The sequence below is a fragment of the Tsuneonella aeria genome (assembly GCF_009827495.1).
Classification (GTDB): domain Bacteria; phylum Pseudomonadota; class Alphaproteobacteria; order Sphingomonadales; family Sphingomonadaceae; genus Tsuneonella; species Tsuneonella aeria.
The window spans coordinates 169,515-394,001 of record NZ_WTZA01000002.1; the positions used below are offsets into that span (position 1 = coordinate 169,515).

The 224,487-nt window shown below is 65.2% G+C and carries 225 protein-coding genes, 2 tRNA genes and 2 pseudogenes (2 of these 229 running past the window's edge); 137 read left to right on the plus strand and 92 right to left on the minus strand.

What is annotated here, in order from left to right; genetic code table 11:
• The 5 genes from GRI40_RS11310 to GRI40_RS11330 all read right to left on the minus strand — a co-directional run.
• A protein-coding gene (locus GRI40_RS11310) for a CheR family methyltransferase (protein WP_160611691.1) crosses the window boundary here: on the minus strand, positions 1–388 show its beginning. The gene continues 476 nt to the left of window position 1, outside the view; only the first 388 of its 864 coding nucleotides appear in the window; its start codon is at positions 386–388; the stop codon falls past the left edge of the window.
• Entirely contained in the window at positions 385–1,485 is a 1,101-nt protein-coding gene (gene cheB / locus GRI40_RS11315; protein ID WP_237489158.1) for a chemotaxis-specific protein-glutamate methyltransferase CheB, read from the minus strand. The genes GRI40_RS11310 and cheB overlap by 4 nt, the downstream gene beginning before the upstream one ends.
• A 10-nt stretch (positions 1,486–1,495) precedes the next feature.
• A complete protein-coding gene (locus GRI40_RS11320) occupies positions 1,496–1,861 on the minus strand; it encodes a response regulator (protein WP_160611693.1) in 366 nt (121 codons plus the stop codon).
• A gap of 68 nt (positions 1,862–1,929) precedes the next feature.
• Complete coding sequence (locus GRI40_RS11325; RefSeq protein ID WP_160611694.1) at positions 1,930–2,358, minus strand: chemotaxis protein CheW; 429 nt, start codon at positions 2,356–2,358, stop codon at positions 1,930–1,932.
• The gene (locus GRI40_RS11330; protein ID WP_160611695.1) at positions 2,355–4,700 is read right to left on the minus strand and encodes a chemotaxis protein CheA; all 2,346 of its coding nucleotides are present in this window, start codon (positions 4,698–4,700) and stop codon (positions 2,355–2,357) included. The genes GRI40_RS11325 and GRI40_RS11330 overlap by 4 nt, the downstream gene beginning before the upstream one ends.
• 207 nt (positions 4,701–4,907) lie before the next feature.
• On the opposite strand from GRI40_RS11330, the gene GRI40_RS11335 reads away from it, so the two are divergent.
• Positions 4,908–5,447 (plus strand): (2Fe-2S)-binding protein, encoded by a 540-nt coding sequence (locus GRI40_RS11335; RefSeq protein WP_160611696.1) that lies wholly within the window; start codon positions 4,908–4,910, stop codon positions 5,445–5,447.
• 16 nt (positions 5,448–5,463) lie between these two features.
• On the opposite strand, the gene GRI40_RS11340 is transcribed toward GRI40_RS11335, so the two are convergent.
• Positions 5,464–6,825, minus strand: a complete 1,362-nt coding sequence (locus GRI40_RS11340; protein ID WP_237489159.1) for an MFS transporter — start codon at positions 6,823–6,825, stop codon at positions 5,464–5,466.
• Positions 6,826–6,936: 111 nt separating this feature from the next.
• Here GRI40_RS11340 and GRI40_RS11345 point away from each other — a divergent pair, with 111 nt between their 5' ends.
• Positions 6,937–7,563 carry a class I SAM-dependent methyltransferase gene (locus GRI40_RS11345; protein ID WP_160611697.1) on the plus strand — a complete coding sequence of 209 codons (627 nt, stop codon included), beginning with the start codon at positions 6,937–6,939 and terminating at the stop codon, positions 7,561–7,563.
• Between the two features lie 4 nt (positions 7,564–7,567).
• Here the strand turns inward: GRI40_RS11345 and GRI40_RS11350 are convergent, their stop codons facing one another.
• Positions 7,568–8,395, minus strand: coding sequence for a DUF7847 domain-containing protein (locus GRI40_RS11350; RefSeq protein WP_160611698.1), 828 nt, complete (start codon positions 8,393–8,395; stop codon positions 7,568–7,570).
• Positions 8,396–8,463: 68 nt separating this feature from the next.
• On the opposite strand from GRI40_RS11350, the gene lipB reads away from it, so the two are divergent.
• Positions 8,464–9,132, plus strand: a complete 669-nt coding sequence (lipB, locus tag GRI40_RS11355; RefSeq protein ID WP_160611699.1) for a lipoyl(octanoyl) transferase LipB — start codon at positions 8,464–8,466, stop codon at positions 9,130–9,132.
• Positions 9,129–9,470 carry a hypothetical protein gene (locus GRI40_RS11360; protein ID WP_160611700.1) on the plus strand — a complete coding sequence of 114 codons (342 nt, stop codon included), beginning with the start codon at positions 9,129–9,131 and terminating at the stop codon, positions 9,468–9,470. The genes lipB and GRI40_RS11360 overlap by 4 nt, the downstream gene beginning before the upstream one ends.
• Before the next feature lie 2 nt (positions 9,471–9,472).
• On the opposite strand, the gene GRI40_RS11365 is transcribed toward GRI40_RS11360, so the two are convergent.
• Positions 9,473–10,585: an oxidoreductase gene (locus GRI40_RS11365; protein ID WP_160611701.1), complete on the minus strand. Its 1,113-nt coding sequence runs from the start codon at positions 10,583–10,585 to the stop codon at positions 9,473–9,475.
• A gap of 54 nt (positions 10,586–10,639) precedes the next feature.
• On the opposite strand from GRI40_RS11365, the gene GRI40_RS11370 reads away from it, so the two are divergent.
• Positions 10,640–11,530: a DMT family transporter gene (locus GRI40_RS11370; RefSeq protein WP_160611702.1), complete on the plus strand. Its 891-nt coding sequence runs from the start codon at positions 10,640–10,642 to the stop codon at positions 11,528–11,530.
• 6 nt (positions 11,531–11,536) lie between these two features.
• On the opposite strand, the gene GRI40_RS11375 is transcribed toward GRI40_RS11370, so the two are convergent.
• The 7 genes from GRI40_RS11375 to GRI40_RS11405 form a co-directional block, all read right to left on the minus strand.
• Positions 11,537–13,678 (minus strand): prolyl oligopeptidase family serine peptidase, encoded by a 2,142-nt coding sequence (locus GRI40_RS11375; protein WP_160611703.1) that lies wholly within the window; start codon positions 13,676–13,678, stop codon positions 11,537–11,539.
• Positions 13,679–13,742: 64 nt separating this feature from the next.
• A complete protein-coding gene (nadA, locus tag GRI40_RS11380; RefSeq protein WP_160611704.1) occupies positions 13,743–14,732 on the minus strand; it encodes a quinolinate synthase NadA in 990 nt (329 codons plus the stop codon).
• Positions 14,733–14,810: 78 nt separating this feature from the next.
• On the minus strand, positions 14,811–15,551 hold the full coding sequence (locus tag GRI40_RS11385) for an adenylate cyclase (RefSeq protein ID WP_160611705.1): 741 nt from the start codon (positions 15,549–15,551) through the stop codon (positions 14,811–14,813).
• 121 nt (positions 15,552–15,672) lie between these two features.
• The gene (locus GRI40_RS11390) at positions 15,673–16,365 is read right to left on the minus strand and encodes a DUF4230 domain-containing protein (RefSeq protein ID WP_160611706.1); all 693 of its coding nucleotides are present in this window, start codon (positions 16,363–16,365) and stop codon (positions 15,673–15,675) included.
• Complete coding sequence (locus tag GRI40_RS11395; RefSeq protein WP_160611707.1) at positions 16,350–17,240, minus strand: MBL fold metallo-hydrolase; 891 nt, start codon at positions 17,238–17,240, stop codon at positions 16,350–16,352. Before GRI40_RS11395 ends, GRI40_RS11390 begins: the two co-directional genes overlap by 16 nt.
• A gap of 54 nt (positions 17,241–17,294) precedes the next feature.
• Positions 17,295–17,750 carry a DUF1465 family protein gene (locus GRI40_RS11400; protein WP_160611708.1) on the minus strand — a complete coding sequence of 152 codons (456 nt, stop codon included), beginning with the start codon at positions 17,748–17,750 and terminating at the stop codon, positions 17,295–17,297.
• 103 nt (positions 17,751–17,853) lie between these two features.
• Positions 17,854–18,051 carry a DUF465 domain-containing protein gene (locus GRI40_RS11405; RefSeq protein ID WP_160611709.1) on the minus strand — a complete coding sequence of 66 codons (198 nt, stop codon included), beginning with the start codon at positions 18,049–18,051 and terminating at the stop codon, positions 17,854–17,856.
• Positions 18,052–18,234: 183 nt separating this feature from the next.
• Between GRI40_RS11405 and GRI40_RS11410 the strand changes: the two genes are divergently transcribed.
• From GRI40_RS11410 to tilS, 5 genes are all read left to right on the plus strand, one after another.
• Complete coding sequence (locus GRI40_RS11410) at positions 18,235–18,393, plus strand: DUF465 domain-containing protein (RefSeq protein WP_337190558.1); 159 nt, start codon at positions 18,235–18,237, stop codon at positions 18,391–18,393.
• A gap of 187 nt (positions 18,394–18,580) precedes the next feature.
• Positions 18,581–20,848 (plus strand): phosphoenolpyruvate--protein phosphotransferase, encoded by a 2,268-nt coding sequence (ptsP, locus tag GRI40_RS11415; protein WP_160611710.1) that lies wholly within the window; start codon positions 18,581–18,583, stop codon positions 20,846–20,848.
• A 127-nt stretch (positions 20,849–20,975) separates the two neighbouring features.
• Positions 20,976–21,860 (plus strand): helix-turn-helix domain-containing protein, encoded by an 885-nt coding sequence (locus GRI40_RS11420; RefSeq protein WP_160611711.1) that lies wholly within the window; start codon positions 20,976–20,978, stop codon positions 21,858–21,860.
• Between the two features lie 140 nt (positions 21,861–22,000).
• On the plus strand, positions 22,001–22,969 hold the full coding sequence (locus GRI40_RS11425; protein ID WP_160611712.1) for a tetratricopeptide repeat protein: 969 nt from the start codon (positions 22,001–22,003) through the stop codon (positions 22,967–22,969).
• Between the two features lie 55 nt (positions 22,970–23,024).
• Positions 23,025–23,942 carry a tRNA lysidine(34) synthetase TilS gene (tilS, locus tag GRI40_RS11430; RefSeq protein ID WP_337190559.1) on the plus strand — a complete coding sequence of 306 codons (918 nt, stop codon included), beginning with the start codon at positions 23,025–23,027 and terminating at the stop codon, positions 23,940–23,942.
• Positions 23,943–23,947: 5 nt separating this feature from the next.
• Here the strand turns inward: tilS and GRI40_RS11435 are convergent, their stop codons facing one another.
• Together GRI40_RS11435 and GRI40_RS11440 are read right to left on the minus strand one after the other, a co-directional pair.
• Entirely contained in the window at positions 23,948–24,595 is a 648-nt protein-coding gene (locus tag GRI40_RS11435; protein WP_160611713.1) for a L,D-transpeptidase family protein, read from the minus strand.
• An 83-nt stretch (positions 24,596–24,678) separates the two neighbouring features.
• A complete protein-coding gene (locus tag GRI40_RS11440) occupies positions 24,679–25,485 on the minus strand; it encodes a transglutaminase-like domain-containing protein (protein ID WP_160611714.1) in 807 nt (268 codons plus the stop codon).
• 97 nt (positions 25,486–25,582) lie between these two features.
• On the opposite strand from GRI40_RS11440, the gene GRI40_RS11445 reads away from it, so the two are divergent.
• The 7 genes from GRI40_RS11445 (at position 25,583) to eda (ending at position 32,205) form a co-directional block, all read left to right on the plus strand.
• A complete protein-coding gene (locus GRI40_RS11445) occupies positions 25,583–26,035 on the plus strand; it encodes a MaoC family dehydratase (protein WP_160611715.1) in 453 nt (150 codons plus the stop codon).
• Positions 26,032–26,934: an HpcH/HpaI aldolase/citrate lyase family protein gene (locus GRI40_RS11450; protein ID WP_160611716.1), complete on the plus strand. Its 903-nt coding sequence runs from the start codon at positions 26,032–26,034 to the stop codon at positions 26,932–26,934. The genes GRI40_RS11445 and GRI40_RS11450 overlap by 4 nt, the downstream gene beginning before the upstream one ends.
• Positions 26,935–26,939: 5 nt before the next feature.
• On the plus strand, positions 26,940–27,362 hold the full coding sequence (locus GRI40_RS11455) for a secondary thiamine-phosphate synthase enzyme YjbQ (protein ID WP_337190560.1): 423 nt from the start codon (positions 26,940–26,942) through the stop codon (positions 27,360–27,362).
• Positions 27,359–28,252 carry an ROK family protein gene (locus tag GRI40_RS11460; RefSeq protein ID WP_337190561.1) on the plus strand — a complete coding sequence of 298 codons (894 nt, stop codon included), beginning with the start codon at positions 27,359–27,361 and terminating at the stop codon, positions 28,250–28,252. The genes GRI40_RS11455 and GRI40_RS11460 overlap by 4 nt, the downstream gene beginning before the upstream one ends.
• 77 nt (positions 28,253–28,329) lie before the next feature.
• Positions 28,330–29,793, plus strand: coding sequence for a glucose-6-phosphate dehydrogenase (gene zwf / locus GRI40_RS11465; RefSeq protein WP_160611718.1), 1,464 nt, complete (start codon positions 28,330–28,332; stop codon positions 29,791–29,793).
• Positions 29,786–31,591 carry a phosphogluconate dehydratase gene (gene edd / locus GRI40_RS11470; protein WP_160611719.1) on the plus strand — a complete coding sequence of 602 codons (1,806 nt, stop codon included), beginning with the start codon at positions 29,786–29,788 and terminating at the stop codon, positions 31,589–31,591. The genes zwf and edd overlap by 8 nt, the downstream gene beginning before the upstream one ends.
• A complete protein-coding gene (eda, locus tag GRI40_RS11475; RefSeq protein ID WP_160611720.1) occupies positions 31,591–32,205 on the plus strand; it encodes a bifunctional 4-hydroxy-2-oxoglutarate aldolase/2-dehydro-3-deoxy-phosphogluconate aldolase in 615 nt (204 codons plus the stop codon). Before edd ends, eda begins: the two co-directional genes overlap by 1 nt.
• A gap of 15 nt (positions 32,206–32,220) precedes the next feature.
• On the opposite strand, the gene GRI40_RS11480 is transcribed toward eda, so the two are convergent.
• Positions 32,221–32,982 carry a Crp/Fnr family transcriptional regulator gene (locus tag GRI40_RS11480; protein ID WP_337190562.1) on the minus strand — a complete coding sequence of 254 codons (762 nt, stop codon included), beginning with the start codon at positions 32,980–32,982 and terminating at the stop codon, positions 32,221–32,223.
• Between the two features lie 89 nt (positions 32,983–33,071).
• On the opposite strand from GRI40_RS11480, the gene GRI40_RS11485 reads away from it, so the two are divergent.
• A complete protein-coding gene (locus GRI40_RS11485) occupies positions 33,072–35,927 on the plus strand; it encodes a DUF2339 domain-containing protein (protein ID WP_160611721.1) in 2,856 nt (951 codons plus the stop codon).
• Between the two features lie 58 nt (positions 35,928–35,985).
• Entirely contained in the window at positions 35,986–36,660 is a 675-nt protein-coding gene (locus tag GRI40_RS11490; RefSeq protein ID WP_160611722.1) for a response regulator transcription factor, read from the plus strand.
• Positions 36,661–36,708: 48 nt separating this feature from the next.
• Here the strand turns inward: GRI40_RS11490 and GRI40_RS11495 are convergent, their stop codons facing one another.
• The gene (locus GRI40_RS11495; protein WP_160611723.1) at positions 36,709–39,447 is read right to left on the minus strand and encodes a TonB-dependent receptor plug domain-containing protein; all 2,739 of its coding nucleotides are present in this window, start codon (positions 39,445–39,447) and stop codon (positions 36,709–36,711) included.
• A 127-nt stretch (positions 39,448–39,574) separates the two neighbouring features.
• Positions 39,575–41,143 (minus strand): hypothetical protein, encoded by a 1,569-nt coding sequence (locus GRI40_RS11500; RefSeq protein ID WP_160612067.1) that lies wholly within the window; start codon positions 41,141–41,143, stop codon positions 39,575–39,577.
• A 318-nt stretch (positions 41,144–41,461) separates the two neighbouring features.
• On the opposite strand from GRI40_RS11500, the gene GRI40_RS11505 reads away from it, so the two are divergent.
• The 9 genes from GRI40_RS11505 to virB11 all read left to right on the plus strand — a co-directional run bounded on the left by GRI40_RS11505 (position 41,462) and on the right by virB11 (position 49,779).
• Complete coding sequence (locus GRI40_RS11505) at positions 41,462–41,830, plus strand: tetratricopeptide repeat protein (protein ID WP_237489161.1); 369 nt, start codon at positions 41,462–41,464, stop codon at positions 41,828–41,830.
• 156 nt (positions 41,831–41,986) lie between these two features.
• Entirely contained in the window at positions 41,987–42,616 is a 630-nt protein-coding gene (locus GRI40_RS11510; RefSeq protein ID WP_160611724.1) for a lytic transglycosylase domain-containing protein, read from the plus strand.
• Between the two features lie 3 nt (positions 42,617–42,619).
• On the plus strand, positions 42,620–42,934 hold the full coding sequence (locus GRI40_RS11515) for a TrbC/VirB2 family protein (RefSeq protein ID WP_160611725.1): 315 nt from the start codon (positions 42,620–42,622) through the stop codon (positions 42,932–42,934).
• Between the two features lie 2 nt (positions 42,935–42,936).
• Positions 42,937–43,218 (plus strand): VirB3 family type IV secretion system protein, encoded by a 282-nt coding sequence (locus GRI40_RS11520; RefSeq protein ID WP_160611726.1) that lies wholly within the window; start codon positions 42,937–42,939, stop codon positions 43,216–43,218.
• 19 nt (positions 43,219–43,237) lie between these two features.
• The gene (locus tag GRI40_RS11525) at positions 43,238–45,670 is read left to right on the plus strand and encodes a VirB4 family type IV secretion/conjugal transfer ATPase (RefSeq protein WP_160611727.1); all 2,433 of its coding nucleotides are present in this window, start codon (positions 43,238–43,240) and stop codon (positions 45,668–45,670) included.
• The gene (locus GRI40_RS11530; RefSeq protein WP_160611728.1) at positions 45,667–46,857 is read left to right on the plus strand and encodes a TrbL/VirB6 family protein; all 1,191 of its coding nucleotides are present in this window, start codon (positions 45,667–45,669) and stop codon (positions 46,855–46,857) included. The genes GRI40_RS11525 and GRI40_RS11530 overlap by 4 nt, the downstream gene beginning before the upstream one ends.
• Complete coding sequence (locus GRI40_RS11535) at positions 46,854–47,660, plus strand: TrbG/VirB9 family P-type conjugative transfer protein (protein ID WP_160611729.1); 807 nt, start codon at positions 46,854–46,856, stop codon at positions 47,658–47,660. The genes GRI40_RS11530 and GRI40_RS11535 overlap by 4 nt, the downstream gene beginning before the upstream one ends.
• Positions 47,661–47,671: 11 nt before the next feature.
• On the plus strand, positions 47,672–48,781 hold the full coding sequence (locus GRI40_RS11540) for a TrbI/VirB10 family protein (protein WP_160612069.1): 1,110 nt from the start codon (positions 47,672–47,674) through the stop codon (positions 48,779–48,781).
• Positions 48,778–49,779, plus strand: a complete 1,002-nt coding sequence (virB11, locus tag GRI40_RS11545; protein WP_160611730.1) for a P-type DNA transfer ATPase VirB11 — start codon at positions 48,778–48,780, stop codon at positions 49,777–49,779. Before GRI40_RS11540 ends, virB11 begins: the two co-directional genes overlap by 4 nt.
• Before the next feature lie 69 nt (positions 49,780–49,848).
• Here virB11 and GRI40_RS11550 read toward each other — a convergent pair whose 3' ends face one another.
• Positions 49,849–51,177, minus strand: coding sequence for a mechanosensitive ion channel family protein (locus GRI40_RS11550; RefSeq protein ID WP_237489162.1), 1,329 nt, complete (start codon positions 51,175–51,177; stop codon positions 49,849–49,851).
• 333 nt (positions 51,178–51,510) lie between these two features.
• Here GRI40_RS11550 and GRI40_RS11555 point away from each other — a divergent pair.
• A tRNA-Gly gene (locus GRI40_RS11555) sits at positions 51,511–51,584 on the plus strand.
• A 452-nt stretch (positions 51,585–52,036) separates the two neighbouring features.
• On the opposite strand, the pseudogene GRI40_RS14150 reads toward GRI40_RS11555, so the two are convergent.
• The 9 genes and pseudogenes from GRI40_RS14150 to leuC form a co-directional block, all read right to left on the minus strand.
• A pseudogene (locus GRI40_RS14150) lies at positions 52,037–52,129 on the minus strand (NUDIX hydrolase); the annotation flags it as partial.
• A 799-nt stretch (positions 52,130–52,928) separates the two neighbouring features.
• A complete protein-coding gene (grxD, locus tag GRI40_RS11565; RefSeq protein WP_160611731.1) occupies positions 52,929–53,258 on the minus strand; it encodes a Grx4 family monothiol glutaredoxin in 330 nt (109 codons plus the stop codon).
• A gap of 40 nt (positions 53,259–53,298) precedes the next feature.
• Positions 53,299–53,532: a BolA family protein gene (locus tag GRI40_RS11570; RefSeq protein ID WP_160611732.1), complete on the minus strand. Its 234-nt coding sequence runs from the start codon at positions 53,530–53,532 to the stop codon at positions 53,299–53,301.
• A gap of 5 nt (positions 53,533–53,537) precedes the next feature.
• Positions 53,538–53,861 carry a DUF1476 domain-containing protein gene (locus GRI40_RS11575; protein ID WP_160611733.1) on the minus strand — a complete coding sequence of 108 codons (324 nt, stop codon included), beginning with the start codon at positions 53,859–53,861 and terminating at the stop codon, positions 53,538–53,540.
• Positions 53,862–53,921: 60 nt separating this feature from the next.
• Complete coding sequence (locus GRI40_RS11580) at positions 53,922–54,920, minus strand: NADPH:quinone oxidoreductase family protein (RefSeq protein ID WP_160611734.1); 999 nt, start codon at positions 54,918–54,920, stop codon at positions 53,922–53,924.
• Positions 54,917–55,519 (minus strand): 3-isopropylmalate dehydratase small subunit, encoded by a 603-nt coding sequence (gene leuD, locus GRI40_RS11585; RefSeq protein ID WP_160611735.1) that lies wholly within the window; start codon positions 55,517–55,519, stop codon positions 54,917–54,919. Before leuD ends, GRI40_RS11580 begins: the two co-directional genes overlap by 4 nt.
• Positions 55,519–55,677 carry an isopropylmalate isomerase gene (locus tag GRI40_RS11590; protein WP_160611736.1) on the minus strand — a complete coding sequence of 53 codons (159 nt, stop codon included), beginning with the start codon at positions 55,675–55,677 and terminating at the stop codon, positions 55,519–55,521. Before GRI40_RS11590 ends, leuD begins: the two co-directional genes overlap by 1 nt.
• A gap of 40 nt (positions 55,678–55,717) precedes the next feature.
• Positions 55,718–56,182 (minus strand): DNA-deoxyinosine glycosylase, encoded by a 465-nt coding sequence (locus GRI40_RS11595; RefSeq protein WP_337190563.1) that lies wholly within the window; start codon positions 56,180–56,182, stop codon positions 55,718–55,720.
• A 26-nt stretch (positions 56,183–56,208) separates the two neighbouring features.
• Positions 56,209–57,642, minus strand: a complete 1,434-nt coding sequence (gene leuC, locus GRI40_RS11600) for a 3-isopropylmalate dehydratase large subunit (RefSeq protein ID WP_160611737.1) — start codon at positions 57,640–57,642, stop codon at positions 56,209–56,211.
• A gap of 157 nt (positions 57,643–57,799) precedes the next feature.
• On the opposite strand from leuC, the gene GRI40_RS11605 reads away from it, so the two are divergent.
• Positions 57,800–58,201: an acyl-CoA thioesterase gene (locus GRI40_RS11605; RefSeq protein ID WP_160611738.1), complete on the plus strand. Its 402-nt coding sequence runs from the start codon at positions 57,800–57,802 to the stop codon at positions 58,199–58,201.
• A gap of 83 nt (positions 58,202–58,284) precedes the next feature.
• On the opposite strand, the gene GRI40_RS11610 is transcribed toward GRI40_RS11605, so the two are convergent.
• Positions 58,285–58,698: a hypothetical protein gene (locus GRI40_RS11610; protein WP_160611739.1), complete on the minus strand. Its 414-nt coding sequence runs from the start codon at positions 58,696–58,698 to the stop codon at positions 58,285–58,287.
• Between the two features lie 143 nt (positions 58,699–58,841).
• Here GRI40_RS11610 and GRI40_RS11615 point away from each other — a divergent pair, with 143 nt between their 5' ends.
• Complete coding sequence (locus GRI40_RS11615; RefSeq protein ID WP_337190564.1) at positions 58,842–59,378, plus strand: sterol desaturase family protein; 537 nt, start codon at positions 58,842–58,844, stop codon at positions 59,376–59,378.
• 21 nt (positions 59,379–59,399) lie between these two features.
• Here the strand turns inward: GRI40_RS11615 and GRI40_RS11620 are convergent, their stop codons facing one another.
• From GRI40_RS11620 to GRI40_RS13740, 11 genes are read right to left on the minus strand one after another with little or no spacing between them, the layout of a single operon-like run.
• On the minus strand, positions 59,400–59,747 hold the full coding sequence (locus GRI40_RS11620; protein WP_160611740.1) for a YbaN family protein: 348 nt from the start codon (positions 59,745–59,747) through the stop codon (positions 59,400–59,402).
• Complete coding sequence (locus tag GRI40_RS11625) at positions 59,747–60,166, minus strand: SufE family protein (RefSeq protein ID WP_160611741.1); 420 nt, start codon at positions 60,164–60,166, stop codon at positions 59,747–59,749. Before GRI40_RS11625 ends, GRI40_RS11620 begins: the two co-directional genes overlap by 1 nt.
• Before the next feature lie 32 nt (positions 60,167–60,198).
• Complete coding sequence (locus GRI40_RS13735) at positions 60,199–60,375, minus strand: hypothetical protein (protein ID WP_337190565.1); 177 nt, start codon at positions 60,373–60,375, stop codon at positions 60,199–60,201.
• Positions 60,372–60,614 carry a hypothetical protein gene (locus GRI40_RS11630; RefSeq protein ID WP_160611742.1) on the minus strand — a complete coding sequence of 81 codons (243 nt, stop codon included), beginning with the start codon at positions 60,612–60,614 and terminating at the stop codon, positions 60,372–60,374. The genes GRI40_RS13735 and GRI40_RS11630 overlap by 4 nt, the downstream gene beginning before the upstream one ends.
• 29 nt (positions 60,615–60,643) lie before the next feature.
• Positions 60,644–60,922, minus strand: a complete 279-nt coding sequence (locus GRI40_RS11635) for a hypothetical protein (protein WP_202390335.1) — start codon at positions 60,920–60,922, stop codon at positions 60,644–60,646.
• Positions 60,919–61,257 carry a hypothetical protein gene (locus tag GRI40_RS11640; RefSeq protein ID WP_160611743.1) on the minus strand — a complete coding sequence of 113 codons (339 nt, stop codon included), beginning with the start codon at positions 61,255–61,257 and terminating at the stop codon, positions 60,919–60,921. The genes GRI40_RS11635 and GRI40_RS11640 overlap by 4 nt, the downstream gene beginning before the upstream one ends.
• On the minus strand, positions 61,257–61,565 hold the full coding sequence (locus tag GRI40_RS11645; RefSeq protein WP_160611744.1) for a hypothetical protein: 309 nt from the start codon (positions 61,563–61,565) through the stop codon (positions 61,257–61,259). The genes GRI40_RS11640 and GRI40_RS11645 overlap by 1 nt, the downstream gene beginning before the upstream one ends.
• A gap of 27 nt (positions 61,566–61,592) precedes the next feature.
• Positions 61,593–61,970, minus strand: a complete 378-nt coding sequence (gene pspC / locus GRI40_RS11650; protein ID WP_160611745.1) for an envelope stress response membrane protein PspC — start codon at positions 61,968–61,970, stop codon at positions 61,593–61,595.
• Positions 61,967–62,263, minus strand: a complete 297-nt coding sequence (gene pspB, locus GRI40_RS11655; RefSeq protein WP_160611746.1) for an envelope stress response membrane protein PspB — start codon at positions 62,261–62,263, stop codon at positions 61,967–61,969. The genes pspC and pspB overlap by 4 nt, the downstream gene beginning before the upstream one ends.
• A gap of 3 nt (positions 62,264–62,266) precedes the next feature.
• Positions 62,267–63,196, minus strand: a complete 930-nt coding sequence (gene pspA, locus GRI40_RS11660; RefSeq protein ID WP_237489163.1) for a phage shock protein PspA — start codon at positions 63,194–63,196, stop codon at positions 62,267–62,269.
• Positions 63,193–63,369 (minus strand): hypothetical protein, encoded by a 177-nt coding sequence (locus GRI40_RS13740; protein ID WP_202390409.1) that lies wholly within the window; start codon positions 63,367–63,369, stop codon positions 63,193–63,195. Before GRI40_RS13740 ends, pspA begins: the two co-directional genes overlap by 4 nt.
• A gap of 116 nt (positions 63,370–63,485) precedes the next feature.
• Between GRI40_RS13740 and pspF the strand changes: the two genes are divergently transcribed.
• The gene (pspF, locus tag GRI40_RS11665) at positions 63,486–64,550 is read left to right on the plus strand and encodes a phage shock protein operon transcriptional activator (RefSeq protein ID WP_160611747.1); all 1,065 of its coding nucleotides are present in this window, start codon (positions 63,486–63,488) and stop codon (positions 64,548–64,550) included.
• A 10-nt stretch (positions 64,551–64,560) separates the two neighbouring features.
• Here pspF and rnk read toward each other — a convergent pair whose 3' ends face one another.
• A complete protein-coding gene (gene rnk / locus GRI40_RS11670) occupies positions 64,561–64,962 on the minus strand; it encodes a nucleoside diphosphate kinase regulator (RefSeq protein ID WP_160611748.1) in 402 nt (133 codons plus the stop codon).
• A gap of 345 nt (positions 64,963–65,307) precedes the next feature.
• On the opposite strand from rnk, the gene rimP reads away from it, so the two are divergent.
• Genes rimP through rbfA form a run of 6 tightly spaced genes read left to right on the plus strand, consistent with a single transcriptional unit; the run spans position 65,308 to position 71,828 of the window.
• Positions 65,308–65,874 carry a ribosome maturation protein RimP gene (gene rimP, locus GRI40_RS11675; RefSeq protein ID WP_160611749.1) on the plus strand — a complete coding sequence of 189 codons (567 nt, stop codon included), beginning with the start codon at positions 65,308–65,310 and terminating at the stop codon, positions 65,872–65,874.
• Positions 65,875–65,884: 10 nt separating this feature from the next.
• Positions 65,885–67,561, plus strand: a complete 1,677-nt coding sequence (gene nusA / locus GRI40_RS11680; RefSeq protein ID WP_160611750.1) for a transcription termination factor NusA — start codon at positions 65,885–65,887, stop codon at positions 67,559–67,561.
• Positions 67,542–68,324: a DUF448 domain-containing protein gene (locus tag GRI40_RS11685; RefSeq protein WP_160611751.1), complete on the plus strand. Its 783-nt coding sequence runs from the start codon at positions 67,542–67,544 to the stop codon at positions 68,322–68,324. The genes nusA and GRI40_RS11685 overlap by 20 nt, the downstream gene beginning before the upstream one ends.
• 22 nt (positions 68,325–68,346) lie before the next feature.
• On the plus strand, positions 68,347–70,896 hold the full coding sequence (infB, locus tag GRI40_RS11690) for a translation initiation factor IF-2 (protein ID WP_160611752.1): 2,550 nt from the start codon (positions 68,347–68,349) through the stop codon (positions 70,894–70,896).
• Between the two features lie 3 nt (positions 70,897–70,899).
• A complete protein-coding gene (locus GRI40_RS11695) occupies positions 70,900–71,436 on the plus strand; it encodes a DUF1697 domain-containing protein (protein ID WP_160611753.1) in 537 nt (178 codons plus the stop codon).
• Positions 71,436–71,828, plus strand: a complete 393-nt coding sequence (gene rbfA / locus GRI40_RS11700) for a 30S ribosome-binding factor RbfA (protein WP_160611754.1) — start codon at positions 71,436–71,438, stop codon at positions 71,826–71,828. Before GRI40_RS11695 ends, rbfA begins: the two co-directional genes overlap by 1 nt.
• On the opposite strand, the gene GRI40_RS11705 is transcribed toward rbfA, so the two are convergent.
• Entirely contained in the window at positions 71,825–72,295 is a 471-nt protein-coding gene (locus GRI40_RS11705) for a DUF4126 domain-containing protein (RefSeq protein ID WP_160611755.1), read from the minus strand. The two genes, rbfA and GRI40_RS11705, sit on opposite strands and share 4 nt — an antisense overlap.
• A 116-nt stretch (positions 72,296–72,411) precedes the next feature.
• Between GRI40_RS11705 and GRI40_RS11710 the strand changes: the two genes are divergently transcribed.
• From GRI40_RS11710 to pnp, 5 genes are all read left to right on the plus strand, one after another.
• Entirely contained in the window at positions 72,412–72,993 is a 582-nt protein-coding gene (locus GRI40_RS11710; RefSeq protein ID WP_160611756.1) for a thymidine kinase, read from the plus strand.
• Entirely contained in the window at positions 72,990–73,673 is a 684-nt protein-coding gene (locus GRI40_RS11715) for a site-2 protease family protein (protein ID WP_160611757.1), read from the plus strand. The genes GRI40_RS11710 and GRI40_RS11715 overlap by 4 nt, the downstream gene beginning before the upstream one ends.
• A gap of 53 nt (positions 73,674–73,726) precedes the next feature.
• Positions 73,727–74,620, plus strand: a complete 894-nt coding sequence (truB, locus tag GRI40_RS11720; protein ID WP_237489204.1) for a tRNA pseudouridine(55) synthase TruB — start codon at positions 73,727–73,729, stop codon at positions 74,618–74,620.
• Entirely contained in the window at positions 74,617–74,886 is a 270-nt protein-coding gene (gene rpsO, locus GRI40_RS11725) for a 30S ribosomal protein S15 (protein WP_160611759.1), read from the plus strand. Before truB ends, rpsO begins: the two co-directional genes overlap by 4 nt.
• Positions 74,887–75,094: 208 nt before the next feature.
• A complete protein-coding gene (pnp, locus tag GRI40_RS11730; RefSeq protein WP_160611760.1) occupies positions 75,095–77,407 on the plus strand; it encodes a polyribonucleotide nucleotidyltransferase in 2,313 nt (770 codons plus the stop codon).
• 284 nt (positions 77,408–77,691) lie between these two features.
• Here pnp and GRI40_RS11735 read toward each other — a convergent pair whose 3' ends face one another.
• Complete coding sequence (locus GRI40_RS11735) at positions 77,692–78,387, minus strand: GcrA family cell cycle regulator (protein ID WP_160611761.1); 696 nt, start codon at positions 78,385–78,387, stop codon at positions 77,692–77,694.
• 93 nt (positions 78,388–78,480) lie between these two features.
• Between GRI40_RS11735 and GRI40_RS11740 the strand changes: the two genes are divergently transcribed.
• Entirely contained in the window at positions 78,481–79,380 is a 900-nt protein-coding gene (locus GRI40_RS11740) for an ABC transporter permease (protein WP_160611762.1), read from the plus strand.
• Positions 79,381–79,389: 9 nt separating this feature from the next.
• Here GRI40_RS11740 and hspQ read toward each other — a convergent pair whose 3' ends face one another.
• Complete coding sequence (gene hspQ / locus GRI40_RS11745; RefSeq protein ID WP_160611763.1) at positions 79,390–79,770, minus strand: heat shock protein HspQ; 381 nt, start codon at positions 79,768–79,770, stop codon at positions 79,390–79,392.
• A 180-nt stretch (positions 79,771–79,950) separates the two neighbouring features.
• Here hspQ and GRI40_RS11750 point away from each other — a divergent pair.
• Together GRI40_RS11750 and GRI40_RS11755 are read left to right on the plus strand one after the other, a co-directional pair.
• Positions 79,951–80,040, plus strand: a tRNA-Ser gene (locus GRI40_RS11750).
• A gap of 153 nt (positions 80,041–80,193) precedes the next feature.
• Positions 80,194–81,399: a tyrosine-type recombinase/integrase gene (locus GRI40_RS11755; protein WP_057883713.1), complete on the plus strand. Its 1,206-nt coding sequence runs from the start codon at positions 80,194–80,196 to the stop codon at positions 81,397–81,399.
• On the opposite strand, the gene GRI40_RS13925 is transcribed toward GRI40_RS11755, so the two are convergent.
• Together GRI40_RS13925 and GRI40_RS11760 are read right to left on the minus strand one after the other, a co-directional pair.
• On the minus strand, positions 81,349–81,546 hold the full coding sequence (locus GRI40_RS13925) for a DUF5818 domain-containing protein (RefSeq protein ID WP_235510491.1): 198 nt from the start codon (positions 81,544–81,546) through the stop codon (positions 81,349–81,351). The two genes, GRI40_RS11755 and GRI40_RS13925, sit on opposite strands and share 51 nt — an antisense overlap.
• Positions 81,547–81,551: 5 nt before the next feature.
• Positions 81,552–82,136 (minus strand): lytic transglycosylase domain-containing protein, encoded by a 585-nt coding sequence (locus GRI40_RS11760; protein ID WP_237489164.1) that lies wholly within the window; start codon positions 82,134–82,136, stop codon positions 81,552–81,554.
• Positions 82,137–82,267: 131 nt separating this feature from the next.
• On the opposite strand from GRI40_RS11760, the gene GRI40_RS11765 reads away from it, so the two are divergent.
• The 3 genes from GRI40_RS11765 (at position 82,268) to GRI40_RS11775 (ending at position 89,561) form a co-directional block, all read left to right on the plus strand.
• Positions 82,268–83,179 carry a DUF7146 domain-containing protein gene (locus GRI40_RS11765; RefSeq protein ID WP_237489165.1) on the plus strand — a complete coding sequence of 304 codons (912 nt, stop codon included), beginning with the start codon at positions 82,268–82,270 and terminating at the stop codon, positions 83,177–83,179.
• A gap of 71 nt (positions 83,180–83,250) precedes the next feature.
• Complete coding sequence (locus GRI40_RS11770) at positions 83,251–87,483, plus strand: strawberry notch family protein (RefSeq protein ID WP_160611764.1); 4,233 nt, start codon at positions 83,251–83,253, stop codon at positions 87,481–87,483.
• A 104-nt stretch (positions 87,484–87,587) separates the two neighbouring features.
• Positions 87,588–89,561 carry a ParB/RepB/Spo0J family partition protein gene (locus tag GRI40_RS11775; RefSeq protein ID WP_160611765.1) on the plus strand — a complete coding sequence of 658 codons (1,974 nt, stop codon included), beginning with the start codon at positions 87,588–87,590 and terminating at the stop codon, positions 89,559–89,561.
• 250 nt (positions 89,562–89,811) lie between these two features.
• On the opposite strand, the gene GRI40_RS11780 is transcribed toward GRI40_RS11775, so the two are convergent.
• Together GRI40_RS11780 and GRI40_RS11785 are read right to left on the minus strand one after the other, a co-directional pair.
• Complete coding sequence (locus GRI40_RS11780; protein ID WP_131621675.1) at positions 89,812–90,573, minus strand: MBL fold metallo-hydrolase; 762 nt, start codon at positions 90,571–90,573, stop codon at positions 89,812–89,814.
• Complete coding sequence (locus tag GRI40_RS11785) at positions 90,570–91,013, minus strand: beta-lactamase hydrolase domain-containing protein (protein WP_131621677.1); 444 nt, start codon at positions 91,011–91,013, stop codon at positions 90,570–90,572. The genes GRI40_RS11780 and GRI40_RS11785 overlap by 4 nt, the downstream gene beginning before the upstream one ends.
• 501 nt (positions 91,014–91,514) lie before the next feature.
• Here GRI40_RS11785 and GRI40_RS11790 point away from each other — a divergent pair.
• Entirely contained in the window at positions 91,515–94,019 is a 2,505-nt protein-coding gene (locus GRI40_RS11790) for a heavy metal translocating P-type ATPase (protein WP_131621679.1), read from the plus strand.
• Here the strand turns inward: GRI40_RS11790 and GRI40_RS11795 are convergent.
• Positions 94,011–94,553 carry an MAPEG family protein gene (locus tag GRI40_RS11795; RefSeq protein WP_131621681.1) on the minus strand — a complete coding sequence of 181 codons (543 nt, stop codon included), beginning with the start codon at positions 94,551–94,553 and terminating at the stop codon, positions 94,011–94,013. The genes GRI40_RS11790 and GRI40_RS11795 overlap by 9 nt on opposite strands.
• A gap of 77 nt (positions 94,554–94,630) precedes the next feature.
• Between GRI40_RS11795 and GRI40_RS11800 the strand changes: the two genes are divergently transcribed.
• The 3 genes from GRI40_RS11800 to GRI40_RS11805 all read left to right on the plus strand — a co-directional run bounded on the left by GRI40_RS11800 (position 94,631) and on the right by GRI40_RS11805 (position 98,232).
• The gene (locus tag GRI40_RS11800) at positions 94,631–95,452 is read left to right on the plus strand and encodes a universal stress protein (protein ID WP_131621683.1); all 822 of its coding nucleotides are present in this window, start codon (positions 94,631–94,633) and stop codon (positions 95,450–95,452) included.
• Positions 95,453–96,392: 940 nt separating this feature from the next.
• The gene (locus GRI40_RS13745; protein WP_057883271.1) at positions 96,393–96,749 is read left to right on the plus strand and encodes a bleomycin resistance protein; all 357 of its coding nucleotides are present in this window, start codon (positions 96,393–96,395) and stop codon (positions 96,747–96,749) included.
• A 142-nt stretch (positions 96,750–96,891) separates the two neighbouring features.
• Positions 96,892–98,232, plus strand: coding sequence for a dihydrolipoyl dehydrogenase family protein (locus GRI40_RS11805; RefSeq protein WP_160611766.1), 1,341 nt, complete (start codon positions 96,892–96,894; stop codon positions 98,230–98,232).
• On the opposite strand, the gene GRI40_RS11810 is transcribed toward GRI40_RS11805, so the two are convergent.
• Positions 98,229–98,633: a MerR family transcriptional regulator gene (locus tag GRI40_RS11810; protein WP_057883273.1), complete on the minus strand. Its 405-nt coding sequence runs from the start codon at positions 98,631–98,633 to the stop codon at positions 98,229–98,231. The genes GRI40_RS11805 and GRI40_RS11810 overlap by 4 nt on opposite strands.
• Positions 98,634–98,890: 257 nt before the next feature.
• Between GRI40_RS11810 and GRI40_RS11815 the strand changes: the two genes are divergently transcribed.
• From GRI40_RS11815 to GRI40_RS11860, 10 genes are all read left to right on the plus strand, one after another.
• Positions 98,891–99,100 carry a hypothetical protein gene (locus GRI40_RS11815; protein WP_057883274.1) on the plus strand — a complete coding sequence of 70 codons (210 nt, stop codon included), beginning with the start codon at positions 98,891–98,893 and terminating at the stop codon, positions 99,098–99,100.
• Positions 99,100–99,327: a GDCCVxC domain-containing (seleno)protein gene (locus tag GRI40_RS14055; RefSeq protein ID WP_120717174.1), complete on the plus strand. Its 228-nt coding sequence runs from the start codon at positions 99,100–99,102 to the stop codon at positions 99,325–99,327. The genes GRI40_RS11815 and GRI40_RS14055 overlap by 1 nt, the downstream gene beginning before the upstream one ends.
• A gap of 193 nt (positions 99,328–99,520) precedes the next feature.
• Positions 99,521–100,456: an ArdC family protein gene (locus GRI40_RS11825; protein ID WP_160612076.1), complete on the plus strand. Its 936-nt coding sequence runs from the start codon at positions 99,521–99,523 to the stop codon at positions 100,454–100,456.
• Between the two features lie 12 nt (positions 100,457–100,468).
• Positions 100,469–100,903 (plus strand): hypothetical protein, encoded by a 435-nt coding sequence (locus tag GRI40_RS11830; protein ID WP_057883714.1) that lies wholly within the window; start codon positions 100,469–100,471, stop codon positions 100,901–100,903.
• Between the two features lie 32 nt (positions 100,904–100,935).
• Entirely contained in the window at positions 100,936–101,313 is a 378-nt protein-coding gene (locus tag GRI40_RS11835) for an antitoxin Xre/MbcA/ParS toxin-binding domain-containing protein (protein ID WP_057883276.1), read from the plus strand.
• Positions 101,285–102,013: an RES family NAD+ phosphorylase gene (locus GRI40_RS11840; protein ID WP_057883277.1), complete on the plus strand. Its 729-nt coding sequence runs from the start codon at positions 101,285–101,287 to the stop codon at positions 102,011–102,013. The genes GRI40_RS11835 and GRI40_RS11840 overlap by 29 nt, the downstream gene beginning before the upstream one ends.
• 271 nt (positions 102,014–102,284) lie before the next feature.
• Entirely contained in the window at positions 102,285–103,223 is a 939-nt protein-coding gene (locus GRI40_RS11845; protein ID WP_131621695.1) for a DUF2493 domain-containing protein, read from the plus strand.
• 227 nt (positions 103,224–103,450) lie between these two features.
• Positions 103,451–104,047, plus strand: a complete 597-nt coding sequence (locus GRI40_RS11850) for a hypothetical protein (protein ID WP_160611767.1) — start codon at positions 103,451–103,453, stop codon at positions 104,045–104,047.
• Positions 104,048–104,184: 137 nt separating this feature from the next.
• Positions 104,185–104,457, plus strand: coding sequence for a hypothetical protein (locus GRI40_RS11855; protein ID WP_160611768.1), 273 nt, complete (start codon positions 104,185–104,187; stop codon positions 104,455–104,457).
• A gap of 269 nt (positions 104,458–104,726) precedes the next feature.
• On the plus strand, positions 104,727–105,125 hold the full coding sequence (locus GRI40_RS11860) for a single-stranded DNA-binding protein (RefSeq protein ID WP_160611769.1): 399 nt from the start codon (positions 104,727–104,729) through the stop codon (positions 105,123–105,125).
• A gap of 69 nt (positions 105,126–105,194) precedes the next feature.
• Here the strand turns inward: GRI40_RS11860 and GRI40_RS11865 are convergent, their stop codons facing one another.
• Positions 105,195–105,461: a DUF6437 family protein gene (locus GRI40_RS11865; protein WP_160611770.1), complete on the minus strand. Its 267-nt coding sequence runs from the start codon at positions 105,459–105,461 to the stop codon at positions 105,195–105,197.
• A gap of 350 nt (positions 105,462–105,811) precedes the next feature.
• Here GRI40_RS11865 and GRI40_RS11870 point away from each other — a divergent pair, with 350 nt between their 5' ends.
• The 5 genes from GRI40_RS11870 to GRI40_RS11890 all read left to right on the plus strand — a co-directional run bounded on the left by GRI40_RS11870 (position 105,812) and on the right by GRI40_RS11890 (position 109,744).
• A complete protein-coding gene (locus GRI40_RS11870) occupies positions 105,812–106,033 on the plus strand; it encodes a hypothetical protein (protein ID WP_160611771.1) in 222 nt (73 codons plus the stop codon).
• Positions 106,034–106,542: 509 nt separating this feature from the next.
• A complete protein-coding gene (locus tag GRI40_RS11875) occupies positions 106,543–107,799 on the plus strand; it encodes a tyrosine-type recombinase/integrase (protein WP_160611772.1) in 1,257 nt (418 codons plus the stop codon).
• Positions 107,796–109,037: a tyrosine-type recombinase/integrase gene (locus GRI40_RS11880; protein WP_160611773.1), complete on the plus strand. Its 1,242-nt coding sequence runs from the start codon at positions 107,796–107,798 to the stop codon at positions 109,035–109,037. Before GRI40_RS11875 ends, GRI40_RS11880 begins: the two co-directional genes overlap by 4 nt.
• Positions 109,030–109,428 carry a type II toxin-antitoxin system RelE/ParE family toxin gene (locus GRI40_RS11885; protein ID WP_202390336.1) on the plus strand — a complete coding sequence of 133 codons (399 nt, stop codon included), beginning with the start codon at positions 109,030–109,032 and terminating at the stop codon, positions 109,426–109,428. Before GRI40_RS11880 ends, GRI40_RS11885 begins: the two co-directional genes overlap by 8 nt.
• Positions 109,415–109,744, plus strand: a complete 330-nt coding sequence (locus GRI40_RS11890; RefSeq protein WP_160611774.1) for a helix-turn-helix domain-containing protein — start codon at positions 109,415–109,417, stop codon at positions 109,742–109,744. The genes GRI40_RS11885 and GRI40_RS11890 overlap by 14 nt, the downstream gene beginning before the upstream one ends.
• 229 nt (positions 109,745–109,973) lie before the next feature.
• On the opposite strand, the gene GRI40_RS11895 is transcribed toward GRI40_RS11890, so the two are convergent.
• The 4 genes from GRI40_RS11895 to GRI40_RS11910 are packed head-to-tail and all read right to left on the minus strand — an operon-like array spanning position 109,974 to position 115,805.
• Entirely contained in the window at positions 109,974–111,239 is a 1,266-nt protein-coding gene (locus GRI40_RS11895; protein ID WP_160611775.1) for an MFS transporter, read from the minus strand.
• A 10-nt stretch (positions 111,240–111,249) separates the two neighbouring features.
• Positions 111,250–112,137 carry a hypothetical protein gene (locus GRI40_RS11900; RefSeq protein WP_160611776.1) on the minus strand — a complete coding sequence of 296 codons (888 nt, stop codon included), beginning with the start codon at positions 112,135–112,137 and terminating at the stop codon, positions 111,250–111,252.
• A gap of 13 nt (positions 112,138–112,150) precedes the next feature.
• Complete coding sequence (locus GRI40_RS11905) at positions 112,151–113,149, minus strand: phosphodiester glycosidase family protein (protein WP_160611777.1); 999 nt, start codon at positions 113,147–113,149, stop codon at positions 112,151–112,153.
• A 34-nt stretch (positions 113,150–113,183) separates the two neighbouring features.
• Positions 113,184–115,805 carry a TonB-dependent receptor gene (locus GRI40_RS11910; protein WP_160611778.1) on the minus strand — a complete coding sequence of 874 codons (2,622 nt, stop codon included), beginning with the start codon at positions 115,803–115,805 and terminating at the stop codon, positions 113,184–113,186.
• A 197-nt stretch (positions 115,806–116,002) separates the two neighbouring features.
• On the opposite strand from GRI40_RS11910, the gene GRI40_RS11915 reads away from it, so the two are divergent.
• The 6 genes from GRI40_RS11915 (at position 116,003) to GRI40_RS11940 (ending at position 126,762) form a co-directional block, all read left to right on the plus strand.
• The gene (locus GRI40_RS11915) at positions 116,003–117,157 is read left to right on the plus strand and encodes an ROK family transcriptional regulator (RefSeq protein WP_160611779.1); all 1,155 of its coding nucleotides are present in this window, start codon (positions 116,003–116,005) and stop codon (positions 117,155–117,157) included.
• Positions 117,158–117,573: 416 nt separating this feature from the next.
• Positions 117,574–117,939 (plus strand): hypothetical protein, encoded by a 366-nt coding sequence (locus GRI40_RS11920; protein WP_160611780.1) that lies wholly within the window; start codon positions 117,574–117,576, stop codon positions 117,937–117,939.
• A gap of 60 nt (positions 117,940–117,999) precedes the next feature.
• Complete coding sequence (locus tag GRI40_RS11925) at positions 118,000–118,329, plus strand: hypothetical protein (protein ID WP_160611781.1); 330 nt, start codon at positions 118,000–118,002, stop codon at positions 118,327–118,329.
• Positions 118,319–120,652 (plus strand): type IV secretion system DNA-binding domain-containing protein, encoded by a 2,334-nt coding sequence (locus GRI40_RS11930; protein WP_160611782.1) that lies wholly within the window; start codon positions 118,319–118,321, stop codon positions 120,650–120,652. The genes GRI40_RS11925 and GRI40_RS11930 overlap by 11 nt, the downstream gene beginning before the upstream one ends.
• Positions 120,653–120,696: 44 nt before the next feature.
• Positions 120,697–123,606, plus strand: a complete 2,910-nt coding sequence (gene mobF, locus GRI40_RS11935) for a MobF family relaxase (RefSeq protein ID WP_160611783.1) — start codon at positions 120,697–120,699, stop codon at positions 123,604–123,606.
• Between the two features lie 141 nt (positions 123,607–123,747).
• Positions 123,748–126,762 (plus strand): class I SAM-dependent DNA methyltransferase, encoded by a 3,015-nt coding sequence (locus GRI40_RS11940; protein WP_160611784.1) that lies wholly within the window; start codon positions 123,748–123,750, stop codon positions 126,760–126,762.
• 391 nt (positions 126,763–127,153) lie between these two features.
• Here the strand turns inward: GRI40_RS11940 and GRI40_RS11945 are convergent, their stop codons facing one another.
• Positions 127,154–128,059 (minus strand): ImmA/IrrE family metallo-endopeptidase, encoded by a 906-nt coding sequence (locus GRI40_RS11945; protein WP_160611785.1) that lies wholly within the window; start codon positions 128,057–128,059, stop codon positions 127,154–127,156.
• Positions 128,056–128,382, minus strand: a complete 327-nt coding sequence (locus GRI40_RS11950) for a helix-turn-helix domain-containing protein (RefSeq protein ID WP_202390337.1) — start codon at positions 128,380–128,382, stop codon at positions 128,056–128,058. The genes GRI40_RS11945 and GRI40_RS11950 overlap by 4 nt, the downstream gene beginning before the upstream one ends.
• 203 nt (positions 128,383–128,585) lie before the next feature.
• Here GRI40_RS11950 and GRI40_RS11955 point away from each other — a divergent pair, with 203 nt between their 5' ends.
• From GRI40_RS11955 to GRI40_RS11970, 4 genes are all read left to right on the plus strand, one after another.
• On the plus strand, positions 128,586–129,770 hold the full coding sequence (locus GRI40_RS11955; protein ID WP_202390338.1) for a nucleotidyltransferase domain-containing protein: 1,185 nt from the start codon (positions 128,586–128,588) through the stop codon (positions 129,768–129,770).
• A complete protein-coding gene (locus GRI40_RS11960) occupies positions 129,770–130,216 on the plus strand; it encodes a type II CBASS E2 protein (RefSeq protein ID WP_160611787.1) in 447 nt (148 codons plus the stop codon). Before GRI40_RS11955 ends, GRI40_RS11960 begins: the two co-directional genes overlap by 1 nt.
• Positions 130,213–131,241, plus strand: a complete 1,029-nt coding sequence (locus GRI40_RS11965; RefSeq protein WP_160611788.1) for a CBASS cGAMP-activated phospholipase — start codon at positions 130,213–130,215, stop codon at positions 131,239–131,241. Before GRI40_RS11960 ends, GRI40_RS11965 begins: the two co-directional genes overlap by 4 nt.
• A gap of 136 nt (positions 131,242–131,377) precedes the next feature.
• Positions 131,378–132,895 (plus strand): phospholipase effector Tle1 domain-containing protein, encoded by a 1,518-nt coding sequence (locus GRI40_RS11970; protein ID WP_160611789.1) that lies wholly within the window; start codon positions 131,378–131,380, stop codon positions 132,893–132,895.
• A gap of 315 nt (positions 132,896–133,210) precedes the next feature.
• Here the strand turns inward: GRI40_RS11970 and GRI40_RS11975 are convergent, their stop codons facing one another.
• The 4 genes from GRI40_RS11975 to GRI40_RS11985 form a co-directional block, all read right to left on the minus strand.
• Positions 133,211–133,846, minus strand: coding sequence for a S24 family peptidase (locus GRI40_RS11975; protein WP_160611790.1), 636 nt, complete (start codon positions 133,844–133,846; stop codon positions 133,211–133,213).
• A 306-nt stretch (positions 133,847–134,152) separates the two neighbouring features.
• On the minus strand, positions 134,153–134,413 hold the full coding sequence (locus tag GRI40_RS14160; RefSeq protein ID WP_407701072.1) for a DUF6961 family protein: 261 nt from the start codon (positions 134,411–134,413) through the stop codon (positions 134,153–134,155).
• On the minus strand, positions 134,353–134,493 hold the full coding sequence (locus GRI40_RS11980; RefSeq protein WP_160611791.1) for a hypothetical protein: 141 nt from the start codon (positions 134,491–134,493) through the stop codon (positions 134,353–134,355). The genes GRI40_RS14160 and GRI40_RS11980 overlap by 61 nt, the downstream gene beginning before the upstream one ends.
• Positions 134,484–135,092: a thermonuclease family protein gene (locus GRI40_RS11985; RefSeq protein ID WP_235510494.1), complete on the minus strand. Its 609-nt coding sequence runs from the start codon at positions 135,090–135,092 to the stop codon at positions 134,484–134,486. Before GRI40_RS11985 ends, GRI40_RS11980 begins: the two co-directional genes overlap by 10 nt.
• Positions 135,093–135,223: 131 nt before the next feature.
• Here GRI40_RS11985 and GRI40_RS11990 point away from each other — a divergent pair, with 131 nt between their 5' ends.
• The gene (locus tag GRI40_RS11990) at positions 135,224–135,433 is read left to right on the plus strand and encodes a hypothetical protein (protein WP_057883296.1); all 210 of its coding nucleotides are present in this window, start codon (positions 135,224–135,226) and stop codon (positions 135,431–135,433) included.
• Position 135,434: 1 nt separating this feature from the next.
• Here GRI40_RS11990 and GRI40_RS11995 read toward each other — a convergent pair whose 3' ends face one another.
• The 18 genes from GRI40_RS11995 to GRI40_RS12080 are packed head-to-tail and all read right to left on the minus strand — an operon-like array spanning position 135,435 to position 153,099.
• Entirely contained in the window at positions 135,435–138,137 is a 2,703-nt protein-coding gene (locus GRI40_RS11995; RefSeq protein ID WP_160611792.1) for a conjugal transfer protein TraG N-terminal domain-containing protein, read from the minus strand.
• Positions 138,138–138,149: 12 nt separating this feature from the next.
• The gene (locus GRI40_RS12000; protein WP_160611793.1) at positions 138,150–139,598 is read right to left on the minus strand and encodes a conjugal transfer protein TraH; all 1,449 of its coding nucleotides are present in this window, start codon (positions 139,596–139,598) and stop codon (positions 138,150–138,152) included.
• Positions 139,588–140,394, minus strand: coding sequence for a conjugal transfer protein TraF (locus GRI40_RS12005; protein ID WP_160611794.1), 807 nt, complete (start codon positions 140,392–140,394; stop codon positions 139,588–139,590). The genes GRI40_RS12000 and GRI40_RS12005 overlap by 11 nt, the downstream gene beginning before the upstream one ends.
• On the minus strand, positions 140,394–142,121 hold the full coding sequence (locus GRI40_RS12010) for a conjugal transfer protein TraN (RefSeq protein ID WP_160611795.1): 1,728 nt from the start codon (positions 142,119–142,121) through the stop codon (positions 140,394–140,396). The genes GRI40_RS12005 and GRI40_RS12010 overlap by 1 nt, the downstream gene beginning before the upstream one ends.
• Positions 142,118–142,867, minus strand: coding sequence for a type-F conjugative transfer system pilin assembly protein TrbC (trbC, locus tag GRI40_RS12015; protein ID WP_123321791.1), 750 nt, complete (start codon positions 142,865–142,867; stop codon positions 142,118–142,120). Before trbC ends, GRI40_RS12010 begins: the two co-directional genes overlap by 4 nt.
• A complete protein-coding gene (traU, locus tag GRI40_RS12020; protein ID WP_160611796.1) occupies positions 142,864–143,877 on the minus strand; it encodes a conjugal transfer pilus assembly protein TraU in 1,014 nt (337 codons plus the stop codon). Before traU ends, trbC begins: the two co-directional genes overlap by 4 nt.
• The gene (gene traW, locus GRI40_RS12025) at positions 143,874–144,506 is read right to left on the minus strand and encodes a type-F conjugative transfer system protein TraW (protein WP_160611797.1); all 633 of its coding nucleotides are present in this window, start codon (positions 144,504–144,506) and stop codon (positions 143,874–143,876) included. Before traW ends, traU begins: the two co-directional genes overlap by 4 nt.
• The gene (locus tag GRI40_RS12030; protein ID WP_057883303.1) at positions 144,503–145,012 is read right to left on the minus strand and encodes a S26 family signal peptidase; all 510 of its coding nucleotides are present in this window, start codon (positions 145,010–145,012) and stop codon (positions 144,503–144,505) included. Before GRI40_RS12030 ends, traW begins: the two co-directional genes overlap by 4 nt.
• A complete protein-coding gene (locus GRI40_RS12035; protein ID WP_057883304.1) occupies positions 145,009–145,389 on the minus strand; it encodes a TrbI F-type domain-containing protein in 381 nt (126 codons plus the stop codon). The genes GRI40_RS12030 and GRI40_RS12035 overlap by 4 nt, the downstream gene beginning before the upstream one ends.
• The gene (locus GRI40_RS12040; protein ID WP_200956687.1) at positions 145,382–145,774 is read right to left on the minus strand and encodes a hypothetical protein; all 393 of its coding nucleotides are present in this window, start codon (positions 145,772–145,774) and stop codon (positions 145,382–145,384) included. Before GRI40_RS12040 ends, GRI40_RS12035 begins: the two co-directional genes overlap by 8 nt.
• A complete protein-coding gene (traC, locus tag GRI40_RS12045; protein ID WP_160611798.1) occupies positions 145,771–148,332 on the minus strand; it encodes a type IV secretion system protein TraC in 2,562 nt (853 codons plus the stop codon). The genes GRI40_RS12040 and traC overlap by 4 nt, the downstream gene beginning before the upstream one ends.
• On the minus strand, positions 148,329–148,904 hold the full coding sequence (locus tag GRI40_RS12050) for a hypothetical protein (RefSeq protein ID WP_200956688.1): 576 nt from the start codon (positions 148,902–148,904) through the stop codon (positions 148,329–148,331). Before GRI40_RS12050 ends, traC begins: the two co-directional genes overlap by 4 nt.
• A complete protein-coding gene (locus tag GRI40_RS12055) occupies positions 148,901–149,761 on the minus strand; it encodes a DsbC family protein (protein ID WP_057883306.1) in 861 nt (286 codons plus the stop codon). Before GRI40_RS12055 ends, GRI40_RS12050 begins: the two co-directional genes overlap by 4 nt.
• Position 149,762: 1 nt before the next feature.
• Positions 149,763–151,070: a TraB/VirB10 family protein gene (locus GRI40_RS12060; RefSeq protein ID WP_237489207.1), complete on the minus strand. Its 1,308-nt coding sequence runs from the start codon at positions 151,068–151,070 to the stop codon at positions 149,763–149,765.
• Positions 151,070–151,891, minus strand: a complete 822-nt coding sequence (locus tag GRI40_RS12065; protein ID WP_160611800.1) for a TraK domain-containing protein — start codon at positions 151,889–151,891, stop codon at positions 151,070–151,072. Before GRI40_RS12065 ends, GRI40_RS12060 begins: the two co-directional genes overlap by 1 nt.
• Positions 151,888–152,454, minus strand: coding sequence for a type IV conjugative transfer system protein TraE (locus tag GRI40_RS12070; protein WP_160611801.1), 567 nt, complete (start codon positions 152,452–152,454; stop codon positions 151,888–151,890). The genes GRI40_RS12065 and GRI40_RS12070 overlap by 4 nt, the downstream gene beginning before the upstream one ends.
• A 13-nt stretch (positions 152,455–152,467) precedes the next feature.
• Positions 152,468–152,755: a type IV conjugative transfer system protein TraL gene (gene traL, locus GRI40_RS12075; RefSeq protein ID WP_057883310.1), complete on the minus strand. Its 288-nt coding sequence runs from the start codon at positions 152,753–152,755 to the stop codon at positions 152,468–152,470.
• A gap of 29 nt (positions 152,756–152,784) precedes the next feature.
• On the minus strand, positions 152,785–153,099 hold the full coding sequence (locus tag GRI40_RS12080; protein ID WP_160611802.1) for a hypothetical protein: 315 nt from the start codon (positions 153,097–153,099) through the stop codon (positions 152,785–152,787).
• A 136-nt stretch (positions 153,100–153,235) separates the two neighbouring features.
• Between GRI40_RS12080 and GRI40_RS12085 the strand changes: the two genes are divergently transcribed.
• The 12 genes from GRI40_RS12085 (at position 153,236) to GRI40_RS12140 (ending at position 164,584) form a co-directional block, all read left to right on the plus strand.
• A complete protein-coding gene (locus GRI40_RS12085) occupies positions 153,236–153,961 on the plus strand; it encodes a hypothetical protein (protein WP_237489166.1) in 726 nt (241 codons plus the stop codon).
• The gene (locus GRI40_RS12090; RefSeq protein ID WP_160611803.1) at positions 153,954–154,169 is read left to right on the plus strand and encodes a helix-turn-helix transcriptional regulator; all 216 of its coding nucleotides are present in this window, start codon (positions 153,954–153,956) and stop codon (positions 154,167–154,169) included. Before GRI40_RS12085 ends, GRI40_RS12090 begins: the two co-directional genes overlap by 8 nt.
• 147 nt (positions 154,170–154,316) lie before the next feature.
• Positions 154,317–154,691 carry a hypothetical protein gene (locus GRI40_RS12095; RefSeq protein WP_160611804.1) on the plus strand — a complete coding sequence of 125 codons (375 nt, stop codon included), beginning with the start codon at positions 154,317–154,319 and terminating at the stop codon, positions 154,689–154,691.
• A gap of 63 nt (positions 154,692–154,754) precedes the next feature.
• Positions 154,755–156,008 carry a TolC family protein gene (locus GRI40_RS12100; protein ID WP_160611805.1) on the plus strand — a complete coding sequence of 418 codons (1,254 nt, stop codon included), beginning with the start codon at positions 154,755–154,757 and terminating at the stop codon, positions 156,006–156,008.
• 11 nt (positions 156,009–156,019) lie between these two features.
• On the plus strand, positions 156,020–157,186 hold the full coding sequence (locus tag GRI40_RS12105) for an efflux RND transporter periplasmic adaptor subunit (protein ID WP_160611806.1): 1,167 nt from the start codon (positions 156,020–156,022) through the stop codon (positions 157,184–157,186).
• A 55-nt stretch (positions 157,187–157,241) separates the two neighbouring features.
• Positions 157,242–160,505, plus strand: a complete 3,264-nt coding sequence (locus tag GRI40_RS12110; protein WP_160612080.1) for a CusA/CzcA family heavy metal efflux RND transporter — start codon at positions 157,242–157,244, stop codon at positions 160,503–160,505.
• A gap of 39 nt (positions 160,506–160,544) precedes the next feature.
• Positions 160,545–160,931, plus strand: a complete 387-nt coding sequence (locus GRI40_RS12115; RefSeq protein WP_160611807.1) for an STAS/SEC14 domain-containing protein — start codon at positions 160,545–160,547, stop codon at positions 160,929–160,931.
• Positions 160,928–161,557, plus strand: a complete 630-nt coding sequence (locus GRI40_RS12120) for a cation diffusion facilitator family transporter (protein WP_160611808.1) — start codon at positions 160,928–160,930, stop codon at positions 161,555–161,557. Before GRI40_RS12115 ends, GRI40_RS12120 begins: the two co-directional genes overlap by 4 nt.
• Positions 161,554–162,579: a sodium:calcium antiporter gene (locus GRI40_RS12125; protein WP_160611809.1), complete on the plus strand. Its 1,026-nt coding sequence runs from the start codon at positions 161,554–161,556 to the stop codon at positions 162,577–162,579. Before GRI40_RS12120 ends, GRI40_RS12125 begins: the two co-directional genes overlap by 4 nt.
• On the plus strand, positions 162,576–162,755 hold the full coding sequence (locus GRI40_RS12130; protein ID WP_160611810.1) for a hypothetical protein: 180 nt from the start codon (positions 162,576–162,578) through the stop codon (positions 162,753–162,755). Before GRI40_RS12125 ends, GRI40_RS12130 begins: the two co-directional genes overlap by 4 nt.
• The gene (locus GRI40_RS12135) at positions 162,752–163,633 is read left to right on the plus strand and encodes a ZIP family metal transporter (protein ID WP_160611811.1); all 882 of its coding nucleotides are present in this window, start codon (positions 162,752–162,754) and stop codon (positions 163,631–163,633) included. The genes GRI40_RS12130 and GRI40_RS12135 overlap by 4 nt, the downstream gene beginning before the upstream one ends.
• Positions 163,634–163,642: 9 nt before the next feature.
• On the plus strand, positions 163,643–164,584 hold the full coding sequence (locus tag GRI40_RS12140; RefSeq protein ID WP_160611812.1) for a cation diffusion facilitator family transporter: 942 nt from the start codon (positions 163,643–163,645) through the stop codon (positions 164,582–164,584).
• A gap of 151 nt (positions 164,585–164,735) precedes the next feature.
• Here GRI40_RS12140 and GRI40_RS12145 read toward each other — a convergent pair whose 3' ends face one another.
• The 3 genes from GRI40_RS12145 to GRI40_RS12155 form a co-directional block, all read right to left on the minus strand.
• Positions 164,736–165,671 (minus strand): bile acid:sodium symporter family protein, encoded by a 936-nt coding sequence (locus tag GRI40_RS12145; RefSeq protein WP_160611813.1) that lies wholly within the window; start codon positions 165,669–165,671, stop codon positions 164,736–164,738.
• A gap of 207 nt (positions 165,672–165,878) precedes the next feature.
• Positions 165,879–167,258, minus strand: coding sequence for an aldehyde dehydrogenase family protein (locus GRI40_RS12150; protein WP_160611814.1), 1,380 nt, complete (start codon positions 167,256–167,258; stop codon positions 165,879–165,881).
• Complete coding sequence (locus tag GRI40_RS12155; RefSeq protein WP_160611815.1) at positions 167,255–168,895, minus strand: acetolactate synthase large subunit; 1,641 nt, start codon at positions 168,893–168,895, stop codon at positions 167,255–167,257. The genes GRI40_RS12150 and GRI40_RS12155 overlap by 4 nt, the downstream gene beginning before the upstream one ends.
• Positions 168,896–169,380: 485 nt before the next feature.
• On the opposite strand from GRI40_RS12155, the gene GRI40_RS12160 reads away from it, so the two are divergent.
• Entirely contained in the window at positions 169,381–169,800 is a 420-nt protein-coding gene (locus GRI40_RS12160) for a CBS domain-containing protein (protein WP_160611816.1), read from the plus strand.
• 156 nt (positions 169,801–169,956) lie between these two features.
• On the opposite strand, the gene GRI40_RS13930 is transcribed toward GRI40_RS12160, so the two are convergent.
• Entirely contained in the window at positions 169,957–170,628 is a 672-nt protein-coding gene (locus tag GRI40_RS13930; RefSeq protein ID WP_233397225.1) for an NAD-dependent epimerase/dehydratase family protein, read from the minus strand.
• A 463-nt stretch (positions 170,629–171,091) separates the two neighbouring features.
• On the opposite strand from GRI40_RS13930, the gene GRI40_RS12170 reads away from it, so the two are divergent.
• Positions 171,092–173,470, plus strand: a complete 2,379-nt coding sequence (locus GRI40_RS12170; RefSeq protein ID WP_160611817.1) for a heavy metal translocating P-type ATPase — start codon at positions 171,092–171,094, stop codon at positions 173,468–173,470.
• 360 nt (positions 173,471–173,830) lie between these two features.
• Complete coding sequence (locus GRI40_RS14200; protein ID WP_474104392.1) at positions 173,831–174,220, plus strand: four-helix bundle copper-binding protein; 390 nt, start codon at positions 173,831–173,833, stop codon at positions 174,218–174,220.
• A gap of 607 nt (positions 174,221–174,827) precedes the next feature.
• On the opposite strand, the gene GRI40_RS12180 is transcribed toward GRI40_RS14200, so the two are convergent.
• Positions 174,828–175,250: a MerR family transcriptional regulator gene (locus GRI40_RS12180; RefSeq protein ID WP_160611819.1), complete on the minus strand. Its 423-nt coding sequence runs from the start codon at positions 175,248–175,250 to the stop codon at positions 174,828–174,830.
• 47 nt (positions 175,251–175,297) lie between these two features.
• Here GRI40_RS12180 and GRI40_RS12185 point away from each other — a divergent pair, with 47 nt between their 5' ends.
• The 9 genes from GRI40_RS12185 to GRI40_RS12225 all read left to right on the plus strand — a co-directional run bounded on the left by GRI40_RS12185 (position 175,298) and on the right by GRI40_RS12225 (position 182,999).
• Entirely contained in the window at positions 175,298–176,089 is a 792-nt protein-coding gene (locus tag GRI40_RS12185) for a glutaredoxin family protein (RefSeq protein WP_160611820.1), read from the plus strand.
• 30 nt (positions 176,090–176,119) lie between these two features.
• Positions 176,120–176,527, plus strand: coding sequence for a hypothetical protein (locus GRI40_RS12190; RefSeq protein ID WP_160611821.1), 408 nt, complete (start codon positions 176,120–176,122; stop codon positions 176,525–176,527).
• Between the two features lie 48 nt (positions 176,528–176,575).
• Complete coding sequence (locus tag GRI40_RS12195; protein ID WP_160611822.1) at positions 176,576–176,926, plus strand: hypothetical protein; 351 nt, start codon at positions 176,576–176,578, stop codon at positions 176,924–176,926.
• 80 nt (positions 176,927–177,006) lie between these two features.
• Positions 177,007–178,815 carry a copper resistance system multicopper oxidase gene (locus GRI40_RS12200; protein ID WP_160611823.1) on the plus strand — a complete coding sequence of 603 codons (1,809 nt, stop codon included), beginning with the start codon at positions 177,007–177,009 and terminating at the stop codon, positions 178,813–178,815.
• Positions 178,816–179,339: 524 nt separating this feature from the next.
• Complete coding sequence (locus GRI40_RS13935) at positions 179,340–180,137, plus strand: copper resistance protein B (RefSeq protein ID WP_207912474.1); 798 nt, start codon at positions 179,340–179,342, stop codon at positions 180,135–180,137.
• Between the two features lie 29 nt (positions 180,138–180,166).
• Complete coding sequence (locus GRI40_RS12210) at positions 180,167–180,772, plus strand: DUF2231 domain-containing protein (protein WP_160611824.1); 606 nt, start codon at positions 180,167–180,169, stop codon at positions 180,770–180,772.
• 50 nt (positions 180,773–180,822) lie between these two features.
• Positions 180,823–181,635, plus strand: a complete 813-nt coding sequence (locus GRI40_RS12215) for a DUF305 domain-containing protein (RefSeq protein WP_207912475.1) — start codon at positions 180,823–180,825, stop codon at positions 181,633–181,635.
• Positions 181,636–181,667: 32 nt separating this feature from the next.
• On the plus strand, positions 181,668–182,189 hold the full coding sequence (locus GRI40_RS12220; RefSeq protein ID WP_160611826.1) for a YybH family protein: 522 nt from the start codon (positions 181,668–181,670) through the stop codon (positions 182,187–182,189).
• 30 nt (positions 182,190–182,219) lie between these two features.
• Entirely contained in the window at positions 182,220–182,999 is a 780-nt protein-coding gene (locus GRI40_RS12225) for a PepSY domain-containing protein (RefSeq protein WP_337190567.1), read from the plus strand.
• A 68-nt stretch (positions 183,000–183,067) separates the two neighbouring features.
• Here the strand turns inward: GRI40_RS12225 and arsH are convergent, their stop codons facing one another.
• The 4 genes from arsH to GRI40_RS12245 all read right to left on the minus strand — a co-directional run bounded on the left by arsH (position 183,068) and on the right by GRI40_RS12245 (position 185,800).
• The gene (gene arsH / locus GRI40_RS12230; protein WP_160611828.1) at positions 183,068–183,829 is read right to left on the minus strand and encodes an arsenical resistance protein ArsH; all 762 of its coding nucleotides are present in this window, start codon (positions 183,827–183,829) and stop codon (positions 183,068–183,070) included.
• A 14-nt stretch (positions 183,830–183,843) separates the two neighbouring features.
• Positions 183,844–184,914: an ACR3 family arsenite efflux transporter gene (arsB, locus tag GRI40_RS12235; protein ID WP_160611829.1), complete on the minus strand. Its 1,071-nt coding sequence runs from the start codon at positions 184,912–184,914 to the stop codon at positions 183,844–183,846.
• Positions 184,915–184,935: 21 nt separating this feature from the next.
• Positions 184,936–185,364 (minus strand): arsenate reductase (glutaredoxin), encoded by a 429-nt coding sequence (arsC, locus tag GRI40_RS12240; protein WP_160611830.1) that lies wholly within the window; start codon positions 185,362–185,364, stop codon positions 184,936–184,938.
• An 85-nt stretch (positions 185,365–185,449) separates the two neighbouring features.
• A complete protein-coding gene (locus GRI40_RS12245) occupies positions 185,450–185,800 on the minus strand; it encodes an ArsR/SmtB family transcription factor (RefSeq protein WP_160612081.1) in 351 nt (116 codons plus the stop codon).
• A gap of 436 nt (positions 185,801–186,236) precedes the next feature.
• Between GRI40_RS12245 and GRI40_RS12250 the strand changes: the two genes are divergently transcribed.
• From GRI40_RS12250 to GRI40_RS12300, 11 genes are all read left to right on the plus strand, one after another.
• Positions 186,237–187,394, plus strand: a complete 1,158-nt coding sequence (locus GRI40_RS12250) for a hypothetical protein (RefSeq protein ID WP_160611831.1) — start codon at positions 186,237–186,239, stop codon at positions 187,392–187,394.
• Positions 187,395–187,513: 119 nt separating this feature from the next.
• Positions 187,514–188,803 carry a hypothetical protein gene (locus GRI40_RS12255; protein WP_160611832.1) on the plus strand — a complete coding sequence of 430 codons (1,290 nt, stop codon included), beginning with the start codon at positions 187,514–187,516 and terminating at the stop codon, positions 188,801–188,803.
• The gene (locus GRI40_RS12260; protein WP_237489167.1) at positions 188,698–190,071 is read left to right on the plus strand and encodes a serpin family protein; all 1,374 of its coding nucleotides are present in this window, start codon (positions 188,698–188,700) and stop codon (positions 190,069–190,071) included. The genes GRI40_RS12255 and GRI40_RS12260 overlap by 106 nt, the downstream gene beginning before the upstream one ends.
• A gap of 182 nt (positions 190,072–190,253) precedes the next feature.
• On the plus strand, positions 190,254–192,434 hold the full coding sequence (locus tag GRI40_RS12265; protein ID WP_160611833.1) for a hypothetical protein: 2,181 nt from the start codon (positions 190,254–190,256) through the stop codon (positions 192,432–192,434).
• Positions 192,435–192,462: 28 nt separating this feature from the next.
• Positions 192,463–193,638, plus strand: a complete 1,176-nt coding sequence (locus GRI40_RS12270; protein WP_160611834.1) for a hypothetical protein — start codon at positions 192,463–192,465, stop codon at positions 193,636–193,638.
• Positions 193,635–194,354, plus strand: a complete 720-nt coding sequence (locus GRI40_RS12275; RefSeq protein WP_160611835.1) for a hypothetical protein — start codon at positions 193,635–193,637, stop codon at positions 194,352–194,354. The genes GRI40_RS12270 and GRI40_RS12275 overlap by 4 nt, the downstream gene beginning before the upstream one ends.
• The gene (locus tag GRI40_RS12280; protein ID WP_160611836.1) at positions 194,344–196,263 is read left to right on the plus strand and encodes a hypothetical protein; all 1,920 of its coding nucleotides are present in this window, start codon (positions 194,344–194,346) and stop codon (positions 196,261–196,263) included. Before GRI40_RS12275 ends, GRI40_RS12280 begins: the two co-directional genes overlap by 11 nt.
• Positions 196,260–197,096 carry an META domain-containing protein gene (locus GRI40_RS12285; protein WP_160611837.1) on the plus strand — a complete coding sequence of 279 codons (837 nt, stop codon included), beginning with the start codon at positions 196,260–196,262 and terminating at the stop codon, positions 197,094–197,096. Before GRI40_RS12280 ends, GRI40_RS12285 begins: the two co-directional genes overlap by 4 nt.
• The gene (locus tag GRI40_RS12290) at positions 197,093–197,926 is read left to right on the plus strand and encodes a hypothetical protein (RefSeq protein WP_160611838.1); all 834 of its coding nucleotides are present in this window, start codon (positions 197,093–197,095) and stop codon (positions 197,924–197,926) included. Before GRI40_RS12285 ends, GRI40_RS12290 begins: the two co-directional genes overlap by 4 nt.
• 77 nt (positions 197,927–198,003) lie before the next feature.
• On the plus strand, positions 198,004–198,951 hold the full coding sequence (locus GRI40_RS12295) for a hypothetical protein (RefSeq protein ID WP_160611839.1): 948 nt from the start codon (positions 198,004–198,006) through the stop codon (positions 198,949–198,951).
• A gap of 119 nt (positions 198,952–199,070) precedes the next feature.
• Positions 199,071–199,400 carry a hypothetical protein gene (locus GRI40_RS12300; RefSeq protein ID WP_160611840.1) on the plus strand — a complete coding sequence of 110 codons (330 nt, stop codon included), beginning with the start codon at positions 199,071–199,073 and terminating at the stop codon, positions 199,398–199,400.
• A gap of 717 nt (positions 199,401–200,117) precedes the next feature.
• On the opposite strand, the gene GRI40_RS12305 is transcribed toward GRI40_RS12300, so the two are convergent.
• On the minus strand, positions 200,118–201,017 hold the full coding sequence (locus GRI40_RS12305; RefSeq protein ID WP_160611841.1) for an arginase family protein: 900 nt from the start codon (positions 201,015–201,017) through the stop codon (positions 200,118–200,120).
• 36 nt (positions 201,018–201,053) lie between these two features.
• On the opposite strand from GRI40_RS12305, the gene hutI reads away from it, so the two are divergent.
• The 16 genes from hutI to GRI40_RS13945 all read left to right on the plus strand — a co-directional run bounded on the left by hutI (position 201,054) and on the right by GRI40_RS13945 (position 216,338).
• A complete protein-coding gene (hutI, locus tag GRI40_RS12310; RefSeq protein ID WP_160611842.1) occupies positions 201,054–202,277 on the plus strand; it encodes an imidazolonepropionase in 1,224 nt (407 codons plus the stop codon).
• 39 nt (positions 202,278–202,316) lie between these two features.
• Positions 202,317–203,975 carry a urocanate hydratase gene (gene hutU, locus GRI40_RS12315; RefSeq protein WP_160612083.1) on the plus strand — a complete coding sequence of 553 codons (1,659 nt, stop codon included), beginning with the start codon at positions 202,317–202,319 and terminating at the stop codon, positions 203,973–203,975.
• Complete coding sequence (hutH, locus tag GRI40_RS12320; RefSeq protein WP_160611843.1) at positions 203,972–205,486, plus strand: histidine ammonia-lyase; 1,515 nt, start codon at positions 203,972–203,974, stop codon at positions 205,484–205,486. Before hutU ends, hutH begins: the two co-directional genes overlap by 4 nt.
• A gap of 153 nt (positions 205,487–205,639) precedes the next feature.
• The gene (locus GRI40_RS12325) at positions 205,640–206,134 is read left to right on the plus strand and encodes a uracil-DNA glycosylase family protein (protein WP_337190568.1); all 495 of its coding nucleotides are present in this window, start codon (positions 205,640–205,642) and stop codon (positions 206,132–206,134) included.
• Complete coding sequence (locus tag GRI40_RS12330; RefSeq protein WP_160611844.1) at positions 206,131–206,679, plus strand: DUF488 family protein; 549 nt, start codon at positions 206,131–206,133, stop codon at positions 206,677–206,679. The genes GRI40_RS12325 and GRI40_RS12330 overlap by 4 nt, the downstream gene beginning before the upstream one ends.
• Before the next feature lie 120 nt (positions 206,680–206,799).
• Positions 206,800–207,558: a tonB-system energizer ExbB gene (exbB, locus tag GRI40_RS12335; RefSeq protein ID WP_160611845.1), complete on the plus strand. Its 759-nt coding sequence runs from the start codon at positions 206,800–206,802 to the stop codon at positions 207,556–207,558.
• Positions 207,559–207,560: 2 nt separating this feature from the next.
• Positions 207,561–207,989 carry a TonB system transport protein ExbD gene (gene exbD / locus GRI40_RS12340; RefSeq protein WP_160611846.1) on the plus strand — a complete coding sequence of 143 codons (429 nt, stop codon included), beginning with the start codon at positions 207,561–207,563 and terminating at the stop codon, positions 207,987–207,989.
• Positions 207,986–208,738 (plus strand): TonB family protein, encoded by a 753-nt coding sequence (locus GRI40_RS14105; protein WP_160611847.1) that lies wholly within the window; start codon positions 207,986–207,988, stop codon positions 208,736–208,738. The genes exbD and GRI40_RS14105 overlap by 4 nt, the downstream gene beginning before the upstream one ends.
• 22 nt (positions 208,739–208,760) lie before the next feature.
• Complete coding sequence (locus GRI40_RS12350) at positions 208,761–211,124, plus strand: TonB-dependent receptor domain-containing protein (RefSeq protein WP_160611848.1); 2,364 nt, start codon at positions 208,761–208,763, stop codon at positions 211,122–211,124.
• 59 nt (positions 211,125–211,183) lie between these two features.
• Positions 211,184–211,867, plus strand: a complete 684-nt coding sequence (locus GRI40_RS12355) for a Fe2+-dependent dioxygenase (RefSeq protein ID WP_160611849.1) — start codon at positions 211,184–211,186, stop codon at positions 211,865–211,867.
• Positions 211,864–212,448: a ferric reductase-like transmembrane domain-containing protein gene (locus GRI40_RS12360; RefSeq protein WP_160611850.1), complete on the plus strand. Its 585-nt coding sequence runs from the start codon at positions 211,864–211,866 to the stop codon at positions 212,446–212,448. Before GRI40_RS12355 ends, GRI40_RS12360 begins: the two co-directional genes overlap by 4 nt.
• On the plus strand, positions 212,445–212,777 hold the full coding sequence (locus tag GRI40_RS12365) for a PepSY domain-containing protein (RefSeq protein WP_160611851.1): 333 nt from the start codon (positions 212,445–212,447) through the stop codon (positions 212,775–212,777). Before GRI40_RS12360 ends, GRI40_RS12365 begins: the two co-directional genes overlap by 4 nt.
• 110 nt (positions 212,778–212,887) lie before the next feature.
• Positions 212,888–213,700, plus strand: coding sequence for an acyl-CoA dehydrogenase family protein (locus GRI40_RS12370; protein ID WP_160611852.1), 813 nt, complete (start codon positions 212,888–212,890; stop codon positions 213,698–213,700).
• Positions 213,697–214,851, plus strand: coding sequence for an acyl-CoA dehydrogenase family protein (locus GRI40_RS12375; protein WP_160611853.1), 1,155 nt, complete (start codon positions 213,697–213,699; stop codon positions 214,849–214,851). The genes GRI40_RS12370 and GRI40_RS12375 overlap by 4 nt, the downstream gene beginning before the upstream one ends.
• Positions 214,852–214,932: 81 nt before the next feature.
• The gene (locus GRI40_RS12380) at positions 214,933–215,670 is read left to right on the plus strand and encodes a cytochrome c oxidase assembly protein (protein WP_160611854.1); all 738 of its coding nucleotides are present in this window, start codon (positions 214,933–214,935) and stop codon (positions 215,668–215,670) included.
• Positions 215,667–216,338, plus strand: a complete 672-nt coding sequence (locus tag GRI40_RS13945; RefSeq protein ID WP_160611855.1) for a cytochrome b — start codon at positions 215,667–215,669, stop codon at positions 216,336–216,338. Before GRI40_RS12380 ends, GRI40_RS13945 begins: the two co-directional genes overlap by 4 nt.
• Before the next feature lie 13 nt (positions 216,339–216,351).
• On the opposite strand, the pseudogene GRI40_RS14165 reads toward GRI40_RS13945, so the two are convergent.
• A pseudogene (locus GRI40_RS14165) lies at positions 216,352–217,110 on the minus strand (c-type cytochrome); the annotation flags it as partial.
• On the opposite strand from GRI40_RS14165, the gene GRI40_RS14170 reads away from it, so the two are divergent.
• The 7 genes from GRI40_RS14170 to GRI40_RS12425 all read left to right on the plus strand — a co-directional run.
• Positions 217,081–217,341: a c-type cytochrome gene (locus GRI40_RS14170; RefSeq protein ID WP_474104391.1), complete on the plus strand. Its 261-nt coding sequence runs from the start codon at positions 217,081–217,083 to the stop codon at positions 217,339–217,341. The pseudogene GRI40_RS14165 and the gene GRI40_RS14170 sit on opposite strands and share 30 nt — an antisense overlap.
• Positions 217,331–218,365: a cytochrome c oxidase subunit II gene (locus tag GRI40_RS12400; protein WP_160611857.1), complete on the plus strand. Its 1,035-nt coding sequence runs from the start codon at positions 217,331–217,333 to the stop codon at positions 218,363–218,365. The genes GRI40_RS14170 and GRI40_RS12400 overlap by 11 nt, the downstream gene beginning before the upstream one ends.
• Complete coding sequence (locus tag GRI40_RS12405; RefSeq protein WP_160611858.1) at positions 218,362–220,920, plus strand: cbb3-type cytochrome c oxidase subunit I; 2,559 nt, start codon at positions 218,362–218,364, stop codon at positions 220,918–220,920. The genes GRI40_RS12400 and GRI40_RS12405 overlap by 4 nt, the downstream gene beginning before the upstream one ends.
• Positions 220,921–220,924: 4 nt before the next feature.
• On the plus strand, positions 220,925–221,206 hold the full coding sequence (locus tag GRI40_RS12410) for a hypothetical protein (RefSeq protein WP_160611859.1): 282 nt from the start codon (positions 220,925–220,927) through the stop codon (positions 221,204–221,206).
• A gap of 73 nt (positions 221,207–221,279) precedes the next feature.
• Positions 221,280–221,717: a DUF2231 domain-containing protein gene (locus GRI40_RS12415; RefSeq protein WP_160611860.1), complete on the plus strand. Its 438-nt coding sequence runs from the start codon at positions 221,280–221,282 to the stop codon at positions 221,715–221,717.
• Positions 221,714–223,087: a PQQ-dependent sugar dehydrogenase gene (locus GRI40_RS12420; RefSeq protein WP_160611861.1), complete on the plus strand. Its 1,374-nt coding sequence runs from the start codon at positions 221,714–221,716 to the stop codon at positions 223,085–223,087. Before GRI40_RS12415 ends, GRI40_RS12420 begins: the two co-directional genes overlap by 4 nt.
• Positions 223,088–223,290: 203 nt before the next feature.
• Positions 223,291–224,487: the 5' end (the start) of a TonB-dependent receptor plug domain-containing protein gene (locus GRI40_RS12425; RefSeq protein ID WP_160611862.1), read on the plus strand. Its footprint extends 1,752 nt past the window's final position; 1,197 of the gene's 2,949 nt are visible here — the first part of the coding sequence; it begins with the start codon at positions 223,291–223,293; its stop codon lies beyond the right edge, outside the window.

Genomic DNA, 224,487 nt, shown 5'->3' on the forward strand with positions numbered 1-224,487 from the left:
AGCGCTCGCGGTTCTCGGCGAACAGCATGGCGAGCGAGAGGACTTCCTGCCCGGTCGAACAACCTGCCGACCAGATCGCAAGCCTGCGGCTGTCCGCACGGCGCGCGGCCAGATCGGGCAGCACTTCTTTGGCGAGCAGGTCGAACATCACCTTGTCGCGGAAGAAATAAGTCTCGTTGTTCAGCAGCGCTTCGACCACGTCCTGGGCCAAAGTGTACTCGCGCGGGTCGGCAAGCAGGCAGACCAGCTGGTCGAGGTTGGCGATGCCGCGTTCCCGGAACACGCCCGCCAGCGCAGTTTCGATGCGCCACCGTCGGTTCGCGGCGAGTTGCTGGCCCGTCCGGGCATACAACAGGTCAGCGATAATGCGATGGGCGATCTCGCTCATGCCCGTTGCGCTTCCATGGGGGAGGCGAGCGCGGCCACCCGCAGCGCGATCTGGTCGGGCGGAAGGACCGCCGCTGCAAGTCCGGCGTCGGCTACAGCGCGCGGCATGCCCCACACGGCCGCGGTCGCCGCGTCCTGGGCAAACACGCTGCCGCCGGCCTGGACGAGTTGTTCGGCCCCGATGAATCCGTCGCGGCCCATTCCCGACAGGATCACCCCGATCGCGCGGCCGCCGGCCGCATCTGCGAGCGATTCGAGGAGAGGGTCCACCGAAGGCGTGCATCCGCTCGGCACGGCATGATGCGCGATCCCGGTGACGAGATCCGCTCCGCCCCTGCGCACGACCAGGTGTCCGTCGCCCGGCGCGACGTAGATATGGCCCGGCGCGATGGGCATTCCGGCAGAGGCGACCAGGGCCGGACGGCCCGACGCGTTGGCGAGTTGCCGGGCGAGCGTCGCCATGAAGCTTTCCGGCAGGTGTTGTGCCACCAGGATCGGCAGGCGAAAACTGCGCGGGAGCGCGCGGAGCATGAGGCACATCGCGTGGATGCCGCCCGTGGAGGCCCCTATAGCAAGCGCACGCGGCCTGTCCGTACCCCTGGCACGCTGGACGGGCACAGGCGGCGCTGCAACGGGCGATGCGGTCGCGCCGGCACGCGCGGCCAGGGCACGGATCTTGCCGACCAGAAGGCGGGCATAACCTTCGTCGAACTCGCCCGCGCGCGGCTTGAGCATCGTGTCCGCCGCCCCCATGGACAACGCCCTGAGCGTGTGTTCGGCGCCTTCCTCCGTCAGCGAGGAAACCACCAGCACCTGCCCGCCGCCGATCAGCTCGAGTATCCGGGGAAGCGCGCCGATGCCGCCCATGCCCGGCATCTCGAGGTCGAGCAGGACGACGTCGACCGGCGCTTCGGAAAGGCGCGCTATGGCCATTTCCCCGGTGGTGGCCTTGGCGACGATTTCCAGGTCCGCCTCGGCCTCCACGATACGCGAGAGGACGGTTCGCGCGACGAGCGAATCGTCGACGATCATCACCCGTTTGAGGTGCGCAGCTCCGCCGGGCCGCGGCGTGCCGACATGTCTGGCCTGCCGGTCCAAGACGGCCTGCTCAGGCGAAGCCGACGAGCTGTAGTTTGATCTGCAGCGTTTCGTGGTCGAACGGCTTCATCACGTATTCGTCCGCCCCGGCGCTGATCGCCTCGCGGATGTGGGCGACATCGTTTTCGGTGGTGCAGAACACCACCTTCGGGCGGTCGCCGCCTTCGCGCTTGCGCAGGGCCACGATGAATTCGATCCCGCTCATCACGGGCATGTTCCAGTCGAGCAGGATCACGTCGGGCATGGCCACCGCGCAGCGTTCCAGCCCTTCCTGGCCGTTTTCGGCTTCCTCCACCCCGAAACCCAGCGATTCGAGGATATGCCGCGAGACCTTGCGGATGACCCGCGAGTCGTCGACGATGAGGCATTGATTCATTGGCGGTGCGATCCCGTTGATTTATCGTGCGACGGTATAGCGCAAGCTGTAACCATCCTCTTAAGCCGTCAGGCGGCCGGGCCGGCGATCAGCGCGCCGAGGTCGAGCAGGAGTGCCGGCCCACGGTCGGTTTCGACCAGCCCCTTCGAAACCCGTGCCCACTGGTCGCCCATGTCGGCGGATATGACGGAGGCCGATCCGTGGCACTGGGCCACGTCCTCGATATCCTGCACCCGCAAGGCATACCGATGCCCGGCATGATCGACGACCGCGGCGCGCAGGTCAGCCGCCTTGTCGCGGGCATCTGCGAACCCGATCGCCGAAACCGCATCGATCACGGTCAGCGTGCTGGACCGCAAGGCAGTCATTCCCGCGATATGTGCCGGCGCCCGGGGGACGCGGTGCACATCCTCCAGCTCGACCACGGAGTGCACATCCATCGTGGGCAGCGCGACGCGGCGCCCCGCGATGGTCATGAGGAGAACCTGCCCGGTCATGCCGCTTTCCCGCTGCGAAGCGCCGTCAGCGCGGCAAGGAGGCCGGCCCGGTCGTAACGATAGAACGATCCCGGCAAGGTCGCCGCGCGGTCAGGGTCCGCGCACAGCGTGATGATCGCCTGCGCGGGCCCGCGGTCGCCCGTTGCGGCTTCGCTCGCGATGGCCACATCGGCCGACCCTTCGAAACTGTCGCCGACCACGCGGTAACCGGCGGATTCGATGAGCGGGGCAAGGATGGTGCGCGCCCATGGATCGCTGTCGTCCAGACGGCACACAGGGCGCTCCATCGTGCGGGGCGGGGCGGCGAATGTCGCGAAAAGCCAGTGAGGATCGATGAAGTCGGTCGGCAGCCCGCCCACCAGCGCCGTGCCTTCGATGGGGCCGGGGGCGCTCGCCGGAACGATGTCGTCCGCAAGCTCCACGGTGTCGAGAATGCGGTCGAACAGATAGGCGACCTCGGTGCCGCCATCGCTCAGGCGCAGGATGTTGACGAGGCCCTCCTCCGGGATCGGGCCGTCCACGCCCGCCAGCGCCAGGATCCGATCGTCGATGACCACGCGGGGCTGTTTGCCCGACAGGTCGAGCGCGCTTGCTTCGACCCGTTCCACCCGGTGGATGGCGCCGAGCCGTATGGCCCTGCGCGCGCCGTTGCAGCCGACGAAGAGAAGGGCGGGGATCGCCGCGGCCCGGTCCACCGTTCCGCTGGTTTCCACGATGCGGATGCGCTTGCCGGCTTCGCCAATCACCTTGGCTTCCCGCGCCAGCCCGGCAATGTCGAGCATCAGCACCGGCTTGCCGTCGTCCAGCAGAGTGCACCCGGCATAGACGCCGAGCGCCGTGAGCGCGGGAGCCAGCGGCTTGATGACCAGATCCTCGTGATCGTGGATGCGATCGACTGCCAGTGCGAACAGGTCGCCCGCGGCGAGGCGGATGAGCACCAGCGTGCACCGCGACGGATCGAATTCCGTCGCGAGGCCGAGTTGCACCGCCAGCGAAAGGCACGCGACCCGCCGGCCCCGGATCGTGGCGAGCACGGCATCGCCGGCCCGGGCGAATTCGAGATGGGCCGCCCGTCCGTGCACGATCTCGTCCACGTAGCTGCGCGGAATGGCGAACATCTGGTCCGCCGCCCGCACGGTGAGCGCAGGCACGATGCTGAGTGTCAGCGGCAGGCTGACGAGGATGCGCGTGCCCTGGCCTGGCACGCTCGACACCGTGATCGAACCGCCGACCCGTTCGATATTCGCGCGCACGACGTCCATGCCCACGCCCCGGCCGGAGACGGCCGTAACGGCTGCGGCGGTCGAGAGACCCGGTTCGAAGACGAGCGCGTTGCGCGCCTCGTCAGACAAGGTCTCCGCTTCCTTCGCGCTGACGATACCCGCGGCGACGGCTTTCTCCGTCAAGCGCGCTGCATCGATTCCGCGGCCATCGTCGCTGATCGCAAGCATGATCCGATTTCCGCTCTGGCGGGCGGAAATGGTGAGGGTGCCGATCTCGCGCTTGCCCGCGCCAAGCCGCTGCGACGGACTTTCGATCCCGTGGTCGATCGCGTTGCGGATGATGTGGGTGAGGGGATCGCGGATGGTCTCGATCATCTCGCGGTCGAGCTCCACCTCCCCGCCTTCCAGGTCGACCAGCACTTGCTTGCCCAGTTCCGCCGAAAGATCGCGCACCAGCCGGGGCAGCGCGCCGTAGAGGTGCTCGATCCGCTGCATGCGCATGCGCGTGACCGATTCGCGCACCTGGTCGAGAATGGCTGAAAGACGCTCGAACGGCCCCTGGACCGCCGGATCGCCATCGCTGCCGCGCATTCGCCGGGCCAGGTCGTTGCGGGCGAGCACCAGGTCGGACACGTTCGACATGACGCTGTCGAGCAGACCGACGGGCAGGCGAATGGACCGTTGCGCCGCGGCCGGCGTGCTGCGCGCGGCATCCTCGGGCGAAGACACCACGGCATAGTCGGCCGTTTCGTCCTGAGCGGCGAGCGCCGCGATCAGGAATTCATCCCCCCGTGACGGCAGTTCCTCGCCAGTTTCAATGGCATCGATCATCGCCGCGATCCGATCGATGATCGCGAGGACGGCGGTTACCAGCTGTGGGCTCGCAGTGCGGCGCCCTGCGCGTACTTCGGCCAGGGCATCCTCGGCCGCGTGGCTCAGCGCTTCCAGCCGCGGGAAATCGAAGAAACCGCAATTGCCCTTCACGGTATGGACGAAGCGAAACACGCTATCGAGGCGCGCCCGATCGGCCGGACACGCTTCCCACGCCACCAGCTCGCCGCCGATCGCAGTCAGCATCTCGCGCGTTTCGGCCAGAAACTCGGCCAGTAGATCGTCCATCGGCGCCCCCCGGTGTGCCCGCTCGTCCCTGCTATGGCGGCGCGATGGTTAACGGCGCGTAATCGCCGCGGCAGGCTGGTCGCCGGGCCGATGGCGTGCGATAGGCGGCCCGGGAACGTGCATCCCGGGAACGTGTGTCTCGGGGAACGAAAAGGGGGCGGTCGTGATGACCTGTCAGCGCTTGGAGGCAGGCGGAGGGGCCGGGCAATGACCGCTCTCACCGTGAACGGGCGGCCGGTCCGCTTCGATATCGACCCGCAGACGCCTTTGCTCCACGCCCTGCGCGAGGCGGCAAACCTCACGGGAACGAAATATGGCTGCGGCGTGGGCGACTGCCACGCCTGCACGATCATCGTCGACGGCGAGGCGCTGCGCAGCTGCCTGATCACCGTGGCGGAGGCCGAAGGGCGCCAGGTGGTGACGATCGAAGGCCTGTCGCCCGGCCGGACCCATCCCGTGCAGCAGGCTCTCGTCGCGGAGCAGGCAATCCAGTGCGGGTTCTGTACACCCGGCATCGCGATGGCGGCTGCCGCTCTCCTCGCGCGCAATCCGGACCCCTCGCCTTCGGATATCACGGCAGCCGTGCCGAACCTGTGCCGTTGCGGCGTCTATCCCCGGCTCGTGCGCGCGATTCAAAGGGCCGGGCGCGTGGCGCGGCGCGTGGAAACCATCAATGCGGCGCCCGCGCCCGGTATCGATCCGGGGGATGCCGCGCGCGCGGTTCCCGCCATGGACCGGGGCGCCTGACGCGGGCAGATTGCAGTCACGACCCGGCGGCATTTCCGTATTGCACGTCTGCCGGCAGCGACCGCCACGACATGAAAAGCACCACCGCGCACAGCGCACAGATCGTTGCGAAGCCGACCCATTCGTGATGGCCGTACAGCCAGACGCCCATCGCGGGGGCGAGGATATAGGCGGCGCCGTTGAGCGAGGCGGTGATCCCGCCGACCTGGCCTTGTTCCGCCCGCGTGACCGCCAGCGAGGCGCCGGCGGTGAAGCCGGGCCGGTAGAGGCCGAAGCCCATCGAGGCGATCGCCATGCCCAGCGCCATTGCATGGATGGTGTGCGAAAGCGCGAAGACCACGACGCCGAAGATGGACAGCGCCATGCCCCACAGCATCGACGCGCGCGGCCCCAGCTTCAGCAGCGGGATCATGCCCCACTGGGCCAGCAACGTCGCGATGGCGCCGCACATCAGCACCAGCCCGACCGGCCCCGCACCCGCATCTGGATCGCCGCGTAGGCCCAGCCGGTCGAGGATGAAGAACCCCACCAGACCCAGGAACGCAGCCTGCGCGTGGCCGCCGACAAGGCCGGTCACCAGCCAGGGCCGCAGGCGTCGGTCCTTCCATGAAAGTTCGGGTATCGCGGCCAGTTCCCGATCGTCATCCTGGTCACGCGACTTGCCGGAACTGGAATTGGCACTGAACGGTGCGGCCACGATGTCGCTGCGGGCGGCGAACATCGGATCGTCGTTCGGCATCATCACGCGCAGCGCGACGAGGACGATCCCCCCGATGATCGCGAAGGCGAAGAACGGTCCCACCAGGCCCGTCGCCGGGAACACCAGCAACGGGGCAAGGGCAGGGCCGATCACCGTGCCCAGGCCAAAGCTGGATGCGATCAGCGCCATCGCCTGGGTGCGCTCTGCCCGCGGCGTGCGGCTCGCGACATAGGCCTGCACCGCGGGCGGCGCGGCGGATCCGAATCCGCCGTAAAGGCTGCGGGCGGCGGCGAACAGAAGCAGGGTCCACAGGGCGGGCAGCGCGCCGGCGAGGCCGAACAGCAACACCGTTCCGCACAGGGCGAAGCTGGCAATGAAGCCGATCAGGCCGAGTGCCATCATCGCCTTGCGCCCGCGCCGGTCGGACCGCTTGGCCCAGAACGGCGCAAAGACGACCCACAGCAGCGCCGACCAGGTATAGGCAAGGCTGATCCAGACGTCGGCCACGCCAAGGGCCGTGCCGATCGAAGGCATGACCGATTGCATCGCCGTATTCCCCGCCGCGGTGACCAGCATCACCATGAACAGCAAGGCCATTCGCTGGCGGGAGATCGGTCGCGGGGCGGGGGCGGCCTGCTCCGGCGGGATTGTCTCGCTGGGAGGGGCGGGATCAGCCATCCCTTTGCGCTAGCCGCCGCGCGGCATGCTTGCAATCGGCGTGCGAAACTGCCAGTGCCCGCGTCCACTTGTGTGCCCTGCTACCGGGGCGACGGACAGGGCGCACCCGGCTTGCATACCCCCAACGACTTGGCGATCGCTCGCCCCGAACGGTTCGGACAGAAGGTTTCGCGGTTCTTCGGGCAGTGGGGCGTGTTCTTCCGCGGCTTCGTGGAACACCCCAAGATGGTCGGGTCGATCATCCCGTCGTCGCGCTTCACCATCGAAAAGATGCTGGCCCCGGTCAAATGGGACGAATGCCGCCTGTTCGTGGAATACGGGCCGGGCGTGGGCACGTTCTGCCGGCCGGTGCTGGAACGTCTGCGGCGCGATGGCGCGCTGATCGTGATCGACACCAACCCGCTCTACATCGACTACCTGAAGCGCACCATCGCCGACAGCCGCTTCCACGCAGTGCTGGGCAGTGCCGAAGACGTGGAAGCGATCGTCGCCTCGCACGGTTTCGATCACGCCGACTACGTGTTGTCGGGGCTGCCGTTCTCCACCCTGCCGGATGGAGTGGGGCCGGGCATCGCCGCCGCCACGCACCGGGTCCTGCGGCCGGGCGGCGCCTTCCTCGTCTATCAGTTCAGCGCCGCGGCGCGGGACTTCATGGCCAAGCACTTTCGCCGCATCGACAGCGGGTTCGAACCGCTCAACGTCCTGCCTTGCCGCCTGTTCTGGGGCTGGAAGGACTGATCCTTCAGTCGAAAGTTTCGCGCACCATTTCCGTCGAAGGGCCTGCGAGCTGGCGATAGATCGCCGCCAGCACCGCCAGGAACAGCGTGTAGAACACCGCGTTGACCAGGCTGCCGCCCACGGCCTGTCCCACCAGCGCGGCTTCCGCACCGCCGAGTGCGAACACCAGCCCGACGATCATGCTGAACACCCCGCCGACCACGGCCACCGCGATCAGCAGCAGGAACACGAAGGCGAAGATGCGCAGCGAATTGCCCTTGGTGAGTGACCATGACCGTCCCAGCGCGGCGATCGGATTGACCTGGTGTTCGATCGCGATGACAGCCGGCGTCAGCAGGAACTTGGTAAAAAGGTAAGCGAGCACGATCGCCGCCACGATGCCCACCAGGACGCCCACCGCGACGGAGGTTCCCACCCCGATGGCGATCGGGATCAGCAGCAGCAGGCCGAAGATCACGCTGATCAGCAGCTGCGCACCGAGATAGGGCAGGAAATACTTCGCCCCTAGCTTCAGCGCGTCGCCGACCGTCGGCCTCGTGCGATCGGTCAGCAGCGCCAGCAGCCCCATCATGCCAATGCCCTGGATCGCGGCAAGCAGCAGGAACACCCACCAGATGCCCATGTAGAATTCGGCCATCGCGGCGCCCAGCGCGTCGGGATCGGGGCTCGCCGTCTGGGCCGCTTCCAGCGCGGCCATTTCGCCGGAGAAGATGAGCATGAATGCCAGGTACGGCAGGAAGAAGAACACGCCGGCCACGATGGCGACGACCTGCCGGTTTGCCGCGAGCAGGCGGATCGCCTCGTTCCACGCGGCGCTCATGTCGAATTTCATCTGCGTGCTTCCCTCTCGCGGCGCTTTGGGTCTTGATAAGCGCCGCCGGGCCTTCCACGCAATCGCGGATGACGGAATATCTCCCGCCCGAGATCGAATTGCGCGTCAGTGATGGGCTTGTCCCCTATCGCGAGGCGCTGGCCGCGATGGAAGATCGGAACCGCGCGATCGCCGCAGGGGATGCGCGCGAGCTTGTCTGGCTGCTGGAACACCCGCCGGTCTATACCGCCGGCACCAGCGCCGGGACCGGGGAGCTGCTCGATCCCCGGTTCGAAGTGGTCGAGGCCGGACGGGGCGGCCGCTACACCTACCACGGCCCCGGACAGCGGATCGGCTACGTCCTGCTCGACCTCACCCGGCGCGGACGCGACGTGCGTGCATTCGTCCACGCTCTCGAAGGATGGGTGATCGACACTCTGGCCGACCTTGGCGTGGACAGCTGGCGCGCGCCGGGGCGGATCGGCATCTGGACGCGCGACGTGGACGGCGGCGAGGCGAAGATCGGCGCAATCGGCGTGCGCGTTCGCCGATGGGTCACCATGCATGGCTTCTCGGTCAACCTGGCGCCGGACCTCGGCCATTTCGGCGGGATCGTGCCGTGCGGAATCGCCGAATACGGGGTCACGAGCCTCGATCGCCTGGGCATACGTCTTGCGCCGGGCGCGTTCGATGCGGCATTGCTGGCCCGCGCAAGCCGCTTTTTCGCCGGCCTGAAACCCTGCAAGGAAAACCGATGAACCTGCCGATACGCCTTTCCGCCCTCGCCATGCTGGTGGCCCTGGCCGGTTGCGGCAGAGACGATGCCCCGGCGGAAGGGGAGCGCCGGACGGCGGCGGGGGAGGTCTTGGGCGGGACGATCACCGACGACATGCTGCCGCTCGACACCGTTCGTTCGCAATCCCCGTCGATGGCCAGTGCGGACGGTGCCGATGACGGCGAAGCGGACGAAGCCGCGGCGTCATCCGACGCGACCCGTCCCGCAGCATCGGCCGGCCCCGTCCCCGCCGCCAGCCCGAGCCCTGCGCCGGTGGAGACGCCGGAAGCCGGCGAGAACGCAACCGACACCGAAGGCTGAGATCAGCCCGTGGCGGCCACGCGCTCCTCGTCCATCGACGGATAGTCGACGTATCCTTCCGCGCCCGGGAAGTACCAGCTTCGCGGCACGTTCACGTTGGGCGCCAGTTCGGCGCCCGCACGGATGCGCTCCGGCAAGTCGGGGTTGGAAATGAACGGCCGGCCGAAGCTGACCGCATCGCAGCGCCCGCTTTCGATGTCGGCAACCGCGTTATCGGCCGCGTAATCGCTGTTGAGCACCAGCGGTCCATCGTAGATCGCGCGGATCACGCCATCCTGCTGCGGCACGTCGGTGCTGCCATATGTCCCGTCGGGGCCGGGCTGGCGAAGCTCCACGAACCCGATCCCGAGATCCTGGCACACGCGCGCGGCCGCGGCGAAGGTTTCGGCCGGGTTGCTGTCATCGCAGCCTTGCGTCTCGCCATTGGGCGACAGGCGCACGGACACGCGCCCTGCGCCCCAGACGTCGACGAGCGCGCTCAGCACTTCGCGAAGGAAGCGGCTGCGGTTCTGCGCGCTGCCGCCGTATTCGTCGGTGCGCAGGTTCGTTCCGTCGCGCAGGAACTGGTCGACCAGGTAGCCATTGGCCCCGTGCAACTGGACCCCGTCGAACCCTGCATCTTTCGCACATTGCGCGGCGTTGCGGTAATCGCCGACCACGCGCGCGATGTCCTCCTTCGACAGCGCCCGCGCGGGTTCGTAGTCCTGCCTCCCCGTGGGCGTGTGCGCATGGCCGGGCGCTGAGGTCGCGCTGGCGGAGACGGGCGGCTGGCCGTCCAGCATGCTGGGGTGCACCAGGCGGCCCATGTGCCATAGCTGCAGCACGATCGCGCCGCCGGCATCGTGGACCGCGTCCGTCACGGCCTTCCAGCCTTCCACCTGATCGCGGTTCCAGATTCCCGGCGCGTTGGGCCAGCCGCGCCCTTCCGCGCTGATCGCCGTCGCTTCGCTGATGATCAGCCCGGCGCTGGCGCGCTGGCGATAGTATTCGGTCATCAGATCATTGGGCACGGCCTCGGGATAGTTCGACCGGCCGCGGGTGAGGGGCGCCATGAGGATGCGGTTCTTCGCGTGGATTGCGCCCAGGTCGATCGGCTGGAACAAGGGTTCGTGCACCGGCGGTCATTCCTTTTCACTGGTTTCGTTTCGCAACGGAGCTAGGGGCAGGCCATGACCAGCGCAACCGAAGTGGCGGACAAGAAACCCTTTGCGCCCGGCGCATGGCACTTTGCGGCGCTGCTGGTTGGCAACGCGACGCTGGCGCTTGGTCCATGGCTCGTCCGGCTGGCCGACACGGGCCCGGTTGCGGCGGGCTTCTGGCGGATGCTGCTGCCGCTGCCGCTGTTCGTGTGGCTTGCCCTGAGAGAGCGTTCCGCCGGCCCACCTGCGCGGCGCAACGTCGTGCTGCTGCTCACCGCAGGCGCGTTCTTTGCCGCCGACCTTGCAAGCTGGCACATCGGCATCGAGCGGACCCGGCTCGGCAATGCCACCCTGTTCGGCAATTCGGGCAGCATCATCCTGATGGTCTGGGGCCTCATCGCGTTGCGCCGGGGGCCGTCGGGCCGCGAATGGATCGCGCTGGCCGCGGCGCTCGGCGGTGCAGCGGTCCTCATGGGGCGCAGCCTGGAGATTTCGACCGCGACGTTCGTCGGCGACCTGTTCTGCGTTCTGGCGGGGATATTCTACGTCTTCTACCTGCTGCCCGCCCAAGGTGCCCGCGCCACCATGGGCCAATGGAGCGTGCTGGCGCTGGTCTCCGCCTCCGCGGCGCCGGTGCTGCTCGGCATCGCGATCGTTCTGGGCGAACCGGTCTTGCCGGGCGCGGCGGGGTGGCTGCCCGTGGTGGCGCTGGCGGTGTCGAGCCAGGTGATCGGGCAAGGCCTGCTGGTCTTCGCGCTCAAGCACTTTCCGCCGCTCATCGTCGGCATGGCCCTGCTGACGCAGCCCGCGATCGCGGCGCTTGTCGGCTGGCTGGCTTTTGACGAGGTGCTCGGTCCGGCGGATATCGCCGGGATGGTCCTCGTCAGCGCCGCGCTGGTGATCGCTCGCCAGCGCAGCTAGCGCCCCTCACGGCGCGCTGCGATCCCCTTCGATCAGCACCCGCCTGAGATAGGCGTGGAGGAGCGCCGCGCGAACGGCGTCTTCGGCGTGATCCGCACCCACCGAATGGCCGCCTTCGCGGTATTCGTGGAAATAGACCGGCTGGCCGTATTCCATCAGGCGGGCCGCCATCTTGCGGGCGTGGCCGGGATGGACCCGGTCATCTTCGGTCGAGGAATAGAAGAACACCGGCGGGTACTGTATGCCCGGCTTCACCGCCTGGTAGGGGGAATAGCGCGAGATGAACGCCCAATCCTCCGCCACGTCGGGGTTGCCGTATTCCGCCGTCCACGATGCGCCCGCCAGCAGCTTGTTGTAGCGTTTCATGTCGAGCAGGGGCGAACCGATGATCGCCGCGCCGAACAGGTCGGGGCGCTGGGTGACGGCGACACCGGCCATCAGCCCGCCGTTGGACCGGCCCGAAACCGCGATCCTGCCCTTGGTGGACAGCCCGCGGGCCACGAGGTCTTCGGCCACGGCGTAGAGATCGTCATACGCGTTCTGGCGTTTCTCGCGCAGCGCATCCTCGTGCCATGCCGGCCCGTATTCGCCTCCGCCGCGGATATTGGCGATGACGTGGACCTGGCCGTCCTCCACCCACCATTTGGCGAGCGGTCCGGCGCGGTAGGGTTCGCTGGTGAGGTATGTCGGCGTCTGCGCGGCGCGGAACCCGCCATAGGCATGGATCAGCGCCGCGGCCGGTGCGGCCGCACCCTTCTTGCGCGCGACGAAATAGGGGACCCGCGTGCCGTCCTTCGATGTCGCGAAGAACTGCTCCACGTCGACCGTCGCGGCGTCGAACCGCGCGGGAAGCGATTGCACGGCCCTGGCCGCGCCATCGGCCGATACGGCGTAGAGCGTGGGCGGCAGGGTGAATCCCTGCGCGATGACATAGGCGGTATCGCGGGCATCGTCGCTCGATACCATCTCCAGGGTCGCGTTGGCGGGAAGGGCCGCGGTCCGGGCGCTCCAGCCCGCGGCTGACGGGCGCAGCGTGACGATCTTGCCCGCCACGTCGTCCAGCAGCGCCACCCAGATCGCGTTGTCCGTGGTCGCCACCGATTGCACGGCCTGGCGTCCGGTGGGCGCGAACACCAGGCTGGGCGCGGGGTTCCTGCCCGCTAGCGCCTCGGCAATCGGCCACGACACCACCGCGCCGGCGGGGAAGGCGTCCATCGGCTTGTTGAGATAGGCGATCAGCCTGCCGCCGATCACGCCCTGGATGTCGGCGGTATCGGGCACGGGCGTCCGCACCAGCGAGCCGTCATCGCGCAGCAGCCAGGTGTCGGAGGCATAGAAGCTGGTGCCCTGCGACACGAATGCATGGCGGGTGTCGCCGTCGAGGATCGAGAAGCCGCGAACGGCGATGTCGCCCGCCGCGCCCTCCTTGATCGTCGTCGCAGCGGCGAGCGGCGTGCCCCGCGTCCACCGCTTGACGATGCGCGGATAGCCCGAATCGGTCATCGCGCCCGGGCCCCAGTCCGTGCCCACCAGCAGCGTATCGGCATCGAGCCAGCTCGCGTCGCTCTTGGCGAGCGGTATGGTAAAGCCGCCCTCCACGAAGGACCTGGTCCGCCGGTCCCATTCGCGCACGACGTCGGCATCCGTGCCGCCCGGGCTGAGCGAGACGAGGCAGCGGTTGTAATCGGGCGCCAGGCAGTTCGCGCCGTGCCACACCCAGCTCTGCTCCTCCGCCTTGCCCAGCGCGTCCACGTCGATCAGGGTTTGCCACTGCGGTTTGCCGGCGTTGAAGGATGCCAGGGTCGCCTGGCGCCAGATCCCGCGTGGGTGGTCGGCATCGCGCCACAGGTTCGTGACCATGTCGCCGAACACCTGCCCGGGCCGGGCGATCTGGCTCTTGTCGTCGAGGATCGCGCGCGCTTCCGCGCGGTCTTTCTCGAAGCGCGGGTCGGCGGAAAGCGCGGCCATCGTGCGCGCGTTCCACTCTTCGACTTTCGCCAGCGCCGCCGCGCCGTGGATGTCTTCCAGCGCCAGGTAAGGGTCGTCCGCGGCCGGTGCCTCAGCCGCGGGAGGCGCGGATGCCGGGGGCGGTGTCGCGGTGCAGGCGGCGAGGGAGGCGAGGGCGGCGGCGGTCAGGACATGCTTCATGCTCGCCTTGCTAGGCGAGCCCCGCGCCCCGCGCCACCCTCGCGGTATCTCTGCGCGGTAACAGTCAACGCGGACCGAGGTCGCCCCGGCCGATCGTGCCGCTCGCCATCTCCAGCATCCGGTCGAGGCTCTTGCGCGCAGCCAGCCGCAGCGGCTCGGCGATCTCGATCCGGGGTTCGAGGTCACGCAGCGCGACGTAGAGCTTCTCCATCGTGTTGAGCGCCATGTAGGGGCAGATGTTGCAGTTGCAGTTGCCGTCCGCCCCGGGCGCGCCGATGAAGGTCTTTTCCGGGATCGCCAGTTCCATCTGGTGCATGATGTGCGGCTCGGTCGCGACGATCAGGGTGTCGCCTTCGAAGGTCTTGGCGAATTGCAGGATGCCGCTGGTCGAGCCCACGTAGTCCGCGTGATCGATGATCGCCGGCGGGCATTCGGGGTGCGCCGCCACGGGCGCGCCGGGGTGCTGGGCCTTAAGCTTGAGCAGCTCGGTCTCGCTGAACGCCTCGTGCACGATGCACACGCCCGGCCACAGCAGCATCTCCCGACCGAACTTGCGCGAAAGGTAGCCGCCAAGGTGCCGGTCGGGCCCGAAGATGATCTTCTGTTCGGGCGGGATCTGGCTGATGATCGTTTCGGCCGAGGAACTGGTCACGATCACGTCGCTCAGCGCCTTCACCTCCGTCGAGCAGTTGATGTAGGTGAGCGCGATGTGATCGGGGTGCGCCTCGCGGAAGGCCTTGAACTTTTCCGGCGGGCAGGAATCTTCCAGGCTGCACCCGGCGTCCATGTCGGGAAGGACCACGATCTTATCCGGCGAGAGGATCTTCGCGGTGTCGGCCATGAACTTGACCCCGCAGAACGCGATGACGGCGGCATCGGTATCGGCGGCCTTGCGGCTCAGCTCCAGGCTGTCGCCCACGAAGTCGGCGATGTCCTGGATTTCGGGCGTCTGGTAGTAATGGGCCAGGATGATCGCGTTGCGTTCCCTGCGCAGGCGGTCGATTTCGGCACGCAGGTCTGTTCCGGCGAGGGGTACGCGGGGCTGGTCAGTCATGTCCGTCCGTTCGGCAAGTGAGGTCCGTTTATCGGCATATATGCCGGAACGCGCGGAACGCGAGGGGTTCCGTGACCGCTAGCCCGCCAGCCGCTCTGCCAGGGTGACGAAGGGGCCCACGCGGCCCAGCACCTCGAGGGCCGCGTGATAGACGGTCACCACCAGCGCGCCGGCGATGGTGGCGGGGTGCACGGCCCCGAGGACCTGGCGATCGTGCCGCACGAGTACGGCGAATGCGGCAAGCTGGACGATCAGCACCACCCCTTCGGCCCAGGGCATGATCAGGGGCATGGGCAGCAGCCGCCCGAACGCCGGCTCCAGAATGGCGATGAACGAGGCGAGCATCAGCCGGCGGTGCCACTGCGTGTCGCGCCGCCGGGCGACCGCCCACCCGACCAGCCCGAGGAAGAAGACCGCGCCGAGCAAAGTCAGCGCGAGGAAATAGGGCGGCGTGAAGAACGGCGGCTGCCGCCCGTCGATCGCCGCGCCGATGCCGACCCAGCAGGCGGTCAGCGCCACGACCACCGCCAGCCAGGCACCCACGCGGCCGAGACGGCGGTGCTGAGCGATGCTCCCGCTTTCGACCAGGCGGTTCTGGACGACGAACAGGGCCAGCCACGCGAGCATCACGACGCCGTGGAAATGGGTCCGCAACGGTGCTGCGCGATAATCCACGAAACCGCGCAGCGCGAACTGGGCAAAGCCAAGCACGATGATCGCCGCGAGCACCATCGCGAACCTGGTGAAGAATGGCTGGTCGGCGCGAAAATTGCGCGCGGCCGGCGTGGCGATGTGCGCGTTGCCAGGAACGGTAGCCATGACGTTTCCCCTCACGAAAAAGCCGGCGACCTGTTCGTACTTATGCGTGAGGTTTCTACGCCGGGCGCCGCCCATGTCAATCGGGTGCCATCGCGGTCAGGCGCGGCCCTCAATGGCGCCGTCAGGATGGCGCGCGTTCCCCTTCGAACCGCACGCGCACCCTGGCGTTTTCATAGCCCGCCACTTGCAGCGGAATGGCAAGGTTCTGGCGCACCGCACCTTTGGCGGCGTCGCGGGCCAATGCCAGGACTTCCGGGTTCTTGGCGAACGCCGCCGCCCGCCGCTCCGCCTGCAAGGAATTGTTCCGCGACAGCTCCCGCTGGGCGCCGGCGGTCACCCAGGTCCCTTCGGTGAACACGCGCGACCGGGCTTCGTCGAGATTGGGCCGCGAAATGCGTAAGGGCGGCAACACGACATCGAGCGTCTGGCTGGCCGGATCCCACGCGAAGGCATCGCTGTCCATCGAACCGAGGTCGAGGCGATAGGTCACGGTCGCCGGTATGATCGTCGCCTGCCGGCTGCTCAATACGTCGATGCCCAGCACGCCATGGCTGTTGACGCTTTCTGCCACGATTTCGAACCGGCTGGAAAATACGTTGAGCGAGTTCTGCTTTTCGAACGCCAGCATGGCGCTCCCCACCGGGTCACCTTCCTCCTCGTAAAAGAATGCCCGCCATCCCAACCAGGCGACGGCGGCGATCAGCACGATCACCATCAGCCAGGGCGTGGCCTGGACGCGCATCAGCGGTCGCTGGTCGACCACCGGTTCGCGCAAGTCCGGGTCGGGGCGACGAGAGGTTATATTGCGGTCCATGAATCGCCTGAACGGCCGACCATCGCGCGGCGTTCCAGATCGATCAGGTGGGCGGTCACGCTCATTTCGGCCGCGCCGGCGAGCCGCGGGTCGAGCCCCTTGTACATCTTGGGCACGAATTGTGCGCCCGTGTGCGGCCCGTCTTCCCGCAGCAGGCGGACGATCTGGTTTTCGCGCTGTCGGCGGTGCCCGATCATCCCGCGGACGAGCTGGCGCGGATTGTCGATCTGGGGGCCGTGCGCGGGATAATAGACCCGGTCGTCCCGGGCGTAGAGCCTGTCGAGGCTGGCCATGTAGTCGGTCATGTCACCGTCGGGCGGAACCACCACGCTGGTGGACCAGCCCATGACATGGTCCCCGGTGAACAGCGCGCCCGTCTGCTCCAGGGCAAAACACAGATGGTTGGAGGTATGCCCCGGCGTGTGCACGGCGGTCAGCGTCCATCCCGGGCCGGTCATCGCCTCCCCGTCAGCCAGCACGCGATCGGGGGCATAGGCACTGTCGAACGCCGCATCGGCGCGGGGGCCCCACGCGGCAAGCGCTTCGTCGTCGAGCACGAGCGGCGCGCATCCGACGATCGGCGCGCCGGTACGGGCTGCGAGCGGGCGTGCCGCGGGCGAGTGATCGCGGTGCGTGTGCGTGCACATGATCGCGGCGACTTTTGCCGAGCCGGCCGCGGCCATGATCGCGTCGACATGGGCCGGATCGTCCGGCCCCGGATCGATGACCGCGATGCGCTCGCCGTCGCCGACCAGGTAGGTCTCCGTCCCGGTGAAGGTGTATGGCGAAGGATTTGGCGCAAGCACCCGCCGCACGAGCGGTTCGAGCGTTTCGGCAATGCCGGTCGGCCATGGTTTCGGGGGCGGTCCTGCCATCCTCGTCTCTTGCCCGCGCGATGCCGCGGAGTCGAGCGTTACGGAACGCCGCGCTCAGAACGTTCCCAGCGCCCGGCCCAGCCGTTCGTGCAGGCGGTGCACGGTGGCGGGACGCATGGTGAAGCGATCGCGCCAGGCCGTGTCGAGCCGCGCGATGCGAGCGTGAAGGGCCACCGTCTCCCCGATGAGCGCGCGGGTTTCGGGCGCCAGCATCTCCATCTGCCCCGGGTCCGAAGCGCGGTCGGGCGGCAGCACGCCGTGGCGGCGCAGCTGGAATTCGCTCAGCTCGCCGGCGAAATAGGCGCGGTGATTGAGCAGCCAGGCAAGGACGTGCATCATCCGCGTGGTGGTGCGCAGGCCCTCCACCGACAGCGCGATGCGCACGAAATCCTCCTCGGCGGAGCGCGGCGGGGCGAGGTCGAACGCCGCCCGCACTTCGTCGGCCAGGACGAGAGCTTCGCAGTAGAGCGCTTCGATGATCGGCTGGTTCAGATCGGTGGTGGTCGACATCGCGTTATCGCTACTCCCACCGAGTCGCGGCCGCCACAAGAGTATCCCGACTTTCCAGAATCGATTTTGACCTGTCCCGCGCCGGGACATGTTTACCCCGGATTCACGCTATGATGTCGGGCAGGAGCTGGTCCTCCACGATCGCGATCTGGTCCTTCATCCGAAGCTTGCGTTTCTTGAGGCGCGCGATCTGGAGCTGGTCGGGCGATCCCGTCGCCGTCAGCGCATCGATCGCCGCGTCGAGGTCGCGGTGTTCGGTCCTGAGCGAAGCCAGCCGCTTCTTCAGTTCCTGTTCGGTCACGGTGTCGTCGTCCCCGTCAGAATCGCTTCGTCGTGCGCCAGCGCGCGGCCTGCCGATTAGGCGGTTTGGAGGGGTTCGCAAGGCAGGATTGTTGTGATTGTATGACTGTCCGGGCGGCTCGATGCACGCTCAGATGCATCGAGTCGCCGGGGTGGTCGCAACAACCCGCACAGGAGAACACGGATGCTGTCATCGTCGCACGCCGCTGCACTGGAAACCAAGCACGCCAACCTGGACGCCCGGCTCCATGCCGAGATGAACCGGCCGGCGCCTGATGCGGCGACGATCCAGCAGATCAAGCGGGCCAAGCTCAAGATCAAGCAGGAACTGAACGAGATCTAGGGCAGGCGTAGAGGCCGCGGGCAACATCCGGGCAGGCGGCATTCAGGCAGGCGGCGCAATGGTGGCGCGCGGTGGCACGACCCGTTCGTGCGCCCCGTGCTGCCCGCCGGCCTGCCCACCAGACCCTCCGTGGATGGCGCGCGGTGCAATTCCCTTTGTTCGCCGAATAGGGTAGCGGCTGTCGTCGATGTCCGCAGTCGCCGCAGCCCGCCAGATACTGAACCAGTTGCACGAGGTCATGGCCTCGCGCCTGCACCCGCAGGGCAAGCTCGACCGGGTGGTCGAAATCATCGGCGAAGCGCTCGATAGCGAAGTCTGCTCGATCTACCTGCTGCGCGAAGGCATGCTGGAACTGTTCGCCACGCGCGGGCTGGAGCAGGCGGCGGTCCACGTGACCAGGCTGGCCATCGGCGAAGGCCTGAACGGCATCATTGCCGAACATATCGAAACGCTGAACCTGGCAGAGGCGGCGGCGCATCCGGACTTTGCCTACCGCCCCGAAACGGGCGAGGAGAAATACCATTCCTTCGCTGGGGTCCCGATCGTCTATCGCGAACGGGCGGTGGGCACCCTGTGCGTCCAGCACGCCGATCCGCGCCGCTACGACGACGTGGAGATAGAGGCGCTGCAGACCGTTGCGATGGTCCTGTCCGAACTGATCGTGCACGCGGGCCTTGCCGACGACGAGGCGGCCACCCTGGGTGAAGCGGCGTCAGGCCCGCAGATGATCCAGGGCCTCACGCTGGTGAAGGGAATCGCGGGCGGCACGGCGGTGTTCCACCAGCCGCGCGTCCTGATCGACCAGGTCGTGGCCGAGGACATCGAGGTGGAGCGTCAGCGGGTTTACCGCGCGTTCGACAAGATGCGCGACCAGATCGAGGCGATGGCCAGCCAGGCCGAGTTCGGCACGGGCGGCGAGCACGATGAAGTCCTCGAGACATACAAGATGTTCGCCTACGACGAAGGCTGGGGCCGGCGCATCAACGAGGCGATCGATTCCGGCCTGACTGCGGAGGCTGCGATCGAGCGGGTGCAGCAGCGCACCCGGATGCGCATGCGCGAGATCGACGATCCGCTGCTGGCCGACCGGATGCACGATCTGGAGGACCTGTCGAACCGGCTGCTGCGGATCGTCTCCGGCCAGCTCGGCACGGCCGCAAGCCAGGGGCTGAAACGCGACACCATCCTGATCGCCAAGAACCTGGGGCCTGCCGAACTGCTGGAATACGACCGGCGCCGGTTGAAGGGCGTCATCCTGGAGGAAGGCTCGCTCACCGCGCACGTGGTGATCGTGGCTCGCGCAATGGGCGTGCCGATGATCGGCCGGGTGCGCGGTTTGCGCGGCATGGTTCGGGAAGGCGACGAGATCCTCCTCGATGCCGACAAGGCGATCGCCCACGCGCGGCCGCTCCAGCAAACGATTGACGTCTTCGCCGAACGGATGGCGCGCAGCCGGCAGAAGCAGGCGGCCTATGCCGAACTGCGCGCGGTGGAGCCGTTCAGCCGCGATGGTACCCGCATCCAGGTGATGATGAATGCCGGTCTGCGCGACGACATGGCCAGCCTGCCGATCGTCGGCGCCGATGGCGTCGGCCTGTTTCGCACCGAATTCCAGTTCCTCGTTTCGGCCACCCTGCCTCAACGCGAACGCCAGACGCGCATCTACCGCGACGTCCTGGACGCCGCGGGGGATAAGCCCGTGATTTTCCGCACGGTCGATATCGGCGGCGACAAGGCCGTCCCCTATCTCGATTCCGAAAACGCGAGCAATGACGAAAACCCGGCCATGGGCTGGCGGGCCCTGCGGCTGGCGCTGGAGCGCGAAGGGTTGATGAAATCCCAGGCCCGCGCCCTGCTGGAAGCCGCGGCGGGCCGATCGCTCAACGTCATGTTCCCGATGGTGTCGGAGCCATGGGAATTCGATGCGGCGAAAGCTGTGTTCGATGGGCAATTGACCTTTCTAAAAAGCCAAAAGAGAATTCTCCCTGACAGCATTCGTTACGGCGCCATGCTGGAAGTGCCGGCCCTGGCCGAAACGCTCGACATCCTGCTGCCGCGCATCAGCTTCCTTTCCGTGGGGACGAACGACCTCACGCAGTTCCTGTTCGCCGCCGATCGCGCGAACCCCAAGCTGGCCGAGCGATACGACTGGCTGAGCCCCGCGGTCCTGCGATTCATGCGGCGCGTCGTGCAGGCGACTGACGGCTCGGGCGTGGAACTGGGCATTTGCGGCGAGATGGGCGGGCGGCGGCTCGAAGCCCTGGCGTTGCTCGGGCTCGGGTTCCGGCGCTTCTCGATCACGCCCGTCGCGGTGGGCCCGATCAAGGAACTGATCCGCAAGGTCAATCTTGGCGAAGTGCGCGACGTGATGAACCGCCTGCTGGCCGCGCCCACCGGCAGTCTGCGCGCGGAGCTTCAGGCCTGGGCCGAACAGCAGGGCATCGAGACCGACTGACTTATCGCGCGTGCCGCGCACTTCATCGCTGGCCATGGTAATGCCGATGTGCGAACCTTGACAGCATCGCCGCGCGGCGGCTTTTCTTCGCAGCAGGGATCGGGTCGACATTATTCCGGGACGCCAGATGGACGATCAGACGAGTGCGCTCGATGGACAATTGCCGCTGCACGGGGTGGGCGATCGTCTGCGCATGGCACGCGAAGCGGCGGGCATGACCCTCCCCCAGCTCGCCGCGGAAACGCGCATACCCCAGCGGCACCTGGCGATGCTGGAAGCGGGCAACTTCACCGCGCTTCCCGCGCGGACATATGCGACCGGGTTCGCGCGGACTTATGCAAAGGCCGTGGGGCTGGACCAGCGCGCCATCGTCGAGGACGTCCGAGCCGAGCTTGCGGCGAGCGAGCCAGGTGATCGCAACCGCGCCGCCTCGTTCGAGCCTGGCGATCCGGCCCGCATTCCATCGCGCGGTCTTGCCTTTCTCAGCTTCGCGGCTCTGATCCTTCTCTTGGTCGGCGGATATGCCTTCTACAACCGAGTGCTGGCGCCAGGCTCCGGCCCGCCTTCGCTGCTGGAGGAGGAACGACTGGCCATGGCGGGGGCGACGCCTCCCAGCGGCGCCCCGGCCCGCCAGGGCGCGACGGTGACGGAACCGACCGGCCCGGTCGTGTTCACCGCGCTCGATGAAGAAGTGTGGGTGCGGTTTTCGGACGGCAACGGACAGACGGTCCTCGAGAAAACCCTGCTGAAGGGCGAAACGTACACCGTGCCCGCTGACGCCCGCGGCACGACATTGCGCACGGGCCGTCCGGACGCGCTCGCCATCACGGTGGGCGGCCGCACGGTCCCCAAGCTCGCCGAAAGCCAGCAGGTGATGGCCGATGTGCCGGTCACTGCCGCGGCCTTGCTTGCGCGCGGCGCAGCCCAGGGGAGCGCCTCTCCGTCCGCTGCCAGCACCGCCGGTGCCCCGGCTGCCACGGCTGCGGGCAACCCGCCGGGCAGCGGAACCTGACCACTGTCCCCCGCCATTGCCCTCGGGGATGCTCGACAAGGCGACCGGCGTAGCGTTAACCTTGCGATGGTTCAGCGCCGGTTCGCCTTTGCCCGGCGAAGACCGCTGGACGGGAAAGACTTGAGACGGGATTGATTGAGATGGGGTTTTCAGTGAACCGGGCGCTGGCCGCGCCCTTTGCCATGCTCGCGATCGCCGGCACCGCGATGCCGGCGGCCGCGCAGGATGCCGCGACGGAAGCGCGCCTGAAGAAGGCCGAAAGCGAAATCCGCGCGCTTCAGCGCCGTGTGTTTCCGGGCAACGATGGCCGCTATTTCGAACCGGAGATCACCGCGGCGCAGCCGGCCACGACCGGCGTGGCGCGCCCTTCCACAACCGCAGTGACCGACATGCTTGCACGGCTCGACGCACTGGAATCGCAGATTGCACGGCTGACGTCCCAAACGGAGGAAAACACCAACGCGATCGCGCAACTGGGGACGCGGATCGGAGCCCTGGAGGTGACGAGCGGCGCCGCGGCCGCCGCGGCGGCATCCGCCATCCCCGCTGCTGGACCGAGCCCGCAAGGGACGTCCACGCCCACGGGGGGTGCCACCAGACCGGCGGCGGTGGTTACGCCAGCGTCAACGACGGCTGCGGTGCCCGCGACGACCCGCCCGGCAGGCCCCACGGCCCAGCGCCTTGCTGCCGTTCAGGCAATCGCGAAGCCCCAGACCAGCGACGCCGGGGATGACGAGTACAGCTACGGCTTCCGTCTGTGGGAAGCGGGCTTCTTCCCGGAAGCCCAGCAGCAGCTGACGCTGTTCGTGGAGAAATACCCGCGCCACGATCGTATCAGCTATGGCCGCAATCTTCTCGGTCGGGCCTACCTTGACGATGGCAAGACCCAGGAAGCGGCGCCGTGGTTCCTCAAGAACTATCAGACCGACAAACAGGGCGCCCGTGCGCCGGATAGCCTGCTTTATCTCGCCGAAACCATGATCGCGATGAACGATACGAAGCGCGCTTGTATCGCGCTGGCGGAATTCTCCGAAACCTATCCCGCCATCGCGAGCGGCCGGCTGAGAGGCCAATACGAGGCGGACCGCCGGAAGGTGAAATGCAATTGATACGGCGGTCTCGCCTCCTCCACTGATCGCCCGGTTTCGTGCAGATCTGGCGGCCGTGTGGCCCTCCGGTCTGGACGAGGTCACGCCTTTAGGGGTCGCGGTATCGGGCGGCCCCGACAGCGTTGCCCTGCTATTGCTCGCGCACGCGTTGAACTCCGGTCGGGTGGAAGCCGCTACGGTCGATCATGGTTTGCGCGCGGACAGCGCGACCGAGGCGGCCGAGGTGGCTGCGCTGTGCGACCGGCTGGGCATTCCGCACGTCGTGCTTCGTGTGGAACTGTCTGCCGGTAACATGCACGACGCCGCGCGCACGGCGCGTTACGCCGCCTTGGCCGATTGGGCGCGCGCGCGCGGGCTCCCCGCCGTAGCGACGGCGCATCACGCGGACGACCAGGCAGAAACCGTGCTGATGCGGCTCAACCGGGCAAGCGGACTCGCTGGCCTCAGCGGTATTCGGCCTTCGACGAAAGTGCCCGGTACGGAGGTGTCCGTCATCCGGCCGTTGCTCGGTTGGCGGAAGGCCGAACTGTTCGCGATCGTACGGGAAGCTGGCGTGGAAACCGCCGACGATCCTTCGAACCGCGACCCACGCTTCGACCGGGCGCGTATCCGCGCGGCGCTGGCCCATGGCGACTGGGCCGACCCGGTCGCCTTCGCCCGTTCCGCCGCCCTGCTGCATGAGAGCAACCAGGCGATGGAGTGGATGGTGGGCAAGCTGTGGCAAGCCGCCACCGATCAGGCCGAGGACACGCTTGCGTGGCGCCCGACCGATGAACCACGCGCGCTACGGCTGGCGATCATCGCACGCGCGGTCGCCGAAGTGGGCGGCCGCGACGCCATGCGCAGCGATATCGCCCGGCTCCACGACACGCTCGAATCCGGGGCCGCCCGCGCTGCGAATGTCGCCGGGGTGCTCGTCTCGCGCGACGGCGATACGTGGACGTTCCAGCCCGAGCCGACGCGCCGGAATTGAGCCGGTCAGACGATGGGGTCGCCGATCTGCATCGTCTCGCCCCTGGTGATGATCACCTTGTCGCCCGGCCCCGCGATCGCGAAGATGCGCGATATGAATTCGTCCGGACCGGCGATGCACCCGTGGCTGGCGTATCCGTTTTCGATCTCGCTTCCGCCGTGGATGGCGACGCCATCGGTGGTCAGGAACATGCTCCAGGGCATCGGCGCGTCATCATATTTTTCGCTGACATTGTGCCGTTGCTTGCGCAGGATTGGGAAAGTGCCGAGCGGGGTCGGGTAATCGTCAGTCCCGAGCAGGACCGCCGCGGCGCCGATTTCGTGGCCGCCCCTGAACACGGACAGCACGCGCGCATCCAGGTCGACTGTCATGACGATCGGACCGGGGGCGACACCCTCTTCGTCCCAGTGCCACTCGCCGTAACGGATCGGATCATCGATGGGCAGGATGCGCTTGACCGTGAACGGCGTTTCCGCCTCGGTCGGTTCTCGCGCAGCCAGGGACGCCGTTTCGACCGGAATCGCAAGCTCCGCCGTCGTGGCCGGGTGCGTTGCGTGCCGCGAGCTGAAAGCACCCGAAGCCAGCGCAGCCCCGCCAAAACCCAGCGCAATGGCGGCGATCGCGCCCCCGCTCCATTTAGCTAACGAGTGCATAACGACGTTATGCGCCGCGGTGGTCTTCGGTTCCAGATGCGGCGTATGTTCGTCCCCGCGCGGGACGCGGACCGCGTCAGATATTAACGCGCGGAGACTTCGCGCACGGCAACGGTCTTGTCTCCGAAGTGTGACGGCCCGAAGCTGGTGAGAAAACTCACGTCCGCCGCGTCGCGTCCCACGCCGATTTTCACGGTGTCTTGCGGTTTGGCCATGCCGGTCGCATCGACGATGTACCAGGCGCCGCCGCCTTCGATCGTGTCATCGGCCAGGAACACTTCTGCCAGCGCGTGGAAATCCTGCGGCGTGACGCCGGGGGAAAAGCACGAAACATAACGCGCCGGAATCGTCGACGCGCGCGCGAGCGAGATCAGTACATGCGCGTAATCGCGGCAGATCCCGCGGCGTTCGACAAAGCTGTCGAGCGCAGTGGTCGTTGAGTTGCTGCTTCCCGCTTCGTAAGTGAAATGGCGCGCGATCCAGTCGTGGATCGCCAGGACGCGGTCCCCGCCGGTGGTCCCGCCAAATTCGTCCTCCGCGAAGGATTGCAGGCGATCGGCGGGGCAATAAGTGGAATCGAGCAAGTATTCGAGCGGATCGCCAGGCAGCTCGTGCGGCGAAAGCTGGGCGAGCCCGGCGAGATCGGGCGCAAGCCGGTTGACCTCCACCAGCGCTTCGTAACGCACGTCGAAGCGGCCCTGCGCGTGGACCAGCACGCGTTCCCCGATCGCTTCGTGCGCCGGGACGCGCACGCAATCCTCGCCACACGACAGCGTGGTCCGGGTCGACAGGATAGTCTGTTCGGGGATTGCCGCGGCTTCGAACTGGAGAATGAGGTCGGTAGGGTTGTCGAGAGTGAAATCGAACGCGGCCGTGATGGAAATGGGCATAGCTGCTCCGAAACGCGCGTACTCGCGCCAGGTGTCCATTGCCTACTGTCATTCCCGCGGCCCGCGCGCTAGTCGCCTTGTGAACGAGGAGACATGCATGCCGGGCTTGTGGTTCGATGATTTGAGAGTGGGGCAGACCTTCGATCATCCGATCCGGCGGACGGTTACCGAAACCGACAACCTGCTGTTCACGACGCTCAGCCACAATCCCGCCGCGCTGCACCTCGACGCGGAATACATGAAGGGCAGCGAATACGGGCGGGTGCTGGTCAATTCGTGCTTTACACTGTCGCTGATGGTGGGGGTGTCGGTCGGCGATACGACGCTCGGCACGGCCATCGCAAACCTGGGTTGGGACGAAGTCCGCTTCCCCGCCCCGGTCTTTGTCGGCGACACCTTGCGGATCGAAACGGAAGTGGTGGAATTGCGGGAAAGTCGGTCCCGTCCCGAAGCCGGCATCGTGACCTTTGCCCACCGGGCATACAATCAAGACGGCACGCTGGTCGCGCAATGCAAGCGCAGCGGTCTTCAGCGGCGGACCCCGGCATGACCAGCACCGCCGCGCGCCCGCTCCGCTCGTTCCTGTTCATTCCGGCCGACAGCCAGAAGAAGCTGGCCAAGGTCGCCGAATGCGGCGCCGATGCGGTGATTCTCGACCTCGAAGATGCGGTCGCACCCGCGGCGAAGGATGATGCCCGCCACCAGCTCGCCGAATTCCTCCACGGTTTTGACCGCAGCAAGCCGGGTGCGCCGGAGCTTTGGGTCCGGATCAATCCGCTCGACAGCGGACTGGCCGAATACGATCTCGCCGCGGTTGTTCCGGCAGGCGTGCAGGGCATCATGCAGCCCAAGCCCGACGGGCCGGCGGACGTCGCGAAGCTTTCCAGCCTGCTCGATCACATGGAACTGGCGCACCGGGTACAGCCTGGTTCAATCGGGATCATTCCCGTCGCGACCGAGACCGCGATCGCGCCTTTCCGGCTGGGCGAGTACGCCGGCGCGGGGCTCACCCGGTTGCGCGGCCTGACCTGGGGAGCGGAGGACCTCGCCGCCGCGCTGGGTGCGACCGGGAACCGCGGCGCCGATGGCGAGTGGCTGTTTACTTACCGCCTGGTGCGTTCTCTCACATTGATGGCGGCGCATGCGGCGGGCGTGCCGGCGATCGAGACGCTGTATGCTGATTTCCGCGACACGGACGGGCTTCTTGCGTCGAGCCGGCAGGCGCGGAGCGAAGGGTTCAGTGGCCGCCTGGCGATTCATCCTGCTCAAGTCGCGCCGATCAACGAAGGCTTCACGCCGAGTGCGGAAGAAGTGGCGTTTGCCCAGCGCGTGGTCGCCGCATTCGATGCGGCGCCCGGCTCGGGCACAGTAGGCATCGACGGCAAGATGTTCGACAGGCCGCACCTGAAGTCGGCACTGCGCACCTTGGGCCTCGCGGGCCTGGTCTGAACGCTGTGAGCGTCAGGATCGAACAGGGCGCGCTGATAATCGAAACGGCAGGTCGCGAACTGCTCGACATCACCGCCAGGATCACCGTGTGGCTGGCCAGCGCGCGGCTCGTGCGCGGGACGCTCAGCGTGTATTGTCGTCATACCAGCGCAGGCCTCTTGATAAGCGAAAACGCCGATCCCGCGGTGCTGCGCGATCTGCGACGCTGGCTCGATCGCCTGGCGCCGGAAACCGCAGGTTATGAACATGACGACGAAGGGCCGGACGACATGCCCGCGCATATCAAGGCGATGTTGACGGGCGGTGCCCTCACCATTCCTTTCGCGGGAAACCGTCTGCTGCTCGGGACATGGCAGGCAATCTATCTCGCCGAACACCGGGCAAGGAGCCACAGGCGCGAGATCGTACTGACGGGGATTGGCGAGTGACCGGGCCCCTGATCGGCGCCGTCGAGGCCGGCGGCACGAAATGCGTCCTCGCCATCGCGGACAGCGACGGGAACATCATCGATAGGGACCGCCTGCCGACTGGGCGGCCCGAAGTTACGTTTGCCGCCCTGGCGACATTCTTCCGGGCAGCAGCCGAGCGGCATGGCGCCATCGGGGCATTCGGCATCGGCACGTTCGGCCCCGTTTCGCTGGACGAAACTTCCCCGGGCTGGGGCACCCTCACCACCACGCCCAAGCCAGGTTGGCAGGGCGCTTCATGGCCCGACGCCTTCGCCAACTTCGGCGTTCCCCTGGCAATCGACACCGATGTGAGCGCCGCGGCGCTTGGCGAATGGCTGCTGAGCGGGGGCAAAAGTACGCAATCCCTGGCCTACACGACTGTGGGCACGGGGATCGGAACCAGTATCCTGCGCGATGGCCTGCCGGTTCGTGGCATTTCGCACCTCGAAGGCGGCCACATTCGCGTGCCGCGTCAGCCGGGCGACGGGTTCGCGGGTGTCTGCCAATGGCATGGCGACTGCCTGGAAGGACTGGCAAGCGGCCCGGCAATCCAGGCCCGGTGGGGCGCAAGCCTCGACGCGCTCGGCCCGCAGGAGATCGAGACCATAGCCGGCTATCTCGCGGAGCTCGCGGCCACGCTCGTGTTGTTGCACATGCCCGAGCGGCTGATCTTCGGCGGCGGCGTCAGCAAGGCGACCGGACTCCTACCAGCCCTGCGCCGCCTGACGGAGGAGCGTCTGGCCGGCTTTGTCGAGCACCGGGCACTCGACCCCGGGCTCGCGCGTTACATTGTGGCGCCGCAATTGGGCGACGATGCCGGAATCCGCGGTGCCATCGAGATCGGCCGGCGGATTCTACCGCACGCGTGAACAGGATTTGGCGACTGAGCCTTGTCCCGTTGTGACGGCTTGCTAGGCCGGTCCGGCCGTCGATCTGCAGGAGGGCCATGACAGACAGCGCCGCTCAATCCACCCGTTTCACGGCCGATCGGCTGCTGGTGTTCGGCGCCACGGGCGACCTTTCCCAGCGTATGCTGCTGCCCTCGCTCTGTGCGCTGTCCCACGACGGGCTGCTGTCGTCCGCGTTGAAGATCACCGGCACGGCACGTTCGGCGATGTCGGACGCGGAGTTCCGGAATTTCGCCAGGGCGGCACTGGAGAAACATCTGCCCGCCAATCGGCGCGGCGGGATGGCCGATTTTCTCAATCGCCTCGCCTATCAGCCGCTCGATGCTTCGACCGTGGAAGGCTTCGATGCACTGGCGCAAAAAGTCGGCACGCCGAAACAGGGGCTGGCGATCTTCCTTTCGACCGCGCCCAGCCTGTTCGAACCGACGATCGCGGGTCTCCAGTCGGCCGGACTTACCGGCGCAAACGTGCGGATCGGCCTCGAAAAGCCGCTCGGCAGCGATCTTGCCAGCAGCCGCGAGATCAATGATGCCGTCGCCGCAGCGTTCAGTGAGGACCGGATTTTCCGGATCGACCATTATCTCGGCAAGGAGACGGTCCAGAACCTGCTGGCGCTGCGCTTCGCCAACCTGCTGTTCGAACCGATCTGGAACGCGAACTACATCGATCATGTCCAGATAACGGTCGCCGAAACCGTCGGGCTGGAAAGCCGGGTGGCGTACTACGACGACAGCGGCGCACTGCGGGACATGGTGCAGAACCACATGCTCCAGTTGCTGGCACTGGTGGCGATGGAGCCGCCGACCAGTTTCGACGCCACCGCGGTGCGTGACGAGAAAGTGAAAGTCCTGCGCTCCCTGCGCCGGGTGGAGGAAAGCGAATCGGTCACAGGTCAGTATCGCACGGGCGTCGTCGGCGGGAAAAGCGTGCCCGGATATGACGAGGAACTGGGCAAGGATTCCGAGACCGAAACCTTCGTCGCGATCAAGGCGCACGTCGATAACTGGCGTTGGAAAGGAGTGCCGTTCTACCTGCGCACCGGAAAGCGGCTGCCCGAACGCGTGACGGAGATCGTCATTCAGTTCCGCTGCGTGCCCCATTCCATTTTCCAGAGCCGCGGTGCCCGGACCCAGCCCAATCGCCTCGTCATCGGCATCCAGCCGGAAGAAAACATCCACCTCTCGCTCATGGCGAAAGTGCCGGGGCTCGACCGCGAGGGCATCCGCCTGCGTCCGGTGCCGCTGGACATTTCGATGCCCGATGCTTTCGCCGGCGCAGTGAAGCGTATCGCCTACGAACGCCTGCTTCTCGACCTTCTGGAAGGTGACCAGACCCTCTTCGTCCGCCGTGACGAGGTGGAGGCGCAATGGGAATGGATCGATGCAATCCGCGCGCTCTGGGCGAGGGAGGGGCTGACCCCGCGCGCTTACCCCGCAGGGCATTGGGGGCCGAGCGCCGCAATCGCCCTGGTCGAACGCGACGGGATAAGCTGGCATGAATAACCTCAACGACGTTATCCACCGCGTGACTCAGCGCGTGATCGCCAACAGCGGGAATAGCCGCGCCCGCTATCTCGAACTCATGGAGCGAGAGCGGGAGCGGCACCCGAACCGCGATACGCTGGGATGCTCCAACCTGGCCCATGGCTTCGCCGCCGCCCTGGAGGACAAGCCCGCTATCAAGAGCGGGCGCGGGGCGAATATTGCCATCGTCACCGCTTACAACGACATGCTGTCCGCCCATCAACCTTACGGCGCCTATCCGGCGCAGATGAAGATCTGGGCGCGCGAGGTCGGCGCGACGGCACAGGTCGCTGGGGGCACGCCCGCGATGTGCGATGGCGTGACTCAGGGACAGGATGGCATGGAGCTGTCGCTGTTCAGCCGCGACGCGATCGCGCTGTCGACCGCGATCGCACTGAGCCACGCGATGTATGACGGCGTCGCGCTGCTCGGGATATGCGACAAGATCGTGCCCGGCCTCGTCATGGGCGCGCTGCGCTTCGGGCACTTGCCGGCGGTGTTCGTGCCCGGCGGGCCCATGCCGACCGGCATCGGGAACAAGGAGAAACAGAAAGTCCGCCAGCTCTATGCCGAGGGCAAGGCGACCCGCGCCGAACTGCTCGAGAGCGAAAGCGCCAGCTATCATTCGCCTGGCACTTGCACGTTTTACGGCACTGCCAATTCCAACCAGATGATGATGGAGATGATGGGGCTCCACGTGCCCGGGGCAGCCTTCGTCCAACCGGGGACACCGCTGCGACAGGCGCTTACGCGGGCGGCGGTCCACCGGCTTGCGGCGGTGGCCGGGGACCCGGCGGCTTCGATGGCGCGAACCGTTGACGAGAAAGCCATCGTCAATGCCGCGATCGGGCTCCTGGCCACGGGCGGCTCGACCAATCACGCCATCCACCTGCCGGCGATGGCGCGGGCCGCGGGGATTGCGTTCGACTGGAACGACCTCAGCGAACTCAGCGCCGCCGTTCCCCTGATCGCCCGTGTCTATCCGAACGGATCGGGCGACGTGAACCACTTCCACGCGGCGGGCGGGATCGGATACGTGATCGGGGAGCTGCTAGAAGCCGGGCTCGCGCACCGGGACATCGCTACCATCTGGGGCGGCGACTTGTCGGAATATGCGAAGGAACCGTGGCTTGACGGCCAAACCCTGGCGTGGCGCGAAGTCGGCGCAAGCGGCGATCCCGACATGCTTCGCCCGCCATCGGACCCGTTCCTCCCCGATGGTGGCATGACGCTGGTGGAGGGCAATCTTGGCCGCGCCTGTTTCAAGACGAGCGCGGTCGATCCCGGGCGCTGGTCGATCGAGGCGCCGGCGCGCGTGTTCGACAGCCAGCACGCCGTGGCGGAGGCTTTCGCGACCGGCGAGCTCGATCGCGATGTCGTGGTCGTCGTCCGTTTCCAGGGACCGCGCGCCAACGGAATGCCCGAGCTTCACAAGCTGACCCCGCCGCTGGGCGTGCTCCAGGACCGCGGCTACCGCGTCGCGCTGGTCACGGACGGGCGGATGAGCGGGGCGAGCGGTAAGGTCCCTGCCGCAATCCACTGCACGCCGGAGGCGCTGGGCGGTGGACCGCTCTCCCGCTTGCGCGATGGCGACATGGTGCGGTTGTGCGGCCACGCGGGCGTGCTCTCTACCAGCGCAGACCTGGAAAGCCGGGAGCCGCAGGGTCCGAGCGAAGACCTCCACGGCGTGGGACGCGAGCTTTTCGCGATGTTCCGTCTCGGCGCGGATTCGGCCGAGCGGGGGGCCAGTGCCATGCTGGCGGCGGGGGGGCTGTGATGCGCAGGATGGACGCCATCCTGCGCATCGCCCCGGTAATCCCGGTCATCGTGATCGACGAGGTCGCGCACGCCCGTCCATTGGCGGAGGCCCTGGTTGCGGGTGGCCTGCCGGTGCTGGAAGTGACCATGCGCACCCCGGCCGCCCTCGGCGCGATCCGCGAGATGCGTCAGGTTCCCGGCGCCATCGTTGGGGCGGGCACGGTGACGAATGCGGGCCAGCTCGATGAGGCGTTGTCAGCGGGAAGCCAATTCGTCGTCTCGCCTGGACTGACCGAGCCGCTCGGCCGCGCGGCTATCGCGAGCGGGCTCCCGTTCCTGCCCGGCATCGCCAATGCGGCCGACATCATGCGCGGGCTGGATCTCGGGCTCACCCATTTCAAGTTCTTCCCCGCGATGGCCGCAGGCGGAATTCCGGCCTTGACGGCGTTGGCGGCACCCTTCGGCCAGTGCCGGTTCTGTCCGACCGGGGGAATTGGACCGTCGAACGCAGGCGAATGGCTGGCGCTTGAGCCCGTGCTGTGCGTTGGCGGAAGCTGGGTGGCACCCAGGGGTATGCCAGATGTGTCGCAAGTGGAGGTCCTGGCGCGTGAGGCGGCTTCGCTCGCCCGATGAGCGCAGCGCGCGCGTTCAGCGGCTGTCGAGCGCGTGGCCCACTGCCAGGCCACCGTTGCCGTAGAGGTAGGTTGCGTTGAAATCGCCGAACTGTTCGAGGCGGCCTCTGTCGCGGGCCACCACCAGGCCGCGGCGAAACTCGGCTATTCCCTCGCGCCGAAGCTCGGAAAGCGCGCGGTTCATGTGGATCGCGGTCGTGCCGCACATGTCCGCAAGATCGACCTGGCTGAGAGGAGAGCGAAACCCGTTGGGCCGCGCGAGCCCGACCATGTCGAGGCGTTGCCAAATCTCTGCCAGGCGATGCGCGACCCGCCGGCTGGCCTTGAGCTGTTCCAGCTTGAGCGTCCATTGCCGATGAATCGCGGCATCGAGCAGGGTAGAGAACCAGAACAGGCGCGAAAGATGCGGCTCGTCTTCGTGAATTCGGGCAATCCGCTCGTGCGGGACATATCCAACCCGTGCCGGCCCGATCGTCACCACGTCGTGGTCGAGACGTCGCAGCGCGAACGCATGAAGATCGACGAAATCGCCCGGGACCTGGATACCGACGACGTAACGACGATCGTTCTCCGTGATCGTGCGGACGATGAACCCGTCGATCAGCAGCGTGCTACGATGCGCGAGTTCGCCGCGGGCAATGATCCGGTGCGGCTTGTCGTAGCTGACGACTTCTTCGACCGCGGCTTCGAGCAGGTCCTTCTCGCGGGCGCCCATCGCATGACGCGATCGCCCCATCAGGAAGCGCCCCGTCAGGGGGTAAGTTGTAATGTCGTCCACCACGTTCCACCCTTAGTGATCGGACGGGGGATTTGGTTCCGGCAAAGCTTGCATAATTCGCCCCGCGGGGGGAGCGTGGCGCGATGTTGATGCTCGGGCTGATCATGGCGTTCGTGGCGATCGCCATGCTGTGGCGGCGGGTCGACGTCCTGGAGCGTGAGGTGAAAGGCTTGCGCGCTGGCAACGGCGCGGTGTCGTACCCTGGCGACGCGCCCGTGTCGGCCCCGATAACCCAGGCGCTGGCAGAGCAGCCGCCCGCTGCGCCTGCCGCACCGGAACCGACTGTCGTGCAGGAGCCCACGCCGGAGCGCAAGCGGACCTGGCGGCCGCGCATGGCCATGCCGCGCTTCGACTTCGAAGACGTCTTCGGGCGGCAACTGCCCATCTGGGCGGGCGGCGTGACGCTGGCCGTTGCCGGGTTCTTCCTGGTGCGCTGGTCGATCGACGCCGGGCTGTTGACGCCGCCAGTCCGCGTCGTGCTCGCCGGCCTGTTCGGCATGGCCCTGCTTGTCGGGGCCGAGACTGCCTGGCGCTGGCGCGAGAGGGTGGCCGATCCGCGCGTGGCGCAGGCCCTTGCGGGTGCAGGGCTGGCGACGCTCTACGCCGCATTCTACCTCGCGGGGACGAGGTATGGCCTGATCGGATCGACGATCGCGTTTGTCGGGCTGGCTGGAGTCACCGCGGCGGGGATCGTCCTGTCGTTCCGCTTCGGCCTGCCGAGCGCGGTGCTGGGACTGGTGGGCGGCTTCGCGGCCCCGGTCCTGGTCGGAGGGGACGAGGCGAACCTGCCGCTGCTCACGATCTACCTTGCCCTAGTGACCGCTGGATTGGCGTTGACCGGCCGCCGGCAGGATCGCGCGTGGCTGGGCATAGCAGCGCTCGCCGCCGGGCTTCTCTGGGGCGCGTTGCTGTCGGCCGGGGGCGTCTCCGCAACGCCTGATATCGCAGTGCTCGGGGCGTATCTCGTGCTGTTGGGCGGCGTCCTTCCCGCGCTGTCGACCGCCAATGACCGACCGGCCTGGTTCGTGCGCGTGGGCGCTGCGGCCTTGGCGTCCGTACAGCTTGCCGGGCTGGTGCGCCAGGGCGGCTTCGATGCGCTGGAATGGAGCCTCTACCTGATGCTGGGGGCAGCCCTGGCGTGGTTCGGCTGGCGGCAGGCCGCCATGCGCGAGGCGAGTGCGGTCGCGGCGGCCGTAGGTGTGGCGTTGCTCTTTTTCTGGCCGGCGCCCGAAGCGACCGGGTTTGCGGCCGCCGCCCTGGGCGTGTGCGCTATATTCGCGCTCATACCGCTGATCCAGATCTGGCGCGGCTCCCACAGGGCAATCGATTTCTGGCAGGTGGGCGGAACGGCTTTCGGCGTAGCGGGTGCCGCCTATGCCCAGCTCGGAAGATTTGCCCTCGGGCTGCCTGAGCCGGAGCTGGCGCTCGTCACCGCCTTGCTCGCCGTGCTTCCCGCGCTGGCCGCATGGCGGGCGTGGCAGCGAAGCGACTCGGTGCTTGATCGGCCGGAAGCGGCAGCCCTTGCGTTTGCCGCGGCTCTTGGAGGGATCGCGCTGCTGCTGGGGATTCCGGCGTGGGCTGCACCGCTCGCCGCGTTAGCAGTGGCAACGGCGATGCTCTGGGTCGATCGGCAGCGCGCGGAGCCTGCGGCGCGCGCGATAGGCTGGGCGGCAGCTGCCCTGGGCGCATTGCTCCTCGCCGCGCTGCCCCACGTCGCCACTATGGCGGCAAACGAATTCACCCGCCTCGCAGGCATGAGCGAGAGCGTCGATTGGCGAAGCCCGCTGCGCTGGGCGGCCGCAGCGCTGGCTTTTGTCGCCGTCGTGGCCCAGTCGCGCGAGGCCCGCGCGAGAGCCCTGGCGGAGGCGGCGAGTGCGGTCCTTGCCTACGGCGCGATGGCGCAGATCCTGCCGCCAATGGTCATGGCATGGGTCGCCGCGATTGCGGCCGCGGCACTGGCATGGCGCGCGAAATGGCCGGGCGCTGCGACGGCACTGCTCGCCATTGCGGCGCTGTGGGCCGTCGAACCGGCCGTCCTGTGGTTGGCAGGCGGCGCCATGGCGCTCGTGGGTAGTCCATTCGTGACCGCCGACCTCCCACCTGCCCCGATGATCCTGCGGCAGCTGATGCCGGTCGCCGCCGCGCTGAGCTTCATCGCAGCGCGCAAGGCCGCCATCCCGGTCGCGCAACGCCACGTGGGGATGGCCCTGACGGTGACCGCCGTGATCGCGGCACACGCGCTGTTTCGCCACGGGTTTGCGGCAATCATCGGCGCGGACTTCGTCACCACCGGCCTCCTCCAGCGTGCGGCGTGGGAGTTCGTACTGGTGGGCGGCAGTGTGGCCTTGTGGCGCAAGGGCCGTGCACGCGGCGCGGCGGCTCTTGCCGGCATCGCAATGGCCCATTTCGCCTGGTTCACGCTCGTTCTCCACAATCCGCTGTGGTCCGCGCAGGCGGTGGGAGCAGTGCCGATCGCCAACGCAATCGTGCCCGCCTACGCCGCCGGGTTCGCCGCGCTGTGGGTGCTGCGCAAGGTCAGCGGACACGCCTCGCCGGTGATACGCTGGTTTCTCGATGCCGCAGTGATGACGCTTCTGGCGTTCATGGCGCTGAGCCTGTTGCGGCAGGCGTTTGCCGGTAGCGACCTGGTGTCGGCACCGATGGGCGAGGGGGAGGACCTGCTGCGCTCCCTCACCGGCATCGTGCTGGCCGTCGGCTTCCTCCTGTGGGGCGCACGGACGGGGAAACGCAGTTGGCGTATCGGATCGCTGGTGCTGATGGTGATCGCAGTGCTCAAGGTGTTCCTTGTGGATGCGGCGGACCTCGGCGGCCTGGCGCGGATCGCATCGTTCATGGCGCTCGGCTTCAGTCTTATCGGGATTGGCTGGTTCTATTCCCGCCAGTTGCGGGGCAGCACGATGCCGACCGCCTCCGTCACACAGTAACAAGCGCGTCACATACACGCGGCAATCCCGTTCCCGTGGCAGCGGGGCAGTGGAACGCATGGACGTGGTGAATATCTTTCTGACCGACCGCAACGCCGCGACCATGGAGGATTTCCTCCATGCCGGCCGGCGGTTCACGTTCGGCACGATCGGGGCCGAGGGGCCGGGCAAGCTGGTCGAGGGACCGGTATGGGCCTTCGTGGACTGGGTGATGGACGACATGGCGGGCCTCGAGATGTGCCGCCGGCTCCGCGCCGATCCGCGGACCACATCGGCGCATATTACGATGGTGCTGGAGGCCGACGACCAGGAAGATCGCCGCCGCGCACTGCGGGCAGGGGCGGACGACTACATGATCGGTCCGCTCGACAGGACCCGCGTGCTCGACCGGGTACTGGCGGTCGATCCGCAGCAGCAGCAACGCCGCACGCACGGCCGGTTCGAAATCGGCGACCTCTCGATCGACATGCTGGCGCTGCAGGCGCGCTGGGCGGGCACGCCCGTGGTGCTGCCGCCGAACGAGTTCCGCCTGCTGCGCTTTCTGGCCGAAAACCCCGACCGGGTGCTGACGCGGGAGGAGTTGATCGCGGGCCTCGGCAAGCAGGATCCGCCGCTCGATGCCCGCACGGTCGACGTGTGGATCGGCCGCCTGCGCCGCGCGCTCCGGGCAGCAGGCGCGGGCAACCCGCTGCGCACCGTCCGTTCGTTGGGCTACGTCTTCGACACACCGTGAGCGCCGACGGCGCGCGCTCCCCGAGCCGGAAGCGCGCGCCGAGCGATCCTAGAATTTCACCCCGAGCGACAGCGCCAGCGTCGTGCCGAGATCGTAGCTGTTGATGTCGATCCGGTTGTCGCCCGCTTCCTGGAACTCCCTGTGGCCGCGGCCCAGGATGTTGCGGGCTTCGAATTTTGCCTCGACTTCCGTGCCCAGCAGATCGAACCCTTCGCGCCACACGAAATCGAGCCGGACGCCGGGGCTTTCGATCACATCGGGCTGAGGCGGCGTGCCGTTGAGCCCGCGGCTGACGACGCGGTCGCTGGCGTAAGACAGCAGGATCGTCTGCTGCGAAAGGCGGTCCGTGCTCTCCAGCCCCAGTTGCAGGTTGACGATATGGTCCGACTGGCCCGTCAGCGGCGCGCCATCGCGGAAATAGTCGGTCGCGATCGTCGAAGCCGCGCCGAAAACGGCGACGGTGTCATCCGGCGAGACCGACAGTTCCGACTTGGTGTAGGTGTAATTCGCGATCAGCGCGAGGCGGCGGGGTGTGAAGAAGCCGCCACCGATGCTGTCGAGAGGCACGTACTTGATCGCCTCGACCTCGGCCCCATAGAGCTGCGCTTCGGGCGCATTGGCGAACGATGTGAGCAGGTCGATGCCGGTGACGAACGCTTCGATCGGCCGGTCGATCTTCTTGTAAAAGCCGGCCACCGACACGCGCTGTTCGGGCGCGAAATACCACTCGAAACGCGCCTCGCCGTTGATGAGCGTGCTGTCGACCAACAGGGGGTTGCCGCGATAGGGCCGGTTGCTGTCGGGATCGTAATAGGGCTGGGCGATCAGTTCGCGGAACTGCGGGCGCGCAATGGTCTTTGACCCATTGAGCCGCACCTGCATCGCGTTGCCCAGATCCACGGTCACCGTGGCGGCCGGCAGCCAGTACGATTTTTCCATCGTCACGCCGGGCACGGAAGGCGGCACCGACGCGAAGACCTGGATCGGCGCGGTGGTCTGCACCGCGTTTTCGTAGCGGACGCCAGCGTCGATGGAGACCGGACCGACCGCCCAGTTCCCCTTCAGATATCCTGCCTTGATGGTCAGCCCCGCGTCGAAAGCCGGGGTGCCGGGGTCGGTCTCCACCAAGGTGATCCCGATCCCGTCGACGATACCCGGCGCCAGGAGCAGATCCGGGCGCAGCATGCCGATCGCGCTGATGATCGCGGGCTGACCCTGGAAGGTGTTGGGTGCCAGGATCAGGAAATCGCGCCGCGAGCTTGTCCGGTCGGTATCGCTCCACGCGCCCCCCGCGGTGAACGACAGCGTCGGCAGCGTCCGCCAGGTGAGGTCCACGCCGCCCGACCACAAGTCTTCGCTGAGGGCCGAATAGGTGACCCCGCCGTTGCCGCCGTTGCCGTTGTTGAGACGGTTCACGAAGTGCTGGCCGAACGGATCGGATTCGGCATTCGTGCGGACGTATTCGAAGAAAAGTTCGCCTGGGGCGTCGCGCTTCGTGTTCGCGTATCCCGCGCGTAGTTCGGCCGACACATCGGGGGTCAGCTTCAGTTCGGCCACGGCCTGGGTGTTGAACAGCTGCCGTTCGTACCAGGCGGTGCGCTGCTGCATGAAGTCGGCCGTACCATTCTGCGCCGGCTTCTGTCCCAGGGCCAGCGCGGCCTTCTTCACCGTATCGTGGATGTACACGCCGGTAAGGCGAAGGCGGTTGTCGCCGGCCTCCAGGCCGACACCGAGCAGCCCGTTCACCAGGATGCGCTGATCGGTGCTGACCTGGCGGAAATCCCGCTCCAGGCTCGACAGGTCGGCGCTTTGCGATGCCTGCTGAATGATGTCCTTGGTCAGCCATTTGTTGCTGTAGCCGGCCGCGGCGATCACGCCGAGATCGGCATCGCCAACCGCGAAGGTCTTGCCCCCTGACAATGAGGCCGAAAAATTCGGCTGCGTGTTGTAATCGCGCTGGACCAATGCGTTGCGCGACGTGACGAGCTCGCGGGCGATCGCGGTCGAATCCACGGGATCGGTGCCGATCAGCTGGCGGCTGTCGAAATAGGCCTGCAGCGCCGGCGGCACGTCGCGATTGCCGTTATCGTAGCCGAGCCAGTCGGTCTTGCTGCCGTAATAGGTGTAGCCAAGCTGATCCGTGGTCTCCGTATCGCCGGATACCCCGAAGCCGATGCTGAGGAAGGGATCGTCAGGCGTGGCGCGGGTGGTGAGGTTGATCACGCCGCCGCCGAACTCGCCGGGGAAGTTTGCGGAATAGCTTTTCTGCACCAGCGACGATGCGATGACGCCGGTGGGGAACAGGTCCAGCGGCACGACACGCTTGAGCGGTTCGGGGCTGGGCAGGGGCGACCCGTTGAGCAGGGCGAGGCTGTACCTGTCGCCCAGTCCGCGCACATAGACAAAACCGTTGCCCACGAGGCTGAGGCCGGTGACGCGTGCCAGGGCGCCTGCGATGTTGCCTTCACCCGTGCGCGCGATCTCTGCCGTGCCCAGCACCGAAACGACCTGGTCGGAACTGCGCGCCACGTTGCGTTCGCGCCGCCCGGTGACGATGATCTCGTTGCCGCCGCCCGGGACGGAGATTTCGATCGCTTCCTCGCCTGCCTGGTCGGGGCCCGGTTCGTTCGGGGCGGGCGAATCCGGTTGCGGGTCGGCCACCGTCTCCCCGCTGGGCGGCGTCGCCGCGGGCGAAGGGTCGGTCTGGCTTTGCGCGTGGGCGATGCCCGGGGCGGTCAGCGCGGAACTGATCAGCAGGGCGCCGATGAGCCGCAGCTTGGTGGACATGGAAACGATCCCCCTCAGGAATTGGCGGGCGTTGGCCGCAAGGAGCGCGCGTGGCGCAGGGATTCAGGTGCGATGAAGGGGCGGCCGGCGGTTCGCGCGGCCGCCCCCTTTCGCCTTCGCGTGTCGGTCAGATAACCGGCAGGCTGGTGCAGTTGCTGCCGCCGCCCAGCGGTGCGTAGCCGCTGTTGCAGGTCCATCCGGCGGCCCAGGCGGTGTTGCCGCCCCACGCCGCGCCGATGCGGTAAGGGCTGGGCGAAGCCGCGAAGAAGCTCGACAGGCCGGTCGGGTCGGTCGGGACGACGGCATCTTCGTTGGCGCCGTTGACGAACGTCATGGTCAGCGTGCTGGTGAACGCGTCGTTGTTGTTGTTTGCGCCCGAGCCGAAGGCCGAGGCGGCGGAGGCGGCGGTGTAGCTGCCGTCCCCGATGTACTTCGCCGCGTTGCAGGTCATCACGACGGACCGAGCCGTGAGCGTCGCCCGCAGCGCCGTGTCGGCCGCCCCGGTCAACCGGATGCATTCGTTGTTCGGACTGAACACGACGCCGTTGTAGAGCGCTACGTCGGCATTGCCGCGGATATGGAACGCCGCGCGGGTGCCCGCATCGTTGTTGGCGCTGGCCTGCGGCTGGATGGCGGTGAAGTTGACCAGGTTGAGTCGCGTGCGCGGCGTGTCGCTCTCGCGGCCGTTGGAATCGATTTCCATCAGGCCGTCGCCCTGTCCGGGCCGCTGGATCATCAGCGCGTGCTGGATGTTGGCGCGCGCGCCGGTGTCGACGTCGAGGCTGTCATCGTCGGCGCCGGTGACGACATAGTACTTCATGTTGACCGCGCCGCCGAACAGTTCGGCCCCGTCGTCGGAGCTGTTGTGCGACTGGATATGGTCGAGCGTGGTGCCGGTGCCGATGGCGCCCGTGGTGAGCGCCTGAAGTTCGGCGTTGGCGCTGAGGACGAAGCCAGAATAGCGCAGCTGCACGTAGCTCATGCGCCCCGCGTTGTAGCTGTCGTCCGCACCGCCGAAGCGGGCGAGGTTGACGGCGCCTTCGGTATCGCGTTCGCAGGTGCCCGAAGCGACCGTGCCCACTGCGCAGTCCGTCACGCGGCCGCGGCCGAGCAGCACGACGCCGCCCCACTGGCCGATCGAGTTGTCGGTGTTGAGGCCGGCGACGTTGTCCTGACTGGTGAACACGATCGGCGCAGTGGCGGTGCCCACCGCGTTGATCTTGTTGCCGCGGTTGACGGCCAGCCACGACTGGCCGGTGCGGGCATAGATGACCACGCCCGGGTCGATCGAGAGGGTCACGTTCGTGTCGGCGGTCAGGGTGCCGCAGCCGACGGTGGTGGACGCATGCGGCGCGCCTGCGGTCGGCGCGCTGAATCCGCCATCGCAGCCAACGTCCACGCGGCCGTTGAGCGCGTAGAGCACGCCGGCGAGCTTGGGCAGGGTCACACTGCGGGTGACGAGGCTCGGCAGTTCGCAGATGCGATAGCTGCCGGTCGGACCGCTGATCGTTCCGCGGTCGGTCAACATGACGCTGGCATCGTTGGTCAGGGTGGGGCAGGCCCCCGCGGCGACCGAAGTGCCGGTCGTCGGCGTGGGTGTCGGCGCGGGAGCCGCAGGCGGGATGGTGATGTTCACGTCGCCCCCGGTACCGGGCGATGCGATGTCGTCCGCGCCGCAACCGGCCAGGGCCAGCATGCTGCACGACAGGGCGATTGTACGCTTGATGGTAGTCACGGAAGCGGTCCCCTCAAAAAACCCGAGAATCGATGTGCGCGAACGCAAGTCGCGGCTCGCCGGCTAGGCCCGCTACGTGACAGTTTCTTGGCAAACGGCCGGATCGCAGAAGATGACCGAACTATGACGGTCGCTTGACTTTCGCGTCGCGCATCGAGCCTGAGTGCAGGTTTCTGCTCCCGGCAATATTACGCAAAAATGACACTGTTACAGATTTGTTGCAGTTGCAGTTAAAGTCGGCATGATCTCGGCAGAACGGTATTTGAGAGGAGCCACACCATGTCGATGATCGCGATCTTTACCGCGCTGATGATGGCGCCTGGTCCGGCGGCCGAAGCGCCGGCCGACGTGGCATATCGCGAACTCCTGGCAGGCGATAACCGCGCCGCGGTCGAGCGGATCGAGGCGAATGCCGCGCTCGACGAAGGCGACCCGGCGCGCCTCATCAACCTCGGCGTCGCATATGCCCGCCAGGGGGACACGGAGCGCGCACGCACCATGTTCGAACGGGCTGCTGCTGCCGACGCGCGCGCCGATCTCGAGACAGCGACCGGTGAGTGGGCCGATTCGCGCAACCTGGCGCTGAGGGCGCTGGCGTCGATCAATCGCGGCACGCTGGCAGGCGGAGTGCGCACCGCTCGGCGCTAGGCGGCCGGCGCACAACCGCATGCGAGTGGCGGCTCGCCGGGGTGGCCCGGCGGGCCGCTTTGCTGTATGACGAAGGGACCGGTCGCGACGTTCAGGAATCTGTCACTGCGCTGTCATCTAGTGTAGGCAGGGGCGCCGGGACGGAGGGTGTTTGCGATGATTCTCGCCAGATTGCGCGGCCTCGCCGCCATCGCGCTGGTCGTTTCCGCGGCCCCTGCGCAGGCCGATGTACTGGAAATCGGGGCGGACGGGCCGCGCTGGATCGCCGGCGCGCTCGCCGCCGCGCCGGCGGTGTCCGTGCAGGATCAGGCCGCCCCGATATCCGAACTCGGCGCCGATTTCGCCGTGCCGCCCCAGGCCGTGGCGGACGCTGCGCGCCAGGCCGGGATGGTGCCGGCGGTCTATGCGGCCAAGGTGGCGGAACTCGCCCGCCGGTTCGATCTGTCGCCGACCCTGATCGAGGCGCTGGTCTGGCAGGAGAGCCGCTGGCGGGCCGATGCGCGATCTCCGGTCGGGGCGCGGGGGCTGGCGCAACTGATGCCGGGAACCGCGCGGGAACTGGGCGTAAACCCCGATGATCCCTTCGCGAATCTGGAGGGCGGGGCGCGCTACCTGCGGGCGCAGATGGACCGGTTCGACGGCAATATCGAGAAAGCGCTGGCCGCCTATAACGCGGGGCCGGGGCGGGTCATCGCCGCGGGCGGCATCCCGCGCATTCGCGAAACGCAAGGGTATGTCGCCGCGATCATGGGGCGCCTGTCCAACCATTCGAGGGACACGAACTAGTCAATGAGAATTCTCTTTCGCCACGGAACACGTCTCGTAACACTCGCCGCGATGCTCTCGCCGACCGCCGCGTTCGCGCAGGCGGCGGATCCGGCCGGATCGGGCCCGATCGTTGCCGCACTGGGCTGGCTGCAGGGCACGCTGCTGGGCAACGTCGCCACGGCCGTCGCGGTGATGGCGGTTGCCGCGGTCGGCTTCATGATGCTGACCGGCCGGTTGAACTGGCGCTTCGGCGCGACGGTGATCATCGGCGTGTTCATCCTGTTCGGCGCGGCGAGCATCGTCGCGGGCATCCAGGGCGCGGCCGGGGCCGCCTGACGATGGAGCTTGTCCGCCATCCGGTCCACCGCGCGCTGACCCGCCCGCAGATGTTCGCCGGGGTGACGTACAATTACTTCATCATCAACTTCGCGCTGACGACGGAGCTGTTCCTCATCACCGGCAGCTGGTGGGCCCTGCCCGCCGCGGTGGTGTTCCACCTGTTCGGGTATTTCGCCTGCCTGCGCGAACCCCGCATCTTCGATCTCTGGCTGACGAAAGTCAGCAAATGCCCGCGCGTGCCGAACTGGAAGCGCTGGGGCTGCAACAGCTACGCCGCGTAGCGAAAGGACTGGGGTCCGCATGACCAAGTGGATCGGCGCCGCCGCCTGGAGCGCGAAGGAAACCCGCGCGGGCGACCGCCTGCCCTATGCCCGGCTGATCGACGGCAGCACCGTGCTGCTGCGCGACGGCAGCGTGATGACGGCGCTGCAGGTGCCCGGCCTGCTGTTCGAGACCGAGGATTCGGACGCGCTGAACCATCACGCCGCCACGCGCGAGGTGATGCTGCGCTCCACGCTCGATGCGCGGTTCGTGCTCTATCATCACGTCGTGCGCCGGCGGGTGGAGATCGAGCTCGACGCCGAATTCGCCGATCCGCTGTCTGCCCACATCGACCGCCGGTGGAAGGAACGCCTGGCCGGCGGTTCGCTGTTCGTGAACGACCAGTTCGTCACCCTCATCCGCCGCCCGGCGCGGGGCCGGGCCGGGCTGGCGGAAAGGGCCGGAAAGCTGTGGACCCGGAAAGGCCAGCAGCAGGTGGAGGCCGACCCGAAGGACATCCGATCGCTGAAGGCCGCGGCCACCGGTCTCGTCGCCAGCCTGCAGGCCTACGGCGCGGCGCTGCTGTCGGATTACGAAGGGCCGAGCGGGGCGACCAACAACGAGATCCTCGAACTGCTCAGCGCGCTCTACAACGGCGAGATGCGCCCCGTGCGGCGGCCGGCGGACGGCACCGACATCGGGCACATGCTGCCCTACCGCCGGGCGAGCTTCGGGCTCGACGCGATGGAATTGCGCGGCAGCGGCGCGCCCGGCTTCGCCGCCATGCTGAGTCTCAAGGACTATCCCGAAGCGACCAGCCCGGGCCTGCTCGACGCGCTGCTGCGCCAGCCGTTCGAGATGGTCGTTTCGGAAAGCTACGCCCCCGCCGAACGGACCACCGCGCGCGAGCGGATGGACCTGGCCCTCCGCCGCCTCAAGAGCGCGGACGAGGAAGCGATGGCGGAACGGGCCGACATGCTCTCAGCGCGTGACGCGCTGGGCAACGGCGCGGTCGGCTTCGGCGATCATCACCTCACCGTGCTGGTCCGGGAAACCACGCTGCCCGCGCTGGACGAGGCGACCGCCGCCTGCGCCGCCGCGCTGGCCGACACCGGCGCCATAGTGGTGCGGGAAGACACCAACCTTGAACCGGCGTTCTGGGCGCAGTTCCCCGGGAACGAGGCCTACATCGCCCGCCGCGCGATGATCTCCAGCGCCAACATGGCGAGCTTCGGCAGCCTGCACGGGATGGCGCTCGGGCAGGCGGACGGGAACCACTGGGGCGAAGCGGTCACGCTGTTGCAGACGACCAGCAGCACGCCGTTCTTCTTCAACTTCCATTCCGGCGATCTCGGCAACTTCACCGTCATCGGGCCGTCCGGTTCCGGCAAGACGGTGGTGATGAACTTCCTTGCCGCGCAGGCGCAGAAGTTTTCGCCCCGGACGATCCTGTTCGACAAGGACCGCGGTGCGGAACTGTTCATCCGCGGCATCGGCGGGCGGTACGACCGGATCGCCAGCGGCTTGCCGACCGGGTTCAACCCGCTGTCGCTGCCCGATACCCCGGGGAACCGTGCCTTTCTGCGCGACTGGCTGGGCGTGCTTCTGAAGGCGGACGGGCCGGAAGAACTGGCAACGATCGCCGGCGCGGTCGACGCTGCTTATGCCAACGATCCCTCCCTCCGCCGGCTGCGCCATTTCCGCGAGCTGCTGAGCGGGGCGCGGCGGCCGCAGCCAGGCGACCTCGCCGATCGCCTGACAGCGTGGATCAATGGAGGCGAGCATTCCTGGCTGTTCGACAATGCGGACGACCGGCTCGATCTCGAAACGCGCGTGCTCGGTTTCGACATGACCGCGCTGCTGGAAAATCCGCGCCTGCGCACGCCGACGATGATGTACCTGTTCCACCGGATCGAGGAGCGGCTTGACGGCAAGCCGACGATGATCCTGATCGACGAAGGCTGGAAGGCGCTGGACGACGAGGTGTTCGCCGCCCGCATCCGCGACTGGCTGAAGACGCTGCGGAAACGCAACGCGCTGGTCGGCTTCGCCACGCAGTCCGCGCGCGACGCGCTGGAAAGCCGCATCGCCACCGCGCTGGTCGAACAGACCGCCACGACGGTGTTCATGCCCAACGCCCGCGCCCGGGCAGAGGATTACTGCGACGGCTTTGGCCTCACTCACCACGAACTGGCGCTGATCCGCAGCCTGCCGGCGCACAGCCGCGCATTCCTGATCCGCCAGCCCGACGCCAGCGTCGTCGTCCGGCTCGACCTGTCGGGCGCGCCCGAGGTCCTGGCCGTACTGTCGGGCCGCGAAAGCACCGTTCGCCGGCTCGACCTGCTGCGCGAGGCGGTGGGCGACAGCCCGGCCGACTGGTTCGGTCCGCTGACCGGTCACGCCTGGCCCGGCGGCACGACGGTCGAGGACAGCGCGGAGGCCGACGTGCCGTTCCGCCTGGCTGCCGAATGAGCGCCGCCTGCGACCAGATCGCCGGGCAGGTCGGCAACGGCGTCGCCGCCGCCCTGCAGGCGGTCGATTGCGTGGCGGGGGAAACCACCGCCGCAGCGTTCGGCCGGCTGTTCGCGCCCGGCGGCGCGCTGCTGACCGTCCTCACGATCCTGCTGACGCTGTACGTCGCGTTCTTCGCGATCAACCTGCTGCTGGGGCGCGCCAGCCTTGGCGTGCGGTCGCTGACCCCGCGGATGATGACGCTGGGGCTGGTGCTGACATTTGCGACAAGCTGGGTCGCCTACAGCTCGGTCGTCTGGAATCTCGCCGTGGGCGGGCCGGACCAGATCGCCACGATCATAACCGGCAGCGGAGGTTCCGCCACGCAGGTCTTCGCGCAGAAGATCGACGTGGTTTTCCAGGCGCTCCAGCAGGCCAGCCCCGGCCAGGCGGAAGGCAAGGACATTTCGGCGTTTTCGCCGGAAGGGATGATGTGGCTGGGCGCCATGCTGTTCATGCTGGGCACCGTCGGCGTTCTGGTGACGGCGCGCATCGCGCTGGCCGTGCTGATCGCGGTCGGGCCGATCTTCGTGGTCATGGCGCTGTTTTCAGGCACGCGGGGGCTGTTCACGGGCTGGCTCAAAGGGCTTGTCATGCTGGCGCTGGTGCCGCTGCTCGCGGTGCTGGGCGGCAGCGTGATGCTGGAACTGGCGGTGCCCATCCTCGGCTCGCTCACCCAGACGCCTGGCCAGATCGACAGCCAGGCGGCGATGGCCTTCTTCCTGGTCGGCGCGGTCCACATGGCCCTGATGGTGATGGTGCTGAAAGTCACCGGCACGATGGTCGGCGGCTGGCGCGTGTTCGGGCTGGTCCCCGACAAGGATTCGCGCGGTGGCAGCGGCGGGGCTGCGGCCACCACTGCCGTCATGCCGGCCGCGTCGCCCGCGCTGCCCGCAACTGCTGGCGCCGCTTCCGCCGGGCCGGCCGACCGCCGCATCCCGGTGACCGCCTTCGCCACCGCGCCCGCCGCGAACGATGCCGGCGTGGCCGGGGTCGCGCCGGGGCGGCACACGCGGATCGTCACCAACACGGTCGCTTCAGCGCCGGGACAGCAGGGGCCCGGCAATGCACCGGGCGTGGCCCGGGCGCGCGGCATCGGCAGCCGGTTTCGCGCGCCGCCGCCCCGTCTTTCGGAGAAGATGAAATGATACGCATCCTGCCCCTCCTGGCTGCCCTGGTGCTGCCTGCCGCCGCGCACGCGAACGATGCGCGGATCGTCGAACGGTTCTACGATCCCGCTGCCGTGGTCCGGATCGAAGGGCGCACGAAAGTGCAGGCGACCATCCAGTTCGCCGACGACGAGCGGATCGAGAACGTCGCGATCGGCGATTCGCAGGCCTGGCAGGTGACGCCGAACAAGCGCGCCAACCTGCTGTTCGTGAAGCCGCTCGCCGCCAGCGCGGCGACCAACATGACCGTGGTGACCGACCGGCGCACCTACCTGTTCGACCTCGTCGCCAGCGCCGGTGCGCGCCCGCTTTACGTGCTGCGCTTCACCTATCCTGACGAACCCAAGGCGCAGATGGCGGAAACTGGCGGCCCGACGGCGGAGGAACTGGCCGCCGCGAGCGCGCCGGAAACCGTGACCGATCCCGCCGCGCTCAACTTCGCCTGGGGGGCCAAGGGCGATCGCAAGCTGCTGCCCGCGCGGACCTATGACGATGGCACCGCCACGTTCCTCGCGTGGCCGGCGGGCAGCCCGGTTCCGGCCATCCTCATCAAGGACGAAGCCGGGACCGAAGGCCCGGTGAACTTCACCGTGCGCGGCGACGTGATCGTGGTCGACGGCGTCCCGCGCGAGATCGTTCTGCGGTCCGGCAAGCAGGCTGCGACGCTGACCAACGCCGGGCCGGTGCGCCCCGCGCCGGCGGTTGCGCCAGTGCCGGTGCCGGCAAACCCGCAGGCGGCACTTGCCCGGACCGATCTCGCCCCGAACGGAGGGACACGCTGATGCGCCTCGCCATGCGACTGCCGGCCAGGAAGCCGGGTGACAGCGCCGTCGCCAACGACCTCGACCCGCGCGAAGGCGAAAGCGCGGAGATCATCGATCTCGCCAGCCGCAACGCTTTCCCCGCGGTCACGCAGCGCAAGGGCAAGTCCGACGGGCTCGGCCTTGCCGCGGGGGTCGCGGTGATCGGCCTGCTCGGCGCGGTCACGCTGTGGAGCATGAACGCCGCGCGGACCGAAAAGGCCGAAGGCGTGGGCGGGGCGCAAGTCGCTCCGGCTCCGGGGCCTGTCGTCATCCCGCCCGAAGCGGTGACCACCGTGGCGCCCGGCCCCCAGACGCAACCGGCCGGGGTTCCGCGCGCGGACCCGGCGCCGCAGCCGGTGCTGGCGCACATGCCCGCCGCCGCCCCGCTGCCGGCCGCGAACCCCTATGCCAACCCGACGGTCGTGTTCGACGCCGGCAATATCGCCGGGGGCGTCGGCGATGCCGCGACCGTCCCTGCCCCTGGCGAGGTTGCGGGGGCGAGCGCGGGTGACTTCGCCAGCCGCGTGGGCGGGGTCGGCGGCGGCCCGGCCCAGGCCCGCGCCATGGTCGATCCGCAGACCACGGTGACGCAAGGCACGCTGATCCCGGCGGTGCTGGAAACCGCCATCAACACCGACGTCCCCGGCTTCGTGCGCGCGGTGGTGAGCCAGGATGTCCGCAGCTTCGATGGATCGCGCGTGCTGGTGCCGCGCTCCAGCCGGCTGATCGGCCAGTACCAGTCGGGCCTGCAAGGTGGGCAGAAGCGCGCCTACGTCATCTGGACCCGGCTGATCCGGCCTGACGGGGCATCGGTCAACCTCGCCTCGCCCGCAGTCGGCTTCGACGGGACGACCGGGCTTGCCGGATCGGTCAACAGCCACTTCTTCAAGCGGTTCGGTTCCTCGATCCTGCTCTCGGTGATCGGCGGGCTCGCCTCGGGCGGGGCGTCGGTGGTGCTGGGCGGCGGGACCAGCGCGGCGAGCACGGCGCTGCAACAGGACGGCCAGATCGCGCCCACGGTGCGCGTGCGGCAGGGCGAGCCGATCCGCGTGTTCACCGCCCGCGACCTCGATTTCAGCCAGGTCCCCGCGGTCAAGTGACGGCGGACATCCACGCGCTGCCGGGCGCCGAAGGCAGCGGCGCCGCGGAACGCAGCGTCTATCTCGACGCCTACCTCGCGCCGTTCGCTCACTGGCTGGCGCGCGACACGGTGACCGAGATCCTGGTCAACCGGCCGGGCGAGGTGTGGATCGAGGATGCCAGCGCCGGCGGCATGCAGCGGGTCCAGGCGCCGGAGATCGACGACCGGTTGATCCAGCGGCTGGCCGAACAGGTCGCCCGGGTCAGCCACCAGGGCATCAACCGCGAACATCCGCTGCTCGGCGCCACGCTTCCGGGCGGCGCGCGCGTGCAGTTCTGCGGGCCCCCGGCGGCGCGCAGCCATTGGGCGATGGCGATCCGGCGCCACCGCCGACTGGACCTGCCGCTCGACGCCTATGACACGGGCCCGCTGGCGCCGGCGGATGCGGCGAACCTGCCCGATCCGCAGGCGCGGCCCGTCGATTTCCTGCGGGCCGCCATTCGCCAGCGCCGGACCATCCTGATCTCCGGCGGCACGAGCACGGGCAAGACGACGTTCCTCAACGCCATGCTGGGCGAAATCCCGCGGCACGAGCGCGTGATCCTGGTGGAGGACACGCCCGAACTGCGGCTTCCGGGCGAAAACGGCGTCGGTCTCGTCGCGGTGAAGGGCGAGCTGGGCGAGGCCAAGGTGACGCCGAACGAACTGCTCCAGGCCGCACTGCGCCTGCGGCCCGACCGCATCGTGCTGGGCGAGCTGCGTGGGGCGGAAAGCGTGAGCTTCCTGCGCGCGATCAACACCGGGCATCCCGGCAGCTTCTCCACCATCCACGCCAACAGCCTGCGCGGGGCGCTCGATCAGCTTGCCCTGATGGTGATGCAGACGGGCATCGGCCTCACCCGCAGCGACACGATCGCCTACGCCGCCAGCGTGATCGACGTGATCGTGCAACTGGGCCGTGACGCCAACGGCAAGCGCGGTATCGCCCAGATCGCGGAGACCGCGACACTGGTCTGATCGCGCGCGCGGCGAAGAGCGCTGCGCCCCGGCTCTGCAAAAGGGGCAGGGTGGCCGGGGGGAGTGCCGCTAGCTTTCGTCCATGCGCCTGATCGAAATCTCCGGCAGCTTCACGATCGCGATTTCCTGCCCGGGGTTGGGCATGACGATGTCATTCTCGCGGAACTTCGCCAGGATCCTGCGGTAAATCTCGCTCTGGATGTTGCCCAGGCCGTCTTCCGGGTCGCTGATCCAGAAGCGGATTTCCAGCTTGATGCCGTTTTCGCTTATATTGGTGATGCGGACCGCGGGCCTGGGAGCATTGAGCACGCGCGGGCTTTCCCGCGTGGCATCGTGGATCAGGCCCTCCACGAGATCGAGATCGCTGTCGTAACTCACTTGGAGCGACATGCGGATGCGGACATCGCGCGAGGAATAGTTCCAGTTTTCCACCCGCTCGGTCATCAGCAGTTCGTTGGGGACGAGGTGTTCCTTGCCGTCGCGCGTGATCACGGAAACGGCACGCGTGCCGATCTTTTTGACCTCGCCGACCGCGTCGCCGACGACGATCACGTCTCCCGGCTTGATCGACCGATCCATCAGGAGAATGAACCCCGAGGCCAGGTTGCTGAATATCTTCTGCAATCCGAATCCGAGCCCGAGGCCGATCCCGCCCGAAAAGATCGACAGCGCGGTCGGATCGATGCCCAGCATGTCGATGGCAAGGAAGATGGCCAGCACCACGATTCCCACGGCCGCGACTTTTTCCGCAAGCAGGCTTTGCGTGATGTCGAGATTGGGGCGCGTGCGGATGAACGCCCTGGCCCCGCGATTGGCGATCCGGACCAGCGCGTAGAGGACAACCCCGGCAAAGCCGACGCTGAGCAGGTCGAGGAGGGAGAACCGGGTTTCGCCGAACGACAGCGCGAACCCGTCGAGCGAGCGCTGGACCCATTCCAGCTGATCGTACCGGCTGCTGAGCACCCAGAACCCGCAGACGGCCGCGATCGCCAGGGCGGCGCTGGGCGAGACGTTGAGCGCCAGCGCGATGCGCCGCGCCGCGACCGCGGCGGCGAGCGGAATCGCAAGGTCGAACAGCAGGCTCGAATACGGGGGCCAGTCATGGCCGGCGGCAGCGATCGTCAGGAACGCCATCGTCAGCACCGCCGCGACCGCCCGGGCCGCATGGTCGCTCGCCAGCGGCACCTTGTGCTCGGATTCCGCGAACCGGGGAACCACTGCCTGCTCGAGCCACCGGCCCACCCGGTTGCCGACCAGCCGGTCGATCAGGACCACCACCACGACGATGGCCGCCGCCACCGCAAGATTGCCGAGGTCGGCCGACGTGAGAGGCGGCAGCCCGAAGAACGTGCCGACCGCGGTCCTCGCCTCCTCAACCGTCGCTGTTGCGGGAATCATGTCCGGTTCTCCAGTGCCGCCGTCATTTTGCGGAAATCCCTGACATATGGACCGGCGCCGCTGACGAAACCCGCGCCGGGATCCTTGTTCCAGCGGGCCTTCATCCTCGCGGGCCGCCCTGGCTCAGCGGGTCGACCCGCGCGTTGTCGCCCTTCAGCAACCGGGCGACGCGGTATAAGGGACCGAATGCGCCGGTTTCCATAGCCGCTGAACGCTCCGCCGGCGCGATCGTGCCGGCGCGCAGAGCCCGGGGGTTTCGTGAGACAGGCTGGCCCCATCCGTTGGACCATCGATCGCCTCCGCGCCGCGATGTACCGCACTTGCCGTGGCAGGGCGGCCTTGGCCGAGTGGTTAGGCACCGGGCTTCCATCCCGTTCACAGGAGTTCGATCCTCCTAGGCCGCTCCATCGACGTCATCCCCTCAACCCGTGCGTTACCGAATTCACGCGCCCCCGTCGCCCAACTGGATAGGGCAAAGGCGCCTCGGCCGCCGGAACGAGCTGCGAGGCCCGGTAACGAAATCTGCTTTCGGTGAAGCGTCAGACCGCTTCGGTCCCTTGCAGGCGCATCTCGCGATCGGGGGGAGTGAACGTGTCGAACGATCCGGGTGTCCGCCTGGCCGCCTTTCGCGCGTCACCTGTCAGGCGCGCGCCACCGTGCTGAGACGTTCCCCGCAAACCGGGTAGCCGGCGTCGGCGGGGATCATCAGCCATGGTTCGCCGTCACGCTCCTCCATCCAGGGCGAGATCGTCTGGACAGGCGTAGCCTGCGCCTGCGCCCGCGCGGCGGCGAAATCGGGAAAAATCGCCAGCCGTTCCAGATTGCGGCGCGTGGGGAATATCAGGTCCACCTCGCCGCGCTCCGCCGCGTCCAGTGCATCCGCTGCGCTGGTCCAGAACAGATGCGTGTTCTCCGTCGCGTCGATCTCCAGTTCGACCGCCCCGGTGCCGAGATCGGCGAGGTAGAAGCGCGTATCGAAGATTCGCGGCAGGCGTTCGTTTCGCGGGTGCCAGCGGGCAAATGGCACCAGTGCATCAAGATCGAGCGTCCACTGCATCGCGGCCAGCACGGGCGCGAGCTCGCCGCGTTCGAGCAGCAATGCCCGGGCGCGCCGCGCTTCGGAATCGCTCGGCACCTCGCGGATGCCGATGACCAGGCCTGCCTCCTCAAGCGTCTCGCGAACGGCGGCGATCCGGTGGGCAGCCTCTTCGTTGTCGAACGCGTGGTCGAACGTCTCCGCGAGTTGGCGATCCGCTTCGTCGACCCGTCCGCCTGGGAACACGGCCATCCCGCCGGCAAAGCGCATCGCGTTGGAGCGGGTGACCATCAGTATCTGGGGCGGGCCACCGGAAGGCGCGCGCCGGAACACGATCACGGTGGCTGCGGGGATCGAAGGTTGCGGCGCGTTCGGGTCCATCGCGCGAGTCTGGCTGGACACCGGTTGCTTGCCAAGAGCGATTATCGCGCACGGACTGTCGGCGTGCCTTACAATACCGAAGCCCGGTTAAGGAGATTAACCATCGCGAGCCGCGGTTTTCCCGGGTTGGCGCCACTTGGCACGGGATGTGCTGGTAAACCGATACCCAACGGTCTTCGATCGAGGCGGAGCCCCTTTGTCTCCCTGGTTGCCCCCGGTGTCTCCCCGGGGTTTCCTGGCTCCGCCTCCCCGACCGCACCCAACCCTGGACATGAAAAACCCGTCCGGCCTACCCAGCCGAACGGGGCACAATTTGTCCGTACAAAGGCGCCGGTCAGGCGGTGCCGGGAGCAGCCCTTTCGGTGAGGAGCTGCTGCAATTCGCCGGCTTCGAACATTTCCATCATGATGTCGCTGCCGCCCAGGAATTCGCCGCCCACGTAAAGCTGCGGAATCGTCGGCCAGTCGCTGTAGGCCTTGATCCCCTGGCGGATTTCCATGTCCTGCAGGACATCGACCGTTTCGTACGGCGCGCCGCAGTGGTCCAGGATCTGGATCGCACGGCTGGAAAATCCGCACTGCGGAAACAGGGGGGTGCCCTTCATGAAGAGCACCACCTGGTTGTTCTGGACGATATCGCTGATGCGCTGATTGACGTCGGACATGGCCCGGACCTTCCGATTCTTGGGAACGAGGATTGGCGCTTCAGTTGGGAACCGCGGTGGTGAGTTGCAAGGCGTGGAGTTCCCCGCCCATCCGCTCCCCCAGCGCTGCATAGACCATCTTGTGCTGGGCGATGCGGCTCTTCCCGGCGAACGCGGACGAAACGACATGCGCGGCGTAGTGGTCGCCGTCGCCGGCAAGGTCGCGGATCACGACCTCCGCATCCGGCAGGGCGCTGCGGATCAGTGCCTCGATCTCGAACGCGGGCATCGCCATGGGGCTCAGCTCTCGCTCATCAACTGGCGCCGTGCCTCGACGCTCTTTTCCTCGAGCGCCGCGCGAACCGCCGCTTCGTCGACGTCCGCGCCAGCGCCCGTCAGGTCACCCAGCACCTTGCGGATCACGTCCTCGTCGCCCGCTTCCTCGAAGTCCGCCTGGACCACCGCCTTGGCGTAGGCGTCGGTCTCTTCAGGGGTGAGGCCCATCTTTTCCGCCGCCCACTGGCCCAGCAGGCGATTGCGCCGCGCCGCCACGCGAAAGGCGGTTTCTTCGTCCATCGCGAACTTGCGTTCCTCGCCGCGCTCACGATCCTTGAAGTCGGTCATGTCGGTCCTTCGTGAAATGTTGAGCGCAAGTCATAGGGTGGCCGGGCAGGGGCGGCAAGGTCAGTCGAAGGTGACGACCAGCTTGCCGACAGCTTCGCGGTTCTCCAGCTTCGCGATCGCTTCGCCGCCGCGTTCGAGCGGGAACGTCTCGGAGATCAGCGGATCGATCTTGCCCGCCTTCAACAGCTCGAACAATTCGGCCGCCTGCGCCTTGAACTTCTCCGGCTCGCGCATGGTGAAGGCGCCCCAGAACACGCCGCAGATATCGCAGCTCTTCAACAGGGTGAGGTTGAGCGGCATCTTCGCGATGCCGGCCGGGAAGCCGACCACCAGGAACTTGCCCTCCCACGCGATCGCGCGAAGGGCGGGTTCGGAATACTGGCCGCCGACGATGTCATAGACGATGTTCGCGCCTTCGGGTCCGCACGCCGCCTTGAACGCGTTGGCGAGGGCCTTTGATGCATCCTTGTCCATGGCCTCGCGCGGGTAGATGACGACATCGTCCGCGCCGGCCCGCCGGGCGACTTCGCCTTTTTCCTCGCTGGAGACGGCGGCGATCACCTTCGCGCCGAATGCCTTGCCGAGCTCCACCGCCGACAGCCCGACGCCGCCCGCCGCGCCGAGGACCAGCATCACGTCGCCCGGCTTGATGTGCGCGCGATCCTTCAGTCCGTGGATCGTGGTGCCGTAAGTCATCATCAGGGACGCGGCCTTTTCGAACGGCACGCCCTCGGGCACGGGGAACAGGCGCCGCGTATCGACCGCGACCTTTTCTGCCAGTCCGCCGTTGCCGATACCGCCGAACACCCGGTCGCCGGGCCTGAACGCGGTAACGCCTTCACCGACGGATTCGACCACTCCGGCGATCTCCCCGCCGGGGGCATAGGGGCGCTCCGGCTTGAACTGGTAGAGGTCGCGGATCATCAGCGTGTCGGGAAAGTTGATCGCGCAGGCCTTTACCGCGACGACGACCTGGCCCGCCGCGGGGACGGGATCGTCCACCGTGTCGAGCGTGAGCGTGTCCGGTCCGCCGACGGCGTGGGTGCGAAGTGCTTTCATGCGATCGTCTCCGTTGCGCTGGCGAGCCAGGGCATGTCGCGCGCCTGGCGCGCTTCGTATGTCGCGATGGCATCGCCCCGGGCCATCGTCAGCCCCACCTCGTCCAGCCCTTCCAGCAGGCATTGCTTGCGGAACGGGTCGATCGCGAAGGCGAAGCGGTCCTGGTACGGCGTGGTCACGACCTGGCTTTCCAGGTCGATCGTGATCGGATGATCCTGCGCGACGGCAAGCAGCCGGTCGACCTGATCCTGGGGCAGCACGACGGTGAGGATGCCGTTCTTGAACGCATTGCCGCTGAAGATGTCCGAGAAGCTGGGCGCGATCACGGCGCGGATGCCGAGGTCGAGCAGCGCCCATGCCGCGTGTTCCCGGCTCGATCCGCAGCCGAAATTGTCGCCAGCGATCAGGATCGGCGCGCCGGCGAAGGCGGGCTGGTCGAACACGTTGCCGGGGGCGGAACGCACGGTTTCGAACGCACCGCGGCCGAGCCCGTCGCGAGTCACCGTCTTCAGCCAGTGAGCGGGGATGATGACGTCGGTATCGACGTTGCTGGTGCCGAACGGAATCGCCCGGCCTTCCACCTCGCGCAGCGGCTCCATCAATCGGTTTCCGGAGGCTCGCCCGAAGGGATGGGGCCGAGCTGCGTCGGCTGGTTCTTCTCCTTGCGCCTGGTGGCATAGAGGAGCGCCGCGGCGACGGCGGCCGAGCCGATGGCGGCACCTGCGGCGATGGCCTTGCCGGTGATCTTGCTGGTCATGGACCCATCATTGCGGAACGGCGCACGCGGGCGCAAGGGCTCAGCCGAGGAAATCGGCTAGGCCGGCCCAAACACGCTCTTTCTCGGCCAGGGGCAGCGATGCGTAGGCGGGCGAGGATGACGGCAGATCGATCAGCGCAAGCCCGCTGCCGGCGAGCTGCGGCCGGCCGATCGCGGCGCTCTTGCGCCCATTGAAGGCCACCGCGCGCAATCGCGGCAGGGTGGCCACCAGGCCCGCGAGGGACGCGTGCTCCGCCTGCCGGATCGCGGCGTCGAGGCTGCCGGTGCGGCGGGCGGAGGCGACCGTGTCCCACAACGCGATACCCGCGCCTGCGAGGGCTTCCAGCCGCGCGGGATAGTCCAGCGCGACGAGATCGCGGCCGACCGCGCCGCCGGCGAGGTGCCAGAACAGGTTGCGCGTGTGCGCGTAATAGCGCCCCTGGGCCAGCGACGCCTCGCCAGGCAGGCTGCCGAGGATCAGCACCCGCGCATCGGGCGCGGCCACGGGGGCGAAGGCATGCTTGCGCGCGTTCAGCGCATCAGCTCGCGTACATCGGTGAGGCGGCCGGTGACGGCGGCGGCGGCGGCCATCGCGGGGGAGAGCAGATGCGTGCGCGCGCCCGGCCCCTGGCGGCCGACGAAATTGCGGTTGGAGGTGGAGGCGCAGCGTTCGCCCGCCGGCACCTTGTCGGGGTTCATCGCCAGGCAGGCCGAACATCCCGGTTCGCGCCATTCGAGGCCGGCATCGATGAACACCCGGTCGAGCCCTTCGGCTTCGGCCTGCCGCTTGACCAGGCCGGACCCGGGCACGACGATGGCCCACTTCACCCCGTCCGCCTTGCGCCGCCCGCGCAGCACTTCGGCCGCGGCGCGCAGGTCTTCGATCCGGCTGTTGGTGCAGCTGCCGATGAACACGTTTTCGATCGCGACGTCGCGCAGCCGCTGGCCCGGCTCCAGCCCCATGTAATCGAGCCCGCGGCGCACCGCTTCCTGCTTCGAAGGATCGGCGAAGCTTTCGGGCGAAGGGACCGTGCCGCCGATCGGGGCGACGTCTTCGGGGCTGGTGCCCCACGAAACGGTCGGCTCGATGGCGGCGGCATCGATGGTGACGGAACGGTCGAACACGGCGCCCGCGTCGGTCGCCAGCGTGCGCCACCACGCGACCGCGCGGCGCCAGTCATCCCCTTGCGGCGCGAACGGACGCCCCTGGAGATAGGCGAACACCGTGTCGTCGGGCGCGATGATGCCGGCCCGGGCACCGGCCTCGATGCTCATGTTGCAGACCGTCAGGCGGCCTTCCACGCTCATCGTTTCGAACACCGGGCCGCGGTATTCGATGACGTGGCCGGTACCGCCCGCCGTCCCGATCGCGCCGACGATGTGGAGGATGAGGTCCTTGGGCGTGACGCCGGGGGGCAGCATCCCTTCCACGCGCACTTCCATGGTCTTCGATTTCGTCAGCAGCAGGGTCTGCGTGGCGAGCACGTGTTCGACCTCGCTGGTCCCGATGCCGAAGGCGAGCGCGCCCACGCCGCCGTGGGCCGCCGTATGGCTGTCGCCGCAGACGATCGTGGCGCCCGGGAGGGAGAAGCCCTGTTCCGGCCCCACGACGTGAACGATGCCCTGCGCGGCTGCCGTGGGCCCGATATAAGGCACCGCGAAATCGGCCGCGTTGCGCGCCAGTGCGGCAAGCTGCGCGGCGCTTTCCGGGTCGGCAATGGGCAAGGGATTGCCCGCGGCGTCGGTCCGGGGCGTGGTGGGCAGGTTGTGATCGGGAACCGCCAGCGTCAGGTCCGGCCGGCGAACCGGGCGCCCCGTGGCCCGCAGCGCATCGAACGCCTGGGGGCTGGTGACTTCGTGCACCAGGTGGCGATCGATGTAGAGCAGGCTGGTCCCGTCGTCGCGGGTCTCCACGACATGGGCGTCCCAGATCTTTTCATAAAGGGTGCGGGGGCGGCTGGCCATGCAGGCGGGCTAGGCCGCCGGGCCGCCGCCAGACAAGATGGGAAATCTTGGCATCGCCGCGGGTCCCCATTTACATCCCGCAAGTCCCCGATGGCGGCGCGCACGAAATCGCCGCGCGGGTCATGTATTTGCAACCCATACGTGCTAACTTACAAAAATGTCAGCAATTCCATTCCACTTCCCGATTCGCATCGTGCCGGCCGACATCGATTTCATGGGGCACGTCAACAATGCCCGCTATCTGGGATGGGTGCAGGACGCGGTGCTTGCGCACTGGAACAATCTGGCCCCGCCGGATGCGGTGGCGGAACGGCTCTGGGTCGCCCTGAAGCACGAGATTACCTATCGGCGCCCGGCGTTCCTGGACGACGACGTGATCGCCCGGACGGTGCTGGAGAAGATCCATGGCGCCCGCGCGTTCTATCACACGGTGATCGAACGTGGCGGGGAGGTGCTGGCCGAGGTGAAATCGAGCTGGTGCTGCGTCGATGCGGGCACCAAGCGCCCGGCCCGGATCGGCGAGGAAATCGCCCGGTTCTTCTTCCCGCCATCCGGATAGCCATTCCGGCGGGCGGCTCCGCGTAAAGAAAAGAGGCGCCGCACACGTGGTGAGACGCCCCTTTTCCAGTTCAATCGACGGGCTTACCAGCGGCGGCCGTCGCGATCGCGGCGCTCGTGGTTCAGGCGCTGGCGAACCTGGTGGATACGGTTCTGCAGGACGTGGAATTCACGCTCGCTCAGGCCGTTGCGGCTGTAGCTGTAGTACTGCTGCCGCAGGTTGCGGACATCGCGCCGGAGCGCGGCCGCTTCGCGTTCGGAAATCCGGTCGCGGCGGTCGATGCGGTCCACCCGCTGGGCAAGCTGGTCGATCTGCGCACGGATGGCGTTGGCCTGACCGCGCCGGTCGTACCGGTCGTCGTAGCGGTCGCCGCGATAGTCGTTGCGGTCATCGTAGCGGTCGCGCTGCTGGTAATACTGTGCCTGGGCAGGGACAGCCGCCGCGAGGGACGCGCTCCCGACGAGGGCGGACAGGATGATCTTGGTGCTGAGACGCATGGTTATGTTCCCTTTTCTCGCGCCAGCGTTCGGCTGACCATTCATGTTTATGGCCGCTTTTATGAACGGTGCGCGAACGCATTCTGCAGAAAGCGGGAAAAACATGGGTCGCATCGCCGCCCGGCGCGTATTAAATTGGCTTCGTGTCACCCATCGCCGCCATCGCCATCGTGATCGCCACCGTCCTCGCGATGGAATGCCTCGCGTGGGGCAGTCACAAGTACGTGATGCACGGCTTCGGATGGGCCTGGCACCGCGACCATCACGAACCGCACGACGGTTTCTTCGAGAAGAACGATCTCTACGCCATCGTCGGCGCGGCGATCAGCATCGCCATGTTCGCGGCCGGCAGCCCGATGATCATGGGCGCGGATGCGTGGGCGCCGGGCACGTGGATCGGCCTCGGCGTACTGCTTTACGGGGTGATCTATACGCTGGTGCACGACGGGCTGGTTCACCAGCGCTGGTTTCGCTGGGTGCCGAGGCGCGGCTATGCCCGGCGGCTGGTCCAGGCGCACAAGCTGCACCATGCGACCATCGGCAAGGACGGGGGCGTCAGCTTCGGCTTCGTCTTTGCACGCGACCCGGCCAGGCTGAAAGCGGAACTGAAGCGCCAGCGCGAGGCGGGCATCGCCGTGGTGCGGGATAGCGCGGTGGTGCGGGATAGCGCGGGCGCCTGAGGCGGGGGGCGCGCGCGGCGGTTACTCGTTGCGCGTGGCGATCCAGCTTCCCGCGATCACCAGGATCGCGACCGATACCCAGTACCACGGGTGGCCGATCGTGTACCAGGTGAACACCGCCCCCGCGGTCATCGCGCCGATCGCCATCGTCTTGGCCCGCCGCGAAATGGCCCGCCGCTCCCGCCAGTCGCGCAGCTGCGGGCCCCAGTTCGGATGATCCAGTATTCGCCGCTCCCATTCGGGATTGCTGCGCGCGAAGCAGTAAGCGGCCAGAAGCAGGAACGGCACCGTCGGCATGATCGGCAACACCGCGCCGACCGCGCCCAGGCCCACCGACAGCAGGCCGCCTGCAAGATAAAGCGTGCGCATCAGGTCGCGACCGGGCGCCCTGCTATTCGCGCCGCGTGCGCCTGGACCAGTGCGATCATGTTGGGAACGCCCTGTGTGCGGTTGCTGGACAGCTGGTTGCGAAGGTCGAAGGGGGCAAGCGCGCCGGCAATGTCCATTTGCGCGACATCGGCCGCCGGCCGATCCTGCACCGCCGCGATGACGAGAGCGACGATGCCCTTGGTGATCGCCGCGTTGCTGTCCGCCAGGAAATGGAGGCGGTCCGCATCGCCCGTGGGATAGACCCAGACGCTGGCCGAGCACCCCCGCACCAGGGTCGCGTCGGTCTTCAGCGGATCGGGCATGGGTTCGAGGTCGCGGCCAAGCTCGATCAGCAGGCGATAGCGATCGTCGGGGTCGAGGAATTCGTATTCTTCGGCGATATCGGCAAGGGTGCGCATGGTGCGCCCCTAGCGGAGCCGCGGGGCGCGGCCTAGCCCGCCAGCCCGCCGGGCCGGGTGAAGGCGTAGTAGATGACGTAGAACCAGCCGAAGAACCCCTGGATCGCGGCCCAGAGGATCGACTTGTGCAGGCTCCAGCTGATCGCCACGGCGATCGCGCTGCCGAGGCCGATGCCGGCCTGCGCGGCGTTGCTGACCGCGCCGGTCACAGGTCCACTCCGCTGGCGATCGCCTCCAGCTTGCGGATGCGTTCCTTGAGATCGCTGATCTCGATGCGCGCGGCGCCCACCGCGCTGCCTGCATCGGCCCCGCGCGGGGTGGGCGCGGCGGTCCGTTCCAGCTCGTGCTCCTTCAGGGTCAGCCAGCCCTGCCAGCCGCGCAAGGTGGCGAAGGCGACGATCGCGATGGCGGCGAGCGAGGTGACGGCCAGGACGATATATTCGCTCATGTCGGTATCCTTCGGGCTCCGTAACGGCGTCAGCGGTCGCGGAGTGCTTCGATCTCGTCGGCGACGCGGCGGCTTTCCAGCGCGTGGCTGGCGTTGGCATCGGTGGCGATACGTTCGAGCACCTTCACGCGCTCGCGCAGCTCTTCCAGCTCGCGCCGGTCGGTTTCGCGCTGGTGGGCGAGCTTGTCGGCATCCTGATCTCTGGAGCGGCCGCTCTCGCCCCGGCCCAGCGCCTCGTACCGTTTCATGATCACGCTGGCGACCATGATGATCGCGACGATGACGACGATGGCGGTCCAGAAGCTCACTGCACTTTCTCCTTGCCGGCCCGAAGCTGTTCGATCTCGTTCGTCAGGCGGTATCCGCTGTCGGTGACGATCCGCTCGACCGTTTCCAGCCGGTCGCGCATCGCGCCCACTTCCGCCTTCAGCTGGGCGTTCTCCTGCGTCAGCAGCGCGACGCGGGCCTGGGCTTCCTTGTCAGTATGGGGCTTCAGCGATTGGCCCCACATGCCTTCCAGCGGATAGCCATGCTTGATCTTCATCCGCGTGGTGTGGACCGAGGCGAGGATGCCCGCTCCGCCGAGGACGAATGCGCCGGCAACGATGTAGCCCAGGTAGGGGATAAGCTCGCTGATCGGCATTATGCGCGCTCCTTCTTGAGGATTTCGATGGACACGCCGGTATCGGCATCGTCCACCCGGCGCTGGTCGCGCAGCGCCTCGATCTGGGCGGCGACATCGTATCCCTTGTCGGTGACGATCCGTTCCAGAACCCGCACCCGGTCTTCCAGTTCGGTCACCTGGTTGGCATATTGCGCGGCGCGTTCGCCCGTGTCGCTGGCGGCGGTCCGGACCTGCATCTCGGCCATCTTGCCCCGATGCTTGGTCCAGACGATAAACCCCACCATGATGAACGGCGCCAGCGGGATGAGAAGCGCAAGTTCCCCCATTTAGAATTCTCCTTGCGTGGTCCGCGCTCAGCGTAGCCGCTCGATTTCGGCGGACAGGCGCGGGTTGTTGGTGACGTAATAGGTTTCGACGTCGGCCAGGCGGCGGTCTATGTCACGGAATTTGCCGCGAATTTCCCGCGCCGTGCGCTTCGGGCTCTGCCGCACGCGCTGCCAGTACTTCTGCTCTTCCGGATCGGTATAGAGATGCGCCGGCTTCTTGTTCAGCAGCATGCCAGCGATGAAGTAAGCGGGAAGTAGAATAGGCGCGATTGTCACCAGCAGGAGCAGGAACCCAAGTCGAACCCACAGGACATTGACCCCGGTGTAGTCGGCTATGCCGGAGCAGACCCCCAACAGCTTGGCGTTCTGCTTGTCTCGATAGAGCGTTGTGCGCGGGCTGTTCACTTTGCGGTTCCCTTCTTCTCGGCGATCAGGCGATCGAGCTCGCGCAGCGGCGCGTTGTCAGCCTCGCGATCGTGCATCAGGCGGGCGGGGCGGAACCCCGGATCGTCCGTCGCCACCAGGCGCTCGACCGTGTCCATCCGCTCATCCAGCCGTTTGGCGAGATGGTAGAGTTCGTCGAGCAGCGACTCGTCATCGCTCGTGATGGTGGAGGCGGTCTTCCACTTGGTGATGTAGTGCAGGATCACCCACGGCAGGCCGACGCAGATGATCAGCGCGATGATGATTTCTTCCATGGGTCAGCTGTCCTTCCTGTCCTCGCCGCCCTCGTCGGTCAGGCCGAGCGCGCGCTTCATTTCCTCGAGTTCGGCATCGATCTTGTCGGCCCCGGCAAGCGCGGCGATCTCGTCCGACAGGCTCGGCTTGCCGGTTCCGTCGGCGATGCTCAGCGCGTCCGCGCGCCCTTCGGCGTAATCGACCCGGCGTTCGAGATGGTCGAAGCGGGTCAATGCCTCGTCCACCCGCTCGTTCGTCATCAGGCTGCGCAGCTTGACGCGGTTCTCCGCGCTTTCCAGCCGCGCGGCGATCGCCGTCTGCCGGCTCCGGGCCTCGCGCAGGCGCACCTGCAGCTTCTCGATGTCCTGCTCGTAGGCGCGCAAGGCATCGTCGAGCACGGCGATTTCCGCCTTGAGCTGATCGGCCATGTCGCCCGCCTTCTTCTTTTCGACCAGCGCCGCGCGGGCAAGGTCCTCGCGGTCCTTGGAAAGCGCCAGCTGCGCCTTGTCGCTCCAGTCCGCCTGGAGACGCTCCAGCTTGACCGTATGGCGGTGCATTTCCTTCTGGTCCGCGATCGTGCGCGCGGCGCTGGCGCGCACCTCGACCAGGGTCTCCTCCATTTCGAGGATGATCATGCGGATCATCTTTGCGGGGTCGTCCGCCTTGTCGAGCATGTCGGTGAAGTTGGCCGCGACAATATCCCGGGTGCGGCTGAAAATGCCCATGAATGCGACTCCATAGTTGGCCGCGTCCCGCTGCAGGGACGACGACTGGGTGGGCGTGGGGCTGCGGCGCAGGCGTTCAACTTCCGCCTCGATCCGGCTGCTGGCGCCCTTGATACCGAAGGGGCGGGCCGGAGCATCGTCCGCGCGGGAGGACTGGGTGCCGCGCGAACGGGGGGGGTCTTGCTCCGGCCCTAACGGGTCGAGGTGGTCGTCGGTGAGCTTGTTCATGCCAGCGCCACGCTGCCGACCAGCGGACTGGCGGCGTAGGCCGGGGTCGCATGGATCTGGCTGCTCATCGTCACGAACAGCGCCATCGCGGCGACGCTGGCGGCGGCGGCCTGGCCCAGTCGGCTCTGCAGGAAGCGGCGGTCGAACATCTGGCGAAAACTCCCGTTGATCATGGTCCCCTCTCAGCAAGGGCTGTGCCAATTCGCATTTACGGATGACACAGGAATTTCGACCAACGACATGGTGGCGCCCATTGCCGACACTTGGGAAAATCCGCTATTAATCGGGCATGGAGAGGGAAAGCCAGTTCATCGGCCAGTCGAGCGCCTTCCTGGACGCGGTCGAACGCGCCAGTCAGGCCGCGCCCATGCAGCGCCCGGTGCTGGTGATCGGCGAGCGCGGAACCGGCAAGGAACTGATCGCCGAACGCCTCCATCGCCTGTCGACCCGATGGGATGAACCGCTGGTCACGATGAATTGCGCAGCGCTGCCCGAAACCCTGATCGAGGCCGAGCTGTTCGGGCATGAAGCAGGGGCCTTCACCGGCGCGACGCGGGCGCGCGCGGGACGGTTCGAAGAAGCCGACAAGGGCACGCTGTTCCTCGACGAGCTCGCGACCCTGAGCATGCAGGCACAGGAGCGCCTGCTGCGCGCGGTGGAATATGGCGAGGTCACGCGCATCGGCTCCAACCGCCCGATGCGCGTGGACGTGCGCATCGTCGCGGCGACCAACGAGCATCTCCCCGCGCTCGCCGAGCAAGGGCGGTTTCGCGCCGACCTGCTCGACCGGCTGAGCTTCGAGGTCATCACCTTGCCTCCCTTGCGGGTGCGCGAAGGGGACATCGGCGTGCTGGCGGAATTCTTCGGCCGGCGCATGGCGAGCGAGCTGCGCTGGGAGGAATGGCCCGGGTTCGCCGATCATGTCCGGACCGAGCTGGAGGGACATCCCTGGCCCGGTAACGTGCGCGAGCTGCGCAACGTGGTCGAGCGCGCCGTCTATCGCTGGGGCGATTGGGGCCGGCCGGTGGGGCACGTCCAGTTCGATCCCTTTGACAGCCCGTGGATGCCGCGGCCGGCGCCTGCGCGGCGGTCCGGAGAACACGCGCCCGTGCCCGCCACCGCATCGACGCAGCGTTCGCCCGATTTCGGTGGGGTCGAGGATCTCCGCGCGGCGGTGGACGCGCACGAACGGTCGATCGTGGAGCACGCGCTGGGGCGGCACCGCTGGAACCAGCGCCAGACGGCCAAGGCACTCGGCCTCACGTACGATCAGCTGCGCCACTGCATTCGCAAGCACGGGCTGGTGGAGCGGGGCGGCGACGATGCCGCGTCCGCCCCGGTCCCGGCGACCTAGGGTCAGCGCGTCAGGGGCGCTCGACAGCCTCGATCCGCAGGAGCCGCTCCTCGCCGTTGCGAGTGGGCCAGCTGATCGTTTGCCCGACCCGCAGCCCCAGCAGGCCCGCGCCCACCGGGGTGAGGATCGAGACCCGGCCCTGTTCGATATCGGCCTCTGCCGGATAGACCAGGGTCACCGTGCGGGCGGCGTCACCGTCCTCGACCGCGAAGGTGACGGAGCTGCCCATGCCGACCACGTCGGCCGGCATCGCGTCGCGTTCGACCAGGTCAGCCCGGTCGATCTCTTCCAGAAGCATCCTGCTTACAGCCGGGTTGCGCGTGCTGGCGGCGACGGCCAGTTCGGAAAGCGCGTCCGCTTCCTCCGCGGCGATCATGATGGGTGGGCGCTCACGGGCGGGATTGTCGGTCATTCGTCGGATCCTGATGGGGAGAAAATTGCCCGGCGGCAGCGCCGGACTGGAAAGAGCAGGCGGCAGGGGCCCCGGTCGGGGCGCGTGAACCCGGCCGGGGCTAAATCCCTGCGAGAAGTTGATCCCCATGATGTCGAACGCGGCCGAATGTCATCGCGCGATGCTGTCATGCGCCATGGCGTCTGTCAAACACGCAAGCTGCGCGATTGGGATTGCAAATTGCGGGACTCGCGCCTATCTGCCCGGTCAATCCCGACATCGCGAGACTGAAGGGGCTGGCGCCGCAAGGGGCCGGCACGGAACTCTTGTGAGGCGGCACTTGCGGACTGCAATTGAAGGAACCCCGTGGCCGATATCGCGCGCCTCGTCGAATTGATCGCACCCGAAGCGGCCGCTCTCGGCCTCGATCTCGTACGCGTGAAAATGATGGCGTCCGAAGCGGGCGAGGGCGGGCAGGCGCTCCAGGTGATGGCCGAAGACCCGGCGACGGGGCAGCTCATCATCGACCAGTGCGCCAGCCTCAGCCGCCGCATCAGCGATGCGATCGATATGCGGGAAGAAGCGGGCGAGACCCTGATCGAAGGCGCCTATCACCTCGAAGTGTCGAGCCCCGGGATCGACCGCCCGCTCACCCGCCCGAAGGATTATGCCAACTGGGCCGGGCATGAAGTCCGCATCGTGCTCGACAAATCGGCAGACGGACAGCGGGTGTTCAAGGGCGATCTCCAGGGGATCGAAGGCGATCAGGTGACCGTGATCGACCGCAAGGCTGGCGCCGTCACCGTGCCGCTCGACCTGATCCATTCGGCCAAGCTCGTCCTCACAGATGCGCTGATCGCCGCCACCCGGCCCATCGACACGACCGGTGCCGACGAAGAAATTATCGAACCACTCGAAACTGAGGAAGAGTGAGACCCCACTGATGGCCACTTCGATTTCCGCCAATAAGGCCGAACTGCTCGCGATCGCCAACTCGGTCGCTTCGGAAAAGATGATCGACAAGGCGATCGTCATCGAAGCGATGGAAGAAGCGATCCAGAAGGCCGCCCGTGCGCGCTACGGCAACGAGAACGATATCCGCGCCAAGCTCGATCCGATGACCGGCGACCTGCGCCTGTGGCGGGTGGTCGAGGTGGTCGAGGAAGTGGACGATTACTTCAAGCAGGTGAACCTGGAACAGGCCGCCAAGCTCCAGAACGACGCCAAGGTCGGCGATTACATCGTCGATCCCCTGCCGCCCGTCGATCTCGGCCGCATTGACGCGCAGAGCGCCAAGCAGGTGATCTTCCAGAAGGTCCGCGATGCGGAGCGTGAGCGTCAGTTCGAGGAATTCCAGGACCGCGCCGGCGAAATCATCACCGGGGTGATAAAGTCGGTGGAATTCGGCCACGTGATCGTCAATCTCGGCCGCGCCGAAGGCGTCATCCGCCGCGACCAGCAGATTCCGCGCGAAGCGGCCCGCCCGGGCGAGCGCATCCGCGCGCTGATCACCAAGGTGGAGCGCAACAACCGCGGCCCGCAGATCTTCCTCAGCCGCGCGCATCCCGAATTCATGAAGATGCTGTTCGCGCAGGAAGTGCCCGAGATTTACGACGGCATCATCACGATCCAGGCGGCCGCGCGCGATCCGGGCAGCCGCGCCAAGATCGGCGTGATCAGCCGCGATTCCTCCATCGATCCCGTCGGCGCATGCGTCGGCATGAAGGGCAGCCGCGTGCAGGCGGTGGTGCAGGAGCTGCAGGGCGAAAAGATCGACATCATCCCCTGGAGCGAAGATACCGCGACGTTCGTGGTCAACGCGCTCCAGCCCGCCACCGTCAGCCGCGTGGTGCTGGACGAGGATGACGGCCGCATCGAAGTGGTGGTTCCCGATGACCAGCTCAGCCTGGCGATCGGCCGCCGCGGCCAGAACGTGCGCCTGGCGAGCCAGCTCACCGGACACCAGATCGATATCATGACCGAGGAAGAGGCGAGCGAGAAGCGCAGCAAGGAATTCGCCGAACGTTCCAAGATGTTCGAGGAGGAGCTCGACGTGGACGAGACGCTGTCGCAGCTGCTCGTCGCCGAAGGGTTCGCCGAATTGAACGAAGTCGCCTACGTTTCCATCGAGGAACTGGCCGGCATCGAAGGCTTCGACGAGGAACTGGCGCAGGAATTGCAGAGCCGTGCGCTCGAGGCGCTCGACCGCCAGGAGGCGGCTCACCGCGAGGAACGCCGCGGCCTGGGCGTGGAAGACGATCTGGCCGAGCTGCCGCACCTCACCGAAGGCATGCTGGTGACGCTGGGCAAGGCGGGGATAAAGACGCTCGACGACCTGGCCGATCTGGCGACGGATGAACTCATCGCCAAGAAGCGTGAGGCGCCGCGCCGCCGTCAGCCGGCGCCGACCGATGGCCCGCGCCTGCGCAGCGATCGGCCCGCCAAGCCCGAAGACAAGGGCGGCGTCCTGGGGGAATACGGCCTGAGCGAAGAGCAGGGCAACGAGATCATCATGGCCGCCCGCGCGCACTGGTTCGAGGATGAACCGGCTGCCGAGGACGCGGCGGCCGCGCCGGATGCTCCCACCGAGGAGGCCGCAAATGCGGACTCCGAACAATGAGCGCCTGAAGCCCGACATCGCCGAGGCCCATGGCCAGGGCACCCGGGACGGCGCCGCCTTCCCGGGCGATGCCCCGCGCCCGCCCCGCGCGGGGCGCAAGGCTGAACCGGAACGTCGATGCATCCTGTCCGGGGAGCACGGCGCGCGCGATGCGCTGGTGCGCCTGGCGATCGGCCCGGATGGCAGCGTGCTGCCCGACGTCCACGCCAAGGCACCCGGCCGGGGGGCCTGGCTCGCGGTCGATCGCGCCGCGCTGGAAGCCGCAATGGCCAAGGGCAGGTTAAAAGGTGCTCTCGCCCGCGCGCTCAAGGGCGCGGCGCTGTCGGTGCCGGACGACCTGCCGCAGCGGATCGAAGAAGCGCTGACTCGCGCGCTTCTCGATCGCCTGGGTCTCGAATTGCGGGCCGGTCATCTTATATTGGGCAGCGACCGGATTGCCGAACAGGCGCGCGGCGGAGCGGTGGAATTGCTGCTGCATGCCGCCGACGCCAGCCCCGACGGCAGCCGCAAGCTGGACCAGGCTTGGCGCGTGGGCAGCGAGGCGGAAGGCACGGGCAAGGCCGGCGTGGCCTTGCCACTGGACCGGGCGGCGCTGTCTGTGGCAATGGGCCGCGACAATGTCGTCCACATGGCGCTGGCCGATCCTGCCGCGGCTGCCCGGGTATCCAACATCCTGGCCCGCCTGATGCACTACCTCGGGGCCGAAAAGGCCGCGCCCGACAGCGGGGAGCCGGATCGCCGGCCCTCCGCGACGACCGATTGATCGAAGGACGAAGACGAATTCTATGAGCGACAGCAACGACACTCCGCGCGAACGCAAGCCGCTTGGCCTCAAGCGGTCGGTCGACGGTGGCGAGGTCAAACAGACCTTCAGCCACGGCCGCACCAACAAGGTGGTGGTCGAGGTCAAGCGTCGCCGGGTGATCGGCAAGCCGGGCGACGCCGCGCCGGTCCCGCCGCCCGCCGAACCGGTGGCAGCCCCCGTGGCTGCCCCGCCGCCGCCGCCTCCGCCCCCGGCTGCGCCGGCCCCTGCGCAGCGCAGGGGTGCCCCTTCGGGCGAGACGCCGCAGGAGCGTGTCGCCCGCCTTCAGCGTGAGGCCGAGGAGGACCGGCTGCGCCTGGCCGAGGAAGCGCGCAAGCGCGAGGAAGAGGAACGCATCGCCGCATTGGAAGGCGAGAAGCGCCGTGCGGAGGCGAACCGCGAGGCGGAGGCGCAAGCTGCTCGCAGCGAAGCCCAGGCCGCGCCGATTGCTGAGCCTGCCGCGGCTGAGCCTGCGGCTGTCTCCGCCAGCAGCGAAGAGCCTGCGACGGCCGAAGCGCCGCAGGCGCCTGCCGCGCGCCGCTTCACCCCGGTTGCGCGTCCGGAACCGAAAAAGCCGGAGCCCAAGAAAAAGGAAGAGAAACGTGCCGGTATGACGGCCGAACGCGGCGGTGCTGCCGGCGATCGCCGTTCGGGCAAGCTGACAGTCACCCGTGCGCTCAACGAGGACGAAGGCCGCCGCGCGCGCAGCCTCGCCGCGCTGAAGCGTGCCCGTGAAAAAGAACGCCGAACGCACGGCGGTCCGTCGACGCCCCGCGAAAAGCAGGTGCGCGACGTGGTCGTGCCCGATGCGATCACCGTGCAGGAACTCGCCAACCGCATGGCCGAAAAGGGCGCCGACCTGGTGAAGGCGCTGTTCAACATGGGCATGATGGTCACCGTCAACCAGACGATCGACCAGGATACCGCGGAACTGCTGGTCGAGGAATTCGGCCACAACATCCAGCGGGTCAGCGACAGCGATGTCGATATCGTGCGGACGGAGGACACCGATCCGGAAGAGACGCGCAAGCCGCGCCCGCCGGTGGTGACCATCATGGGGCACGTCGATCACGGTAAGACCAGCCTGCTCGACGCGCTGCGCGGCACCGATGTCGTGAAGGGCGAAGCCGGTGGCATCACCCAGCACATCGGCGCCTACCAGATCACCACCAAGAGCAAGGACAAGATCACCTTCCTCGATACTCCGGGCCACGCCGCATTCTCGGAAATGCGCGCGCGCGGCGCGAACGTGACGGACATCGTAATCCTGGTGGTCGCGGGTGATGACGGGATCATGCCGCAGACGGTGGAGGCGATCAGCCACACGAAGGCAGCCGGCGTGCCGATGATTGTAGCGATCACCAAGGCCGACCGTGACGAGTACAACGCCCAGAAGATCCGCGAACGTCTGCTCGAACACGAAGTCATCGTCGAAGCGCTGAGCGGCGACGTGCAGGACGTGGAAGTATCGGCCAAGACCGGCGCCGGGATGGACGAGCTTCTCGAGAAGATCCTGCTTCAGGCCGAACTGCTCGAACTCAGGGCCAACCCTGACCGTGCGGCTGAGGCCATCGTGGTCGAGGCGCAGCTCGACAAGGGCCGCGGCCCCGTGGCCACCGTTCTGGTGACCCGCGGTACGCTGAAGCGCGGCGACACGTTTGTCGTCGGCACCGAGAGCGGCCGCGTGCGCGCGCTGGTCGATGACAAGGGCAAGCAGGTCAAGGAAGCGGGCCCCTCGGTCCCGGTCGAGATCCTCGGTCTCGGCGGCGTGCCCGATGCCGGCGAGCAGCTGACGGTGGTGGAGAACGAACAGCGCGCCCGCGAGGTTGCCGCATTCCGCCAGGCCAAGGCGACAGAGAAGCGCACCGCGCTCGCGCCGACCAATTTCGACACCATGTTCAACAACCTGAAGAGCGACGTGGTCGAATGGCCGGTGGTGGTGAAGGCTGACGTGAAGGGCTCCGTCGAAGCCATCGTCAACGCGCTGCACAACATCTCGAACGAAGACATCAAGGTGCGCGTGCTGCACGCCGGGGTGGGCGCGATCACGGAAAGCGACGTGACGCTGGCGGCCGCATCGAAGGCGCCGATCATCGGGTTCAACGTTCGCCCCAACCCCAAGGCACGCGACCTGGTGTCGCGCGACAAGGTGCGGATGATGTATCACGACGTGATCTATCACCTGACCGAGGAAGTCTCCAAGGAGATGGCCGGCGTGCTCGGCCCGATCAAGATCGAGAACGTCCTCGGCCGCGCCGAAGTCAAGCAGGTCTTCCCGGCGGGCAAGAAGGACAAGGCCGCCGGCCTGCTCGTCATCGAAGGCGCGATCCGCAAGGGCCTGTTCGCCCGGCTCACCCGCGAGGATGTCATCGTTTCGGCGACGACGATCCAGTCGCTCCGCCGTTTCAAGGACGACGTCGATGAAGTCCGCGCCGGGCTGGAGTGCGGCGTGGTGCTGGCCGACACCAACGACATCAAGGCGGGCGACCAGCTCGAGGTGTTCGAGGTCGAGGAGCGCGAGCGCGTCCTCTAACCGATGGCGCGCTACGTCGCCCTGCTCGGCTCGATCAACGTCGGCGGCAACCAGCTGAAGATGGACGCGCTGCGGGCGGCCTTGGAAGACCACGGATTCGCCAATGTCGCCACGATCGTTGCGAGCGGCAATGTGCTGTTTGACCATCCGCGCGCGGCGGATGCCAAGCTGGAGGGCGAGATCGCGGGGGTGGTGAAGGATCGTTTCGGCATCGCGACTTTCGCGGCGGTGCGCACGAAGGCCGAGCTGGAGTCCGCGCTTGAGGAAAGCCCCTTCGCGCACAAGGGCGAGGACAAGTTCGTCCACGTCCATTTCCTCGCCGGCCAGCCGACAAAGGCGCAGTTCGAGCAACTCCTCACCGACCACGAAGGCCGCGGCCCCGAGAAGCTTGCACCCGGCACCCGCGCGCTGCACATTGATTTCGTGGACGGCGTCGGCGCCAGCAAGCTCACCAGCGTGTTCATTGAAAAGCGGCTGGGATGCAAAGGCACCGCGCGCAACGTGCGGTCGATCAAACGGATTATCGAGAAGCTAGGCTAATGGCGCAGCGCGCATCCACCCCTGAACAGCAGTCGGTCCGCGTGCTCAAGGTGGGCGAGCGGGTGCGGCATATCCTGTCCGAATTGCTGGCGCGCGGGGAGGCGCACGACGAAGTGCTGACCGCACACTCGGTCAGCGTGACGGAGGTGCGCATGACCCCCGACCTGCGCAACGCCAGCGCTTACGTGAAGCCGCTGCTGGGCGAGGACGAGGCCGCGGTGCTGAAGGCGCTGCGCACCAACACCGCGTTCTTCCAGCGCGAGGTCGCCAAGCGCCTCGGCCTCAAGTTTGCGCCGCGGCTGCAGTTCAAGCCCGACGAGAGCTTCGACGAGGCCGACCGCATCGAGCGGCTGCTGCGCGACCCCAAGGTCTTGCGCGACCTCGACGACTAGGCGTTCGTCACCTCCCTGGAACCGCCCGAGAGCGCGACCGCAAGCCCGGCTCCCAGGACCGCGGCGTCCTCCACGAAACCGGTCTTCGTCTGGCCGTAGGTGCGCATGGCGGCGCAGCGCATCCGCAAGCCGATGTAGGACGAGACCAGCGCCGTCCCCACCGCGACCGCCGCGCCTCCCATCCGATGCCCGCGCGGGGCCATCGCCGCGCCGGTATAGGCCGCCGTGATGCTGCGAACGATGAGGCCGGCGGGCACGATGCGATCGGGCGCTGACTTCATCTTGTCCCCGGCCATTTCGGCGGCGGCCAGCGCGACGGTGCCGACGGCCACGGCCGGATGCGCGATGAGCCGGCCGAGCGGCGGGTGGGCGGGCAGGGTCCCGCGACGGGCCCCGGCGGCAGTGACGGCCAGCGGCGTCAGCCCGCGCTGCCCGGCGACCAGGCCGATGAGAAACGAGCGAAGCACGGCACCCCCTTTTGGCGAGTGAACGTGCCCCCTCAACGGCTTCAGCGCCGGTTTTATCCGCAGGATCGCGCCACCGCGCGGTTGGACAACGCGCATCGCCTCGGCCAGATCGCGCCATGGCCAGGCTCTATTTCTACTACGCCAGCATGAACGCGGGGAAGAGCTCCACGCTGCTGCAAGCGGACTTCAACTATCGCGAGCGCGGGATGCGCACGATGCTGTGGACCGCCGCGCTCGACAGCCGCAGCGAAGGCATGGTGCGCAGCCGCATCGGCCTGGAAGCCGACGCGCGTCTCTACACGGCGGAAACCGACTTGTGGGAGGAAGTCGCCAGGGCGCGCCCCATCGATTGCATCCTGATCGACGAGGCCCAGTTCCTGACTCCCGCACAGGTCTGGCAATGCGCCCGGCTTGCTGACGAGGCAGGCGTGCCGGTCGTCTGCTATGGTCTCCGTACCGATTTCAGGGGCGACCTGTTTCCCGGTTCGGCCGCGCTGCTGGGGATTGCCGACAAGCTGGTCGAACTGAAGGGGGTGTGCCACTGCGGCCGCAAGGCGACGATGAACTTGCGTGTCGATGCGGCAGGCAAGGCAGTGTCCCAGGGCGAGCAGACCGAAGTCGGCGGCAACGAACGTTATGTCGCGCTTTGTCGTCGGCACTTCAGCGAGGCGCTGGGACGCACTACATCCCCGGCATGAGCGAAACCCTCCAGCTTGCGCTGCTTCTGATCCCCTGCCTGATCGTGTCGATCGTCTTCCATGAGGTCGCTCATGGCTGGGCGGCGCTGGTGCTGGGCGACCCGACCGCGCGGGAACAGCGGCGGCTGAGCCTCAACCCCGTTCGCCACGTCGATCCGGTCGGGACCTTGCTGGTGCCGGGCGCGCTGGCGCTGTTCGGTGGGCCGATATTCGGTTGGGCGAAACCCGTCCCGGTGAACTTCGCAAGGTTGCGCAAGCCGCGGCTCGGCATGATGCTGGTCGCGGCGGCGGGCCCGGGCACGAACCTGCTGCTGGCGGCGCTGGCCGCCATCGCGCTCGGCCTCTATGCCGGGACCCTGATCGCGCCGCCGGCCGGAGTGAGCGCCTGGGTGTTCGGCGGCATGCAGCTGTTCATCGTGATCAATGTGTTCCTAGCCCTGTTCAACCTGTTGCCGATACCTCCGTTCGACGGGTCCCATATCGTGGAAGGCATCCTGCCGCGCCGCCTGGCGGCACACTATGCCAGGCTGCGCAACCTCGCGATGCTGCTGTTCGTGGCGCTGATCGCGGCGACCTGGGCGTTTCCCGACGCTCGCATCATCGAAACGATCGTCGGCCCTCCGGTCGAATGGGTGCAGGGCCACTTCTTCGCGCTTGCCGCGTGGGTCGCCGGGGCGTGAATCCTGGTCCGGATCCTGTCACCGGCTGGCTGATCCTCGACAAGCCACGCGGGATGGGTTCGACGCAAGCGGTGGCCGCGGTCAAGCGCGTCCTGCGCGCCGCGGGGCATGGCAAGGTGAAGATCGGCCACGGGGGCACGCTCGATCCACTTGCCGAAGGCGTGCTGCCGATCGCGCTGGGCGAGGCGACGAAGCTCGCGGGACGGATGCTCGATGCGAGCAAGGTTTATGATTTCACGATTCGTTTCGGCGCGGAGACCGATACGCTCGACACCGAAGGCACAGTGGTCGAACGGTGCGAACGACTGCCGACTCTGGCGGAAGTGGAAGCCGTGCTGCCGCGCTTCACGGGTGCGATCGAGCAGGTGCCGCCGGCCTATTCGGCGCTGAAGGTGGACGGCAAACGGGCGTATGATCGGGCGCGGGCGGGTGAAACGGTGGAACTCGCGACACGCAAGGTGACGGTGCTGGCGCTGTCGGTTCTCCCAGGTGCGCACTCTTCCACCCTTCCACGGCACGAAGTGACGCTCCGTGCCCATGTCTCGAAGGGAACGTACATCCGCAGCCTTGCCCGCGACATCGCGCGCGCACTCGAAACTTGCGGCCATGTCACCTATCTCAGGCGCACGCAGGCCGGCCCGTTTGCGGCCGATCAGGCGATTTCGCTGGACTTGCTGGAGCAAATCGGCAAGGGCGCGGCGCTTCAAGACCACCTCCTGCCGCTGGAGGCGGGGCTGGACGGTATCCCGGCTCTCGACCTCGATCGGACACACGCGCAGGCGGCCCGCCAGGGCCGGGTATTGTCCGATCAGGCCCTTCCCGACGGGCTGTTCCTCGCGCGGCATGCCGGCATCCCGGTGGCGCTGATGGAATCCATCGGGGGGACGGCGAAAGTCGTCCGGGGCTTCACGCATCCCCTCGATACCGCGAAAGACGACGACACATGACCATTACTGCCGAAAAGAAGCAGGAAATCATCAAGGACAACGCACAGGCTAAGGGCGACACCGGTTCGCCGGAAGTGCAGGTCGCGATCCTGACCGAACGTATCCGCAACCTGACGGATCACTTCAAGAATAACCACAAGGACAACCACTCGCGCCGCGGCCTGCTGATGATGGTCAACAAGCGTCGCAGCCTGCTCGCCTATCTGAAGAAGAAGGATGTCGAGCGGTATAACGCGCTGATCGCGAAGCTGGGCCTTCGCAAGTAGGTATTCTCGAAGGGGCGGCCATCGGGTCGCCCCTTCGTCTATTGCGGTCACGCCGGCGGTTGCCGGACTGGCCGATACGGGGCCTGGCGCACATCCGGTGCGCCGCGCCCGGGGCGACATGAAAAGCCCCGCACCGCACCGGGACGGCTTCCCCGGATTTTGAGGCCCCGCACCGCAATACGGCCGTGCGGGTCACGAAGGAAAAGACATGTTCGACACCAAGACTGTATCGATGGAGTGGGGCGGCAAGACCCTCACTCTGGAAACCGGGCGCATTGCCCGCCAGGCCGACGGGGCGGTTCTCGCCACCTACGGCGAAACCGTTGTGCTGTGCGCCGTCACCGCCGCGCGGACCGTGAAGGAAGGCCAGGATTTCTTCCCGCTGACCGTTCACTACCAGGAAAAGTTCTTCGCCGCCGGGCGCATTCCGGGCGGCTTCTTCAAGCGTGAGCGCGGCGCGACCGAGAAGGAAACGCTGACCAGCCGCCTGATCGACCGTCCCGTCCGCCCGTTGTTCCCCGAAGGGTTCTACAACGAGATCAACGTCATCGCCCAGGTGCTGAGCTATGACGGCGAGGTGGAGCCCGACGTGTTGGCGATGATCGCCGCTTCGGCTGCTCTCACCATCTCGGGCGTTCCGTTCATGGGCCCGATCGGCGCAGCGCGTGTCGGCTATGTCGACGGCGAATACACGCTCAACCCGCGCCAGGACGTGGCTGCGGCCGGTGCGCTCGACCTCGTCGTTGCCGCTACGCGCGACGCCGTGATGATGGTCGAATCCGAAGCCAAGGAGCTTTCGGAAGATGTCATGCTGGGCGCCGTCCTGTTCGCGCACGACGAGATCAAGAAGGTCGTGAACCTCATCGTCGAGCTGGCCGAACAGGCGGCCAAGGACGCCTGGCCGCTCGACAAGGTGGAAGACAAGTCCGGCACCCTCGAGGAACTGCGCGGGCTCATCGGCGAAGAACTCGCCGAAGCCTATCGCATCACGGACAAGGGCGAACGCCGCGACCGCATCGACGCCGCCCGTGCCAAGGCGCGCGAGCACTTCGAGAAGCTCGACCAGACGGACCCGGCCGAATACCTCGGCAAGCTCAAGCTGGTGAAGAAGCTGGAAAGCGACATCGTCCGCAAGGCGATATTGAAGGACGGCACCCGCATCGACGGCCGCCGCACCGACCAGGTCCGCCCGATCGAGAGCGAAGTCCACATCCTGCCCCGCGCCCATGGTTCGGCACTGTTCACCCGCGGTGAGACGCAGGCGATCTGCACGGCCACGCTGGGCACGAAGGATTCCGAACAGATGATCGACGGGTTGGAGGGCCTCTCCTACTCCAACTTCATGCTGCACTATAACTTCCCGCCCTATTCGGTCGGCGAAGTAGGCCGCTTCGGGGCGCCCTCGCGCCGCGACACCGGCCACGGCAAGCTGGCATGGCGTGCGCTTCGCGCGGTTCTGCCGAGCAAGGAAGACTTCCCGTACACGATCCGCGTGGTGAGCGACATCACGGAGTCGAACGGCTCGTCCTCCATGGCGACGGTTTGCGGCGGCAGCCTGGCTCTGATGGACGCCGGCGTGCCGCTCAAGCGTCCTGTCAGCGGCATCGCGATGGGACTGATCTTGGAAGGCCAGGAGTTCACCGTGCTCAGCGATATCCTCGGCGACGAGGATCACCTGGGGGACATGGACTTCAAGGTCGCGGGCACGTCCGAAGGCATCACCACGATGCAGATGGACATCAAGGTCGCCGGGATTACCCGCGAGATCTTCGAAGCTGCCCTGCGCCAGGCCAAGGAAGGCCGTGCGCACATCCTGGGCGAAATGACCAAGGCTCTGGGCGAAGCCCGCACGGAACTGTCGGCGCACGCCCCGCGCATCGAATCGCTGCAGATCGACAAGTCGAAGATTCGCGAAGTGATCGGAACGGGCGGCAAGGTGATCCGCGAGATCGTTGCCGAAACCGGCGCGAAGGTCGATATCGACGACGAAGGCCTGATCAAGATTTCCTCGTCCGACCCCGCGCAGATCGAGGCCGCCAAGGCCTGGATCCTGGGGATCGTCGAGGAGGCGGAAGTCGGCAAGATCTACGACGGCAAGGTCGTCAACATCGTCGACTTCGGTGCGTTCGTGAACTTCATGGGCGGCAAGGACGGTCTCGTCCACGTCTCCGAAATGAAGAACGAACGGGTCGAGAAGCCCACCGACGTCGTTTCCGAAGGCCAGGCCGTGAAGGTCAAGGTCCTCGAGATCGACCCGCGCGGCAAGGTTCGCCTGTCGATGCGCGTCGTCGATCAGGAAACCGGTGAGGAGCTGGAGGATACCCGTCCCCCGCGCGAACCGCGCGGTGATCGCGGTGGCGACCGGCGTGGTCCGCGCGCCAGCGGCGATCGTGGGGGGCGCGGTGATCGCGGCCCGCGCGGCGACCGCAACGGCGGGGGCGACCGCGGCCCGCGTCGCGATCGCGACGGCGACGACCGGGGCGGCGACAGCCACATTCCGGCCTTCCTCAAGGACGACTGATCGCTACCACAGCGAGTGAACGAGAAAGGGCCGCGGGGAGAATTCCCGCGGCCCTTTTTTCGTCCGCACACCGGCGAGTTCAATCGTGCGTATCTCTCGTGCGCCGAGCATCCGGGGAGCAGGTGCCATGGGACGCGTGACGTCAAGCGCGCACGCAGGGCCGGCAGATGCTCTGGTGGCTCGGTCGATTTCGCAGAGCAGCCCCATCCGTCTTGGGCGGGGGGCCGCTCGTTACCACGCTATCAAGGTGCGCGGACGATCAACCGCGCGTGCGTCGCTAAAGGTCAGCGAACCCGGGGACCGCCGAAGGGAAGGGGCGGAGGGGGGCGGCGCTGGCCGCGCGGCAACTGCGCTTGGTAGGCCCTGCCACAATGTTCTACGCAATAGGGAAAGCCCGGATTCACCGCCTCGCCGCAGAAGTGGAAATCCGCCTCGCCCGGGTGGCCCATCGGCCACCGGCATAGCTTGTCGCTGAGGTCGAGCAGGCTGGTCTTGCCGGCAATCTCCGGACTCGGCTTGGCCGGCACCAGTCGGCGCGGCGGCGCTGGCGGGATCGGGGCCTGCTGGTCGCCTGGACCCTGGCGCAGGAAGCCGCCGGGACCGACCGACACGATGCGCTGGTGGCTGACCGGGTTGGGCATCGGTTGGCTGGGCGTGTCGCTGCGCCCTGCAGGCCGATCGGCTTCGGCAGCCGGATCGGGCCGGGCGGCAGGCGCCGGGGGTGGCGCCGGCGTCGCAACCGGGGCGGGCTTGCGCGCGGCGGGCTTCGCCGGGGCCGCCGCGGCGGGCGCGTCCTTTGCCTCGGGCTTGTCATCGTTTGGCTTCACGGGCGATGGGCGTGCCCTCAGCCCCAGGCGGTGTGCCTTGCCGATCACCGCATTGCGGCTGACCCCGCCAAGCTCGTCGGCGATCTGGCTGGCGGTCGATCCGCCTTCCCACATCTTCGTCAGGGTGGCGATACGTTCGTCGGTCCAGCTCATCGGGTCGGTTCGTTCCTGTAATGCGGCATTCGGGAGGTGCCGCCGCCTTCGCTTCGCTTGCGCCGGGCAGTGCTTGGCACTAGTCGCGGCGCCATGGCCAATCAAGTCCAGTCCCACCGTCCCGCGGACCAGGTCGGCCCGCGGCCCGCCGGCCAGCAGACGGGGACAACACCGACCTTCCGCCCGCGCGGGGAGCCAGTGATCCAGGGGATAAACCGGATCGGCGTGTGGAGCCTCTATATTAAGGAGGTCCGCCGGTTTCTCAAGGTGCAGACCCAGACGATCTGGGCCCCGGCGGTCACCACGCTGCTGTTTCTCGTGATCTTTTCAGTGGCGATGGGGCGAGGGGATCGGCTGATCCTAGGCGTGCCCTTCGCCACGTTCGTGGCGCCCGGGCTGATCGTGATGGGGATGATGCAGAACGCGTTCGCCAACTCCAGCTTCAGCTTCCTGTCGGGCAAGATTCAGGGAACGATCATCGATCTCCTGATGCCACCCCTTTCGACTGGCGAACTGATGGCCGGCATCGTCGGCGCCGCCGTCACCCGCGCGGTGGCCGTGGGTCTCGTGGTCGGCGCTGCCATGATGCTCTTTCCCGGAGTCAGCCTGTCGATGGCGCACCCGTGGGCGGTTGTCTGGTTCGGCCTGATGGGCGCGGTGATGCTCGCCGTGCTCGGCCTCGTCACTTCGATCTGGGCGGAGAAGTTCGACCACGCAGCGGCCGTGACCAACTTCGTCGTGGCGCCGCTGAGCCTGCTGTCGGGCACGTTCTACGTGATCGACAACCTTGCGCCTGCTTTCCAGGCGATAAGCCGCGCAAATCCGTTCTTCTATGTGATCAGCGGCTTCCGCTTCGGCTTCCTGGGGCGGAGCGACATCGGCGATACCAACATGGCGGTCGTCCACAGCGCTCTGGGGCTCGGACTGTTCAACCTGGCCTTGCTGGTTGGCGCTTACTTGCTGCTGCGGTCAGGCTGGAAGCTGAAGAGCTAAGACGCAAACTCAGTGCGAAAGACCGCGCCGGAGGCGGTAGCGGCCCTCGGAGAAATCATCGAACAGTTCGCCCACTTGCGGGTGTTCCACCGGGCCGTTTTCAGCGTCGGACATCAGGTTCTGCTGGCTGACATAGGCGACGTAGGACGATTCGGAATTCTCGGCCAGCAGGTGATAGAACGGCTGCTCGCGCGACGGACGCACCGCGGCCGGAATGGATTCGTACCATTCCTCGCTATTGGCGAAGACCGGGTCGATATCGAACACGACGCCGCGAAAATCAAACAGCCGGTGCCGCACCACCTCGCCCACGGCGAAGCGGGCCGACGCGTGAAGCGGCGCCTCGATCGTGCGGCCGGCCTGGGGCGAAAAGAACTGCGAACGGTGCATTGTGCCGCCGAATATAGGTTGGCCGCGAGGCGAGGCAAGGCAGCGACGCCGACAGTCCCCCATGCTGTCGCCGGCTCACGCATCGTCGCGCTTCAAGGGGACTTGGCAATGGCCGCCCGCTCGGCTAGGCGGCGCCCTCTTTCGACCCCGCCCGTTCGCGGGCTGCACGAATGACCTCGCGGAGAGGTGGCAGAGAGGTCGAATGCGCCGCACTCGAAATGCGGTGTGCGGGCAACCGTACCGTGGGTTCGAATCCCACCCTCTCCGCCAATTACCAATTCCCTATACTTCCCGGATTGTCTCTAAAAGCGGCGGATTTCCGCCATTTTCTGGCTTGCTGTCATCTCAGTTGTTCTCTATATGTTTCACGACATCTCCCGCATGGTGTGGGGAAGAATGTGGGGAAAGGAGTGTGGCGGACGCATGGGAAGCCTAACCGCAATCAAGGTTAGAAACCTCAAGGATGCCGGACGCTATTCCGACGGCAGCGGGTTGATCCTTGTCCTCAACCAGTCGGGCAAGGCTAGCTGGATCGTGCGTGTGCAGAATGCCGGACGCCGAAGGGATATAGGAATCGGCTCCTATCCTGAAATTTCATTGGGCGAGGCGCGCGAGACCGCTGCGGATGTGCGCCGACAGGCCAAGGCCGGGATCGACGTGATCGCCGAGCGCAAGAAGGAAAAGAACGTCATTCCCACCTTCCGCGGCGCCGCCGTGAGAGTCCACGAAGAGCACAAGGCCAGTTGGAAGAACGGCAAGCATCAGGCCCAATGGTTGGCGACGTTGCAGACCTATGTATTTCCTCACATTGGCGAGCGGCTCGTCTCGGAGATCGAAGGCCCGGCAATTCGTGATGCCCTAGCACCAATCTGGCTCGCTAAGCCGGAAACCGCCCGCCGGGTTCGGCAGCGAATAGGCACGATCCTCGACTGGTCCTATGCGAAGGGTTATCGGACTACCGAAGCACCAATGCGCTCAATCGCGAAGGGATTGCCAAGGCAGCCCAGGAAGTCGGGCCATTTTGCGGCGATGCCTTTTGAAGAGGTCCCTGCGTTTCTCGCGAAGTTGCGTAGCCGCACCTCAATCGGCCGCTTGGCCTTGGAGTACCTGATCCTCAACGCTTCGCGCTCGGGCGAGGTGCGGGGGGCATGTTGGTCGGAGATCGATCTCAAGGCAGCGGTTTGGACGATTCCTGCCGAGCGCATGAAAATTAACCGCGAGCATCATGTTCCACTTACGCCCCAAGCCCTGGATGTCCTTGAAAGAGCCCAGGTATTCCGCTGTGAGGCGAGCGACCTTGTCTTCCCTGGGCAACGACCGAAGCTTCCGATGTCCGACATGACATTGCTGAAGATCGTGCGTGACATGGATCTCGATTGCACCGTCCACGGCTTTCGCTCCTCGTTTCGCGATTGGGTCGCCGAGGAAACTGATTATCAGGGAGAAGTGGCAGAGGCGGCTCTCGCCCACACAATTTCGAACAAGGTTGAAGCCGCGTATCGGCGAACCGATTTCTTCGCGAAGCGCAAGAACCTGATGCGGGATTGGGCGGATTTCTGTTTAAGCAGGGAGCAAAGGTCAATGGGCCGGAGAACCGATCCAGGCGGCCCGCAGCCGATCGAGTCCTGAAACTACGCCTTCGGCAATGATGTCGTTACCCACAAGAGCGCTATCGGGTGCGCAATCTTCGAGGATCCAACGTTCACCTGCATCGGTAATGACCGCGAATCCGCGGGGAGTGTGTTCAAGGCGTCCGGTGATGCGTTTGCGATTCATGTCGATTAATTTGTGTATGCCATCCAACGACCGAGAACGTTGCGCACATAACCCGGCGTCTCGCGATTCCTTGGAATCCCGCCTGCCTTCCTCACGGCGCCGGGTCCAGCGTTGTATGCGGCAAGGGCGAGATGTACCGATCCGAACCGATCTAGCATCTGCCTGAGGTAGCGCGCACCACCCTCGATATTCTCCCTCGGATCATGCCGGTTTGCGACGCCGAGTTCGCGGGCGGTGGCCGGCATCAGTTGGGCCAGACCTGCCGCCCCTGCGGGACTGACCGCAAGCGGGTTGAACCGGGACTCCGCCCAGATCAGAGCCTGAAGAAGCCGCGGCGGTAGCCGATACCTTAACTCGGCGTCGCGGATGAGCGGCAGGTAGATCGCTTCCCGATAGCCGGAAACGACTGCGCGAAACGCAAGTGTACTTTCCGTCGAGCGCGGACTGCTTTCGCTGCCCAAGCTTTCCGCACTGGGCCCAACCGACGCTCCATAGTCGTGATCGAAAATTCGAAATTCCTGAGCGATTGCTCCTTCGGCAGCCGTCAGGCTCGCTGCACAGATCAAGCCTGCAATGAACCGCCTTGCCATTTCGCGTTCTCCTCGATTACTCCGAATCACAAGAGAACATAAAAAGAACATCAACCTGTAGGAAAGCGATTAAACACCGCAAAGAGGAGAGGCAGCGCTGGGGACGCGAGCAGACGATACGGAGTCTTCCGATGCAGGTCCGAAGTGAAGGTCAGAACACACAATCCCTCGAAGCAACTGCTCGCCAGCTCTGCAAAAGCCGCGGCGGGCGCTGGTCCGGTTCCAAGGGCATGGCCCGGTGCCCGGCTCACGATGATCGCACTCCCTCGCTCGGCGTCACGCTGGGCCGACGTGCTATCCTGTTCCATTGCTTTGCCGGGTGCGACCAAGCGAGCGTGATTGACGCTTTCAGAAGGGAGGGGCTTTCGCCCGCGCAGCTGTTCGGCGGCCTTCCGCCGAATGCCGGAGAATCGACGGTTGAGCGGTTGCCCTCGCGGGGTGCGCTCCGGACATGGCATGGCGCCTCGCCCCTGAACGACAGCCCGGCCAAAGCTTATCTCGAAGCGCGGGGTATCACGGCTGTCTCGCCCGCGCTGCGCTTCAACTCCCGAACGCCTCTAGGGCCCAAAGGCCGCGCGCAATTCATTCCAGCAATGATTGCAGCCGTCAGCCTCGACGAAGGGCCAATCGCTATTCACCGAACATTTCTCGATGCGGAGGCGCCCAGGCTCGCGGCATTCGACGGCCCGAAGCGTGCACTCGGTGCGCTCCGATCAGCCGCCGTCCGACTGTTCCCTGCGACCGATGGAGTGCTGGGCATCGCCGAAGGTGTTGAAAGCGCGCTCTCAGCTCGCGCACTCACCGGCGTCCCGTGCTGGGCAACGCTGGGTAATGAGCGCTTTGCGCTCGTCTCGATCCCAGAAAGCGTCACCGAGCTCCATCTCTTTGTCGATTACGATGCAGGCGGCCAATTGGCGGTGGAACGCGCGCTCCAGAGCCATGCGCTCGAAGGCCGGACCATCCATGTCCGGCGTCCTTCAAGGCGCGACACCGACTGGAACGACGAACTGGTGAACTGGCTCGCCCGCAAGCGGGCTTCGTAGAGAAGAGAAAGCTTTGGCCTCGTGATCGGCAGAAGGCTTCGTGCCCGATGCCTCCATCAGGAGGACCAACAATGCTTCAGTTCGAACTTTTAGAACCCGATGCTGAACCTCGTGCCCAGCCCTTGGCGGTGACGATCGGCGAACGGATAGCCTCTCGTCTGGCCGACGGCTGCCATCTTACGCGTAGCTCCATTTCTGCGCTCTTTGCCGAAGAGACCGGGATCCAGACCTGGGGGACGGGTTGGTCCATCGACGACTACAACGATGCGATCGAGATCGGCGCGCTTCTGTGGCTGAAGTCTCACGGCCGGATTACGCTCGGTACCGCGATCCATGAAGCGGACGCGCGCTTTGAATGGCTCGAAACCGCCTTGCCCCCCCGCCATGTGCGTAGCGAGGCGCAGATCGAGCTGCAGCAGTTCTCGACCCCTCCCATGCTGTCCTGGCTCATGGCGCGAGCGGCTCAGCTTCGCTCGTCCGATCAGGCCCTCGAGCCTTCGGCAGGTAATGGCGCGCTTGCCCTATGGCCGGCTGTTCAAGGCTCCGACCTCACGCTCAACGAGATCGATCCTGCTCGCCGACAGTCACTTGCCCATCTGTTTTCCGATGCAGCAGTGACCGCTCACGACGGTGAGGTCATCGATCATCTCCTGACCCACAGGCCGCCAACCATAGTCCTCATGAATCCGCCGTTTGCGCGCAGTCGCGAGCGTGGGGTCAGTGCGGCAACGGCGTTGCGCCACCTTCGCAGCGCGTTCCGTTTCTCGAAGAGCGCCGCTCGCCTCGTCGCGATCATGCCGGAAGGTTTCGATGCGTCTCGCTTCGCCAGCTCGTTGAGCGATGCCAGGCTGCGGCTCGATGTGCGCATCGCCGGCGCGTTCCGGAGGAACGGCACAGGCGTTCCCGTGCGGATGGTGGTGTTCGACAAGACCATCGACGACAAACCGGTGGTCACTGCGGAAGCGGACGATTTGTCCGAACTGGCAACGCTGATCGGCCGACTCCCGCCGCGCGCTCGCGATACTCCGGACCTTGCCGTGCTGACCGCGCGGCCCGCGACCGGCACTTTGAGAAAGCCAGCAAAGGCCCGGCCCGCGGCTCCGTTTGCTACTCGCCCCGTACCTGGCGAGCCGTTCGAAGAGCTCGGTTATGTTACCCTCGATGAGCCCGCGCCCGTTCCGGAGCAGACAGGGATCTACCTTCCCTATCGCCCGAGCCGGATCCGGATCGAAGGCGCGCCGGTCCATCCGACGCCGCTCGTGGAGTCCATCGCGATGGGGTCGGTCGCGGCTCCGATACCGACAGTGCGCCCAAAGATGCCCGCCGACTGGCGAACACGCGAATTGCTTTCCGAAGCCCAACTTGAAACGCTCGTCTATGCCTGCGAGGCGTTTTCGCATGATCTGCCAGGGCGCTTCCGAGCCACTCAGGAAGGAACCACGCTCGAGCAGGCCGAGGATGGAGCTCGTTATCGTCAGGGCTTTTTTCTCGGCGACGGCACCGGAGCGGGAAAGGGGCGGCAGATCGCGTCGGTGATCATGGATCGCTGGCTTGACGGCGAACGCCGACACATCTGGATTACCAAGAATGAGGCGCTGCTCGAGGATGCCCGCCGTGACTGGGAAGCACTCGGCGGCATGCGCCTCGACATTCAGCCACTCTCCGGGTGGAAGCTGGGAGTACCGGTTCGTTGGTCCCAGGGCATCCTCTTCATTACCTATCCGACGCTTCGCTCGGGTCGCGCAGACGATACGCGGCTTGACCAGATCCTCGCTTGGACTGGCGATGATTTCAACGGCGTGATCGCGTTCGATGAGGCCCACGCGATGGCCAACGCCGTAGGCAGCCGTAATGCGCGCGGCGCTTCGAAAGGCTCCGAACAGGGCATGGCTGGACTAAGACTGCAGAACCGGCTTCCTCGCGCCCGGATCCTCTACGCCTCAGCTACCGGCGCTTCGGACATTTCCAACCTCGGATATGCGACCCGCCTCGGCTTGTGGGGGGCCGAAACCGCTTTCCCGACACATGAGGCGTTCACGACCGAAATCCGGGCAGGCGGTGTCGCGGCGATGGAGCTCGTCGCCAGGGATCTAAAGGCTCAGGGCCTCTACCTTTCCCGCGCTTTGTCATTCGCGGGAGTCGAGTACGAAATCCTCGAGCACCGTCTGACCGATGCGCAGATCGCCATCTACGATGCTTATGCCGAAGCCTGGGCAATCATTCATCGCAATCTCGACGAGGCGCTTCAGGCGACGCGGATAGTCGATGAGGACAGCGGCGACACACTCAACCGCAACGCTAAGGCTGCTGCGCTGTCCATTTTCGAAGGCACCAAGCAGCGGTTCTTTGCGCAGCTCCTGCTCTCAATGAAACTCCCGAGCCTGGTCCCCGCGATGGAGGAGTCGCTCGCGACCGGCCACTCGGTCGTCGTGCAGCTGGTCTCGACCGCCGAGGCGATGCTCGACCGCCGCTTGGCCGATCTCACTCCCGAGGAACGCGAAGCGCTCGATATCGACCTCTCGCCGCGCGAGTATGTCATCGACTATCTCGCAAAGAGCTTCCCCACTCGCCTGATGCAGATCTTCACCGACGAAGACGGCAATCTGCGCTCCGAACCGATGAGCAACGACGATGGAAATCCGGTCATGTGTCCACGCGCCGTCGCCGCGCGCGATGCGCTGATCGAACAGCTCTGCGCCCTGCCGCCGATCGCAACCGCGCTCGATGCGATCATCGAACACTTCGGAACCAGCATCGTCGCCGAAGTTACGGGCAGGACGAGACGGCTGGTCCTGGGGCGGGACGGACAGCAGCGGCTCGAACGCCGCGGCGGGTCTGCCAATGTTGCCGAGGCTCAGGCCTTCATGGATGGCGCCAAGCGCATCCTTGTCTTTTCCGACGCCGGCGGGACGGGCCGGTCCTATCACGCCGACCTCAATTGCCAGAACCGGCAGCGGCGCGTGCATTTCCTGCTTGAGCCGGGGTGGCGCGCCGACAATGCGATCCAGGGCCTGGGGCGGACCAACCGCACCAACCAGGCTTCGGCGCCGCTGTTTCGTCCCGTGACCACCGATGTGAAGGGTGAGCGGAGGTTCATCTCGACGATCGCGCGGCGGCTCGACAGCCTCGGCGCGCTCACCCGCGGACAGCGGCAAACGGGTGGACAGAACCTGTTCGATCCGGCCGATAATCTGGAAAGCGATTACGCCAGAGACGCGCTGACCCGCTGGTTCCACCTGCTATACGACGGCAAGCTCGAGGCGACGAGTTTCGCCCATTTCGTGCGCCAGACCGGCCTACGGCTCGAAGGTCCCGAGGGCGGTCTTACAGACGACCTGCCCTCGATCCAGCGCTGGCTCAACCGCGTGCTCGCGCTGCCGATCGGGATGCAGAATGCGATCTTTGACGAGTACCTTGCCCTCATCGAAGCGCGCATCGAAGCTGCGCGAGAAGCGGGAACACTCGATCTCGGGCTCGAAACGGTCAAGGTCGACAGCTGTCGAGTTATCTCGGATCAGATCCTTCGGACCGACCCGTTGACCGGCGCCGAAACCCGCCTCCTCTCGCTGGAGATCGAGCGGCACTTGCGGCCACTGCGCTTCGGGCGGCTCGCGCGGCTGCATGACATTGACTCGCCTGGTGCCATACCACTCCACAACGCCCGTTCGGGCCGGGTGGCTCTCAGCGTTCCCGCGCGCCGTTTGATTGCCGACGACGGCAGTGTGATCGAGCGGCGGCGTCTGCTGCGACCGCTCAAATCCGACAACTGGACCCGCGAGGCGCTCGCCGAAAGCGCCTGGGAGGCCATCGATTCGGCTTCGTTCGAACGTCTCTGGCGCGCCGAAGAGATCGAAGCCGCCAAGGAGCCGGTCCGCGAACGCGTGCACCTTGCAACCGGGCTGCTACTCCCGGTCTGGAAGCGCCTGCCCGACGATCACGTGCGCGTGACCCGTATCGTCTCGGCCGACGGAACCTCCATCATCGGCCGCGAGGTGGCGGCCGCGGATATCGCCAAGGTGTCGCAGACCTTCGGCCTCGGCAACCCGGTCTTGCCTACTCCCGGCGAACTGGCCGCTCTCGTCCTCTCGAGCGGCACCGCACAGTCCTTGCAGAGCCATGATCCGCTGACGGTCAAGCGCAGTCTCGTCGGCGGCGAGCAGCGCATCGAGCTGACTGGCTTCGCGCCCGACCGGCTCGACTGGTACAAGGCCAAGGGCTGCTTCTCCGAGATCATCCGCTACCGGACGCGCCTGTTCGTGCCTGTGGCCAATGGGCCGGCCATTCTCGAAGCGCTTGTTCCCTGATCAGTGGCAGTACGTCCCACAGCAGAGAGAAGAGAGTGCCTTGGGCTGGCGAACCTTGTGGGATGCACCCGCACCGGTTCGTTCAATCCATCAGGAGACGATCGATGATCCAGTCTATTCCCTTGAAGAAGCTCGTCCCGAGCCCCCGCAACGTCCGGAAAGTAAGCGATGCTACCGCCGATGCCCAGCTCAAGGCCGATATCGCCGCTCGCGGCCTTCTCCAGAATCTGGTCGTGCGCAAGGCGACGCGCGGCAAGTTCGAAGTCGAGGCCGGCGGCCGGCGGCTTGCCGCATTGCATTCGCTTGCCGAGGACGCCGCAATTCCCACAACCCACGAAGTGACCTGCCTCGTCATCGAAGGCGACGAACGCGAAGTGCGCGAAGCAAGCCTGGCCGAGAACTTCCAGCGCCTGGCCATGAATCCCGCTGACGAAGCGCAGGCCTTCGCCGCAATCATCGAAGCGGGCGCCACCACGGAGGACGTCGCCCGGCGCTTCGGCCTGACCGTCCGCTTCGTCGAGGGCCGACTGCGGCTCGCTTCGCTTGCGCCGTGCGTCTTCGAAGCGCTGGTGGAAGGCGCGATCACCCTCGACATGGCCAAGGCCTATGGCGCGGTCTCGGATACCGAGCGGCAAGCTCATGTCTTCGCCGAGCTGCAGGACGCCTGGTATCAGGTCACGCCCGACACGATCCGGCGAATGGTGCTGGACGCGACCGTGCGCGGCAGCGACCCGCGCGCGATCCTGGTTGGCCGCGAGGCCTATCTTCAAGCCGGCGGGCGGATCGAGCGCGAGCTTTTCGACGACGATGCCAGCGAGAGCTGGGTCGATATCGCGCTGCTCGAGGGTCTCGCTCAAAAGAAAATGGAGGAGGCAGCGAGCGTCAAAGCGCGGGAACTCGGCCTAGCGTGGGTCCGTCCGACACTCGGGGCCTATGTCTGCCACGAACTGATCGAGGGGCTCAGCCGCCTTTCCGCCGAGCCGGCCCCGCTGAATGAAGCGGAAGCCGAGGAGCTGTCGATACTCGAGGCAGACTACGACCGTGAAGCGGCAGTCCTCGAGGACGAGGACAGCAGCGAGGAGGAGGTCGCCAGAGCCGAGGAGCAACTGGCCCGCATCGATCGGGCCATGCGAGCGCTCAACGATCGCCCGCCGGTGCTTGCCGAAGATCTGAAGGAAGAAGCGGGAGCCTTCCTGGTCCTGTCGCGCGGTGGCGAGCCTACCCTTGTTCCGCAGTACTACACCGCAAGTGAGGTAGCACAGTCCGACGAGGGCATCATCGAGCCCGTCGAAGATGGCGGTGATGCGTCGAGCAAGCCTGCAACTTATTCGCAGCGACTGCTCGACGAACTTGCGATGCAGCGCCGTGATGTGCTTGCCGTCCATCTTGCCAACGACCCCGGCCTGGCTCTCGACGTCATGATCTTCACGCTGGCTGATGCCGATGGTCACGACTGGCGCGCCAAAAAGGCGCTCACGATCTCTGGGCCGGCGGCGAGCGGCCCGGTCTCGGGATTTGAAGCCAAGGATGCTCCGGCGAGTGCGGCGCTGGCAGAGTTCACTGGTTCGCTCGACGAAAGCTGGCGCGCCGGCGCCTCGGAAGTTGAGCGCTTCGTAGCGTTCCGAGGACTTCCCGACGAAGCACGGAGCCTCTGGCTCGGCTTCGTGGTCGCGCGTACGCTCATTGCCAGCCTCAATACCGATGGTGAGCGCGGACTCCCGCTCCACGACGCGCTGGGCGCCTTGCTCGAGATCGAGATGGCGCATTGGTGGAGGCCGACGGCGGCGAACTTCTTCGATCGCGTGCCCAAAGCGCGCATCCTCGAAGCCTTCGATGCCGTGGGCGGGCCCGAGCTTGTCAGCCGCTATGCCGGTTCCAAGAAGGCCGATCTTGCTTCGGCTGCCGAACGCATCTTCTCGGGCGAGTTCATCGGCGAGAAGGACGTCAAGGAGCAGGCATTGGCTTGGCTTCCGGCCGTCATGCGCTTTGGCATTCTTAAGGAGGAAGCCGCTAGCGACGAAGAAACGTCTGCTGGGTCGGAGGACGCTGGCAACGAACTGACCGAGCAAGCTGCCTGAACCTCCTGACAGGTGGTTTTGCGCGGTTGGCGGCCCGTCCATTCCGGACGGGCCGCCTTGAGTTGTTTTGGCTGGAATTGGGCCTCGGGTTGCATGACAGGTCTCGGTGACCGCCGTCGCCTCCTTGCGCGCAAGGTCCAGCAGTTGGGAGATTCGCCGCTTCTTGGAGGCGAAGTTGTACTCGACGGCGGACTGGCTGCTGTTTGCCCATCAACGCAGTCAGCAGCGAAACTCGCAGAGTCGTGGGCTCTTAGCTCGGCCAACCCTGTGGAGACTTGCCGCCGATCCGATGAAGCTGTTCCACGGCATCTTCGGGGCAGTCGCCGCATTTGCGATTGGCTGGGACCGCCACGTCGATTTTCTTCGGGTACGGGAGGTCGAGATTGGTCATGATTTCCTCGAACTCTTCGAAGGGAATCGCGTCGTTCAGCCGCGGATTGCGTTCGCGCTCCTGAGCCACGGTGGACACGTGTCGGTGCTGATAATCGTGCGCGGGATAGACAAGAGTGTCCGGAGGCAAGGTAAAGATTTTCTCGTGAACCGAGCGGAAGAGCGCAGCCGTGTCACCGTTTTGAAAGTCCGTTCGGCCGCAGCCATCGATTAGCAACGCATCCCCGGTAAATACCCTAGGCTGTCCGCCATGATCCAGAAGATAGCAATGATGCGTCTCCGTGTGCCCCGGAGTGAAGAGGGGACGAAAGCTCAAGTCGCCGAGATTTAGCGGCCGATCCTCCGCAACGCCGATATCCGCGCAAGGGAGATCGTCCTGCGCAGGGTAAGCGACCTTGCAGCCTGTGAGCGCTCGCAACCGGCAAGCAGAGGTGATGTGGTCGGCATGGATGTGGGTGTCGAGCGTGTAGGCAAGCCTTAAGCCGAGGTCCTTTATAGTTTGAAGATCGCGATCGACCGTCTCCATCACCGGATCGAGCAACAGGGCCTCGCCGGTGTCCTGCCAGCCGAATAGGTAAGTGTAGGTCGAGGATTCCGGCTCGAACAGTTGTCGGAAGATCATGACCGCGCTCCACGTTCGATCAGGGGCTGGAGATCGGCCTCGCTGAATTTGAGCCCAGCGGCTTGCGCCTTCGCGGCAGCTTTGCTTGCGCTTGCATCATGCCGATAGGCCCAATCGGCTAGCGCCATGAGGCTCGCGCGCTTGCCACTGGCGCAATGAATGGCGATGGGCGCCGGCAGTTGTTCCAGTTCGGCGCTGATGATCGAGGCGGTTCCTGCGTTAAGGTCCGAGGGCGTCACTGGGAAACTCCGGTAGGCAAGTCCGCTCCTGTTCGCCTCCTCACCTTCGGTGTCCGGAGCCAAGACTTCGCCGGCTTCTCCGGGTGCGCGCAGGTTCACAACGGACCGCATGCCGGCGCGTGAGAGATCTCTCACATCCGCTTCGTTCGGTGGCCGTGTGAAAATGTGGAGCCTTTCGTCGAGTTCGATCAGGCCATCCATTTATCTGCTCCTCCAATCGCGTGCCCCGAGACGAGTTGTCAGCGGCGAAGAACATGGCGTCGCCTTCGGGCATGGTCTCTGGTTTGAATCGGATAGACGCGTTCGAGGTTCCCTCGACAGCGTATCCCCTCCGATTGAACATCAGACCATGTCCCGGCCGAGCAAGGCAGCCGAAACATCTTCAGGCTCAGGACTTATTGATGGGTCCAGAAAATGGTCGCAGTTCTCGACGAGGCGGAGTTGTCGATAGAGGTACCGTTGCACGGGAGGACGCTTTGCGGTTCGACTTTCATGCGGTGCAGCGTGCGACCAACGCCAAGCCCAACCAGTCTCCGTCGCAGCCGTAAGGCGCTCACCCCTGCAGCGCGTCGAACATCGACGCGGCAACTGCTGGCTACTCGTCGTCTCGGTAGCTAACGACTGGTGGTTTCGCATTTCGATGCAAACTGTCGCGCTCCGCACGTTGTGCGCCTTTTCTGAAACAGCCAAAGGGGAACGACCATGGCGGAAAAAACCAAGCTCGACCTCCCTGTCCTTCTTCCTGACATCCCCGATGCCGCCGACGCTTGCGTCGTGCGCCTCCTGGCCCGCCTTAAGGAACGCGACGGTATCAGCGATGCGCACGTCGCGCCTGCACAGGATGGCCAGCCTGCCAATTTGTGCATCCACTACGATCCCGAGGTTCTGCCGCTCTCGCGCATTACGGAGCTCGCGACGAGCGCCGGCGCGCGCATCACTTCCCGCTTCGGCCACGCTCTGCTCGATCTTCCCGGCCCGACGCATCAGCGCCACGCACGTCTTCTCGGCGACCGGCTACGCAGCCTGCCCGGTGTCATCGAAGCGGAAGTCAGCGCGGCCGGCAAGGCACGCGTCGAGTTCGATCACGACAGCATCACCCTCGAGCAGATCCAGGCCGCGCTCGCCGACAGGGCTGTTCCACCTCCGGCAACTGGTGCGGGCGACCATGCCGGCCACGATCACGCGCCCGGAGAGCGTGATCATGGCGAGGAGGGCCACCAACATGACCATGGCGGCATCTTCGGCGCCAATACGGAGTTGGTCTTCGCGCTCGTTTGCGGAGCCTTGCTCGGCCTTGGCTTCGCCGCCGAGAAGCTGATTGCGGGCGCGCCGGATTGGTTGCCGCTTGCCTGCTATCTCGCCGCCTATGCTTTCGGCGGCGTGTTCACGGTGCGCGAGGCAGTCGAGAACCTGAGGCGCAAGCGTTTCGAGATCGATACGCTGATGCTGGTCGCCGCCGCGGGTGCCGCGGCGCTGGGTGCCTGGGCCGAGGGCGCGTTGCTCCTGTTCCTGTTCAGCCTGGGCCACGCGCTCGAACATTATGCGATGGGCCGCGCCAAGCGGGCGATCGAGGCGCTCGCCGAGCTCGCCCCGAAGACCGCCGTCGTGCGACGTGGCGGCGGGACCGAGGAGGTCCCGGTGGACGCACTGGTCGTCGGCGATGTCGTCCTGGCCAAGCCCAATGAGCGGCTACCTGCCGACGGCTTCGTGACGAAGGGCGACAGCAGCATCAACCAGGCGCCGGTCACCGGCGAGAGCATGCCCGTCGACAAGCGCGCCGTTGCCGACCGCGAGGCGGCGCGTACGAACCCGGAAGGGATCGATGCGGCGCATCGGGTCTTCGCCGGAACGATCAACGGCAGCGGCGCTATCGAGGTCGAGGTCACTCGCCTGGCGAGCGACAGCGCGCTGGCCAAGGTGGTCAAGCTGGTGAGCGAGGCGGAGACGCAGAAGTCGCCGACCCAGCGCTTCACCGACCGGTTCGAGAGGATCTTCGTGCCGGCAGTGCTGGTTCTCGCGGTGCTGCTGCTGTTCGCCGGGGTCGTGATTGACGAACCCTTCCGCGACAGCTTCTACCGCACCATGGCAGTGCTGGTGGCGGCGAGCCCCTGTGCGCTTGCCATCGCCACGCCCAGCGCGGTCCTGTCGGGCGTCGCGCGCGCGGCGCGCGGCGGCGTGCTCGTCAAGGGCGGCGGGCCGCTTGAGAATCTCGGCTCTCTGACCGCGATCGCGTTCGACAAGACCGGAACTCTCACCATGGGCGAGCCGCGCATCACGGATCTCGTGCCGATGCCCGGCGCGTCGGAAAGCGAACTTCTGACCACCGCCGTCGCGGTCGAGGCGCTGAGCGATCATCCGCTCGCCGCGGCAATTGTCAAGGACGGCACAGCGCGGCTCGGCGATACGACGGTGGCCCCCGCATCGGACCTCGAGAGCCTGACCGGGCGGGGCGTGCGCGCGACCCTCGACGGCGATACAGTGCTGATCGGCAAGGCCGAGATGTTCGGCAGCGATGGGGTGGCGCCACTTTCCCCCGAGGCGGCGGCGGCGATCGAGCAACTGCGCAACAACGGACGCACCACAATGGTCGTGCGACGCGGCGCTCGTGATCTCGGTGTCATTGGGCTGCTCGACACGCCGCGCGAGGCGGCGCGGCAGACCTTGGTGGTCTTGCGGTCGCTCGGGATGACGCGGATGATCATGATCTCCGGCGACAACCAGAGAGTTGCCGAGGCGATCGCGCGTGAGGTCGGGCTCGATGAGGCTTGGGGCGACCTGATGCCGGAGGACAAGGTCGAGGCGATCAAGAAGCTCAGCGCCGAGGGCAAAGTCGCAATGGTCGGCGACGGCGTCAACGATGCCCCGGCGATGGCGCGCGCAACCGTCGGGATAGCGATGGGCGCAGCGGGCTCGGATGTCGCGCTCGAGACAGCCGACGTTGCCCTGATGGCGGACGACCTATCGCACCTTCCATTCGCCGTGGGGCTCAGCAGGCGCACCCGCTCGATCATCCGCCAGAACGTGTTCGTCAGCCTGGGGGTGGTAGCTATTCTCGTGCCCGCAACGATCTTCGGGCTTGGCATCGGACCCGCGGTCGCGATGCACGAAGGCTCCACTCTTCTCGTGGTGACCAATGCGCTCCGGCTGCTCGCTTATCGAGACCCGAGATCGCGCGGCGAGCCAGTTCCCACCTCAGTGTCAGGTTGACGCAAGGAGCCAGACGCTAAGCCCATAGAGGAACAAGGTTGGAATGACGGTGGTCACGACCCCGAAAGCTCGTCCGCCTGCGCCGTGCGGATAGCCGATCATGAACGTGACGCGGCCGACGGCGAACAGGACCACACTCGCCGGGAGAAACGCGAGCGCGGGACCGGTTGCCAGCGTTGCAAACGCCAGATGGCTTCCTACCGCGACAAACGCCTGCTCGAGCGTGTTCTGCAGAAACGCTACCTTGACGGCGATGGCCGGGCTCGGCGGGCCGAACGCAGAGCCGCGATTGTCCGCGGCGGAACGAAAGCGCCCGCTCGATACCCGCTGCACGCCGATCAAGACCCACAGGAATACGAAGATGTCGGCCTGAATGGCGAACGCAAGACGTTGCGCCAACCCCTCGGGGAAGCGCATCACCAACGGGAGCAGCTGATAGGCGGCCGCCAAGCTGCCTGAGCAGAAGGCCATCGCCAGCGCAGCGCGGGCCATCACCTTTCGCTGCTCCGACTTCAATTCGACTGCGCCGATCATGCCGTCCGATTGTTTTGCAGGATTGTCCGTACATTGCAATTTGGCCGAACGGCATCGGGAGTGCTACCGTACCCGCCATGAAGAACAAGGAACCCGGGAGCTTCCGCGAGATCGTCGTCGATGCCTGTCCGAGTGGCGACGTGCATCGAACGCTGGAGCACGCCTGCGAAATGGCCGTCGAGTTCGGCGCCAGCCTGTCCGTCGTCTCCTTCGCCTGGCCGCGCAGTTCCATCGTGGGCGACGTACTGGCCGCGAGCGCTCTTTCCGCGCACGAGCAAACGCGCGCGATGGAAGAGGCTCTTCGAGGCACGCGCAGTGCTTTCGACGCGGTGCTTTCCGGAACAGCAGTGGAAGCAGAGTGGTGTTCCGCCATAATCGAGCCATCCGCGGCGTTGCGAGAGCATCTTCTTACCGCCGATCTGCTTATCACCAGCGCCGATGACGAAGGAGCCTGTGTGTCGCCGGATCCGGCCGAACTCATTCTAGCATCGGGAACGCCCGTCCTTCGTCTTGGCAAAGGGATCACAACCCACCGCTTCCCGAAAATTATCGTCGCGTGGAAGGATTCCTCGCAAGCTCGCCGGGCCGCTCATGACGCCTTGCCCTTCCTGCAGCGCGCGGACAGTGTAACTGTGGTTGGCGTAGGGGACGAAGTGTCCAGCGACCGACTGGCAGCCGTCTCAAGGCATTTGCGCCGCCATGAGGTTGCGGCCAAACACGTTCATGTTTCGCGCCGAGGAAACGCTGCAATTGATTTGCTCGACCAAGCGGAACGTGAGGAGGCAACCCTAATCGTTGCTGGCGTTTATAGCCGCACTCCATTCGCAGAGCGCATGCTCGGCGGCGTAACTGCCGAATTGATAAAGAATACCGAAACATCCTGGTTCATGGGTCACTAAGCGATCTTCGGAATCGGCACATACCTGCCTTGGGAATTACCTCGCACCAAGTGTTGCCTGAGGAATCCTCCACGCCGAAAGACCTAAGGGCCCCGTGGTACACGGATCGGCGCATTCGCGATTCGCGTGGCAGTGGCCAGATGCCTGCCCTGAATGTGGAGCGAAGTACTTGAAGCGGCCGCCGTATGAGTCCCCTTGGCCACGGACCACCCGACCCACCACGCCGGAGTAGTCAGAGCGGCTGAGGACGGAAAGCGGCGGCGAACGTCGGTATTTGACGCACCGCGCTGACAAACATAACATATGCGTGTCGCCGTTCGCGCTACCTTAGTAAGGCTTTAGGCCGCCGCTCACTGCTACTGACCGCCGCATCTGTGGGTAGACGCTGTTGCTTACGGCGCGAGGTGGCCGTTAACGGACCGCTCGCTCCGGGTCTTCTGTAAACGGGAGCGGACCATCCGCTTCGGACGATTCGCTTCCGCGGACTGAAGCTCAGCGCTAGCTCACGGTGCAATCGGCTCAACTAATCGCGGCCACATTGGCGAAGAAGAAGCAAATTGCGAACCCAGGCGGCTCCCGTGTGCGTGGCTTCGCGCCAATCGCCATTGTCGGAGGTGAAGCAGCAGGCGTTGGCCTGGGTTCCGGCCGTCATGCGTTTCGGCACTCCAAGGGAAGAACCCATCGACAACGATGAAACGTCTGCTGGGTCGGAGGACGCTGGCAACGAACTGACCGAGCAAGCTGCCTGAACCTCCTGACAGGTGGTTTTGCGCGGTTGGCGGCCCGTCCATTCCGGACGGGCCGCCTTTAGTCGTTTTGACCAAGTCTGAACCGTCAGTCGTTCTACCTAGTGGATGAGACGTCTTCGCTAGATATTCAGCAGGAACGCCGTTGCGAACGTCTGCCTGGAGCTCCATGATGAGCAGCGAGGGGATGCGAGATCGATCACGCTACAGCCAACCTGCCGTCGAGGGATTTTGAGGTCACCTCAAAATTTTTCGCCAAGTTGGGGTTCGGGCAGGACTGGCGGGATGACGGCTGGATGATCTTGAAGCGTGACAGCATGATACTGGAGTTCTTCCCACATCCAGACCTGAACCCAGCCGAAAGCTGGTTCAGTTGCTGTCTTCGGCTTGATGACGTGGCCGCGTTTTACTCGGTTTGTTTAGACGCTGGAGTGCCAGAGCAATGTTGGGGTCACCCCCGGGCTCAGCCCCCGCAGCAGGAAGATGGCGGTCTCCTGATCGGAGCCCTGATCGATCCGGACGGAACCCTCATTCGCCTTATCCAAAACTGATTGCCGCGCCGGCCTTCGAGCTCACCCGCAATCAACGAGCGCAATGAATGTCAACGGGGTCGACACCGCAGCGCACGGCCGTTGATCCCCTTGGGGAACCTGTATCAGCTACAGCATCGTTCTCCTCTTGAGGAGCGCGCAAATGGACTACGATTTGATAATCATCGGCACGGGCACGGCGGCAATGGTCGCAGCGATGCGGGTGCGCGATGCAGGCTGGACGGTTGCTGTCGTCGACGAGAAGCCGTTTGGTGGCACCTGCGCCTTGCGCGGTTGCGACCCCAAGAAGATGCTCGTCTCGGGCGCGGAGGTCATCGATGCGGAGCGCCGGATGAGCGGACACGGCGTCGACGGTGATTTGCGGATCGACTGGCCGGAATTGATCGGTTTCAAGCGCACCTTTACCGATCCCGTGCCGGAGAAGCACGAGCACCGCTACCGCGATAAGGGCATCGACACTTTTCACGGTGCGGCCAAGTTCACCGGCCCGAACTCACTCAAGGTCGATGCAGCAGAGTTAAGCGGCCGTCATGTTCTGATCGCCTCGGGCGCCGCACCCGTGCCGCTCGGTATCGCGGGCGAGGAGCATCTGGTCGATAATGAGTTCTTCCTGGCCATGGAGCAACTGCCACGGCGGATCGTCCTGGTCGGCGGCGGCTACATTGCAGCGGAGTTTTCCCACATTGCCGCACGCGCTGGCGCCAAGGTGACGGTGGTCCAGCGCGGTCCGCGCATGCTGACGCATTTCGAGCCGGAGCTCGTCGGCTGGTTGACGGAGTCGTTCGACAGTATCGGGGTGCAAGTCATGACCGATACGACTGTGGTTGCGATCGAGCGCAACGACAGCGGATTTGTCGTGCATGGCGAAAGACGCGACGACAGGATCGCTGTGGAGGCCGACCTGGTCGTTCACGCCGCCGGCCGCGCCCCTGCACTCGACCGTCTGAACCTCGAAGCCGCCGATGTTGCTGTCGCTCAAGGTCGGCTCAAACTCAACGAGTACCTGCAGAGCGTCACCAACCCGGCAGTTTATGCAGCTGGCGATTCTGCCCAGCAGGGACCGCCGCTGACGCCTGTTTCGAGCCATGATGCGAAGGTGGTCGCGGGCAATCTGCTCGAAGGCAACCAGCGGACGCCGGACTATCGGGGCGTGCCGAGTGTCGCCTTTACGCTTCCGCCAATTGCCGCTGTGGGCATGGGCGAGGACGAGGCGCGCAGATCGGGAGCGCAATTCCGGTTGAAATGCGAGCGCGCTTCGCGCTGGTACACGGCGAGGCGGCTTGCCGAGCCGGTCTACGGATACAAGACGCTGGTCGAGGAAGGCACGGGTCGAATTCTGGGTGCGCACCTCGTCGGTCCTCACGCGGACGAGATCATCAACATCTTCGCTCTGGCTATTCGGCACAACCTCACTGCCGATGATCTGAAGAGCACCATGTTTGCTTATCCTACCGGGGCATCGGACGTAGGCTACATGCTCTAGGGGGCAACGCCATCCAGCATGTCGATGACCGGACAGTCGGGCACGTGCCCACCCGAACAGCGCTCGACCGTAGAGGCGAGCAGCCGCTCCAGTCGTTCGAGATCCGCCATCTTGCGCCTGACCTGGTCCAGATGATGAACCGCGATTTCGCGAACTTCGTCGCAGCACGCCTCCTCGGGGCCGCCCAGTTCAAGGATGGCGCGCACTTCGCCAGGCGTGAAGCCAAGCTCCCTCGCCCGCTTTATAAAGCTCAGGGCCCTGACATGCTGGTCGGTAAAGACCCTGTGGCCGCCTTCGGTTCGATCGGGCTCGGCGAGGAGGCCAACTTTTTCGAAGTAGCGAATTGTCTCGATATGCACGCCTGTGCGGCGGGCGAGTTCGCCTATCGAAAGACCGCCCACGCAGAAACTCCTTGATCCTGTAGCTACTACAGGTGGCACATAGCGCCGAATCGCGCTGGAGACGAGACCTGACTGATCGAAGTGCCCCTCCCGTTATCCGATTGCAGGGACCCGAGCGAGGTGTCGCTGCCGTGGGAACGGCGGCCAGTTTGACCGCCCTGTTCTCTGCTGCTGCGTGCTGCGTGCTGCCTCTCGCGCTCGCCGGACTAGGGCTCGGAGCAGGCGGTCTCGCTGTATTCGTTCCCTACCGATGGCCGATGACAATCATCGCCTCGGTTCTGATCATTGCGGGTTGGATGCTCTACCTGCGCAAGCATCGCGCTTGCTCTGCTGACGCGGACTGCGCGGTGCCGGCGCCAGGTCGAGCCACGCTGGCGATGCTCGTGGGTGCGACGGTGATCGTCGTTATCAGCGCGTTGTGGGGTTTTATCGAGCAGCCGCTGATGCGCGTGCTGGGCGGCGCGTGATGCAGACCACCTCTACCATCACATGTCCCAAGTGCGGCGGCACCTCAGTCGAAACGATGCCGACCGATGCCTGCTGGTTTTTTTACGACTGCCGCCATTGCGGCGTGAAGCTCAGACCGCTTTCGGGCGATTGCTGCGTCTTCTGCTCCTTCGCAGATGTTCCGTGTCCGCCGATCCAGGAAGCTCAACAGTCTGGTTCGCCGTCCGGATGCTGCGGAGCTGGATAGCAGATATTCCCCGCGCCGCTCCGCTCGAGACGGAGGACGCCGGCCGCACCTATGCGACTCATGGGCGAGATCTACGGTCTCTCCGCACTATTCGTCGCAGAGCGCAAAGCTGACACGACGTCCAGATGAGAGGAAAGAAGGCTTCTTCTGATTGCCACGGGACAACCTCGTTCCGGCAATCGGGAGACACCTCATGTCCAAGTTCAAACGCCGCAGCGGCGGGCAATCCCCTGCTGCGCAAATCACCTCTGTGATTATCGAGAAACTCGAGCTGGGAACCACACCATGGGTAAAGCCATGGCGCGGGGTTCCGGTATCACGACCCCTGCGCAGTTGCGGCACGCCCTACCGGGGCATGAACACCTTCTGGCTCTGGATGATCGCCGATGCTGCCGGGTTCCTGTCGCCCTACTGGATGACGTACCAGCAGTGCCAGAAGCTCGGTGGGCAGGTTCGCAAGGGCGAGAAATCGACGATCGCGATCTTCTACAAGAGCTACGACAAGCAGGTGGAGCGCGAAGATGGCGAAGATGGCACCGAGAAGCGGCGTGTCCTGAAGGCCTATGCGGTCTTCAACGCCGACCAGTGCAATGACTTGCCCGAAATGTATCGTGCCAAGCATGAACTCGAACCAGTCGAACCTGCCGGGCGGGAAGAGCGGCTCGACACCTTCTTTTCAGATGTGGGCGCCGACCTTCGGCATCAGGGGGCCGAAGCCTACTACGAGCCTGTCCTGGATCGGATTACGATGCCAACGGCGGCGCTGTTCGACGGCTATGACCACTACTATGCAACGCTGGCGCACGAACTCTCGCACTGGACCGGGCATGGTTCACGTCTGGGTCGGGATCTCAAGAACCGCTTCGGAAGCGAATCCTACGCGGCCGAAGAACTGGTGGCGGAGCTGTCCGCCGCGATCCTTGGCGCAGAGCTCGGTCTTCCCGTCACGCATCTCGACCACCATGCGAGCTACATCGCGCAATGGCTTGAGCTTCTGAAATCCGATGATCGAGCCATGCTCACGGCAGCCGCGAAGGCAGAAGAGGCTGCGAGCCTCATCCTGAGGCTCGGAGGGCGTTCGGGTGCCGGTAGCGAGGCTGCGGCAGCCGATCTCGCCGAAGCGGCTTGAGGGAGGTGCATGATGGGACGTTCCGTTAGCTATCCGTCCGGCGCAATCGTCGCCTTCCGCACTCTGGAGATCGACGACGAGGACGATTGGGAGTGGGAATATGAGTGTCTGGTAGAGGAGGTGACCGAAACTGCACGCATCACCTTTCCCTCACTTGAAGCCTGCAACGGGTGGCGCGGCCGCGAAGATCGAATCCTGCTACGCAACGCCTTTGCCGATTGCGGGATCTCCACCTACTGCGACCTTGTCGCCATCTGGCTCGCCGAGCGCGACGACGGTGGTTACTGGGATGCCGATGCCTATCACCCGCGATCCGGGCGGGCGCAGCGCTGGCTTTCGCAGGTGGCGAGCCGGTTCGAAGCGAAATTCGGCGAGCTCCGCATGATTGGGCGGTTTTCGAATGGCGAGGCCATCTTTGAACGCAGACCTGTTCAAGTGAGTAGCTAGGTGCTATATTGTGCATATGAAAGGATGCGCCGATGGCAACGAGAGCCGCTGAAGTCGAGGAGGGAGATGGCAAGGTTCTGACCAACGCAATCTCCCGAATTGCGGAATTCTGGGGTCTGACCAATGCCAAGCTTGGATCGATTCTTGGGCTGTCTCAGGCCACCGTCTCGCGTTTGCGCGCGGGCAAATCCGAGCTCGATCCGGCCAGCAAGTCGTTCGAAGCCGGCCAGTTTCTGTTGCGCCTGTTCCGCTCGCTCGACGCGCTGCTCGGGAGCGACGATCTGGCTGCGCGAGCCTGGCTCGCGACCCCAAATCTTGACCTCGAGGCGCGGCCCCTTGAGCTGATCGACAGCTTCAAGGGTCTCATGACGGTTTGCGACTATGTGGACGCCCACCGCGCTCGCGTCTGAGCTGCGCCGCTACCGCAGGACCGTCTGGCGCGTGGTCGAAGCGCAGCACCGAATCTCGACCAACCGGCTCGCCGCCAATCTCGCTGGCCAGAAGCGGCTCGAGGAGCTCGCCGATGCAGCCAAGCCGGATCTGCCCAAGTCAGCGCGCGGTCTTCATTACCTGCTCGCCTCGCCCTTTCGCTATGGCCACGGCGTGGCCAGCCGCTTTCGGCGTGCGAACGAGCGGCCCGGCATCTTCTATTCCAGCGAAAGCGAGCAGACCGCGATCACCGAGACCGCCTACTGGCGGCTCCGTTTCATCAGCCGCTCACCGGGCTTTCTTCCGGGCAACCGGACGAGCGAACACCTGAGCTTCTCCGTTCCTGTCTCGATTGCCCGGCTGCTCGATACCACGCGGCCGCCGCTGTCGCGCGAAAGCGAACGCTGGATCGACCCGGCCGACTATTCGGCGTGTCAGGATCTCGCCGAAGCTGCTCGTGCCGCGGGTGGACAGGCGATCCGCTCGCCTTCGGCGCGCGACCCGCAGGGGATCAATCTCGCGTTGTTCGATCCCGCGTGCTTTGCCAGGGCCGAGCCCGATCACGGACGCGGCTGGCACCTGCGCCTCGAAGGCCGGCGACTCATTGCACTGGCTGCGTTTCCTTCCGGCGAGGTGCTGGAATTCACGGCCGAGCGGTTCGGACTGCCTTCGCTCGGCTGAAGCTCGACTCGCGTAGTCCCTCTTTGCGCGGCCTGCCGGAGTCTGATTTCCTGCCTGTCCTGTTCGCTCGCGCGGGCCCTGGACCGGTCCGGTTCCGCCGCAACCCGCGCAAGGCTGCGGCCCGTGTGGCCCGCGCCAGCCTTGCCTTGCGGGGTTTCCCGCTGCGCGGTGCGGCGGCCCCCTCGACCCGGTCCCTTTTGGGCCCGGCGAACAGGCCGCAGGAAACTTCTCTTCCCCTGCGGCTGTCGCCTTCGCTCAGGAGGAATGACCCATGTACGACAGCTTCACCGCCCAGCTTGCCGGACTCGATCTGACCGGCTTTTCGGTTCAACCCGCACCTTTCAACGAAACAGATTTTCCCGCCGAAGAGGCGAGCGAGCAGACCCTCTCGGCCGTCTGGTCGGACTTGTTCGCCCTGTTCGCCGACACCGCGCTCGAGGCCGACGCCGAGGACATCGCCTGGGGCTTCGTCAATCTCTTCCACCGCACGGCGACCCGCAAGTCTGCGCAGGTCGATCGCGCGAGCGACGAGATCCGTGCGCTGCTTTCGGCGGCTGATGGCTCGGAAGTCCACTCGAGCAACCTCGAAGAGCAAGTGGAGCGCGCGCAGGCTTCCGAAGCCAGCATGCTCGCTTTCGAGCACATGCGCGAGGTCGCGGCGATGCTCTACCGCGAAGAGACCGGGGCATCCTGGAAGCCGATGACGGGGTCGCGCGTAGCGCACGGAAAGAACCTCACCTCTGCGGTCATCGATGCGCGCGATTTCCTAAAGGTCCGCTCAGAACGTCGGCGCGCCGCGCTCACGCCCGAAGGCACCGCCGTGGTCTTCGCCGGAGGCCGCGCCAGCTTCGCCACGACCGACGAAGCGACGAGCTATGCGAACAACATCTGGGCCACGCTCGACCGAGTGCGCGAGCAGGTGCCTGATATGCTCCTCGTCCATGGCGGCGACGGCAAGGGCGCCGATCGGCTTGCAGCCGCCTGGGCCGAACGCCACGAGGTACAGCAACTGACCTTCGGTCTCGATCGCAGGTTGGGTGCCCGGGCCGGGTTCAAGCGCAACGAGCAGATGCTGGCGATGGCCCCGCGCTACGTGATCGCCTTTCCCGGCAATGGCGTCACCGAGCGTCTCGTCATCGAAGCCAAGGCACGCCGCATTACGGTGGTCGATCGCCGCGGTTCGCTGGGCACTAAGCCTGGCGCTGGCTGAGGCCACGCCCTTCGAATGCGCTGCGGCGGCTAGGAGACCGCTGCCTGAGTGTCCCGCATCTTTGGAGTGGCCTCGGCGTGCAAGAGTCCCTTGTGCGCACCGGAAGACTGGAGGCGAGGCAATTCACCCGCTGTTGCGCCATTTCGGAAACCCGATCGCAATCCGCCGTCCTCATTTCCTCTTTCGCAGCGCCAACCACAGGAGCGCCGGAAACAGGAGCAAACTGAATGAATATGCATGCAACAATCGCCGCGGTTCGCGGCCCGACCGCCACTAGCCTTTGGGATGACGCGATGTCGGCCTACCAATCGGCACGATCCGATTTCGAGCGCTTCGATACAGTCGTCTGGCAGCCGCTTGCGGATGAACTGGACCGGATCTCTCCTCGGCCTGACCTTTGGTTCGAGGTCGTGGCGCAGAGCGGGCAGAAGGCCCGTTATCAGGTCCCCGCCAACGATCTGCATGCATGGGACGATCACATATCCGCTGTGTTCCGCACCAAAGCCGCCGAAGTCCGGCAGGCATGGCTCGACCACAAGGGCGCGCAGGAGCGGCTCGGGTACGACGCGGCTAGCGATGAGGTCGAGCGACTTTGCAACGTGATGTGCGATCGGGAGCGCGACCTGCTTCTCATGCCCGCGACGGATCGCTCCGCACTCCTATGGAAGCTGGAGCGCCTGTTCGGGTCCGAGGTACGCAGTGAGAAGGAGTTCTGCGACAGCTGGTGCCCGGAATGGATCAACGCTGTGATGCACGATGCCGGGCGACTGCTGTACGATGATGAGGCCGGGCACATAGTTCCGGCGCAGGCTCTCGCCGCTTAGAGACTGGTTGGTCTTGGCGAAGCCGCGCATCGAGCGACCACGGCCGCGCCGGCCATACCGCGACTCTATCGTGCACTTCACGCGGCTGTCCCGAATGCCCGGGTTCAGACTCCGCGAAATGACGCTATGTCTTCGTCATGGACCTCGACGATCTGCTTCGACGCTACTTCTCATCCACCGATCTTGCAGCGGTAAGCCCCGACGTGCTGGCGACGGGTTTGGAGCGCTGCCAGGTCGATCTCGGCCTCGAAAAGGACCGCGGCAAGCGCTTTGCCCTGTGGGCGCTGCTTTACATGCTTGGCTCCGCGCCTGACCTTGAGGCGGCGCTCAAAGATGCTGACGACCGGGAAGCGGCGCGCAATTTCATGGACCTGCTGGCGGCCAGCGAGGGCGAGGAACAGGGCGGATAGGAGAGCGGCGTTCAGTGCGCCTTCGCCAGGCCATCCGAACCCAATCCGGCTTCTTCGCGAACAGTCCTGAATCAGGCCAGCTGAGGCCGGCAACGCCTTTGCCTTCGGGCCGTGTTGGCAGCTGCGCTGCCTGCCCGCACCACCCCTTGCAAAAGCGTTTCCCTTGGGCGCGGGCGCGCCCTGCGGTGCAGTCCTCCCATGCCCTGCTTCTTCTGGATGTTCGCAAGCCGGAAATGGTTTCCGGTTTGGCACACCGAAGGACCAGTCACATGACCAATCTCGTAATCCTCACCGGCCGTCTCGCCCGCGATCCCGAATCCCGCGAGACCAAGGGCGGAACCTCCGTCACCGGCATCACCGTTGTCACCGACCGCCCCGCGCGCGACAAGGACGGCAAGACCTACAAGGATGAAAACGGCTACACCGCCAAGGACAGCGAATTCCATCGGGTTACCTGCTTCAACGGCCTCTCCAAGACCGTCGGACAGTTCTGCACCAAGGGCCAGCTCGTCTCGGTCCAGGGCCGGCTTCACTACACCCAGTGGGAAGACCAGGATGGCGTCAAGCGCTACGGCTGCGAGATCCTCGCCGACAAGGTCGACTTCCTCTCGCGCGGCAACGCCAGGGATGGCGACGGAGACAACCGCGACGCGCCCGAGATCGACTGACGTCATCGATTAACCGGCGACCAAGAAGGGGCTCTGCCGCAAGCGCGGCAGGGCTCCTTCTCGTGTTGTTCAGGAACCAGCGGGCGTTCCGTTGCGACCGGATGCAGACGGTTCGCTTCCCAGCCGCCGGAGCGCTTCGGCTTCACCGAGCTTGCCGAGCCTCTCGCTGGCCTGTTTGAGGCCTTTCCTCGAGAACGCCTCGACACCTGATCCGAGGATCAGCTGCCCCAGCTCTAGAGCGGCTTTCTCTTCCAGTTCGCGTTGCCGCTCGTCGAGAGCTTGACGCTCGGCTTCGAGCTTCCTGAGCGCATCGACCGCGCTTCGTTTCGTGGGCATACGTGGGGTCCTTTCCCTGTCCCCTCGTCGATGCCTCCGTGGTCCAGTCTGCCTAGGTCACCCGGGTGTAGGAAAGAGCTTTTTTGCGCTGCTCGATGGGCCCTAGGTTCATCCGAGAGGTTGGGAATGGTCCTGGCTCACGGATCGTCCATGGTGATGGCCTTGCGGCTCCCGCGTCAAGGACGGCGGGGCCCCACCATTTTGCCTCCCCTTCGCTTCGCTGCGGTCCGACAAAATCGTTGCCCCCACCGCCGCTGACGCGGTCGCCCAAAGGGCGATCCTGGACCCGGGATCCGCAAGACCATCGGCCGAACTCCTGTCGTCTCGAGGACAGACATCAGGAGGATATCATGGCTTCACTTGCTCCAATCGCGTCGAACGCGGAACGCTACTTCGAAGCACTGGCGGTTGCCGAACGGCGCGCGCTGCACAGCTACTTCGACCAGCATATCGTCGAGGACGATGATCTGGGTTACTTCGCGCTCGACGAGGGCGACTACAACGCCCTGCCGGCGCACCTGACGAACCGGGTGGTTCACACCGTGCGCGGGGGAATGCTCGACGAGTTCTGAAGGTGAAGAGAGGGCGGGAACCGGCGACGGTTCTCCGCCCTTTTTTCACGCTCACCGGACGATGGTTCGGGGATGCGGAGCGGGGCTGTGGACGCGCTCTGTCCCGCGCATCTGGCGATGCGCTCCTGAGGGCGCGGCTTTTTTGCGTTTGGCCCCGCGCGCACTTGCGAACCGGCGGCGGGTCGGACCAGCGCGCGCGGGCCGAAACGACAAGCCCCGTTCCAGCCGCTTCGCACATGGTCCTTTGCCGCCGCCTCTTTCGCAGGTGCGATCTCTTGTCGGGGAGAAGCAGAACTCATCTTCAGCTGCCTGAAATCTCGCCGGCGAGGGATTGCTCACGTTCCCTGTGCGAAGAGCGGCAAATGCTCCCAGGAACACAACGTCTTCGAACTCCGGCACTGGCCGCGCAATGGGGAACAGTGGGCACACCGTACGCCGCCATGCGGCAGAAAGAGATTGTTAAGCAATAGGTTACGCGAAGTTATTCCTCTACAAAGAGGAGCAAGTCAATGCAAGCAAATGGCTATCTGCTACCAGCGAATGAAGCCACGAATCATGTTCAAGCCCGATCCGGTGATGGGCGCGGGAGTGGTGAAAAAGCAAAACCGAGCAATCGGGTTCGGCTCAATGGCAACATCGTTCGGCGCAAACCGGGCAAGCGCATCCGGGAGTATTGGGATATCGACCTGCCGGGCTTTGGCCTGCGGGTAAATCCCGGCGGCAGGCGGACATGGTTTGTCCTGTTCCGCCAGCGCGGCAAGCTGCGGCGCTTGTCGCTCGGAACCTCCCGTGACATCACACCTGCCATGGCCCGCCGCCTCGCGCGGGCGAAGCTGGCCGAAGTGGCGCTGGATGGGCTGCCGACGCGCAGGAAGACCCGCGCTGCGCAGAAGAGCGATGCGCCGTTGCTGCGTGATTATGCCGAGCGATTCTGGGCGGACTACGCACGGCACTGGAAGCCATCGACCCGCAAGCGCAATGAGAGCGCCATCTTCAAGGAAATCCTCGGCGCGTTCGGCGACCGGCGGATTGACGACCTGGCTAAGGGCGACATCCTGTTCTGGCGCGACAGCTTCGTCGAGCGGCCCGGCGTGTTCAACCGCACCTTGCCGGTGTTCTCGGTGATGATGGGCTATGCGGAGCGCCTCGGCTTGCGTCCGCGCGGCTCCAATCCCTGCAAGGGCACGCCGCGTTACAAGCGCAAGCCGATGGAGCGGTTTTTGTCGGCACACGAATATGCGCGACTTGCCACAGCATTGCGGGACTATGAGGCTGAGCAACCGCTCTATGTCGCGGCGATCCGGTTGCTGATTTTTACCGGCGCGCGTTGCGGTGAGATTGAGCAACTGCGCTGGGAATGGGTGCAGGAACCGCGCCTGATGCTGCCGGACAGCAAGACCGGCGCGAAGATCGTCTATCTCAACCGGCAGGCTATCGATGTGATAGCATCGCTCCCAGACCGGAAAGCAACCGGCCTGCTGTTCCCTTCGTTCCGAAATCCCGACAAGCCGATCTCGCTGGGCATTCACTGGTCGAAAATCCGTAACCGCGCGGCCCTGCCGGATGTGCGGCTCCATGATTTGCGCCACAGCTTCGCCTCGGTCGCGATCCGCGACAACATCTCGCTCATGGTGATCGGCAAGCTGCTGGGGCATGCGCTGGCAGAAACGACAACCAGATATGCACACCTGTCCGACGAGATCGTCGCCGATGCGGCGGAACGCGTTTCCGGCTCCATCGCGCGCTTGATCGGAGTCGGGCAGTGAACGCGCTGACACCGCGGGGGATCGTCGCCGAGGAACTGGGTAACCTCAGGCTCCATGTGATTGGCAAGTGCGGTGGCCTGGCCGAACTGCGCAAGACGTGCTGGACACGCGAACTGCCGGGATTTGGCACCCGGCATTACCTCAGCGGGCGCAAGGTCTACATCGTCCAGACCCGGATGGAAGGGCGCACCCGCACCGTGACGATCGGCAATGCCAAGGTGCTCAGCCGTGCGCAGGCGATGGATGTAGCACGCCGCGTGCTGCTGCGCGCCCATACCGGCGAAAACCCGGCGGAGGAGCGCAAGCGGCTCCGCAAGGTTCCATCCTACCGGGACTTCCTCAAGACCTACTGGGAGAGGGTATCACCAAGATGGAAGTCCTCCACGCTCTACACTCACCGCTACTACAAGCGGAAATATCTCGACCGGGCATTCGAAGGCCTGTTCCTCGATGAGATCGAGGAACGCCATGTGCAGGATTGGTTCAACCGAATCACCAACACGGGCGGACCTGGCGCCGCCAACCGTTGCGGTGAAATCCTGCGGGCCATGTTCAACAAGGCCGAGCAATGGGGCGTGCGGCCCGAAGGGTCGAACCCCTGCCTCTATATCCGCAAGAACAAGGGGCGGAAGTGCGAGCGCTACCTGTCCGATCAAGAGTTCAGGCGGATCGGGGAAGTGCTCAACCGGCACGGCAAAAACTTTCCGCTGCATTGCGCGGCGATCAGCCTGCTGATCCTGACCGGCTGCCGCAAGTCGGAGATCACCTGTCTTAGATGGAGCGAGGTGCGGGGAAGGCGATTGCTGCTGACCGATAGCAAGACCGGCCCGCGCACGGTCTGGCTGGCCGAAGCGGCTGCAACCATCCTCCACGCGCTGCCGCGCCGTGAGAAGCAGCGGTATGTATTCTGGAACCCGGCAACACAGCGCCCGATCACCGACATCGGCAATTTGTGGAGCAAGCTGCGCGACGAGGCGGGCTTACCCGGCGTCCGCATTCACGATCTGCGGCACAGCTTTGCCAGCCACGCCGCCGCCCATTCGGAAACACTGCCGATGATCGGCAAGCTTCTGGGCCATGCCGATGTGCGCACCACGACCCGCTATGCGCACCTTGATGATGGTCATGTGATCGAGGCAGCGCAGCGGATCGGCGACCTGATCGAGCAAAACATGAGCGGCTCATATTCATTGAGCCATAACACTAAGTATGATAGTGGGCCGTTGCTACATGACTGAGAGCCCGCGCATTCGCATCTACGCCAACCGCTGGTTCGCTAAGTTCGCGGCAAAGGAAAAGATCAGCGATGCTACGCTTGCAGATGCCGTGCATAGGGCCGAATCGGGCCTGATCGATGCCGATCTTGGTAGCGGCCTCATCAAGCAACGCATCGCGCGCGAGGGCGGAGGAAAGTCGGGCGGCTATCGCTCGATTCTGATCTTCCGCTCGGGCGGGCGGGCCATATTCGTGTTTGCCTTCGCCAAGAGCGACAAGGCAAACCTGAGTGCGGCGGAACTGAAGGTCTATCGCAAGGCTGCCAGCATCATGCTGGAACTGGGCGATGATGAGATCGAAACGGAAGTTGAAGCAGGCCGATTGGTCGAGGTGCAAGACGATGAGCAAGGCTAAAGCAAAGACCTACAAGAGCGAGGCGATGGCCGCGGTCCATGAGATGATGGAAGGCTTGTCCGAAGCGGGCAGCATCGACAAGCGCACCATGCGCGAGTTCGACGAGGCCTGCCTCGCGCCTGCGCCAGTTCTGTCGCCCGACGAGATCAAGGCCATTCGCGAGGCTGAGCATGTGTCACAACCGGTCTTTGCGCGTTATCTCAACGTGTCGAAGAACCTTGTGTCGGACTGGGAACGCGGCGCGAAGAAGCCGGGAGGTCCCGCGCTGCGGCTGCTGTCGATCATCCAGCGCAGTGGGTTGGATGCGGTGGCTTGAACGGGGGCGCTTTTTGAACGGCAGGAATTTTTGAAAGGTGCGGCAAAGCGACCATTTGCAGCCCGTGCCGAGCAGAGACGGCTCCGGACCCAAGACCTTCCGGCAGATCTCGACCAACAAACGCCGTCCGTCGATCGGCCATTGAACAACTGATTTCGCCAGAACTAGCCGATGACAAAGCGCGAACCCGTCTAGACGAACCGCAGTAAATTTCCGCGATCCACGCCCTTCAACCGGATGTCATCGCGGGCGAAGCCTTGCTTACTGCGAGGCTGAGCGCCGCACACAATATGCCTGTGAGCACAACCGACGCGGTCATAGCTGTGGCCATGACCCAGAATGTGCCGTCACGATAGTCGCTGATCGTCAGGATCTGGCCGATCAGCAAGACCGACGCGGCCTGCGCCAGCTTTGAGCAGCTCGTGAACAGTCCGAACCGGGCCAAGGCGGTGTCCGGATCAAAGCTCGCGACATTGCCCATGATTGACCAGATCGCCATCAACAGCCCGCTCGAGGTAGCACCGAACAGGAAGGCGGCAATCAGCACCCAATGGACTGATCCCGTGCTGGCAATCCCGAAAAACAGGCCCGCCCCGATCACCGCCAGCGCCGCCAGGCGGAACAGCGAAGCCAGCGTTCTTCGCCGCCCGATCCATGCCCAGACCGGCTGGGCCAGAACCTGCCCGGCCGCACTGCACAACAGGAACGCGACCTTGCTCGTTTCAGATGGGAGTGCGAATGCGGCAAAATAGACCTTGAGCTCGGTGAACACCGGCATCAGGGTTGAATAGATTGCGATCGCACCGAAGGCGAGCACGGTCGGCAAGGGCCTGAGGTCGAGCGCAGACGGGCCACCCGGCGGTCTTGAGCCTGCATTGCCAGGCGCCTCCTGGCGCGAAAAATAGGCACGCACCAGCAGCGATGAACCACACGCGATGGCCGCAAATACGATCGCCATCGCACCGAAGATTGCCTCACGGCGGGCAATGTCGGTCTGCACGATCCAGACCGAAAGGCACAGCGTGACGGCGATGGTGGCAAGGCCGGCAGCGGCATAGCGCGTGGCAGCAATCTGGGAACGATCGGCATCATCGCCCGCAGCCAGACCTAGCAGAGAGTTCTGCGGCACATCATAAAGCGAATAGCCGAGCCGGAACAGAATCAGTGCAATCAGCGCGTAGGCGGTGCGAAAATCGGGACTGATGGTGCCGGTCTGGGCAAACAGGATGAAGCAGCAAGACGCAAGCCCCGATCCGGCAAACTGCCATCGCGATGCCGCGCTGATCGTCACAATGTAGGGGCCGAGCGCCTTGCCGATCAGCCAGTCGCTGGCGGCATTGACCAGTAGTGACAGCGCAAGCACCCAACCCATGGTCGCAGGGGGTAAACCGGCGACCTCGGTCAGATAAAAGGCGAAGGTCAGCCCGCTTGACATCCACAGCAGGCTCTTGCCGAAATGGCCGAAGCCGTAAATCGACAACGCGGTCGAATTCATGGCCCAGGGATCAGTCGCGCAGGCGTCGTGCGTAGCGGGGATCGATGCTCACCTGCGGCAGGCGGAAACAGCGGATTTCACGGACTGGCCGGCTGATTGCGCAAAGCTCGCCCGGACGGCTTTCGTCGAAATCGAAGGCCTGCCCCTCGGCAGCGATGGCGATGGTAGCGAGGTGGATCAGATAGGGGCCCATTGTTGGTCTGGCCAGCACATACATTTCAGGCTGATCATGCCCCATCATATACAGCAGCCCGTCCGGCCCGATCGCCCCGCCCGAGGCCGCCTGTGGTGCCATGCGTTCCACCAACTGCGGCGGCAGTGCCCAGCCGCCGATGCGCCGCCAGCGTTCATCATGCAGCTGCACCCCAGCGAAACTGTTGTTCTTGAAAGCCAGGCCCGTTTCGTCGTTGTAGTGAGCCAGTCCCACAATCCAATCGCTCCCCATCCGGTCGAACCACACCAGCGAGCCTTCGTCCATGATCCCGAGCGGGATCGAGCGGGCGTGTTTGAGCGTAGTCTTGTCGAAGATCTCAACCGAATTGGCGAACGGCAAACGGGGGTGATTGGAATTGGCGCACCACAATTCAGCGACTTCGACGAAGCAGGAATTGAGATGCCCGATCAGCCCGCCGCGCTCGCCGCGCCAGATCGCCTCACGCTCGCCCGTCGCGCGATTATAGCGGGCGATCACGAAATTGCCGACCGCATAAACATGGGCGTCGTCAACGGCGACGCCTTGGCCCGCCTCGCGGGCGCTCAAGCGCGCGGTTTCGACCGCTTCCAGTTGTTGCACCTCAGGGGGCTGGTAGACCGGCCAATCGGCCGGCAGGCCGCGCTGGGCTGCGGCGGCCGCTATCGGCAACAGCACGGCGAGGGCCGCCACTGCGATCCGGCGCAACCGCGGGTTTCCTTTACCTGTCGCCCGTGATCGGCACGAGCGCAATGTGATTGGCGACCGGGCGCTCACGTCCCGGGGTGTCGGTATGGACCGGACGGTTGAGAATGCGCGGCTCACCGCTCGCGCCTTCCACCACCAGCGTCGCCGAACCGCCGCCATCCAGATTGATCGCATTGCTGGCCCCCAGTTCGACAAACAGATCGGTCAGCGCCTGCAGCGTCGCGCCGTCGCTATAGCCCTTCTGCCGCCCGTCGACCACCACCATCCAGCCGCGCCGCCCGTCCGCCGAGACACCGATAGCGGTGCGCGGCTGCGGGGTGGAGGCGTAGCGGTTATCAAACGCGGCAAAGCTGCGCCGTTCGCCTTCTGCCAGAAGCCGCGGTCCGGCCGCCACGCCGCTGGAGAAACCGGCCGGGCAGGCCTGACCATCGGCAATGGCGATAGCGAGCCGTTCAAAGCAGACGATCGCGTTCACCCGAATGTCGAGATCGGTCTCAACGGGAGAGACCACCGCGCCGTTGGCGATCACAGCGCCCGATGCGCTGGCGGGTTGGCCTTCGCGGGGATAGTAATCCTCACCCCCCGGGCTGCCCCCGGCAAACGGCAGAAAGTAGCTGGCGTTGATCGCCGCGATGGCGCCTGTTTCGTCAAGGAACCGCGTGGTGCGCTTGGCGATGAATTCCATCCCACCGGCGGGATTGGGCGGGGTGGTTATCAGCGCCAGATCGGACCGGGTGAGGTCCAGTTCGAGCACCTGCGCGACCATCAAGAATTCACCTTGGCGGATCAGTTCATAATGACGAACACCGGGACGGATCGCCGCAGCCGGAGCGTCCGGCCCGGCTGCCTTGTTCGCCAAGCTCGCAGATGGCCCACCAGCCGTGCTGACGCAGGCCGTGGTCGCCGCCAGCAACGCCAGCACCATGCCGACCGCAGAAAGGGATTTGGTTTGCAAAGCGACGTTCCTGTAGCCTGTAGCCTGTAGCGGGAACCAACGGCGCGAGGGAGGCAAAGGCCAGCCCCGCGCCGATCAGGACATTGTTGGTCTAGAACTTGAACGCCACCCCGAAGAACAGCGTCCGGCCATACAGGCTGAAATCGCGCAGGGCATCGCCGAACGGAGTCGTCTGCACATTGCCGCGCGTTTCATTGGTGATATTGCGCACCTCGGCGGTCAGCTGAAACTGCTCTGTGACCCTGAGACGTCCGGTCCAGTCCAATTGCCAGTAAGGTTCATCGAAGCGATCAGTATCGGCCACTGCCGAGGTCGAGACCGCGCTCGGATCGCCGCTGGCGCTGGCATAGGTCACGCGGGTTTCAAACGGCCCGCGCTTGTAGAACAATGCCGCGTTGAACACCCGCTTGGGCTGGTTCACCAGTTGATCGAGTTCGCGCAGGACCACGGCGCCATTGCCGACCACATCGACCTTGCCATCGAACATGGTGAAGTTGGTCGACAGCCCCAATCCGGGAAGCACACCGATCATTTCGCCCAGATCATTGAGGATCAGGCTAAGCTCCAGCCCGGTCAGCCGCGCCTGCGACACGTTGCGCGGCTGGGTGACAAGGGTAACGATGCCATCGATGGTTTCTTCATCCTGGAACCGGAAAATCTCGTTGTTGATGTCCTTGTGGAACACGGCCACCGCGATCAGGCCTTGGTAGCCGGGAAAGTAATATTCGAGGCTGGCATCGAAGCTGTCCGCTTCCCGCGCCCGCAAATCAGGATTGCCGCGTGACAATTGCGGGGTGCCGTCGCCCGCGATGGTGACGCTCTCCGACCCGGCCAGATCGATCGGATTTGGGCGCCCCACCGCCTTGAACCACGATGCCCGCAGGCGCAGGTCGTCGGTCAGGTTGTAGTAGCCGGTGACCGAAGGCAGCCAGTTATCATAGCTGTTGGTGCGCTCCACCCGGCCGACGACGCCGCTGACCGTGCGCTGGCGTTCAACCAGCGTGTCGGTCTGCTCATAACGCAGCCCGGCGAGGATATTGAAACCGTCCCCGCGAAAACCAAGCTGGCCATAGGCGGCGAGCACCTCTTCCTGGAAGAAATAGTCCGCCGCGGTGTTCGCGACGGTTTCGTTGAACAATGCACGGTTGGTCCCGAAGAAGTTCAGGAACGCTCCGCCATCAAGCAGCAGCTGGTTGTTTTGGTTGAACGGCCCGCTGAAGGTTTCGTTCAGAATGAAACCGCTGGCATTCAGGGTGTTGCCGGAGCCGAGCCGAAAAGTTGACCGATCTTCGTCGAAATCGCGGCGGTTTTCGCGGAACTGGACGCCCGCGTCAAATCCCAGCCCGCGATCACCGCGCGCCCGGTTGTAGCTGTAATCGGCCGAATATTCTTCGACGAAATCATCGCTGAACTGTTCGTAGAAGATGTAGCTGGTGAAGGGGTAATTGGCCCCGTTGTCCAGAAAGGCAGGATCATTGACCGTCACGATCGGCGCGAGGTCTTCAAAGGTATACGACCCGCCCAGCGCGGTCTGATTGTTCGGTGTGGTGAACAGAACTTCGTTCGACGGCTCGTGGAAGGTCGCCTCGGAATAGCTGGCGGCGGCGCGCACCACGTGCCCTTCCGCCGGTTCCCAGCGCAGGTGCGTTTGCGCGGTGAACAGCGGCTTGTCGATGAAGAAGTCGTTGTAGCGAATGAACGCCTGCCCCTGCGGGAAATTGTTGGCATCGCCGTTGACCGTCTGCGTGCCACGCAGGTTGATCTGCTGGCCCAGCCGCAACTCTGCATCTTCTTGCGTGTAACGGGAAACGAGTGCGTCGACATGGAAGGTGTCGCTCGGCTCGAATTCGATCTTGGCAAAGCCGCCAAACCGTTCGATGGTGTTGGGGTAGCCCTGATAGATCACGCTGGGAACGGTCGGGAAGTCGTTGAGCGGGGTCGAGCTGTAGGTGCCCGCGTTGAAGCGCTGCTGATCGCGGCGGCGCTGGAGATAGGCGCCCGAAAGCACCACGCCGATCGTGTCGTTGGCGAAGGTGTCGGTGAAGGTAAACTCGCCGCGATAGGATGGGCCATTATCACTGCTGCGGCCAACGCCTTCGCCCGGCACGTCCTGATTGTCGGTGAACCCGATCGCGGCCGATCCGGCGAGGTAAAGGCCGTTGGTGTCGAACGCCGAGCGGGTGATGAGGTTTATCGTCCCGCCAATCGCATTGCCTTCGATGTCGGCGGTGCGCGACTTGAAGATTTCCAGGCGCTTGACCGCGCTTGACGGGATTGCTTCGAGGTTGACCCGGCGATTGCCGCGTTCGGAGGTGGCGATCAGCGCGCCTTCAAGCTGCGCCACGGTAAAATCGGCGTTGAGCCCACGGATTCCGACATACCGCCCCTCATCCTCGTCGAAGATGGTAAACACCCCCGGCGCGCGGCGAAAGGCATCGGCAATGTTGTAGTCGGGCTGACGGTTGATTTCGTCGGCGGCGAGGAAATCAGCGGTGGTGTCGCTTTCGCGCTTGGCCTGAATTGCCAGCTGGTTTTGCAGCTTGAAGCCGGTCACCACGATGGCGTCGTCAGAGGCGACCTCAACATCGGCGGCCGCCGTCGCGTCCTGCGCTGCGGCGGGGACAACGGCAAGCAGGCTGGTGCCGACGAGCAGCAGCCGGGCAAGCGTGACGAGCCTCGGCGCGCTGGGCCAGGTGTTGACTTGGTGAGTCATTGGTAGATTTCCCCTGTCATCGAATCCGGCGAGCAGTGGGATCATGGCACCACGCCGATGGTGGTTTCTGGCCGCTGCTTTCTGCCCTGCGGCTGCGCTAGCAATGCTTGGTGACATTACTATTTCACTGTGAGTGAATTAATTGGCCGGCGACGGTGGGGCTTGCGCAACCCAGTTGCCTTCGTCACTTGTCGACCATGCAAGCCGTGCACTTTTCGCAGCCATCATCATCGCCGCCCGATGTTGCTAGGTTCGCCTTGTCTGCCAACGAGCGTAAGGTGCTCCAGATGGTGCGGTTGGGACAGGCTGCGACCAGAGCCGAAATCACCCAAGCCACCACGCTGACGGCCCAGTCGATCTCGCGCATCGTCGATTCGCTCGTCGCGCGCGGTCTGCTGACGTTGGGTGAGCGGGTTATTCAGGGACGCGGCCAGCCCAGCGTGCGGCTGGATCTTAACCGGGGCGCAGCCCATTCCATCGGCCTTTCAATCATGACCGACGCCGTATCGGGCGCCGTCATGAACCTTGCCGGCGAGGTGGTTGCCACCCGCTGGCAGCATCTTGTCGCCTTCGATCAGGCCTCGATCCTCGGCTTATGCCGAGCCCTGTATGACGAGCTGCTCGGTGCGGCAGGACTGGTGACCCGCGATCTTGCCGGTGTAGGAGTTGGGGTTACCGGCGCCTTTACCGGGACAAGGCGGCAGGTAAACCCGCCCGAACTGCTCGATGCGCTGGCGCTAGTCGATCTGGATCAATTGCTTGCCAACACGCTTGAACGCCCGGTGTGGGTCGACAATGACGGCAATGTTGCCGCCATGGGAGAGGCGCTGAATGGCGTGGGCCGCCGCCACACCACCTTTGCCTACCTGTTTTTCGCCATGGGTTTTGGAGGCGGTGTGGTGATCAACGGAACGCTGTATCCGGGCGTTTTCGGCAATGCCGGTGAATTTGCCGGGATCCTCCCGCCTGACCAGCAGGACACTCGCCCGACTCTGGAACTCCTGCGCGTGCTGATGGCGCGAAATGGCCGGCATCACCGGGACATCTATGACATGATCCGGCACTTCGACCCGGACGATCCTGCCATCGCGGAGTGGCTGAGTTTGGTCGTGCCCAAGCTGAGCGCCGTCGTGTCTGCCATTTCAGCCGTCCTGGATCCCGAGGTGATTGTGCTGGGCGGCAGGCTGCCGCGGCCGCTGGCTGACCAGTTGGTGCAGGCGATCGGATTCTACAGCGTGCCGCGGCGCGGCCTCATCAAACCGCTGCCAGCATTGTTGGTCACCGAGGTCGATGGCGATGCGGCAGCGATCGGCGCGGCCGCTGTCCCGCTAAAGGTCCGGTTTTTCGGATAGGGGCGGATTGAAATTTCCGATCTTGATAAACGGTCACTCTCGGGCTCTCGCTGACCGAATTCAGCCAAGCAACAACCGGCCAATTCTCTGCCATTCTGCGCTGCCGGTCCGGCCAACTCTGAATGTCGGCTTGTCACAGACCCTGCCGTTCGACAGGTCGATTGGTAATGGCAGCAAAGTCCCATATGCAGCCGTTCTGCGCCATTTGAACTAGGACCGATTTCAAGAAATTGCAGGTCGCAGCCGAGCGTCTGACATGGGATCGCTTGCTGAACGGCAGCAATCTTTCAGAAGAGGGGCTAAGCCGCCATCTGGGCACCGATCTGAACGCTGACGGCTCCCGCTAGTTTGCGGAAACCGCAGAACCAGCACATCGAGATGTGCTGCCTATTGTGGAACGAAGTCCGCCTTATACGATGGCCAAGTGCTACGAATTGGCGGGTTCAGCGTTGATAAGGGCTCAGGTCAAGCCTATCCTCCAAGCGCCGGATGGGCTGCACAATCCAAGTGAACCCAAGGCCTTTGCCATCGGAAATCAGGCGGGGAAGTGGTCGATCAACTCGGTCCAAATAGGGAACAACTGCGCGCACACCGTACGCAGCGGTGCTGCCAAATGTTTTCTCGTTTCTTCAATGGGATACATCTCGATTTCGCGAGATGCAGCAACTGATTTGCCGGTGATGCATGAAGCGGATTCGCAATTCGCGCGTAAATCAATCTGCCATAAGGCCTTGAACAGATGGGCGAACTTTCCGTTTTCCTACAGGCTGCCCGTGATTTAGTCTGATCCTCGCCTTCCGCAGGGTGAACCAGGTTCCTCATCGTTCAAGGAGCTTGGAAAAGTGCAACGTCATCAAAGTCTGCAGAGCTATGTTCCGCCGCTTATCGCGGATTGGATCAGGGACCAGGCGCGCCTCAAGCAGGTCAGCGTCAGCATCGTCGTGCGCGACCTGCTGGTCGCCGCCTGGACCCGCGACAACGATGCGCTTCTGCGCCCCACCGGGGTCGATCCCGAGCGGCAGAGGGTGTTCGCGACCGTCGCGCTCGACGCGCTGCTGGCCCACCATTCCGACGAGTCTCTGAGGGAGCGCACGCTGGCAGCCTATCACCGTAGGCTCGAGCGGCTCGGCCTCATTCCGGCTTCCGGCAAGGGAGGCGAGCATGAAGCATAATCTCGTCAACTTCACCCGCGGTAGCCAGCTGCTGGGCCACTTCGGCTTCATGTTTGCAGCGGGCCTCAAGGGACCGCTGCTCGTCACCGTGCTCGTCATACTCGGCCTTGGCTGGTGGGAGGTCCAATCCTCGCTCAGCGAGCAAGAGGTCTATCTTCTGTGGATGCATCTCTACGCCTCCGCCTACGGTTTCATGGAGTTCGATTCCGCCAAGCTCGTGCACCTCAAACTGGGCGACGGCGAGACCGCCGCCTTCCCCATGTCGGTCGTCACCCAGTACCCGCCGATGCGCGCCGCGGTCGCCGCATTCGGGGAGGCGCTGCGGAGTACGTTCTTGGTGGCAAGCCTGGTCCTCGTCCCGCTGTTCATCGCCTTCTGGTGGATTGCCGAACGCTTCGGCGAGCGCTCGAAACAGAAGAAGCATGTGCGCGGCTCTTCGCTCGCAACGCTGCCCGAACTGGAGCTCGAAATTACCCGGCACAACGCCCGCGAACGGGCGCGCGAATACGGCAGCGAAATGGGTTGGTCATGGCGTCTGGCCGGTCGCGCATCATTGCGCGAAGCGGGGCTCTATACCCCCGCACATCTCGGCGGCGTGAGCTGGCCGTGGCGGCGCGAGCAGAGCCACGCGATGCTGGTCGGGACCACCGGAACCGGCAAGACCGTCGCGCTCACCGATCTCGTAGCCGAAATCCGAGAGCGGGGCGAACGCGCGGTGATCTTCGACCTCACTGGGGCCTTCATCGAGACCTTTTACGAGGCGGATCGCGACGTCATTCTCAACCCGCTCGATGCCCGCTGCCCGAGCTGGAGCGTGTTCAACGACTGCACCTCGCGCGCCGAATTCCATTCCGCCGCGGAATCGCTCGTGCCCCACGACGGGGGCGGCTCGGAACAGTTCTGGGTGCTTGCCGCGCGCACCATGTTCGTCGAGACCTGCATCAAACTCGCCGCGGAAGGACGGGGCAGCAACCAGGCGCTCGCCGACGAGTTGATGAACGCCGACCTGTCCGATCTGCACAAGCTGCTCGAGGACACGATGGCGGGACCGATCACTACGCCGAGCGCAGCCAAGATGGCGGAATCGGTGCGGGCGGTGTTCAACGTCAACGCCAAGGCGATGCAAATGTTGCCCTCGGACGGAGAGCCGTTTTCGATCCGCAAGTGGGTCAGGGGGACATGCGGACCGGGCTCGCTGCTGTTCCTTTCGGCGCGCTATGTCGACATGAGCGTGCTCTCGCAGTTGCTCACGCTGTGGCTCGATACCGCGATCAACACGTTGATGACCGGGCGGCGCACGCGCGACCTCAAACTGTGGTTCCTGATCGACGAATTGGGGGCTCTGCACCGCCTGCCGTCGCTCGAAAAGGGCCTCCAGACCGCGCGCAACTTCGGCGGCGCAATCGTCACCGGCGTGCATGCCTTCGCCAAGCTCAAGGAGGTCTACGGCGAGAACATGGCGATGACCCTGTCCTCGCTCGCCAGAACCAAGCTGATTCTTGCCACGGCAGACCGTGAAACCGCGACCTGGTGCTCCGATGTCGTTGGGCACCGCGAGGTCCGCGAAATGGAAGAAGGCTACAGCTATGGCTACAACAACGCCCGCGACGCGGTCAGCCTGACACCCCGCCGACAGGTCGTTCCGCTGCTCCTTCCCGACGAGTTCATGGAGCTTGCCAGCCTGTCGGGCTTCATCAAGTTTCCGGATGGATTCCCGGCAGCGCCGGTCACGCTGATCCCGCGCGATTGGCCCCGTTTTGCCGAAGGGTTCATCGCGCGTGAGATGCCATCGCGAACCGGCGCAGCCCACCGCAGCGACAGCGATCGTTCTGATACTCGGGGCAATGCGGAGCATCGCGCAGGGAGCGACGACGAGGGCGGCGAACCGCGCCGTCTGGCGCGCAAGGATCGCCCATCAGTTGAACCGCAGAAGGCACCGTCGCGGAGCAATCGCGCGGCGCAGTCGGACACTCCGAAATCGGGAAGAGGCGGCAAGCAAGCCTCGGCCAAGGCGTCCTTGCCCTCCGATCCGGCAATTGACGTGCGGCTTGCATCAAGGTCTAGCTCCAGGCCGGAAACCGGTGCTCACGCGCAATCCGAATTGCCGCTGGGCGAAGCCAGGGAGAGCCCAAGAGAACCCGCCGGCCTGACGGACAAGCCGTCGCGCCCGGATGTCCCTGATCCGCAAACCTCACAGGATGCGGCACGCGATCGTAACTGCGCCGACCACCGGCAACAGGAGGATCAGCAGCGCGCGCTGCTCGGAGGCGCCGCGCGCGAACAGCAGGACCGCGACCTGGGCGATATCGGGCCCGATATCTGATCGCCTGGCGGGAGGCTTGAGGGGCCAAACGGGATCCGCCGCCAATGCTCTCTGTCGCCAATGTCCGCTCGCCGTCGGCCGCCGCGAGCTACTTCGCCGCTGACAATTACTACGCCAGAGCCGATGCCGACCGGTCGGGCCAGTGGATCGGCAAAGGCGCCGATCTGCTGGGCCTGAAGGGCCGCGTCGAGACCAAAGCCTTCGATGCGCTGTTGCGCGGCGAGCTACCCGACGGATCGAACGTCGGCAATCACGGCCAGTGGCATCGGCCCGGCACCGACCTCACCTTTTCGCTGCCCAAGAGCTGGTCGCTGCTGGCTCTCCTCGGCAAGGACGAGCGGATCGTCGAAGCCTACCGCGAAGCGGTCATCGAGACGCTCGCCTGGGCGGAAAAGAATGCTGCCGAAACCAGGCTAGTCGAGAAGGGGCAGGTGCGCACGGTCGCCACCGGCAACCTTGCCATCGGTCTGTTCCAGCACGACACCAACCGCAACCAGGAGCCCAATCTGCATTTTCATGCGGTCGTCGCCAATGTGACCCGCGGGCCCGACGGAGTGTGGCGCACGCTCAAGAACGACCGGCTGTGGTCGTTGAACACGCTCCTCAATTCGATTGCGATGGCGCGCTTTCGCACGAGCGTCGACAAGCTCGGCTACGAGGCCGGGCCGGCGCTCAAGCATGGCAATTTCGAGGCCCGCGGCATCAGTCGCGAGCAGCTGATGGCTTTCTCCACCCGGCGGCAGGAAGTGCTCGATGCGCGCCGCGGCTCGGGACTGGAGGCCGGGCGAATTGCCACCCTTGTCACCCGCTCGGCAAAGGAGGCAATCGAGGACCGCGGCGCGCTCACCGTTCGCTGGGACCAGGCGGCGAAGAAGATCGGTCTCGACCTCAAGCCGCTGGTCGAATCCGCGCATCTGCGGGCCGCGCAGCAGGAGCGGGAGACCGCGCGCCCGACGACGCTGGTCGAGCGCGGTATCGCCCGCCTGCGGGAATTTGCCGCGCGCATTTCGGGCGAAGAGCGCGACCCGCTGGTGCCGAGCCATGTCTTGAAGAAAGGTCCCGAAGCCATCGCGGCGGCGCAGGCGGTCGCCTCGGGCGTGCGCCATCTCTCACAGCGCGAGGCAGGGTTCGAGCGCGAGGCGCTTTACAAGGCCGCGCTCGACTTCGGGCTGGCCACGACGATCAGCCATGTGGAAGCTGCTGTCCGGTCGCTGGTCCGCGCCGGTCACCTTTTTGAAGGAAAGGGCGAGCACAGGGGCTGGGTCGCGAGCCGTGAGGCGGTCGAAGTGGAGACGCGAATTCTTGCCTGGGCGGCCGAAGGCAAAGGCGCGATCAAGCCCGGCATTGCCGGTGACGAAGCCGAAAGTCGCGTTCAGGCCTCGGCCGAGATCAATCACGGGTTTAAGCTCAACGAGGGGCAGCTTGGCGCCGCGCGGCTCATCCTGTCCTCGGCCGACCGCACGATCGCCGTCCAGGGCGTTGCGGGTGCCGGCAAGTCGAGCTTGCTGAAGCCAGTAGCCGAAGTGCTGCGCGAAGAAGGCCATCCGGTGATCGGCCTCGCGGTTCAAAACACGCTGGTGCAGATGCTTGAGGGCGACACCGGCATTCGTTCGCAGACGCTCGCTCGCTTCCTAACGGACTGGGGCAAGCTGATCGACGAGCTAGGTAGTGGCGCGCACCAAACCGAGGCGGAGGCGGCCCTTAAGAATCATGTTTTGGTCCTCGACGAAGCCTCGATGATTTCGAACGCCGACAAGGAGCGGCTGATCCGTATCGCCAACCTGGCCAACGTGCATCGCCTGGTCCTGATAGGTGACCGCAAGCAGCTCGGCGCGGTCGATGCCGGCAAACCGTTCGCGCTGCTTCAGCGGGGCGGCATCGCCAAGGCAGAAATGAACACCAATCTCCGCGGCCGCGATCCCGTTCTGCGGCAAGCGCAGGCGGCCGCGCAGGCGGGTTTCGTGCGATCGGCGCTGGACCACCTCAAAGGGCACACCATCGAAGCCAAAGGCGATGGAGCGATCGTCGCGGCGGAACGCTGGCTCTCGTTGCCGCCCTCTGAGCGCGAGTTCACCGCCATCTATGCCTCAGGCCGCAGGATTCGCTCTGCGGTCAACGAAGCAGTCCAACGCGGCCTGCAAGCGAACGGGGAAATCGGTCCGGAGAAGATCGCGCTCGAGGTGCTCGACCGCGTGAACTTCACCCGCGAGGAATTGCGTTACCTAGCTGCCTACCGGCCAGGCATGGTGCTTGAGGTCGCGAAGGCGGAGCGTGCCTTGGGGCTCAAGCCCGGCGAATATGCTGTCCGCGGCATCGATGAGGCGAAAGGTGTCGTTCGGCTACGTGACGATCGCGGCTGCCAACATGCGTTCCGGCCCGGCCGGATGCGAAAGACCGGCAAGGATGACAATCTGGCGCTGCTCGAGCGGCGCAAGCTCGAGGTTCACCGCGGCGACCGGATCCGCTGGACGCGCAACGACCACCGGCGCGGACTGTTCAATGCCGACCGCGCCAGAGTCGTTGCAATCGAGCGGGGTCAGGTGACGGTGGAGACATCCAAGGGCGAGCGGCTCCGGCTGAAAGAGGGGGACCCGATGCTGAAGCGGATCGATCTCGCCTACGCGCTCAACGCGCACATGGCGCAAGGGCTGACATCCGATCGGGGCATTGCCATCATGGACAGCCGCGAGCGCAATCTCTCGAACCAGCAGACGTTTTTGGTTACCGTCACACGTCTGCGCGATCATCTGACCCTGGTGATCGACAGCGCCGCGAAGCTGGAAGGCGCGGTCACACGCAACAAGGGCGAAAAGGCGTCGGCGTTGGAGGTCACGGAACGTTTGCGAGGTGCCGCGGCTATCGGATCGTCGAAGGGGCCTGACGCAAAGCAGGCGCGCGATTCCGAGCGTGAACTCTCACGAGGAAAGACCCGAGCAGTCGATATCGGGCTTTAGCCGTGCTGCCCTTTGCACATTCGCCAATACACCGACAAGCTTCGCTTGCATGCCAGAGCCGTGACTGGATCTCGTCCACTGATGAATGCCACAACGCCACACCCCTTTCATTAAGGCTCCTTCACGGGCAAAGCTGGGGGAATGGAACCTAGCGAATTCATTGCCAAATGGAGCGAAAGTACGCTTGGCGAGCGCCAAGCCGCGCAATCTCATTTCCTCGATCTGTGCCGGCTGCTTGGCGTTCAAGGCCCGTCGGAAGCCGATCCAACCGGAGAAACATACGCTTTCGAGAAAGGCGCTCAGAAAACTACTGGACGAAGTGGGTGGGCAGACGTCTGGAAGAAAAACTCGTTCGCTTGGGAATACAAGGGACCCGGTCGCGATCTCGAAGCTGCCTACGCGCAGCTTCAGCAGTATGCGCCGGCGCTTGGCAATCCGCCACTCCTGGTCGTGTCAGACACTCGCAAGATCGTAATCCGAACAAACTGGACCAATACGGTCACGGAAGTTCACACATTCGAACTCTCGGATCTCGCGCTGGCTGAGACGCGACAGAAGCTGACTTGGCTTTTCATTGATCCCGACCGCTTCCGACCGACCCTGACGCGCGAAGCAGTCACCGAGGAGGTTGCCGGGCAATTTGCCGATCTGGCGGAGGCATTGCGCCAGCAGGGACACGCACCTTTGATAGTGGCCCACTTCGTGAACCAGCTCGTGTTTTGCATGTTTGCAGAGGACGCCAAGCTGCTGCGCGACAATATGTTCACGCGCGTGCTCGAAACCGCGCTCGCTGGGCACGGCGAGTTTCACGAGCTTGCTTCCGATTTATTCTCGAAAATGCATAGCGGCGGCCGTCTCGGTCTTGAGCCGGTCCTCCATTTCAATGGGGGCCTATTCAGCGACGAAAACGCGACCGCGCTGCCACTTACACACGATCAAATCAGGCTATGTCTGAGCGCCGCCGGCCGCGATTGGAGTGCCATTGATCCGTCAATTCTCGGCACACTATTTGTCCGCGGCCTCGATCCGGACAAGCGCGAAGAACTGGGCGCGGAATATACGAGCCGCGACACGATCATGACGATTATTCGTCCGGTGCTAACCGAACCTTTGATGCTCGAGTGGCAGACGGTGCGAGACGAGATCACCGGCCGGATCGATCCCGCCTACCAGGCGCTGGCGGCAGAACTCGAGATAGCCGCGCAGTTTCCGGAGCTAGCGGAGGAAATACGCGAGGTCCGTGGCCGTCTGACGGCTAGCGCGCAGTTGCAACTGTTCGAGAACCTACCCAAGCTGCGCAAGCACCGGAAACTTGATCAGGTTCGGGGCAGCCTGCGTGCAGCCGATCGCGCTTACCGCGAAGCGCGCGAGTTTGGAGAGGAGCAATATAAGAACTTTCTTGAGCGGCTGCGAAGCATGCGTGTCCTAGATCCAGCCTGCGGGTCAGGAAACTTTCTGTATCTCGCGTTGAACGAACTCAAAACGCTTGAGTGGCAGATCATGATCGAAGGGGAAGCACTCGGGTTTCAGCGTGCGTTCCCGACAATCGGCCCGGAAGCAGTCTTAGGTATGGAGCTCAATCCCTACGCGGCGGAACTCGCAAGAATTTCCGTCTGGATCGGAGAGATCCAGTGGATGCTTCGCAATGGATTCGACATTAACCGCGCGCCGATCCTTCGGCCGCTGGAGACAATAGAGAACAAGAACGCGCTAATTAATGCTGACGGATCCGCCGCCCATTGGCCCGATGCCGAGATCATTATCGGCAACCCGCCGTATATGGGCGCCAAGCTCATGAACCGGCGCCTGGGCCGCGAAATGACTCGGGACATTCGACGTCTATATGAAGGGCGCTTGCCGGGCTTCACTGACCTGGTGTGCTTTTGGTTCGAAAACGCCCGAACGATGATCGCTGAGGGGAGGTCACAGCGGGCAGGTCTGGTGGCCACTAATTCAATCCGAAAAAACACTAACCTCAATGTCATGCATCGCATCGTCGAAACGACACGCATATTTGCGGCGTGGCCGGAGCAAAGGTGGGATATTGAGGGAGCGGCCGTTGATGTTTCGCTGATCTGTTTTGGAAATTACCCCACTGATGCCGTCATTCTTGATGACAGGCAGGTCGCTGAGATCCACGCCGACCTGACAGCCGGCATCAATCTCACTTTAGCAAGGCCACTTGCTCAAAACGTCGGAGTGGCGATGCTCGGCATCCAGAAGAGTGGTCCGTTCGATATCCATGGCGATCTCGCGCGAGAATGGATGGCGCAGCCGGTCAATCCTAACGGAGCGGCCAACGCGGCCGTGCTGAAGCCGTACTGGAACGGCGATGATGTGACAAAGCGGCCGCGAGATATGTGGTTCATCGACCTGCCGCTGGGTCTTAGCGAGGCCCAGGCCGCACAGTATGAGGCTCCGTTCCATCACTTGGCAACTACGCCCGACGAAAATGGCAAATCGGTGCGTGAAAACCGCCAAGATCTCGAGGAACGTGCGCACGAGCGATGGTGGGAACCTCACTGGCCGCGACAGGAGATGCGCCGGCAGATTGAGGCGCTCCGCCGGTATATTGTTACTCCTGAGACCGCCGAACACCGGGTATTCTCATGGCTTAGTTATCCCACGCTGCCCGACAAGAACCTTATCGTTATCGCGCGCGACGACGACTTGATGTTTGGAATTCTGCAAAGTCGCTTTCACGAGCTTTGGTCGCTCAGAAAAGGTTCTGATCTACAGGACCGGCCTCGCTACACCCACACCACTACCTTCGCGACCTTCCCCTTTCCCGACGGTATGACGCCGGACTTGCCACTCGAAATAGCTTTGGCTCGCCCTGAGGCCAGCGCAATCGCTGCAGCCGCTGGCGAGCTTGATCGGCTTCGGCAGAACTGGCTTTGGCCGGAAGGCTTGTGGACTGTCGTCGCAGAATCCGTTGGGGGGTTTCCGGGCCGCAGAGTTGCTATCGATGAACGATCCGCCGGCGAACTTCGACGCCGGACGATGACCAATCTCTACAACACTCGTCCTGAATGGCTAACGGCTGCACATGACGAGCTGAACCGCGCCGTGGCGCGGGCATACGGCTTAGCGAGCGAGCAGATAGAAGACGAGGCTTTGGCGATGCTGCTCGATCTTAACCTTGCCCGTAGGTAGCAGGTCATTTGCACATCTGACCGCGAACTCCAGCAGGTCGGCCGGTCGACGGCAACGCGCCCTAATCCGGGTTAATTGTGGTTCTATCGTTTTGTCCCAGGAGCTCAAGAGCAGACGAGATGCGGATGCCGATGAAATGGCGGTTTGTCGGACCTTCCAGACTGTCCGGAATCAGAGAACATTTCGCGGGAAGCGGACATTGAAAGTGCCGCCCGGCGTTAGGCAGCTCCCGACCAACATACGCCGTTCCGCAGCGGCGCAGCGAATTTCCGCATATGTCGCAACCGGCCATTTGCAAGTTTGACAGTGGCCGGGCAGAAAGGCGCCCCAAAGGCGGTCGTTCAGCACTCAACGCGATACTTTCGAAGGCCGCCATTCATTCGTCGACCGGTTAGCGCTCTCGAAAGCAGTGGAAAGTGTCTTTAACCGGTTGCTCTTCATGTTCCCAAGGACCGCGGCCTTCAAAATGGAGCAAAGTGAGTTCCTGGTCGTAGCGATCGGATCGCAAGCACATCTCTACCACTGGCTCAGGGAACCAGACGCCGGCACCCTGTGGTATTCCCGCCTTGGCCTCCTGACTAAAGTCCCGCGTTACCGCGGTAGCGAGCGTCGGTAGTTCGAAAACCTCGTTCTTTGTACGAATATAGCGGCCCGACCTAAGCGCCGCCTTGCTGGGCTTTGCCCAGTGCGCAAAGCCCTCGTTTGACACGACGAGCATCGCTCGGGTTTCGGTGTATTCAAGCCACCGCAGAATCGCTGCAGTGAGCGACACTCCGTAGCGCTTCGCCAATGCCCCCAGTTTCTCGAAATCCGGCTGCGCCTTTGCGGGCAATTGCACGCGAAAATCGTGAAAGGGCATGAGAAGCGCCGCGGCGAACGCGTCGGCTTCCTGCTCGATCCCCTGACCGCTGCGCTGAGTGACGGCTTCCTCGTCGCAGTAGATCGCCAAATCGTAGGCTGCGTCGGTCTCGATCATTTGTCGGTGAAGCACATAGTGGCCGAATTCATGCCCGATGGTGAAAGCACGCCGCCCATCGGACTGGCCACGGTTATAGATGATCGCCCATTGCCGGGGATGGGCCTCGCTGCAGACGAGCGCCCCGACGCAGCCGGGAATATCCCGCTCCACTACCTCGTGGATCCGGCCGTCCGGCGCGACGTTGGCGGAATATTCAAGGGCAAGAGCCTCGATATCGACGGGCGCGCGATCAAACCTGTCCGCACCCAGTACCGTATCGAGCATCAACGTGATGCGTCCGGCCTCCTTGAGGGGGCGAGGCCGGGCGGCATCAGTCATTCCGGCTTCTTCGTCCCGAGGATCTTAGCCATCTCGCGAAGCTGGCGTCGGGTCTCCGGCGGGAGGCCGCTATACGAGCGATAGAAGGCCTTGTCTTCCGCCTGCTCCAGTGTCTGCTCGTCACGGCCGAAGAGGTAATCGACGGTCACGTCCAGCGCCTTGGCGATCGCCGAAAGCTTCTCGGCCGAAGGCCTGGGGGGATTCTTGTTTTCCAGTTCCCAGATATAGCTTTTGGATGAATCGGTCGCTTGGGCGAGTTGCTCCAACGTCATTTTCTGAGCCGTCCGGCGCTCTTTGATCCGATCGCCGAATTTAATCTCCATACATATTCAACCCTTGCCGAAGTTCGGAGTAGGCGAACTCTAACGCCCTTGACACCGGCATGCAACAGGCAGATGGTTAAGTTCGGAGTAGCGATATTCAAGCTATCTAGAGGCTGAACTGAAGTGGGCCCAAGGAGAAAGAAGTGAACGCACCATTCTCACCTCAGGGCCGCAACCCGTTCGATGATCCGCTCGACCGGATCTTGGCGGAAATCGCGCTCAGCGCGCAGCTGCCCCCGTCGCTTCACCGAAACGCTGGGGGTCGCTACGCCGCAGTGCGTGCGCATCTGGAGGCCGATGCGGCATTCGAAGATCAGATCGAGCACTTTTATCCGCAGGGCTCGATGGCGATCGATGCCACGATTTCCAATCGGGGCACGGACGATGAATATGATCTCGACATTGTCTCGCAACTCGGCGGCCGGTTTCGCCAGATGGGCCCGCTCGCCATCCTTCTGGAGCTGGAGCGCGCGCTTAAGGACTATCCGGTCAGGAAGGTCGTCCGCCAGTCACGCTGTGTCACCCTGTATTATGCCGACCGCATGCATCTCGACATCACGCCGGGTTTGCGTGCCTACGGGACGCTCGACCGCGAGAGCTACATCACCCACGCCAAGGGGCCGATCGCTTCGACGGACGACCGCTTCGTCGACATGAACGGCTTTGGCTTTGCCGAATGGTACTGTGGTCGCACGCCGCTTGAGTACCGCATGGCGAAGGCGTTCCACGACCATTGGCTCAACCTCGAGGCCTCTAGCCTGCGCGCCGACGCGGAGGTGGATGAAGTGCCCGACCAATGCGAGTTCGTGGTGAAGAACACGGCGACGCTGGCGCTCCAGCTGGTGAAGCGCTTCCGCAACATTCGCTATGCCGACTATGACGGTCGGGTCCCGCCATCGGTGATGTTGTCCTACTATGCCGGCATGGCTGCCAAGCCCGACAGCACTCTGTCTGAAATGGTCATCCGCCTCGCCAACTGGATTATCGGCGATATTGAGCACGCGTCGCGCCACGGGCAGAAGCTCCACGTCGCAAATCCGATCTGCGAGGATGACGTGTTCACCGACCGCTGGCCCGAGACGATCCGCCAGCAGGACGAGTTCGCCGTATATCTGAATGAACTGGTCGCCGGCCTCGAGGCCGCGAAGCGCGGCAATCAGTCGGCCGATCAGCTGATGGACTGGTTGCGCAATCGGTTTGGAGATCGGGTCGTGACCAAGGCGGCGGACCGGATGGCGGACGAGATCGGCGCCGGCGTCCAGTCAGCCGACCAGCGCTATACGCGTAAAGGTGGGCTGTTGCTGCCGACGGCGGGAATCGTGGCGGCGACTGCCAGCCCAAGCGTTGTAAAGGCGCGACCACACTGCTTCTACGGCTATCGCTTCTGATGGTCGGTCGCGTCCTGACCATCGAGGAACAGGTCGCGGCACTGCGGCGCGCCTGGCCAGCTTTCTCAGTCCACGGGCTCAATCGCCAGATGCAATGCGCAACCTGGCGGGGCGATGTCCGGCCCCAGTTCGGCCGGTTTCGCATCGAAATCCGATATGCGCTGGGGGATGTACCCCATGTCAGGATCCTTTCACCGGCGTTGATCCGCCTGCCCGGCAATGTCGAAGGACAGCTTCCGCACGTCTATCCGCCGTCGGACGATCCCACGCTGTGCCTATTCGACCCTGCGACCGACCAGTGGAACGCGTCGATGGCACTCGCCGAGACCACCGTCCCTTGGTCGTATGACTGGATCGCCTGCTACGAACTTTGGCTGATGACGGGTCGCTGGACGGGTGGCGGCAGGCACGGCAGCGCGGTTCCCGTATTAGGTGCACCGGTATGACCTACGTCCCCGCGCGTCGGTCTGACGGAACGATCCAGCATGTCCGGATCAAGCAGCCCTGGCCAAAGGATCGGCTATTCCGGATTCTCTCGATCGACGGCGGTGGCATACGGGGCGTTTTCCCGGCCGCCTATCTCGCCGAGATGGAGCGGCGGTTTCTTGACGGTCGTTCGATCGTCACTTGCTTCGACATGGTGGCGGGCACCTCGACCGGGGGCATCATCGCCCTCGCGCTTGCCCACGGTATGAGCGCTCACGAAGCGCTGCAGATCTATGTTAATCGAGGGACCCGAATCTTTCCGGACCTGTCGGGCTGGCGAAAATGGCGGCGCCTGCTGCGCTGGATTTCTCGCCCCAAGCACGACCAGTCGGCCTTGCGCGACGAACTGCTGTCGATCTTTGGCGACAAGGTGCTCGATGATGCCACCACGCGCCTCGTCGTTCCGAGCTTCGAGGGCCGGCATGGCGAACCCTTCCTGTACAAGACCCCCCATCATCCCGACTACCAGAAGGACCGGCACCAGCGATTTGCGCATGTAGCGCTCCATACAAGTGCGGCGCCATCCTACTATCCTGCTGTCGACAACGACGGGTTTTTCATGTTCGATGGCGGCATCTGGGCCAACAACCCGGTCATGAACGCACTGGTCGACGTGCTGTCTTGCTACGACGTGCCCCGGGAGAATATTCGAATACTTAGCCTGGGCACCGGAGACTCGGAGTTCACCCTTGGTGAGGGCGTACGATCCGGCGGGGTCCGGCACTGGGCGTTCCTGCGGGCATTCGAAGCGGCTGCGCGGGCACAGTGCAAGAATGCGCTCGGTCAGGCCTATCTGTTGGTTGGCAAGAACAATGTGCTGCGGATCGATCCGCCGGAATCTTCAAATCCTATTGAAATGGATGATGTCCCGCGGGCACTCGCCGAGTTGCCAGCCATTGCGCGAAGCCTGTCGGAAGCGTCGGGACACAATGTCGCGACTATGTTCTTGGTCGATCCCGCAGACATGTTCGTGCGATGTCCGTAAGTTAGTAGCAAGTCTGGTTTTCAGTTCCCTTCCCAAATCAGGCATTCAGGAGCGTCCTAACAGTCGATCGCGGATAGAGTTAATCTACTTGCTCAATGATTATATAGTAGGAAAGTAAAGCAGGGGCGCAATGGGAATGACAAAAACCATCCTCATCTTCTCGGACGGCACCGGCCAGATCGGCGGGCTGCGTCCTGACCAGCGACTGTCCAACGTGTACAAGATGTATCGTGCGATGCGGCCGGGTCCGGATTCCCCGATCGACCCGCGCAAGCAGTTGCCCTTCTACGACGCCGGCCTTGGTGCTGGCGAGACCGGCGGGCTCACGTTCAAACGAGTCCGCAACGTGCTGGCGGCTGCGGTCGGCACCGGCATCGATGAGAACGTGATCGACTGCTACGCCGCAATCATTGCGCGCTACGAGCCGGGCGACCGCATCTGCATCTTTGGCTTCAGCCGCGGCGCCTACACCGCAAGATCGCTGGCCAACGTACTTAACTTGTGCGGCGTCCCGACCCACGACGCCGACGGCGGACCGGTGCCGCGGTACGGCCCAGAGTTGCGGACGATCGCCTCGGAGGCGGTGCGGAAGGTTTATAATCACGGGGCCGGCGCAAAACGCGACCGTTACGAGACCGAGCGCGAGATTCTTGCCGCGCGCTTCCGCGCCAAGTTCGCGTCGGAGGGGACGGGAAGCGAGGGCGAGGGCCAGGGGAATGTGCAACCGGACTTCGTCGGCGTGTTCGACACGGTGGCGGCACTTGGCAGCCGGACCGCGGCGGTGATCGCGCTGACTGGCATGCTGCTGCTGGTCGGGCTAACAATCCTGGTCGCGTCGCTCGCGCCTTGGTGGATGACTGCGATCACTGCGCTGCTTCCGCTGTCTGCACTCTACTGGTTCGCGACATCGTTCTGGTCGCAGGTAAAGACGTTCGCAGACGACACGGCGCTCAGCAAACCGTGGTGGCACTGGCGCCGTTGGGGCTACCAGCTTGGTCACGTTCACCTCGCTTGGTGGAGCGGAAAGCATTACGATCGATACGTTGACCGCGAGGTGCGTTTTCTGCGTCACGCGCTCTCGATCGACGAGGACCGCGCGCGTTTCCCACGGGTCGGGTGGGGCCGACCGTCGGACCTAGCCTGGCACAAGGAGCGCGGGCGGGAGGACTGGCTGGTGCAGACGTGGTTCGCCGGCAACCACTCTGACATCGGCGGAAGCTATCCGGAGGAGGAGTCCAGGCTGTCGGATATCGCGTTGCGCTGGATGGTGGAGGAGTTGAAGGCCGCCATGGGCGATACGGTGACCGTACTGGACGAACGGCTGGTTACGTCGCCGAACGCGCTCGGTCTCCAGCACAGCGAGCGGACCGGAATGCTGAATGCGCAGCCGGCCTGGCTGCGAAGTATCACCGGACGCCGCCTAGTGTGGACTCACGCCGACCGCGACATACACCCCGAGGCGCAGCTGCATCCGACCGTGCTGGAGCGGCTAGGCGCGCCCCACGTTCCGCAGATGGGGAAGGTGAAGCCGTACCGGCCGGAGAGCCTTCGGCACCACCGCGACGCGGAGGCAATCTACTCGCGGTCGGACGATGAAGCCTCGACGTTACAGACCGACTCAACAAGCGGCAGCTATCTAAATATCGCCCACTAAAGCTGCATTCGGCAACTGGCCTACTTTCTGCCGTTCTGCGATGCCGGTCGGGCAAACGCTGGACGTCGGCTACTGAACAGACCTGCCATTCGACACGCCGCCTAGGAACGGCAGGAATGTCCCAAAGAAAGTCGATCGCCTCAATGCGCCAGCGTGATGAACGAAGGACCGGTTTCAGGAAGCGGACTTAGATCTTCGAAGACCGGTATGTTCGCGGCTGCTGACATCGAGAAAGGTTCGACGGAACGCCTGCTTCACCCATTTCAGAACTCGAAACCGGCCAGAGCAGACCCGACCCACCCCCTGCCGCCCAGGTTAAAGCGCCCGTCCAAACCAGATCACTCGCCCGACCACGTGTACTTCCGAGCGGTTCATGTCTCTCCAGGTCGGATATGCGGGATTGTCGCTGGCAATCGTAATCTGCTTGCCTCCGGGCTTGATGGCGACGCGCTTCACCACAAGCGCATCGTCGGCGCGCAGGACGTAGATTCCGTCGCGCAGCCGCGAAGCGTGGTCGGACGCATCGACGAGGACTTCGTCGCCGTCGCTGAGCGTGGGTTCCATGGAGTCCCCCATCACTCGCACGATTGATAGGCTGGCGCTCTTCGCCGAAGTCAGACTTCGCAGCCAGCGCTCATCGAACCCGAAGCGCGTTTGCGCAGTCTCGCTGGCGGCCACAGCGCCGAAACCCGCGGACGCTTCAACATCGAGCACGGGGATTTCCACGAGGCCGTCCCACACGACGTTGGCCGGACCGCCGAAAACCTGCTCGTCGACGCCGAAGAAGCTCGCCAGGATCTTGCGGTCTTCATCGTCGAGCTTCCGGGGCGAGCCCCGCTTGATGAATTGCTGGATGTAGCTGGCATTGCGCCCCAGCAGCCTGGAGATCGCGGCATAGCCATATTTGTGCTTCTGGATCAGCCGGTCGAGTTCTTCCCTGACATTCTCCATGGTCGGTCCTTCATGCTTCTCGTCGGGTGTAGGATTCTTCCTAGACTCACGAGAGTCTTCCTAATAAGAACATAACAGGAACACAAGCAAGATGCGAGTCGAGGTTAGTAGCAATGACGTTGTTGGACCGGATCGAGATACATCTCATCAAGCACCGCATCTCCGCAACACGCTTCGGCCGCCGCGCAGTCGGTGACCCAAGGTTCGTACTCGACCTGAGAACGGGGAGGCGCCCCAGACGACGCACTCTTGAAAGGTTGAATGCCTATCTCGATCGGATCGAACGCGGCAGTGAAGGCAAAGGCCTTACGAGGACGGATCGTCTTCCTGCCGGTCCGCGAGCCTGTCAAAACGGCGAGCAACCTCCTGCCACAGCCGAGCCCCGTCCTTTTCACCACATCGAGCAAGGGCGTCTATTCTCTCGGCAATGAAAGAAGGCCCGCGATTGCCGTGTGCCTTCTCAACCCAAAGCGCCACGCCCCACAATTCCTGCTCTCGTGTGAGGGTCACATCAGCCAACCGACAGCGCACGCGATCGCGAACAGCATCGCGGCCCCGATCACCCACGCTTCGAGATGGAGTTTCCAGGCGTTCGCTTCGTCCTCGGCGCGCTCTTCGTCGGTCTGCCAATCGCGCATCAGCACCACGACTCCCGCCGACCGGTCCAGGTGCGGGCCAGGTTTTCCGATACCAGCTGATCACCTAACGATCTGCCACTTCGAATTATGACGCGAAGCTTGCGTCCGAACTGGTCCTCGTCGCGGTTTCCGATCGGGCGCAGCTCTAACTCGCCACCGTTGAGCAGCACCACAAGCCGATCGCGCGCACGAATACCTCTCTCGTACTCCGCATTGCATTTCGGCGAGGAAATCTCCGGCGTGTCGATATCGGCAATGCGGATCTTCACGCCCTCGAGCCAGATCGTGTCGCCATCTACCACGCACGTCTTTCGAATAGTTCCGCACACGGCGAAGCTATGCATCGCCCTTGCTTGCGCGCTCGCCGTACTGAATCGACAGTTGATTCCGACGAGCCCGCCGATAGCTCCCGCCAGCAGACCACCGCCAACAAGCATCGCGAGCGATCGGCGTTTCGCCCGTTTCTGCCGATGTAACTCCTGGCGGAAGTCGAAGATCACCGCCCCCGGTTTGCCAACACGCTGCTTCTCTGATCTGCGCTGGAACGTCATGCAAATGCCAGCCAAGTCGTTCTGAGGATCGCGTGCTTCATTAGGATTGTCTGCCATCGCCGATGCAAAGGTCCAAGTCCGGCATATCGTATTCCCGAAACTTTTGAGTTAAGTTGCTGGCTGCGCGCCTCCAACGTCTCCCAGGAAGAGCAGAGGTGGGCGGTTCTGGTTCGTGAAGGAGTTGGTCGATGAGTGATCCAGACAAATCCAGGAACTCCGGCGGCCAGGATTGGCAGGGCTTTCGCGAGGTCGACCGGGCTATCGCCGACGACCGAATGGCTGCATACACCTGGAAGAAGGCCTGGGCCGATCCATGGGAGCGAAGGGCCCTGATCTTTGCCGGGATCATTGCGCTCGGCTTCATCGCATATGTGATAATCTACGACGGGTTGATTTGATCTACCACTTCTTCACATTGTCGGCAGCTTCCGCTGACGCACCTCGTGCGTCCCGCGTTCTACCCTCCAGGTCATCTGTAACGCGGTCCACTCGTTGCTCGCCCCGCTCCTGAACTCTCGCGACTTCCTGCTCAATCTCCTCGCGATCGCCGGACGAGCCCGACAACTCTCTTGGTGGTCCTCCGAGCCTGACCGAACCACGCACATCGCTTTGAGAACTTACGTCGGGGCGTGAAATCGGCGCAAAGGCAGGCAGAACAAGGTCGTCGGCGATGTCACCATGCAACCGGTCCGCGTAGCTCTCGACGAAGCGCGCCTGCAACTGCTGCCCTTGGGCGCTCATCTGGAACTCGATGTCATCGAAGTGCACCGGGCCGTAATAATCCCGGTTGGCTTCGATCTCGGCCATGCCCCACTCGCGGTAGGCCTGGCTGAGATTGAGCGATCCGGCCGCAGTGGCGCTTTCGTACCAGCTCGCCTGATTCTCGAGGCGGCTGGCAAGCTCTTCGGCGCGGCGTGCTTCGACGGTGTAGCTCTGCGCCTCGGTGAGCGAAGTGGTGAGACCTGAGGCATTGCTCGAAACCAGCGCTTCCGAGCTCGAACTTGTCTCGCGCAAGAACCCTTCGCGCGTGGTCGACCAATTCTGGCTCTCGGAGATCTGCCTGAGCGCACCAAGCACCCGCGACCGCTCCTCCGAAGCGATCCCGATATCGCTGTCGGTCCAACTCTGGTTTCGGCCGCCGCGCACTCCAGCGGTACCACTGAAGACCTTTCCGTCAGCTTTAGCTCCCACACCCGCGTCACCATTCAGGAACCATGACACCGTGATGTCGTCAGCGGCGCGGCGGGACAGCCCGAACTGCTGCTGAAGCGTCTTGGAAGCGCTGTCGACTTCGTTGAACGCGCTACCGATGCTGTCGCTGGTGGAAGTACCGCTGACGCTCTCGTTCGAGCGCGAGCGCGTGTAAGCATCGCGGATCTCGTTGAACCGCGTGACCGCCGAGCTCGTGGATTGCTGGGCGAGGTTGGAGAAGGTCTCGCTCTGACCGCGGCTCTGGCTCGCCATGGTCGAGAGCCTACCACTGAAATCCTGGCCCAGCGTCGGGCTGAAGGGATAGCTCGACGTCGGCACATGCGCGAACTCGGCACCGGGGAAGCCGGTGGTCTGCGTGCCACTCTCGCCGAAGCTGCGAGTCTGACCCGCGCCATAGGCGATGTTGGGCGCAAGGTTGCCTTGGGCGAACTGGCGCGAGAACACGCTCGAATTGTCGATGTTCGAATTGCCGAGCGAGACGTTACCCGTGCTCGCTTCGCGCGCGGCTTCCTCGGCCGCGTTCTGGCTCGGGTTGAGGTAGGAGGTCGCCTGGGTGGAGATGGCCATGGCGCCCTTGGCGACGCCGCCGGCGAGGAACGGCACCGAGGCGACGAGATAGCCGGCCAGCACGCCGATATCGCTGTTGACGTCGCTCATTCCGCCAAAGGTCGCCAGACTCAGCCCTGTGCTGCCGCTGGCTGCCGCGACATCGCTCGCGCCCTTGAACATGAGGATCATGTGCAGGATGACGAACAGCGGCCCCCAGGCGGCAAGATAGAAGAAGCCCGTGACGTAGCCCCTGAGCGCTAGAGGTCCGCTCCTGGGCATCAGGAACAGCGGAAAGAGCACCGGAAACAGCGCGTAGAATACGACGGTCAGCACGACGTTGAGGATAGGCACCCATTTCATGGCATTGTGCGCGATTGACGAATAGGTCCGCTCGGTCTGGATATCGGCGCGGGTCTGCGCGAAGACATCGACGCTGGTCGTGCCGCTCGCGCCGGCAAAGCCGTGCATCGCCTGGTTCATTGCATTGATGGTGAGGACCTGTCGGAAGATGGCGCTCGCGCTTTGCGAGACGCCGCTCAGATACTGATAGGCGACCGGCAGGTCGGCGAGAAGCTTGGCCCTGGCGAGCGCTTCGGTCTGGCGCGGGTAGAGCTGGCGGCCCGCGACCAGCGTCATCTCGTCGATGAGGCCGGCCCACTGGTTCGATAGCGACGTATAGGCTTCGCGGCAGGTAACAATCGAGGCGGTGACGCTGTCATCAGCCTGGCGGGTCACGAACTTCTGCGCGCGCGCCGCGCTGCCGGGCGCGATCGCCGCCCAGATGTCGTTGCTCTGCGACAACTCCTTCATCGAGTAGCGGCCGAGCAGCAGGTCGTAGAACACGCATTGCCGGACATGCTCGTCGAAATTGGCGGCGAACTCGGGATCGTTAATGCGCAGGGAACGCGTTGCCTCGAGCAGCCGCGCGCCGTAGATCATGCCGTTCTTCGAATAGTTGAGATCGTCCGGCAGGCCGAAGACGAGCTCCGCCGAACGCGTGAGATAGTCGCCGGCCTGGCTGGTGAAGCTCGCCATCAGCGCGAGCCCGAGCGGAACATTGGCGACCGTGGCCGGAGCGAGGCCGGGATTCACGCGGTCGGTGACGTGCACGTCCATCCGCGGCACCATCAGGCACATGTAGATGAGCGTCGCGCCGAGGAACCAGTTGAGCCAGGCGCGCCAGTCCTGATTGAAGGCGAGCACGATGACCGCCAGCGCCATTCCCATCACCAGCGCGACCTGGATCAGGCTCTTGTAGCCGGCGGCGCCGGTCCAGGCGGCGACGGCGTTCAGGACGTTGACGATGTATTCGCCGCCGCCGACCGTGAATATCTCGACCACTTGCTTGATCCCTTACGGTACGATCGAGCGCGACTGCAGCCCGCGCGACCAGTCGAGCGCCGCAGCCATCGAGGGTGACATCGAGGCGGCAAGCATGTTCTCGATCATCGCGGTCTTCTCGATGATCTGGACAATTGCGGTGATGCGAGCCTGTCCGTTGGCCTGCCGATGCGCGAGCTGGCTGCGCACCTCCGCCACCTGCGCGCGCCACAGCGCGAGCTTCGCTTCGTCGGCGGCAATAAAGCTGGCCATCGAACGGCCCGCTTCGGAGACGATCCGCTCGAGGATCGCGTGGAGCAGATCGATGCTCGCGACTTCGGCGAGAGTCGCCCGGTCGTCGGTCGCCATACCGCGTCCGAACGCCGCCTGCACGGTGAGGATCTTGTAGAGCGGCAGCGAGGCAACCTGGAGCAGTTCCTTTTCGGTCTCGCCGATCGCGGTATCGGTGCGGATGGCCTCGACCATGTTGCCGATCATCAGAGCGACGCGTGGCCTGATCGCCTTCGCGCTGGGAAGGCTCAGCTGCTGGAAGCTCGGATTGAGGCACTGGTCGGGCTCGTCGCACTGAAACACGCGCACGCTCTGGCCCTGCGTCCCGTCGAGCAGCGCTGTCACCAGCGTCGAGGAGGCGTCGCCCGCAAACGGCACGAACCTGCCGGGCTCGTCGTCCTTGGGCGGCACGTAGATGACCGTTCCGATCAAGGTCATCGCGTATTCGGCAAGCTCGCGGTCGAAGGTGCCGCCGGGGTTGAAGAAGGCGCTCTGCTTGAGGACATGCCAGGTGTAGTTGCGCGACACCCCGGGATTGACGTCGGCGAAGTCCTCGCCGCCGTTCTCGTTGGTCGAGGCGCGCTGACCCCGGGTGCCGCAGCCATGCTTGGCCGCGGCATAGTCGGTGAAGATGCCTTCGGAATTGCCGATCGCTTCGCAGATTGCCTTGTCGGCAAGATCGCCCTTCGGCCACACGCCACCGACCAGCCCTTGCGCCATTTCGCAGGAGTTGATCGACAGCTCGTTCATGAGCTGCGCCTTCTGGCTGAACTCCTGCATGATCTTGTTGCACTCGGGGCAGATCGTGTCGATCGCGAGGCTGAAGGCGAAGCCGACGGCGTTGTTGGCAACCGCCTTCAGCAGCGCAACCATCTCGCTGGCGTTGATGAACGAAAAGGAGCCGGCGAAGATGTCGATCCCGCCGCAGCCGGCCCGCGCGCGCGGCAGCTGGAGATTGGCGATGTTGGTCGTCTTCTGCGGAAAGCGCGTCCACACATTGCCCATGCTGTAGTAGCCCGCCGACTGGCCTTCGAAGGCGGTCGGCCCGGTTACGTTCGCCGCTCCGCCCATGTCATCCATGAACCGGTCCATGCTGTCGCCGACGTTTGCCGAGGCGGGAGCGGCAAGCGGGGCGGCGACCATGCTCGTGGCGGCCAGCGCAAGCGCAATGGTTCTGGGCCTAGTAATCATGTCCGGCTTCCTTCGAGGTAAGGAGATAAATGCGGTCCTGCAGCTCGTCGGCCGAGAGCACGCCGTAGCCGATCGGGATCGGGCGCTTCCCGACGCTGTCCCACAGCACCACCGCCGGGGTGATCCCGGGCTCGAGCCCCATGCGCGGCCGCTGGCCCTTCTCTACGCTGTAGTCCGGGAAGTGCCGCGACGGCCCGCCATCGGTCGAGATCGCGCGCACGGTGATGCGCCAGCGTGACGCGACCGCCTTGACGATCGGACTCATGACTTCGCAGGCGCCGCAGGTCTGGGCGAAGAAGTAGAACAGGCCGTAGCGCTCGGAGAGCCGGGCCATCACGACGTCGCGCTCGGCTGCGCGGGTATCCTGCCACTGCTTCTTGGCAAGCGCGCCGACGGGACGTTCGAGCGTGTAGTCGAGCGCCGGATCCTGCCACAGCGCGCGCTGCCAGACGTCGGAGAAGAGCGAGGCGCGGTCGAGCTGTTCGCGCTGGAAGCGGATGTAGGCGGCGACATTGTCAGGCGTGGGGCGAAGGATCGCCTGTGCCTTCAACTCGCGTAAGGTCCCCGTGATCGCGTCGAGCTCTTCCGCGGCACTTGTCGAGGCCTGCGGCTGGGGCTCTGTCTCACGAGGCGTGGGCGCAGGCCTCACGCAGTAGAACCAGTAGCCGAGCTTGCGCTCCGCGCAGTAGAGCGCGTCGGCGGCATCATTCGTCGCGCCTGCGTCCTGGGCCGCCAGCGGGCCAGCCATGTACAAGCCTGCCGCCGCGCAGAGCGCGAGTTTGGTGGCGCTCCGCATCACTGTGCTTCCCTTGCGTAATAGTCCTGGATCTTCTGCTGGATGATGGTGCTGGTCTCGAGCTCGTCCGGCAGCCGCGCGGCGTCGGTGAACTCGGCATAGACTTCGGAGAAATCCATCTGGCTGAGGTCGAGTCGCGCGAACTCGTCGAGCGTGAAACCCGTACAGGTCTCGGTCTTCGGCTTGCCCCAGGGCTTGGGCAGCTGCCGCCGGCCCTGCTCCTGCAGGATCCGCGAGAGCTTGGACTCAAAGCAGCAGTAAACCTTCTTCTTGGTCAGACACACGCCGAGGAAGCTGTCGGAGCAATAGGTGCCGACATAGGCGCAGAGCCCCTGCGCATCGCGCTCGTGCAGCAGGACTTCCTCGCGATCGCAGCCGAGCGCCACCAGCAGGCTGATCCCGGGGATGAGCGGGAATCCCTTGCCCTTGCAGCAGTTGAGCACGCCGAAGACCTTCGACGAGCAGGTGTCGCGGGTTCCGCGAAACAGCGTCAGCGTTTGCGGGTCGAACTGCCCGCGCGCCTCGTTCATCGCGTGAAGCGCGGTCACCGCATCCTTGAACTCGTCATTCGCTTTGCGCTCGATCGTCTCGCAAGAGCCGTCGATGCAGTAGACGTCGCCGTCGCAGACATATTGCGTCTCACCCGTTTCACCGGCCGGAAGCGGGCATTCGTAGACGCGCTCCCAGGTTTCGCATGCTTCGTCGCCGCTCAGACACTCCTCGCGCACGAAGCGGCAGCTTCCCTCATCCTCGAGCGCAGAGCAGTCGCTGGCGGCGCTTCGGGTGACGCAGGTATAGCTGCGCTGCCAGGCCCAGCAGGGCCGGGTGACCGCGATGCCGTCCACTATCCGGGTCTGCGGCGCGCTGTCGGTGCAGATTTCCGCGTCGAGCGTGCAATTGCCGTTGCTCGCGAAACCGGCGCACTGGCTCTCGTCGGGGGCGGCAGCTACATCCGTTGTGCTTGTGACTGCATAGGGCGTCCGGCCCGACACCGGAGCGTCGCAGGTCATCTCGGTCAGCGGTTCGCCCGGTTCCGAGCAGAACCGCGTGTAGCCATTGTCGAACCACTGCAGGCAGCGGCCCTCGCGCTGGCCGGTCGCGCGGCAGCTCGCGCCGGCGAAGCCTTCGCAGACTGGCTCGCCCGAATTGTTGAAGTCGCCGAACCTGCTGCAAAGGTAGTGATACTGCGGCCGCCGGGTAACGCTTGCGACGAGCGGAACCCTGCACTGGCCGGCGCTCTGGTCGATCCGCGTGCCGGTATTGCAGGTCGCAAAGTAGGTCCCTGCCGATCCGGCGCCGGGAGGAAGCGGTACGCAGGTTCCCTGCGCGCCGCCTACCGCCATGCCGCTGGTATAATCGAGCGGGGTCTCGCTGATCGTGCGGCTCCGTGCGAGCATGTCCGAGATGTCCTGCGGGTCGAACTCGGCGCGGCTGGCCATGCTGTCGCGGATCGCGCGCAGCGCCGGGTTCGTCGTTGCGGTGGCCCGTGCACGCGCCTCGATCTGCTCGGGGTTCTGCGCCAGGTCCTGCAAGTCGCGCGTCGCCTGCGGATCGTAATTGGGGACGCGGTTCGCATCGACGGGCGCCGAAGCCGCGTCGCGCGCGGTGTCTAGCAGGTCTCTTGCTGTCTGCTTGCCATCGGTTTTGGCCGCCTCGGTGGTCTGTGCGGTGCTCGCGTTCGGCAAAACGAGGATCATGGCGAGCGCGGCGGCAATCATCCGGGTCATGGCCAGTCCCCTTCGAGGCGAGCGAGGTGAAGCCGCGCAAGCGCCGCGCCGGGGCCGCCGCCTCGCGCGAAGGTCTCGAGAACATGGGCGACGCTGACATTGCCCGCGATCCGGTCGTGCGGCGGGACCACGCTTCTGCAATCGAACCCGTCGCACGGGCTGAAATCGGTGCTGAGCATGACGAAGCTCGGCGCGGCCTTTATGTCGAAGGCGCGAAAGAGCCGCGGATCGACGCCGAGCGATCCGGCTTCGCTGCCGTCGCTCCAGATCGCCGCGAGGCGCTTCTTGAAGCCTTCGCTGTCGCCTTGCGGAAACCCGCGCAGGACGGTGACCCCGCCCGCGCGGCCCATGTCGCGCACCAGCGCCCTGAGGGCCTCGGGCGGCATCGACAGCGAGGCGAAGGCGATGAAGCGCGGTCCTTCGCTCAGCGATGCCGTTTCGGCTTGCGCCTGGGCACGGACCATTGCGTCGAAATCGAGCGCATGATTAGTGAGGTCGGTGCCGACGCTCTCGACATAGGCCGCACGGTTGGCCTGCGCGCCGTTCTGCGTGCTGCGCGCATCCTCGGCGAGCACATCGGCCCGCTCGCGCACCGCGGTGGCAAGCGCCTCGGCATCGCCGGCATGTTCGGCTGCGCGCGCGCGGATCGCATCGAGATCGAGATCGCCCGATGCGCTTTGCGCAAGCGCCAGACCGCCAAGCGAGAGGGCGAAGACGAGCGGGAGGAGCAGAAGGGACTTGGTCATAGAGCGCAGCAGTTCCTCTTGCGCCAGACGAGGTATCCCATGTCCTCGCCGATGGCGGGGACGACCTGTCCGGGCTCCTGGAGCGTGGTGGAGGTGCCGATCGGCGGGCAGGCGTAGCGCCCGCTCGTCGCCGGATTGGGATTAGTTGCCTGGAAGCGGTATTGCTGCTTGCGCATCACCGGCATCAGGTATTTGCCGCACAGGCCCTTCGAGCCCATCGTGCCCCACGAGACGAGCTCGCGGTGAAGCTTGTAGGCGAAGCGCGAGAGCACGAGCCGCGAGGCTTGCACGTGCCCGATGGAGGCAGAGACATTGCCGTTCATCGGGTACATCGAGCCTTGGCAGCCCGCGCACCAGAACATCTCGTCGATCGGTAGCTTGGCGGTCGCCGCCGCGCAGTCGGCGGCGCAGACGGCCAGCGCCAGCGGATTGGCGAACAGGACCGCCTCGGGATTGATGATCGCGGTGAGTTCGCTGTCCTGCCACAGCGGATCGATCTCGGAGATGTAGAGAATGTCGATCGAACCGGGCTCGAGGCAGAGGAAATCGGCGACGATCTCCATCCAGTAGATCAGCGGATAGGCGTACCAGTGGACGTGCCAGCTCGAATAGTACTGGCTCGCCCCGCCGATCGCCGACGGCCCGGAGATCGAACGGAAGCCGATGTCGAAGCCGGGATCGAGCTTCATGCCGCCAAGGTTTACGAAGCACCAGGGCTTCATGCTGACATCGGCGAGCCGCACCGGCTCCCAGAACCCCATCGCGATGCCTGGCCTCAGGCCGCACAGACACACGGGCAGGTCGGGATTGTCGGGATCGGGGCGGCTGGAGGGCCAGATCTCAAGCCCACCGACCGAGATCGGGAACAGGCACGACCAGCAGATATCGGTGATCGGGTTGACGAAGCTGCCGGTGCACTTGCCCGGCCCGGCATCGGCCGCGGCGGGCGCCGCCAGAGCCAGCGACACGGCAGCGAGCAGTGCGGCGGCGAATTTGCGCAGGGCTCTCATCGCGCTGGCTCCTTCTTCGCGGAAAGCGCGATCTCGCTCACGGCGAGCAGTCGACCCTGTTGGCGCACGCGCGCGGGCACGGCCCTGATCCCGAAGCGCTCGGTGAGCTTGCCGCCCTGGTCGAAATAGAAGCGGCGCTGGCGGGCCTTCATCAGCTCGAGCGGCGCGCCACTGATGAGGATCAACTTGGCCTGCCGGTCCTGCTTGAGCGCCCAGGCGACCTGCGCCGCGTCGTCGCCGTCGAGGAAGAGGAGGTCGGCGCGTAATACAACGCTGTCGAGCGGGTTGACCCGGGTGCCCGCGGCATGGATCAGCTCGCCCTTCGCGCCCCTGATATCGGCGGCAAGCGTGATCGTCGGATCGAAGGACCAGCTGCGATCGTCGATCGCGCGCGCGATCCCGGCGACCGGGTCCGGGCGATTGACGCGCGCCGCCGTGCGTCGCTTCAACTGGTCGTTGAGCTTCGCGGTCTCGCCCGATTTTTCCATCGCGACGAGGCGCGAGTGGATCTGCTCGAGCAGATCGCGCTCGATCACCGGAAAGACCGCGCCTTGCTGGCCGTAGTCGCGCGCCTGAGCGGCAGCCGGCAAAGCAAGAGCGATTGTCAGGACAAGCGGGAGGCGGATCACAGGATCGCCCTCCCGCTGCCGAGGATCTGCCCGGCGCAAACGAAGCCGATCGCACCGTAGCGACTGTCGAGTCCGCGTGGATGATCGGTGCCGGTGTAGTAGCAGTTTGCAGGAATCGTTCCTGCGGGACCTCGCGTCAGGGGTACGCCGAGCCGGGTCTTGCCGAGGCGCTTCGCGACCTTCTCGCCGTTGATGAGGACAGCCATGCCGTGATGCGTCACGACATCGCCGGGCAGGCCGAGCACCCGCTTGCCGAACATCTGCGGATCCGATCCGAAATGGGTTTCGATAAGCGCGCTGGGCGGCGGCTCGAAGAAGACCAGGCTGCCGCGCTCGATGGGCGCGCGCTTGTCCAGCCAGAACGCCCAGTTGGGCAAGCTCGGGCTCGCGTTGAGCAGCAGGGCGTGGTCCTTGCTGAAGGCGTCGAGCGGCGCCCAGGCCAGCGGCAAGGCGCACAGCGCGCAAAGGATAAGCGGGCGGCGCCAGTGAATGGAGGGACGCTTCATCGGCGCGGCTCCTGCTGGAGCTTTGCGGCAATCCGCCGCTCGAGCTCGGGTGTGGCGTCCTCGGCCGCGCCCGCGAGCACCGCCTCGGCGACCAGCACGACCCGTCCGTCGCGGCCCATTTCGGCGACCGACGCTTCGGCGGCCTTCAGATAGGCAAGGCTCGCCGCCTGCACGGCCTGCGGCTCGGCATCGGCGCGCGCGGCTTCGTCGACGAACTTCCCGATGGTCTCGGCGAGACGGACCGTAACGATCCGCGGCGGTGGGTTCTCGGTCACCGCGCGCGTGATCCACGCGGCCCAGAGCAGCGCAGCGGCAAGGCCGAGCGTCGCGAGGATTCCGAGGGCTAGCCTGGGGTGGGGGAGCCGCAGTCTAGTCATGACGCCTGTCTCCTTCGGCGAGACGGCGCTCGAGCCGCCGGAGGAAGGCCGGCAGGCGCAGCAGCGCGTAACAACCCGCGGCAAACAGGAACGCGACCTTGAGGTCCTGGCTGAACAGGTGCCGGGCGACCGGCTCGGCGAGCCGGTAGTGATCGGCAAGGTTGCCGAGCTGCGCGAACAGCAGTCCCAGATCCCACCCCGCGAGGAACAGGAACGCGAACAGCGGCAGGCCGAGCACGACGAGCACGATGTTCATCGCAAATCCCGCGGCCTCGATCAGGACGAGGCAGGTGCCCTGCGCCAGCGACCTCGTGTCGATCTGCCTCGCCCGGCTTTGCCCGCTTGCAATGCGATCGACCGGCGTTTCGTAGTCGAGGACCATCATGCGGCTCCTCGGGCCGAGCCGGCGATCCCCGCGACCTGGCCGATCGCCTTGTCGAGCGGCATGCCGTCGGCGACATGCTTGTGGATCGCGGCATAGGTGTCGGGATCGGACGAGAAGATTGTCGCCGAGAACGGGTCGAGCACGAGCCGGCCGACTGCCTCGATCTCTGGACCCTTGATGTAGACTTCGCTGTATTCGGTGCCCGAGCGCTTGAGACTGCGGATCAGCGTCTCGGTGCGGTCGTCCATTTCGAGCCGTGCTTCCTTGCGGAAATCGGCGATGGTCTCAGCCTTCTGCTGGAGCACCAGCATCCAGTCGCTGTTCTCGAGCGCGGCGCGCGCCCCGTCCGACTTGTAATAGTCGTTGAGCGATTGCGTGGCGGTCGCGAGCGCGCCGCCGTATTTGCGCGCCGTGCGGGCATAGGTCTCGACGAACTCGCCCATCGAACCGCCCTTGAGCATGGCCCAGGCCTCGTCGATCAGCAGCAGCTTCTTCGTCGAGCGCGAAGAGCGGGTCATCGCCTGACCGGTCATGAACATGATCGCCGAGAGGACCACGCTCCGCAGCTCCTCGCGTGAAGCAAGATCGCTCATCTCGAAGACCGTGAAATCGTCCTCGAAGGCAAAGCTCGCCTTGCCGGAGAAGAACCCGGCATAGCTGCCGCCGCGGCAGAACGGACCGATCGCGGTCGCGAGCTCCCTGCCGGCCTCGTTTGTTGTCGAGTGGAGCGCATGCGCGACATCGTCGATGCTGCCGCCGCTGCCGAGGCTGTCCCAGACTTGCGTAATCGCGCGGTCGATGAGGCCGCGCTCGGTATCGCTCGGCGCCGTGCTCGGACGCGCCATCTGCCCGACGATCGCCTTGATCATCGCGAAGCAGTCGAGCCGGTAATCCTCGTCGCTTTGGGCGCGGGCATCGTCGACCATCGAGAACGGGTTGAGCGAGAAGCCCGAGGCGAGCGTGAACTCGACGAAGCGCCCGCCCTGGAGCTTGACCGAGTGCTCGAAGCTGCGGCCGTCGTCGATCACCACGACCTTGGCGCCCGCGCCCCGTAGCGCCGCGCACAGTTCCTGCAGCAGTACCGACTTGCCCGAGCCCGACTTGCCGCAGATGGCGATGTTGTGGTTGCCCGCGCGGTTCTCGAAGGGCGACCAGAAGAAGGGCTGGCCGCGCCGGCCGACGAGCAGCAGATGCGGAATGTCGCTACCGAGATACTCGCCCTGCATCGGCGCGATGTTCGCCGCGGTGGTCGAGAGCATGGTCTTGAGGCGCTTGAGCCGCGTCATGTCGCTTGCGAGCCCATCGGCGAGGCTCAGCGGAAAGGCGGCGATCAGCCCCTGGAGCTGGAGAAAGCGCTCGTCGGCGAGGTCCCAGCCCGCCGCCTTGTAGATCGCCTTGACCACGCGCTCGTGCGTGTCGCCCTGGCCGAGCGGCGAGATCGTGGTCAGGCCGTAGAACAGCTTGACCAGCTTCTTGCCCGCCTGGAGCTCGGCCTGGACATGGCGCCATTCGGCCGATTGCTCGCCGAGCCGGGGCAGGAAGCGCGCGCTCTTCGTGTCCGAGAGGCTGGTGGTGCGCATGAACTTGTAGCCCGCGCGCGCGGCGGCGGCTTCCTGGTCGGGATAGACGAGGCACAGCATTGTCGCCGTGGGGCACGGGAAACGCAGCTTGTCGGTGAACATGTCGCCGATGAGGCGCGCGCATTCCCACGGCGCCCAGCGCTCGGGTGTCGAGCGCACGGCATAGTGGCGCAGATCGAAGCGGTCGGGATAGCATTCGCCGACCTGCGGCACGCCGTCGCGGTCGCGGCCGGTCTCGCGAAAGCGCTCGGTGCGCAGGATCAACCGGTCGTCCTCGACCTCGAGTTCGATGTCGCGGCGGATCGCCTGGAGGTCGAGCGTCTCGTGGCGGTTCCAGTCTATCCGGTCGGGCTCGCGCGCCGTGGTCGGCGAGGTCAGCTCGTCGATCAGCGACAGGAGGCCGTGCGGCTCGAGGCTCGCCGCGTGCAATCCCAGCGAATGGAGCATGCCGAGCAAGCCCTCGCGGCATTCGGTAAGTTCGGCATCGCTCACATTGCCGGGCAGGGGAACGCCCAGCGACAGGATCAGCCGGGTGGCGCGCGCGTGGAACGGAGCATGCGCCGAGCCTGATTGCCAGACCAGATCATACAGCCGCTGCGTGCGCGCCCGCGCGATCGCCTCGTAAATCCCGCCCTGCTCGTAACGCGGCGCGAACCAGGGACCGACCACCGAACCGATCCGGGGCGAAGCGAAATTGAGCACCTGCAGGCAGGCGCCCGCCGGCATCCCTTCGGAGAAGAACTGCCCGAGGATCTCGCCGGTGCGCTCGTCCGCGCCCACCAGCGGGGTCACTTCGAGCACGAAACCCTTCGACGCGCGGTTGCGGTAGAGGCCGGTGCGCTCGTCATAGACCCGGTAGGGCAGCCAGTCCGACAGCATGTCGAGCATCAGCGGCGCACGGGCATGCTCCGCGCGGTCGGTATCGGCGAAAAGGCCGGAGAGCACCGCGTCGCGCGCGGCGCCAAGCGAAAAGCTCACTGCTGGTCTCCTTGTTCTGGGGCTGGTTGGACAAGCGGATGGGGCACCCGGCCGGGGGAGGCGTTACGACCGGGTGCCCCGGGTTCCGGCGCATCTGCGCCGGGTATCGCCGGACCGGGCTGCGAGGGGAGGAACAGCTGGTCCGGCAATTCGGGGAGGTTGGGATCCTGGGAATTCTCGGGCTCCGGCGCGCGAGCGACCGCCTGGCCGATTGCGCGCAGCAGCTCGCCGGTCCCGCTCGGCTGCCGCCAGCCTTCTGCAGCGGGCTCGGGCAGCACGACTTGGACCACGCGCGCCTCGTGCTCGCGTCCTGCTTCGTCGCGGTGCGCGGCAAGCACGATGCGCAGACTGCGACCCACGGACGTCCGGCCCTGTGCGGAAGCGACGGGCAGCGTCTCCTGACCGGCAGCCACACCGGTCGCCTGGGCGTCGATCAGCGAGGTAGGGGCGCAGGTGCCTTCGGGCGCGCGGCAGGCGAAATTGCCCTCGACGTTGCCGCCGAGCGTGGCGCAGCCGGCGAGCAGCGATGCCGCGACAATCCCGCAGGCGAGGTTGCGGATGCGCGCGCTCATGACCGCGGCCCTTTTTCGCCCGCGGCGAACGCGCGCAGCGTCTGGGCATCGCGGAAGCCGTGGAGCACCGCGCCGTCGCTGGCGCGTACAATGACCGGCGTACCGGCAAAGCCGTTGGTCTTCGCGAAGGATTCGTTGGCATCGAGCGCTTTGGCTTTGGCGCAGGATTTGCCGTTGGCCTCCAGCTCGCCGGCATAGGCAGCGTGGAGCGCCTTTGTGGGATCCTTCGCGCAGAGCACCGTCTCGGAGAGCTGCCGGCTCGCCGCGCCGAAGATCGAGATCGGGCGCTCCTCGACCTGGACCTTCGCCTTGACGAGTTCACCCGCAAGGCGCTGGCAATAGCCGCACTGGAAATCCGAGAAGACCACCAGCCTCGCGCCTTTCGGGTTGCCCCAGCGGATTGCGCCCTCGGCGGGCAGGCTCGCCAAGTCGACTTTAGCCGGCGCAACGCTCGAAGTGGTCTCGTTTTGTTCTGAACGTGCCCGGGCGCCGCCCGCGGCCAGCAGATCGGGATTGAGTTCGAGCAGCCGCGCGGCGGTAACATCGCGCCGCTCTTCCATGTCGTAGAGCCGACCCACGAAGAGGTAGCGCGCGGTCTCGTCGATATAGAACAGCGTGTCGCCCGAGACGACCTCACACCACGGGCCGAGCGTGTCGCAGGTCAGCGCGTCGACCGGCGTTTTCGGAAGGCGCAGCTTGAGCGCGGCGGCGACATCGCTTGCGAGACCGGCCGCATTGGCGGGAAGCGCGGTGACGGCGGCGACGCCGAGTGTCAGCACCGTGGCGGCGCCGGTCATCGCGAGCGCGACATGGGCGGCGCGGGCTTTGAGGCCCGGGCGGGTATGCGTAAAATTCATGTTACTTGGTGCTCCTGACATGGACGCCGTCGAGAAAGACGATCTCGACCTCGATGCCGGTCGGCATCTCGACGACGGGTTGGTATTGTTCTGCGCGTTCGATGAGGTAGCGGCTGACCGTGTCGGCGGCGTCGCCCGCGCCCTGGCCGAAACCGCCGGCGAGAATGTCGGTCGGCGACAGCGCCTCGCGCTGGCCATTGGCGCCCACCTGCCCGGTGAAAATGCCGTTGGCATTGGCGGAGAAGCCGCGCCCGAAGCCGCCGACGATCCCGGCGAGCAGCGCCTGCCCGACGAGACTGCCTTCGCGGCTGACCACGCGGCCGCGCACCCCCGACTTGCCGGCAAAGGCGATGAAGCCCTTGACCTCGCTCACCGCGTAGCGGCCGCCGGGCTGCGCGCAGGTCATCCGCGCGAGCTTGACGTAGACCTTCTCGGCCGAGAGGTCGCCGCGCGCCGCGCCGTTGACGAGGCAGCCGGTAAGGTCGGTGGTAAGCAGCCGCTTGCCGCTGACGACCGAGCGTGCGGGACCGGTGATCCTCAGCACCACGGGCAACGGATCGGTCTGGCTGGCAACGCCGGTCGAGGCATCGACCCCGACGATCACCCGCGCCGGGGCATAGGAATTGGGCGGCAGGTAATCGCGGCTCGCCTCGAGCATCAGCGCGGGCGTGCGTTCGGCCGCCGGGCGGCTCTTTGCCTCGCCCGCCTCGCCGAAGCTGAGCGTGCTGAGGCCTCCGGCCTGCGGACCCGGTGCGAGCGCGTCGTCCTGTTGCGGCCCCCGTTGCGGCTGCGGCGGCGTGGCCCCCGGCCCATAGGTCGGCGGCGGCGCGGCCGGTGCCGGTGGCTCGGCCTGGCGAACCTGCTGCAGCTCTCCGCGCAAGGCGGCGTTCTCGGCCGAGATCGCATCGATCGCCGCCTGACCGTCGCTGCGCATCTGAGCGTTTTCGGAGCGCAGCGCTTCGAGTTCCTGCTCGATCGCGGGCCGCGGCACTTGCGTTTCCTGCAGATCCTTGATCGCGCGGCCCTGCGCATCGAGCCGATTGCCGTAGGTGGCCACGAACTCGCGCTGCGAGAGGTTGCGGTTGACCAGACCGCCGGTGTCGATGGTTGTCGCGCCCTCGGTCGCGGCGCCGTCATCGTCCTCGCCGCCGAAGACGATCCATGACCCGCCGATCAGGACCAGCGCGCCCAGCCCTGCGAGCAGCAGCTTCTGCCGCCTGGCGATCTGCGTGTTGAGGGTCCGTCGGCCTTCGGCATGACCGTTGTCGTGCGGCGCGCGTTCGGGCGCCGCCTCGGATGCGTTGGCCATCATTCGAGCCCTCCGGTGCTGAAGACAAGGAAAGCGCTGGTCGCTTCGCCGGGAGGCAGCGTGTCGCGGCCATAGGCGAAGGCGAGCGCGCCCGCGGGCGCCTCGCGTTCCTCGCCGAGCGCGATCGGATCCTTGCCCATGTTGCGGATGAGAAAGCGCTGGCCGGTCAGCGCCGCCCCGTCGTACTGCGCGACCTGCTGGACCTCGATGGCGCCGGTACGGCGCGGCCGCGACAGTTCGGCGCGCGCCGAGAAACCCGGCAGCACCCCATCGCTCGCCATCGCCTCGATCAGACGGATGGCGGCTTCGTTCTGGCCGCTTTCCTGTTCCCATTCGGCCGCCTCGCTGCGAACGAGCGCCGGATTGGTGATGAACAGCTGGCCCGCGTCCACGCCGCCGAGGCGGCAGGCGAACCGGTAGACGTAGCCGGCCTTGCTGGTGGCGAAGAAACTGACCTTGTCCGAGGCGAACTGCGGCGGCACCGAGATGTAGATGTCGCCGCGCACCGGCTCGTGGGTCACCTGGAAGTCGTTGTAGGGAAAGCCGCTGGCGATCTTCGAGACATTGGCAAAGCCGTCCTCGACCAATGCGATGCGCGTCAGCTCGCCGCGTGCGAGTTCGCAGTCGATCGTCGCGTTGTCCGCCGCCTCGACGAACTGGTCGGCGTGCGCGGGGACCGCGGTGAGCGCGAACGATGCCGCCACGAAGGCCGCGCCGATCGCACGCAGCCCGCTGTCGGGAACCCGGCTCGCGCCGACGCAGAAACAGGCAAGGCCGGTCCCGGCGAGCGCCGCGCTCAGCGGCGTGGAAAAGAGGCTCACGATGGCTGCTCCTCGTCTGTTGAGATTTGCTCGAAGCCCGTAAGTCCGAGCGAAAGCCCGCGCTTCGCCCAGGCAAAGCGGAAGGTCCGTTCCTGACTCGCGATCACCTGCGCTCCGACGAACGTCTTGAGCGTGCCGGTGACGCTTGCGGAGAGGCTCTTGGTGTCGACCAGCATCGAGCGGATCACGAAGGCCTGGCTGACGTCCGAGCCGCGCTGCTCGTCGACGATCTTGACGAGATCGGCCTTCAGGCGCCCGTGCGCCGTCGGATCGGCCACTTTCAGGATCTGCTCCATCCAGTAGTCGAGGCTTTCGGGCGAGCGGTTCAGGAGCATCAACGCGGTGTCGCGGGTGACGAGCTCGAGGTAATGCATATCGATCCCGCCGCTCGAGACTGTCAGCGTCTCGGCGGTGACCGGCACGAGAACAACCTGCTCATCGCGGGTGATTGCGGCGCCGATACCCAGCACGCTGGTCGCTGCCAGAATGGCGCTCAGCCCTGCGAAGCGGTTGCGCTGAGCGAGATACCGTTGGGCCTGCGCATGCGCGAATTCGGTTTGCATGTCGGTCCTCCTCTCAGCCGGCCAGCAGGCGGCAATGGGAGGGCGGCGTGGCTTTCAATCCCAGGAAGCTCCCGGGCAGATACCAGTAGGCAGCATGCACCAGTTTCGACCCAGCATTGCCTGCCTTCGCCTTCCGCAGGGCGAACCAGGTCACGACCGATAGGCCCGTGCCGATGATGATGTGCTGCGCAAGAATGCCCCAGGCGAACGGGACGAGAAGTCCCGCAAACTCGTCGATGGTCCAGAAGCCGATGAGCTCCGGATCGTCGAGCCGCCGTGGAACAAGGTATCTGTCGGCCATGATGCCGCCCTCCTGCCGTTAGACCGCTGTCAGATGACCGCGGTCACGACCGAGGTGACGATCGGCACCCCGGTGCCGACGCCGATCCCGACACCCACCGGCACCGCCACCTGCCCGAGCGCAAAGCGCCCCGAGGCGAGCGCGATGAGGCCGCCGGCGAGCGACATGACGGTGATGATCTTGCCGCCCGAGCCTTCGAGAAAGTCGGTAAACTTCTGCAGCGCCGGATCGAACGTGGTGTCGGCGCCGGCATAGGCGGCACCGGCGCAGGCGAGCGCTATGATGGTGGGAAGAATGTAGTCGCGGCCCCGGGGGCGGGCGGCGCTGAGCGGCTTGGTGATCATCGGGAGAAACTCCGGGAAGGTTGAACATCGAACCAGCGAGCATGTTCGCTGTATGTTCATTCCTCGCCTCGAAGCCGGGGTGTAGGAAAACGCCGAGTGCATTTCGCGCTCGTTCGCCAAGCGAAAAGCGACATGGATGTGGATCCGGGCCGGGTTCCGCGCTGACCGCGCGGCCAAATGCGCCAACTTAGCTCCTTTCTGCGCGAGGCTTGCCGTGAATTGCGATCCGGCAGCCAGAATCCGCGCGAATCGCCATAGGAAGCTGATTCGTTCCTTCCTCTATGTTCCCTTCTTGTTCTTTTCGTTTTCCTACAGCCTTCCTTCGCGGTTAGTCCTCGAGTCGATCACCAACACGCGAAAGGATTCGTCGATGACAAACATGGCGCTCTTTGCCGAACACCAGGTTCGCGCAGACCTCGCCCGGCTGCTGCTTGCCGCAGTCGAGGCCAGCGGCCGGACGCGCTGCGATATCGCGCGCGATGCGCAGATTCATAAAGATGCCCTGCGCCGTGTCTTAACAGGCGAGCGCTCTGCCAGCCTCGGCGAGGCCTTGCGCATTCTTGCCGCGAGCGGCGTTACCCCTCAGGCCCATATCCTGCTGTTCCTCGTCAGCAGCGGCGATCATGCGATTGCCTGGCTGCAATCGGATCTCGCGCAGTTCTTCGAAGACTTCACCGGCGAGCTGCCGTCAGCACTCGAGCGCGTCCTGGGCAACCAGGTCCACAATGTGAGACCGCGCTGGGCCAAAGGCACGGCGCACCGCGTAGCCCGGCTCCTGTCCGACCATATCGATGAACTCGAGCGCAGGGATGCGCTACTCGGCGATGGGTTCGCTTCCGGCCAGGGAGGTCATCATGGGTGAGGCGATCGATCCTGCAGCGCCTGAGCCGCGCAAGGTCCCGCGCCTTATCCGTCTCCCTGAAGTCAAGCACCGGGTCGGACTGGGCCGATCGACGATCTACCGCTGGATGGCCGAGGGCAGGTTTCCGAAGCCCGTGCAGCTCGGCGGCTACGCCGTTGCCTGGGTAGAAGAGGATGTTGAGAACTGGATAGAAACGGTAAGGTCCTGATCGGGATCTTCTCGATACCGGTTTTTTGCACCCACAGTCGCTGAAGCAACGGTATCTCCCCCCAGCCATCCTGCCACGGAATTCGAGGGCCACCCTTCTTGGTGGTTGAAAAAACGGACTGTTCTGCGCTAGGAAGCGCCACATCTGATGACTCGCACCTATCGCCATCTTGTCCTGCATCCCTTAAGCGTCCTGCTGCTGCTGGTCGCGATGGTGTTCGCGACCGCAGCAGATGCGGCTACCTGTGGGGCCGAGGTGGCGCCAGGCGATTCGATGGCCGTATCGACAGCATCGTATGCGGAGGTTGGATCCTCGGGTGATGAGGAGCAACAGGATGACAAGGGTGTTCCGACAGATCAGGACGGCATCTGCGGGCATGGCCACTGCCATCACAGCGCGAGCGTCTCTGGAACAGTGCAGATGGGCCAGGGTCCTAGCTCTGCAGCCGCAATAGAACCCGCGAAGATCCTCCCTCTTTCTTCGGACGAGAACGCGCGCCTGAGACGCCCTCCTCGCGCCTGACAAGACCAAACGCGCCGCTCCTGGCGGCGCTTTTCGGATTGTCAGCACAGGAAGAACTCAGAAATGTCAGCCAGAACATGGCGGGGCGCCCTAATCGCGGGGCTGTCCTTCGCCGCATTCGCGATGCCTGCGGAGGCGCAGGAGCGCGAGCTTCTTTCGCTCGAAGAGGCCTTGAGCCGGTCAGGCTTGTCCGAGGGTGCCGCCGAAACGCAATCGAATCCTCGGATCGTCGGACCACGCGCCGACACCGAGGCAGCGCAGGCGCTGGTCGGTCAGGCCCGCTTGAGGCCGAATCCGGAGCTCTCGTTCGAGGTCGAGAATATCGCCGGAAGCGGCGCGTTCTCCGGGCTGAGTGCAACCGAATATACGCTTTCGGTCGGACAGCGGCTCGAGCTTGGCGGTAAGCGCAGCGCTCGCGTCCAGGCTGCCGAAGCCCAGGCGCAACTTGCGAACGTTCGGGCTGATCTGGCGGAAGCCGAGCTCGGCTTTCTTGTGCGCGAGCGCTATGTAGTTGCCGCGGCGGCAGCGTCACGGGTGGAGCTGGCGCTCGACATCGTCGAGAGGAATGTCGAACTTGCCCGAATAGCTGGCGTGCTCGTCGAGGTTGGTCGGGAGCCACCGCTCCGGGGATTGCGCGCCCAGGCGGCACTGGCCGAAGCGCGAGCGGAACTGCAGGCTGCCGAGGCAGCCAGTCTGGCCGCGCGCACCGCGCTTGCAGCGCTCTGGTCGGATGAGGGTGCTCCGCCGGTAGTTCCGAGCGACTTTCCCGACATCGTGCCGCCAAGCACAGTTCTGGTCTCTACGACGGGGCTTCAACTGCAAGCGGCGCGTGCCGAAAGCCGGGCGGCCGAAGCCGAGATCGACCGCGAGCGCAGCTTGCGCGTTCCCGACCCGGTGGTCTCTGCCGGTGTGCGGCGCTTCGAGGAAACCAATGACAATGCGTTTCTCGTCGGCGTCTCCATCCCGCTTCCCTTCGCCAACCGCAACCAGGGCAACATCGCCGCTGCCGAGGCGCGGCTGCGTGCGGCCAATGCCCGCGAGGCGATAGCGCTTGCCGATTTCGAACAGGCGGTGACCCGCGCCCGGGCGCAATACCTCGCTGCCGAAGCGCGCGTCGAAACACTTTCCGCAACGTCACTCCCACAGGCCGAGGAAGCGCTGCGGCTTGTCCGCATCGGCTACCGCAATGGCCGTTTCCCGCTGATCGAGGTCCTGAGCGCCGCAGAAGCGCGCGACGATATCCGCGAGGCCCTGATCGCCGCGCAGGAAGACCAGGGACAAGCTGCCGCCGAGCTCATCAGGCTGGCCGCACAATGAGGAATATCTCCATGAACCGCAGAAAACTGGCGATCATCGCCGGGATTGCCATTCTCGCTGCAGCGCTGCTGCTGTTCCTCTGGCCTGACGACGAAGGCGACACGCACGCCGAGGGCGGCGCGCACGCGGGAGAAGAAGCGAGCGAGTCCGAACTTCCCGAAGGACTGGTCCTCCTTGCCGAAGAGCAAATCCGCGCCGCCGATATCGAGCTCGCCACCCTCCAGACCGGCGCTGCGGTCGAACTCGTTTTTCCGGCCACCGTCGCGGCGAGCCCGTCTGCGAGCGCGCGGATCGATGCACGGGCATCGGGCGTCGTGCGCAGCATCGGCAAGACGCTCGGCGATTATGTCCGCCAGGGGGAAACAGTGGCACGCATCGAAAGCGCCGATGCTGCAGCGCTCGCCTCGCAGCTGAGTGCTGCCCGCGCGCGCGTTACCGAGCTTTCGGCCGCTTACGAGCGCGAGCGCCGCCTGTTCGAGGCCAATGTAACCGCGCGGCAGGACCTCGAGGCCGCCCGCGCCAATCTCGATGTTGCCCGTTCCGAACTGAACCGCGCCCAAGCCGCGGTCGCCGCTGCTGGTGTCAGCGGCGATGGTCGTTCGCTCGCCGTAACAAGCCCCCTTTCAGGGCGCGTGACGGCAGCTCCGATCGTGCTCGGCTCCTTCGTCGATGCGGGCGAGGAGCTCTATCGCGTTGTCAATCCCAACGGCATGCAGGTTGAGGTCGCCCTGCCGTCGGAGGATGCCGCACGTATCCAGCCTGGCGACGAAGCGGCGCTAATCGTTGGCGACGGCCGCGAGATCGGCGCGCGCGTGCGGTCGGTGACGCCTTCGCTCGATCCTGAAAGCCGCAGCGCGACTGCGGTGCTTACCCTGGCACGTCCGATCCCCGGCCTTCAGCCGGGCGCCTTCCTTCAAGCGCGGATTCGTCCCTCCGGCGAAATCGACCAGACCCGCATCGCCGTGCCCGAAGACGCAGTGCAGGTGCTCGAAGGACGCGACGTCGTCTTCGTGCGGACGCAGCGCGGGTTCCAGGCACGGGAGGTGCAAACGGGCAGCCGTTCCGCAGGGATGGTGACCATTCTTTCGGGTCTCCAGCCCGGATGGCGCATCGCCACCGACAACGCCTTTCTGCTGAAGGCCGAGCTCGAGAAGGAGGGCGCCGAACATGGCCATTGATCAGACCACCTCACCCGCGGCCGATGACGCGCACGAGGAAAGCCATCGTCACGGCGTGATCGGAATGGTTCTCGACGTTGCCGTGCGTTTTCGCTGGGCGATCATCGTCCTGACTGTATTCGCCGCGATATACGGCGCATTTAACCTGTTGCGGCTGCCGATCGACGCCGTTCCCGACATCACCAATACCCAGGTACAGATCAACACCAGCGCACCCGCGCTCTCGCCTTCGCAGGTGGAGACACAGGTGACTTTTCCGATCGAGACCGGGCTCGCCGGGATCGAGGGATTGGAGATGACCCGGTCTATATCGCGCAACGGCTTCAGCCAGGTAACCGCGATCTTCGAAGAAGGGACCGATCTGTATTTCGCGCGCCAGCAGGTCAACGAACGCCTGGCGCCGATCGGAGCATCGCTTCCCGAGGGCGCTGAGCCCACCATGGGTCCGATCTCCACCGGCCTAGGCGAAGTGCTGATGTACACTATCGAGTACGAGCATCCCGGTGGGCGGGGAGCACGAACCGGCGGACGTACCGGCTGGCAGGCCGATGGCAGCTTCATCACCGAACGCGGCGATCGGCTCCAAAGCGAGGTCGCCAAGGCGGCCTATCTGCGCACCGTGCAGGACTGGGTTGTTGCGCCGCTGATGCGATCGATCGATGGCGTGGCCGGGGTCGATTCGATCGGCGGCTTCGAAAAGCAGTTTCTCGTTCAGCCCGATCCGGCTCGCCTAACCGGTTATGGTCTGTCCTTCGATTCTCTTATCGACGCGCTCGAAGCGGCCAATCTTGCAGCGGGAGCGAATTTCGTCGACCGCGCCGATGAAGCTCTGCTCGTCCGCGTCGACGCCCGTCTTGGCGGCATCTCGGATATCGAGGAGGCGGTCGTCGCCACCCGTGAGGGCGTGCCCATTCGCATCGGCGACGTGGCCACTGTCGAAATCGGGGGCGATCTCCGGACCGGCGCCGCATCGCTGAACGGCGAGGAGGCCGTTGTCGGCACGGTTCTGATGCGCGCTGGTGAAAACAGCAGAACAGTCGCGGCCGGCGCTGCCGAGCGGCTCGAGGAAGTTCGCGCATCGCTTCCGGACGGCGTGGTAGCCGAGATCGTCTACAACCGTTCGGCGCTCGTCGACGCGACTATCGCGACGGTCGAGAAGAACCTTCTCGAAGGCGCTCTTCTCGTCATTGCCGTGCTGTTTCTTCTGCTCGGCAACATCCGCGCAGCCATCATCACAGCCCTCGTCATCCCGATATCGATGCTCATGGCTGCGATCGGCATGAACCGGCTGGGCGTCTCCGGCAATCTGATGAGCCTCGGAGCGCTCGATTTTGGCCTGATCGTGGATGGCGCGGTCATCATCGTCGAGAACAGCGTCGCCCGTCTGGCCACGCGGCAACATCGCGAAGGGCGCCTCCTAACCCTGGGCGAGCGACTGACCGAAACACGGCTTGCCGCGCAGGAGATGATCAAACCGACCGTCTACGGACAGGCGATTATCTTCCTCGTATTTGCGCCGCTCCTCACTTTCACCGGAGTCGAGGGCAAGACGTTCTCGCCCATGGCGATCACGATGATGCTCGCGCTGGCTTCGGCTTTCGTTCTGTCGCTGACATTCGTGCCGGCGATGATTGCGGTGCTGCTCAACAAGAAGCTTACCGAGACGGAGGTAAAGCCGATCCGGATCGCCAAGGAGCGCTACGGGCCGGCGCTGCGAAAGGCCATTGCGCGTCCTTGGCCCGTCATTGGTGCCGGTGTCGGCGTATTCGCCGTGGCGGCATTCATATTCGGCTTCCTCGGCAGCGAGTTCACCCCGCAGCTCGACGAGACCGATCTCGCGGTGCAGTCGCTGCGAATTCCCTCCACGTCGCTCGAGCGCTCTCTGGCCATGCAGCGAAGGGTGGAAGACCGGTTGGAGCAGTTTCCGCAGGTTGAACTGGTGTTCTCCCGGACGGGAACGGCCGAGGTCGCCAGCGATCCGATGCCGCCCAATGCCTCGGATGCCTACGTCATGCTGAAGCCTCGTGAAGAATGGCCTGATCCGGGCCTGTCGAAAGATGCGCTCGTTGCCGAAATGGAAGAAGCGCTCGGCGGTCTGATCGGCAATCTCTATGAGTTCAGCCAGCCGATTGAGCTGCGCTTCAACGAACTGATCGCCGGTGTGCGCGGCGATGTGGCGGTCAAACTCTATGGGGACGACCTCACTGCGTTGACCGAAGCGGCGGGCGATGTCGCGGGCGTCCTGCGCGGCGTCGAGGGCGCGGCAGATGTGAAGGTACAGCAGGTGACGGGCTTTCCGACCCTCGACATCGCCTTCGATCGGCCGACCATCGCACGATATGGGCTGTCCGTAGAAGACGTCGCCCAGTCGGTCGCCATCGCACTCGGCGGGCGGCCTGCCGGTCTGGTCTTCGAAGGCGACCGAAGGTTTGAGGTCATCGTTCGTCTGGAAGCCGCGGCGCGTGACGATTTCGACCAGCTCGGGGCCCTCCCGATCGTTCTCGAAAACGGCGTCACTGTTCCGCTGCGGGCGCTCGCCGATTTCCGCGTGGTCGACGGCCTTGCTGAAGTGCGCCGTGAACAGGGGCGCCGGCTGGTGATCGTCTCGGCCAATGTGCGCGAACGCGATCTCGGCTCCTTCGTGGAAGAGGCCCAGGAAGGGGTCGCTGCACAGGTCGACATGCCGCCTGCCTCGTTCATCGAATGGGGTGGCCAGTACCAGAACCTGCAGGCAGCGCAGGCACGGCTCGCAATCGTCGTGCCTCTCTGCTTTGCGCTCGTCCTGCTCCTGCTGTTCATGGCGCTTGGCGGTTGGGTTCCGGCCCTGGCGGTGTTCAGCGCCATTCCGATGGCTCTGGCGGGCGGCATCTTCGCACTCGCGCTGAGGGGACTGCCGTTCTCGGTCTCGGCGGCGGTGGGTTTCATCGCGCTTTCGGGCGTGGCGGTGCTCAACGGCTTGGTGATGATGACGGCGATCCGGCAGCGCCTCGAGAAAGGCATGGACCTAGAAGAGGCGATCGAGGACGGCGCCCTGGCACGCATGCGCCCCGTGCTGATGACCGCGCTGGTCGCTTCGCTTGGCTTCGTGCCGATGGCGATCGCGACCGGAACCGGCGCCGAAGTGCAGCGTCCGCTGGCTACCGTGGTCATCGGCGGGCTGATCACCGCAACGATCCTCACTTTGTTCGTTCTGCCTGCAATTGCGCGGCTCGTGCTGCATCGTTCCGACGACGAGCGCAGCTGGCGGGAAAAGTGGTGGGAGCGTCTGCGCCGCAATGTCACGCGGGAGGAACGGGACGAATTGCGAGAGGTTACATAAAAGAAAGGGTCCTGAAAGAATCGGACCGAAGAGGCTATTGTGCTGGAGATCGAAGAAGAGAATGGGCTGATCCGGATTAAAGCCGGGGGAACCCTCGAAAGCTCGGACTACGACCGCTTCGTACCCCTGTTCGAGCGCATTGCTGCGATCGAGCAGGGAACGGTGCCGATGGTCATCGAGCTCGCGCCGGATTTCTCGGGCTGGGACCTTGGCGGAATCTGGCGCGACCTCCGCTTCGACGTGATGCACAAGGACCAGTTCGGCCGTATCGCCATCATCGGCACAAGAGACTGGCACGAATGGGCCACCAAACTGTCCGACGTTCTCTTCCCGCCGGCTGAAATGCGCTTTTTCGATCCGGATGCCGGAGGGCGAGACGAACGCTGGGCGCGGACCGGTGCCGAAGGCGAAAGTAACGCCGAATGAGCGAAACCGACCTCGATCTCGCCTCCGCCGACAAGCGCCGTACTCTGTGGATCGTGCTTTGGCTCAACGTCGCCATTGCAGTCGGCTTCTTCATCACCGGCGCGATAGGGGATTCCAACGCCCTGATTGCGAACGGCCTGGATAATACGTCCGACGCGGTCGTCTACGGGCTGACCTTACTCGCCCTCACTCGCTCGCGAGTGTGGAAGCGCGGGGCGGCGCGCGTTTCCGGTTTCATGCTCCTGATCTTTGCGGTCGGCGTCGTCCTCGATGCCATACGCCGTTTCGTCGAAGGATCGGAGCCTGCTGGCATAATGATGATGGCGATCGCTGCCGTCGCGGCGGTCGTTAACCTTCTCTCGCTCTACCTGCTCAAGAGACTGCAGAACCGGGATGTGAACCTGCGCGCGGCCACTACCTTCAGTTTCAACGATTTCGTGGCCAACGGCGGTATTATCATTGCTGGCATCGTCGTGCTCTTCACCGGTGCCAACTGGCCCGATCTTGTTGTCGGCATCGCTGTTGCCTGCATTGCGCTGTATGGCGGCATTGAGATCCTCCGCGATGCGCACATGGACATTCACGAGGAGAAGGGCACCGAACACCAGGGTTTCGGGAAAAAATGACAGCGGTCTGGGCAGCGGTTCTTCTCGCCGCCGTCTGGACAGCGTACTGGGGCGCGGAGCGGCTGTCTGGGCCGCTCAAGAAGCTTCGCAAGCAATGGGGCTTTTCGGTTGCCGCAGGTGGCTCCTTTCTGGGCATCGCCGCAGCCTCGCCAGAAATTGGCATCAACGTCACGAGCGCGGCGCGCGGCGTCTCCGATATTGGACTGGGCGCCATGCTGGGCTCGAACGTCCTCGCCATCCCGCTGATGGTCGCGACAGCTTATGTCGCAACCCGCAAGTCGGGTCTGAAGGAATCGGGTAACAAGGACCACCAAGAGCACCGGCGAAAGCACTACGTCGCGGTCGACAAAGGTGCCGTCACCGTTCAGGCGCTACCCTATCTGGCGATCCTCGCGGTCTTCGCGCTGCTGACGCTGCCCGCCCCGTGGCGAGGCCTGCAACCGATCGACGGCTGGCTCCTGCTGCTCGCCTATTTGGCGTACCTCGTCCAGGCTCTGGTGCGCGGCCGCAAGCAAGGCGAGAATGTCGACTGGAGCCGCAAGGAACGGTGGATGGCGATCGCAGGCGTCAGCGCGCTTGCGGTCGGTGCCTATTTCACCGTTTTCTCCAGTGAGAAGATCATCAGCGCACTGGGCATCCCCAATGTGGTGGGAGGTCTCTTCATTACCGCCACTGTAGCAGCTTTGCCGGAGGTCTTCGCAACTTGGAGCGTCGCCCGCTCCGGCCAGGTCACCTCGGCCAGCACCAGCGTGATCGGCGATCATGCGGTGACGATGACACTCGCCTCCATACCGCTTACGATCATCGGCACGCCGATAGAGGACTTTCGCCTCTTCTGGGTCAGCCTGGCGTTCGTGGCGCTGATGCCTGTCCTCTACGCGATGTTCATCCACTTTTCGGGCGAGCAGGCGAGGGGGTTTCATCGCTGGACAATTTTCGGCTTTGCAGCCGCCTACGCGGCGTTCGTCGCGGTCATCGTGTTTTGGGTGCAGCCGTTCCAAGGCTCGGGAGGCGGGGCATGAGCAGCGAACATCAGCAAGCCGGTGCCAGCTACGCCGGCCCGTCTCATCGCAGTGGAGCGCCGGGTGATCGGCAGCCTGACTTCGCCGTGGCAGCGGGAGATGGCGCCGCCATGATGTTCGCACTCAATGGTTTTGCCTGTCTGCATCGGGCTGGCTCGGAAAAGATCGTCAAGTGACGATCATCGACACCGTTTTTGCGACACAAAGCCGGTCGCATGCCCTGCTCCTGTCGACGCTCGCCAGCGTCGGCTTGATCGTCGGGGCAGTATGGGCCGAGCGCGCCGCAGCGGAATTGCGCCGATCTGACCTGCTCATGCCTGGCGTCTCGGGCGTTCTCTTTGCGCTCGTTGCCGTCACGATTATGCCATTTGCCGAGCTAACTGTCGGCCGTTGGCTCATCCCCTTCCTGTATCTGGCTGGCGCGGCAGCTTCTGTTATCCTGTGCACGGCAGCTCGGCATCTTGCGCTTCGTCGCGCGAAGACGCCGAACAGAAGCGCTGATCAAAGCGGCCGCCAGTCTGCTTTCGCCGAACGCTCCGTCTTCGCGATCGTCGACCTGCTCGGGTACGGCATGGCTATCGGCGTAGCAGCCGCCGCGTCGGCCACCTTGGGCATAGCTTTGGCGACTGGCCTTGCTGCAGCAAATGTTCTTGTTTCCCGCCAGCTCACCGCCGGATTTCTGTCGGCGAAGATGAGGCGGATGGACCGCGTTGTATCGCAGCTTGCTCTCTTTCTGACGCTCAATGTCTTTTCACTCCTGGCGTTCTGGACAGTGCACAGCTTCGACAGCCGAGGCCTGCCGGGGCTTCTTGCGTTCTTCGGAGGATTTCTCCTTGCTGCGGCGACGAGGACCCTGCTCTCTCACGGGCAAGGGATTGCCGCGGGAAAGCAGGTAGGATCCGCTCTCGTCTTCCTGTGTGGTTTTGTCGCCTTCGCACTGTTCGCCGTTGGACTTGACGATGTTCTGGACGCTGCTGGTATCTCGAACGCGGGCTTCGAGCATCCGGTGGAGCAATCGTCTGCTCAACCGAACATCCTTCAGACGAGGGGATAGGAAAGCAACATGGGTCACTCCCACAATCACGGCGGCCACAGTCATGGCGAAGAGAACCTGAGCGATCGCCAGCTGATTTTCGCCGTGGCGATCAACGTTCTGCTGACGGTGGCGCAGATAATCGGCGGGATCGTGTCCGGTTCACTCGCGCTTATCGCAGATGCCCTGCACAATTTCAGCGATGCGGCTTCGCTCGGCCTCGCGTGGTTTGCGCGCCTGATCGGGCGGCGACCTGCGGACAAGCTTATGACGTTCGGCTATGCCCAAGGGGAAGTCGTCGCCGCGCTCATCAACCTGACCACGCTGTTCATCATCGGCTTTTACCTGCTCGTGGAGGCCATCAACCGCTTCGCCGATCCGCAGCCCATTGAGGGCTGGACCGTCATTGGCGTGGCGGGAATTGCCCTGGTGATCGATCTCGTCACCGCCTTCATCACCCATCGCGGCGCACGCGACAGCATCAACATGAAGGCGGCATTCCTTCACAATGTTTCTGACGCGATGGCCTCCGTCGGAGTGATTGCGGCAGGCGTCCTTATTCTCCTGTACGATTTCTACCTCGCGGACCTAATCATCACAGTGGTCATTGCCGGCTATGTCATCTGGCAGGGTCTGTCGCTGATGCCGAGAACGGTTCGCCTGCTGATGGGAGCGGTGCCCGATGAGGTCGAGTTCGATCAGATCGTTCGGGCGCTGCAGGAGCACGAAGGAGTCGCGGGTGTGCATCATGTGCATGTCTGGAACCTGGGAGAGCACCATCGCGCCCTTGAGGCACATCTCACTCCCTCCACGGCCTCGCTTCAGGCGTTCGAAGAGCTCAAACAACCGTTACGGGATCTGCTGCTGGAACGGTTCGGCATCGCCCATGCAACGCTCGAGGCGTGCCTCGCGAGCGAATGTGACGATCAGCTGATTCCGAAGCATCCTCTTGCGAACGGCCCCGATCACTGATCCATCGCGCAAGCAGCACGCCGAGCCCAGAGGTTGCGCTGCAGTCCCATCGCACCGGCGGGCGGGCACGCGCGTATTCTGCTGGCAGCAATAGGCCTGACGCTCCTGGCTTCACCGTGGCCTCTTCTGAGCCCGTGATCCTGGCGCAGCTTTAGGCCTGCTTCGCCGCGCCTGACGCCAGCATCTTGGCGGCGATCGGCGAGGTGATCATCTGGATAACGGCGAAGAAGGCCGCCGGGACTGCGATTTCAGCTGGCAGGCCGGAGGCTGCCACGAACGCCGCAGCGATGCTGAACTCCTTTTTGCTGACGGTAAAAAGGTAGGTGATTACTTCTTCGCGGTCCGCGGCGAACACTTTTGCGATCGAACCCACCGCATACCCGATGAGATTCAGCAGCAGGGCGGCAAGAGCGATGACCCCGGCGAACCAGCCGTATCCCAGAATCGTATCTGCGTTGGGTCCCACCACAGCAAGCAGCAGCAGCAGGTAGAATATCGAACCGATCGCCGGATAGGCGCTGTCGTGGCGGCTGACGGCGGCCGCAAAGCGCGTGCGCAGGTATACCCCGACCACGGTCGGCACCAGTACGACGAGAATCAGCTCGAGCACGACCGCGCCCACCGGAACCTGGAGCTCGATGCCGGTCAGAAACAGAAAGAGAAACGGTACGATGAACGGCGACAGGGCGGTGTTCACCGCATTCAGCACTGCGGCAAGCGCGACATTGCCCTTCGCCAGCAGGACCAGCAGCGGCGCCGAGACGTCTGTCGGCAACGTGCCGACCAGCGTCTGCCCCGCCGCGAGATGCCCCGAGCCGAAGAACAAACGCCCGATGAGCCAGCCCGCGAGCGACATCGGACCATAGACCAGCCCGAGAGCCCAGAGCTGCCGGTCCGGCTTGCGAAGCACCAGCTTCACCGCATGGGCATCGAAGGTAAGGCTGATAACCAGCATGAGCGCCGCCAGAAGTGGCCCGATGCTGCTTGAGAGGGCAATTCCGACCGACGGAACGAATAGACCAAAAGCGGCTGCCAGAACCGCAAGAAGCAGGAGATTGTTCTCAACAAGGGCGAGCAGCTTCTGCATTCGATTGTCCTGGATAATACGCGGGCGGTGTACCGTCAGACAGCGCGGTGCTGGCCCAATCTGCGCTTCTTCCACGCGAATCCGAGCGCGACCAGCACAGTTTGGGTAGTCTCCGCGCAAGAACCAGAAAGCCGTCAGAGGCCGAAGCTCGCTGAAAGTGATCGAGTTCGGCGGTCTGGTTTGCAGCCGATGTCAACCGAGGCCGGACTATCTCTTCGTGATCACCATCTTTTCCGGGCTCATGTCGGCCATTGTGTATCCGACACCGCCTGTTCCGAGACCGGAATGCCGTCGCCCGGCAAAGGGCATCCAGTCGACCCGGAATGCGGTGTGGTCGTTAACCAGCACGGTGGAACCAGACAGTCGCTCGACGCAACGATCGGCGATCTGTAGCCGTTCGGTAAATACGGCGGCCTGAAAGGAATAAGGCAGCTCGTTCGCCTGGGCAATTGCTGCGTCGATACTGTCGTATCCGTAGACACACACCACGGGTCCGAACACCTCCTCTCGCGAAACCTTGGCGTCGCGGGGCGGATCGACCAGAACGGTGGGATGATAGAGCGTCGGGCCGATGCGCTTCCCGCCTGCGGCCAGTCTGGCACCATTCTCGACGGCGGCAGCGACCCAGGCTTCGACCCGGTCGACCTCGGCAGGGCGGATGAGAGGACCGCACTGCGTTTCCTCTTCAGTCGGATCTCCCACCCTCAGTGCCTCTGCGCCCGCGGCCAGCTCGGCAGCGAAATCCGGCAGTTCGGCGCGCGGAACGAACACCCGCTGGACCGAAACGCAGACCTGGCCAGAATGATAAAAGCCCCCTTTCAGGAGCGACGGAATGACGTTCTCGTGCGAAACACCTTCATCGACGATGACCGGTGCCGCGCCCCCATGTTCCAGCGCCACGCGCGTACCGGGTGCGAGCCTGGAACGAAGCATCCAGCCTACTCTCGCTGACCCGATGAATGAGAAGAACGCTGTTCGCGGATCCGTGACCATTTGCTCGGCGACATCGTTCGTGCAGGGCACGAAGCGGCACCAGTGCTCGTCGAGACCTGCCTCGTAAAGGATTTCTACGAAGCTCTTGCAGGACAGGGGCGTATCCTTGGCCGGCTTCACCAGAACGGGGCACCCGGTCGCCACCGCGGGGCCCACCTGATGGGCGATCAGATTTAGCGGATGATTGAATGCCGAAATCGCGACCACAGGTCCGATCGGCTCCCTGAAGGTGTAGGCTCTGCGGCCTGCGCCTGCCTCGGTCAGGTCCATCGGGATCTGGCGCCCGCCGCTCGCGAACAGTTCATGCACGCAGAGTTCGACGCTCTGAATGGCGCGGCTGGTTTCGGCACGGGCGTCGACAAGCGGTTTCCCGCCCTCGCGTGCGATCTGCATCGCAAGCGTCTCGGCACGCTCGCGCATGAGCGCGCCGGCGCGTTGCAAAATGGCAATCCGCTCATGAACCGGAATCCACGCCCGCCGGTCTTCGTGCAACGCGCGCGCCTCGTCGAGCCAGCGGTCGATCAGCGGCCACTCGACCAGGTCCACGCTGCCGATGCACTCCTGGTCGTAAGGGTTGAGGACCTGCCAGGTCATTGGGGGCATTCCATCGCGCTCAGCTCATCGATCAAAACTTTGCGATTCTCGGAGTAATCTACCGGCAGATCCACGAGGTGAACGCCGCCTCTCTCGAACGCATCGTTCAGGGTCGGAACCAGTGCTTGGCTGCTGTCGATCCGGTGGCCCGTCGCGCCGTAACTTTTCGCGTAAGTGACAAAATCAGGGTTGGCGAAGCTCAGGCCGTATTCGGGAAACCCAAGTTGCTCCTGCTTCCACCGGATCATCCCGTAGGCGGCATCATTCAGGATGAGCACAACCAGGTTGAGGCCAAGCCGGACCGCGGTTTCTACTTCCTGCGAATTCATCATGAACCCGCCGTCGCCGCAAACGGCCAGCACGCGGCGCTCTGGCCAGAGCATCGCCGCCATCATGGCCGAAGACAGCCCGGCTCCCATCGTCGCCAGTGCGTTGTCGAGCAGAATGGTATTGGGCTCATGCGCGATGTAATTGCGGGCGAACCAAATCTTGTAGATGCCATTGTCGAGAGCGACGATGTCGTCCCGCCCCATGACCCGGCGCACATCGGCAACCACGCGCTGCGGTACGATCGGGAACCGTGTATCGTCACTGCCGCGACGGATATGCGCGGCAATTTCTTCGTGCACACCGGCATAAGCGGTCAGGTCGCACGGCTGCTTGCCGCGAAGCCGCTCTCCCAGACGCTCCACCGAACCGGCAATATCGCCGATAACCTCCAGCTGCGGAAAATAGACCTGGTCGACCTCGGCGGCCTTGTAATTGATGTGAATGACGGTTTGGCCGCCGGGCTCCATGAAGAAGGGCGGCTTTTCGACAACGTCATGGCCAATGTTGACGATCAGATCGGCGCGCTCGATGGCGCAATGAACATAGTCGTCCGAAGACAATGCCGCGGTGCCGAGATATAACGGACTCGCTTCATCGAGCACCCCTTTGCCCATCTGGGTGTCGAAGAACGGGAACTGGGTATCGTCGACGAACTTGCGGAGTGCTTTGCAGGCGCTGCGCCGGTTGGCTCCGGCCCCTATCAGAAGGAGCGGGCGTTCGGCGGCCATTATGCGCTCGGCCGCTTCATCTATCGCGGCATCGCCCGCCACGGCATAGTGTCGCGTGTGAGGCGCAACGACCGCTTCGGAAGTCTCTTCCTTCGCAATATCCTCGGGCAACTCCAGCAGGACCGGACCGGGCCGCTCCTCCTGGGCTCTTCTGAAGCCCTCCCGCACAAGTGAAGGGATGCGCTCGCCATTCACGATCTGCTTCGCCATCTTGCATAGAGGGGTGAAGAGCGCGACGACATCGACGATCTGAAACTGGGCCTGTTTCGAGACCTTGATGGGCTTCTGCCCGGTAATGATAACGAGGGGGAAAGCGCCTAGCGCAGCGTAGGCGGCCGGCGTTGTAAGGTTAGTCGCCCCCGGTCCCAACGTCGCCAGACAGACGCCGGGTTTTCCGGTGAGGCGACCATATGTCGCTGCCATGAAACCGGCTCCCTGTTCATGGCGGGTGACGATCAATCTGATCGAAGATGTGCGAAGCGATTCAAGCAAATCCAAATTCTCCTCACCGGGCACGGCAAAGATGTATTCGACACCTTCGGCTTCCAGGGCGGCGACTAGGAGATCGGATGCTTTCATCAGCAAAGTCTTTCTTGCGTTGTTTGTTCGCAGGCCTGCTGCAGTAGCGTTCCGTTGTCTGGCTTGATGGGACACCAGCCACGAGCACAGGGGTAACCTTAACAGGCTCGTGCACCAATTGCGGAGAAGCCGCCATAAGCCGTGCGAGTAGATAACAACGATGCCGTTGGTTCACTGTTCCGCCAACGTCCGAGGACCGCTGCTTTAGCTCACGACTCGGGGCAAACCGCTCTGCTTGCGCCGATCCACGGCAGACGGCCTCTATCTGGTTCTCGACGCAAAGCTCGAGCCGTTGGCCTCCCTTCGATCGCAGCCGAACTCAGGCGCTTCAACGACCCTTATATGGATCTTCGTCCGAATGGCTGCTCGTCGGTCGAAGGCACCATATCATCGGACCGAAAGGAACGAGGGGGCGGGGCCCTGCGTTAAACGAGTGAGCGCGCCATAGCAGCGCAACCATTTGCCAAAGGCCTAGGAGAGATGACGTGGAAATTCGCGAACTGATGACAAAGGATCCGGCATGCTGCAGCCCGTCGGACAGTGTGAAGGAAGCGGCTTCGTTGATGGCAAGCAACGACTGCGGTCAAATTCCCGTGACCAACGCGGAAGGCGAGCTGGTCGGCGTCATTACCGATCGCGACATCGCTTGCCGCTGCGTTGCGGAAGGCAAATCTGCCGAAACTCTAGTCAAAGACATCATGTCCTCTTCACCCATCACAGTGACCATCGATGCCAGCGTTGCTGAATGCTGCAAAAAGATGGAAGACAATCAGGTTCGTCGCCTTCCGGTGGTCGACGATGCGGGCAGGTGCTGCGGGATCGTGTCACAAGCGGATATCGCGCGGCATGCTGGTGAGCATCAGACAGGCGATCTCGTGCGCGAAGTGTCGGAGCCGGCGCAATAATTTGCTTTTGGCGCATATGCTAAAAGCGGCTCCGCTTCGCAATTGAACGCTCGCGCATCTTTGCTGCCTCACGCTATTCAGCGTGAGGCAGCATTGATACCCTAGGCTTTAAGCGGTTCGGCTGGTTCTGGTGCAGATTCGACGGCGGGATTGAGCTTATTTGCTTTTGTACCATTTCTGCGGATCCGCTTTGAGCGCCTTGACGATCTTGGGAAGCGTCTCGCGAAGGGAGCGCTTCGGCCGCCATCCGATGAGCCGCCTAGCCCGATCGTTGGTGACGATGTAATGGGAGCTCGCCTCGTCGATCATCCACTGCTGGACGAACTGCTCGTCTCCAAGCACCTCGTTCTGCAGCCATGCACCGACTTTGGCGACGCCTTTGGGAATCCGGACCGTCGTCCATTCCTTGCCGTGTATTTCGCAATGCACGGTGTCTTGGATCTCGGCGTATCCCACGGCGTCCGACTCCCCGATCAGCAGCGGCAGCTCCGAGGGCAGATCTTTGCGGTGTTCGACGACCCTTGCGAAAGCTTCGGTTAGATCGTCCAGGTGCACCCTGGATTGCGCTGCCCAGAGCATTCCCGCATACAAATGCGCGATTGTCCGGTGTTCGTACACGCCCGCTATCTGCTCGGCCAGGAAAGCGGAGTGGCCCATGTCGTCGTAAACACCGGCGATCCGCAGGAATACTACCGGTATGTGCCGGTGCACCTCACGGAGCAGTTCTTCGGTCTGCAGTTTTGACTGCGAATATGGCCAAGTGGGACCAAGTGGCGACTCCTCGTCGATCCGCTCTTCAAGCCGCGCCGTCGGCTGATGCGCGAGCATGGTGCTTGCGAACACGAACCGCTCGACCTCGAAGACTGGAGTGCCTCCATTAGCCGCTTCGTGCCTTGGACGGTGATTTTCTCGTACAGCGGGTTCGGCTCTCCCGTGATGTCGTAATAGGCAGCAAGGTGGATGACTGAAGCGATCCGGCCGCCGAACTGGTCCCGAACCTTCTTCAACGCGGTTTCCACGCCCTCGTCGGTGCCGAGATCCAAGTCGATTATAGTCGCTGGTTCAGAGGGAGGTGATCCACCAGGACGATCAAGGCCCACGAGAGTGTATTTTCCGGCGAGCTTTCGGATGAAGTAAATCTTGGAAGTCCGAACGGCGGCGGCGCCCGCCGTTCGGGACCTGTTTGGGAAAGAAGTCGGCATGCCAGCGTAGCTCTGAGGGGACGCTGGTTTCGGACCATTCGCAAGAACGTCGAGGCTGGCCATGCTCCGGAACACGCGAGGAAACTTCAATGCAGCAGACAGACGACGAACAAGCTGTCGACACGTCGGCAACGCCCGGCACGGCGATAGATCCGGTCTGCGGCATGGCGGTGGGGATCGACGGCGCGCAGCACATTGCGGAGCACGACGGTGCCCGGCACTATTTCTGTTCGGCTCGATGTAAGGACAAGTTCCTCATCGATCCCGACCTCTATCTCTCCGGCGCGCATCTCGATGCCGTCGAGGAAGTTCCCGAGGGCACGATCTACACCTGCCCGATGCATCCCGAGATTCGCCAGCCCGGACCTGGCTCCTGCCCGATCTGCGGCATGGCGCTCGAGCCGGAAACCGTGAGTCTTGACGAAGGGCCCGATCCCGAACTCGTCCATATGCACCGCCGCTTCTGGTGGAGCGCACTCCTCACTCTGCCGCTGTTCGCCTATGCGATGAGCGACATGGTTCCGGGGCTCAGCTTCGACCAGTTGATCGAGCCTGCCCGGGCGCAATGGTCGCAGTTCGTCCTCGCCTCCCCTGTCGTTCTTTGGGGCGGCTGGCCGTTTTTCGTGCGTGCCTGGCAATCGCTCAAGACGCGCAATCTCAACATGTTCACGCTGATCGGTATCGGCGTCGGCATTGCCTATCTGTTCAGCCTGGTGGCGACGGCGCTGCCGGACCTTTTTCCGCCGGCGTTCCGCGATCATTCGGGCCGGGTGGGCGTGTACTACGAGGCAGCAGCGGTCATCACCACGCTAGTCCTCCTGGGGCAGGTACTGGAGTTGAAGGCACGCGGCTCGACCTCAAGTGCCCTTCGCGCATTGCTCGAACTCGCGCCGCCCTCTGCTGTGAAGATCTTCGGCGAGGGCGAGGAGCGCGAGGTGCCGCTCGATGAGTTGGCCACCGGCGACCGCTTGCGCGTGCGGCCTGGTGACAAGGTCCCGGTCGATGGCGAAATCGAGGAGGGATCGACCGCTATCGACGAGTCGATGGTGAGCGGCGAACCCCTGCCGGTAACAAAGCGCGCGGGCGACACGGTCATCGGCGGAACGGTCAACCAGACAGGGGGCTTCGTCATGCGCGCCACAAACGTCGGCAAGGACACCATGCTGTCCAAGATCGTCCAGATGGTTGCCGAGGCGCAGCGCAGCCGCGCGCCGATTCAACGGCTGGCCGACCAGGTCGCGGGCTGGTTCGTGCCTGCCGTCGTCGTGGTCGCCATTGTCACTTTCGTGGTGTGGGCAATCTGGGGACCTGCACCGGCTTTTGCCTATGCGCTGGTCAACGCCATTGCGGTCCTGATCATTGCCTGCCCCTGTGCGCTGGGACTCGCCACGCCCATGTCGGTGATGACCGGCACCGGCAAGGGCGCGCAACACGGCATCCTGATTCGCAATGCCGAGGCGCTCGAGACGCTCGAGAAGATCGACACGCTGGTGGTCGACAAGACCGGCACGCTGACGATGGGCAAGCCCGATCTGGTGGCGGTCGATCCTGTGCAAGGCATCGATGAAACCGAGTTTCTTGCCGCGGTCGCTGGCGTCGAGATGGGCAGCGAACATCCGCTTGCTCACGCAATTGTCGAGGGCGCGCGGGCACGCGGGGTCCCGCCCGCCAATGCAACGGACCTGGCATCGACTACCGGCGAAGGCGTCGAAGCGACCGTGAATGCTCGCCGGGTGGCGATCGGGAACGAGAAAATGATGCGCCGCGTCGGGATTGACGACGAGACCTGGCTGGGCTCGGCCGAAGCCGGACGCGCGCAGGGGCAAACGGTGATGTTCGTCGCATTCGACGGGCGTCGCGCAGGTCTTATTGCCGTGGCCGACCCGATCAAGCCGACCAGCTCGGCCGCCATCGCTGCACTCCACGCGCGCGGCATCCGCGTGGTCATGCTGACCGGCGACAGTCGCGGAACGGCCGAAGCGGTGGCGCGGGAGATGGCCATTGACGAGGTGCACGCCAACGTCTCGCCCGAAGACAAGCATCGCGAAGTCGAGAGACTGAAGTCCGAGGGGCGCCGCGTCGCGATGGCCGGCGACGGGATCAACGATGCGCCCGCCCTGGCGGCTGCCGATGTCGGCATCGCCATGGGCACCGGCACCGACGTGGCGATCGAGAGCGCAGGCGTCACGCTGGTGCGTGGCGATCTGACTGGAGTGGTACAGGCGATCGTCCTGTCGCGCGCGACCATGCGGAATATCCGGCAGAACCTGTTCTTCGCTTTCGCCTACAACACGCTGGGCATTCCGGTTGCCGCAGGTGTGCTGTTTCCCTTTACCGGCTTGCTGCTGAATCCGATGATCGCGGCGGCGGCGATGAGCCTGTCTTCCGTCTCGGTGATCGGCAACGCACTACGTCTGCGCGGAATGGACCTATCGATTTTCGCAGGCCAGGACGCTGACAGAAACTGAATCTTCGAAACGATCTTCGGCCCACGCCCAGACCCTTTCTCGTGGCCGGCGATCACGCGGGCCGGCATCCCGACCGCACGTTGTCGAGGCCAGCATCTGAGCCCGCATCGAATTGAATGGCATGGATTGAGCGGCCGATTCGAGGTCGATGGTCGACGGGTAGATAACGGCAAGAAGATGCCAAGGGACCCATTCGGCATTCCAAGCGAATTCACGGCACATGCCTTTCCTACCAATCGGTGGCGACGCAGCCTCGCCTTGGCTCATCGCCGCGGAACCTTCCGCTAGCGCTTCCTTTGATGAGCAGGCCCCCTGCCTTTTCCACTCAACAGGAGAGATACGATGCACCACATGCAAGAAATGATCGCCACTCATCCAAGCGTCCAAGGCAATACCAACGAAGCGCTGATCCGCTGCCTTGAGGAATGCTACTCGTGCGCCCAAACATGCATCTCGTGCGCTGACGCCTGCCTCGCGGAAGACATGGTGGACCAGCTTCGCCAGTGCATCCGGCTGAACCAGGATTGCGCTGACCTCTGTATCGCGGCAGGCACAGTTGGGATTCGCCGTACCGGCAGCAATGAGCAGGTCATTGCCGCGGCCATGCAGGCCTGCGCAACTGCCTGCAGGGCCTGCGCAGAAGAATGCGAAAAGCACGCCGAGATGCACCAGCATTGCCGGATCTGCGCAGAGCACTGCCGGCGCTGTGCGGAATCGTGCGACGAGGCGGTTCGGTCGGTTAGCCGGTAATCCACCGTTGCGACCGGCGGGAGCGCTTCAGCGGAGGCGCTCTCTTCGGCAAGTTCAACAAGTCTCGTCTACACCCCAGCCGCAGGCGTTCAGCAGACCGCGGAGCCGCTTGCGACGGTTCTGCTCAGAGCGAACGCCGTCGGCGAAGTTTTTCTCGGACGGCGCTGGGTGATCGTGATCGGACTAAACCGAGCGATGGAGCTGGAAGCGGCTCGTCAGCCGATTCCACGAACTTCTGGGGCAGCGGCTGGAGAAGGTTCGACACAGCGGAGCGCACCCATCCGGCACGGCGAGGAGACGACGAGCCGTAGGTTACACGTGCAGGACACCCAGCGCTCAATTTTCATGCGGCGGCGCGCCCGGCTCGTGGCGGTGGGCAGTATTACCTTGCCCACGAGGTTCTGCCGAATATGCGGCGTATTGCGATGGCCATCAGGACTATCACGCGCGGCGCACCAGCCTCTTTCTCGAAGCTCAAAAGCGGCCTGCACTTACCCTGCTAACCGCGTCAGCAGGGCTCGGTATCCTCTTGCTCCCGAGATGGGGCCGCACCAGTCGACGGATGACCGGTCGTTACCCGTGCATGCGCTTCGCCCGCCGGTGAAAACTACGACGCGTCAATGATCAGCCCGTCAAACGACGCCAGGATCGGACACGGCCCCATGCTGCCATTGCCACACTCTTTGGCCAGCCGCTGGAGAGCGCTTCGCGCTCTTTCGAGCTCCGCCATCTTCGTATCCAGCGCAGTGATTCGACCGAGGGCGAGCTCGCGAGCGCGACTGCGGTCCTGGGTTGAGTCGAGCGCTAGAAGCTCCTTGATTTCCTCGAGAGTGAAGCCAGCCGCCTGCGCCTGCTTGATGAACCGCAAACGGCGCAGATCATCGGCGTCGTATCGGCGGATGCCGGTCTCGCGCGTCGGGGTGCTGAGAAGCCCCCGCCGCTGATAGAAACGGACGGTTTCGACCCCGACGCCGCCGGCAGCGGCCAGCCGACCGATCGTCAGCGAGAATACTTCTTGACTCTGTACCATAGTACGCAACCTATATCGATGCCGACGAGATCACAAGGAGACGTGAAATGTCGGACCCAAGTAAGCATCCGGCGATCGCCAAAGAGGCGATTGTCTATCGGATGGTGATGCCAACTCACACCTGCCCTTATGGGCTCAAGGCTGTTGATCTCCTCCGGCGATCGGGCTTCCGGATCGTCGACCGGCACCTCACCACGCGCGAGCAGACCGATGCGTTCAAGGCGGAGCACGGGGTGCAAACCACGCCTCAAATCTTCATCGGTGGCGAGCGCATCGGCGGCTATGACGATCTGCGCCGCTTTCTCGGCAAGCCCGTCGCCGATCCCAAGGCGACCAGCTATCGCCCCATCATCGCGTTGTTCGCGATGACTGCGCTGATGGCGGGTGCCGCCAGCTACGCCGTGATCGGTAGCCTTTTCACTGTTCGCGCCGCCGAGTGGTTCATCGCCTTTTCGATGATTGTGCTGGCGCTGCTCAAGCTACAGAACATCGAGACGTTCGCGACGATGTTTCTCAACTACGATCTGCTTGCGAAACGATGGGTGCCATACAGCTACGTCTACCCGTTCGCCGAAGGCCTCGCCGGAGTTCTGATGGCGGCTGGAGCGCTGACGTGGCTTTCGGTCCCGGTTGCTCTGTTCATCGCCACGATTGGCGCAGTCTCGGTGTTCAAGGCCGTCTACATCGACAAGCGGGAGTTGAAATGCGCTTGCGTCGGCGGATCGAGCAATGTGCCGCTTGGATTTGTCTCACTCACCGAAAACCTGATGATGATCGGGATGGCGGTCTGGATGGGACTGACCGCGCTCGGATTTTTCCCGGGAACGCACGGTGTGTAGAGGCGAAGTGCTTGCCTGGGAGCAGGATAGATGATTGCAGGTCGCCTGAGGTGGGCCTATCTTGCGCCGATGGTTGCACGACGCCTCCTGCCGTTTCTTGCCATGCTCGCGATCGTGTTCGCGCCGCTGAGCATGCTGGGCGGTCCTGCGGCCATGGCGCAGTCATCCATGAGTGCATCCTCTTCGCATCATGAGCAGTCTGCGGGCGACTCTGCCCATTGTGCCGAAACGAGGGGCGACAATCAGAACGAGGATGACAGTTCTCGCCAAAAAGACTGCCTGTCGGACTGCGCTGTGACCTGTTCGGCGATTCCCCCGCTCGGCAACCTCTTTGCAGACTCCGCGATGCTGCCTGCCGTTGCACACCCGCTGCCTTTGATGGACCGGATGCACGGCCTGAACCCCGAATCCGCCGACCCACCACCCCGAACTGCCTGAGCGTCGAACCAAACTTTTTGTTTTTCGAACGACTCAGGAGTTATTGAGATGAAAATGCTGATTGCAGCGATCGCCATGCTGGTCGCTTCTCCCGCGCTCGCGCAAACCGCACCGGCCATCAATCACGCCGACCACGCAGAACATGCCGCATCAGGGCAGGCCCACGCCGGCCACTCCGATGCTCCTGTTTCCGAACCCCATGCCGGACATGACATGGCCGGCGGCAAGATGGACTGCTGCGAGAAAGCGGCGGACGGAACCATGGCGTGCTGCGCCAAGATGAAGGCGGAAGGCAAGGCCATGCCTTGCTGCGACATGGCGAAAGCCGAGGACACAGCTCCAGCGGCCGATGCCGAAGCCGATCCGCATGCCGGGCATAACATGCCCGCGCAACAGTAGCTGGCGGGGAAGGCGGCGCTCGGCGCTGCCTTCCCGCATTCTGCATCATCTTCCGCTCTGCAGAGCGACAAGGAACTACAATGAGCCAATTGATTCACAGGCGCGCCCTCCTGCGCGGCGGCGCCATCGGTGTGGCCGGACTTGGCGCATCCCATCTCTTTCCCGCCTGGGCGCAGACCGGGAGCCACGGGCTGGCTGCCAAGGCATCGCCGACGATCACGGGCGAGGACATTCGGCTGACGGTTGCCGAGAGCGCCTTCCAGGTTGATGGCCGCACGGGACATGCCATCACGATCAACGGGACGATACCGGCTCCCCTGATCAGACTGCGCGAAGGCCAGAACGTCCGGATCGTGGTCGACAACCGGCTCGACGAGGATACCTCGATCCACTGGCACGGGCTGATCGTGCCCTTCCAGATGGACGGCGTACCGGGTGTCAGCTTCCCCGGCATCGGGGCGCGCTCCACCTTCACCTATGAATTCCCGCTCCGCCAGTCGGGCACCTACTGGTATCACAGCCACTCAGGGCTCCAGGAGCAGCTCGGCCATTACGGGCCGATGATCATCGATCCTGCAGGCAGTGATCCAGTGGCCTACGACCGCGAGCATGTCATTGTGCTGTCGGACTGGAGCTTCATGCACCCGCATCGGATCTTCTCGCGCATGAAGGCCGAAGGCGGCTTCTTCAATCGCCAGAAGGAAACGCTGCTCGATCAGCGCAGCGAGACCTTGAGCGCCGAGGATCGTCTGATGTTCGCGCGGATGCGGATGGACCCGAGCGACATCTCGGACGTGACCGAGGCCGCTTACACGCTGCTGATCAACGGCCACAGTCCGGACGAGAACTGGACTGGAATCTTTCGGCCCGGCGAGCGGGTGCGGCTGAGGATCATCAACGCGGCGGCGCAGACGACGTTCAACTTCCGTATTCCCGGGCTCCCGATGACGTTCGTGGCCACGGACGGCATCAACATGCGCCCGGTGGAAGTCGACGAAGTGCAGATCGGCAACGCCGAGACCTACGACTTCATCGTCGAGCCACGCGATCATGCCTATACCATCGTGGCCGAGAGCATCGACCGGTCCGGCATGGCCCGGGCGACACTCGCGCCGCGCATGGGCATGGTCGCCGCGGTCCCCCCGTTGCGGGAACGTCCCACGCTGAACATGACCGACATGGGCATGGGCGGCATGGATCATGGAAGCATGGATCATGGCGCGGCGCCGGCCGCGCCGGGAGCCATGGACCATTCCGCAATGGGGCATGGCACGCCTGCCGCTTCCGGCGTGGCGGCCGGGGCTGGTTCGATGGCGGGCATGGATCACTCCAGCATGGACATGCGGGATGCGTCGCAAGTGGATTTCCCCGTGGGTGTGGGCGTCGACATGATCGCGCCCAATCCTGTCGATCGCACCGGTCACCCCGGCATCGGATTGGAGAATGTCGGGCACCGCGTCCTCACCTACAGCGACATGGCGTCGCTCACTCCCAATCGGGATACACGCACGCCGACGCGGCGCATCGACATTCATCTTACTGGCAACATGGAACGGTTCATGTGGTCGATGGACGGCGAGCAGCTGAGCGAAAATCCAGAGCCTTACCGTTTCGCCCGCAACGAGCGTGCTCGTCTCAGGCTCATCAACGACACGATGATGACCCACCCCATGCACCTGCACGGGCACTTCTTCGAGATCGTCAACGGCCAGGGGGCCAGCCAGCCGCTCAAGCACACGGTGAAGGTTATGCCCGGCGGTTTCGTCGACCTCGATCTCACGGCTGATGCGCCTGGTGACTGGGCTTTTCACTGCCATCTTCTCTACCACATGCACGCCGGCATGATGCGCGTCGTGACGGTCCGCCCGCTTGATGGAGGCGCAGCATGAAGCGCGCGATCCTCCTGCTGCTGGCGTCTGCGATCGCCAGCCCCGCGCTCGCCCAGCATAGCGGCCATGCTCAGGCTTCGCCTCCACCCGCTTCCGCGCCGGCGGCGACTTGCACGCCTGAACATGCTGCGATGGGCCACTGCATGATAGCTGCAGCCGCAGCGCAGCCCTCCGAGCCGTCGCCGTCCTGCACAGCCGAGCACGCCGCGATGGGACACTGCACCATGGCGCCTTCAACTTCGGCGCCAGCGCCAGTGCCAGCGCCAGCACCGGCCACTGCAGGCTGCACCGCCGAGCACGCGGCAATGGGGCACTGCCAGATGCCGGCAGCGCAGCCCGTCGCCGCGCCTTCGCCTCTTCCTGCCGCGACGTGCACGCCTGAACATGCGGCGATGGGCCACTGCACGTCGCCCACACAGCCGTCGCCACCTGTCTCTGGCGTCGACCCGCACGCGGGCCATACGATGCCGGCCGAGCAAGCCGCACCTCCGGGGGCCACCACGTGCGCGCCGGAGCATGCGGCGATGGGGCACTGCAAGCTATCAGCCGGCGCTGAGATCGCCGAAGCTCCACCGCCGCCAGAGGCGTTCACCGGACCTGCCCACGCCCAGGATCTGTACTTCGATACGGCCGCGGCCGCGCGTTCGCGCGCGGAGCTTGCCCAGGAGCATGGCGGGCTGAAGGCTTACCGTTTTCTGGTCGACCAGCTGGAGGCGTCCATCGGTGAAGGGCGCGAAGGGTACGCTTGGGACGCGCAATTTTGGTACGGCGGCGACATCGACAAGTTCTGGCTCAAAACAGAGGGCGAGGGCGAGTTCGGCGGGGAGCTGGAAGAGGTCGAGGTACAGGCGCTGTGGAGCCGTGCCATCGACCCCTGGTTCGACCTGCAAGCAGGTGTCCGGCAGGATCTGCGCTCCGGTCCCGACCGCACCCATCTGGTGCTCGGCATTCAGGGGCTCGCCCCTTACTGGTTCGAAGTAGAAGGTGCCCTGTTCCTCTCGAACAAGGGGGACCTCACCGCGCGGGCTGAGGCCGAATACGATTTGCGGCTCACCCAAAGCCTGATCTTTCAGCCGCGGGCCGAAATCGACTTTTCGTTTCAGGATGTGCCGGACTTGAGGCTGGGCAGCGGCATCTCGACGGCGGAGTTCGGGGCGAGGCTGCGGTATGAGCTCTACCCTGAAGCAGGCCTGGCCGTGGTCGCCCCCTACATCGGTGCTCAATACGAGCGTGCCTTCGGCGACACGGCACGTTTTCGCCGGGCTGAGGGAGAGGGCGTCGGCGGCTGGCGCCTTCTCGTGGGAGTGAGGACATGGTTCTGAACGTCCCTCGCTTCATGGTACTTGTGCTCATGGCCGCGGTTCTCGCGCTCTCGTCAACGCCGGGCGCGGCTCACAAGGACCACAACAAGCGAAACGAGGCGGCGCAGACCGCTGTTAAGCAGGGTCGGTCGCCTCCCACCACCACGCCAGGCGCCATGCATGAGATGATCGAAGATCATGCCGAGGCGATGGAGGTGGCGGCGCCGAAAAGCTTTTCCGAGCGCTTGATGAGCTGGGTCGGCCGAACACATCCCTTCGCGGTGCACTTTCCGATCGCGCTCTTTCCGGTGGCTCTCGTCGCCCTGATCCTCGCGCGGCGACGAGGCGAGACGGTCGAGCTCATTCGCGCGCTCATCATCGTCGCGGGCGCCGCGAGCGTCATCGCCGCAGTCCTCGGCTGGTTCACGGGCGGCTTCGTGCTCGTCGACCCTGACGCGGTCCACCTTTGGCATCGCTGGATCGGAACCGGGCTCGCGATGATCGGCGGCGCGGTGGCCGTCTGGGCGTTCCGGCGGCGGAACTCTGTCTATGGCCGAGGGATGGTCGCAGCGCTGGCGGCCATCACGCTCCTCTTGCTGGTCCAAGGCTGGCTCGGGGCTGCGCTTGTCCACGGTATGGACCACATGAGTTTCTAGATACGGGATGGGACCCTGCGCAATCGAGGAGAGACGTGATGAAGCGAATTATGACACTGTTGCTTGGGGCGGTCGCCCTCGCAGCCTGTTCAAGTGGCGAAGAGAATGCTGGCCAGGACGCGGAGAATGCCAGCGCAAGCTCCATGGCGAACGATGCCAACAATCCCTTCGGCGCTGTCGAGATGCAAATGCATGAGCGAATGATGGCGGCTGTAGGCGCGAACGCTTCAGAGACCTGGGTCAAAAAGATGATCGAGCATCATCGCGGAGCGGTTGAGATGTCCCAGATACTGATCGACCGGGGCGGCGAGTCGGGTTTCGTCGAAATGGCGCGCATGACGGTGGAAAAGCAAAGCCGCGAAATCGGCGAGTTGGAGCGGTCGCTTGCTGGCGGGATCACCGGCGGATCGGGCGAGGCCAACCCATTCGAGCCGGTCGACAAGAGCATGCATGACGCGATGATGGCTGCGACCGGCAGCACACTTTCGGAAACCTGGGCGCGCAAGATGATTGCGCATCACCAAGGCGGGGTGGACATGTCGGAGGTTCTTATCCGCCAGGGCGGCGACCCTGATATCCTGGCGAAAGCGCGCAGCACCGCTCGGGACCAGCGCGCCGAGATTGCGCATCTGGCGGCGATGTTGAGCGGGGAGGCGATGCCGGCAGCCGATGCGCCCGCTGCCTCGTCTTCGGCCAGGGCAACGGATCGCGCGACCCCGGCGGCGCCCCGCACGAGTCCTGCGCCCAAGGCCGCCCAGCCGCCCGCTCAGCCCAAGCAGGCGGCACCGCGCCCGACTTCTAGCCCTGCGCCGTCGCCGACAGCGGAGTGCCTTCCCGAGCACCGAGCGGCGGGCCATTGCTGACGATCCGGTGGAAACAACCCAGGGGCGCGGCGATGCCGCGCTTCTGGACTGTGGTCCATTTTCAAAGGGGGAAACGTATGAAGAGCTTTCTTGTCGCTGGGGCGGCGGCTGTCGTCAGCCTGAGCGGTACCCCTGCTCAGGCGCACAAAACCGATTGCGGCGCTCAGCGCCCGGCTATCGAGCGGGTGCTTGCCGACTATCGCGCGGCCATCGAACGTCTCGATGCGCAAGGCACGGAACAGCTGTTCGCGGCGGATTCGGCCGTGTTCGAGAACGGCGGCGTCGAGGGAACGTACGCAAACTATCTCGCTCATCATCTTGGGCCGGAGCTCGGACATTTCCGTTCGTTCCGCTTCGCCAACCATCGCCTCGAGCTCTGGTGCGACGGCGCGGTGGCGGTGGCGACTGAAACGTACACCTATCGGATCGAGCGAACTGAAGGCGCTCCAGTCGAGCGCCGGGGCGTCACCACGTCGGTGCTGCGCCGGACGGGCCGAAACTGGCAAATCGTCAACATGCACGGCTCCTCGAGGTCGCCTCGACCGACGACCTGAGGTACCGCTTGCCGCCAGCTTGTGTGCCGGGTGGTGGTCGGCGATGAAGGTTTGAATGAATCGAATGGGGAGAGGCGCAAGATGTCAGCCACTGCGCGGATTGCTGGTAAAGTTCACAAGTGGTTGGCGCTGCTCATGGCGATCCAGATCCTGTTCTGGTTTGTGAGTGGTCTTTTCTTCGCGATCGCTCCCATCGAGCAGGTCCGTTCCGAGCATATGAAGGCCACTGCGCCTGTGGCCGACGTAGAGATCGGGATGGCGGTCGCCGGCCTTCAGCGCATCGCTGATGCAGCGCCGGGCGAAAAGATCGAGATCAGAACGATGCTCGGCCGACCGGTAGCGCTCGTTTCCCCACGGGAGGACCGTCCGCGCCTCTATGACCTGTCGACGGGGCGGCAGATATCGCCTCTTCCGGCAAAGCTAGCAGTCCAGATTGCCGAGGCCGACTATGTCGGCGACCTGCGAGCCGCAGAAGTAAGCCTCGTGACGGAGGAATCGACCGAATATCGCGCCGCGCTTCCGGCATGGCGCGTCGATTTCGACGATGATGCAAATCGGGCCCTATACGTCGCGCACGATACTGGCGTCGTCACGGCGAGGCGTTCGACCCTGTGGCGGACGTTCGACTTCCTGTGGTCGCTTCACATCATGGACTTCAAGAACCATGAGGACTTCAACACACCATTGCTTATAGGCGCCACGGCTCTGAGCCTCGTGATGATCTTGGCTGGTATTGTGCTCTTTCCGAGCCGGCTGGGTTATAACGCGTGGCGCCGGAGGCGCAGAAGCCGCGCTGCCTCGCGACTCTAAAGAACACGTCGATACCGCCTCCTCTCGACGGGCGCGTGCAGTAATGCGTTGATTGCGGATGACAGTTATCAGCTGGCACTTGAGCTTGGTTGGCTGCTCGCCAGCCCAGCTTTATCGACGTGAGTTTCCACCGGCCGATCGTTCTCCTTCCGCTCCGAATACCTGTCGACCAGCCGCTCCGCATGCGGCCGCAGAAGAACAGTGAACCGGACCAGTTCCTCCATCACATCTACGATGCGATCGTAATAGCTGGATGGCTTCATTCGACCTGCTTCATCGAATTCCTCGTAGGCCTTGGCGACCGACGATTGATTCGGGATCGTGAACATACGCATCCACCGACCAAGGATGCGCAGCGTATTGATCGAGTTGAAGCTTTGCGAGCCGGCGCTGACTTGCATGACGGCGAGCGTCCGGCCCTGCGTCGGCCTAAGCCCTTTATAGGCGAGCGGAAGATGGTCGATCTGAGCCTTCATGATGCCGGTCATCTGGCCGTGTCGTTCAGGACTGCACCAGACGTGTCCTTCCGACCAAAGTGAATGCTCGCGCAGTTCATGAACTGCGGGATGATCGTCATCCTTTATCTGGTCGGGCAGCGGCAAGTCGGACGGGTCGAAGATCCGCGTCTCGCAGCCGAACAGCTGCAGCAGCCGGGCGGCCTCTTCCACTGCGAGCCGCGAATAGGACCGCTCCCGCAGCGAACCGTAGAGCAACAGGATGCGCGGGGGTGGATCGACCTGGCCCAGATCGAGCGCCGGGCTGCGATGGACATATTCAGGGCGCAATGCGGGGAGGTGATCGGGATCGGTCAGTGTGCGCAGACGGGTCATCGGTTCGCTTGGGTTCAAGAGGCAGGGAAGCGGTTGCGGGTGCGGTTGGCGATGGCCACCAGCGACAGCATCACCGGCACTTCCACCAGAACGCCAACGACGGTTGCTAGGGCAGCGCCGCTGGTAAGGCCAAACAGCCCGATCGCGACGGCAACCGCGAGTTCGAAGAAGTTGGACGTCCCGATCATCGCACAGGGCGCGGCGATGTTGTGCGGAATTCTCCATGCGTAAGCCCAGGCATAGGCCACGGCGAAAATGCCATAGGACTGGATGATTATCGGCATCGCGATCAGGACGATCAGAAGCGGGTTCGAAACGATAGTTTGCGCTTGGAAGGCGAAGAGCAGGACCACCGTGGCGAGCAGACCGATGATCGCCCACGGCTTGAGACGCGCCGTGAACGCGTCGACCGACGCCGTGTCGCCTCCGTGATGCGAAATCACCCTTTGCCGGGTCAGCCCACCCGCTGCCAGCGGGACGACCACATAGAGCACCACTGAAAGGAGCAGCGTTTCCCATGGAACGACTATGTCGGTAACGCCGAGCAGCAGCGCCACAATCGGCGCGAAAGCGACGATCATAATGAGGTCGTTCACCGCCACCTGCACCAGAGTGTAGGCCGGGTCGCCCTTTGTCAGCTGGGACCACACGAATACCATCGCGGTGCAAGGGGCGGCGCCCAGGATGATCAGTCCGGCGATGTACTGATCGGCATCGCCTTCCGACATCAGTCCGGCATAGATGTAATCGAAGAACAACACTGCGAGCGCCGCCATCGTGAACGGCTTTACCAGCCAGTTCACGACAAGGGTGATCACCAGCCCTTTGGGCTTGCGGCCGATGTCCTTGATGCTCGAGAAATCGACACCGACCATCATGGGATAGATCATCGCCCAGATCAGCACTGCGACAACGAGATTGACCGAGGCGTATTCAAGCCCAGCTATTACACCGACGGCGTCGGGCGCCACCAAGCCCAACGCAAGGCCTGCCAGAATCGCAAGCAGCACCCACAGCGACAGAAAGCGTTCGAAAGTACCGAGCGGTGAGGCCGCCGGAGCGGGGTCAGCGATGGTCTGGGTCAACTTTTGCTTGTCCTGTATCGGTCAGAGCGCGCGCGTGCCTGCGGCATCCACAACCTGTTCGCCGTCTTCCTTGGCAAAGGCGCCTCGTTGCTCGGCCGGGATTAGGTCGAGCACTACTTCCGACGGGCGGCACAGTTTGACTCCGAGCGGCGAAACCACCAGCGGCCGATTGATCAGGATCGGGTGGTCCACCATGGCATCGATCAGCTGCGCATCGGACAGTGCAGGATTGTCGAGGCCGAGCTCGGTGAAAGGCGTTCCTTTCTCCCGCAGCAGGTCTCGCGGCGAAATGCCGGCACGAGCCAGGAGGCTTTCGAGCATGGCGCGGGAGGGCGGCGTCTTCAGATACTCGATGACGTGGGGTTCAATCCCGGCGTTGCGGATCATGGCGAGCGCATTGCGCGAGGTCCCGCATTCGGGATTGTGATAGATGACGATATCGCAGGTCATTCGGATGGCTCTGCACCGAACAGGGTGAAGTAGAACTCGATCGACTGGCCGAGGTCGGTTACGCCAGTGTGCGCATATAACCATTTCATGCGGAGTTATTTCGTTCTGTTTGGACTGCTTGGGTCCCGCTGGCGCCCGGGAAGGCGCAGTCCGCACCACCGCAGCAATTTTCCATCAGGAAGCCTACCAAGCCATTCATGGCGCCGTAGTCGGCGGTGTAGATGAGCGAGCGGCCTTCCCGGCGCTGCTGGATCAACCCCGCGCGCGTAAGGTGGGCCAAGTGAAACGATAGCGAGGAGTTCGGAATGTTGAGCGTTTCGGCGATGCCGCCCGCCGGCATGCCGTTTTCGCCCGCCTGAACGAGCAGGCGAAACAGTTCTAGGCGATGCTCCTGGGCAAGGCCGGCGAGAGCCTTGACCGCCCAAGAAGAGTTCATTTCCATCAACCTCGAAATATAAAAACGCATATTTGGCGTCAAGATTTATTTCGATAATGATCGAAATACGCGCCATGCCATCGGATCTTGATGGTTGAATCGGGGCCCGCCGGTGCACTCAGGACAACGCCTAAAACGGGGCAAACTTGCTGCCGAGTCCTAAAGGCTTCGGAGCGAAAGCTTACTGTGATGTGGGTTGTTGGGGCCGCTGGAAGAGCTGAAGAGCGGCGCGAGCAGCGGACCGAGCCGAAGGTCAACGAGCGCACCCAGCCGAGGGTTGAAGGCTATTGGCCCGGGTCCCGGCTGAATTGCGAAGCGCCAGCATTCCCGGGCGCGACAGGGGTCAGACCTGATTTATCAATGGTTCAGAGAGGCTTGACTAGCTTCATGTAACATGAGGAGCCGCCCTATTACCTGCCATCTTACAGCTGTTCTCATGATGCTTTCAGCCTGTTCGGATGGGGCTTCCATTTCGCAGGCCGAACAAGGTCAAACATACGCCACCATTCTCGAGGCGCCGCCCTATGCGCCGGTCGCCCGGATTGGGCCAGAACCCTATTCGCCCACGTTGCAAGATCGTCGCTGGCGGTTTGCCGACAGGCTGGAGGAACGACATCTGCCCCTGTTGCGCCGCCTCAAGCGCGGCGAGATCGGAAACTTCGGGGGAATTGAATGGCGCTGGCGCGACGGGCCGGAGAATGACGGCCTGGGCAAGGTCACGGGTGTCGCCTATTTCCTGAACGAGCCTGCGGCGACCTTGCGGCGTTATACCAGCAATTCGCTGTTCCAGCCTGCCACAGCCGGCTTCGCTCGCACCGACCAGGACCGCGTCGCGCGCGAGTGGGCTGGCCGTATCGGTGACGGTATCGCATCGCCCGGGTTCGGAAATATGAGCGTACCGTGGTTAAACATCGCGGTGCCACGCGCCGAGTTCGAAGCCATGCGGACCGCGAAGCGATGGAATATCCCCCCCAACCTTGTTCTGCGTTTCAGCGAATGGGCAGAGCCAGATCTCCCCGCTGTTCCCGATGATTTAAGGCACTTGATCCGCTACTTCCCGTACGAACGGACGCTGCCCGGTCCCACGCCAGACTTGGCAACCTACGATGCGATCGTGCTGCGCGACGGATGCTTTTTCATCGACGAAGAAGGCGCTGACGATCCTTTGGCGATGTTCCCACTCGGCGTCGGCGTCTACCGCGATCGCGAGGGGCATATGGCTTTCCGCTCCCGCCATTCCGCTAACGCGCGGCAATTGGCCCGCGTCGGTACCCGCATGCAGCTCGGCTATCGCGCAGAAGTGGCAGAGCCTCCGCCGGCGCTCATCGAAGCCTGCGGGCGCCACCGCGTGGTAACGGTCAAATCGCTCGATCAAGCGGCGGGCTATGGCGGGGTGTGGTTTGCGGTGAAGCAGAACGCCGCGCGCGAAGGGCTGAGGAAGGGGGAAGCGCTGCGCCAGGCCAATGATTGCCTGCTGGAGCAAGAGCGTGTGCTGGCGGACAAAAGGCTTCGCGGCGGGAAAGCCGAGCCGCAATGGTGCGAGATGGCCAACCCCATCCCGCCCACTCCACCAGTGGAGCCGGATGCGGGATGACAAGCATGAATTTGAAACGATCGACTTACTCTTCCGCGCTCGCACTAAGGCGTCTGGCGTTGCCGTTCCTTGCAGTCATGGCGAGCGGTGGTTGCACTGAAACGGCGAATACGGCCTCCGTGGAAACACTCGGACAGCCGTTCAGGGCGGAATTTGATGAGCGGGGTCTCGCCACGATCCTCGATGCGCCTCCGGCCGAATCCACGCCGGTGCAGCCGGGCGATCCGCCGCCGCGCACGGCCGAGCAGATCGCGGCGGACGAACAATTCCAGCGAGTCGTGGATTTTCAGGGGCGGGTGAGTGACGACGTGGCGGAGCTTTCGCGCCGGCTCGAGCGCGAGGAGCGCGGTAATTACGTCACCGTCTATTACGACAATGAGGGCGATCCCTCGGTCGTCTTCCAGTTTCTGCGCGACGGTCCAGAGACTTTGCGCAAATACACGCAGCACCCGCGCTTTTTCGCGGAGAACGTGCGCTGGTCAATGGAGCAGTTGCAGGCCGATGCGCGATGGATGTGGGAGACCTTTCGCGAGGACCGCGTGTTGCGCTCGACCGGGACCGGAGGGGGCAATCAGGTGACAGCAGAAATCAGCGTGGCGGCGGAAGAGTTCCGCGCGCTGGTCGCTCGCAAGGGGGTTACGATTCCGGAATCGGTGGAGCTGCAATTTCGGGCGCCGCCGGTGGTGCCGCTGGTGAATCCCCCGGTGCCCGCAGCACGCGATGAGGCCGTGCCCGCGGCGGTCGCGCCGCATATTCGCATCTTTCCCCGGCATGACCGGCCCGCAGGACCGGTCAACGCCATCGGCAGCCGGGTGAAAGTGGTGCTGAAGGATGGCTGCTTCCGCGCCGCGGATCGCGACAATTCTCTGGTGCTGTTCCCCTTCGGCGCAAATCTGTTCGTCGACAGCGAAAGCTACCTCGCCTTCGGCGACGAGGAAGTACCGGGCTACGCAAGGGTTGGCGAGACGGTGCAGTTCATGGGTTCGGTCAATGAAGTGACCGAGCCGGAATTGGTCGATCCGATCCGCGCAGCGTGCGGCCCGGGCAAGGTCATCAAGGTGGAAGGGCTTGAAAGCGCCGCGGCGCGTAGCGAGCAGCAGGTGAGCGATGGCGAGGTCAACGCCATGCGCTGGTTGCGCGACAGCTACGGCCTCGACGAAGCGCAGGCGCGGCGTGCCTATGCTTGGCTCGAGCAGCGGCAGGCGGGCCGTCGGCAAACCGGGCCGGACGGCGTGCTAATGCCCCCGATCGGCGCTTCGATGGTCATTATGAGCCCGCCTTCCCCCGTAATGGACCCAGCCATATGTCCGCCGGGCAGCAGCCTCAGTTTCGGCCTGTGCCGAACGCCCGAGGGCTATCTGCGCCCGATCCCCGAGTGGCTCGCCGAATTTCTGGAGCAGGATCGATGAGAACAGCAATGCTCACCGTGGCCATCGCAGTCACTCTCGCGGCGTGCACGACCACTCCGGCGCAAAGTCCGGGCAATGCGGCAAACGAGGCCATCCCGTTCGACCTGACTTCAGGCCAGGCGAAACTTGCCGCAAGGCTCTATCCCGAGCTGGCCGAGGCGGCCGGGCCAAACGACAATCTGTTCATCTCTCCGCTGTCGCTGAGCGAAGGGCTTGGTCTCGCCCTGTTGGGTGCGCGCGGGCAGGCCGAAACGGAAATGCGTGCGCTGCTGGGATGGGACGCGGCCACTCGGCCGGAACTGCTGGTCAATGCCTACGACGATTTCCTGACCGAGACAGGCGACGACAAAGTATCGCTGTCGGTCGCCAACGCGCTTTGGCTCTCGGACGAGCTGACCTTCGAGGAAGACTATCTGCAGACCGTCCGCGCGGCGTTCGGCGCAACTGCGGACACGGTCGATTTCGGCGGCGCCCCGCAAGGATCGGCGGACCGGATCAATGGCTGGGTTGCGAAGGCAACGCGTGAGCGGATCACCAAGATCGTCGATGCCAGCGGCTTCAACGATCTTACTTCCGCAGTCTTGACGAATGCGGTCTGGTTCAAAGCCGACTGGACCGTGCCCTTTGAGGATGGCTCGTTGAGCGAGTTCACACGCGGGGACGGCTCGAAGGTTGCGGTCCACATGATGGAGCGGCTCGCGCCGCTGCAATATCGCGAGACCCGCGACGGACAAGCGGTGGCATTGCCCTATGGCAAGAGCCAGCGCTTCGTGATGGAAGTCTTTCTGCCGAAGGATGCCCAGACCCTGAGAAGGTGGGAGCAGAACCTTCACGCACTTTCGTTTATGCTTGCCGATCAGGGCAGCGATGCGAAGTTCGATTTGGGCGCTTCAACAGAGCAGACCATTCTGCTGCGTCTGCCGCGCTTCGAAGCGCGCTTCGACGAAAGCGTAAAAGGCGCGCTCATTGCCGCCGGAATGCCCTGCGCCTTCGCAGAAGCATGCGCGAACTTTTCCGGCATGGCCAACGCGCCGCTCAAGATCGACGATGTCGCCCACGCAACCTTCTTGCGGGTCGATGAAGAAGGCACCGAGGCGGCAGCGGCAACGGCTGTGAAAATCGTCGTGGTTGGCGCGCGGTTGGTGCCGGACGTGCCCCGTATGATCGTTGATCGGCCGTTCCTCGTCACCATCCGCGACCGGGCGAGCGGCGCGCTAATCTTCTTCGGTCGCATCGCTGACCCGACCCCGGTGGAGAAGGCGTCATGAACCGTTTCATCCTTTCCGCGAGCGCATTGGCCTTCGCACTGGCGCCGCCCGCCCAAGCGCAGGAGGAAAAGCCGCTTTCCGAAACCTGCCCGAATCTCACCGCCGAAGAGATCGACGGCATCGAGAATTTCAAGGGCGAGTTCGCCGAAACCGCTTGGTATGCCCGCGCCTATTGCGTGAGCGTGGAGGAGGCGCACCGTCGCATCGAAATCCAGCTGCGCGGCTCGATCGGCCCGCGCACCGAACCGGGGCCGCCGCCGCTGCCCGCGGCGCCCGACGATTCCATCGGTAATCTGCAAGGCGTTCTTCGCGAGAAGGAACCGGACACATTTGCCGGGCTGCGGATTCAGCACGAGCCGACCTATGGCGTGGCGGTCGCCTTCACCCGCGACGCGGCGGCGACTTTGGCGAAGTATACCAGCGACCCGCTTTTCCTCCCGGTCGAACGGCCCGGGCCAACGGTAATAGAGCTGCGAGCGACCCAGGATCGACTGGTGAAAGACCTGTCGCGTCTCGGCATCAGCTGGTTTGGCGCAGGCAGTAACGAGATGACGGGCACAATCAGGATCACTCTTGGCCAGAGCGCCGATCCGATCCGCGAGGCAGCTGCGCGCGGAGAAATCGACCTGCCGGATTACGTCGTGTTCGAGGAGCCGGACCCGTTTCCCATCCCCGCGCCGCCAGTTCCGCCGGGCGACACGCGCATCAAAGGCTTCCCGCAGTTCGCATACCGCACCGATGGTATGCCGCGCACGCTGGCCGGGGTGCCGGACGTTCCCGCGAGACTGACTTTACGCGACGGGTGCCTGTGGCTTCATCCCGAAGGCGAGGAGCCGAAGATTGCGATATGGGAAAAGAGCCAGGCGCTCGACCTCACCGATCCTGAGCGCGTGGCGGTGATGAACCGGTTCTCCGGGGCGAAGGTCTTCGCGAACAGCGATGTCGTGCTGATGGGCCTTCAGCCGGGCGAGGAGATCCCGCCGGCCAAAGCCAACGGCGCAGACGGATGCCCGGGTCCCTATCGCGTCGTGCGCGGGATCACGCCGCGCGAAGTCTGGGACAGTCAGCGCAAACAGTCGGCTCTGGCCGAACGCGAACGCGCGCTCGGCAGCCGGGTAGCGGCGGAAGCCGACTACGCTGCCGATATGGCGCGACTGGCCGAATTACAGGCCTGGCGGGAAAGCAGGATGACGGAACGCGGCGATGTCGTCGCTGCGATCTGGATCGATGAGCATCAGGCGACCGCCCATGTTTTTCACACCGACGCGGTCTCGCTCGATGCCCTCGCACCCGCCGCGCTCCGGCCATTCGTAACGGGGCAAGTAGTGCCGCATGGGGCGAATGCACTGAATGCCGCACGCGACGACATTGCCGCTCAGTTGGCCGCACTCGGTCTCGAGGCTCAGATCACCATCAGCGAGATCGAAGGCTATGTCGGTGTGCGTCCCGAAGATGTGCGCGCAATCTCCGACGCGGCAGTAGCGGGCAGGATCCACTTCCCGGCGTTGGTCCGGCTGGCGATGGATAACCAGTCGGCCATTTACTGGCAGGATATTCCGATCCGCCGCGACCCGGAAGCGGTTTGGTATCCGCTGGAAGCGCATCCAGACTTCTCGGCCATCCGTGCGCTAGTCGAGCAGACGCCGATCATGCGGCCCGAACCGCCACGCCCCGGCGAGACCGACAGCCGCTGGGTCGCAAGCAAGCCCTCCAGAGCCGGATCGCTGCAACAGACGCATTTTCTCGTGGCCTACGGCCAGACGTTGGACCGGATTCAGAACCTTCGACGCGCAGGCTACGACCCGATCGAAGCACTGGAGTCCATGAACGGGCGGGCAACGGTCGAAAAACGCGCGGTGCTCGCCACCGATATCGTGATCGCCGAGCCGGTGGGGATCGAGATGTTCCACAACGGGCCTGACGGCTTCACATCCACGGTTCGCTGGCGAATAGTCGAAACCTTGTCGGGCGCCGCTACTCCCGGCAGCGAGCTGCGCCAGCGGCTCGCCTCGGGCGAGCGCCTGAACGAGGCGGGGGAGCGCGTTTACGGGCAGGCGATGGACGAGCCGGTGTTGCTGCCCGGTCTGCCCAACTCGCTCGAGCCGGGCTCGCGCTGGGTGCTGCATCTAAATGACGCCCTCTATCGGCACTCGGCCTATGTCCAGGGCGGAGAGGGCGTCGCGCGCACCGAAGGACGCTGGTTCGTCTCGATACCCTGGATGCCGCCCTCGCGCATCGACGAGGATGGCATCGTGCGTCCGGTCTCTCTCCATCCGGAACCGATCGCGCTCGACGAACTGCGCGAACGATTGGCGCCCATCGCGCGTGCGTTGCGGATCGAGGAGGGTGAACGAAATGATTAGACCAGTCCTGATCGCGTTCCTCATCGCCGTGTGCGCGGTGCCCGAGGCCGTAAACGCCTGCACGTATAGCCAACGCCCTGAACCCGTTGGTCATGCCAGCGGCCAGTATTTCGCGAATGAAATGCTGGACGCGGCAACCTACGCCGATCTGGTGCTAGTGGAGGATGACGGCACCAGAGGCGGTGACGCGCGTCCGACCGGCATCATCACCGTACGCACCATCGCGCGGTTCAAGGGCAGGAGCGCCGACCGGTTCACCCTGTTCGGTACGCCATCCGACAAGGAAGGCATCTTCTCCGCGCCCTTGCAACATTTTACCAGCGAGACGGGCCAGGTGACGCCGTTCTCCTTCAGTGAAGAACGGCCCTCGCAATTGTTCCGGGAACCGGTCGCCGAAGGCTCCCCTCCACCTCCCCCTCCGCCCATGACGAGTTGCAGCCCGCCCGGTCTCACCGCCGAGACCGGGCGGTTTTACGTCGTCCTCCGCGATGCCGAGGGCAGGGTTCTCAACCGATTGACCATGAGCGACGGAAGGGCCAGCGCGCCCAATCATCCGGCGTTCGGCTTCGTGCCCGTCGTACTTTCAGATGAGGACTTCTGGCTCTATTCGGTGCGGCTTGCAGCGTATCGCGATACGTCCGACACTACGATCCAGCTCCTTCATTTGCGGCCCGGCAGTTCTCCCGCCGGCGTTGAGAAAGGTCTGCGCGGAGCCGGCGCAACGATCCGCGCGGCCTATTATGCGCGCGGCAATTTCGTTGAAGAAGTTCGTCCGGCACCGCACGAGCAGGAGCGCCCCTGGCTAGAGAAAGCGAGCACCTATCTCGATTCCAGCCGGCGGGGACGCATTGGCGATCCGCATCATGGCGCGGCTGAATTCCTGCGCGGAAAGCTCGGCCCGGACAGTGTCTATGGCACCGGCCTTGGCTACCAGGTGGCCCAAGCGTTCACCCGATCCGTGCGCGAGGTGCAGCAAGCGACGGCCGCTCCTCGCTTGGTCGCCGTCGAAGTCGCAGGGGATCCCAGCGCATTCGCTGGCTTACCTTTCGTCGATCGGACCGGGCCACTCGATCGCGCGGTGGATCGCCTGCCGCAAGTCAACGGCGCGGACGAAGCCGCCACTTTTGCCATTATGCAGCGGATCGAACGCGACATTTGGCTGCTCAATGGCGGGAATGGCAACCGTCAGGGCACGTTGCCGTGAAGATCTACCTGACCGCCTTGGCCGCGTGCTTGCTCACAGGCTGCGGCGAACCCACCGATATCGTCGTGCCTGAACCGATAGACCACTTGTCCGGGCGCATCTCCTACGATGGGTTTGGGTTCCGATTTCCTCGTGGTCTTGAAGTGGAGGGTGCGCTCGAAGAGTGCCCGAGTAGAGCTATCGAATGCCCGCTCGGCGATGACAGCACGCATCTAGTCTGGCGCGCAGGCGACGTGCGGTTCGATTACGTTCTGGATCATTACGGCGGCGTGCCCATGAGCGACGATTGGGGTGAGAAGATAACGATCAATGGCATGCCTGCATTCCGCAAACATCTGCCCGATGGCGCCACGCGCTATCTGATTACCAATCATGCCAAGGGTGCGGAGAGCGCCAGAGTCGCGATCTGGAAGGAAAAAGAAGAACCGATTTTTTGGGGCACGTGCCGCAGCGATGCGGGATGCGAGGCCGTGCTTCAGACCTTGGCGACGGTGGGCATGCGGAGCGCAGCGCAGGATTGCGCGGTGATGTTTCCTCAGCCACCCAAACAGTGGGTGCCACCGCCGGGATACAAGCCCCTCGCAGAGACCCTTCCAACACCGCAAGCGCCCCGACAAGCCCGCGAAGACTTGCGCCCACCTGCTCCGCCACCGCCGCCCGCACCACGTCCGCCGGGTGCCGAAGAAATCTGCAAGGACTACATCAATGCGGCTTAGAGTCTTTGCCCTTCCGATGCTGCTGGCTGCCACGCTGGCCGGTTGCAAGACCAGCGAAGGGCCGACGGTCGGGACGGCCGCGGCCCTGCCCCCGCCTCCGCCCGGCCAGTTCGCTCCGATGACCGACGCGGTGAGAGAGCTCTACGGCGAGTGGCGCCCACTGTCCGGACCAGGCGTATCGGAAATGGATCGCCTGACGATCTGGAGTCCGATGTTTTCGTGGGGCAGCGGATGCAACGTCTCGCAGGGACAGCTGCGCGATCTGGGCGAAAATCGCTTCACCATCGAACACGGGTTTGGCGGGCTTCCCGAAAATTGCCGATCCCTTTCTCCTCTGGCTCCTTTCGATGGCGCAGACGTGGCGATCACAATGCCAGATAGTGAGACATTGCGCGTCGAACGGGGCGGCGAGACATGGCTGTTCGCCAAGGTCGATGTCGCCGGGACTCACCCTAGCGAAGACTTCATTCGCGGCGAATGGTTGCTCGCCGATATGCGCGGGCGCCCCTATCGCGGTGACGAGTTGACCCGCGTGACATTCGGTTCGGAATATCGAGTGGACGCGGCCAATTGCTCGGTCGCAACGAATGCCTGGTTCAGCGACCGCGATTGGGAGGTTCGGGTCGCAGGCTCCTATGTTCGTTTTAGTGACCGGTGCCGCACACGCACCTTGGGCGACCGCCTGGCGAAACTCGGCACAGCGGCATCCTATCGCGCCGAGCCAGTCGAAACGCGTATGACGCTGCAAATCGCTGGCCATCGCGCCACGCTGGTTCCAGCATCCCGCTTTCCTGAACTGGCAGGCGACGCTGAAGCCATACCACCCCATCCGTGGGCGCAGGAACTTGCCCAGGCTGCGGCCAGACTTGAGGGTGAGAAGCGGGATGCGCTCGCCTTGCGTGCCGTGGGGCTGGGCGGCGAAGGATCGCCCGAGGTCGAAACGCCAGCCGATCCGCGCCGTCTAGCGTTTTCGGGGCTGACGGCATGGCAACACGCGCAGGCTCTCGAGGCGGGGCTCTTACCGGCCCCGCTCGATCCGCCTGAAGGCTTGCGCCAGCATCTGGCGTCCGCGCCCATCGTTGCGCTTGCGGCGCTGGAAGGAATTCGGCCTGTCGATCGCGGCGATGGCTTGTCGCTCGATTACCTCTATCGCGTGCGCGAAAGCTGGCGCGGCGGGCAACGGGCGGGAGACCTGTTGATCGTGCGCATGCCGCCACTGGAGGGCAAGAGCCGCTCGCCACTCATCACACCCGCACCGGGGGACGAGGTGCTGCTGCTGGCGAGCAGGAGCGGCTATATCGCCGGTCGTCTTTTCGAGGGAAATCCTCCTTCCGCCGATACGCGGGTTGTGCAGATGACACTGCCGTTGATGCGGATCGTGGAAGGCAAGCTGGCCGAAGCCGTCGATGGCGCGAACGTGCTGGGGGCGGCAGGTTTCGCGGGAACGAGCGTAGATGACGCGCGCGAGCTGGCGCGGTCGGTGGAGGAGGGAATGAAAGCTATCGCGCCTCCGCGCCCGGTGGACAATTTCGGCAACCCCACGGTTCGGCGCTACTTCATCACCAAGATTGGCGAGCGGGAATTGCCGGATCCTACCCGGCTTTGGATAGAATACGTTTTCGGCGCGCCGCGCGGTAACGGTGGCGTGACTGCTTATTTCGACGGCTGCACGCCCGTCAGTCGCCAACTGCACCTGGGCGAAGGTATTTGGGCCGCAAGCGCGGTGGCCTGCCCCGGAAAGCTTCCCAACGGCGCACCGATCACCGAACCTGCGGTGGCCGAAGCCGTTCGCTGGATCGAGGACAACTACTTCCCCGACATCATCTGCGTCAGCACGTGTCCCAAAGATCCGGAATACACCGTGCCGCTTCCCGGTGGTGAAGTGATTATGCGCGCGATGCTGCAATGAGGGCCTGGGTATCCTTACTCGCTGTCATCCTGTGCGCCTGCAATCCCGCGCCCGATAGGACCGCGGGCGCTAACCTTAGCGAGGATATCGACCGTCATATCCGCTCGCTGGAAGATCTCAAAGGTAGCTGGCGGGTGGTCAGCATCGATGGCGAGGCCCTGCCCGAAATGGCGGAGGAACCCTTCATCGCCATCTCAAGCGACGCGATCGGCGGTTCGATCGGTTGCAACGCGTTCGGCGGGCTGGCTCTTCTTTCCGAGGGCCGCATTGCGGCGCATAGCTGGGGCGGTGACGCAATGGGGTGTCCAGGGCGGCTGAACGAGCAGGAGCAAGCCATCTCGGAGCTGTTCCTTGCCAATCCGCAGGTGCTGCTCGAAAATGATCAACTGGAGATCCGTTCATCCGCCCATCGGTTGACGCTGAGGCGGACGCGCCGGGCGAGTGATTCAGGACTATCGCCCGATCCCATGCGCATCCCCGTCGCCGGTCCGGTCTCGCAGAAACTGGCCGACACGCGCTGGACGATCAGCCGCATCGATGGCCAGACGGCAAGCTCGAGTCCCTCCGACAGGCACCTGCGCTTCTCGCAGGACGGATGGCAAGGGCTGGCTTCGTGCGCCACGCTGTTTGGCACCTATGCGATCCAGGGAGACCGTCTGCTGGTCGAAGACGAGATTGGCGCCACCGAGCAGAACTGCACCGGTGAATACCTCGCTCTCGACGACGCATTCGCCGATCTCATGCGCTCCGATCCGCGTTATCTTGTAGGGCCGAACGGAGAACTCCTCATTGCTGGCGGCGGACATGTGCTGATCGGCAATGCGGAGCGATGATGCGTGTTTTTATTTCCTCGGCGATGGCTGGTTTTCTCGCGGCCTGCTCGCAAGTGGATGACACGGCTACGCTGTGCACGTTCGACGAGAATGGGCGAATGATCATGGAAGCAGGCAACCTCACGGCCGCTTGTGAGGAACCGGCAGCGATCCCGATCGGTGCAACGCAGGAGCGCAGCGGTCGTCTCACGATTCAGGAAGCGCATTTGCCGCCGCCATTCTCCGATCTCGACAAGGAATGGCCGCCCCAGCCGGTGACAGACAAGCCGAAGCTGGTCAGGCCTTCCGTGCCGCCCGATCTTTCCTACTACATCCGCGCGTTTCCGCAGGCGGAGGAACCGGCAGGCGACGTTCTCGATCTCGGCAGTCAGCACACTATCGTGTTGCGGGATGGCTGCTTCTTTCTCGACCGGGAGGGCGATAACGATCCGTTGGTCCATTTTCCTTACGGAACTGCGCTGACTATCGACGATGAGGGCTATCTGGCTTTCGGTTCCCGATACGAGCCAGACAGGATGGGAACCGTTCGGGTCGGTCTTTCGGCAGAAACGGGATGGTTCAGCGAACCCTCTGCAGCCTCGCCTGAACTGGCGGCAGCTTGCGGGGACCACAAGGTCGTCAGCGTAACGACGGTCACCGACCCGTTCGCCTGGCCCGAACGCTTCAACCCGGCACTGCGCCGCTACGGCGAACGTAGTGGCGACCGCCCTGCACAGATAATCACGCGGGCCAATGCCTGTGCTGTCCGGCAGGCGCAGCGCGAGGCTGACCGCCGCCTGCGCGACCCAAACCTCGAACCGATCGACTGCAATCGCTTTCGGGGATTTTGAATGCTGAGCACCCAGCAACAATTTCGCGACGCCAGACATAGGCGGAACGGGGCGTACGCAGAAATGGTTGGACCAGCATGAAAGGGATTTTCTGCTCTGTCCTCGCCGTGACGCTTTCCGGCTGCCTCGCACCCCTTGAGACCGAGATCGAAACCGAGCGCGGCGAAACGGCGTCGTCGCTGCCTGTCATTCTGCATGCCCGGTCGGACCTTGCGATGGAGGCGCGCATATCGGGCAAGATCACACGAGCCGGATCGTGCCTTTATCTCGAGCATGCGCCAGGAGAGCGCGCCCTCATCCTATGGGGCGATGACGATGTGCGCGTTGCGCGGCTCGACGACACCGACTGGCTTGTGAACAACTACACTTCGGGGTTGCGGATCCGAGAGGGGGAAACGGTCCGCGGGGGCGGTCGGTTCTATCCGTCCGATGCCGATCTGGCGGAATTGGCAGATGGCGAGATTCCTGCCGATTGCACCGGCCCCGCCGTTCAACTCTATGCCATCGCGAAATTCGATCCTTCGAAACCGGGCGGCATCCCTGATCCGCCACCGCCACCGCCGCCCGCTCCATCGGCTCGGGATACGCTGCTGTCGCAGGCTTTCGACAAGCACTGGGACAACCAGCGGTGGCCGCGACGGACGATCAGGAACGTAGCTGACCCGCGCGAAGCGATGTTCGCCTACATTCTCGAGAACTATGAGGGCCGCAAAGGCGATTTGCATAGCCATTTCTGCCTCCGCGCTGCTGAGGACGAGCTGATTGGAAGGCTCTCGCAGCGTTTCGGTCCGCTTTACTCCGAAGCGGATTGCTCATGGAGCGGTCCGGGCGTGGTTCTGACGGCCAACGGCGAAAGCGCCATGTATGTCGATGCGCGGATCGATTGCTCAGGCGATCGGGGTTTCTGCGCGGGTTCGGGAGGCGCAACCTACGGCAACCTCGGTGCCGAGCATGGTGCCTATCGTCTGCGACGCAAGGGCGACGGATGGGAGATCGAGAAGCTGGGGCTGAGCGTGGTGTCGTGAATTAGATGAAGATAGGCATTCTCCTTCCCATCGTCCTGCTGGCAGGATGCCAAGCGGAACCGCCTCCGCCCAAAACCTCCCAGCAAAACACATCGACGGTCGAAGCGCTCTCGGCCTTCGTGCTTGTCCAAGACGTTGGTGGGTGGGAAGGGCCGGCCGTCGGGATCAATGGTTCATTCGCGGTAAAGGACGATTGCCTCGTGTTCGAAACCGGGCAAGTCGCCATGACGCCTATCTTGCCAGCGGCCTCGCGTCTCGAACGCACCAGCGATGGCGGCCTTGCAATCGTCCTGGAATTGGGCGGAGCTCGTGACACGGTCCTTCTTGGCCGCTCGTTTGCGCTGGCGGGCGACGTCATAAGTGCGACCGCCGCTCGCGAACTCTCCAGTCAGGTCATTCCCGATCGCTGCCCGTCCACCGTCCTGAGAACCGCCGGATTCCGTCAATGATCAAGCCATTGGTCCGCAATAGCCAGAGCCGCACGCTGTTTCTCGCGGCCGAGCTCCGTATTTGGCCTCACGATCTCGCCGGCTGCTCTGGCCCAGGGCGACAATCTCCGAAGCCAGCAACTCTCTCCTCGCGCCGTACCTCACCTCCGGACCCCTCGAATGACGCCAAGGGCGTCGCATGTTGTTTGGGATTTGCGATAACTGCAGCCGAAGCGCAGCAACGCTTGGTATTATCGACTGGGCGGACGAACCCCCCTTCCAATGAGGGCGGTCTCATGTAACTGGCGATCAGCTGGCCACCGCCCCAAAAGCGTACGCGGAGTCCCTAAAAAGGCATCGAACCAATACGTTAGTGGCCGTTTGCGGGCCCTTTCCGGGCTTTTTCGGAAAACCAAATTAGGGAAGTGCCTGTTACAACAGCAGAAATTACCGACAATTGGATGCCTCTTCTGGCCATCGCACCAAAAGTGTGGGGACGGCTGTGGGGATTGTCGAGAGACAGGCTCGAAAAGATAAGCGCAAGCAGCTACATAGCCAAATTTCGGCGCAGACACCCTCTCCGCCATCGTCCAAGCCATAGACATACTCTCCGCACTCGGGTGAAGGACGCTGTTTTGAAGGCGATCCGCGCTACCGTCTCCGCGGGCGACATTGGCACGAACGATCGCGTCCTGATGTCATGCGGCGGCGTCGTGGTTACCGCGCGTGGCGACAGCCTCAGGTGCGCGCGGCGAAACCCGCCACGACTTCCGCCAGCCACCGGCCGGCCGTCAGCGCGCTGAGATCTGTGTGGTCGAGCGGCGGGTCCCATTCGGTGAGATCGATGACCTTCACCTGGGGGTTTCCCGCAAGCAGGCGTGTGGCGGCGAAGAAATCGCGCGCTGCCATGCCGCCGGCGCGCGCGCCGGGGGCAGCGGGGAACTGGCTGCGGTCGATCACGTCGATGTCGCAATCGACCATGATTGCCGGACAATGCGAGAGGCGATCGAATGCGCGCGCGATGCTGGCGGCAACGCCCGTGCGTTCGAATTCGCGCAGCGTCAACACCAGGTTGCCGGCCGCCAGTGCGTCGTCGTGCATCGCCTTGCTGTTCGCGAACGGCGCCAGCCCGATCTGCACGATGTTGCGACCTGGAAGACCGTCTTCCAGCAGGGCACGGACCGGATTGCCGTTGGCGAGGCCATCTGCCGTCGTGCGCATGTCGAAATGGGCATCGAGCGTGATCAGGCCGACGTGTTCCAGCGCGAGCCCGCAAGCGGCGGCCATTGCGTGCAAGCCGGGCCGCGTGACGGCGTTGTTACCGCCGATCAGCAGGGTCAGGGAATGCTTCAGGACGCTCTCCACCACCCGGTCGCGGATGGGCAGCGTGGCTTCCTCGATCGTCAGGCCATGGAGCGCCAGATCGCCAAGATTGGCGATCGGGGCGCCGAAATCGCGACCGGCATCGATGTCATAACGGGCCACGCGCGGCAGGACCGCCCGGAGCGCCGCGGGGGCGAGATCGCATCGGCCCGGCGTGACCGATCCCGCCGACAGCGGCGCGCCCACCAGTCCGATGGGGGCCGCTTGATCCGGTGAAACGAGAAGATCGGAAAGGCTGGGCCAGGCAAGGGACATTGCGCTGGGGCATACCAGTCCTCTATGCGCCGCGCCATGCACGATCGCCTGCTCACCCAATGCCATGTCGCGACGATGGTCGCGCGGCCCGGCGATCCACTGGGGATGATCCGCGACGCGGCTCTCACGGTTACCAATGGCCGGATCGCGCGCGTCGGTCCGGCTGCAGAACTTGCGGCGGAGCCGGCGGCGGAGACGGTCCCACTCGGCGGCGCATGGGTCACGCCCGGGCTCGTCGATTGCCACACGCACCTGGTCTTCGGAGGCACGCGCGCCGCCGAGCACGCGATGCGGCGGGCCGGGGCAAGCTATCAGGAGATTGCCGCGGCCGGTGGCGGGATCGCCTCGACGATCAGGGCAACCGCGGCGGCGAGCGACGATGCGTTGCTGGGTAGCGCGCGGAGGCGGCTGCGCGCCCTCATGGCGGGCGGCTGCACCACGGTAGAGGTCAAATCCGGCTACGGCCACGATCCGGCGAGCGAACTGCGCTTGCTCGAGGTGGCGCGCGTGCTGGGCGGTGAGGAACCGGTGCGGATCGTGCCCACCCTGCTCGCGCTTCACGCCTTGCCGCCCGGCGCCAATCGTGCGGCTTTCGTGGCGCAGGCGATCGACAAGCTGCTGCCGGAAGCGGCCCGCCGCGGCCTCGCCACCGCGGTCGATGGCTTTTGCGAAGGCATCGGCTTCACGCCCGAAGAGATCGAGCGGCTGTTTGCCGCGGCGGCGGATCACGGGCTGCGGGTCAAACTGCACGCCGAACAATTGAGCAACCTCGGCGGCGCAGCGCTGGCGGCGCGCTACCAGGCGCTTTCAGCCGATCATCTCGAACACCTCGATGAAGCTGGAGCGATGGCGATGGCGCAGGCGGGCACCGTCGGCGTGCTGCTGCCCGGCGCGTTTTACGCCCTGAACGAGAGCCGCAAGCCGCCTGTCGATCTGTTGCGGAGGCGCGGGGTGCGCCTCGCAGTGGCGACCGACTGCAATCCGGGAACTTCGCCGCTCCTTAACCCCCAGCTCGCGATGAACATGGCGTGCACCCTGTTCGGCCTTAGCCCGGAGGAAGCGCTGGCGGGGATGACGGTCAACGCGGCCGCCGCGCTGGGCCTCGACGCCGAGGTCGGTACCATCGAGCCGGGCAAGGCGGCTGATCTCTGCGCCTGGGCGATTGAGGACCCGGCGGAGCTTGGGTACTGGATCGGCTTGCCTGGGCCGGTCCGACGCATCGTCGCAGGGCGCGACGCGCCCGTCGATCCGCGCGCATGACACAACGCAAAATCAAGGCAGGGAAGCAGCATCTTGGATATCCAGCGCAGGGACAACAGCCGCATCATCCGCGCGCGGCGCGGTGGCGAGATCGTCGCGAAGCACTGGACCACCGAGGCGGCGGTTCGGATGCTGATGAACAACCTCGACCCCGAGGTGGCCGAGAACCCGCAAGAACTCGTGGTCTATGGCGGAATCGGCCGCGCGGCGCGCAATTGGGACTGCTTCGATCGCATTGTCGAGGTGCTGGAGCGATTGGACGAGGATCAGACCCTGCTCGTCCAGTCGGGCAAGCCCGTGGGGGTGTTCCCCACCCATAAGGACGCGCCGCGCGTGCTGATCGCCAATTCCAACCTCGTGCCCAAGTGGGCGACGTGGGAAAAGTTCAACGAACTCGATCGCGCCGGGCTGATGATGTACGGCCAGATGACCGCCGGCAGCTGGATCTACATCGGCAGCCAGGGCATCGTCCAGGGCACATACGAAACGTTCGCCGAGATGGGCCGCCAGCACTATGGGGGAGACTTGCGGGGCAAGTGGATCCTCACCGCTGGCCTTGGCGGGATGGGCGGCGCGCAGCCGCTCGCGGCGGTCATGGCCGGGGCGCACTGCATCGCGGTCGAGTGCCAGGAAAGCTCGATCGAGAAGCGCCTCGCGACCCGTTACCTCGACTATCGCGCCGCCACGGTGGACGAGGCGCTGGAGATCGTCGGCAAGGCCGACCGCCCCGTCAGCGTCGGGGTGCTTGGCAATGCGGCCGAGGTGCTCCCCGACATGGTCGCCCGCGGCATCCGGCCCGACGCGGTGACCGATCAGACAAGCGCGCACGATCCCGCCAACGGCTACCTGCCAGCAGGTTGGACGGTGGCGCAATGGCTCGAGATGCGCGAGCGCGATCCCGCCGCGGTGGCCAGGGCCGCACGCCACTCGATGGCCCGCCATGTCGAAGCGATGCTCGCGTTCAAGGCGATGGGCGTGCCGGTGTTCGATTACGGCAACAACATCCGCCAGGAAGCCTTCGACGACGGCGTGACCGGCGCCTTCGACTTTCCCGGCTTCGTCCCTGCCTATGTCCGGCCGCTGTTCTGCCGCGGGGTTGGGCCGTTCCGCTGGGCGGCGCTTTCGGGCGATCCTGAAGACATCTACCGCACCGATCAGCGGGTAAAGGAGCTGATACCGGACGATCCGCACCTCCACCGCTGGCTCGACATGGCGCGCGAGCGGATCGCATTCCAGGGGCTGCCGGCGCGCATCTGCTGGGTCGGCCTCGGCCAACGTGACCGGCTGGGCCTGGCGTTCAACGAGATGGTGCGGAACGGCGAGGTGTCCGCCCCGATCGTGATCGGCCGCGACCATCTCGACAGCGGCAGCGTAGCCAGCCCCAACCGCGAGACGGAGGCCATGCGCGACGGCAGCGACGCGGTGAGCGACTGGCCGCTGCTCAACGCGCTGCTCAACACCGCCAGCGGCGCGACCTGGGTTTCGCTGCACCACGGCGGCGGCGTCGGCATGGGTTATTCCCAGCACGCGGGCATGGTTATTGTCGCCGACGGCACCGAAGATGCGGAGCGGCGGCTGCGGCGCGTCCTGTGGAACGATCCCGCGACCGGGGTCATGCGCCATGCCGACGCCGGCTACGATATCGCGATCGATTGCGCTGCGGAGCAGAGGCTCGATCTTCCGATGGTGCGGCGATGAGCAGCGCGATCGTTCTCGATCCGGAGTCCGTCGACTTCGCGACCCTGCGCCGCTTGTGGCGCGGCGCTCCGGCTCGCCTCGACAACGGCGCGCGGGAGAGGATTGCCGCTTCGGCCGAGGTCGTGGACCGGATCGTGGCCGGGGGCGAAACCGTCTACGGCGTCAACACGGGCTTCGGCCTGCTCGCCAACACGCGCATTCCGTCCGAACGACTGGCCGAGCTGCAGCGAAACCTGATCCTGTCGCACGCCTGCGGCCTCGGTGACCCATTGCCGCGCCATGTCGTGCGGTTGATGATCGCACTCAAGCTGCTCGGCTTGGGCCGGGGATATTCGGGTGTTCGTCCGGAAGTAATCGACGCGCTTCAGGCGCTGATCGATCATGACGCGATGCCCGTTGTGCCTGCACAGGGCAGCGTGGGTGCGTCGGGCGACCTCGCGCCGCTCGCCCACCTTATCGCCGCGCTCATGGGCTTCGGCCAGATCGATGTCGCCGGCGCGATCATGCCCGCCGCCGATGCCCTGGTCAGGCTCGGCATGGCGCCGCTCGAGCTGGGGCCGAAGGAAGGGCTGGCGCTGATCAACGGCACCCAGGCCTCGACTGCGATCGCGCTTGACGCGCTGTTTGCGGCGGAGCGGGTATTCGGCGCCGCGCTGGTAGCGGGCGCGATGTCGGTCGATGCGCTGAAAGGCAGCATCAAGCCGTTCGATCCGCGCATTTCCGCCTTGCGCGGGCAACCCGGCCAGATTCGTGTTGCTGCGCAGATCGCAGCCCTGCTTGATGGATCGGCGATAATCGCCAGCCATGCCCGCTGCGGCCGGGTGCAGGATCCCTACAGCTTCCGCTGCCAGCCGCAGGTGATGGGCGCCTCGCTGGACCTGCTGGCCAATGCGGCGCGCACGCTGACGATCGAGGCGGCGGCGGTCACTGACAACCCGATCGTGTTCGGCGAAGACGACAGCGCGATTTCCGGGGGGAACTTCCACGCCCAGCCGGTCGCCTTTGCCGGCGACACCATCGCAATCGCAATGTGCGAGGTCGGCAGTATTTCCGAGCGCCGCACCGCGGTCCTCGTCGATCCAAAGATGAGCGGTCTGCCGGCATTTCTGACCGAAGACGGTGGGGTCAATTCGGGCCTGATGATTCCGCAAGTCACTGCCGCAGCGCTGGTTTCGGAGAACAAGTCGCTCGCGTTTCCTGCGTCCGTCGATTCGATCCCGACAAGCGCGGGTCAGGAGGACCATGTGTCGATGGCGCCGATCGCCGCGCGCAAGGCGGCGTCGATCGTCCGCAATGTCGCGGGTGTGCTGGCGGTCGAACTGATCGCTGCCGCGCAGGGAATCGATTTTCACGCACCCGTCGCGACCAGCGAACGCCTCGGCGCCGCGCACGCGCGTGTGCGCGGGATCACCGCGCGGCTCGCGCAGGACCGGTACCTCGCCGACGAAATGCGGGCGTTGCAGGCGGCTATCCTGGACGGCGGCTGGCTCGACGACTTCACCATCGCGTGAGCCGTCCCCTGTTTGGGGCTGGCGCCGATCGGGAACCTCAGCGGGCTCCTCGAGCATTGTGAAGAGATGGATGCGGCGACATTTGACGATCTGACTGCCAGGGTCCGGGCGTGCCGCATGTGCGCGGACGCTCTCCCATCAGAGCCGCGTCCGGTGTTCCAGGTGTCGCCCACTGCGCGGCTGCTCGTGGCAAGCCAGGCCCCCGGGACGCGCGTGCAGGCATCGGGGATCCCCTTTTCCGATGCCTCGGGTGAGCGGCTCCGCGAGTGGATGGGCGTTAGCACATCGCAATTTTACGACACCCGGAACATTGCCATTCTCCCGATGGGGTTCTGCTATCCAGGCAGGAAAGATGGCGGCGATGCCCCACCCCGGCGGGAATGTGCGGAGCTGTGGCGGGATGACCTCTTGGCGTCGATGCCTGCGCTGCGGCTGACGCTGCTGGTCGGCACGTATGCGCAAGTGGACGCCCTGGGCCCCGGCAAGATGATCGATCGGGTGCGCCGGTTCATGGACTACCTGCCGCAGTACTTCCCGCTGCCGCATCCTTCGTGGCGCTCCCGCATCTGGTCACAGAACAATCCCTGGTTCGAGGCGGAGGTGCTACCCGTGCTGAAACAGGAAGTGCAAAAGGCGCTGGCATCGTGAGCCCGGCCGCGGATCGCCATCCGATCTACACCGTCGGCCATTCGACACGCTCGATCGATGAATTCGTCGATCTGCTGCGGGCCGGAAACGTGCAATGCCTGGTGGATGTGCGGAGTATTCCGCGATCGCGCACCAATCCGCAGTATAACCTGGACAGCCTGCCGGAGACGCTGGCCGCATACCAGATCCGGCACACCATCATTCCCGAACTGGGCGGGCGGCGCGGTCGCCAGAAAGACGTTGCTGCGGACGTGAACGGCTTCTGGACGAACCAGAGCTTCCACAATTACGCGGACTACGCGATGTCGGACGCCTTCCGCCGTGGTCTTGCTCAGCTGGCGGAACTCGGCATCGAAACGCGCTGCGCAATCATGTGTTCGGAAGCAGTCTGGTGGCGCTGCCATCGCCGGATCATCGCGGATTACCTGCTGGCACGCGGACGATCGGTCCTGCACCTGATGGGCAAGGACAGGATCGAACCGGCGAAGATGACGCCCGCCGCGGTGGCTGGGCAAAACGTGCTGACCTATCCGGCTGCGACCTGACTGGCGCGCGCTGTCAGCGTTTTCAAACCATGCAATTGATAATCGCTTGCAATAGAGGGCGGCGGCTCTAAAGGCGGATTCGCGCCCGGCAGGGCGGATTCATCCAATTTGGGGCATTCGATGAAGGTCAGTTTTCGCGTTCCGCTGTTCCTTGCCGGTGCTGCACTGTCGCAGCCGGCTTTCGCACAAGGGGGCGGGGCGCGACCGGTGCCGACGAACCTGAGCGTCGGGGAAATGTTCCTGGGCGCCGACTGGGTGGTCAAGCTGGTCATGATCGGCCTGCTGGTCGCTTCCATCGCGACCTGGACGGTGTTCGTGGCCAAGCATCGCGAGTTGCGCCAGGCACGGGCGGCGGCGGAGGAGGCGCGCGACCAGCTGGCCGCCGCCCGGACGCTGGCCGACCTGCCAGCCGGGCTTCGGACGTCGCCCCTGGTTCGGCAGGCATTCGAAGAGATCGAGCATTCCGCCGATGCCCTGGGTGACCGTGACGGCATCAAGGAACGGCTAGTTTCCCGGCTCGACCGCTTCGAGGCGGAGCTGGCGCGCCGCATGACCCGCGGGGTCACGATCCTTGCCACGATCGGGGCGATCGCGCCGTTCGTGGGCCTGTTCGGCACCGTCTGGGGCATCATGAACAGCTTCATCGGCATTGCCGAGGAGCAGACCACCAACCTTGCGGTGGTGGCCCCGGGCATCGCGGAAGCGCTGCTGGCGACGGCGCTCGGCCTTGTCGCAGCCATCCCGGCGGTCGTGTTCTACAACCACTTTGCCCGCGCGATCGCCGCGCACCGCGCGGTGGTGGCCGACAGTGCGGCGGCTCTCCTGCGCCTCGTCTCGCGCGATCTCAGCCGGGGCAGGCTGTCGCGGGAGCCGGCCTGACCATGTCGCTCAAACTCGCCTCCGACAGCGAAGAGCTCGCCGTCGCGCACGAGATCAACGTGACGCCGTTCATCGACGTCATGCTGGTTCTGCTGATCATCTTCATGGTTGCCGCGCCGCTGGCTACGGTGGACGTGAAGGTTGACCTTCCGGTCTCAACCGCACGGCCGAACCCCGCGCCAGATTCGCCGGTGTACCTGTCACTTACATCCGATGGCGGCATCTCGGTGGGCGAGGAAGCGGTAACGCTTGCCACCTTGGGCCCGGCAATCGTGCGGGCGACCCGGCAGGACCGCGAGCAGCGGATCTTCCTGCGCGCGGACAAGTCAATCACCTATGACGAAATCGTCCAGGCGATGAACGCCCTGCGCGCGGCCGGTTACGTCAAGGTCGCGCTGGTCGGGCTCGAGTCGGGCGAGGCACCCCGGTGAGCGCGGCGAGCCCGGCGGCGCGCACGTGGCTGCCCGGTGCGGGCGTGGTCACGGCGGTGCATGGCCTGGCGATCGCCGGGGTCTTGTGGCTCGGCATGGGCGAGCGGCCGCTTCCCGTGGAAGAACCGATCGTGCTCATGGACCTTCCGCCGCTCGCCGCCGCGGCCGTGACGCCGGTCGCCAGCGCGCCGGTGCAGCCCCAGCCTGCGGTGGCGCAGCCGACCGCTACACCGCGCGTCACCGCGCCGCCCGTCAATGCGCCCCTGCCGCGCGAGGTGGTCTCCGTTTCGCCGCCCGCGCCGACGCCTTCCTTGATGGCACCCGCGCCGCCCAGCGTCAGCGCGCCCCCGGTCGCCAGCGCGCCGGCGTCTCGCCCGGCGCCGGTCCAGAACGCGCCCGCACGGGACGCGCCGGGGAAGTCCGCCAACGATGGCGACAACCCCCGCGCCAAGCAGCAGGAAGCGGATTACTTCGCCCAGCTTTCCGCCCACCTCAACAAGCGCAAGCGCTATCCGACGGAGGCCAAGAAGGCGCGGCAGCAGGGCGTGGTCACCGTCCGCTTCACCGTCCACGCCGATGGCTCCGTGACCGGCAGTGCGATCCGCCGGTCGAGCGGGCACGAGCTGCTCGACCAGGCAACGCTGGAACTGCTCCAGCGCGTCGCGCCGCTGCCCCGTTTTCCCAAGTCGATGACCAAACCGAGCATCACCCTGTCGCTGCCCATCGATTATTCTTTGCAAACAAGCTAATGAAAAAGAAAGGAATCTTTTAGTGAGGGATCGGTCAAGGGGAGTCGTTCGCCCGTTCAGCCTGCGCAATGCGCGGGGCAGCGCGGCGGCCGCCGCCATCGGCATCGGGGCGGCGTTGCTCGCGACTCCAGCCACCGCGCAAGACGCATCGGAAGATGAAGAGGTCGAGCTCGACACCTTGCGGATCGAGGACCGCACCGCTGACGTCAATCCGAACGCAGAGCCGGGCGCTCCCTACAAGGCGCGGACATCGGGCGACGTGCGCATCACCCGGCCGATCGCCGAAATGCCCAACACGATGCAGGTGCTGACGGAAAGCTACATCGAGGATTCGGGCTACACGGACCTGCGTCCGCTGCTGGATGCGCAGCCGGGCATCACCGTGGGCACCGGCGAGAACGGCAACCAGTTCGGTGACCGTTACATCATTCGCGGCCAGGAAGCGCGCAGCGACGTGTTCGTGGACGGACTCCGCGATCCCGGCATGACGACCCGCGAAACCTTCGCCGTCGATCAGGTGGAGATTTCCAAGGGTCCGAACAGCACCTTTGCCGGACGCGGCACGGCGGGGGGTGCGGTCAACCTCATCACCAAGCAGGCGACCACCGACTACGATTTCGTTCGTGCCGATATCGGCCTCGGCACCGATCGCTATGTGCGCGGGACCGTCGATGCGAACTTCGTGCTGGGCGAAGACCTCGCCGTGCGGGCCAACGTGCTCTACGGCTACACCGAAGTGCCGGACCGCGGGCCGGCTGACCGCGAGCGCAAGGGCGCCGCACTTTCGGCCACCTGGTCGCCGGGCGACGCGTTCGATATCACGCTCGATTATTACGGCCTGCGCGCGCACGACAAGCCGGACATCGGCGATTATCTGTCGGGCGACGGTTCCACCGGCAACCGCCTGCCGGTCGAGACGCCGCCGTATGCGCAGGACCAGGACTTCATGCGGTCCCATGTCGATGTCTTCACCGGACGGGTGAACTGGGCCCTGTCGGACAATGTGAAGCTGACCAACCGCACGCGCTACGGCATGTCGGACAACGGCTATGTCGTCACTGCCGCGGCCGGGAACACCACCTCGGCCACCGGCCCGGGCGGTGCGTACCCCACGATCACATTCTCGACGCACCAGAAGTTCCAGAAGGTGGATTACTTCGCCACCCAGACCAACCTGCTCATCAGCAGCGACATGATGGGCGGCAAGAACGACCTTATCATCGGTGCCGAATACACCGATCACAGCGTCAAGAACGGCAACTGGCTGAACACCAACACTGGCGCGTTCAACTGCCGCACCGGCACCGCCGCGGGTAGCGCGCTCAACAACTACTGCGGGATCGGCGCGGACGGTCGGCCGGTTTCCAACCTCAACAGCCTGCTGGGGCGTTCGATCGTCCGGGGTGCTGTGAACCAGGACTACCATGTCGAAACGCTGTCCGCCTACGTGATGGACACGCTCGACATCACCGACGCGCTCACCGTGTTCGGCGGGGTGCGCTTCGACACCTACGATTATTCGCTGGGCGTGACGGGCGGCAACCCGCCGGCGGTAACGCAATACGAATACAGCGATTCCTTCTGGAACGGCCACCTGGGCGTCACATACGAGCTGGGCGAACTGGGCATGATCTACGCCTCGGTCGCCACGGCCGCCGACATCAACGGCGGGGAATCGGACGTCGGCACCAACGCGGGCTATGGCGGCCTGCTGCTGGTGGACGGGGAACTGCCCGACGCCATCCCCGAACGCTCGATGCTGTATGAACTGGGCACCAAGCTCAACCTGTTCGACAACCGCTTCCTGCTCACCGCTTCGGTGTTCCAGATCGACAAGGACGACGTGTTCGAAGCGGCCGGCAGCGGCTATACGCCGACGGGCACGGGCAACACCGGCGCGAACCGCACGCGCGGGTTCGAGTTGGGCCTTGCCGGCAACATCACCCCGATCTGGTCGTTCCAGGGCGGCCTGACGGTGATGGATGCGGAGATCACGAAGTCGGCGGCCAACCCGCTTCGCGTGGGCAAGACGCTGTCGAACTTCGCCGACTTCCAGGCATCGCTGCTGACGCGCATCCAGCCGACCGACGCCTTCGCGCTGGGCTTCGCGGTCAAGCACAAGAGCAAGCGCTATGCAGGCCAGCCCGACACGGCGCCCGCGTTCACCACCCGGCCGGATGGCACGTTCTTCTACAACCAGCCGGTCCCGGCCTACACCGTGGGCGATGCCTTCGTCGAATATCGCTTCAACGAGAACATCGAGTTCCGGCTGAACGCGAACAACCTGACGGACGAGAAGTACTATCTCGCCGCGTACCAGAGCGGGCGGTTCCTCTACAAAGGCGACGCGCGCCAGGTGGTGGGCACGCTGACCCTGCGGTATTGAGGCTGCGGGCGGGGAGGGTGCGTCTGCGTCCTCCCGGCACCACCGGATAGCGAGCGCGCATGCTGACCATCATCGATCAATTCCTCAACCCGGAGGAAGTCCGGCAAATGCTGGACCGCCTCCAGTCGGCCGCCTGGCGGGATGGGAGCGATACGGCCGGTTCGCGTTCGGTGGCGGTGAAGCAGAATTTGCAGACCCGGCGTGACGATCCGGTCGCGCGCGACCTGGGCGAAACGATCCTGGGCAAGATGGGCACGAACTCCGAGTTCGTCTCGTCCACACTGGCTGAGAAAATCTGGCCGCCGGTCTTCAACCTCTATCAGGACGGCGGACACTACGGCACCCATTCCGATGCCGCGCTGATGCGTCTTCCCGAAGCGAACCTGACCCTGCGCAGCGATGTTTCGGCCACGCTGTTCCTCTCCGATCCGGCCAGTTACGAGGGCGGTGAGCTGGTCATTGAGGAGCAGTTCGGCGCGCAGGCGGTAAAGCTCGCGGCAGGCGACATGGTGATCTATCCCTCGTCCAGCCTGCACCGCGTAGCGCCGGTGACGGCCGGGCAGCGCATCTGCGCGATCACCTGGATACAGTCCGCTGTCGCTGACACCGCGGCGCGCACCTTGCTCTATGATCTCGACCGTTCGATCCGTGCATTGACCCCGGGGCGGGCAAGCGACGATCCGGACGTCGACCGGCTGATCCACGTCTATCACAACCTGCTGCGGCGCTGGGCCCATCCGTGATCGGCTGGGGCAAAGGTCTGCTCTGGCTGGCGCTGGCGGCGCCCGCGGCGCTGATGGCCTGGCGCCTGGCGAGCGGCGAGGCGACCGCGTTCGACCTCTACCAGCCGACCGGTGAACTGTCGCTGCGGCTGATGCTGCTGGCGCTGATCCCGGGACCCCTGGCGGAATTCTTCGGGCGCGGGCGCTTTCTGCGCGCATGGCTGTCCGTGCGGCGCAACCTGGGGGTCGCCGCCTTCGTCTATGCCGCGCTCCACCTGGCTGCCTACGTAGCCGACATGCAGGCACTCGCGGCCATGCTGGCGGAACTTGCATTGCCGGGCATCTGGACCGGCTGGCTCGCCTTCGCCGTGCTGGCGGTCCCGGCATCGATCAGCACCGATGTGGCGATGCGGCGGCTGGGGCGGACGTGGAAGCGCCTCCAGTGGCTGGCATATCCAGCGCTCGCCCTCGCGCTGCTGCACTGGGCCCTGCTCGACCGCGCGTGGCTTCCAGTCCTCGTTCATCTCGTACCGCTAGGGCTTGCCTGGAGCCTGCGGATCGCCGCCCGCAACGGATATCGTTTTCGAAGGAGACCTGCATGACCCGCCGCCCCACCGCCCGTATCCTTGCAAGGACCGCCATCGTCACGGGTCTTCTCGCGATCGCCTCGCCCGCGCTCGCGGATGGCAACGTCAAGTGCAACGGCGGCCCGCAGGAAAAGTGGCAGAAGATCGACAAGCTGAAGAAGAAGGCCTGGCTGGAGAAGTGGACCGTCCAGAAGCTCCAGGTGCAAGGGGACTGCTTCGAGGTGTACGCCCGCACCGACAGCGGGCAGGCGATCGAGGCGTTCTTCCACCCGGTCACCCTGCAGAAACTGGTCGTGTTCCGCCGCGGGCAGGAAATCTGGCGGGCGAAGGGCTTTACCGGTTAATCGCGTTCGCGGCGCACCGGGCCTGACAGCCGCCAACTACGGTGTTGGTGCTTGCGGCAGGGCGACGGGGATGGCAGCGCTCCATCTCGCGCTTTTTCCCGGGAGCCGCCATGGACGATCTGTCAGCCGTCGTGTTCGACACGGCCGAGCGACTGCTTGGCGCGCTGCACCACGGCGCCGGCCGCTGGGAGGATATGACCTCTGCTGGGCAGGGTCGCGGCTGGGCAACGATCGAGGAGGCTGGACTCCCACTGGCGCTGACGGCGGAGGAGCACGGCGGGCTGGGCCTGCCATTGGCCGACGGGCTGGAGCTGGTCCAGATCGCTGGGCGCAGTCCGGTGCCGTGGCCGGTCGTCGAAACCATGCTGGCGAACCGTTTCGCCGCAGAGGATGGCCGCACGCTTCACGAAGGACCGGTCACCGCGCTGGGGTTGCTCACCGCGGACCAGCGTGCCTTCGCGGCGCTCGCGCGGGCCAAGCAGATGGCCGGGGCGCTCGATGCGATCCTCTCGATGACCGTCGCGCATGTGCAGGAACGCAGCCAGTTCGGCCGGCCGCTTGCGGGCTTCCAGGCCGTGCAGCACCAGCTCGCCGTCCTTGGCGGAGAGGTGGCGGCGGGGCGCGCTGCGGCGGACCATGCAATCGCACGGATCGCGGAAGGCGCAACGGGCGACGCCGCGACGCTTCCGATCGGCGTTGCCCGCGTGCGGGTGGGGGAAGCGGCGTCCAGGGCGGCGGCCATCGCGCACCAGTTGCACGGTGCGATCGGGTACACCCGCGAGCACCGGCTGCATCGCTACACGACAGCGCTGTGGGCGTGGCGCGACCAATTCGGCACACAGACATATTGGTCGCGCGCAGTCGGCCGGCTTGTGCTGGCACGGGACGCGGGCGACCTCTGGCCGATGGTCACCGCGGCATGAGCGTGCTCGCATTTCCCGCGCCCGTCTCCCGGCCGCAGGATGAAGCCTTGCGCAGCGAAGTGCGCGCGTTCCTCTCCCAGGCGCTCGCCGGGCGCACATCGCTGGAAAAGGCGGAAAGCTGGAACGGCTTCGACCGCGATTTCTCCCGTGCACTGGGCGCCAAGGGCTGGCTGGGCATGACCTGGCCGCGCGCTTACGGCGGGCACGAGCGGACGGCGTTCGAACGCTATGTCGTGGTCGAGGAAACGCTCGCCGCCGGTGCGCCGGTCGCCGCGCACTGGATCGCCGATCGCCAAAGCGGGCCAACCCTCCTCCGCTACGGCAGCGAGGCGCAGAAACGCGCCATCCTCCCGCGCATTGCTGCCGGTGAATGCACGTTCTGCATCGGGATGAGCGAGCCTGACGCCGGGTCGGACCTTGCCGCCACGCGCACCCGCGCGGAGCGGCAGGCGGACGGATCGTGGCGCGTGAACGGCACGAAGCTGTGGACCACCTACGCGCACGAAGCGGATTTCATGATCCTGTTCTGCCGCACGTCCGGCACGCCCGCCGACCGGCACCGGGGCACGAGCCAGTTGCTGGTGGACATGCGCGCGACGCCGGGCCTGACCGTTCGGCCGATCGCAGACCTGATGGGCCAGCATCACTTCAACGAGGTTCACTTCGAAGACGCGGTAATCCCGGCCGACGCATTGCTGGGCACCGAGGGTGCGGGCTGGGCGCAGGTCATGGGCGAACTCGCCTTCGAACGTTCGGGCCCGGAGCGGTTCCTGTCCTCCATCCAGTTGCTCATCGAATTGATCGCCGCGTTGCGTGGCAGCGAAAGCGATGCAGCGCAGGCGGCGGTCGGGCGGCTGTTTGCGCACCTCGTCACCCTGCGGCACATGTCCCGCGGGGTCGCCGCGCTGCTGGAGCGGGGGGAGGACGCCGCGGTCCATGCCGCCATCGTCAAGGATCTGGGCGCGTCGTTCGAACAGGACCTGCCCGATATCGCACGCAGCCTGGTCGATGCAGAGCCGGATCTGGCGAGCACCGATGCCTTCGCCGCGGTGCTCGCCTACACCACGATGGCGGCGCCGGCGTTTTCCCTGCGCGGCGGCACGCGGGAGATCCTGCGCGGCATCATCGCCCGCCAGCTTGGCCTGCGATAGCCGCCGCTGCGTGGATGGCAGGGGTTGCCTCCACCCGCCACGCCGCTACGCTGGCCACATCGTCGCAAAATGGGGGCGCGCATGACCAACGATGCCTTCGCCTGGGTGCCCTATTGCGGCGCAGCCCCGCTGCCGGCGGAATGGTTCATGCGCTGGAACTTCGACCCGGTGCTGATCCTCGCGATCATCGGACTGCTCGCCGCCGGGCATGCGTGGCGGCGACACGCGCGGCGCTGGCAATGGGCGGCGGCGGGCGTCGCGGTGCTGCTGTTCGTCTCTCCGCTGTGCGCGCTGGGATCGGCGCTGTTCACCGCGCGGGTGGCGCATCATCTGGTCCTCTCGCTGGTGCTGGCCCCCTTGTGCCTGGCAGCGCTGGGGGCGCGGACGCGGAGGAAAATGCCGTCGCTCGCCGTGTTGACCGGCGTGCAGGCGGCCGTGTTCTGGGCCTGGCACGTGCCGCCGGTCTATGAAGCGGCCATGCGCAGCGATGCCCTGTACTGGGCGATGCAGCTTTCCATCACCGGCAGCGCGATGGCGTGGTGGGCCGCCCTGCGCCGGGCGCCTGCGATCGCCGGCACCGCGGGCCTGCTGGCGACGATGGTGCAGATGGGCCTGCTCGGCGCATTGATCGTGTTCGCCGGCAGGCCCCTCTATGCCCCGCACTGGTTTTCCGCGCCGGCGTGGGGCCTGTCGCCGCTGGAGGACCAGCAGATCGCCGGGCTGGTGATGTGGGTGGCAGGCAGCGGCGCGTACCTGCTGCTGGCGGCGGTGCTGCTCTATCGCGCGCTTGGCCGGCAGACGGCGCTGCGGCCCGCATGACGGAAGCCCTCAAGCGCTGGGCTGAGACATATCGTTCGCGCGGACGCTACACCCCCGTGGGCGTCGCATTCCACTGGATCATGGCCGCGGTGGTGATCTTCCAGCTCGGTTCGGGATGGTGGATGCAGCGCTATCTGGCCGGCGCAGAGAAGATCGAGGCTTACCAGATTCACTCGCAGATCGGCCTCAGCCTGCTGGTGATCGGCCTTTTGCGCCTGTTGTGGCGGACGATCGTGCCAGGCCCGATCAACGACGCCGACAAGCCGGGGGTGCAATCGGCCATCGCGCACGCCACGCACGCCGTGTTCTACGCGCTGTTCACGATCCTGCCGCTGTCGGGCTGGGCGATGTGGTCCGCGATCCGGCCGGCCGCCCCGCTTTATCTAGCAGGCCTGGTGCCCGTTCCGGCGATGCCGTTCCACGACCTGTCGCGCGCGTGGCAGTACTGGATACTTGAGACGGCGATCGACATCCACGTCGCGGCGGCCATTGTGCTCGCGCTGCTCGTGCCGGCGCACGCCCTGGCGGCGATCAAGCACCACCTGGTCGATCGGGACGATGTGTTCGAAGGCATGCTGCCGGAACTGTCGGACTCGCGCCACCATCCCGGAGGCGCGCAGCATAGTCCGCCACCGCTTGCCGCTCGCGATGCGAAAGGCGCCGGCTGATGCGGATCATGGCTTCGCCCCCGTCGCCGTACCGTTTCCCGTTCGCCCAGGCATCAAGCTGGTGGGCGAGGTATGGCGCCGGCTGGCCGGACAGCGGCGGATTACCGGCATTTCCCGCGCCGTCGCTGCCGTGGCAGCTCGCGCACGATGCGACGCCGCGGGCGGGGGCGCCGACGTGGTAGAGCACGGCGGCAGCGCAATCGACAGGGGCGGGCGATCGGCCGCTCGCGGGACGATCCGGCGCGGGCAGGGCGGCGTAGTAGGCAACGACTTTCTGGCGCGCCTCCATGCCCAGTTGGCGGCTGATCCATTCCATCTGCGGATGGCGCCGCGCACCGGTTTCGAAGTGGACCAGTTGCCGCGCGGCGTATCCGGGGTCGAGCCCGGCGATACGGGGCGCGCGGTTGCCGTCGCCTTGTCCGTTGATACCGTGGCACGTGACGCACGCGGCGGTGACGCCGGCCGCGCCGCCGCCCATCGCGATCACCTCGCCGTTCGCTTCGAAGCCGTCGGCCACCGGAGACGGCGCGCAGGCCGCCAGCAGCGCCGCGGCCAGGGTGCCGGCCAGAAAGGATGCGGTTCGCCCCATCGTCTCTCCCAACCCGCCCGCGGCCCGCGCGGTTCCGCCCTGCTCCGTATCGGCGCCGTGCTGGTTCTGGCTGGCGGGCTGGTCGCATGCAAGCCGCCCCCGCAACCGCGCCACGATCTCGATCCCGCCGCGATCGCGCGCGGGCGCGAAGCGGTGATCAAGGCCGGGTGCGCCGCCTGCCATGCCTTTCCGGATATCGACTGGCCGAAAGGCCGCGCAGGGCCTGCGCTGACGGCGTTCGACGGCGTGGGGCCGATTGCCGGCACACTGCCCAACACACCCGGAAACCTCGCCGCATTTGTCCGCAATTCGCCGGCCGCCAAACCCGGATCGTCGATGCCCGCCATGCCGCTGACCCCGCGCGAGGCGCGCGATGTTGCCGAATATCTCTATGGAATTGCCGATGACCGATGATGCAGGCGCCTTCGACGCATGGTGGGGCTGGCCGCCGCCGGTACTCGATCCCGCAGGACCTTATGCCGACAGCGTGACGGTGCTGGCCTGGGCGCTGTTCGCCATGGGGGTGGTCGTGACGCTCGTCGTGGTCGCGGCGCTCTATGTCGCGCTGGCGGGCCCCGCGCGGTGGAAAGCGCGGCTGGGCGGCGAGCGTTCGATTTGGATCCTGGGCATCGCATTTCCGGGCGTCGTGCTGATCGGCCTGCTGGTCTGGGGCCTGACGCTCACCGCATCGCTCACCGACGCGATCACGGGGGACGAACCGCGCATCCGCGTGACGGGGCACATGTGGTGGTTCGATGTCGAATATCTCGACCGCCAGGGCCGCGTGGTCCTGCGCGATGCGAACGAGCTGCACCTGCCGGTCGGCCAGCCCGTGGTGCTGGAACTGCGCAGCGCGGACGTGATCCACAGTTTCTGGGTGCCCAACCTCTCGGGCAAGGAAGACATGGTGCCCGGCCGTACCAACCTGCTGAAAGTGCAGGCCGATCGCGTCGGGCGCTTCGGCGGGGTCTGCGCCGAATATTGCGGGGGACCCCATGCGCTGATGGGCTTCGTGACGGTGGCGCACGGCGCGGATGATTATCGCCGCTGGCTGACGGGGGAGCGGGTGGCCACGGCGCCCGCCGACCCGCAGGCGGTGCCGGGCGTCATGCCGTCTGCAACCCGCCGCACGCCCGCATCCGCGACCGTGACCGGGCTTAACGGGCTGAACGGCCAACAGGTCTTCATGGATAGCGGTTGTGCCGCCTGCCACCGGGTGGAAGGGACGGGCGCGAACGGCATGTCCGGGCCCGATCTCACCCACGTCGCCCGGCGCCTGTCGCTGGGCGCCGGCGTGCTGCCGAACAATCGCGGGACGCTGATCGGCTGGATCGCCGACAGCCAGTCGATCAAGCCGGGCAACCGCATGCCGACGTACAACATGCTGTCGGCCGATGAGCTTGAGGCGATCGCGATCTGGCTCGAGCAGCCACGATGAGCGACCTTCCGGCACGGAGCGAGACGGGATTCGATCACGCGCTCTACGCCCGGTTCCCCACCACCGGCCCGCGCCCGGATGGCGAGGTGGAGGAGCTGGAGCGCATCTGGTGTGCGCCCAGGGGCTGGCAATACCTTTCGGCGGTGAACAACAACTACGTCGGGCTGTTCTACGTCGGGACGGCGTTCCTGTTCTTCCTGCTGGCGGGAATTCTGGCGCTGGGCATGCGCGTGCAGCTTGCCGCGCCGCTGATGGAATTCCTGCCGCAGGATACGTACAACCAGTTCTTCACCATGCACGGCACGGTGATGATGTTCCTGTTCGCCGTGCCGATGGTGGAAGCCATCGGGGTGATGCTGCTGCCCCAGATGCTGGCGGCGCGCGACCTGCCGTTTCCGCGCCTCAGCGCATATGCCTTCTGGGCCTATTTCGTGGGCGGCCTGCTGTTCTTCTGTTCGCTGTTCGTCGGGCTGGCGCCGGACGGCGGATGGTTCATGTATCCGCCGCTCACCAGCACGGCCTACAGCCCCGGGATCAACACCGATTTCTGGCTTCTGGGTATCGGCTTCATCGAGATTTCGGCCATCGCCGGCGCGATCGAGATCATCGTCGGCGTTCTGCGGACCCGGGCGCCGGGCATGACGCTCAGCCGGATGCCGATGTTCGCCTGGGCGATGCTGGTGTTCGCGGTGATGATCGTGATCGCCTTTCCCAGCGTGATCCTGGCCACTCTGCTGCTGGAGCTGGAGCGCGCCTTCAACTGGCCGTTCTTCGACCCCACCCGGGGCGGCGATCCCCTGCTGTGGCAGCACCTGTTCTGGTTCTTCGGCCACCCTGAAGTGTACATCATATTCCTGCCCGCGGCCGGGCTGATGAGCATGATGGTGGCCGCCATCGCGCGGACCGAACTGGTCGGATACAGGCTCAATGTCCTGGCACTGGTCGCCACCGGGTTCATCAGCTTCGGGGTCTGGGCGCACCACATGTTCGCCACGGGAATGCCGCGCGTGTCCACCGGGTATTTCAGCGCCGCGAGCATGGCGGTGAGCCTGCCCGCCGGCGTGCAGGTGTTCTGCTGGATCGCCACCCTGGCCGCCGGCAAGGTCCGCTGGACGGTGCCTGCTCTGTTCGTGGTCGGCGGACTGCTGGTGTTCGTGATGGGCGGCGTCACCGGCGTGATGGTCGGCATGGTGCCGTTCGACTGGCAGGCGCACGATACCTACTTCATCGTCGCGCACCTTCATTACGTGCTCATCGGCGGGATGGTGTTCCCGATGTTCGGGGCGTTCTATTTCTGGTTCGGCGTGCAGAGCCGCAAGGCATTGAGCGAACGGGTCGGTCGATGGGTGTTCTGGCTCATGTTCGCCGGGCTCCACATCACTTTCCTGCCGATGCACCTGACCGGGATGATGGGGATGCCCCGCCGGGTGTACACATACCTTCCCGGGCGGGGGATCGACCTGCTGAACCTCGTGTCGACCGTGGGCGCGTTCGTCCTTGCCGCCGGGGTCGTGCTGTTCGTGATCGATCTTGCCCGCAAGTTTCGCTTCTCGGCCGAAGAAAGCGCGGGCAACATCTACGGCGGCGGCACGCTGGAATGGTTGCCCACCGGGCTTTACTCCACCCGTTCCATCCCTGTCGTGACCAGCCGCCAGCCGCTGTGGGACGATCCGGACCTCGCGAGGAATGTGGAGGAAGGGCGGTATTTCCTGCCCGGCAGCGCCACCGGCCTGCGCGAAACGATCATCACCAGCCCGGTGAACGCGGAACCGCAGTACCTCCAGATCATGCCGGGCCCGTCGCCCTATCCTTTCGCCGCTGCGGTCTTCACGGCGTTCTTCTTCCTCGCGCTGACCGTGCAGGCCTACGCCTTTTCCGCCTTCAGCGGCGTTGTGGCGACGGCGAGCATGTTGCGCTGGCTGTGGGAGACCGACCGGCCGATCCGCCAGACGGAGGCGGACGTGGGCGCGGGCATCGTCCTTCCGATCGCGATCACCGGCCCCAGCAGCCATGGCTGGTGGGCGCTCAACACTCTGCTGGTGGTCATGGGGATGATCGTGTTCATGGCGATCTTTTCCTACCTCTATCTCTACGGCATCCATCCGGAGGTCTGGATCGCACCGCCTGCTCTGCCGGAGACCGGCGGCATCACCGCGCTGCTGGCGGGCGCGTTCGGCCTGGCATGGCTTTCCCGCCTCCGCTTGGCCCGCTCGCCCGCCGGGGTTTTTCCCGGGCAGGCGCCATGGCTGCTCGCGGCACTGGGCGCGGCCGCGCTGGTGGCGGCCACGTGGATCGACTGGACCGGCTGGCGTGCGGCCGGCCTCGACCCGGCGGCGAGCGGGCAGGGCGCCACCGTCTTCGCCCTCGTCTCGTTTCAGGCGTGCACGGTCGCCATTGCCGCGATCATGGCGCTCTATCTCGGCTATCGCAGCGGCCGCGGGCTTCTCCAGGGCCCGGCGAGCGTGACTCTCGACGTTGTCGCCCGCTTCATCGGCTTCGTGGCCTTGCAGGGGCTTACGATCACGCTGGTCGTGCGCCTGTTCCCGGGGGGCTGAGACGATGGACGACGGCTATTCGGAATGGCACGACTGGGCCGGGGCAGCGTGGGCGCTGGTGGTGTGGGCGGCGCACTTCTCCGCCCTCTGGGGCGCCAGCAGCGTGTGGCCGGGCCAGCCCGCCGCACGCTGGGCCGCGCTCGCCGTGACGGCTGTGGCACTGGGCGCGCTGGCGTGGTTGTGGCGGGCGCGCAGGGTACGCACGCCGAGATCGATTGCGGGCCTGGCCGTGGCGTTTTCGGGGATCTCGATCGTGCTCGGCGCGGTTCCGGCGGCCGTCGGCTAGACCCCCCGCGGACCCATATTGTTCCTCGGTTGTTCATCTGGCAGAAAGTCAAAAAACTGCCCGGAGGAAGCTCATGCCCGATCACGGCGTTCGCGCCGCACCGCTAGCCGGTCCGCTCCACGCGATCCTCCTGGCATTTCCCGTCGCGCTCTATCCGGCGACGCTGCTGGCGGACATCGCCTATCTCAATACCGAAGTGATCCAGTGGACCAACTTCGCGCAGTGGCTGAACGCGGGCGCTGACTTCTCCGCGGGCCTGCTGCTGGCATGGGCGGCCATATCGTTCTTCGTCGGCCGGGGCCGCCATCATCGCGGCCGGTCGCTGACCTACCTGATCGTCGTCGCGCTCATGTTCGTGCTCGGCCTCATCAACGCGTTCCAGCATTCCGGCGATGCGTGGTCCTCGGTCGGCACGCTGGGCCTCGTCCTGTCGATCGCCTGCGCGGTGCTGGCGATCATCGCCGCATTCCTCGCCCATTCGTCAACGACCCATCGGGGGGTACGCGCATGAACCGCCTGTCGCTTGCGGCGCTGCCGCTGATCGCCCTTGTCGCCGCCTGCGGACCCAGCACCCAGGGTCTGGACCAGACCGGCGCGCAGCCGCAATTGCCCGAGCCGGCGCGCGGGCTGCTGCCATCGATGCAGATCGCCACGCCGACCGGTTGGGACGGCGAAATGCCGACCGCGCCGCAGGGCTATACCGTCACCGCCATCGCCACGGACCTCAAGATTCCGCGCCAGATGCTGCTGCTGCCCAACGGCGACATCCTGGTGGCCGAAGGATCGGGCGGCAAGGCCCCGAAGCTGCGCCCGAAGGACGTGATCGCCGGCGTGATCAAGAACCGCGGCAAGAGCTCGGTCAAGGGTGGCGACCGGATCACGCTGCTGCGCGATTCCGATGGCGACGGGCGGACCGACCTGCAGACGACCTTCATCGAAGGGCTCGACGCGCCATACGGCCTGGCGATGGTCGGCAACGACATCTTCGTCGCCAACCAGGGCAACCTGCTGCGCTTCGCCTATACGCCCGGCGCCACGAGCATCGCCGGACCGGGCGAGGAAGTGACCGAGCTGCCGGCGGTGATCAACCACCACTGGACGAAGTCGCTGGCCGCCAGCCCGGACGGATCGAAGCTCTACGTCGGCATCGGGTCCAACAGCAACGCCGGCGAGCGGGGCATGGACGCCGAGGAAGACCGCGCCGTCATCTGGGAGATCGATCGCGAAACCGGCGCGCACCGCATCTTCGCATCCGGCATCCGCAACCCCACCGCGCTCGCCTTCGACCCATGGCAGGACCGCCTGTGGGCGGCGGTCAACGAACGGGACGAGATCGGGCCGGAACTGGTCCCCGACTACCTCACCGCGGTGCAGGACGGCGCGTTCTACGGCTGGCCGTACAGCTATTGGGGGCAGAACATCGACACGCGGCCCCGTCCGCGCAAGCCGGAACTCGTCAAGACCGCGATCCGGCCAGACTACGCGCTGGGATCGCACGTCGCGGCGCTGGGCCTGGACTTCGTGACCGGCACCGGCATGGGCGGCAACTTCACCGAAGGCGCATTCGTGGGGATGCACGGCAGCTGGAACCGCAAGGATCTGTCGGGATACAAAGTCGTCTTCGTGCCGTTCCGAGGCGGGCGGCCCGCGGGCAAGCCCGTGGATTTCCTCACCGGCTTCCTTGCCGACGGAAAGGCGCGCGGACGCCCGGTCGGTGTCCTGTTCGACGAAGCGCGCGGCGCGCTGCTGGTGGCGGACGACCTTTCCAACACCGTCTGGCGCATCACGCCGAACCAGCGGCCCGCGCCCAGCGGGACCGCCGCTCCGCCATCGGGCACTGCGCCTGTTGCCACATCGTCCCCCGCTGCGCCCCGCACCTGATCCACAAGCGCGCTGTAGCTAATCACAACAGGCGCGAAACCCGTCCGGCCCCGGCCTCGGCCCCGGCCCCGGCCTCGGCCCGCCGGGCGGCTAACACCTTTGGCTGTAACATAATTGCCTCAGGTTATGCATGAAGCATCGAATGCTATTGCCAGCCCCCGCCCGATTATAGGAAAGACGAACACCATTCCGGGGGGTTCTTCATGTTGTCATCATCGCCGTTCAAGCTCGCGCTCCTGGCCGGGGCCGCAGGCTCAAGTCTCGCCATCGCCTCGACCGCGCACGCCCAGACGGCCCCTGCCGACGCAAGCACCGCCGGCACGTCGAATGCCGATATCGTCGTCACCGGTTCACGCGTCGTGCGCGACGGGTTTCAGGCGCCGACCCCGCTCACCGTGCTGACGCAGGAGGAGATCGAGAACACCTCCCCCAGCAACAACATCGCGGACTTCGTCAACCAGATGCCGGCGCTGGCCGGTTCGACGCGGCCTGCCAACTCGCGCCTCAACCTCTCGAGCGGGCAGGCGGGCATCAACGCGCTCAACCTGCGGAACCTGGGCGAAACGCGCACCCTGATCCTTCTCGACGGGCGCCGCGCGGTGCCCTCCACGATCACCGGTCTCGTGGACGTGAACACGCTGCCCCAGGCGCTGATCGAGCGGGTGGACATCGTCACCGGCGGCGCATCGGCCGCCTATGGCTCCGACGCGGTGGCGGGCGTGGTCAACTTCATCCTCGACAAGGATTACACCGGCATCAAGCTGGAAGCGGACACCGGCATCACCACGTATGGTGACGGGTTCAACTATTCCGCCAGCCTGGCCGGCGGCACCAGCTTTGCCGACGGGCGCGGCCACGTGCTGATCAGCGGGGAGATCGCCCATCGCGACGGCATCTTCGAAGTCGACCGCGACTGGAACCACACCGGTTTCGTGCGCATCACCAACCCGGCCTACAACGCCACGACGAATTCCAGTGTCCCGCAGTTCCTGATCCGCACCCAGGTGGGTGCCGCGAACTCGACCCCGGGCGGTCTCATCACGGGGTCCGCCGGCGGCACGGCGAACAGCCTGCGCGGCCTGTACTTCGGCGCGGGCGGCGCGATCAGCCAATACCAGTACGGCGCGCTCACCTTCCCGTCGCCGACCGGCTCGGCCGCCCCGACGCTGACGCAAGGCGGCGACTGGCGCGTGAACGATTCCGGCCGCCGCATCGGCCTCGATCCCGAAGACGACCGCTATGGCGTGTTCGGCCGGTTGAGCTTCGACGTGACCGACAGCGTGCGCCTGTTCGCCGAAGGCGCGTACAACCGGCAGGAAGTGTTCTTCAACGCCGGGCCCAACCTGTCGACCGGGATCACGATCAGGCCGGACAACGCGTACCTGATCCGCGCGTTCGCG

What these genes read in the sequence shown, in the direction of transcription:
- GRI40_RS11320 (WP_160611693.1), bottom strand. Translation starts at nt 1,861, where the DNA reads ATGAATCAATGCCTCATCGTCGACGACTCGCGGGTCATCCGCAAGGTC.
- GRI40_RS11325 (WP_160611694.1), bottom strand. Translation starts at nt 2,358, where the DNA reads ATGACCGGGCAGGTTCTCCTCATGACCATCGCGGGGCGCCGCGTCGCG.
- GRI40_RS11330 (WP_160611695.1), bottom strand. Translation starts at nt 4,700, where the DNA reads ATGGACGATCTACTGGCCGAGTTTCTGGCCGAAACGCGCGAGATGCTG.
- GRI40_RS11335 (WP_160611696.1), top strand. Translation starts at nt 4,908, where the DNA reads ATGACCGCTCTCACCGTGAACGGGCGGCCGGTCCGCTTCGATATCGAC.
- GRI40_RS11340 (WP_237489159.1), bottom strand. Translation starts at nt 6,825, where the DNA reads ATGGCTGATCCCGCCCCTCCCAGCGAGACAATCCCGCCGGAGCAGGCC.
- GRI40_RS11350 (WP_160611698.1), bottom strand. Translation starts at nt 8,395, where the DNA reads ATGAAATTCGACATGAGCGCCGCGTGGAACGAGGCGATCCGCCTGCTC.
- lipB (WP_160611699.1), top strand. Translation starts at nt 8,464, where the DNA reads ATGACGGAATATCTCCCGCCCGAGATCGAATTGCGCGTCAGTGATGGG.
- GRI40_RS11360 (WP_160611700.1), top strand. Translation starts at nt 9,129, where the DNA reads ATGAACCTGCCGATACGCCTTTCCGCCCTCGCCATGCTGGTGGCCCTG.
- GRI40_RS11370 (WP_160611702.1), top strand. Translation starts at nt 10,640, where the DNA reads ATGACCAGCGCAACCGAAGTGGCGGACAAGAAACCCTTTGCGCCCGGC.
- GRI40_RS11375 (WP_160611703.1), bottom strand. Translation starts at nt 13,678, where the DNA reads ATGAAGCATGTCCTGACCGCCGCCGCCCTCGCCTCCCTCGCCGCCTGC.
- nadA (WP_160611704.1), bottom strand. Translation starts at nt 14,732, where the DNA reads ATGACTGACCAGCCCCGCGTACCCCTCGCCGGAACAGACCTGCGTGCC.
- GRI40_RS11385 (WP_160611705.1), bottom strand. Translation starts at nt 15,551, where the DNA reads ATGGCTACCGTTCCTGGCAACGCGCACATCGCCACGCCGGCCGCGCGC.
- GRI40_RS11390 (WP_160611706.1), bottom strand. Translation starts at nt 16,365, where the DNA reads ATGGACCGCAATATAACCTCTCGTCGCCCCGACCCGGACTTGCGCGAA.
- GRI40_RS11395 (WP_160611707.1), bottom strand. Translation starts at nt 17,240, where the DNA reads ATGGCAGGACCGCCCCCGAAACCATGGCCGACCGGCATTGCCGAAACG.
- GRI40_RS11400 (WP_160611708.1), bottom strand. Translation starts at nt 17,750, where the DNA reads ATGTCGACCACCACCGATCTGAACCAGCCGATCATCGAAGCGCTCTAC.
- GRI40_RS11410 (WP_337190558.1), top strand. Translation starts at nt 18,235, where the DNA reads ATGCTGTCATCGTCGCACGCCGCTGCACTGGAAACCAAGCACGCCAAC.
- ptsP (WP_160611710.1), top strand. Translation starts at nt 18,581, where the DNA reads ATGTCCGCAGTCGCCGCAGCCCGCCAGATACTGAACCAGTTGCACGAG.
- GRI40_RS11420 (WP_160611711.1), top strand. Translation starts at nt 20,976, where the DNA reads ATGGACGATCAGACGAGTGCGCTCGATGGACAATTGCCGCTGCACGGG.
- GRI40_RS11425 (WP_160611712.1), top strand. Translation starts at nt 22,001, where the DNA reads ATGGGGTTTTCAGTGAACCGGGCGCTGGCCGCGCCCTTTGCCATGCTC.
- GRI40_RS11435 (WP_160611713.1), bottom strand. Translation starts at nt 24,595, where the DNA reads ATGCACTCGTTAGCTAAATGGAGCGGGGGCGCGATCGCCGCCATTGCG.
- GRI40_RS11440 (WP_160611714.1), bottom strand. Translation starts at nt 25,485, where the DNA reads ATGCCCATTTCCATCACGGCCGCGTTCGATTTCACTCTCGACAACCCT.
- GRI40_RS11445 (WP_160611715.1), top strand. Translation starts at nt 25,583, where the DNA reads ATGCCGGGCTTGTGGTTCGATGATTTGAGAGTGGGGCAGACCTTCGAT.
- GRI40_RS11450 (WP_160611716.1), top strand. Translation starts at nt 26,032, where the DNA reads ATGACCAGCACCGCCGCGCGCCCGCTCCGCTCGTTCCTGTTCATTCCG.
- zwf (WP_160611718.1), top strand. Translation starts at nt 28,330, where the DNA reads ATGACAGACAGCGCCGCTCAATCCACCCGTTTCACGGCCGATCGGCTG.
- edd (WP_160611719.1), top strand. Translation starts at nt 29,786, where the DNA reads ATGAATAACCTCAACGACGTTATCCACCGCGTGACTCAGCGCGTGATC.
- eda (WP_160611720.1), top strand. Translation starts at nt 31,591, where the DNA reads ATGCGCAGGATGGACGCCATCCTGCGCATCGCCCCGGTAATCCCGGTC.
- GRI40_RS11485 (WP_160611721.1), top strand. Translation starts at nt 33,072, where the DNA reads ATGCTCGGGCTGATCATGGCGTTCGTGGCGATCGCCATGCTGTGGCGG.
- GRI40_RS11490 (WP_160611722.1), top strand. Translation starts at nt 35,986, where the DNA reads ATGGACGTGGTGAATATCTTTCTGACCGACCGCAACGCCGCGACCATG.
- GRI40_RS11495 (WP_160611723.1), bottom strand. Translation starts at nt 39,447, where the DNA reads ATGTCCACCAAGCTGCGGCTCATCGGCGCCCTGCTGATCAGTTCCGCG.
- GRI40_RS11500 (WP_160612067.1), bottom strand. Translation starts at nt 41,143, where the DNA reads ATGCTGGCCCTGGCCGGTTGCGGCGCGGACGACATCGCATCGCCCGGT.
- GRI40_RS11505 (WP_237489161.1), top strand. Translation starts at nt 41,462, where the DNA reads ATGTCGATGATCGCGATCTTTACCGCGCTGATGATGGCGCCTGGTCCG.
- GRI40_RS11510 (WP_160611724.1), top strand. Translation starts at nt 41,987, where the DNA reads ATGATTCTCGCCAGATTGCGCGGCCTCGCCGCCATCGCGCTGGTCGTT.
- GRI40_RS11515 (WP_160611725.1), top strand. Translation starts at nt 42,620, where the DNA reads ATGAGAATTCTCTTTCGCCACGGAACACGTCTCGTAACACTCGCCGCG.
- GRI40_RS11520 (WP_160611726.1), top strand. Translation starts at nt 42,937, where the DNA reads ATGGAGCTTGTCCGCCATCCGGTCCACCGCGCGCTGACCCGCCCGCAG.
- GRI40_RS11525 (WP_160611727.1), top strand. Translation starts at nt 43,238, where the DNA reads ATGACCAAGTGGATCGGCGCCGCCGCCTGGAGCGCGAAGGAAACCCGC.
- GRI40_RS11530 (WP_160611728.1), top strand. Translation starts at nt 45,667, where the DNA reads ATGAGCGCCGCCTGCGACCAGATCGCCGGGCAGGTCGGCAACGGCGTC.
- GRI40_RS11535 (WP_160611729.1), top strand. Translation starts at nt 46,854, where the DNA reads ATGATACGCATCCTGCCCCTCCTGGCTGCCCTGGTGCTGCCTGCCGCC.
- GRI40_RS11540 (WP_160612069.1), top strand. Translation starts at nt 47,672, where the DNA reads ATGCGACTGCCGGCCAGGAAGCCGGGTGACAGCGCCGTCGCCAACGAC.
- GRI40_RS11550 (WP_237489162.1), bottom strand. Translation starts at nt 51,177, where the DNA reads ATGATTCCCGCAACAGCGACGGTTGAGGAGGCGAGGACCGCGGTCGGC.
- grxD (WP_160611731.1), bottom strand. Translation starts at nt 53,258, where the DNA reads ATGTCCGACGTCAATCAGCGCATCAGCGATATCGTCCAGAACAACCAG.
- GRI40_RS11570 (WP_160611732.1), bottom strand. Translation starts at nt 53,532, where the DNA reads ATGGCGATGCCCGCGTTCGAGATCGAGGCACTGATCCGCAGCGCCCTG.
- GRI40_RS11575 (WP_160611733.1), bottom strand. Translation starts at nt 53,861, where the DNA reads ATGACCGACTTCAAGGATCGTGAGCGCGGCGAGGAACGCAAGTTCGCG.
- GRI40_RS11580 (WP_160611734.1), bottom strand. Translation starts at nt 54,920, where the DNA reads ATGAAAGCACTTCGCACCCACGCCGTCGGCGGACCGGACACGCTCACG.
- leuD (WP_160611735.1), bottom strand. Translation starts at nt 55,519, where the DNA reads ATGGAGCCGCTGCGCGAGGTGGAAGGCCGGGCGATTCCGTTCGGCACC.
- GRI40_RS11590 (WP_160611736.1), bottom strand. Translation starts at nt 55,677, where the DNA reads ATGACCAGCAAGATCACCGGCAAGGCCATCGCCGCAGGTGCCGCCATC.
- leuC (WP_160611737.1), bottom strand. Translation starts at nt 57,642, where the DNA reads ATGGCCAGCCGCCCCCGCACCCTTTATGAAAAGATCTGGGACGCCCAT.
- GRI40_RS11605 (WP_160611738.1), top strand. Translation starts at nt 57,800, where the DNA reads ATGTCAGCAATTCCATTCCACTTCCCGATTCGCATCGTGCCGGCCGAC.
- GRI40_RS11610 (WP_160611739.1), bottom strand. Translation starts at nt 58,698, where the DNA reads ATGCGTCTCAGCACCAAGATCATCCTGTCCGCCCTCGTCGGGAGCGCG.
- GRI40_RS11620 (WP_160611740.1), bottom strand. Translation starts at nt 59,747, where the DNA reads ATGCGCACGCTTTATCTTGCAGGCGGCCTGCTGTCGGTGGGCCTGGGC.
- GRI40_RS11625 (WP_160611741.1), bottom strand. Translation starts at nt 60,166, where the DNA reads ATGCGCACCCTTGCCGATATCGCCGAAGAATACGAATTCCTCGACCCC.
- GRI40_RS11630 (WP_160611742.1), bottom strand. Translation starts at nt 60,614, where the DNA reads ATGAGCGAATATATCGTCCTGGCCGTCACCTCGCTCGCCGCCATCGCG.
- GRI40_RS11640 (WP_160611743.1), bottom strand. Translation starts at nt 61,257, where the DNA reads ATGCCGATCAGCGAGCTTATCCCCTACCTGGGCTACATCGTTGCCGGC.
- GRI40_RS11645 (WP_160611744.1), bottom strand. Translation starts at nt 61,565, where the DNA reads ATGGGGGAACTTGCGCTTCTCATCCCGCTGGCGCCGTTCATCATGGTG.
- pspB (WP_160611746.1), bottom strand. Translation starts at nt 62,263, where the DNA reads ATGGAAGAAATCATCATCGCGCTGATCATCTGCGTCGGCCTGCCGTGG.
- pspA (WP_237489163.1), bottom strand. Translation starts at nt 63,196, where the DNA reads ATGAACAAGCTCACCGACGACCACCTCGACCCGTTAGGGCCGGAGCAA.
- GRI40_RS13740 (WP_202390409.1), bottom strand. Translation starts at nt 63,369, where the DNA reads ATGATCAACGGGAGTTTTCGCCAGATGTTCGACCGCCGCTTCCTGCAG.
- pspF (WP_160611747.1), top strand. Translation starts at nt 63,486, where the DNA reads ATGGAGAGGGAAAGCCAGTTCATCGGCCAGTCGAGCGCCTTCCTGGAC.
- rnk (WP_160611748.1), bottom strand. Translation starts at nt 64,962, where the DNA reads ATGACCGACAATCCCGCCCGTGAGCGCCCACCCATCATGATCGCCGCG.
- nusA (WP_160611750.1), top strand. Translation starts at nt 65,885, where the DNA reads ATGGCCACTTCGATTTCCGCCAATAAGGCCGAACTGCTCGCGATCGCC.
- GRI40_RS11685 (WP_160611751.1), top strand. Translation starts at nt 67,542, where the DNA reads ATGCGGACTCCGAACAATGAGCGCCTGAAGCCCGACATCGCCGAGGCC.
- infB (WP_160611752.1), top strand. Translation starts at nt 68,347, where the DNA reads ATGAGCGACAGCAACGACACTCCGCGCGAACGCAAGCCGCTTGGCCTC.
- GRI40_RS11695 (WP_160611753.1), top strand. Translation starts at nt 70,900, where the DNA reads ATGGCGCGCTACGTCGCCCTGCTCGGCTCGATCAACGTCGGCGGCAAC.
- rbfA (WP_160611754.1), top strand. Translation starts at nt 71,436, where the DNA reads ATGGCGCAGCGCGCATCCACCCCTGAACAGCAGTCGGTCCGCGTGCTC.
- GRI40_RS11710 (WP_160611756.1), top strand. Translation starts at nt 72,412, where the DNA reads ATGGCCAGGCTCTATTTCTACTACGCCAGCATGAACGCGGGGAAGAGC.
- GRI40_RS11715 (WP_160611757.1), top strand. Translation starts at nt 72,990, where the DNA reads ATGAGCGAAACCCTCCAGCTTGCGCTGCTTCTGATCCCCTGCCTGATC.
- truB (WP_237489204.1), top strand. Translation starts at nt 73,727, where the DNA reads ATGGGTTCGACGCAAGCGGTGGCCGCGGTCAAGCGCGTCCTGCGCGCC.
- rpsO (WP_160611759.1), top strand. Translation starts at nt 74,617, where the DNA reads ATGACCATTACTGCCGAAAAGAAGCAGGAAATCATCAAGGACAACGCA.
- pnp (WP_160611760.1), top strand. Translation starts at nt 75,095, where the DNA reads ATGTTCGACACCAAGACTGTATCGATGGAGTGGGGCGGCAAGACCCTC.
- GRI40_RS11735 (WP_160611761.1), bottom strand. Translation starts at nt 78,387, where the DNA reads ATGAGCTGGACCGACGAACGTATCGCCACCCTGACGAAGATGTGGGAA.
- GRI40_RS11740 (WP_160611762.1), top strand. Translation starts at nt 78,481, where the DNA reads ATGGCCAATCAAGTCCAGTCCCACCGTCCCGCGGACCAGGTCGGCCCG.
- hspQ (WP_160611763.1), bottom strand. Translation starts at nt 79,770, where the DNA reads ATGCACCGTTCGCAGTTCTTTTCGCCCCAGGCCGGCCGCACGATCGAG.
- GRI40_RS11755 (WP_057883713.1), top strand. Translation starts at nt 80,194, where the DNA reads ATGGGAAGCCTAACCGCAATCAAGGTTAGAAACCTCAAGGATGCCGGA.
- GRI40_RS13925 (WP_235510491.1), bottom strand. Translation starts at nt 81,546, where the DNA reads ATGAATCGCAAACGCATCACCGGACGCCTTGAACACACTCCCCGCGGA.
- GRI40_RS11760 (WP_237489164.1), bottom strand. Translation starts at nt 82,136, where the DNA reads ATGGCAAGGCGGTTCATTGCAGGCTTGATCTGTGCAGCGAGCCTGACG.
- GRI40_RS11765 (WP_237489165.1), top strand. Translation starts at nt 82,268, where the DNA reads ATGCAGGTCCGAAGTGAAGGTCAGAACACACAATCCCTCGAAGCAACT.
- GRI40_RS11770 (WP_160611764.1), top strand. Translation starts at nt 83,251, where the DNA reads ATGCTTCAGTTCGAACTTTTAGAACCCGATGCTGAACCTCGTGCCCAG.
- GRI40_RS11775 (WP_160611765.1), top strand. Translation starts at nt 87,588, where the DNA reads ATGATCCAGTCTATTCCCTTGAAGAAGCTCGTCCCGAGCCCCCGCAAC.
- GRI40_RS11780 (WP_131621675.1), bottom strand. Translation starts at nt 90,573, where the DNA reads ATGATCTTCCGACAACTGTTCGAGCCGGAATCCTCGACCTACACTTAC.
- GRI40_RS11785 (WP_131621677.1), bottom strand. Translation starts at nt 91,013, where the DNA reads ATGGATGGCCTGATCGAACTCGACGAAAGGCTCCACATTTTCACACGG.
- GRI40_RS11790 (WP_131621679.1), top strand. Translation starts at nt 91,515, where the DNA reads ATGGCGGAAAAAACCAAGCTCGACCTCCCTGTCCTTCTTCCTGACATC.
- GRI40_RS11795 (WP_131621681.1), bottom strand. Translation starts at nt 94,553, where the DNA reads ATGATCGGCGCAGTCGAATTGAAGTCGGAGCAGCGAAAGGTGATGGCC.
- GRI40_RS11800 (WP_131621683.1), top strand. Translation starts at nt 94,631, where the DNA reads ATGAAGAACAAGGAACCCGGGAGCTTCCGCGAGATCGTCGTCGATGCC.
- GRI40_RS11805 (WP_160611766.1), top strand. Translation starts at nt 96,892, where the DNA reads ATGGACTACGATTTGATAATCATCGGCACGGGCACGGCGGCAATGGTC.
- GRI40_RS11815 (WP_057883274.1), top strand. Translation starts at nt 98,891, where the DNA reads ATGACAATCATCGCCTCGGTTCTGATCATTGCGGGTTGGATGCTCTAC.
- GRI40_RS14055 (WP_120717174.1), top strand. Translation starts at nt 99,100, where the DNA reads ATGCAGACCACCTCTACCATCACATGTCCCAAGTGCGGCGGCACCTCA.
- GRI40_RS11825 (WP_160612076.1), top strand. Translation starts at nt 99,521, where the DNA reads ATGTCCAAGTTCAAACGCCGCAGCGGCGGGCAATCCCCTGCTGCGCAA.
- GRI40_RS11830 (WP_057883714.1), top strand. Translation starts at nt 100,469, where the DNA reads ATGGGACGTTCCGTTAGCTATCCGTCCGGCGCAATCGTCGCCTTCCGC.
- GRI40_RS11835 (WP_057883276.1), top strand. Translation starts at nt 100,936, where the DNA reads ATGGCAACGAGAGCCGCTGAAGTCGAGGAGGGAGATGGCAAGGTTCTG.
- GRI40_RS11840 (WP_057883277.1), top strand. Translation starts at nt 101,285, where the DNA reads ATGTGGACGCCCACCGCGCTCGCGTCTGAGCTGCGCCGCTACCGCAGG.
- GRI40_RS11845 (WP_131621695.1), top strand. Translation starts at nt 102,285, where the DNA reads ATGTACGACAGCTTCACCGCCCAGCTTGCCGGACTCGATCTGACCGGC.
- GRI40_RS11850 (WP_160611767.1), top strand. Translation starts at nt 103,451, where the DNA reads ATGAATATGCATGCAACAATCGCCGCGGTTCGCGGCCCGACCGCCACT.
- GRI40_RS11855 (WP_160611768.1), top strand. Translation starts at nt 104,185, where the DNA reads ATGGACCTCGACGATCTGCTTCGACGCTACTTCTCATCCACCGATCTT.
- GRI40_RS11860 (WP_160611769.1), top strand. Translation starts at nt 104,727, where the DNA reads ATGACCAATCTCGTAATCCTCACCGGCCGTCTCGCCCGCGATCCCGAA.
- GRI40_RS11865 (WP_160611770.1), bottom strand. Translation starts at nt 105,461, where the DNA reads ATGCCCACGAAACGAAGCGCGGTCGATGCGCTCAGGAAGCTCGAAGCC.
- GRI40_RS11870 (WP_160611771.1), top strand. Translation starts at nt 105,812, where the DNA reads ATGGCTTCACTTGCTCCAATCGCGTCGAACGCGGAACGCTACTTCGAA.
- GRI40_RS11875 (WP_160611772.1), top strand. Translation starts at nt 106,543, where the DNA reads ATGCAAGCAAATGGCTATCTGCTACCAGCGAATGAAGCCACGAATCAT.
- GRI40_RS11885 (WP_202390336.1), top strand. Translation starts at nt 109,030, where the DNA reads ATGACTGAGAGCCCGCGCATTCGCATCTACGCCAACCGCTGGTTCGCT.
- GRI40_RS11890 (WP_160611774.1), top strand. Translation starts at nt 109,415, where the DNA reads ATGAGCAAGGCTAAAGCAAAGACCTACAAGAGCGAGGCGATGGCCGCG.
- GRI40_RS11895 (WP_160611775.1), bottom strand. Translation starts at nt 111,239, where the DNA reads ATGAATTCGACCGCGTTGTCGATTTACGGCTTCGGCCATTTCGGCAAG.
- GRI40_RS11910 (WP_160611778.1), bottom strand. Translation starts at nt 115,805, where the DNA reads ATGACTCACCAAGTCAACACCTGGCCCAGCGCGCCGAGGCTCGTCACG.
- GRI40_RS11915 (WP_160611779.1), top strand. Translation starts at nt 116,003, where the DNA reads ATGCAAGCCGTGCACTTTTCGCAGCCATCATCATCGCCGCCCGATGTT.
- GRI40_RS11920 (WP_160611780.1), top strand. Translation starts at nt 117,574, where the DNA reads ATGGCCAAGTGCTACGAATTGGCGGGTTCAGCGTTGATAAGGGCTCAG.
- GRI40_RS11930 (WP_160611782.1), top strand. Translation starts at nt 118,319, where the DNA reads ATGAAGCATAATCTCGTCAACTTCACCCGCGGTAGCCAGCTGCTGGGC.
- mobF (WP_160611783.1), top strand. Translation starts at nt 120,697, where the DNA reads ATGCTCTCTGTCGCCAATGTCCGCTCGCCGTCGGCCGCCGCGAGCTAC.
- GRI40_RS11940 (WP_160611784.1), top strand. Translation starts at nt 123,748, where the DNA reads ATGGAACCTAGCGAATTCATTGCCAAATGGAGCGAAAGTACGCTTGGC.
- GRI40_RS11945 (WP_160611785.1), bottom strand. Translation starts at nt 128,059, where the DNA reads ATGACTGATGCCGCCCGGCCTCGCCCCCTCAAGGAGGCCGGACGCATC.
- GRI40_RS11950 (WP_202390337.1), bottom strand. Translation starts at nt 128,382, where the DNA reads ATGGAGATTAAATTCGGCGATCGGATCAAAGAGCGCCGGACGGCTCAG.
- GRI40_RS11960 (WP_160611787.1), top strand. Translation starts at nt 129,770, where the DNA reads ATGGTCGGTCGCGTCCTGACCATCGAGGAACAGGTCGCGGCACTGCGG.
- GRI40_RS11965 (WP_160611788.1), top strand. Translation starts at nt 130,213, where the DNA reads ATGACCTACGTCCCCGCGCGTCGGTCTGACGGAACGATCCAGCATGTC.
- GRI40_RS11970 (WP_160611789.1), top strand. Translation starts at nt 131,378, where the DNA reads ATGACAAAAACCATCCTCATCTTCTCGGACGGCACCGGCCAGATCGGC.
- GRI40_RS11975 (WP_160611790.1), bottom strand. Translation starts at nt 133,846, where the DNA reads ATGGAGAATGTCAGGGAAGAACTCGACCGGCTGATCCAGAAGCACAAA.
- GRI40_RS11985 (WP_235510494.1), bottom strand. Translation starts at nt 135,092, where the DNA reads ATGGCAGACAATCCTAATGAAGCACGCGATCCTCAGAACGACTTGGCT.
- GRI40_RS11990 (WP_057883296.1), top strand. Translation starts at nt 135,224, where the DNA reads ATGAGTGATCCAGACAAATCCAGGAACTCCGGCGGCCAGGATTGGCAG.
- GRI40_RS12000 (WP_160611793.1), bottom strand. Translation starts at nt 139,598, where the DNA reads ATGATTACTAGGCCCAGAACCATTGCGCTTGCGCTGGCCGCCACGAGC.
- GRI40_RS12005 (WP_160611794.1), bottom strand. Translation starts at nt 140,394, where the DNA reads ATGCGGAGCGCCACCAAACTCGCGCTCTGCGCGGCGGCAGGCTTGTAC.
- GRI40_RS12010 (WP_160611795.1), bottom strand. Translation starts at nt 142,121, where the DNA reads ATGACCCGGATGATTGCCGCCGCGCTCGCCATGATCCTCGTTTTGCCG.
- trbC (WP_123321791.1), bottom strand. Translation starts at nt 142,867, where the DNA reads ATGACCAAGTCCCTTCTGCTCCTCCCGCTCGTCTTCGCCCTCTCGCTT.
- traU (WP_160611796.1), bottom strand. Translation starts at nt 143,877, where the DNA reads ATGAGAGCCCTGCGCAAATTCGCCGCCGCACTGCTCGCTGCCGTGTCG.
- GRI40_RS12030 (WP_057883303.1), bottom strand. Translation starts at nt 145,012, where the DNA reads ATGAAGCGTCCCTCCATTCACTGGCGCCGCCCGCTTATCCTTTGCGCG.
- GRI40_RS12035 (WP_057883304.1), bottom strand. Translation starts at nt 145,389, where the DNA reads ATGACTAGACTGCGGCTCCCCCACCCCAGGCTAGCCCTCGGAATCCTC.
- GRI40_RS12040 (WP_200956687.1), bottom strand. Translation starts at nt 145,774, where the DNA reads ATGATGGTCCTCGACTACGAAACGCCGGTCGATCGCATTGCAAGCGGG.
- GRI40_RS12050 (WP_200956688.1), bottom strand. Translation starts at nt 148,904, where the DNA reads ATGAGCGCGCGCATCCGCAACCTCGCCTGCGGGATTGTCGCGGCATCG.
- GRI40_RS12055 (WP_057883306.1), bottom strand. Translation starts at nt 149,761, where the DNA reads ATGAATTTTACGCATACCCGCCCGGGCCTCAAAGCCCGCGCCGCCCAT.
- GRI40_RS12060 (WP_237489207.1), bottom strand. Translation starts at nt 151,070, where the DNA reads ATGGCCAACGCATCCGAGGCGGCGCCCGAACGCGCGCCGCACGACAAC.
- GRI40_RS12070 (WP_160611801.1), bottom strand. Translation starts at nt 152,454, where the DNA reads ATGCAAACCGAATTCGCGCATGCGCAGGCCCAACGGTATCTCGCTCAG.
- traL (WP_057883310.1), bottom strand. Translation starts at nt 152,755, where the DNA reads ATGGCCGACAGATACCTTGTTCCACGGCGGCTCGACGATCCGGAGCTC.
- GRI40_RS12080 (WP_160611802.1), bottom strand. Translation starts at nt 153,099, where the DNA reads ATGATCACCAAGCCGCTCAGCGCCGCCCGCCCCCGGGGCCGCGACTAC.
- GRI40_RS12085 (WP_237489166.1), top strand. Translation starts at nt 153,236, where the DNA reads ATGTGGATCCGGGCCGGGTTCCGCGCTGACCGCGCGGCCAAATGCGCC.
- GRI40_RS12090 (WP_160611803.1), top strand. Translation starts at nt 153,954, where the DNA reads ATGGGTGAGGCGATCGATCCTGCAGCGCCTGAGCCGCGCAAGGTCCCG.
- GRI40_RS12095 (WP_160611804.1), top strand. Translation starts at nt 154,317, where the DNA reads ATGACTCGCACCTATCGCCATCTTGTCCTGCATCCCTTAAGCGTCCTG.
- GRI40_RS12100 (WP_160611805.1), top strand. Translation starts at nt 154,755, where the DNA reads ATGTCAGCCAGAACATGGCGGGGCGCCCTAATCGCGGGGCTGTCCTTC.
- GRI40_RS12105 (WP_160611806.1), top strand. Translation starts at nt 156,020, where the DNA reads ATGAACCGCAGAAAACTGGCGATCATCGCCGGGATTGCCATTCTCGCT.
- GRI40_RS12120 (WP_160611808.1), top strand. Translation starts at nt 160,928, where the DNA reads ATGAGCGAAACCGACCTCGATCTCGCCTCCGCCGACAAGCGCCGTACT.
- GRI40_RS12125 (WP_160611809.1), top strand. Translation starts at nt 161,554, where the DNA reads ATGACAGCGGTCTGGGCAGCGGTTCTTCTCGCCGCCGTCTGGACAGCG.
- GRI40_RS12130 (WP_160611810.1), top strand. Translation starts at nt 162,576, where the DNA reads ATGAGCAGCGAACATCAGCAAGCCGGTGCCAGCTACGCCGGCCCGTCT.
- GRI40_RS12140 (WP_160611812.1), top strand. Translation starts at nt 163,643, where the DNA reads ATGGGTCACTCCCACAATCACGGCGGCCACAGTCATGGCGAAGAGAAC.
- GRI40_RS12145 (WP_160611813.1), bottom strand. Translation starts at nt 165,671, where the DNA reads ATGCAGAAGCTGCTCGCCCTTGTTGAGAACAATCTCCTGCTTCTTGCG.
- GRI40_RS12150 (WP_160611814.1), bottom strand. Translation starts at nt 167,258, where the DNA reads ATGACCTGGCAGGTCCTCAACCCTTACGACCAGGAGTGCATCGGCAGC.
- GRI40_RS12155 (WP_160611815.1), bottom strand. Translation starts at nt 168,895, where the DNA reads ATGAAAGCATCCGATCTCCTAGTCGCCGCCCTGGAAGCCGAAGGTGTC.
- GRI40_RS13930 (WP_233397225.1), bottom strand. Translation starts at nt 170,628, where the DNA reads ATGCTCGCGCATCAGCCGACGGCGCGGCTTGAAGAGCGGATCGACGAG.
- GRI40_RS12170 (WP_160611817.1), top strand. Translation starts at nt 171,092, where the DNA reads ATGCAGCAGACAGACGACGAACAAGCTGTCGACACGTCGGCAACGCCC.
- GRI40_RS14200 (WP_474104392.1), top strand. Translation starts at nt 173,831, where the DNA reads ATGATCGCCACTCATCCAAGCGTCCAAGGCAATACCAACGAAGCGCTG.
- GRI40_RS12180 (WP_160611819.1), bottom strand. Translation starts at nt 175,250, where the DNA reads ATGGTACAGAGTCAAGAAGTATTCTCGCTGACGATCGGTCGGCTGGCC.
- GRI40_RS12185 (WP_160611820.1), top strand. Translation starts at nt 175,298, where the DNA reads ATGTCGGACCCAAGTAAGCATCCGGCGATCGCCAAAGAGGCGATTGTC.
- GRI40_RS12190 (WP_160611821.1), top strand. Translation starts at nt 176,120, where the DNA reads ATGATTGCAGGTCGCCTGAGGTGGGCCTATCTTGCGCCGATGGTTGCA.
- GRI40_RS12195 (WP_160611822.1), top strand. Translation starts at nt 176,576, where the DNA reads ATGAAAATGCTGATTGCAGCGATCGCCATGCTGGTCGCTTCTCCCGCG.
- GRI40_RS12200 (WP_160611823.1), top strand. Translation starts at nt 177,007, where the DNA reads ATGAGCCAATTGATTCACAGGCGCGCCCTCCTGCGCGGCGGCGCCATC.
- GRI40_RS13935 (WP_207912474.1), top strand. Translation starts at nt 179,340, where the DNA reads ATGGGGCACTGCAAGCTATCAGCCGGCGCTGAGATCGCCGAAGCTCCA.
- GRI40_RS12210 (WP_160611824.1), top strand. Translation starts at nt 180,167, where the DNA reads ATGGCCGCGGTTCTCGCGCTCTCGTCAACGCCGGGCGCGGCTCACAAG.
- GRI40_RS12215 (WP_207912475.1), top strand. Translation starts at nt 180,823, where the DNA reads ATGACACTGTTGCTTGGGGCGGTCGCCCTCGCAGCCTGTTCAAGTGGC.
- GRI40_RS12220 (WP_160611826.1), top strand. Translation starts at nt 181,668, where the DNA reads ATGCCGCGCTTCTGGACTGTGGTCCATTTTCAAAGGGGGAAACGTATG.
- arsH (WP_160611828.1), bottom strand. Translation starts at nt 183,829, where the DNA reads ATGACCCGTCTGCGCACACTGACCGATCCCGATCACCTCCCCGCATTG.
- arsC (WP_160611830.1), bottom strand. Translation starts at nt 185,364, where the DNA reads ATGACCTGCGATATCGTCATCTATCACAATCCCGAATGCGGGACCTCG.
- GRI40_RS12245 (WP_160612081.1), bottom strand. Translation starts at nt 185,800, where the DNA reads ATGAACTCTTCTTGGGCGGTCAAGGCTCTCGCCGGCCTTGCCCAGGAG.
- GRI40_RS12250 (WP_160611831.1), top strand. Translation starts at nt 186,237, where the DNA reads ATGATGCTTTCAGCCTGTTCGGATGGGGCTTCCATTTCGCAGGCCGAA.
- GRI40_RS12260 (WP_237489167.1), top strand. Translation starts at nt 188,698, where the DNA reads ATGTCCGCCGGGCAGCAGCCTCAGTTTCGGCCTGTGCCGAACGCCCGA.
- GRI40_RS12280 (WP_160611836.1), top strand. Translation starts at nt 194,344, where the DNA reads ATGCGGCTTAGAGTCTTTGCCCTTCCGATGCTGCTGGCTGCCACGCTG.
- GRI40_RS12285 (WP_160611837.1), top strand. Translation starts at nt 196,260, where the DNA reads ATGAGGGCCTGGGTATCCTTACTCGCTGTCATCCTGTGCGCCTGCAAT.
- GRI40_RS12290 (WP_160611838.1), top strand. Translation starts at nt 197,093, where the DNA reads ATGATGCGTGTTTTTATTTCCTCGGCGATGGCTGGTTTTCTCGCGGCC.
- GRI40_RS12295 (WP_160611839.1), top strand. Translation starts at nt 198,004, where the DNA reads ATGAAAGGGATTTTCTGCTCTGTCCTCGCCGTGACGCTTTCCGGCTGC.
- GRI40_RS12305 (WP_160611841.1), bottom strand. Translation starts at nt 201,017, where the DNA reads ATGTCCCTTGCCTGGCCCAGCCTTTCCGATCTTCTCGTTTCACCGGAT.
- hutI (WP_160611842.1), top strand. Translation starts at nt 201,054, where the DNA reads ATGCACGATCGCCTGCTCACCCAATGCCATGTCGCGACGATGGTCGCG.
- hutH (WP_160611843.1), top strand. Translation starts at nt 203,972, where the DNA reads ATGAGCAGCGCGATCGTTCTCGATCCGGAGTCCGTCGACTTCGCGACC.
- exbB (WP_160611845.1), top strand. Translation starts at nt 206,800, where the DNA reads ATGAAGGTCAGTTTTCGCGTTCCGCTGTTCCTTGCCGGTGCTGCACTG.
- exbD (WP_160611846.1), top strand. Translation starts at nt 207,561, where the DNA reads ATGTCGCTCAAACTCGCCTCCGACAGCGAAGAGCTCGCCGTCGCGCAC.
- GRI40_RS12355 (WP_160611849.1), top strand. Translation starts at nt 211,184, where the DNA reads ATGCTGACCATCATCGATCAATTCCTCAACCCGGAGGAAGTCCGGCAA.
- GRI40_RS12365 (WP_160611851.1), top strand. Translation starts at nt 212,445, where the DNA reads ATGACCCGCCGCCCCACCGCCCGTATCCTTGCAAGGACCGCCATCGTC.
- GRI40_RS12370 (WP_160611852.1), top strand. Translation starts at nt 212,888, where the DNA reads ATGGACGATCTGTCAGCCGTCGTGTTCGACACGGCCGAGCGACTGCTT.
- GRI40_RS12375 (WP_160611853.1), top strand. Translation starts at nt 213,697, where the DNA reads ATGAGCGTGCTCGCATTTCCCGCGCCCGTCTCCCGGCCGCAGGATGAA.
- GRI40_RS12380 (WP_160611854.1), top strand. Translation starts at nt 214,933, where the DNA reads ATGACCAACGATGCCTTCGCCTGGGTGCCCTATTGCGGCGCAGCCCCG.
- GRI40_RS13945 (WP_160611855.1), top strand. Translation starts at nt 215,667, where the DNA reads ATGACGGAAGCCCTCAAGCGCTGGGCTGAGACATATCGTTCGCGCGGA.
- GRI40_RS12400 (WP_160611857.1), top strand. Translation starts at nt 217,331, where the DNA reads ATGACCGATGATGCAGGCGCCTTCGACGCATGGTGGGGCTGGCCGCCG.
- GRI40_RS12405 (WP_160611858.1), top strand. Translation starts at nt 218,362, where the DNA reads ATGAGCGACCTTCCGGCACGGAGCGAGACGGGATTCGATCACGCGCTC.
- GRI40_RS12410 (WP_160611859.1), top strand. Translation starts at nt 220,925, where the DNA reads ATGGACGACGGCTATTCGGAATGGCACGACTGGGCCGGGGCAGCGTGG.
- GRI40_RS12415 (WP_160611860.1), top strand. Translation starts at nt 221,280, where the DNA reads ATGCCCGATCACGGCGTTCGCGCCGCACCGCTAGCCGGTCCGCTCCAC.
- GRI40_RS12420 (WP_160611861.1), top strand. Translation starts at nt 221,714, where the DNA reads ATGAACCGCCTGTCGCTTGCGGCGCTGCCGCTGATCGCCCTTGTCGCC.